This window comes from Synechococcus sp. ROS8604, from assembly GCF_014279655.1.
Classification (GTDB): domain Bacteria; phylum Cyanobacteriota; class Cyanobacteriia; order PCC-6307; family Cyanobiaceae; genus Synechococcus_C.
Genome location: NZ_CP047946.1, coordinates 886,936 through 1,106,855 on the forward strand (window position 1 = coordinate 886,936; position 219,920 = coordinate 1,106,855).

The 219,920-nt window shown below is 53.9% G+C and carries 236 protein-coding genes, 2 tRNA genes and 4 pseudogenes (1 of these 242 running past the window's edge); 116 read left to right on the top strand and 126 right to left on the bottom strand.

The annotated features are described in order from the left end of the window. From SynROS8604_RS04645 to SynROS8604_RS04670, 6 genes are all read left to right on the top strand, one after another. A protein-coding gene (locus tag SynROS8604_RS04645; protein WP_186545314.1) for a DEAD/DEAH box helicase crosses the window boundary here: on the top strand, positions 1 to 2,280 show its 3' end. The gene continues 4,179 nt to the left of window position 1, outside the view; the window shows 2,280 of its 6,459 coding nt (coding positions 4,180-6,459); the start codon falls outside the window, past its left edge; the stop codon is at positions 2,278 to 2,280. Between the two features lie 377 nt (positions 2,281 to 2,657). Beyond that, positions 2,658 to 6,023: a type I restriction-modification system endonuclease gene (gene hsdR, locus SynROS8604_RS04650; RefSeq protein WP_186545315.1), complete on the top strand. Its 3,366-nt coding sequence runs from the start codon at positions 2,658 to 2,660 to the stop codon at positions 6,021 to 6,023. 31 nt (positions 6,024 to 6,054) lie between these two features. After that, positions 6,055 to 7,515, top strand: coding sequence for an N-6 DNA methylase (locus SynROS8604_RS04655; protein ID WP_186545316.1), 1,461 nt, complete (start codon positions 6,055 to 6,057; stop codon positions 7,513 to 7,515). 7 nt (positions 7,516 to 7,522) lie between these two features. Then, positions 7,523 to 9,100, top strand: a complete 1,578-nt coding sequence (locus SynROS8604_RS04660) for a restriction endonuclease subunit S (RefSeq protein ID WP_222930130.1) — start codon at positions 7,523 to 7,525, stop codon at positions 9,098 to 9,100. After that, the gene (locus SynROS8604_RS04665; RefSeq protein WP_186545317.1) at positions 9,097 to 10,044 is read left to right on the top strand and encodes a restriction endonuclease; all 948 of its coding nucleotides are present in this window, start codon (positions 9,097 to 9,099) and stop codon (positions 10,042 to 10,044) included. Before SynROS8604_RS04660 ends, SynROS8604_RS04665 begins: the two co-directional genes overlap by 4 nt. Positions 10,045 to 10,211: 167 nt before the next feature. Then, entirely contained in the window at positions 10,212 to 11,795 is a 1,584-nt protein-coding gene (locus SynROS8604_RS04670) for an ATP-binding protein (RefSeq protein ID WP_186545318.1), read from the top strand. A gap of 207 nt (positions 11,796 to 12,002) precedes the next feature. Here SynROS8604_RS04670 and SynROS8604_RS04675 read toward each other — a convergent pair whose 3' ends face one another. The 5 genes from SynROS8604_RS04675 to SynROS8604_RS04695 all read right to left on the bottom strand — a co-directional run bounded on the left by SynROS8604_RS04675 (position 12,003) and on the right by SynROS8604_RS04695 (position 17,907). Next, a complete protein-coding gene (locus tag SynROS8604_RS04675; protein ID WP_186545319.1) occupies positions 12,003 to 14,381 on the bottom strand; it encodes a hypothetical protein in 2,379 nt (792 codons plus the stop codon). A 184-nt stretch (positions 14,382 to 14,565) separates the two neighbouring features. Beyond that, the gene (locus SynROS8604_RS04680) at positions 14,566 to 15,006 is read right to left on the bottom strand and encodes a hypothetical protein (RefSeq protein ID WP_186545320.1); all 441 of its coding nucleotides are present in this window, start codon (positions 15,004 to 15,006) and stop codon (positions 14,566 to 14,568) included. Further along, a complete protein-coding gene (locus tag SynROS8604_RS04685; RefSeq protein WP_186545321.1) occupies positions 14,999 to 15,478 on the bottom strand; it encodes a hypothetical protein in 480 nt (159 codons plus the stop codon). Before SynROS8604_RS04685 ends, SynROS8604_RS04680 begins: the two co-directional genes overlap by 8 nt. Positions 15,479 to 15,982: 504 nt before the next feature. Further along, positions 15,983 to 16,918: a hypothetical protein gene (locus SynROS8604_RS04690; protein ID WP_186545322.1), complete on the bottom strand. Its 936-nt coding sequence runs from the start codon at positions 16,916 to 16,918 to the stop codon at positions 15,983 to 15,985. A gap of 350 nt (positions 16,919 to 17,268) precedes the next feature. Further along, a complete protein-coding gene (locus SynROS8604_RS04695; RefSeq protein ID WP_186545323.1) occupies positions 17,269 to 17,907 on the bottom strand; it encodes a hypothetical protein in 639 nt (212 codons plus the stop codon). 400 nt (positions 17,908 to 18,307) lie between these two features. On the opposite strand from SynROS8604_RS04695, the gene SynROS8604_RS04700 reads away from it, so the two are divergent. Further along, positions 18,308 to 18,694, top strand: a complete 387-nt coding sequence (locus SynROS8604_RS04700; protein WP_186545324.1) for a hypothetical protein — start codon at positions 18,308 to 18,310, stop codon at positions 18,692 to 18,694. 37 nt (positions 18,695 to 18,731) lie between these two features. On the opposite strand, the gene SynROS8604_RS04705 is transcribed toward SynROS8604_RS04700, so the two are convergent. Beyond that, positions 18,732 to 20,480 (bottom strand): recombinase family protein, encoded by a 1,749-nt coding sequence (locus tag SynROS8604_RS04705; protein WP_186545325.1) that lies wholly within the window; start codon positions 20,478 to 20,480, stop codon positions 18,732 to 18,734. A gap of 222 nt (positions 20,481 to 20,702) precedes the next feature. Between SynROS8604_RS04705 and SynROS8604_RS04710 the strand changes: the two genes are divergently transcribed. From SynROS8604_RS04710 to SynROS8604_RS04730, 5 genes are all read left to right on the top strand, one after another. Continuing rightward, entirely contained in the window at positions 20,703 to 21,815 is a 1,113-nt protein-coding gene (locus SynROS8604_RS04710) for a DUF1254 domain-containing protein (RefSeq protein ID WP_255445187.1), read from the top strand. 131 nt (positions 21,816 to 21,946) lie between these two features. After that, positions 21,947 to 23,092: a DUF1254 domain-containing protein gene (locus SynROS8604_RS04715; protein ID WP_370586581.1), complete on the top strand. Its 1,146-nt coding sequence runs from the start codon at positions 21,947 to 21,949 to the stop codon at positions 23,090 to 23,092. Between the two features lie 233 nt (positions 23,093 to 23,325). After that, positions 23,326 to 24,897 (top strand): DUF1254 domain-containing protein, encoded by a 1,572-nt coding sequence (locus SynROS8604_RS04720; RefSeq protein WP_186545327.1) that lies wholly within the window; start codon positions 23,326 to 23,328, stop codon positions 24,895 to 24,897. A gap of 37 nt (positions 24,898 to 24,934) precedes the next feature. Beyond that, positions 24,935 to 26,488, top strand: coding sequence for a DUF1254 domain-containing protein (locus SynROS8604_RS04725; RefSeq protein WP_186545328.1), 1,554 nt, complete (start codon positions 24,935 to 24,937; stop codon positions 26,486 to 26,488). Positions 26,489 to 26,733: 245 nt separating this feature from the next. Continuing rightward, positions 26,734 to 28,041, top strand: coding sequence for an NAD(P)/FAD-dependent oxidoreductase (locus tag SynROS8604_RS04730; protein WP_186545329.1), 1,308 nt, complete (start codon positions 26,734 to 26,736; stop codon positions 28,039 to 28,041). Between the two features lie 20 nt (positions 28,042 to 28,061). On the opposite strand, the gene SynROS8604_RS04735 is transcribed toward SynROS8604_RS04730, so the two are convergent. After that, complete coding sequence (locus SynROS8604_RS04735) at positions 28,062 to 29,072, bottom strand: outer membrane protein (protein WP_255445188.1); 1,011 nt, start codon at positions 29,070 to 29,072, stop codon at positions 28,062 to 28,064. Positions 29,073 to 29,279: 207 nt separating this feature from the next. On the opposite strand from SynROS8604_RS04735, the gene SynROS8604_RS04740 reads away from it, so the two are divergent. From SynROS8604_RS04740 to SynROS8604_RS04760, 5 genes are all read left to right on the top strand, one after another. Continuing rightward, positions 29,280 to 30,290 carry a neuromedin U gene (locus SynROS8604_RS04740; RefSeq protein WP_186545330.1) on the top strand — a complete coding sequence of 337 codons (1,011 nt, stop codon included), beginning with the start codon at positions 29,280 to 29,282 and terminating at the stop codon, positions 30,288 to 30,290. Between the two features lie 157 nt (positions 30,291 to 30,447). After that, positions 30,448 to 31,296: a formylglycine-generating enzyme family protein gene (locus SynROS8604_RS04745; RefSeq protein WP_186545331.1), complete on the top strand. Its 849-nt coding sequence runs from the start codon at positions 30,448 to 30,450 to the stop codon at positions 31,294 to 31,296. A 93-nt stretch (positions 31,297 to 31,389) separates the two neighbouring features. Further along, on the top strand, positions 31,390 to 32,244 hold the full coding sequence (locus SynROS8604_RS04750) for a phosphatase PAP2 family protein (RefSeq protein ID WP_186545332.1): 855 nt from the start codon (positions 31,390 to 31,392) through the stop codon (positions 32,242 to 32,244). 23 nt (positions 32,245 to 32,267) lie between these two features. Continuing rightward, positions 32,268 to 33,578 carry a diacylglycerol kinase family protein gene (locus tag SynROS8604_RS04755; RefSeq protein WP_186545333.1) on the top strand — a complete coding sequence of 437 codons (1,311 nt, stop codon included), beginning with the start codon at positions 32,268 to 32,270 and terminating at the stop codon, positions 33,576 to 33,578. Beyond that, entirely contained in the window at positions 33,575 to 35,134 is a 1,560-nt protein-coding gene (locus SynROS8604_RS04760; RefSeq protein ID WP_255445189.1) for a metallophosphoesterase, read from the top strand. The genes SynROS8604_RS04755 and SynROS8604_RS04760 overlap by 4 nt, the downstream gene beginning before the upstream one ends. Positions 35,135 to 35,494: 360 nt before the next feature. Here SynROS8604_RS04760 and SynROS8604_RS04765 read toward each other — a convergent pair. Then, positions 35,495 to 36,382 (bottom strand): annotated as a pseudogene (locus tag SynROS8604_RS04765) (bile acid:sodium symporter family protein); the annotation flags it as partial. Between the two features lie 12 nt (positions 36,383 to 36,394). Then, positions 36,395 to 36,787 (bottom strand): YidH family protein, encoded by a 393-nt coding sequence (locus SynROS8604_RS04770; protein WP_255445190.1) that lies wholly within the window; start codon positions 36,785 to 36,787, stop codon positions 36,395 to 36,397. Between the two features lie 151 nt (positions 36,788 to 36,938). Between SynROS8604_RS04770 and SynROS8604_RS04775 the strand changes: the two genes are divergently transcribed. Further along, positions 36,939 to 37,298 (top strand): DUF1622 domain-containing protein, encoded by a 360-nt coding sequence (locus SynROS8604_RS04775; RefSeq protein ID WP_186545335.1) that lies wholly within the window; start codon positions 36,939 to 36,941, stop codon positions 37,296 to 37,298. A 46-nt stretch (positions 37,299 to 37,344) separates the two neighbouring features. On the opposite strand, the gene SynROS8604_RS04780 is transcribed toward SynROS8604_RS04775, so the two are convergent. From SynROS8604_RS04780 to SynROS8604_RS04790, 3 genes are all read right to left on the bottom strand, one after another. Beyond that, entirely contained in the window at positions 37,345 to 39,663 is a 2,319-nt protein-coding gene (locus tag SynROS8604_RS04780) for an arylsulfatase (protein ID WP_186545336.1), read from the bottom strand. Positions 39,664 to 39,772: 109 nt separating this feature from the next. Next, the gene (locus SynROS8604_RS04785) at positions 39,773 to 40,801 is read right to left on the bottom strand and encodes a helix-turn-helix transcriptional regulator (RefSeq protein ID WP_186545337.1); all 1,029 of its coding nucleotides are present in this window, start codon (positions 40,799 to 40,801) and stop codon (positions 39,773 to 39,775) included. 118 nt (positions 40,802 to 40,919) lie between these two features. Further along, complete coding sequence (locus SynROS8604_RS04790; protein ID WP_186545338.1) at positions 40,920 to 41,948, bottom strand: AraC family transcriptional regulator; 1,029 nt, start codon at positions 41,946 to 41,948, stop codon at positions 40,920 to 40,922. Positions 41,949 to 42,097: 149 nt separating this feature from the next. On the opposite strand from SynROS8604_RS04790, the gene SynROS8604_RS04795 reads away from it, so the two are divergent. Then, positions 42,098 to 43,162 carry a sulfotransferase gene (locus tag SynROS8604_RS04795; RefSeq protein ID WP_186545339.1) on the top strand — a complete coding sequence of 355 codons (1,065 nt, stop codon included), beginning with the start codon at positions 42,098 to 42,100 and terminating at the stop codon, positions 43,160 to 43,162. A gap of 27 nt (positions 43,163 to 43,189) precedes the next feature. On the opposite strand, the gene SynROS8604_RS04800 is transcribed toward SynROS8604_RS04795, so the two are convergent. Further along, positions 43,190 to 44,167 (bottom strand): hypothetical protein, encoded by a 978-nt coding sequence (locus SynROS8604_RS04800; protein ID WP_186545340.1) that lies wholly within the window; start codon positions 44,165 to 44,167, stop codon positions 43,190 to 43,192. Beyond that, positions 44,164 to 44,664: a hypothetical protein gene (locus SynROS8604_RS04805; protein WP_186545811.1), complete on the bottom strand. Its 501-nt coding sequence runs from the start codon at positions 44,662 to 44,664 to the stop codon at positions 44,164 to 44,166. The genes SynROS8604_RS04800 and SynROS8604_RS04805 overlap by 4 nt, the downstream gene beginning before the upstream one ends. A gap of 74 nt (positions 44,665 to 44,738) precedes the next feature. On the opposite strand from SynROS8604_RS04805, the gene SynROS8604_RS04810 reads away from it, so the two are divergent. After that, complete coding sequence (locus tag SynROS8604_RS04810; protein WP_186545810.1) at positions 44,739 to 45,008, top strand: hypothetical protein; 270 nt, start codon at positions 44,739 to 44,741, stop codon at positions 45,006 to 45,008. Here the strand turns inward: SynROS8604_RS04810 and SynROS8604_RS04815 are convergent. Beyond that, positions 44,993 to 46,507 (bottom strand): MFS transporter, encoded by a 1,515-nt coding sequence (locus SynROS8604_RS04815; RefSeq protein ID WP_255445191.1) that lies wholly within the window; start codon positions 46,505 to 46,507, stop codon positions 44,993 to 44,995. The genes SynROS8604_RS04810 and SynROS8604_RS04815 overlap by 16 nt on opposite strands. 196 nt (positions 46,508 to 46,703) lie before the next feature. On the opposite strand from SynROS8604_RS04815, the gene SynROS8604_RS04820 reads away from it, so the two are divergent. The 4 genes from SynROS8604_RS04820 (at position 46,704) to SynROS8604_RS04835 (ending at position 50,750) form a co-directional block, all read left to right on the top strand. Further along, positions 46,704 to 49,205 (top strand): GH116 family glycosyl hydrolase, encoded by a 2,502-nt coding sequence (locus tag SynROS8604_RS04820; RefSeq protein ID WP_186545342.1) that lies wholly within the window; start codon positions 46,704 to 46,706, stop codon positions 49,203 to 49,205. A 16-nt stretch (positions 49,206 to 49,221) separates the two neighbouring features. Next, positions 49,222 to 49,425 carry a hypothetical protein gene (locus SynROS8604_RS04825; RefSeq protein ID WP_255445192.1) on the top strand — a complete coding sequence of 68 codons (204 nt, stop codon included), beginning with the start codon at positions 49,222 to 49,224 and terminating at the stop codon, positions 49,423 to 49,425. Positions 49,426 to 49,552: 127 nt separating this feature from the next. Next, entirely contained in the window at positions 49,553 to 49,825 is a 273-nt protein-coding gene (locus SynROS8604_RS04830) for a nucleotidyltransferase family protein (RefSeq protein ID WP_255445193.1), read from the top strand. Positions 49,826 to 50,039: 214 nt separating this feature from the next. Then, on the top strand, positions 50,040 to 50,750 hold the full coding sequence (locus SynROS8604_RS04835) for a sulfotransferase (RefSeq protein WP_222930131.1): 711 nt from the start codon (positions 50,040 to 50,042) through the stop codon (positions 50,748 to 50,750). Positions 50,751 to 50,933: 183 nt separating this feature from the next. Here SynROS8604_RS04835 and SynROS8604_RS04840 read toward each other — a convergent pair whose 3' ends face one another. Both SynROS8604_RS04840 and SynROS8604_RS04845 read right to left on the bottom strand, forming a co-directional pair. Continuing rightward, entirely contained in the window at positions 50,934 to 51,677 is a 744-nt protein-coding gene (locus SynROS8604_RS04840; RefSeq protein ID WP_186545344.1) for a hypothetical protein, read from the bottom strand. Positions 51,678 to 51,679: 2 nt separating this feature from the next. Continuing rightward, positions 51,680 to 52,225 carry a hypothetical protein gene (locus SynROS8604_RS04845; RefSeq protein ID WP_255445194.1) on the bottom strand — a complete coding sequence of 182 codons (546 nt, stop codon included), beginning with the start codon at positions 52,223 to 52,225 and terminating at the stop codon, positions 51,680 to 51,682. A 582-nt stretch (positions 52,226 to 52,807) separates the two neighbouring features. On the opposite strand from SynROS8604_RS04845, the gene SynROS8604_RS04850 reads away from it, so the two are divergent. From SynROS8604_RS04850 to ribD, 8 genes and pseudogenes are all read left to right on the top strand, one after another. After that, the gene (locus SynROS8604_RS04850) at positions 52,808 to 53,089 is read left to right on the top strand and encodes a hypothetical protein (RefSeq protein WP_186545345.1); all 282 of its coding nucleotides are present in this window, start codon (positions 52,808 to 52,810) and stop codon (positions 53,087 to 53,089) included. A gap of 198 nt (positions 53,090 to 53,287) precedes the next feature. Then, a complete protein-coding gene (locus SynROS8604_RS04855; RefSeq protein WP_186545346.1) occupies positions 53,288 to 53,983 on the top strand; it encodes a hypothetical protein in 696 nt (231 codons plus the stop codon). Then, the gene (locus SynROS8604_RS04860) at positions 53,983 to 54,603 is read left to right on the top strand and encodes a hypothetical protein (protein ID WP_222930132.1); all 621 of its coding nucleotides are present in this window, start codon (positions 53,983 to 53,985) and stop codon (positions 54,601 to 54,603) included. Before SynROS8604_RS04855 ends, SynROS8604_RS04860 begins: the two co-directional genes overlap by 1 nt. Continuing rightward, positions 54,537 to 54,926, top strand: coding sequence for a glycosyl hydrolase family 18 protein (locus tag SynROS8604_RS15680; protein WP_255445195.1), 390 nt, complete (start codon positions 54,537 to 54,539; stop codon positions 54,924 to 54,926). The genes SynROS8604_RS04860 and SynROS8604_RS15680 overlap by 67 nt, the downstream gene beginning before the upstream one ends. Positions 54,927 to 54,995: 69 nt before the next feature. Continuing rightward, positions 54,996 to 55,430, top strand: a pseudogene (locus SynROS8604_RS15685) (glycosyl hydrolase family 18 protein); the annotation flags it as partial. A 154-nt stretch (positions 55,431 to 55,584) separates the two neighbouring features. Next, entirely contained in the window at positions 55,585 to 55,893 is a 309-nt protein-coding gene (locus SynROS8604_RS15690; RefSeq protein WP_255445196.1) for a glycosyl hydrolase family 18 protein, read from the top strand. A 205-nt stretch (positions 55,894 to 56,098) separates the two neighbouring features. After that, positions 56,099 to 56,596 (top strand): DUF3122 domain-containing protein, encoded by a 498-nt coding sequence (locus SynROS8604_RS04870; protein WP_186545812.1) that lies wholly within the window; start codon positions 56,099 to 56,101, stop codon positions 56,594 to 56,596. Continuing rightward, the gene (gene ribD, locus SynROS8604_RS04875) at positions 56,596 to 57,714 is read left to right on the top strand and encodes a bifunctional diaminohydroxyphosphoribosylaminopyrimidine deaminase/5-amino-6-(5-phosphoribosylamino)uracil reductase RibD (protein WP_186545813.1); all 1,119 of its coding nucleotides are present in this window, start codon (positions 56,596 to 56,598) and stop codon (positions 57,712 to 57,714) included. Before SynROS8604_RS04870 ends, ribD begins: the two co-directional genes overlap by 1 nt. Here the strand turns inward: ribD and SynROS8604_RS04880 are convergent. Beyond that, entirely contained in the window at positions 57,690 to 57,989 is a 300-nt protein-coding gene (locus SynROS8604_RS04880) for an aldo/keto reductase (RefSeq protein ID WP_255445197.1), read from the bottom strand. The genes ribD and SynROS8604_RS04880 overlap by 25 nt on opposite strands. On the opposite strand from SynROS8604_RS04880, the pseudogene SynROS8604_RS04885 reads away from it, so the two are divergent. Both SynROS8604_RS04885 and SynROS8604_RS04890 read left to right on the top strand, forming a co-directional pair. Continuing rightward, positions 57,987 to 58,760, top strand: a pseudogene (locus SynROS8604_RS04885) (DNA ligase-associated DEXH box helicase); the annotation flags it as partial. The gene SynROS8604_RS04880 and the pseudogene SynROS8604_RS04885 sit on opposite strands and share 3 nt — an antisense overlap. 74 nt (positions 58,761 to 58,834) lie before the next feature. Next, positions 58,835 to 59,731, top strand: a complete 897-nt coding sequence (locus SynROS8604_RS04890) for a methylglyoxal synthase (RefSeq protein ID WP_186545348.1) — start codon at positions 58,835 to 58,837, stop codon at positions 59,729 to 59,731. A gap of 74 nt (positions 59,732 to 59,805) precedes the next feature. On the opposite strand, the gene SynROS8604_RS16205 is transcribed toward SynROS8604_RS04890, so the two are convergent. The 3 genes from SynROS8604_RS16205 to SynROS8604_RS04905 form a co-directional block, all read right to left on the bottom strand. Next, positions 59,806 to 59,985: an aldo/keto reductase gene (locus tag SynROS8604_RS16205; protein WP_370586550.1), complete on the bottom strand. Its 180-nt coding sequence runs from the start codon at positions 59,983 to 59,985 to the stop codon at positions 59,806 to 59,808. Between the two features lie 69 nt (positions 59,986 to 60,054). Continuing rightward, positions 60,055 to 60,777 (bottom strand): potassium channel family protein, encoded by a 723-nt coding sequence (locus SynROS8604_RS04900; RefSeq protein WP_186545349.1) that lies wholly within the window; start codon positions 60,775 to 60,777, stop codon positions 60,055 to 60,057. A gap of 99 nt (positions 60,778 to 60,876) precedes the next feature. After that, positions 60,877 to 61,026: a hypothetical protein gene (locus SynROS8604_RS04905; RefSeq protein ID WP_186545350.1), complete on the bottom strand. Its 150-nt coding sequence runs from the start codon at positions 61,024 to 61,026 to the stop codon at positions 60,877 to 60,879. A gap of 15 nt (positions 61,027 to 61,041) precedes the next feature. On the opposite strand from SynROS8604_RS04905, the gene ftsH reads away from it, so the two are divergent. The 12 genes from ftsH (at position 61,042) to SynROS8604_RS04965 (ending at position 70,126) form a co-directional block, all read left to right on the top strand. Next, positions 61,042 to 62,925 carry an ATP-dependent zinc metalloprotease FtsH gene (gene ftsH / locus SynROS8604_RS04910; RefSeq protein ID WP_186545351.1) on the top strand — a complete coding sequence of 628 codons (1,884 nt, stop codon included), beginning with the start codon at positions 61,042 to 61,044 and terminating at the stop codon, positions 62,923 to 62,925. A 242-nt stretch (positions 62,926 to 63,167) separates the two neighbouring features. Then, positions 63,168 to 64,115 (top strand): ornithine carbamoyltransferase, encoded by a 948-nt coding sequence (gene argF, locus SynROS8604_RS04915; RefSeq protein ID WP_186545352.1) that lies wholly within the window; start codon positions 63,168 to 63,170, stop codon positions 64,113 to 64,115. Beyond that, on the top strand, positions 64,112 to 64,864 hold the full coding sequence (locus tag SynROS8604_RS04920; protein WP_186545353.1) for a carboxylesterase: 753 nt from the start codon (positions 64,112 to 64,114) through the stop codon (positions 64,862 to 64,864). Before argF ends, SynROS8604_RS04920 begins: the two co-directional genes overlap by 4 nt. Before the next feature lie 3 nt (positions 64,865 to 64,867). After that, positions 64,868 to 65,038 carry a hypothetical protein gene (locus SynROS8604_RS04925; protein ID WP_186545354.1) on the top strand — a complete coding sequence of 57 codons (171 nt, stop codon included), beginning with the start codon at positions 64,868 to 64,870 and terminating at the stop codon, positions 65,036 to 65,038. After that, positions 65,035 to 65,283: a hypothetical protein gene (locus SynROS8604_RS04930; RefSeq protein ID WP_186545355.1), complete on the top strand. Its 249-nt coding sequence runs from the start codon at positions 65,035 to 65,037 to the stop codon at positions 65,281 to 65,283. The genes SynROS8604_RS04925 and SynROS8604_RS04930 overlap by 4 nt, the downstream gene beginning before the upstream one ends. Next, entirely contained in the window at positions 65,280 to 65,768 is a 489-nt protein-coding gene (locus tag SynROS8604_RS04935) for a hypothetical protein (protein WP_186545356.1), read from the top strand. The genes SynROS8604_RS04930 and SynROS8604_RS04935 overlap by 4 nt, the downstream gene beginning before the upstream one ends. Positions 65,769 to 65,828: 60 nt before the next feature. Continuing rightward, a complete protein-coding gene (gene lexA, locus SynROS8604_RS04940) occupies positions 65,829 to 66,446 on the top strand; it encodes a transcriptional repressor LexA (protein WP_255445198.1) in 618 nt (205 codons plus the stop codon). Positions 66,447 to 66,510: 64 nt separating this feature from the next. Beyond that, positions 66,511 to 66,583, top strand: a tRNA-Ala gene (locus tag SynROS8604_RS04945). A 404-nt stretch (positions 66,584 to 66,987) separates the two neighbouring features. Next, positions 66,988 to 67,203: a hypothetical protein gene (locus SynROS8604_RS04950; RefSeq protein ID WP_186545357.1), complete on the top strand. Its 216-nt coding sequence runs from the start codon at positions 66,988 to 66,990 to the stop codon at positions 67,201 to 67,203. Between the two features lie 157 nt (positions 67,204 to 67,360). Further along, positions 67,361 to 67,990, top strand: a complete 630-nt coding sequence (locus tag SynROS8604_RS04955) for a hypothetical protein (protein ID WP_186545358.1) — start codon at positions 67,361 to 67,363, stop codon at positions 67,988 to 67,990. Further along, complete coding sequence (locus SynROS8604_RS04960; protein WP_186545359.1) at positions 67,987 to 68,871, top strand: bifunctional DNA primase/polymerase; 885 nt, start codon at positions 67,987 to 67,989, stop codon at positions 68,869 to 68,871. Before SynROS8604_RS04955 ends, SynROS8604_RS04960 begins: the two co-directional genes overlap by 4 nt. Next, positions 68,855 to 70,126 (top strand): VapE domain-containing protein, encoded by a 1,272-nt coding sequence (locus tag SynROS8604_RS04965; protein WP_186545360.1) that lies wholly within the window; start codon positions 68,855 to 68,857, stop codon positions 70,124 to 70,126. Before SynROS8604_RS04960 ends, SynROS8604_RS04965 begins: the two co-directional genes overlap by 17 nt. Positions 70,127 to 70,960: 834 nt before the next feature. On the opposite strand, the gene SynROS8604_RS04970 is transcribed toward SynROS8604_RS04965, so the two are convergent. Then, the gene (locus SynROS8604_RS04970) at positions 70,961 to 71,923 is read right to left on the bottom strand and encodes a carbamoyl-phosphate synthase (RefSeq protein WP_186545361.1); all 963 of its coding nucleotides are present in this window, start codon (positions 71,921 to 71,923) and stop codon (positions 70,961 to 70,963) included. A 175-nt stretch (positions 71,924 to 72,098) separates the two neighbouring features. On the opposite strand from SynROS8604_RS04970, the gene SynROS8604_RS04975 reads away from it, so the two are divergent. Next, entirely contained in the window at positions 72,099 to 72,884 is a 786-nt protein-coding gene (locus tag SynROS8604_RS04975) for a transposase (protein ID WP_186545362.1), read from the top strand. Positions 72,885 to 73,147: 263 nt separating this feature from the next. On the opposite strand, the gene SynROS8604_RS04980 is transcribed toward SynROS8604_RS04975, so the two are convergent. Together SynROS8604_RS04980 and SynROS8604_RS04990 are read right to left on the bottom strand one after the other, a co-directional pair. Next, positions 73,148 to 74,155, bottom strand: a complete 1,008-nt coding sequence (locus SynROS8604_RS04980) for a carbamoyl-phosphate synthase L chain (RefSeq protein ID WP_255445199.1) — start codon at positions 74,153 to 74,155, stop codon at positions 73,148 to 73,150. Positions 74,156 to 74,737: 582 nt separating this feature from the next. Next, on the bottom strand, positions 74,738 to 74,992 hold the full coding sequence (locus SynROS8604_RS04990) for a hypothetical protein (RefSeq protein ID WP_255445200.1): 255 nt from the start codon (positions 74,990 to 74,992) through the stop codon (positions 74,738 to 74,740). Positions 74,993 to 75,231: 239 nt separating this feature from the next. On the opposite strand from SynROS8604_RS04990, the gene SynROS8604_RS04995 reads away from it, so the two are divergent. Beyond that, the gene (locus tag SynROS8604_RS04995) at positions 75,232 to 75,615 is read left to right on the top strand and encodes a hypothetical protein (RefSeq protein ID WP_186545363.1); all 384 of its coding nucleotides are present in this window, start codon (positions 75,232 to 75,234) and stop codon (positions 75,613 to 75,615) included. Positions 75,616 to 75,654: 39 nt separating this feature from the next. On the opposite strand, the gene SynROS8604_RS05000 is transcribed toward SynROS8604_RS04995, so the two are convergent. After that, positions 75,655 to 76,905, bottom strand: coding sequence for a hypothetical protein (locus SynROS8604_RS05000; protein WP_186545364.1), 1,251 nt, complete (start codon positions 76,903 to 76,905; stop codon positions 75,655 to 75,657). Between the two features lie 379 nt (positions 76,906 to 77,284). Here SynROS8604_RS05000 and SynROS8604_RS05010 point away from each other — a divergent pair, with 379 nt between their 5' ends. Together SynROS8604_RS05010 and SynROS8604_RS05015 are read left to right on the top strand one after the other, a co-directional pair. Next, positions 77,285 to 77,506, top strand: coding sequence for a hypothetical protein (locus SynROS8604_RS05010; RefSeq protein ID WP_186545366.1), 222 nt, complete (start codon positions 77,285 to 77,287; stop codon positions 77,504 to 77,506). Positions 77,507 to 77,570: 64 nt separating this feature from the next. Continuing rightward, positions 77,571 to 77,828, top strand: coding sequence for a hypothetical protein (locus SynROS8604_RS05015; protein WP_186545367.1), 258 nt, complete (start codon positions 77,571 to 77,573; stop codon positions 77,826 to 77,828). 325 nt (positions 77,829 to 78,153) lie between these two features. Here the strand turns inward: SynROS8604_RS05015 and SynROS8604_RS05020 are convergent, their stop codons facing one another. After that, the gene (locus SynROS8604_RS05020) at positions 78,154 to 78,342 is read right to left on the bottom strand and encodes a hypothetical protein (protein WP_186546121.1); all 189 of its coding nucleotides are present in this window, start codon (positions 78,340 to 78,342) and stop codon (positions 78,154 to 78,156) included. 337 nt (positions 78,343 to 78,679) lie between these two features. On the opposite strand from SynROS8604_RS05020, the gene SynROS8604_RS05025 reads away from it, so the two are divergent. After that, positions 78,680 to 79,579 carry an inverse autotransporter beta domain-containing protein gene (locus SynROS8604_RS05025; RefSeq protein ID WP_255445201.1) on the top strand — a complete coding sequence of 300 codons (900 nt, stop codon included), beginning with the start codon at positions 78,680 to 78,682 and terminating at the stop codon, positions 79,577 to 79,579. 206 nt (positions 79,580 to 79,785) lie between these two features. Here SynROS8604_RS05025 and SynROS8604_RS05030 read toward each other — a convergent pair whose 3' ends face one another. Beyond that, positions 79,786 to 80,241 carry a lipocalin-like domain-containing protein gene (locus tag SynROS8604_RS05030; RefSeq protein WP_186545368.1) on the bottom strand — a complete coding sequence of 152 codons (456 nt, stop codon included), beginning with the start codon at positions 80,239 to 80,241 and terminating at the stop codon, positions 79,786 to 79,788. Between the two features lie 224 nt (positions 80,242 to 80,465). On the opposite strand from SynROS8604_RS05030, the gene SynROS8604_RS05035 reads away from it, so the two are divergent. From SynROS8604_RS05035 to SynROS8604_RS05045, 3 genes are all read left to right on the top strand, one after another. Then, positions 80,466 to 80,891: a hypothetical protein gene (locus SynROS8604_RS05035; protein ID WP_186545369.1), complete on the top strand. Its 426-nt coding sequence runs from the start codon at positions 80,466 to 80,468 to the stop codon at positions 80,889 to 80,891. Positions 80,892 to 80,957: 66 nt separating this feature from the next. After that, a complete protein-coding gene (locus tag SynROS8604_RS05040) occupies positions 80,958 to 81,107 on the top strand; it encodes a hypothetical protein (protein ID WP_186545370.1) in 150 nt (49 codons plus the stop codon). 8 nt (positions 81,108 to 81,115) lie between these two features. Then, the gene (locus SynROS8604_RS05045) at positions 81,116 to 81,607 is read left to right on the top strand and encodes a hypothetical protein (protein ID WP_186545371.1); all 492 of its coding nucleotides are present in this window, start codon (positions 81,116 to 81,118) and stop codon (positions 81,605 to 81,607) included. Here SynROS8604_RS05045 and SynROS8604_RS05050 read toward each other — a convergent pair. Both SynROS8604_RS05050 and SynROS8604_RS05055 read right to left on the bottom strand, forming a co-directional pair. Continuing rightward, positions 81,604 to 81,888 (bottom strand): hypothetical protein, encoded by a 285-nt coding sequence (locus SynROS8604_RS05050; RefSeq protein ID WP_186545372.1) that lies wholly within the window; start codon positions 81,886 to 81,888, stop codon positions 81,604 to 81,606. The genes SynROS8604_RS05045 and SynROS8604_RS05050 overlap by 4 nt on opposite strands. Positions 81,889 to 82,014: 126 nt before the next feature. Next, on the bottom strand, positions 82,015 to 82,464 hold the full coding sequence (locus SynROS8604_RS05055; protein WP_186545373.1) for a hypothetical protein: 450 nt from the start codon (positions 82,462 to 82,464) through the stop codon (positions 82,015 to 82,017). An 82-nt stretch (positions 82,465 to 82,546) separates the two neighbouring features. Between SynROS8604_RS05055 and SynROS8604_RS05060 the strand changes: the two genes are divergently transcribed. Then, positions 82,547 to 83,002 carry a hypothetical protein gene (locus SynROS8604_RS05060; RefSeq protein ID WP_186545374.1) on the top strand — a complete coding sequence of 152 codons (456 nt, stop codon included), beginning with the start codon at positions 82,547 to 82,549 and terminating at the stop codon, positions 83,000 to 83,002. Between the two features lie 260 nt (positions 83,003 to 83,262). Here the strand turns inward: SynROS8604_RS05060 and SynROS8604_RS05065 are convergent, their stop codons facing one another. Continuing rightward, entirely contained in the window at positions 83,263 to 83,856 is a 594-nt protein-coding gene (locus tag SynROS8604_RS05065) for a site-specific integrase (RefSeq protein ID WP_255445202.1), read from the bottom strand. Positions 83,857 to 84,489: 633 nt separating this feature from the next. On the opposite strand from SynROS8604_RS05065, the gene SynROS8604_RS05075 reads away from it, so the two are divergent. Continuing rightward, on the top strand, positions 84,490 to 85,047 hold the full coding sequence (locus SynROS8604_RS05075; protein ID WP_186545376.1) for a hypothetical protein: 558 nt from the start codon (positions 84,490 to 84,492) through the stop codon (positions 85,045 to 85,047). Between the two features lie 243 nt (positions 85,048 to 85,290). Here SynROS8604_RS05075 and SynROS8604_RS05080 read toward each other — a convergent pair whose 3' ends face one another. From SynROS8604_RS05080 to SynROS8604_RS15695, 6 genes are all read right to left on the bottom strand, one after another. After that, the gene (locus SynROS8604_RS05080) at positions 85,291 to 86,868 is read right to left on the bottom strand and encodes a bifunctional 3-(3-hydroxy-phenyl)propionate/3-hydroxycinnamic acid hydroxylase (RefSeq protein ID WP_186545377.1); all 1,578 of its coding nucleotides are present in this window, start codon (positions 86,866 to 86,868) and stop codon (positions 85,291 to 85,293) included. 571 nt (positions 86,869 to 87,439) lie between these two features. After that, positions 87,440 to 88,090 (bottom strand): competence protein CoiA family protein, encoded by a 651-nt coding sequence (locus SynROS8604_RS05085; protein ID WP_186545378.1) that lies wholly within the window; start codon positions 88,088 to 88,090, stop codon positions 87,440 to 87,442. Positions 88,091 to 88,126: 36 nt separating this feature from the next. Continuing rightward, positions 88,127 to 89,356, bottom strand: a complete 1,230-nt coding sequence (locus tag SynROS8604_RS05090) for a site-specific integrase (RefSeq protein ID WP_186545379.1) — start codon at positions 89,354 to 89,356, stop codon at positions 88,127 to 88,129. A gap of 331 nt (positions 89,357 to 89,687) precedes the next feature. Then, positions 89,688 to 90,005, bottom strand: a complete 318-nt coding sequence (locus tag SynROS8604_RS05095) for a DUF3303 domain-containing protein (RefSeq protein ID WP_186545380.1) — start codon at positions 90,003 to 90,005, stop codon at positions 89,688 to 89,690. Between the two features lie 138 nt (positions 90,006 to 90,143). Then, the gene (locus SynROS8604_RS05100) at positions 90,144 to 90,527 is read right to left on the bottom strand and encodes a cupin domain-containing protein (RefSeq protein ID WP_255445203.1); all 384 of its coding nucleotides are present in this window, start codon (positions 90,525 to 90,527) and stop codon (positions 90,144 to 90,146) included. A 131-nt stretch (positions 90,528 to 90,658) separates the two neighbouring features. Continuing rightward, positions 90,659 to 90,790: a hypothetical protein gene (locus SynROS8604_RS15695; protein WP_255445204.1), complete on the bottom strand. Its 132-nt coding sequence runs from the start codon at positions 90,788 to 90,790 to the stop codon at positions 90,659 to 90,661. Positions 90,791 to 90,929: 139 nt separating this feature from the next. Here SynROS8604_RS15695 and SynROS8604_RS05105 point away from each other — a divergent pair, with 139 nt between their 5' ends. Then, on the top strand, positions 90,930 to 91,400 hold the full coding sequence (locus tag SynROS8604_RS05105) for an early protein (E6) (protein ID WP_186545381.1): 471 nt from the start codon (positions 90,930 to 90,932) through the stop codon (positions 91,398 to 91,400). A 17-nt stretch (positions 91,401 to 91,417) separates the two neighbouring features. Here the strand turns inward: SynROS8604_RS05105 and SynROS8604_RS05110 are convergent, their stop codons facing one another. Continuing rightward, the gene (locus tag SynROS8604_RS05110; RefSeq protein ID WP_255445205.1) at positions 91,418 to 91,777 is read right to left on the bottom strand and encodes a tautomerase family protein; all 360 of its coding nucleotides are present in this window, start codon (positions 91,775 to 91,777) and stop codon (positions 91,418 to 91,420) included. 274 nt (positions 91,778 to 92,051) lie between these two features. Between SynROS8604_RS05110 and SynROS8604_RS05115 the strand changes: the two genes are divergently transcribed. Further along, positions 92,052 to 92,318, top strand: a complete 267-nt coding sequence (locus SynROS8604_RS05115; protein ID WP_186545383.1) for a hypothetical protein — start codon at positions 92,052 to 92,054, stop codon at positions 92,316 to 92,318. Positions 92,319 to 92,542: 224 nt separating this feature from the next. On the opposite strand, the gene SynROS8604_RS05120 is transcribed toward SynROS8604_RS05115, so the two are convergent. Further along, on the bottom strand, positions 92,543 to 92,788 hold the full coding sequence (locus SynROS8604_RS05120) for a hypothetical protein (RefSeq protein ID WP_255445206.1): 246 nt from the start codon (positions 92,786 to 92,788) through the stop codon (positions 92,543 to 92,545). Positions 92,789 to 92,844: 56 nt separating this feature from the next. On the opposite strand from SynROS8604_RS05120, the gene SynROS8604_RS05125 reads away from it, so the two are divergent. Together SynROS8604_RS05125 and SynROS8604_RS05130 are read left to right on the top strand one after the other, a co-directional pair. After that, on the top strand, positions 92,845 to 93,198 hold the full coding sequence (locus tag SynROS8604_RS05125; protein ID WP_186545819.1) for a hypothetical protein: 354 nt from the start codon (positions 92,845 to 92,847) through the stop codon (positions 93,196 to 93,198). A gap of 54 nt (positions 93,199 to 93,252) precedes the next feature. Next, the gene (locus SynROS8604_RS05130; protein WP_186545384.1) at positions 93,253 to 93,405 is read left to right on the top strand and encodes a hypothetical protein; all 153 of its coding nucleotides are present in this window, start codon (positions 93,253 to 93,255) and stop codon (positions 93,403 to 93,405) included. Between the two features lie 291 nt (positions 93,406 to 93,696). On the opposite strand, the gene SynROS8604_RS05135 is transcribed toward SynROS8604_RS05130, so the two are convergent. After that, positions 93,697 to 93,948 (bottom strand): hypothetical protein, encoded by a 252-nt coding sequence (locus tag SynROS8604_RS05135; protein WP_255445207.1) that lies wholly within the window; start codon positions 93,946 to 93,948, stop codon positions 93,697 to 93,699. Between the two features lie 288 nt (positions 93,949 to 94,236). Between SynROS8604_RS05135 and SynROS8604_RS05140 the strand changes: the two genes are divergently transcribed. Continuing rightward, positions 94,237 to 94,536, top strand: coding sequence for a hypothetical protein (locus tag SynROS8604_RS05140; RefSeq protein WP_186545385.1), 300 nt, complete (start codon positions 94,237 to 94,239; stop codon positions 94,534 to 94,536). A gap of 676 nt (positions 94,537 to 95,212) precedes the next feature. Further along, the gene (locus SynROS8604_RS05145) at positions 95,213 to 95,428 is read left to right on the top strand and encodes a Nif11-like leader peptide family natural product precursor (RefSeq protein ID WP_186545386.1); all 216 of its coding nucleotides are present in this window, start codon (positions 95,213 to 95,215) and stop codon (positions 95,426 to 95,428) included. 511 nt (positions 95,429 to 95,939) lie between these two features. On the opposite strand, the gene gap is transcribed toward SynROS8604_RS05145, so the two are convergent. Further along, complete coding sequence (gap, locus tag SynROS8604_RS05155; protein WP_186545387.1) at positions 95,940 to 96,947, bottom strand: type I glyceraldehyde-3-phosphate dehydrogenase; 1,008 nt, start codon at positions 96,945 to 96,947, stop codon at positions 95,940 to 95,942. Between the two features lie 126 nt (positions 96,948 to 97,073). Beyond that, the gene (locus tag SynROS8604_RS05160) at positions 97,074 to 97,730 is read right to left on the bottom strand and encodes a L,D-transpeptidase (protein ID WP_186545388.1); all 657 of its coding nucleotides are present in this window, start codon (positions 97,728 to 97,730) and stop codon (positions 97,074 to 97,076) included. Positions 97,731 to 98,002: 272 nt separating this feature from the next. On the opposite strand from SynROS8604_RS05160, the gene psaK reads away from it, so the two are divergent. Beyond that, entirely contained in the window at positions 98,003 to 98,260 is a 258-nt protein-coding gene (gene psaK / locus SynROS8604_RS05165; protein WP_186545389.1) for a photosystem I reaction center subunit PsaK, read from the top strand. Between the two features lie 56 nt (positions 98,261 to 98,316). Here psaK and SynROS8604_RS05170 read toward each other — a convergent pair whose 3' ends face one another. Beyond that, positions 98,317 to 98,997, bottom strand: coding sequence for a TVP38/TMEM64 family protein (locus tag SynROS8604_RS05170; protein WP_255445208.1), 681 nt, complete (start codon positions 98,995 to 98,997; stop codon positions 98,317 to 98,319). Between the two features lie 300 nt (positions 98,998 to 99,297). Between SynROS8604_RS05170 and SynROS8604_RS05175 the strand changes: the two genes are divergently transcribed. Next, on the top strand, positions 99,298 to 99,480 hold the full coding sequence (locus SynROS8604_RS05175) for a hypothetical protein (RefSeq protein ID WP_186545390.1): 183 nt from the start codon (positions 99,298 to 99,300) through the stop codon (positions 99,478 to 99,480). Between the two features lie 5 nt (positions 99,481 to 99,485). Here SynROS8604_RS05175 and SynROS8604_RS05180 read toward each other — a convergent pair whose 3' ends face one another. Next, positions 99,486 to 100,787 (bottom strand): MFS transporter, encoded by a 1,302-nt coding sequence (locus tag SynROS8604_RS05180; protein WP_186545822.1) that lies wholly within the window; start codon positions 100,785 to 100,787, stop codon positions 99,486 to 99,488. Positions 100,788 to 100,874: 87 nt separating this feature from the next. Here SynROS8604_RS05180 and SynROS8604_RS05185 point away from each other — a divergent pair, with 87 nt between their 5' ends. Then, positions 100,875 to 101,162 (top strand): hypothetical protein, encoded by a 288-nt coding sequence (locus tag SynROS8604_RS05185; RefSeq protein ID WP_186545391.1) that lies wholly within the window; start codon positions 100,875 to 100,877, stop codon positions 101,160 to 101,162. Positions 101,163 to 101,181: 19 nt separating this feature from the next. Here SynROS8604_RS05185 and SynROS8604_RS05190 read toward each other — a convergent pair whose 3' ends face one another. The 12 genes from SynROS8604_RS05190 to SynROS8604_RS05235 all read right to left on the bottom strand — a co-directional run bounded on the left by SynROS8604_RS05190 (position 101,182) and on the right by SynROS8604_RS05235 (position 108,120). Next, positions 101,182 to 101,361, bottom strand: a complete 180-nt coding sequence (locus SynROS8604_RS05190) for a hypothetical protein (RefSeq protein WP_186545392.1) — start codon at positions 101,359 to 101,361, stop codon at positions 101,182 to 101,184. A 75-nt stretch (positions 101,362 to 101,436) separates the two neighbouring features. Next, a complete protein-coding gene (locus tag SynROS8604_RS05195; protein ID WP_186546123.1) occupies positions 101,437 to 101,604 on the bottom strand; it encodes a hypothetical protein in 168 nt (55 codons plus the stop codon). 63 nt (positions 101,605 to 101,667) lie between these two features. Beyond that, positions 101,668 to 102,345, bottom strand: coding sequence for a secondary thiamine-phosphate synthase enzyme YjbQ (locus tag SynROS8604_RS05200; RefSeq protein WP_186545393.1), 678 nt, complete (start codon positions 102,343 to 102,345; stop codon positions 101,668 to 101,670). Between the two features lie 21 nt (positions 102,346 to 102,366). After that, positions 102,367 to 103,125, bottom strand: a complete 759-nt coding sequence (locus SynROS8604_RS05205; RefSeq protein WP_186545394.1) for an MBL fold metallo-hydrolase — start codon at positions 103,123 to 103,125, stop codon at positions 102,367 to 102,369. Then, complete coding sequence (locus SynROS8604_RS15700; RefSeq protein WP_255445209.1) at positions 103,122 to 103,250, bottom strand: hypothetical protein; 129 nt, start codon at positions 103,248 to 103,250, stop codon at positions 103,122 to 103,124. Before SynROS8604_RS15700 ends, SynROS8604_RS05205 begins: the two co-directional genes overlap by 4 nt. A 51-nt stretch (positions 103,251 to 103,301) precedes the next feature. Beyond that, positions 103,302 to 104,174 carry an EamA family transporter gene (locus SynROS8604_RS05210; protein ID WP_186545395.1) on the bottom strand — a complete coding sequence of 291 codons (873 nt, stop codon included), beginning with the start codon at positions 104,172 to 104,174 and terminating at the stop codon, positions 103,302 to 103,304. 7 nt (positions 104,175 to 104,181) lie between these two features. Then, positions 104,182 to 104,433, bottom strand: coding sequence for a 2Fe-2S iron-sulfur cluster binding domain-containing protein (locus SynROS8604_RS05215; protein WP_186545396.1), 252 nt, complete (start codon positions 104,431 to 104,433; stop codon positions 104,182 to 104,184). A 103-nt stretch (positions 104,434 to 104,536) separates the two neighbouring features. Beyond that, positions 104,537 to 106,024 (bottom strand): cobyric acid synthase, encoded by a 1,488-nt coding sequence (locus tag SynROS8604_RS05220; protein WP_186545823.1) that lies wholly within the window; start codon positions 106,022 to 106,024, stop codon positions 104,537 to 104,539. Positions 106,025 to 106,111: 87 nt separating this feature from the next. Beyond that, positions 106,112 to 106,291 carry a hypothetical protein gene (locus SynROS8604_RS15705; protein ID WP_255445210.1) on the bottom strand — a complete coding sequence of 60 codons (180 nt, stop codon included), beginning with the start codon at positions 106,289 to 106,291 and terminating at the stop codon, positions 106,112 to 106,114. Then, positions 106,281 to 106,916, bottom strand: coding sequence for an MlaD family protein (locus SynROS8604_RS05225; protein ID WP_255445211.1), 636 nt, complete (start codon positions 106,914 to 106,916; stop codon positions 106,281 to 106,283). Before SynROS8604_RS05225 ends, SynROS8604_RS15705 begins: the two co-directional genes overlap by 11 nt. Before the next feature lie 116 nt (positions 106,917 to 107,032). Beyond that, positions 107,033 to 107,605, bottom strand: a complete 573-nt coding sequence (locus SynROS8604_RS05230) for a hypothetical protein (protein ID WP_255445212.1) — start codon at positions 107,603 to 107,605, stop codon at positions 107,033 to 107,035. 137 nt (positions 107,606 to 107,742) lie between these two features. Further along, positions 107,743 to 108,120 (bottom strand): Npun_F0494 family protein, encoded by a 378-nt coding sequence (locus SynROS8604_RS05235; RefSeq protein WP_186545825.1) that lies wholly within the window; start codon positions 108,118 to 108,120, stop codon positions 107,743 to 107,745. Positions 108,121 to 108,210: 90 nt separating this feature from the next. Here SynROS8604_RS05235 and SynROS8604_RS05240 point away from each other — a divergent pair, with 90 nt between their 5' ends. Beyond that, positions 108,211 to 108,810 carry a nucleoside triphosphate pyrophosphatase gene (locus SynROS8604_RS05240; protein WP_186545824.1) on the top strand — a complete coding sequence of 200 codons (600 nt, stop codon included), beginning with the start codon at positions 108,211 to 108,213 and terminating at the stop codon, positions 108,808 to 108,810. Between the two features lie 59 nt (positions 108,811 to 108,869). Beyond that, positions 108,870 to 109,127 (top strand): hypothetical protein, encoded by a 258-nt coding sequence (locus SynROS8604_RS05245; RefSeq protein ID WP_186545398.1) that lies wholly within the window; start codon positions 108,870 to 108,872, stop codon positions 109,125 to 109,127. Between the two features lie 127 nt (positions 109,128 to 109,254). Here SynROS8604_RS05245 and psbC read toward each other — a convergent pair whose 3' ends face one another. After that, positions 109,255 to 110,643: a photosystem II reaction center protein CP43 gene (psbC, locus tag SynROS8604_RS05250; RefSeq protein WP_115071677.1), complete on the bottom strand. Its 1,389-nt coding sequence runs from the start codon at positions 110,641 to 110,643 to the stop codon at positions 109,255 to 109,257. Beyond that, positions 110,627 to 111,682 carry a photosystem II D2 protein (photosystem q(a) protein) gene (psbD, locus tag SynROS8604_RS05255; RefSeq protein ID WP_006853965.1) on the bottom strand — a complete coding sequence of 352 codons (1,056 nt, stop codon included), beginning with the start codon at positions 111,680 to 111,682 and terminating at the stop codon, positions 110,627 to 110,629. Before psbD ends, psbC begins: the two co-directional genes overlap by 17 nt. Before the next feature lie 220 nt (positions 111,683 to 111,902). Here psbD and SynROS8604_RS05260 point away from each other — a divergent pair, with 220 nt between their 5' ends. Together SynROS8604_RS05260 and SynROS8604_RS05265 are read left to right on the top strand one after the other, a co-directional pair. Next, positions 111,903 to 112,439, top strand: a complete 537-nt coding sequence (locus tag SynROS8604_RS05260) for a photosystem I assembly protein Ycf4 (protein WP_186545399.1) — start codon at positions 111,903 to 111,905, stop codon at positions 112,437 to 112,439. 14 nt (positions 112,440 to 112,453) lie between these two features. Next, positions 112,454 to 113,152, top strand: coding sequence for a peptidylprolyl isomerase (locus tag SynROS8604_RS05265; protein ID WP_186545400.1), 699 nt, complete (start codon positions 112,454 to 112,456; stop codon positions 113,150 to 113,152). A gap of 9 nt (positions 113,153 to 113,161) precedes the next feature. On the opposite strand, the gene ilvN is transcribed toward SynROS8604_RS05265, so the two are convergent. Both ilvN and SynROS8604_RS05275 read right to left on the bottom strand, forming a co-directional pair. After that, a complete protein-coding gene (ilvN, locus tag SynROS8604_RS05270; RefSeq protein WP_186545401.1) occupies positions 113,162 to 113,692 on the bottom strand; it encodes an acetolactate synthase small subunit in 531 nt (176 codons plus the stop codon). Then, entirely contained in the window at positions 113,689 to 114,669 is a 981-nt protein-coding gene (locus SynROS8604_RS05275) for an alpha/beta fold hydrolase (RefSeq protein ID WP_186545402.1), read from the bottom strand. Before SynROS8604_RS05275 ends, ilvN begins: the two co-directional genes overlap by 4 nt. Before the next feature lie 37 nt (positions 114,670 to 114,706). Between SynROS8604_RS05275 and SynROS8604_RS05280 the strand changes: the two genes are divergently transcribed. From SynROS8604_RS05280 to SynROS8604_RS05300, 5 genes are all read left to right on the top strand, one after another. Next, the gene (locus SynROS8604_RS05280; protein ID WP_186545403.1) at positions 114,707 to 115,888 is read left to right on the top strand and encodes a N2,N2-dimethylguanosine tRNA methyltransferase; all 1,182 of its coding nucleotides are present in this window, start codon (positions 114,707 to 114,709) and stop codon (positions 115,886 to 115,888) included. A gap of 27 nt (positions 115,889 to 115,915) precedes the next feature. Further along, a complete protein-coding gene (gene petM / locus SynROS8604_RS05285) occupies positions 115,916 to 116,014 on the top strand; it encodes a cytochrome b6-f complex subunit PetM (RefSeq protein WP_006852199.1) in 99 nt (32 codons plus the stop codon). A gap of 55 nt (positions 116,015 to 116,069) precedes the next feature. Beyond that, the gene (locus SynROS8604_RS05290) at positions 116,070 to 117,032 is read left to right on the top strand and encodes an NAD(P)H-binding protein (protein ID WP_186545826.1); all 963 of its coding nucleotides are present in this window, start codon (positions 116,070 to 116,072) and stop codon (positions 117,030 to 117,032) included. Positions 117,033 to 117,104: 72 nt separating this feature from the next. After that, positions 117,105 to 117,320: a hypothetical protein gene (locus SynROS8604_RS05295; RefSeq protein WP_186545404.1), complete on the top strand. Its 216-nt coding sequence runs from the start codon at positions 117,105 to 117,107 to the stop codon at positions 117,318 to 117,320. A 35-nt stretch (positions 117,321 to 117,355) separates the two neighbouring features. Beyond that, positions 117,356 to 118,168: a methyltransferase domain-containing protein gene (locus SynROS8604_RS05300; RefSeq protein WP_255445213.1), complete on the top strand. Its 813-nt coding sequence runs from the start codon at positions 117,356 to 117,358 to the stop codon at positions 118,166 to 118,168. Here SynROS8604_RS05300 and SynROS8604_RS05305 read toward each other — a convergent pair. Next, entirely contained in the window at positions 118,143 to 118,754 is a 612-nt protein-coding gene (locus tag SynROS8604_RS05305; RefSeq protein ID WP_186545828.1) for a pseudouridine synthase, read from the bottom strand. The genes SynROS8604_RS05300 and SynROS8604_RS05305 overlap by 26 nt on opposite strands. 2 nt (positions 118,755 to 118,756) lie before the next feature. Beyond that, positions 118,757 to 119,005: a Nif11-like leader peptide family natural product precursor gene (locus SynROS8604_RS05310; protein ID WP_186545405.1), complete on the bottom strand. Its 249-nt coding sequence runs from the start codon at positions 119,003 to 119,005 to the stop codon at positions 118,757 to 118,759. Positions 119,006 to 119,234: 229 nt separating this feature from the next. Between SynROS8604_RS05310 and infA the strand changes: the two genes are divergently transcribed. Beyond that, positions 119,235 to 119,504 (top strand): translation initiation factor IF-1, encoded by a 270-nt coding sequence (gene infA / locus SynROS8604_RS05315; RefSeq protein ID WP_006041809.1) that lies wholly within the window; start codon positions 119,235 to 119,237, stop codon positions 119,502 to 119,504. Between the two features lie 16 nt (positions 119,505 to 119,520). Here the strand turns inward: infA and trxB are convergent, their stop codons facing one another. The 3 genes from trxB to SynROS8604_RS05330 form a co-directional block, all read right to left on the bottom strand. Next, positions 119,521 to 120,885 (bottom strand): thioredoxin-disulfide reductase, encoded by a 1,365-nt coding sequence (gene trxB / locus SynROS8604_RS05320; RefSeq protein ID WP_186545406.1) that lies wholly within the window; start codon positions 120,883 to 120,885, stop codon positions 119,521 to 119,523. Positions 120,886 to 121,012: 127 nt separating this feature from the next. Further along, entirely contained in the window at positions 121,013 to 121,261 is a 249-nt protein-coding gene (locus SynROS8604_RS05325; RefSeq protein WP_006852206.1) for a hypothetical protein, read from the bottom strand. A 96-nt stretch (positions 121,262 to 121,357) separates the two neighbouring features. Further along, complete coding sequence (locus SynROS8604_RS05330) at positions 121,358 to 122,767, bottom strand: DEAD/DEAH box helicase (RefSeq protein WP_370586582.1); 1,410 nt, start codon at positions 122,765 to 122,767, stop codon at positions 121,358 to 121,360. A gap of 148 nt (positions 122,768 to 122,915) precedes the next feature. On the opposite strand from SynROS8604_RS05330, the gene SynROS8604_RS05335 reads away from it, so the two are divergent. Next, positions 122,916 to 123,092, top strand: coding sequence for a hypothetical protein (locus SynROS8604_RS05335; protein WP_006852208.1), 177 nt, complete (start codon positions 122,916 to 122,918; stop codon positions 123,090 to 123,092). 19 nt (positions 123,093 to 123,111) lie between these two features. On the opposite strand, the gene SynROS8604_RS05340 is transcribed toward SynROS8604_RS05335, so the two are convergent. Then, complete coding sequence (locus tag SynROS8604_RS05340) at positions 123,112 to 123,702, bottom strand: EF-1 guanine nucleotide exchange domain-containing protein (protein WP_186545407.1); 591 nt, start codon at positions 123,700 to 123,702, stop codon at positions 123,112 to 123,114. A 120-nt stretch (positions 123,703 to 123,822) separates the two neighbouring features. On the opposite strand from SynROS8604_RS05340, the gene SynROS8604_RS05345 reads away from it, so the two are divergent. The 4 genes from SynROS8604_RS05345 to SynROS8604_RS05360 are packed head-to-tail and all read left to right on the top strand — an operon-like array spanning position 123,823 to position 127,793. After that, a complete protein-coding gene (locus tag SynROS8604_RS05345) occupies positions 123,823 to 124,965 on the top strand; it encodes a Re/Si-specific NAD(P)(+) transhydrogenase subunit alpha (protein WP_186545408.1) in 1,143 nt (380 codons plus the stop codon). Beyond that, positions 124,965 to 125,273 (top strand): NAD(P) transhydrogenase subunit alpha, encoded by a 309-nt coding sequence (locus tag SynROS8604_RS05350; protein ID WP_006852211.1) that lies wholly within the window; start codon positions 124,965 to 124,967, stop codon positions 125,271 to 125,273. The genes SynROS8604_RS05345 and SynROS8604_RS05350 overlap by 1 nt, the downstream gene beginning before the upstream one ends. Next, positions 125,273 to 126,697: an NAD(P)(+) transhydrogenase (Re/Si-specific) subunit beta gene (locus SynROS8604_RS05355; RefSeq protein ID WP_186545409.1), complete on the top strand. Its 1,425-nt coding sequence runs from the start codon at positions 125,273 to 125,275 to the stop codon at positions 126,695 to 126,697. Before SynROS8604_RS05350 ends, SynROS8604_RS05355 begins: the two co-directional genes overlap by 1 nt. 7 nt (positions 126,698 to 126,704) lie before the next feature. After that, positions 126,705 to 127,793 (top strand): YheT family hydrolase, encoded by a 1,089-nt coding sequence (locus SynROS8604_RS05360; RefSeq protein ID WP_186545410.1) that lies wholly within the window; start codon positions 126,705 to 126,707, stop codon positions 127,791 to 127,793. Here SynROS8604_RS05360 and SynROS8604_RS05365 read toward each other — a convergent pair. Together SynROS8604_RS05365 and SynROS8604_RS05370 are read right to left on the bottom strand one after the other, a co-directional pair. Beyond that, complete coding sequence (locus tag SynROS8604_RS05365; protein WP_006852214.1) at positions 127,786 to 128,121, bottom strand: ferredoxin; 336 nt, start codon at positions 128,119 to 128,121, stop codon at positions 127,786 to 127,788. The genes SynROS8604_RS05360 and SynROS8604_RS05365 overlap by 8 nt on opposite strands. After that, complete coding sequence (locus tag SynROS8604_RS05370; RefSeq protein ID WP_186545411.1) at positions 128,118 to 129,371, bottom strand: 1-deoxy-D-xylulose-5-phosphate reductoisomerase; 1,254 nt, start codon at positions 129,369 to 129,371, stop codon at positions 128,118 to 128,120. Before SynROS8604_RS05370 ends, SynROS8604_RS05365 begins: the two co-directional genes overlap by 4 nt. An 84-nt stretch (positions 129,372 to 129,455) precedes the next feature. Between SynROS8604_RS05370 and SynROS8604_RS05375 the strand changes: the two genes are divergently transcribed. Next, the gene (locus SynROS8604_RS05375) at positions 129,456 to 130,793 is read left to right on the top strand and encodes a sodium-dependent transporter (protein ID WP_186545830.1); all 1,338 of its coding nucleotides are present in this window, start codon (positions 129,456 to 129,458) and stop codon (positions 130,791 to 130,793) included. 46 nt (positions 130,794 to 130,839) lie between these two features. On the opposite strand, the gene SynROS8604_RS05380 is transcribed toward SynROS8604_RS05375, so the two are convergent. Continuing rightward, positions 130,840 to 131,259 (bottom strand): DUF2721 domain-containing protein, encoded by a 420-nt coding sequence (locus tag SynROS8604_RS05380; RefSeq protein WP_186545412.1) that lies wholly within the window; start codon positions 131,257 to 131,259, stop codon positions 130,840 to 130,842. A gap of 66 nt (positions 131,260 to 131,325) precedes the next feature. Between SynROS8604_RS05380 and SynROS8604_RS05385 the strand changes: the two genes are divergently transcribed. Further along, the gene (locus SynROS8604_RS05385; protein ID WP_186545413.1) at positions 131,326 to 131,565 is read left to right on the top strand and encodes a hypothetical protein; all 240 of its coding nucleotides are present in this window, start codon (positions 131,326 to 131,328) and stop codon (positions 131,563 to 131,565) included. Here the strand turns inward: SynROS8604_RS05385 and cysS are convergent. Continuing rightward, positions 131,562 to 133,058 (bottom strand): cysteine--tRNA ligase, encoded by a 1,497-nt coding sequence (gene cysS / locus SynROS8604_RS05390; protein ID WP_186545414.1) that lies wholly within the window; start codon positions 133,056 to 133,058, stop codon positions 131,562 to 131,564. The two genes, SynROS8604_RS05385 and cysS, sit on opposite strands and share 4 nt — an antisense overlap. Positions 133,059 to 133,624: 566 nt before the next feature. Here cysS and SynROS8604_RS05395 point away from each other — a divergent pair. Next, positions 133,625 to 134,845 carry an MFS transporter gene (locus SynROS8604_RS05395; protein WP_255445214.1) on the top strand — a complete coding sequence of 407 codons (1,221 nt, stop codon included), beginning with the start codon at positions 133,625 to 133,627 and terminating at the stop codon, positions 134,843 to 134,845. 27 nt (positions 134,846 to 134,872) lie between these two features. Here SynROS8604_RS05395 and polA read toward each other — a convergent pair whose 3' ends face one another. Next, entirely contained in the window at positions 134,873 to 137,872 is a 3,000-nt protein-coding gene (gene polA / locus SynROS8604_RS05400; protein ID WP_186545416.1) for a DNA polymerase I, read from the bottom strand. Positions 137,873 to 137,896: 24 nt separating this feature from the next. Continuing rightward, entirely contained in the window at positions 137,897 to 139,072 is a 1,176-nt protein-coding gene (locus SynROS8604_RS05405) for an efflux RND transporter periplasmic adaptor subunit (RefSeq protein WP_186545417.1), read from the bottom strand. A gap of 169 nt (positions 139,073 to 139,241) precedes the next feature. Here SynROS8604_RS05405 and ychF point away from each other — a divergent pair, with 169 nt between their 5' ends. Both ychF and SynROS8604_RS05415 read left to right on the top strand, forming a co-directional pair. Beyond that, positions 139,242 to 140,333, top strand: coding sequence for a redox-regulated ATPase YchF (gene ychF / locus SynROS8604_RS05410; RefSeq protein WP_186545418.1), 1,092 nt, complete (start codon positions 139,242 to 139,244; stop codon positions 140,331 to 140,333). A gap of 195 nt (positions 140,334 to 140,528) precedes the next feature. Continuing rightward, positions 140,529 to 142,493: a hypothetical protein gene (locus SynROS8604_RS05415; RefSeq protein WP_186545419.1), complete on the top strand. Its 1,965-nt coding sequence runs from the start codon at positions 140,529 to 140,531 to the stop codon at positions 142,491 to 142,493. A 489-nt stretch (positions 142,494 to 142,982) separates the two neighbouring features. On the opposite strand, the gene SynROS8604_RS05420 is transcribed toward SynROS8604_RS05415, so the two are convergent. Both SynROS8604_RS05420 and SynROS8604_RS05425 read right to left on the bottom strand, forming a co-directional pair. After that, positions 142,983 to 143,180 (bottom strand): Nif11-like leader peptide family RiPP precursor, encoded by a 198-nt coding sequence (locus tag SynROS8604_RS05420; RefSeq protein ID WP_186545420.1) that lies wholly within the window; start codon positions 143,178 to 143,180, stop codon positions 142,983 to 142,985. A gap of 140 nt (positions 143,181 to 143,320) precedes the next feature. Then, positions 143,321 to 143,950 (bottom strand): outer membrane protein, encoded by a 630-nt coding sequence (locus tag SynROS8604_RS05425; protein WP_255445215.1) that lies wholly within the window; start codon positions 143,948 to 143,950, stop codon positions 143,321 to 143,323. Positions 143,951 to 144,275: 325 nt separating this feature from the next. Here SynROS8604_RS05425 and SynROS8604_RS05430 point away from each other — a divergent pair, with 325 nt between their 5' ends. Further along, complete coding sequence (locus SynROS8604_RS05430) at positions 144,276 to 144,512, top strand: hypothetical protein (RefSeq protein ID WP_255445216.1); 237 nt, start codon at positions 144,276 to 144,278, stop codon at positions 144,510 to 144,512. Positions 144,513 to 144,795: 283 nt separating this feature from the next. Here SynROS8604_RS05430 and SynROS8604_RS05435 read toward each other — a convergent pair whose 3' ends face one another. Genes SynROS8604_RS05435 through SynROS8604_RS05445 form a run of 3 tightly spaced genes read right to left on the bottom strand, consistent with a single transcriptional unit; the run spans position 144,796 to position 147,110 of the window. Continuing rightward, positions 144,796 to 145,164 (bottom strand): hypothetical protein, encoded by a 369-nt coding sequence (locus SynROS8604_RS05435; protein ID WP_255445217.1) that lies wholly within the window; start codon positions 145,162 to 145,164, stop codon positions 144,796 to 144,798. 4 nt (positions 145,165 to 145,168) lie between these two features. Beyond that, positions 145,169 to 145,849 (bottom strand): Coq4 family protein, encoded by a 681-nt coding sequence (locus tag SynROS8604_RS05440; RefSeq protein ID WP_186545423.1) that lies wholly within the window; start codon positions 145,847 to 145,849, stop codon positions 145,169 to 145,171. Next, a complete protein-coding gene (locus tag SynROS8604_RS05445; protein WP_186545424.1) occupies positions 145,815 to 147,110 on the bottom strand; it encodes an MFS transporter in 1,296 nt (431 codons plus the stop codon). The genes SynROS8604_RS05440 and SynROS8604_RS05445 overlap by 35 nt, the downstream gene beginning before the upstream one ends. An 11-nt stretch (positions 147,111 to 147,121) precedes the next feature. Here SynROS8604_RS05445 and SynROS8604_RS05450 point away from each other — a divergent pair, with 11 nt between their 5' ends. Then, positions 147,122 to 148,768 carry an alpha/beta hydrolase gene (locus SynROS8604_RS05450; protein WP_186545425.1) on the top strand — a complete coding sequence of 549 codons (1,647 nt, stop codon included), beginning with the start codon at positions 147,122 to 147,124 and terminating at the stop codon, positions 148,766 to 148,768. On the opposite strand, the gene SynROS8604_RS05455 is transcribed toward SynROS8604_RS05450, so the two are convergent. The 7 genes from SynROS8604_RS05455 to SynROS8604_RS05485 all read right to left on the bottom strand — a co-directional run bounded on the left by SynROS8604_RS05455 (position 148,762) and on the right by SynROS8604_RS05485 (position 154,695). Next, a complete protein-coding gene (locus tag SynROS8604_RS05455) occupies positions 148,762 to 149,781 on the bottom strand; it encodes an ABC transporter permease (RefSeq protein ID WP_186545426.1) in 1,020 nt (339 codons plus the stop codon). The genes SynROS8604_RS05450 and SynROS8604_RS05455 overlap by 7 nt on opposite strands. After that, positions 149,781 to 151,364 carry an ABC transporter substrate-binding protein gene (locus SynROS8604_RS05460; RefSeq protein ID WP_186545427.1) on the bottom strand — a complete coding sequence of 528 codons (1,584 nt, stop codon included), beginning with the start codon at positions 151,362 to 151,364 and terminating at the stop codon, positions 149,781 to 149,783. The genes SynROS8604_RS05455 and SynROS8604_RS05460 overlap by 1 nt, the downstream gene beginning before the upstream one ends. Positions 151,365 to 151,418: 54 nt before the next feature. Further along, entirely contained in the window at positions 151,419 to 151,664 is a 246-nt protein-coding gene (locus tag SynROS8604_RS05465) for a hypothetical protein (RefSeq protein ID WP_186545428.1), read from the bottom strand. A 113-nt stretch (positions 151,665 to 151,777) separates the two neighbouring features. Beyond that, positions 151,778 to 153,094 (bottom strand): homoserine dehydrogenase, encoded by a 1,317-nt coding sequence (locus SynROS8604_RS05470; RefSeq protein WP_186545429.1) that lies wholly within the window; start codon positions 153,092 to 153,094, stop codon positions 151,778 to 151,780. 36 nt (positions 153,095 to 153,130) lie between these two features. After that, a complete protein-coding gene (locus tag SynROS8604_RS05475; protein WP_186545430.1) occupies positions 153,131 to 153,592 on the bottom strand; it encodes a SufE family protein in 462 nt (153 codons plus the stop codon). Positions 153,593 to 153,600: 8 nt separating this feature from the next. Continuing rightward, complete coding sequence (locus SynROS8604_RS05480) at positions 153,601 to 154,077, bottom strand: hypothetical protein (protein ID WP_186545431.1); 477 nt, start codon at positions 154,075 to 154,077, stop codon at positions 153,601 to 153,603. A 21-nt stretch (positions 154,078 to 154,098) separates the two neighbouring features. Then, positions 154,099 to 154,695: a 5-formyltetrahydrofolate cyclo-ligase gene (locus SynROS8604_RS05485; protein WP_186545432.1), complete on the bottom strand. Its 597-nt coding sequence runs from the start codon at positions 154,693 to 154,695 to the stop codon at positions 154,099 to 154,101. 380 nt (positions 154,696 to 155,075) lie between these two features. Between SynROS8604_RS05485 and SynROS8604_RS05490 the strand changes: the two genes are divergently transcribed. Next, positions 155,076 to 155,264: a hypothetical protein gene (locus SynROS8604_RS05490; protein WP_255445218.1), complete on the top strand. Its 189-nt coding sequence runs from the start codon at positions 155,076 to 155,078 to the stop codon at positions 155,262 to 155,264. Positions 155,265 to 155,560: 296 nt separating this feature from the next. Here SynROS8604_RS05490 and SynROS8604_RS05495 read toward each other — a convergent pair whose 3' ends face one another. The 3 genes from SynROS8604_RS05495 to SynROS8604_RS05505 all read right to left on the bottom strand — a co-directional run bounded on the left by SynROS8604_RS05495 (position 155,561) and on the right by SynROS8604_RS05505 (position 157,321). Then, positions 155,561 to 156,301, bottom strand: a complete 741-nt coding sequence (locus tag SynROS8604_RS05495) for a carbonic anhydrase (protein ID WP_186545434.1) — start codon at positions 156,299 to 156,301, stop codon at positions 155,561 to 155,563. Positions 156,302 to 156,620: 319 nt separating this feature from the next. Next, a complete protein-coding gene (locus SynROS8604_RS05500) occupies positions 156,621 to 156,845 on the bottom strand; it encodes a hypothetical protein (RefSeq protein ID WP_186545435.1) in 225 nt (74 codons plus the stop codon). 107 nt (positions 156,846 to 156,952) lie between these two features. Continuing rightward, a complete protein-coding gene (locus SynROS8604_RS05505; RefSeq protein ID WP_006852244.1) occupies positions 156,953 to 157,321 on the bottom strand; it encodes an AbrB family transcriptional regulator in 369 nt (122 codons plus the stop codon). A 1,246-nt stretch (positions 157,322 to 158,567) separates the two neighbouring features. On the opposite strand from SynROS8604_RS05505, the gene SynROS8604_RS05510 reads away from it, so the two are divergent. Further along, on the top strand, positions 158,568 to 158,834 hold the full coding sequence (locus SynROS8604_RS05510; protein WP_186545436.1) for a hypothetical protein: 267 nt from the start codon (positions 158,568 to 158,570) through the stop codon (positions 158,832 to 158,834). 80 nt (positions 158,835 to 158,914) lie between these two features. On the opposite strand, the gene SynROS8604_RS05515 is transcribed toward SynROS8604_RS05510, so the two are convergent. Both SynROS8604_RS05515 and SynROS8604_RS05520 read right to left on the bottom strand, forming a co-directional pair. After that, positions 158,915 to 159,226 carry a hypothetical protein gene (locus SynROS8604_RS05515; protein WP_255445224.1) on the bottom strand — a complete coding sequence of 104 codons (312 nt, stop codon included), beginning with the start codon at positions 159,224 to 159,226 and terminating at the stop codon, positions 158,915 to 158,917. A gap of 119 nt (positions 159,227 to 159,345) precedes the next feature. Continuing rightward, positions 159,346 to 161,049 carry a YdiU family protein gene (locus tag SynROS8604_RS05520; RefSeq protein ID WP_186545437.1) on the bottom strand — a complete coding sequence of 568 codons (1,704 nt, stop codon included), beginning with the start codon at positions 161,047 to 161,049 and terminating at the stop codon, positions 159,346 to 159,348. A 286-nt stretch (positions 161,050 to 161,335) separates the two neighbouring features. Between SynROS8604_RS05520 and SynROS8604_RS05525 the strand changes: the two genes are divergently transcribed. Beyond that, a complete protein-coding gene (locus tag SynROS8604_RS05525; RefSeq protein ID WP_255445225.1) occupies positions 161,336 to 161,740 on the top strand; it encodes a hypothetical protein in 405 nt (134 codons plus the stop codon). 18 nt (positions 161,741 to 161,758) lie between these two features. Here SynROS8604_RS05525 and SynROS8604_RS05530 read toward each other — a convergent pair whose 3' ends face one another. From SynROS8604_RS05530 to SynROS8604_RS05560, 7 genes are all read right to left on the bottom strand, one after another. Then, positions 161,759 to 162,109, bottom strand: a complete 351-nt coding sequence (locus tag SynROS8604_RS05530; RefSeq protein WP_186545438.1) for a hypothetical protein — start codon at positions 162,107 to 162,109, stop codon at positions 161,759 to 161,761. A gap of 1,026 nt (positions 162,110 to 163,135) precedes the next feature. Then, the gene (ruvC, locus tag SynROS8604_RS05535) at positions 163,136 to 163,618 is read right to left on the bottom strand and encodes a crossover junction endodeoxyribonuclease RuvC (RefSeq protein ID WP_186545439.1); all 483 of its coding nucleotides are present in this window, start codon (positions 163,616 to 163,618) and stop codon (positions 163,136 to 163,138) included. A 6-nt stretch (positions 163,619 to 163,624) separates the two neighbouring features. Continuing rightward, the gene (gene bchI, locus SynROS8604_RS05540) at positions 163,625 to 164,713 is read right to left on the bottom strand and encodes a magnesium chelatase ATPase subunit I (protein ID WP_186545440.1); all 1,089 of its coding nucleotides are present in this window, start codon (positions 164,711 to 164,713) and stop codon (positions 163,625 to 163,627) included. Beyond that, a complete protein-coding gene (locus SynROS8604_RS05545; protein ID WP_186545441.1) occupies positions 164,710 to 166,098 on the bottom strand; it encodes a DUF3370 domain-containing protein in 1,389 nt (462 codons plus the stop codon). Before SynROS8604_RS05545 ends, bchI begins: the two co-directional genes overlap by 4 nt. 14 nt (positions 166,099 to 166,112) lie before the next feature. After that, entirely contained in the window at positions 166,113 to 167,234 is a 1,122-nt protein-coding gene (locus SynROS8604_RS05550; RefSeq protein ID WP_186545834.1) for a serine hydrolase, read from the bottom strand. A gap of 25 nt (positions 167,235 to 167,259) precedes the next feature. After that, positions 167,260 to 167,988, bottom strand: coding sequence for an RNA methyltransferase (locus SynROS8604_RS05555; RefSeq protein ID WP_186545442.1), 729 nt, complete (start codon positions 167,986 to 167,988; stop codon positions 167,260 to 167,262). Next, positions 167,985 to 168,386 carry a cytochrome c gene (locus tag SynROS8604_RS05560; protein ID WP_186545443.1) on the bottom strand — a complete coding sequence of 134 codons (402 nt, stop codon included), beginning with the start codon at positions 168,384 to 168,386 and terminating at the stop codon, positions 167,985 to 167,987. Before SynROS8604_RS05560 ends, SynROS8604_RS05555 begins: the two co-directional genes overlap by 4 nt. A 44-nt stretch (positions 168,387 to 168,430) precedes the next feature. Between SynROS8604_RS05560 and petG the strand changes: the two genes are divergently transcribed. Next, positions 168,431 to 168,544, top strand: a complete 114-nt coding sequence (petG, locus tag SynROS8604_RS15710) for a cytochrome b6-f complex subunit V (RefSeq protein ID WP_071778027.1) — start codon at positions 168,431 to 168,433, stop codon at positions 168,542 to 168,544. Positions 168,545 to 168,554: 10 nt separating this feature from the next. Here the strand turns inward: petG and rsmD are convergent. The 5 genes and pseudogenes from rsmD to SynROS8604_RS05585 all read right to left on the bottom strand — a co-directional run. Further along, positions 168,555 to 169,133: pseudogene (rsmD, locus tag SynROS8604_RS05565) on the bottom strand (16S rRNA (guanine(966)-N(2))-methyltransferase RsmD); the annotation flags it as partial. Then, a complete protein-coding gene (gene hisH, locus SynROS8604_RS05570; RefSeq protein ID WP_186545444.1) occupies positions 169,091 to 169,741 on the bottom strand; it encodes an imidazole glycerol phosphate synthase subunit HisH in 651 nt (216 codons plus the stop codon). The gene hisH and the pseudogene rsmD, both read right to left, overlap by 43 nt. A 48-nt stretch (positions 169,742 to 169,789) precedes the next feature. After that, positions 169,790 to 170,113, bottom strand: a complete 324-nt coding sequence (gene trxA, locus SynROS8604_RS05575; RefSeq protein ID WP_011618905.1) for a thioredoxin — start codon at positions 170,111 to 170,113, stop codon at positions 169,790 to 169,792. A 196-nt stretch (positions 170,114 to 170,309) separates the two neighbouring features. Continuing rightward, positions 170,310 to 171,473: a GuaB3 family IMP dehydrogenase-related protein gene (locus tag SynROS8604_RS05580; protein ID WP_186545445.1), complete on the bottom strand. Its 1,164-nt coding sequence runs from the start codon at positions 171,471 to 171,473 to the stop codon at positions 170,310 to 170,312. Between the two features lie 60 nt (positions 171,474 to 171,533). Continuing rightward, entirely contained in the window at positions 171,534 to 172,187 is a 654-nt protein-coding gene (locus tag SynROS8604_RS05585) for a CAAD domain-containing protein (protein ID WP_186545446.1), read from the bottom strand. Positions 172,188 to 172,318: 131 nt separating this feature from the next. Between SynROS8604_RS05585 and gyrA the strand changes: the two genes are divergently transcribed. Next, positions 172,319 to 174,928 (top strand): DNA gyrase subunit A, encoded by a 2,610-nt coding sequence (gene gyrA, locus SynROS8604_RS05590; protein ID WP_186545447.1) that lies wholly within the window; start codon positions 172,319 to 172,321, stop codon positions 174,926 to 174,928. A gap of 2 nt (positions 174,929 to 174,930) precedes the next feature. Further along, positions 174,931 to 176,157 (top strand): lycopene beta cyclase, encoded by a 1,227-nt coding sequence (gene crtL, locus SynROS8604_RS05595; RefSeq protein ID WP_186545448.1) that lies wholly within the window; start codon positions 174,931 to 174,933, stop codon positions 176,155 to 176,157. A gap of 9 nt (positions 176,158 to 176,166) precedes the next feature. On the opposite strand, the gene SynROS8604_RS05600 is transcribed toward crtL, so the two are convergent. Further along, positions 176,167 to 177,741, bottom strand: a complete 1,575-nt coding sequence (locus SynROS8604_RS05600) for a glycoside hydrolase family 57 protein (RefSeq protein ID WP_186545449.1) — start codon at positions 177,739 to 177,741, stop codon at positions 176,167 to 176,169. Positions 177,742 to 177,872: 131 nt separating this feature from the next. On the opposite strand from SynROS8604_RS05600, the gene SynROS8604_RS05605 reads away from it, so the two are divergent. After that, positions 177,873 to 179,495: a 2-isopropylmalate synthase gene (locus SynROS8604_RS05605; RefSeq protein WP_186545450.1), complete on the top strand. Its 1,623-nt coding sequence runs from the start codon at positions 177,873 to 177,875 to the stop codon at positions 179,493 to 179,495. 10 nt (positions 179,496 to 179,505) lie between these two features. Further along, on the top strand, positions 179,506 to 180,357 hold the full coding sequence (locus tag SynROS8604_RS05610; protein WP_255445226.1) for a carbohydrate ABC transporter permease: 852 nt from the start codon (positions 179,506 to 179,508) through the stop codon (positions 180,355 to 180,357). On the opposite strand, the gene SynROS8604_RS05615 is transcribed toward SynROS8604_RS05610, so the two are convergent. After that, on the bottom strand, positions 180,347 to 180,697 hold the full coding sequence (locus tag SynROS8604_RS05615) for a hypothetical protein (RefSeq protein WP_186545451.1): 351 nt from the start codon (positions 180,695 to 180,697) through the stop codon (positions 180,347 to 180,349). The two genes, SynROS8604_RS05610 and SynROS8604_RS05615, sit on opposite strands and share 11 nt — an antisense overlap. Before the next feature lie 142 nt (positions 180,698 to 180,839). Between SynROS8604_RS05615 and SynROS8604_RS05620 the strand changes: the two genes are divergently transcribed. Together SynROS8604_RS05620 and SynROS8604_RS05625 are read left to right on the top strand one after the other, a co-directional pair. Next, entirely contained in the window at positions 180,840 to 181,085 is a 246-nt protein-coding gene (locus SynROS8604_RS05620) for a Nif11-like leader peptide family natural product precursor (RefSeq protein ID WP_006852268.1), read from the top strand. Positions 181,086 to 181,172: 87 nt separating this feature from the next. Further along, the gene (locus SynROS8604_RS05625) at positions 181,173 to 181,454 is read left to right on the top strand and encodes a 2Fe-2S iron-sulfur cluster-binding protein (protein WP_006852269.1); all 282 of its coding nucleotides are present in this window, start codon (positions 181,173 to 181,175) and stop codon (positions 181,452 to 181,454) included. On the opposite strand, the gene SynROS8604_RS05630 is transcribed toward SynROS8604_RS05625, so the two are convergent. Together SynROS8604_RS05630 and SynROS8604_RS05635 are read right to left on the bottom strand one after the other, a co-directional pair. Next, positions 181,451 to 181,657: a hypothetical protein gene (locus SynROS8604_RS05630; RefSeq protein WP_186545452.1), complete on the bottom strand. Its 207-nt coding sequence runs from the start codon at positions 181,655 to 181,657 to the stop codon at positions 181,451 to 181,453. The two genes, SynROS8604_RS05625 and SynROS8604_RS05630, sit on opposite strands and share 4 nt — an antisense overlap. Before the next feature lie 112 nt (positions 181,658 to 181,769). After that, the gene (locus tag SynROS8604_RS05635) at positions 181,770 to 182,228 is read right to left on the bottom strand and encodes a hypothetical protein (protein WP_186545453.1); all 459 of its coding nucleotides are present in this window, start codon (positions 182,226 to 182,228) and stop codon (positions 181,770 to 181,772) included. A 135-nt stretch (positions 182,229 to 182,363) separates the two neighbouring features. Between SynROS8604_RS05635 and SynROS8604_RS05640 the strand changes: the two genes are divergently transcribed. The 6 genes from SynROS8604_RS05640 (at position 182,364) to SynROS8604_RS05665 (ending at position 184,997) form a co-directional block, all read left to right on the top strand. Beyond that, positions 182,364 to 182,582: a hypothetical protein gene (locus SynROS8604_RS05640; protein WP_255445227.1), complete on the top strand. Its 219-nt coding sequence runs from the start codon at positions 182,364 to 182,366 to the stop codon at positions 182,580 to 182,582. Positions 182,583 to 182,592: 10 nt separating this feature from the next. Next, complete coding sequence (locus SynROS8604_RS05645; protein WP_006852273.1) at positions 182,593 to 182,895, top strand: MTH1187 family thiamine-binding protein; 303 nt, start codon at positions 182,593 to 182,595, stop codon at positions 182,893 to 182,895. A 185-nt stretch (positions 182,896 to 183,080) separates the two neighbouring features. Then, a complete protein-coding gene (locus tag SynROS8604_RS05650; RefSeq protein WP_255445228.1) occupies positions 183,081 to 183,575 on the top strand; it encodes a hypothetical protein in 495 nt (164 codons plus the stop codon). Beyond that, complete coding sequence (locus tag SynROS8604_RS05655; protein ID WP_186545456.1) at positions 183,568 to 183,864, top strand: hypothetical protein; 297 nt, start codon at positions 183,568 to 183,570, stop codon at positions 183,862 to 183,864. The genes SynROS8604_RS05650 and SynROS8604_RS05655 overlap by 8 nt, the downstream gene beginning before the upstream one ends. 41 nt (positions 183,865 to 183,905) lie before the next feature. Then, positions 183,906 to 184,313: a hypothetical protein gene (locus SynROS8604_RS05660; protein WP_186545457.1), complete on the top strand. Its 408-nt coding sequence runs from the start codon at positions 183,906 to 183,908 to the stop codon at positions 184,311 to 184,313. A gap of 3 nt (positions 184,314 to 184,316) precedes the next feature. After that, on the top strand, positions 184,317 to 184,997 hold the full coding sequence (locus SynROS8604_RS05665) for an RluA family pseudouridine synthase (protein ID WP_186545458.1): 681 nt from the start codon (positions 184,317 to 184,319) through the stop codon (positions 184,995 to 184,997). On the opposite strand, the gene SynROS8604_RS05670 is transcribed toward SynROS8604_RS05665, so the two are convergent. After that, complete coding sequence (locus SynROS8604_RS05670; protein WP_186545459.1) at positions 184,987 to 187,092, bottom strand: HDIG domain-containing metalloprotein; 2,106 nt, start codon at positions 187,090 to 187,092, stop codon at positions 184,987 to 184,989. The two genes, SynROS8604_RS05665 and SynROS8604_RS05670, sit on opposite strands and share 11 nt — an antisense overlap. 71 nt (positions 187,093 to 187,163) lie before the next feature. Between SynROS8604_RS05670 and folD the strand changes: the two genes are divergently transcribed. Genes folD through SynROS8604_RS05690 form a run of 4 tightly spaced genes read left to right on the top strand, consistent with a single transcriptional unit; the run spans position 187,164 to position 191,009 of the window. Then, positions 187,164 to 188,045 carry a bifunctional methylenetetrahydrofolate dehydrogenase/methenyltetrahydrofolate cyclohydrolase FolD gene (folD, locus tag SynROS8604_RS05675; protein ID WP_186545460.1) on the top strand — a complete coding sequence of 294 codons (882 nt, stop codon included), beginning with the start codon at positions 187,164 to 187,166 and terminating at the stop codon, positions 188,043 to 188,045. 41 nt (positions 188,046 to 188,086) lie between these two features. Then, positions 188,087 to 189,025: a geranylgeranyl diphosphate synthase CrtE gene (gene crtE / locus SynROS8604_RS05680; protein ID WP_186545461.1), complete on the top strand. Its 939-nt coding sequence runs from the start codon at positions 188,087 to 188,089 to the stop codon at positions 189,023 to 189,025. Positions 189,026 to 189,057: 32 nt separating this feature from the next. Then, positions 189,058 to 189,543, top strand: a complete 486-nt coding sequence (locus SynROS8604_RS05685; RefSeq protein ID WP_255445229.1) for a divergent PAP2 family protein — start codon at positions 189,058 to 189,060, stop codon at positions 189,541 to 189,543. Beyond that, positions 189,540 to 191,009, top strand: coding sequence for an AAA family ATPase (locus SynROS8604_RS05690; protein WP_186545462.1), 1,470 nt, complete (start codon positions 189,540 to 189,542; stop codon positions 191,007 to 191,009). Before SynROS8604_RS05685 ends, SynROS8604_RS05690 begins: the two co-directional genes overlap by 4 nt. Positions 191,010 to 192,018: 1,009 nt before the next feature. On the opposite strand, the gene SynROS8604_RS05695 is transcribed toward SynROS8604_RS05690, so the two are convergent. Both SynROS8604_RS05695 and SynROS8604_RS05700 read right to left on the bottom strand, forming a co-directional pair. After that, entirely contained in the window at positions 192,019 to 192,189 is a 171-nt protein-coding gene (locus SynROS8604_RS05695) for a hypothetical protein (protein WP_186545463.1), read from the bottom strand. A gap of 201 nt (positions 192,190 to 192,390) precedes the next feature. Further along, entirely contained in the window at positions 192,391 to 192,567 is a 177-nt protein-coding gene (locus SynROS8604_RS05700; RefSeq protein WP_186545464.1) for a hypothetical protein, read from the bottom strand. 198 nt (positions 192,568 to 192,765) lie between these two features. On the opposite strand from SynROS8604_RS05700, the gene SynROS8604_RS05705 reads away from it, so the two are divergent. After that, positions 192,766 to 192,942, top strand: a complete 177-nt coding sequence (locus tag SynROS8604_RS05705) for a hypothetical protein (protein WP_006852286.1) — start codon at positions 192,766 to 192,768, stop codon at positions 192,940 to 192,942. 74 nt (positions 192,943 to 193,016) lie between these two features. Here SynROS8604_RS05705 and SynROS8604_RS05710 read toward each other — a convergent pair whose 3' ends face one another. Beyond that, positions 193,017 to 193,703 carry a GAP family protein gene (locus tag SynROS8604_RS05710; protein WP_186545465.1) on the bottom strand — a complete coding sequence of 229 codons (687 nt, stop codon included), beginning with the start codon at positions 193,701 to 193,703 and terminating at the stop codon, positions 193,017 to 193,019. A gap of 361 nt (positions 193,704 to 194,064) precedes the next feature. On the opposite strand from SynROS8604_RS05710, the gene SynROS8604_RS05715 reads away from it, so the two are divergent. Further along, positions 194,065 to 194,391 carry a hypothetical protein gene (locus tag SynROS8604_RS05715; protein WP_186545466.1) on the top strand — a complete coding sequence of 109 codons (327 nt, stop codon included), beginning with the start codon at positions 194,065 to 194,067 and terminating at the stop codon, positions 194,389 to 194,391. A gap of 130 nt (positions 194,392 to 194,521) precedes the next feature. Here the strand turns inward: SynROS8604_RS05715 and SynROS8604_RS05720 are convergent, their stop codons facing one another. From SynROS8604_RS05720 to SynROS8604_RS05750, 7 genes are all read right to left on the bottom strand, one after another. Then, a complete protein-coding gene (locus SynROS8604_RS05720) occupies positions 194,522 to 194,872 on the bottom strand; it encodes a hypothetical protein (RefSeq protein ID WP_186545467.1) in 351 nt (116 codons plus the stop codon). Positions 194,873 to 195,536: 664 nt separating this feature from the next. Next, positions 195,537 to 196,130: a histidine phosphatase family protein gene (locus SynROS8604_RS05725; RefSeq protein ID WP_186545468.1), complete on the bottom strand. Its 594-nt coding sequence runs from the start codon at positions 196,128 to 196,130 to the stop codon at positions 195,537 to 195,539. Positions 196,131 to 196,174: 44 nt separating this feature from the next. Then, a complete protein-coding gene (locus SynROS8604_RS05730) occupies positions 196,175 to 196,525 on the bottom strand; it encodes an acylphosphatase (protein WP_186545469.1) in 351 nt (116 codons plus the stop codon). Next, positions 196,474 to 197,862 (bottom strand): cobyrinate a,c-diamide synthase, encoded by a 1,389-nt coding sequence (locus tag SynROS8604_RS05735; RefSeq protein WP_186545470.1) that lies wholly within the window; start codon positions 197,860 to 197,862, stop codon positions 196,474 to 196,476. The genes SynROS8604_RS05730 and SynROS8604_RS05735 overlap by 52 nt, the downstream gene beginning before the upstream one ends. A 16-nt stretch (positions 197,863 to 197,878) precedes the next feature. Further along, a complete protein-coding gene (locus tag SynROS8604_RS05740; RefSeq protein ID WP_186545471.1) occupies positions 197,879 to 199,174 on the bottom strand; it encodes a glucose-6-phosphate dehydrogenase assembly protein OpcA in 1,296 nt (431 codons plus the stop codon). Between the two features lie 58 nt (positions 199,175 to 199,232). Continuing rightward, a complete protein-coding gene (gene zwf / locus SynROS8604_RS05745) occupies positions 199,233 to 200,756 on the bottom strand; it encodes a glucose-6-phosphate dehydrogenase (protein WP_006852295.1) in 1,524 nt (507 codons plus the stop codon). A gap of 173 nt (positions 200,757 to 200,929) precedes the next feature. Continuing rightward, a complete protein-coding gene (locus SynROS8604_RS05750) occupies positions 200,930 to 202,081 on the bottom strand; it encodes an FAD-binding oxidoreductase (RefSeq protein WP_186545472.1) in 1,152 nt (383 codons plus the stop codon). 186 nt (positions 202,082 to 202,267) lie between these two features. Here SynROS8604_RS05750 and SynROS8604_RS05755 point away from each other — a divergent pair, with 186 nt between their 5' ends. Then, positions 202,268 to 202,768 (top strand): SRPBCC family protein, encoded by a 501-nt coding sequence (locus SynROS8604_RS05755; RefSeq protein WP_186545837.1) that lies wholly within the window; start codon positions 202,268 to 202,270, stop codon positions 202,766 to 202,768. Between the two features lie 17 nt (positions 202,769 to 202,785). Here SynROS8604_RS05755 and SynROS8604_RS05760 read toward each other — a convergent pair whose 3' ends face one another. From SynROS8604_RS05760 to SynROS8604_RS05770, 3 genes are all read right to left on the bottom strand, one after another. Then, positions 202,786 to 202,938 carry a hypothetical protein gene (locus SynROS8604_RS05760; protein WP_186545473.1) on the bottom strand — a complete coding sequence of 51 codons (153 nt, stop codon included), beginning with the start codon at positions 202,936 to 202,938 and terminating at the stop codon, positions 202,786 to 202,788. 33 nt (positions 202,939 to 202,971) lie between these two features. Next, positions 202,972 to 203,044: transfer RNA gene (locus tag SynROS8604_RS05765), tRNA-Glu, on the bottom strand. A 46-nt stretch (positions 203,045 to 203,090) separates the two neighbouring features. Next, the gene (locus SynROS8604_RS05770; protein ID WP_006852298.1) at positions 203,091 to 204,242 is read right to left on the bottom strand and encodes a histidine kinase; all 1,152 of its coding nucleotides are present in this window, start codon (positions 204,240 to 204,242) and stop codon (positions 203,091 to 203,093) included. Between the two features lie 103 nt (positions 204,243 to 204,345). Between SynROS8604_RS05770 and SynROS8604_RS05775 the strand changes: the two genes are divergently transcribed. From SynROS8604_RS05775 to pepN, 3 genes are all read left to right on the top strand, one after another. After that, positions 204,346 to 204,918, top strand: a complete 573-nt coding sequence (locus SynROS8604_RS05775; RefSeq protein WP_186545474.1) for a hypothetical protein — start codon at positions 204,346 to 204,348, stop codon at positions 204,916 to 204,918. Between the two features lie 67 nt (positions 204,919 to 204,985). Then, complete coding sequence (locus SynROS8604_RS05780) at positions 204,986 to 205,447, top strand: cAMP phosphodiesterase (RefSeq protein ID WP_186545475.1); 462 nt, start codon at positions 204,986 to 204,988, stop codon at positions 205,445 to 205,447. A 71-nt stretch (positions 205,448 to 205,518) separates the two neighbouring features. After that, positions 205,519 to 208,149, top strand: a complete 2,631-nt coding sequence (pepN, locus tag SynROS8604_RS05785; RefSeq protein ID WP_255445230.1) for an aminopeptidase N — start codon at positions 205,519 to 205,521, stop codon at positions 208,147 to 208,149. Positions 208,150 to 208,179: 30 nt separating this feature from the next. On the opposite strand, the gene SynROS8604_RS05790 is transcribed toward pepN, so the two are convergent. Continuing rightward, positions 208,180 to 209,295 (bottom strand): glycoside hydrolase family 10 protein, encoded by a 1,116-nt coding sequence (locus tag SynROS8604_RS05790; protein ID WP_186545477.1) that lies wholly within the window; start codon positions 209,293 to 209,295, stop codon positions 208,180 to 208,182. A 70-nt stretch (positions 209,296 to 209,365) separates the two neighbouring features. After that, the gene (locus tag SynROS8604_RS05795; protein ID WP_186545478.1) at positions 209,366 to 210,361 is read right to left on the bottom strand and encodes a ribose-phosphate pyrophosphokinase; all 996 of its coding nucleotides are present in this window, start codon (positions 210,359 to 210,361) and stop codon (positions 209,366 to 209,368) included. A gap of 96 nt (positions 210,362 to 210,457) precedes the next feature. Between SynROS8604_RS05795 and SynROS8604_RS05800 the strand changes: the two genes are divergently transcribed. Continuing rightward, positions 210,458 to 211,009 carry a hypothetical protein gene (locus SynROS8604_RS05800; RefSeq protein ID WP_186545479.1) on the top strand — a complete coding sequence of 184 codons (552 nt, stop codon included), beginning with the start codon at positions 210,458 to 210,460 and terminating at the stop codon, positions 211,007 to 211,009. Here SynROS8604_RS05800 and SynROS8604_RS05805 read toward each other — a convergent pair. Then, entirely contained in the window at positions 210,978 to 211,955 is a 978-nt protein-coding gene (locus SynROS8604_RS05805) for an LCP family protein (protein ID WP_186545838.1), read from the bottom strand. The genes SynROS8604_RS05800 and SynROS8604_RS05805 overlap by 32 nt on opposite strands. Positions 211,956 to 212,170: 215 nt before the next feature. Then, positions 212,171 to 213,211, bottom strand: a complete 1,041-nt coding sequence (locus tag SynROS8604_RS05810; RefSeq protein WP_304623185.1) for an NAD(P)-dependent oxidoreductase — start codon at positions 213,209 to 213,211, stop codon at positions 212,171 to 212,173. A gap of 195 nt (positions 213,212 to 213,406) precedes the next feature. On the opposite strand from SynROS8604_RS05810, the gene malQ reads away from it, so the two are divergent. Then, a complete protein-coding gene (gene malQ, locus SynROS8604_RS05815; protein ID WP_186545480.1) occupies positions 213,407 to 214,933 on the top strand; it encodes a 4-alpha-glucanotransferase in 1,527 nt (508 codons plus the stop codon). On the opposite strand, the gene SynROS8604_RS05820 is transcribed toward malQ, so the two are convergent. Both SynROS8604_RS05820 and SynROS8604_RS05825 read right to left on the bottom strand, forming a co-directional pair. Beyond that, complete coding sequence (locus SynROS8604_RS05820) at positions 214,900 to 215,748, bottom strand: RodZ family helix-turn-helix domain-containing protein (protein ID WP_186545481.1); 849 nt, start codon at positions 215,746 to 215,748, stop codon at positions 214,900 to 214,902. The two genes, malQ and SynROS8604_RS05820, sit on opposite strands and share 34 nt — an antisense overlap. Before the next feature lie 16 nt (positions 215,749 to 215,764). Beyond that, positions 215,765 to 216,496 carry a pseudouridine synthase gene (locus SynROS8604_RS05825; protein ID WP_186545482.1) on the bottom strand — a complete coding sequence of 244 codons (732 nt, stop codon included), beginning with the start codon at positions 216,494 to 216,496 and terminating at the stop codon, positions 215,765 to 215,767. Between the two features lie 193 nt (positions 216,497 to 216,689). Here SynROS8604_RS05825 and SynROS8604_RS05830 point away from each other — a divergent pair, with 193 nt between their 5' ends. Continuing rightward, complete coding sequence (locus tag SynROS8604_RS05830; protein WP_186545483.1) at positions 216,690 to 217,655, top strand: RpoD/SigA family RNA polymerase sigma factor; 966 nt, start codon at positions 216,690 to 216,692, stop codon at positions 217,653 to 217,655. Positions 217,656 to 217,663: 8 nt separating this feature from the next. Here SynROS8604_RS05830 and SynROS8604_RS05835 read toward each other — a convergent pair whose 3' ends face one another. Next, positions 217,664 to 218,143: a hypothetical protein gene (locus SynROS8604_RS05835; RefSeq protein WP_006852311.1), complete on the bottom strand. Its 480-nt coding sequence runs from the start codon at positions 218,141 to 218,143 to the stop codon at positions 217,664 to 217,666. 43 nt (positions 218,144 to 218,186) lie between these two features. Next, positions 218,187 to 219,896 (bottom strand): ABC1 kinase family protein, encoded by a 1,710-nt coding sequence (locus SynROS8604_RS05840; RefSeq protein WP_370586561.1) that lies wholly within the window; start codon positions 219,894 to 219,896, stop codon positions 218,187 to 218,189. Positions 219,897 to 219,920: the final 24 nt, after the last annotated feature.

A 219,920-nucleotide genomic window follows, 5' to 3' on the forward strand; every position in this document is an offset into this window, starting at 1 on the left:
TCCTTTGTGCTGACTCTTTGCCGCAGCCGCAGCCACGATCTTCACTATTTCCGCCATCCAGAGCGGATCACCGGTGATGCACCACCACCACCATTTTTAGTGAAACGGCTTTCACGCATTGCCGAGCGACTCCTGCGCAAGGATCGTTTGATTCACGCCTTCCGCTGGCTGGAAGAGAGGCAGCGTCTTGCCCAAGGTGATATTTGGGCTGGCGATCTGGTGAAGCCGGTTGATGTTCACGGAGACTTCATCCCCGCCAAGGCGATTCAAAATCCTCAGAACTTGCAGCAGTGGCAAGGCTGGTTACAAGAAGCCCTGGAGGCCACTGCCACTGAGGCAGAACGAACCCGCCATGCCTTGAATCGACAGAGGCCCATTGATGACAAGAGCTGCGATCCACTTGATATGGAGACAACCACTGAACTTCTCGAGATCTTGGGCTCTGGTCGTCAGCGTGTCGGAGCCAATACAGCGGGCCTTGCAGCCCATCTCGCCAATGAGGGGGTGCTGCCGATGTATGGCCTGCCCACACGGGTGCGCGACCTAGTGATCGGTGGAGACATGAGGAAAAGAGAGGTGGTAAGCCTTGATCGTGATCTTGAGGTTGCGATCTATGAGTTCGCACCGGGGAATGTGCTCGTCCACGACAAGCAGGAGCACCGTTGTGTTGGCCTCACGCCACGCATCGATTGGCAAGGTGGCATTTCAACAAAAGGAGGAGGTTTTAGAACCATCCAGCCGGATCCTTGGGATCGCAGGTTCTCACTTGGCTGCTGCCCTGTTTGTGGTGCCTGGCAGGACGTCACAACAATTGCCGAGCTCGAAACAGAACTCACATGCCCGAGCTGCAAAAACCAATCTCCACTCAAACAATGGAACCCCAAAAGCTGTGTGGAACCTGCTGGCTTCCGCACCGATTTCAGGCCAGCCACCAACGTGGAATCGTTGCCTGGTACCTACAGCAATGCCCTAAGCGCCGACGCTGCTCCGCCCGAACATCAAAGCTGGCAGCACCAGTGCGAAGACTCTGTTGATGGTCCGCTGAAGCTTCGGCTGGTGGCTCGCGATCAGACAACGGTTTATCGGTTGAATCGAGGCCCTCAGGGATCGGGATTCAACATGACCTGGCGCGAAGGAAAGTTGCGGCGTGCAAGTAGCGAGAGCCCCAAACTGCAACAACGCGATAATCCAACTCTGCTTGCACAAGCGATTGATCAGCGTCTGAGCAGCGAAAATATGATGAAGTCGGTACTAACGGAACCGCTGGAAGAACCCCACGACCACAGCGTGATCGATCCGGTGTTTTTCGTTGCCCCACGAGTGACGGATGGTCTTTACCTGCTGCCCGAGGCTGTCAATCCGCTTTTGGCGATCAATGAGCTGGGCAGTGGCTTAGCGGTTCCAAGGCCTGAGCTACGAGCGGGTTCACACGGCCCTGATGGCAGTAACTACTGGCAGGGCGTACGGGCAGCAGCGATTTCGGCAGCACAACTTCTGATCGCTCGCTCAACTCGAGAATTGGATGTAGACCATCGTTCGCTTGAAGCGGTAGAGCCAAGGCCGTTTGCGATGGATGGCCAAAGATTGCCCTTAATCCAAATGGTTGATGCGCACGTCAACGGTGCCGGTTTCAGTGCCTGGCTCGGAGACGAACGGCAAGGCGTTGCACCAATCCTGGACCATATTCGCCAATGTCTTAATACTGCCGGAAGCAATCAGGTCAGAAGCGATGACAGCCCTGAAGCTTTGGCTTGGAGTGATTCGAAGCATCGAGATTCATGCCAAGACAGTTGCTATACCTGCCTGAAGACCTATGAAAACCAAGCTGTCCACGGTCTGCTGGATTGGCGTTTGGCACTTTGTTATTTGAGGGCCTTTGTTCAACCTCAATGGAATTGTGGCCTTGATGGTGATTACAGCTGGGCGCCGCTGAGTGACTGGCCGGAGCAGGCTGAGAGGGTTGCCACACTCAACCTGCGCCTTTGGGGTGGAAATGCCCGAGAAGACCTAGTGCGTTTCAGTCAGCGTGATGACTTGATTGCTTTTCGCCTCAAGACCAACACACCGGTCAGCAAACCGTGGGTGATTGTCCGACATCCCCTCTGGCGCTGGGGCCTTGAAGGAGGCACCCTGACGGAGTTTGAGTCAGAACTAAAACAACGAGATCCAGATCAATCCGTGGTTTGTTGGGACACCTTCAACCTCAGCCGCCGCCCTGGACGCAGTAGAGAGTGGATGTCTGTGCAAGGAGCTAGACGAAGAAGAAGGCGAAATAAATAAAATAGCGAGTGAATATGTCTAAAAAATGCTGTCAGCAAGTCGTACGTATTAAACGCATAAAATTCGCGTTATTTGCAGAGAGCAGTCCAAATCAATTTATGCTTTAAGGAGATGAAATGACACTTTGATGACACTTCCTGCTGTTTTTGAAGTATGGAGTTAAAAACGAGTGACTGAATCCCCCATCCGGGGGAGGACAAGATCCTGCCTTTAACCCAAGATGGCCTCATCTCGATAACGATTGGCTGAATAGCTCCTGATGGGTAGGACCGAAACGCAAGTCAACTTCAATAGGCATAGAGCTTGCTCAGATAAAAGCATCTGCATTGACGATGGTTGGTTTCCCAGCGTTTTCATCCAACTAGGTGTGCAGTGAGATGCAAAGCAACTTCACCCATATCGCCACCTACGACAAAGCCCTGTTTCGTCTGAGCAGTAATGCAGAGCGTTACTTCCCTGATGACCCCAATACGGCTCTGATCAAGCTGCGGCAATTTGGGGAGTTGCTGGCCCAACAGGTGGCCTCGCGTTTTGGTCTCTATGCCGGCAGCGAAGAAAGCCAGCTGGAGCTTCTGCGTCGTATGGAGAGCAATGGTGATCTCGAAAGGGATGTAGCCGTGTTGTTCCACAACCTGCGGCAAGCAGGCAACGCCGCAACTCACCGCCTCGAGGGCGATCACGGCACGGCACTACAGAACCTGAAGGTGGCCTGGCAACTCAGCCTTTGGTTCCATCGAACCTTTGGCAACGATGCGAACTACCGCAGTGGCCCCTTTCAGCCACCGCAACCGCCTGAGCAAGAAACCTCGAGTGATGAGGCCCTACAAAAAGAACTTGAAGCTCTTAGGCGGGAGTACGAGCAGGGGCTAGCCAATGAGAGTGCCCTCACCCAGGCACTCAAAGCTCAGGCCGAACAGCTGAATGAATCGCTCAGCCTGCAGCAGGAGTGGGAAAACCTCGCGGAAGAAAGTGAAGCTGAAAAAGCAGAGCTCGCTCAAAAACTGATCACGTTGCAAGCAGCGGCTAGCAACGAAGCTGGAAGCATCCGGAGTGAACGCAAGCAAGCCGGCAAGAAAGCTTCAGGGCTGATCAATCTGGATGAAGCAGCAACCCGTGAACTCATTGATGCCCAGTTGCGAGAAGTGGGCTGGGAATGCGACACCAAGCAACTCACTTATGCCAAGGGCGCCAGACCAGAAGCCAACTACAACAAGGCCATTGCCGAATGGCCCTGCAAAGGCGGGGTCGCCGATTACGTGCTGTTTTTAGGGCTTACACCAATTGCAGCAGTAGAAGCGAAACGTGCTCATAAAGATGTTGCGGGTGTGATTCCTCAGGCCGAGCGTTACTGCGAAACCTACGTTTCAGATGACCAGAACCACGCTGCTTCAAGCGCTAATGCGGGTGGTCCGTTTCCTATTCCCTTTGCTTTCGCATCAAACGGAAGGCCCTACCTTCCGCAGCTGAAAACCAAAAGTGGCATTTGGTTCCGCGATACCAGAAAGGGCACGAATCTCAGCAGACCTCTTGATGGCTTCTACACACCGGAAGGGCTCAAGGCCATGGTCCGGCGTGACAGCACCCAGGCCCATGAGCAACTCAAACGAGAGAGCTTCAACTACGGCTTTCCTTTGCGGCGCTACCAACAACAAGCCATTGAGTCTGCTGAATCGGCGATTGGAGCTGGGCAAAAAGAGATCTTGCTGGCGATGGCCACTGGCACGGGCAAAACCAAAACTTGCATAGCTCTGATCTACCGGTTGCTGAAAACCAACCGCTTTGGGCGGGTGCTGTTTTTGGTGGATCGCTCCGAGCTCGGCCGGCAGGCAGCTGATGCGTTCAAGGAAACGCGGATGGAGAGCTTGCAGACCTTCGCTGACATTTACGGCATCAAAGAGCTAGGCGAGAAAGAGGTCGAGAGCGATACGCGCGTTCACATCGCCACCGTGCAAGCAATGGTCCAGCGCTTGATGCTTGGCAATGACGAAGAGAAGCCCAGCGTCGACACCTATGACCTGATCGTGGTCGACGAGTGCCATCGCGGTTACCTGCTGGACCGGGAGCTGAGTGAGCGGGAGCTGGGTTTCCGCAACTTCAACGACTACGTGTCGAAATACCGGCGCGTGATCGAGCATTTCGATGCCGTGAAGGTGGGCCTTACAGCTACGCCTGCTCTCCACACCGTGGACATCTTCGGCGAACCGGCTTTTGTTTACAGCTATCGAGAAGCGGTGGTTGATGGCTTTCTGGTTGACCACGAGCCACCCACACTGATCACAACTGATCTCTCCAGCGACGGAATCCATTTCTCCGCTGGGGATGAAGTGAAGGTGTTTGATCCCGGCTCTGCTGGGATGGATCGCTTCAACACACCAGATGCCCTCGACTTTGAGGTGGAAAGCTTTAACCGCAAGGTGATCACCGAGCCGTTTAATCGTGCGGTTTGCCGCTTTCTGGCCACGGAGTTGGATCCGCAGTCACCACAAAAAACGCTGATCTTCTGTGCCACTGATGCCCATGCCGACATGGTGGTGACGCTCCTTAAAGAAGCTCTTCAAGAGCAATACGGCAGCGTCTCTAACGATGCGGTGGCCAAGATCACCGGCGCAAGTGACAAACCTGCAGACCTGATACGCCACTACAAAAACGAAGCCTTCCCCAACATTGCGGTCACCGTGGATCTGCTGAGTACGGGGGTGGATGTGCCATCGATCTGCAACATCGTTTTCTTGCGGCGGATGAACAGCCGCATCCTGTACGACCAGATGATTGGTCGTGCCACGAGGCTTTGCGAAGCGATTAATAAAACCCACTTCCGCATCTTTGATGCGGTGGGCATCTACGAAGCCCTCAAGAACTTCAGCGACATGAAGCCAGTCGTAGCTGACCCCAAGATCAGCATTGGCCAGCTGCTTGAGGAATTTGCTCAGGAGCATGACCCCAGCACCTTGGAGCTGATCCGTGATCAGTTGGTGGCCAAGGTTCGCCGTAAGGCTCGCGGCCTCAACGAGCACCAGGGCGACCAAGTGCAGCAAGTGACGGGAGAGCAGCCTCTGGATTTCGTGAAGCGGTTGGTGGACTTGCCCGTGGAAGACGCCAGCCGTTGGATCCAGCGCATGCCACGCCTCGCCGAAGTGCTGGATGCACCAACGGGCGGTGGTAGTCAACCGCAGGTGATCTCTGATCATCCCGATGCGTTGCGCTCTACGGAGCACGGTTATGGCAAAGGCCGAAAGCCTGAGGACTATCTGGAGGAATTCAGCCGTTTCATCAAGCAAGAAGGGAATGAGCTTCCAGCCCTCAATCTGGTGTTGCAAAAACCATGGGAACTCACGCGCGATGACTTAAAGCAATTGCGCATTGCTCTTGATGCGGAGGGTTACAACGAAGCCAGCCTGCGCACAGCTTGGCGTGACACCACCAACCAAGAGCTGGTGGCCTCGATCATGGGGCACATCCGACGGGCAGCCCTTGGGGATGCGCTTGTCCCCTACTCAGAGCGGGTGGACAAAGCCTTGCAACGCATCCTGGTTTCACAAAATTGGACTCGACCGCAACGGGATTGGCTGCAGCGCATTGCCAGCCAAACCAAGTCGATCACGATTGTTGATCGTGCCGCGATTGATGATCAAGGCATGGTGTTCCGTAAAGAAGGAGGCGGCTGGCCCCGGCTCAACAAGGTGTTCAATGAGGAGCTGGGTGAGGTGCTGGAGCTATTCCAGCGTGAAGTCTGGGCGGCCTAATGAGAATCCAAACAATGAGACGTAAGACAGCATGAGCGGCAAAACCACCACCGATATCGTTGCCAAGCTTTGGGGCCTCTGCAACGTCCTCAAAGACGACGGGGTGACGTATCACCAATACGTCTCTGAGCTGACCTATCTGCTGTTTTTGAAGATGGCGAAGGAGACCGGCACAGAGGCTGGAATCCCAGAGGAATGGCGCTGGGATGCGCTCGAGCCGCTTAGCGGGCTTAAGCAGATGGAGCACTACAAGCTGCTCTTGTTGGAACTGGGGAGTTCTGAAAGCGGTGCATCGGTTTTGGTGCAGGAGATCTATGCCAACGCCAGCTCATTCGTCAAAAGGCCCGTCACGCTGAACAAGCTGGTGGAGGAGATCGACAAGCTCGATTGGTACAGCGCCAAAGAGGAAGGGTTGGGCGATCTGTACGAGGGGCTGCTGCAGAAGAACGCCGAAGAGAAGAAGTCAGGGGCAGGTCAATATTTCACGCCACGTCCACTCATCGATTCGATGGTGGCGGTGATGCAACCCCAGCTCGGAGATGTGATCCAAGATCCTGCTGCTGGTACCGGCGGTTTCTTGATTGCAGCGCGCAGCTGGATCGCCAATCACCAAGACATCTATTCACTCACGGAAGCTGAGCAACAACGCTTTTACCGGCGCACGTTCTTTGGGATGGAGCACGTGCAGGACACTCACCGCTTGGCGTTGATGAACCTGATGCTGCACAACTTGCAGTCGACAAGTGGTGAAGGTGGCATCCGCTATGGCGACACGATGAGCAGTGAGGGAGAAGGGCTGCCCAGGGCCAGTTTGATGTTGACCAACCCACCCTTTGGCACCAAAAAAGGCGGGGGGCTACCCAGCCGCACTGACTTCACCTTCCCCACCGCCAACAAGCAGTTCTGCTTCCTGCAACACATCTATCGGGGCTTGCAACCGGGCGGCCGTGCCGCTGTGGTGCTGCCCGACAACGTGTTGTTTGAAGGCAACGTGGGCCGCCAGATCAGGGAAGACCTGATGGCCAAATGCGATCTGCACACGATCCTGCGCCTACCCACCGGCATTTTCTACGCGCAGGGCGTGAAGACCAACGTGCTGTTCTTCACCCGAGGCCAACACGATCAAGGCAACACCGATCAGGTGTGGGTCTATGACCTGCGGGCCAACATGCCGAAGTTCGGCAAGCGCACCCCACTCACTCGCGCCCATTTCAGCGAGTTTGAAGCCGCCTATGGCTCTAATCCCTACGGCAAAGCTGATCGCACAGCCACCGGGCCTGATGGCCGTTGGCAATGCTTCAGCAGCGATGAAATTGCTGCCCGCGACTTCAGCTTGGATCTGGCTTGGTTGCGGGATGAGTCAGCCGATGACGCTGAAGATCTACCGGAACCTGAAGTTCTTGCTCAGGAGGCAATGGATGAGCTGGAAGAAGCATTAGGCCTTTTAGGCCAGCTAATAACCGAAATTTCCTTCGAGGCCGAAACCAAATAAAGAGAAGATGACACCATTCGATCGGCGATTAAATACAACACTTGGCGAGATTTGCGATATAGCAAGTGGCGCAGGCTTTCCAAAGCATCTTCAGGGAAAAACGGAAGGTGAATTAGCATTTGCCAAAGTTTCCGACATTTCGGAAGCCGTTAAATCTGGTCAGCCCCTAACAACTACAAAAAATTACATCACCACAGAGGTTTCCAAGGAATTAAGGGCAAAAGTATTTCCACCCGGCTCAACCTTATTTGCAAAGATTGGAGAAGCAATTCGCCTCAATAGAAGGGTAATTACAGCCATCAACTGCTGTGCAGATAACAACGTAATGGCAGTTGTGCCGAACAAAGAGATAAGCGATAAATTCATTTTCTACTTCTTAAGGACGATTTCCTTCGTTGATGCCTCAAGAGCAACAACTGTTCCTTCAATACGGAAAAGCGATGTCGAGTGCATCGAAATCAACCTACCGCCACTGCAGGAGCAACACCGCATCGCCGACAAGCTCGAAACCACGCTCGCCGCCGTTGAAGCCTGCAGACAAAAGCTCAACAATGCCGCCGAAACCATCCAGCGATTCCGCCAATCCGTTCTGGCCGCAGCTGTTTCTGGTGAGCTGACGAGGGAGTGGAGAGAAGAGAGGGGGATTGAAGGGGAGTGGCCCAAAGTTTCACTATCAGACCACGTCACCAAACCCGCTTATGGGACATCGTCCAAATCCAGTCCCTCAGGATTGGTACCAGTGCTTCGGATGGGAAATATTCAAAACATGAAACTTGACTGGGGAGATCTGGTTTACACATCAGCTGCAGAAGAGATCGAAAAATACCAACTCAAAAAAGGCGATGTCCTTTTTAATCGAACAAATAGCCCAGAGCTTGTAGGCAAGACTGCTATTTACAATGCCGAAAGACAAGCCATATACGCGGGATATCTAATCAGAGTCAGATGCAACAACACATTGCTCCCGGAATACTTAAATTTCAGCTTGAACTCGCCGCAGGGCAGGCACTATTGCTGGAGGGTGAAGTCAGACGGTGTGAGCCAGTCCAATATCAACTCAAAAAAACTCGGATCTTACAAATTTGGCCTACCTAGCATTGAAGAGCAGGAAGAGCTATGTCAGCAGATAAACCTCTTACTTAGTAACGGCGAAGAGATCGAGCTGAAGATCCAATACTCATTGCGAGTTCTCAACAACTTCACCAAAGCATTACTTGCCAAAGCCTTCCGCGGCGAGCTTGTCCCGCAAGACCACAACGACGAGCCGGCCTCAGTGCTGCTGGAACGGATCAAAGCCCAACGTGAAGCAGAAGCAGCAAACAAAAAGCCAGCCAAGCGAGGCAGAAAGAAGAAGGCTGATGCTGCTCAGCTCGCCATTCCTGACGGCATTGCCGACAACCACCTCGCCAAGGTGCTTGAAGAATGCGGGCCCCTTAGTGAATTAGCTCTGCTTGCCGCTTCAGGGCTTGAACCTCGAATATTTAAGTTGCAGCTGGCGAAAGAGCTCAGCGTTAATGGGCTCATGCAGGTCGATTTGCATGGCGAAGCTGCCTATGCCGATGCAGCCTGGGAGGAGGAGTTATGAGCGAAGAAACAGGTTTGGTCGAAATCCCGAAGTGGCATCAATTCATGCTCCCTCTGCTGAAGGTGCTTCAGGAACGTGGTGAGCTTTCACGCAATGACGCCATCGAAGCTGTCGTTCAAAAGGTGGGCCTGAGCGAAGAACAAATGGCCCTTAGCCAAGAAAGCAATGGCAAAAGCATCGTGCGTGGCCGTATTGGCTGGGCATCGTCTTATCTGCGATCAGCTGGTGCATTGATTGGTCCAAAACGCGGTTACTTCGCCTTAGGTCCCAATGCCCAAAACCTCTTTGGCCTCAATAGGCCCATCAAACGTGCTGACCTCACGGGCTTCAAGGAATGGCAGGACCACGAAGCTTCTAAGCAAGCCAAGAACCACGCATCATCCGACTCCACTGCCGACATCAACACAGAAGACAGCACTCCAGAAGATCTGATCGAAGCGGGGGTCAAGCAGATCAAGGAGCAGTTGGTTTCTGACCTGCTGGATCAGATGAAAGAGATGGATCCTCACGACTTTGAAGGCTTGGTTTTAGACGTACTCCCTGCCATGGGCTACGGCGGTGGTTCCAGGCAAGCAATGCAAGGAGTGCCGCGTGGACCAGATGGAGGCATCGACGGCAAGATCAACGAAGACAAGCTCGGCCTTGATCAGATCTATATGCAGGCCAAGCGCTATTCAGAAAACTCAGTCTCAAGCGAGAAGGTGCAAGCTTTCGTTGGTGCCATGACCTCAGGCGGCTGCAGAAAGGGAGTCTTTGTGACCACTAGCAAGTTCACTGCTGATGCGATCCGCTTCGCCAACAGCATTCGCGATCCACGCCTTGTTCTTGTCGATGGCGACAAACTCGCCAACTTGATGATTCAGCACGGGGTTGGCATCCAAACCAAAGAGGTGATCAAGATCTCCAAGATTGATCTCGACTTCTTCTCAGGTGGTGGTGATTAGGGAGGGAATATGCGCATCACATCTTTTAACTGGCAACTTCAGAGGCGACACTCACTCAAATCACGACTAACAAGCTATATAAATATGTTTCTTTATCATTTAACTGAGACACAACTTCTTCATTAATGGTGATGAAACGAAATTCTCGATCCACTCTTGAAGCCAGGATGGCAATCGTGGCCTTTACGGAGTCAATTGCAGCTTCATTTGCTTGTAATAGCTATGCTTGTGTTAATACCACAGACTATTCTGTATTTCCTGAGGAGCTCTGTTCTCTTGAGACATATAAGGAATTACTGCCTGATAAAACTTATGATTTGATAACTCTTTGTTCTCCGCTGGGGCTTAAGGCGTCAAGTACAGGGCAAATTAAAATTCGCCATGCAAATGCCTCGTGGAACCAGTTGTATGAAGCATTGCCTAGCCTAAGCCCAGAGGGAGTATGTCTTAGTATCGTAGAACCAAACTTCTTCAATTGCCATGGCAATGATGAATTCAGGGAATACTTAAATTCTCTTGGCTTCTTTATTAAAGCAGTTTTTCGCCTGCCTAAAGATGCACTCGCTCAGACTTTAATTAGACCCATTGTGTTGCTAGTGTCAAGAAAGCAATCAGAAAATATTTTTGTATCTGAGATTATTCATCAGGAGCAAGCAAGAGAAATAGTCTCAAGGCTTAAGAAAGGCAATCAGGGTGCCTCTCTATCGGAAGGCGTGCTTGTTCGAAATTCACAATTCACTGGTATTGATTATTTAAGTGCAACGCTGAAAATCAATAGTCTTCAATCTCAGTACAAGACATATACCACCTCAACTATTGGCGAGCTGTCTATTGAAATCAATACCTGCAAGCCTGGATGCAACTTTACTGAGATAGAAAATGCCATCTATCTCAGTGCAGGAAGCTTAAAAGTAATCACCTCTTTCGCAGAGTTGCCTGACAATCATCGTTTTATCACTCAGATTGTTTTCAAAGACTTTGTCCGATGTGAGTATATTAAATGCTTCTTGGAGACGGAATATGGTCGTCTAATTCTTGAATCCGCATCGTCTGGCTCGGCAGTAAAGACATTGAGGCGAAGTGCTCTTGATTCGCTCTTGGTGCCGGAGCCTTCAATTGAGGAACAAGAGACGATCATTAAGTCGTCGGAAGTGCTACAGCGACTTACTAAAGCTATTAAGGAGTTTGAGCAAGACCTTGCTGTTAACCCGAAAAATGCCAGAGATATTATCGGACATGCTACGAATATGCTTGCTCAGATAGGCAAGATCACACTCGCTGAGCATGTTCGAGATCTAATCAGATCTGGCGAATCAAGACAGGTTGAATTTAAGCAAACCCTGTCTTGGGATGTTCGAAAAGGTGAAAAGTCAAAAGAAATTGAGAAGTCAACACTTAAAAATATTGTTGCTTTTATGAACTCCGCTGGGGGTACATTACTTATTGGAGTCCATGATAATGGCGACATACTTGGTATTGACGAGGAAGTGAATCGCATTCGCCAAGGATCATTGGACAAATTTATGCTCCATCTGAATAATTTAATAAGTTCACGAATTGGAGAGCAGTTCTACCCATTCATCTCAATAGAGATAGCTACTCTTGATGAAAAGAGAATCCTTTGTATTAACTGCAAGTCATCTCAGGAACCTTCCTATCTTGATGAAAATGATTTTTATATAAAAACACACCCTGCAACAGCTCTTCTTCAAGGCTCGAAGTTGATTGATTATGTTAGGAATCATTTTTGACCTAGTTTTGCGTACAGCTTTATTTCGCTTTTCCCAAGCGCTATTTCTGACCTTTTTAAAGGGAAGCACTTTAAGTGTACGCCGTCTACAAGGATCCTTTTTTTAACCATGATGCTTCAATTAATAATTGCTTGATTTAAATGAGTGTATTTTTTTAGACAGGAGTTTTTGCGAATACTGCCCTGTTACTACGAATAAATTGATCTTTTAATTTTCTGGAAGAGTAGTAATTGGCAGGAATTTCTGGATGCTTTGACTACGTTCTAAATCTCTTGACGCGAAATACCGATAGGTGTGATCACTGGGCTGATGCCTTGTTGGACCAGGCATATAACTGCCAGTAAGTGCGAGATAACGCGCAAGGGGTAGTGGGAGATAGGCCTGAGCGTCGTACAAACGATCTAGTTGGCCTCTGTCTTGATCCGTGAAGCCAAATGGCCAAAGACCATCGGTAGCAATCACCAAGGCATGCAGAGCTACCCGATTGAAGTGGCAGCTGCTGAACTCCGCTCCGTTAACTGGATCAATGCTGTGCCAGCGCCTTTTACCGCGAGCAGTGATCTCTGAATCAATTTTCAAGCTGATTGGTGCTCGGTATTGCTCTGGTAGTGGCTGCGTTGGCTTCCAATGATGATCCAGGCCTCGTCTTCCACATACTCGATCCGATAAACGACGACCCCTTAGACCCGTAGGCCAAGTCGATCCGGCATCGCAAGCCAGTGGCTTGTCCAGTACCCACGACGCATGACGGGGGTCAGGAATCCAGTCCGACTGCTCTACAAGCGATAGACCACAAGCTTCAGATAGTGCCCTGATATCACCGTTGAAGCGCCAGCCTCGGGGCATGTCGGGACAACTTGGCGGAACTGAACGTACCGTGAGCTTCAGCTGATGTGCGCAAGCCAGAACGGCCATCAAACGGCGCGCACCGAGTAACCCCACGAGCTGTGCTCCACCTCCTTCAAGTTGCACCAACCGTGGATCAATGGCCTGAATTTGCCAACGGCCATTGATGCTTTCCAGACCCTCTTCGAGCCATCCCCCTTCGCACCATCCACGCAAAACAGCTTCCGCAAATCCCGGCCATTCATTTGGTTTGTTGCGCAGTTGGCTGTAAAGGGCATAAAAATCGCGACGAGGAAGAGATCCACGTCGTTGGAACAATGCCGAGAGGCTCTCCAGCATCTGCTGTTCAAACAGATGGTTGACGTTGTAGTCATGCTCATGAATTCGCTGCCATGCCCATCTCAATTCGGCTTCATCGAGGTGAATGCTCGGGGACAATGATGGAGGGAGAGAAAGGGGTCCAAGTTTTAATTCCCAGTCCTCACGGAAGGCCAAATGATGTTTTCGGCGAAATGGAAGCGATGCATCAAGTGCAGCCAATCGGATCGTTCGTTCTTGGAGGCTGCCATCGTTGAAAGCTGCCTCAAGCACTGCAGCGCCTATTGGAAGCTCCTTTAATCGACGCAGCTTGGAGGAAGGTTCCCAAAGCTGACGCTCAGCTTCGCTTGCTCGATCGTTGAATTTTTCGTAGAGCCCACAGGTTTGATCGGCAAAGCGTATTTGGACTAATTCCGCTGAAAGTCCTTCCGGAATCGCTAGAAGGGGTAATCCAAGCCCTGATGCTAAGTAACCTTTTCCCTCAGCCAATCGAACTCCCCCACGATTACTAATCCGGGGTTCCTGCAAAACAACTGCAGGTGAGATAGATCCCATTTGGGAAACAACATGCTGCAATGCGTGATGAGATTCTTCGCTTTGTATTTCAAAGCCCTGCCATCGGTCGTCATCAAAATCCAGTGGCAGAGATTCTGCTCCGCAGTTTTGAAGCAAGGAAGCAAATTTTTCTTGAACCAAGACGTGCGTCGCATCGCTGAGCTGCTCGAGGCGGAGCAGCCGAAGCAAGCGCAGTTCGGGATCCATCGCGAAAGGCAGAACTCCCGTGTTTAACCAAGGATGAAGTGTGTCGCCTGAGATTTCCGGTTCATCAAGAGCGCGAAAACCAGCTTCTAAAGGCGCATACAACTCGTCTTCGGGATCCTGCGGAACAACTAATGCCTGGTCAGCCAGCCAGTCCGAGGTGGCATCTATTCTAAATTCTTCTGGAATGGATTGGCCTGGGCTGTGAAGCAGCAATAGACCAAAAGCATAATCGAGGTCTTTTAAAAGCAGTGGACCAAGTGATCCGCGAGCAGCCTCAATGTTGCTTTCTTCTATTGGTTCTATCTCTATTGATATAGAGCTACTCTCGGAATCCTTCAGATCCGGCTCTTCTTGTACTGCAGGTGCTGATAACACTTGCACATCAGCAGGCAGTAAGGGCTCCTTTTCTTCTTCATTTCGGCCAAGAAGCTGTAATGCCTGGCGCTTGATTTGCCTAAGCCGCATCACAATTGGTAGCAATCTGGCCAACTTGATCACCCATGGCGTCAAGCCACCAGGACTTGGCTCGTCGATGATCGATGCCGTTTCGTCAAGTCCCGTCTCGAGATCCCCAACGATTTCGGCGATGCGGGCATTAAGAGCATGGATTCGTATCCGGCTTTCCGCTTCGTCTCTTAGGTCGTTTTCGATATCCTGCAATTGTGATTGCAAATCAAGAATTAGTTTCTGGCGTCTTGAGTCGTGTCCTTTTAATGCACTACGTGAGCGGTTGGCACTGACAAGTAATTTCCTAGCGCGCAAATACTCCTCCATGAGATTTTCTGGTGGAGGGTTAGTTGGAAGATTGCTGGCGTCATATGGATCAGTATTGTTTTTCATCGCATCACTCACCTACAAGATCTTCAATTAAAGACAACAGTTCTGCTTTGCTAAACGCGTGTAATGGAGTCGGTGGAGCAACTACTCCTTTGGAATCAAGCCTCGCAATGATTTCTTTTTTATTCATTCGTGAATAGCCACGAATTCCATTCTTTTTGCATAGATAAATTAGATCAGCCCTTAGCTGCTTCTCAAAACTTGGCTGGCCTTGCAATAGAGGACGAGGGGAAATCGAATCCTCATTTTTATGATCTACCTGCTGACCATCTTCTCTTGCTTCCTGATCAAGAATCGCCCGCGTACGCTGAAGGTGCTCGCCGATCGACCGGTAAAGCCTGGCGTCACTTCGAGCAAGCTCTTGATTAGCCGCCAAAAACATATCGGCAAGAGAACCGTTTGACTCCTTTGTGGGATTGAGGCTTGCTTGATCTGGAATATCAGCCATTGAAAGTATTTTGGTCAGTCACAACAGGCAGGCTTTGTTGTCTTTGTTTAAAAGCGCGCCAACGTTTCTTGATAGATTTCAACCGTTCAATCCATGTACTCAGACCAGTGCGAGGAGTTTTGTGAGCGGATTCAACAGAATTTGATATCTCCTCAGTAAAACCATCAACTTCCTTGAGAACAGCCAGTAGTTTCTCGTTCATGGCATGCAATTGCATGCGAGTTTGAGCTTCAATAACCAAATCATTTTCTAGTCTTTCAATCTCGGCACGAACCTCAAGGATGATGCGTTTTTTATCGTCCATGCTGCTGCGCCAAAGTCCACGAGCAGTATTGGTCTCATTCAGGGCTTGCAGTAGTGCTGGGTATAGTGTCTCTAATGCCTCTGCTTTAGGAGCCCTGGGGAACTCTTTTGCAGATCGGAATGCTGGCATTAAACATTGATTTGCGTGTTGCAATGCAGTGCCAGTCATGATTTTAGGAAAGCGCGAAAGAAGTACGTGATTTCTTTGACCGCGATTATCTCACGATTTCTGCGATTTCAGTACTTGTTTCGGTCGATCAGATTCTTGGCTTGATTTACCCTTTTCAGGCGCCTAGATCACTCTGCTGTATCCACTGCTACAACGAGTTGCTTCATCTGGCCTGGCTGTTAGCGGCTGCGATGTGGGTATTGATGTCGCTTAGAGGGGTACCAGCCTCTATTCATCGCTCTTGTGCAGCACAAATGCGAAGCGTTTGGACGCAGAGCAATTATTTTGCCGAATCTTTATAACTTTATCCATAAGGCTTTAGGAGTTATAATCTATTGCTTTTGCCTAAGACAGGTGGATATACGACTTACGCTTTTTGCCTTTTAGATATTGACTTTATAGCTTACTTAGGTGATGTAATGAGCCTGCTATGTCAAACAGTTCCTTTCTGACTATTATTGAGTGGGGCGATTCGAGGCTGCTATTCGGCTTGGTTTGTTTTCCTTAATTAGAAAGTAATGGAACAACGTCAATGGTGATACTTCCATCTTCATCACGTCTCATGTCATAGATCATTCCTTTCATGTAACCCTGTAAGGAGACAAGAAAGTCCTGCTCTTGTTGGGTGGGATTCTGAATAAACGATGTCACCAGACGAAGTGAGAGCCCAACAGAACCTAAAAGTCCTAGGGGAGCCATAACCACTGATAGGCCAGGTACCATCAACAGAAGTACTGCGAGAAAAACCGAAACAGGTAAAGCACCAGCAGCTATTAATCCACTACGTTTCAAGATATCCATCAGAATTTCTTTCTTCTGATCATTTGATCCGTTGATCAGCTCTTCCCTTTGGATTAAAAACATATCCAAAGCGGTGATTGCTGCTGCATAGGCAGATGCTTCAAAAGCATTCCCAAGCGTCCTCTGCCAAAATTCTTGAGTTCTAACAGTTGTCAGAAAGGCGTCAAAGTGGTTGTCAAAACTGGCCGTCACTCTTTCGGTAATAGTCATGTTCTCAGAACTTCGGGAACGATTTGCTGAACCGTCTTCCCAAATAGCATTTTTGGGGTCAGAGGCCCTATCTGGGTTGTTGAACTGACTTTCTACGTGTGACCATTGTTTCCCCTGGGGGTCACCACCTTTGAGGTATTGATCTACGACGTGCGTACCGTATCTAGTTAGTTCATCAGGAAGTGCCCGAACAGCATCAACAGTACTGATGCCATGGTTTTTCATTGCACTGGTGATACGAGTCACCTGGCTTGGGTCAAATGGGATATCTGCGAATCGACTTAGGGACGATCCGATTGCACCCACACCAACTGTTGCAACTGCAGTTGCTTTGTCTGCAAGTGGTTGAGCCTTGATCAGCGCCGACTTGACCGCACCTTTTATACCTATCGATGCCTTGGCCTGTATCTGTTGGATATGTTCAGACATCGATCGCGTTTTTGATGCAAGGTGTTATATGGACATGATTTTCGCATGTTTTTTTCGGACAAGACCTTTATGTATTAACCGCATAGATAACTGCTTGTTCCAAGTTTCGAATGGGTCATCTGCTTTGACACCCCCTTCTTCGCTGAAATTTCAAGGATCCGAATCCCTCAAATGCGTGCTCTTTTAAATTGGTCTTATCTCCGCCGTCCTCTTAGAAATTTTTGGAGGGAGTTTTATACACTATTTAGCGACACCTAGTTTAGGCAATACACAACCCCCGGCAATGATGGCATAGCATTGTAAATAAAGATTTTCATGACATTAATCCAATCAATTACTTGTTAAGATTTTTAATTCATGGAGAGTGAAACAACAATCAATAGAGTAGCTAGTCCAAGGCAAATAGAGCAAGTTATTGGATATGTTTTGCACAATTGTATTATCAGAAAAGGCCAAAAAATTGGAAAAAACCATGCAAGAATGCCTAAGCACCCCAGAAGACCAGCCTCAGAATCTTTTTTATCCTTTACGGCTTTTTCCTTAGATACTTTTTCTTGTTTATCTTTTTCTATTTGCCACTTATGCTCTAGCTCAGCGCTGATTGATTTTTTACTTATAGCGTCATCTTCGACTGTCCATCGGCCATATTTAACTGCTGATTTTACGTCGTCTTCAACCATTAGACTATCTTTAGGTGCTCGGGATGATGAAGGTAAGGGATTCGAATCGTTTTTAATTTTCTTTATTTTTGCAAGTACACTAGAAGCAATCCTTGAACCGCTGATTAAACGTTTTTTGAATTCATCTAGTCCATCTTGCTCGTTATGAATGCGTTCATCCCTGAGATCATTGATTTCTTGTTCTAAGCGCTTTATCTCAAGTTCCGCTTTTCTAGCTTTAATTATTTTCCTTTTTTCCCTCCTTAGGAATTCAGCTTTCTGTCGTAAATTGTCTAGACGTTTTGGATCGTTGCTTTCGTTAGTTGACATTGCACCGCAGCGGGAAATTTAAGTTGGCTTGGGTATTTTTAAAAGTATATCGTCTTTCAGCCGAAAGGTCATTAGCCAAATGCTCTTTGTTTTGAAGCTAGTTTTACTTTTCCTCCAATAAAGAATTTTGCTCAGAAGTCGGCTACTAAACCGAAGCCAGATTTACAGTGCAATGTCTTAAATTCCATGGGATTTTACTGGCGAAATACATTTCGTCACGTTATAGTAAGTGGAATTATGCGCGAAAAATGGGAAGTAACTCCAAAGACTGGTCAATGGGTCCTTGCTGGCTAAACTTAAGTGGGGTGATTCGAGGCACGCTGTTTTTGCAGGCAATGCACGCAAGACTAATTAGAAGATTACACGTAATGCATACTATTTCTCTCGTATAGACTAATTCATGAGTGCTACTAAGACATTGATTTCTGTTGCTGAAGCCGCTGAAATTCTTGGTCGATCCAAAAGTACAGTTTATGCCGCTTTGAATGCATTGCCTCCAAGGCTGCATTATCAGGATGTACGGCGTCGTTTGCTTCTAAGGGAAGGTCTTGAAGCACGTTTCGCTCGATCAACCCGTCCAAGAATTGATAAACCTCAGGCACAGGCTTCAGAGGCAAAGAGCAAGACAGCAAACGATTTTGAGAAGCAATGGGAGATCATTGCAAAAATTGCAAACAAAACTCTTGATAGCAGCGCTTGGTCAGGACCTCCATGGTCGGGTAAACAATGGGCGGTATTGGCTGGAACTATTGAGGTCGGCATGGAAGCACTGGATGCTGAAACGTAGAAGGTTTTACCGGATCTTCTCAATCGAAGATCAGTTTTCAGAATTCCATATTTGTGAAACTGAGTTTTGCCGTGTCTTCTAGGTAGCGATCTAGGTCTTTCCCCTTCAAGTGGGGAAGAATCCATTCGCTATCCCATATTTCAACGATGCTGTTTCCGACAATCTTTGCAGGGTTGATCTCGGCTCGCTTCGTTCTTGGATCAACCACAACCACCAACCCCGTGCTGTGAAACCACTCATTGAACCTCTCTCGTTCTGCGTAGTTATCGAGCCTTGAGTTCATGAATGCCTTCAGCTTGGCCCTGGCCTCACGTGCCGCGGCCTTGCCCACTGTCTTGCTCTTAAGAGCAGCTAATTTCCTATCGGCTATTGCTACGGCGTTTTCGGCTTCTATGAGCGCAGCGTCTGCTTCTTCGAGGGTTTCGGTAAACGCTGGGTTAGGCGCTTGGCCTTCCATGAGCGCCTTGCTGATGCCTTGTTTGATGTTGTCGACGATCCGCTGCTTTGCGCCCTGAACCTCTTCAAGAGCGAGCAGGTGCTGCCTTGCTTGGGTTACCTCCTCGTCGTGGGATGTGCTGCTGTAACGGTCCTCCCATCTGAAGTCGTGAAGCATCTCTAGGAGCGCAACTTCGTTGTAAGGGGTGCCGACTTGTTTCCCTTTGACGTTGCATGCGTCGTGATCCTTATGGCCAACCCTGCACCGATAGTTGCCTGGGTAATGCCGCATCGATCCGTCTGCCAATTGCTTGGATGTTTGAGGCGACCACCCCATAAGCCCACCGCATTGGGCGCAGAAGGATCGTTTTTCGAACAGGTTGTGCTTCTTCTTTGATCGTGTTGCTCCTAGTCCGGTGTCACGGTCTTCGATGATTCCGCGGATCTTCTTCCATTCGCCCTCAGTGATGACCGGTGGAAACACTCCGGGAATAGGAGGGCCTGCTGGTTTGTTGTTCTTACGACGAGGCTGAAACTCCCCGAGGACAGTCCTTCTTTTGAGGAGGAGCCGAACGAACTCTGGGCTCAGCAACTTCTCCTCTCCTTTGCGCGGATGTGGACTCTTAAAGCCCTCCTGCTTAAGCACTTGAGCAATGCGAGCTCCGCCCATGGTTCGGGCGAGTTCCCAGATGCGAACTATCAGTGGCCAATGCTCATTCGCCTTGAACACACCGCGGCCGTCTCTTTCTTCTGGATGGAACTCAAGCCAGAACGGATAATCCTTCGCGGACTTTGATTTGCCGCGAGGTTTGAAGGCTTTGGAAAGGTTTCCTTCTCTTATTGCTTTCCATTTGTCATCAACGGCTCCAAGGCGCCGCTCACGCTTCCTCTCACTCTCGCGTCGTGCCCTCTTTAGCTCGCGAAGGATCTCTTCTCCGCCAGTGTTGAGGTTGGTGATAATGCCAAGTCTATTCCAGGTGTCGTCGTCTTCGTAAGGGCAGACAGCAATGCCCAAGCCCGCATCGAAGATTGCCAATAACTCCCTGATGCCGTCTTCGACCTCCATGCGGGAGAAACGGTCGATGTCCTCTACTAACAGGACTGTGCCCGGTGGATATTTGGCAGGGTTTTTGATGAACCACTGGAAACGATCTTTCTTACGGCCTGAGAGCTTTACTTTTTTCGTATCAAGCAGCGTGAATTCGGGATGGTTGGCGAGCCATTTGTCCCGTGCACGTTTCTGTCGAGAGTGGTCTTGCTCAGGTGTACTGACACGCTGGTATGAGACCGCCAGTTTGTTGGCTGGAAGTTTCACCTCTTTTTTCTGTGTCTCAGGCGAAAGCGTTCCCAATTTTTGACCGTAGATCTGTCAGTCATACCAGCGGATTCAGCTGGTGTCTATTAGGAGGCGTTACGTCATCACTCCATTGTGCTGCGTCCAAGGCAGCGTTCTATGCGCCTGCCTTGGGTTCTGACTTTGGTTCTGATTGTGCGAGATGGCTGGCTCGATTGGGTGGATAGCCAGACAAAGCCTTTCAAGGCGATTAAGACGTTGAAAGGAATCAAAAGACCCATGGCGCCATATATGACTTCACTTTCAGGGCGATTGGCTGGTGTGGCCTCAGCGCTGAGCCTCGGACTCCTCTCTATTGCTACGCCTTCCGTGTCAAAGGCGCAATCGATTGCAGCGTCGAACCGTTGTCCTGAACCCGCTGTTGTTGTTCAGAGTGATGAAGTCGTTCCTGTCACGAAGGAAAATTATGCAGCGGCTGAAACTCAGACCGTGTTTGCCAAGTACATCGCCAACGTTGCCAAGGGAAGCTGCAGCGGTGGGATGGGTGTGCTGTTGAACGACAGCAAAGCAGCAGATCCAAAGGATCGAACGGTGATTCGCATCAATTTCGATACCTTGTATTCATGGTTGATTTTGGATCTCAATGATCCGGCAACAATCACGCTTCCTGAAACAGGTGGTCGCTATCAAAGTGCCATGGTTGCGGATGATCAGGGATACGTCTTTGTTTATAAAAATCCTGGTGCTTATGAATTAACCAAAGAGAATGTTGGCAGTCGTTATGCGTTGGTGGCGTTCCGCACCGGAGTCAATATGGGTGATCCAGAAGACCTCGCCAAAGCTCGGGATTTGCAGAAAGAATTGAAGGTGAGCCAAGCAAATCGTGGTGAATTTGTGCAGGCCAATCAATGGAACCTTGAGGACATGCTCGCCTTACGTGCTGCTTACAACAAAGAGCGCAATGAGCAAGGCGTGAAGTCTGATGACCTCTATGGCCGTAAGGGTGTTATTTCTCCAGAGCGAAATAATATGGGCGTTGCTGTTGGGATTGGAGGATTACCAAAAGAAGGGGCTGTGTATCTCTTCTATACGCCATCTTCTGAGCAAGCTCAAACGCTCACTCTTAAAGATGTTCCCAATGGAAGCAATGCATTCTGGTCTTTAACTGTTTACGACAAGGATGGTTTCCCAGTTGGTGACGCTTACAACATCAACAGTGCCTTCGCAACAGAGAATGATCAAGGCGAGGTTGTCCTGAATTTTGGTGGTGACGCCAGTCAGGATAATTATCTCGGCATTTACCCAGGTTGGAATGCCACCTTGAGGATTTACAACCCCACGCCTGCTTATTTTGATGGCTCCTGGACGCGTCCGGAGTTGGTGCTGAAGTGAGTGTCTGATGCGATCACGAAAGATCAGGGTCCTATGGCTTCAACCGTGGATAGGCCCCATTTTTGATCCCAATGGTGCGTAATGCTGCATCGCTGCTGGTCTGCAGTGATGCAGGCCCTTCATTCATGGTTATGACTAAAAAAACAGTGATCGACTCAGTGGGATTTCGTTTGTTCAGGCGTCAAGCGCGCACCGTCTTGATGGCTTCAGCTCTTGGAGCAGGGCTGCTTGTTGGTTCGCAAACCAGAGCTGACAGTGGTCACTCTCATGCAACGAAGCACAACTGCCCTGAAGCGGCGATTGAGACCAAAGCCACTGCGGTCACACCGGTGACCAAGGCCAATTACGCCGTTGCTGAGACGGAGGTGATTCTTGAAGATTATGTCCGCAAAATTGCCAAGGGAACGTGTGGCACGGGTGTTGGAGAGTTTATGCACCTCAGTAAGGCCATGGATCCAGCGGATCGGACAATCCTGAGGCCCAATTTCGATACGTTGTACTCCTTTGCAGTGCTGGATCTTGACAGCCCTGCAACCGTTGTCTTACCTGAAACAGACCGCTATCAAATCCTTGAAGTGGTTGATGAGGAGCATTGGATTCCCGTTGTTAGCGCTAAGCCCGGTCGTTATGAGTTAACGAAGGAAGCCATAGGGAGTCGCTATGTGTTCGCGTTCGTGCGCACACAGGTGAACATGCAGGATCCCGCTGATTTGCAAGCCGCCGCTGCTGTTCAAAAGCAAATTGGTTTGGAGCAGGCCAGCAGAGGTGAATTTATCTCTAACCATCGCTACAACATGCAGGAGATTCTTGATCTGCGTGCCGATTACAACAGTCGCCGTGAACCCGAGGGTGTGACCTCGGAGAACGCCTTTGGCAAAAGGGGAGAGATCAGCGATGAGCTGCGTAATTTCGGCGTTGCAGTGGGCTGGGGTGGATTGCCTAAGCAAGGAGCCGTCTATCCCTTCCCCAAGATTGTTGACTCCATCGAGCCTCACACTCTTGTGATGAAGGATGTGCCCAGTGATCCTCGGGCTTTCTGGTCCGTCACGGTGTATGACGCCAAAGGGTTTTCAACCGGTGAAAAATATAATGTCAACAGTGCATTTGCCAAGGCCAATGAAAAAGGTGAATATGTTATTCATCTAGGTGGAGATAAAAATCAGGATAATTATCTTGATATTTATCCGGGTTGGAATGTGGCTATTCGTGTTTACTCTCCAACAAAGTCGTATTTCGATGGCAGCTGGAAACTACCTCAGTTTCAGCCCGTTCAATAACTTTGAAGCCCGGGTTAAAAATCCGGGCTTTTTTTAACCAAGTTGTGCTCAATGATGAGCTCGTCTTATTGCTGCCTAGACGATGAGGCTGGCTCTGATAGATGCAGTCAAATGTGATGAGGACCGCGTGATCCAGGAGGTGGTCCCATTTGGGCAAATGTTGGATTTTTTTTGGTTCCGCAGCGCACCCCATTCTTAGAAAGTCATTGAACAGGTTTTCTTGTTGATTGGCTATGTCAGGCATTTCCAGCAAGCTGCGCAGACGTTCTTCTGCGGTGCTTCTTACATCGTTGGCGGTGGCCGCTGTTAGTGCATCGGATCGTGCTGTCAATGCACAACAAGCACAAGCGAGCCAACGTTATACCACTCCCATCCCTGAGGAGATTTTCACTCCAGACACTGTCAAGACCAGTGCCGGAACGTTTCGCTTCTTCGATGGGATGCCTGATGAGGCAACGGTTCGGACAAGTTTCGACAACCTTAAATTCATCCGTGGCTATGAAACGTTTCTGACCTTGATGCCCGCAGCAAGCATCGAAATGCTGCGTCATGGTCATGCGCAAGTTGGCGTGGATGATCACACCAAGGTGGCCTTGATGTCTCCCTTGTATTCGAACCCCCTGTTCCTTACAGGTAATACGGATACGATTTACGGTTCAACATTTTTCAACCTTCAGGATACTGGTCCGATGGTGATCGAAATCCCCGCTGGACTTGGTCCAGGCACGATCAACGATGCCTTCTTTCGCTTTGTGGCTGATACGGGGGCTCCGGGGCCTGACAAGGGGAAAGGTGGTAAATATTTGATTTTGGGGCCTGATGATACTGAGCCAAGCAATGTTGGTGATTATTTTGTGTTTCGCTCTCCAACCTATTCAAACTGGTTGATTCTCAGGGCTTTCCTTGATTCCAATGGGAAACCTGATAAGGCTATCGCTAATTATGAAAGTGGATTGCGTCTTTATCCCTACTCGCAAAAAGACAACCCACCTCGGATGAGCTTTGTTAAAGTTGGCGAAAAGGTATTTAATACTGTTCACGCCAACAATTTTGAGTTTTTCAATGAGCTCAACACGGTGATCCAACGTGAGCCCATTGCCTTCTTGGATCCTGAGCTGAGGGGATTGGCCTCTTCGATTGGTCTCGAAAAAGGCAAGCCTTTTTCGCCCTCTCCACAAGATCGAGAGATCTTAGAGGAAGCCATTCAAGTGGGTGTGGCTTATGTGCGCTCTGATATGGGTAAGCCTCGTAATCAAGATGTTTACTTCTATCCAGGCAAGCAATGGTTCACTCCGTTTGGAGGCGGGAGTTACGAGTGGCTTGTTGATGGTGGCAAAGGTGGTCGTAACCTTGATGCCCGCAATAATTTCTTTTGGGGTTACACCGTCAACACGCCAGCCATGGTGCTGAAAATGGTGGGTGTTGGCTCTCAGTACGGAGTCGTAGCCACCGACTCCAATGGCACTTACCTCGATGGAAGTAAGACATACAAATTCACCATTGATAAAGATGTTCCTGCGAAGGATTTTTGGTCAATGGTTGTCTATGACCCGCAGACCCGCTCTGAACTGCAAACGGGTCAACTTCTTCCAAGTAAAAATAGCGTCCGAAATCAAGATATGAAAACGAATGCTGACGGAAGCATCGATCTGTATTTCGGTCCTAAGGCCCCTGCAGGTCAAGAAGCCAATTGGATTGAAACTGCGCCTGGCAAGGGTTGGTTTGCGATCTTCCGCCTCTATGGTCCGCTGCAGCCTTGGTTCGATAAATCCTGGCAACTGAATGACATTCAGCCTCTTGGTTGAGGCCTGAACTGCTCAAATTTTCTCTGTATCCTCAACCATGTCTGTAATCACTCGTTTTCCCTCTGCTGTTCTTTCAGCTGTGTTCTTTGCTTGTAGCGGTTCTGCGCTTCATGCCGCTGATGTTGTGCCAAAGGGCTACAACACGCCTATTCCCGTCGATGTTCTGACGCCAGACACGGTGAAGACTCGGCTTGGCACCTTTAAGTATTTTGATGGTTTTCCTGATGACGAGACGATGCGAAAGGCACGGCGTCAGGTGGATTTAGGCCGTGGTGTGCAGACGTTCTTGAATTTCATGCCAGCGGCATCTTTGGAGATGCTGTATGTGGGCCATCGTGATGGCTATGGCCTGAAGCCGAATCGCGATATTGGCCTTTTTGATGAGTTGATGAGTGCTAAGTCTCTTTGGCTCACGGGAAACACCGATACGGTCTACGCCTCAGCTTTCCTCGATCTCAGCGATGGTCCGGTCGTTGTGGAAGTTCCACCTGGTACGGGCCCTGGAACGTTAAACGATGCTTTTTTCCGCTTTGTGGTGGATATGGGAGGTCCCGGTCCTGACAAAGGTAAGGGAGGGAAGTACCTCATTCTTGGGCCTGGTCACCAGGAGCCTGCAGCCACCGATGGCTTTTTCGTTGCCAGGACTCCGAGCATCATCAATTGGTTGATTCTTCGTGGTTTTCTTGATGATCAAGGACAGCCTGATACGGCACGTGAAAGCTTTAAAAATGGCTTGAAGGTGTATTCCTACGCCATGCGGGCTAATCCTCAAGCCAACTCTTTCAAAAACCTCACTGATTGGACGGTAAATACCATTCATGCCAATAATTTCAGGTTCTACGAAGAACTGAATGAGGTGATTCAGCGCGAGCCCTCTGAGATGTTCTCTCCAGAGCTTCTAGGGATGGCGTCAGCGATTGGAATTCAAAAAGGAAAACCATTTGCCCCGAATGCGGAGCAAAAAGCACTGCTTACAGAATCTGTAGCGATTGGTAATGCCACGGCGCGTTCGATCCTATTTTCTCCTCAGGATCCCAAGGCTTATATCTACCCAGGGAAAGCTGGTTATTGGCAAACAGGCTTTCCAGGAGGCAGCCACGAGTATCTCGTGGACAAAGGAAATGGAGGGCGCGATATGGATGGACGCACCCTGTTCTTCTATCTCGCCACGGTGAATACACCGGCAATGGCCCTCGAGCTTCCAGGTGTGGGGTCGCAATATGCATTCACCTCTCGCGATGGCAATGGTGCCTATCTCGATGGAGCGAACATCTACAAACTCACGGTGCCGGCAAATGTTCCGGCGAGACGTTTCTGGTCGTTTGTCGTCTATGACCCCCAGACCCGTTCGATGTTGCAAAGCAAGGAATCGCCCTATCCAAGCAAAAACAACAAACGCAATCAGGACATGGTGAGCAACGCTGATGGCAGCGTTGATCTCTATTTTGGTCCAGAGCCTCCAGCGGGCCAGGAGGCGAATTGGGTGAAAACCGTTCCTGGTAAAGGTTGGTTTGGAATCTTCCGTTTGTATGGACCTGAGCAAGCTTGGTTCGACCGGACCTGGAAGCTGGGTTCGATCGAGCAGATTTAAGCGAGGTTGATTCTTATTCCCTCGTCAGGAACCAAGGTTTTGGTTCCTGATTTTTTATGGATTATTGTTGTAGGAGACTCGCTAATCATGACTGTCCGGTTATAGCCACTGATAGATGTTTCGCGAAGCCTGTCATGCTGTCCCCATTGCCTGGTCCCGTGCGTGCAAAATCTATGCCCTGACCGTGGGAATGTATTGCTTGTTTCTTTAAAATTGAAGGCGGTTAATATATTTTAAGAGATCCAATGGCTGCCAAAACGTCATACGATGTTGTGATCATTGGAGGTGGATTTGCTGGCGTAACTGCGGCGCGAGATCTTCAGAAGAGAGGGCTGAGCACCATTGTGCTCGAGGCGCGAGATCGCTTGGGAGGTCGCACCTTCTATGAAGAGCGCAATGGCTTTCATGTTGAACTTGGCGGCACATGGATTCACTGGACTCAGCCGTTTGTATGGGCTGAGAAAGAACGCTATGGGCTTGAGGTTCAGGAAACACCAGGATGTGTTGCTGAGCGCATCGCGATCAAGATCGATGGAAAGGTTCAGGAGCTGCAGGAGGCCCAACTGGGTGAATTTGTTGAAGGGTTCGAGCATTTCTTTGCCGAGTCAAAGGGGGTTTGGGAGCGCCCCTATGACATTCACCACTGCTGGGAGGCTGTATGTGAACGGGATGCGCTGACGGTTGCTGACCGTCTCAATGCTCTTGATCTCACCCCTTTGCAGCGCACGAGTCTTGGTGGCTTCTTAGAGATCCTCTCCATGAATCAACCGCAAAATGCCTCCTATGTGGAGATGATGCGCACCTGGTCACTGACGGCTTGGAACTATCAGTTGTTTAACGACACAGCGGCCCGCTACAAACTCACAAAAGGCACAGCTGCACTCGTGGAGGCGATCACCCGAGATGGTGGTTTTGAGGTGGCGCTTAGCACTGCAGTGCGCTCTGTGCAACACACCAGCGAAGGGGTGAGCGTCACGACGGAGTCTGGGGAGCGGCTAATGGCACAGCGTGCAGTGGTGACTGTTCCTTTAAATGTGCTCCACAACCTGCACTTTGATCCGCCCCTCTCTGAGGTGAAGCTGGAGGCTTCGAAGCTCAAGCATGTTGGGGGTGGTTGCAAGGTGTTTTTTGAAGTGGGAGGCGACCCCGGTGCGGTGATGACCCTGTCTCGTTCAACGGACTCACCCCTCATCGGCAGCTTCACTTACAAGCGTGGTGAAAAGCATTCGGTGCTTGCTGGTTTCAGCCTTGAACCTGATGCGTTGGAAAAATCGGTTGATGAGTGGCAGCCCGTTTTGGAGGAATTTATTCCAGGGGTCAAAGTGCTCTCCACCTTTGGCCATGATTGGGGTGGAGACGATCTCTCGCAAGGCAGCTGGTGCACCTATCGCCCCGGAACGGTTGCACGATTCACAGACGAGTTACCACGCCAGGAAGGTCATCTGTACTTTGCCTCTGGTGATCATGCCCAGGGATGGCGAGGATTTATTGAGGGAGCGATTGCCAGTGGATCGCGTACGGCCGTTCAAGTTGCTGAAAGCCTCAGGACTTGAAAGGCAAGAGCGCACTTGTATCAGTCAAACAACCAGCGCAGTCCTAGGTTCACGCCGCTTTGGTCCACGCTGTAGGCGTTGCCTCCGCCTCCGGCGTAATCAAGCCCGAAGTACTTATAGGAAAGGGAGATTTGGGCTGAGTTTCCAAGGGCGTAGGCAATGCCTGCCTGCGCCGTTCCGCTCAGATCCTGTTCTCCGCTTAAGCCAAACCCGCCGGCATCCAGGTAGGCAAACGCCTGCCAGTCTTCACTGATGGCATAAGTGCCGAAGGCACCGATCAACGGTTGCACCCAGGTGTTACCCCAGCTTTCGCTGGAGGATTTCTCCAGTTCACGCGTGTTCTCGCGGCTTATACGTCGCCCCTCCACGGAGACGGTGGTCTCGTTGCGAACGGACCAGCTGGTGTTGAGGTTGGCGTCGATCACTCGGGCTCCAAGCAGGCCAAGGAAACTGCTACTTCCTTTTTTCATCCGTGGTTTCTGAATCGCTCCTGCTCGGTAGCGGAAGGCCAGATCAACGATGGTTTGATTGACATCAGCGTCAACATCTAGATCTCCATCGACGCGAATCGTGCGCTGTCTGAGTGCAGATGGAAGTCCGAGCTGATTGCGCAAGGGGTTCGTTGTTTCCTTAAAGAAGGATTTGGATCCGCTTCCGGACTGGCTCCCGTGATTGACACCGGCCATGAACCCGAATCGGCCATATTCAACTTGTGCTTTAAAGGTGAGCACTCCATCGAGCGAACTAAGCACATCCGAGAGGGATTGTTCCGCGCTACTTGTATTGCCGTTGATTGTTGTTGTGCTGTAAGTGGTTGGAACTAAGAAGGAATAGAGATCCAGGTACACACGCCAGCTGTCTTCCTCGTCTTGTTCCTGTTCGAGTTGCGTATCTTGATCACTCGCTTGACTGAGTACCAGGGGAGCAATTTCTTCTGTTTGTGAGATTTCAGGATCGACGTTGGCTACTACATCAGTCTCAATCTGAGCTTCATTGGCATCAACGATTTCTGCCGCAAGTAACGGTTTCATCGATGCTTCCACGCACAGCGTGCTTAGTGGAGCGATGAGAGCCAGGGGCAGAAAACGTGTCACGTATGGAGTTGAGATTCGCTGAAACTTAGGCGGGGCAATTTGTTATTGCTGCTGAATCTGATCCCATTCGTGCTGATTTTTGTGGGATGCCCTTGTCGGCTTGGTTTGATGCAATAAAACTCAATCGGTTTTTGGATCAAATTGATGATTTCGCGTTTCCGTGGGCGTTTAGGCCTTGCATGGCTGCTTGGATGTGCGGCCCTTCTGGCCCCTTCCGTTGCTGAGGCGCAAGAGAAGTCTGATTTTTTGGTCGCTGACCCTGTTGATTTTGATTTCACGCCTCTCGTCCACAGTGAAATTGCACAGGCTTCTGCAGACGGTCAACCTCCTGGTACGGATAATCAACCGGTCACGGTGACTCCAGGCGAATCGGTTGCTGCGGAGGAGGGTTCATTGGCGAAGGCGGCGCAAAACCCGATTGCCAGTTTGATCAGCCTTCCCATTCAGTGGAACAGCACTCCAAATACGCAATGGGCGCCGAATCTTTTGGACCCCAAGGCCAAGCAGAATCAGACTCAAAATGTAGTCAATGTTCAGCCGGTTATTCCCTTCAAGGTGAGCGATGGCCTGACATTGGTCACACGTACGATTGTGCCTTTTATTTCCCAGCCGTGGGTTGGCGGTACCTCGATTCAGGCACTTGGAGATATCAATCCATCGGTGTTCTTGGTACCCACGTTGAAAGGCAATTTCACGGTTGGTGTGGGACCCACCGTGGTTCTCCCAACAGCTACTGACAGTAGGCTTAGTTCTGGGCAGTGGAGTGCTGGTCCAACAGGCGTTTTGGTTTACACAAAAGGAAAAATCGTTGCCGGTGGTTTGATTAATAACATTTGGTCATTCGCTGGAGATGGCAAGAAAAATGATGTCAATAAAATGTTGATCCAGCCTTTTTTGAATTACAACCTTCCTAAGGGGTGGTATTTGACCAGCTCTCCAATTATTACTGCAAATTGGAATACCCCTGATAATAAGGGTTGGACAGTTCCTGTTGGTGCTGGCTTTGGTCGCGTTTTTGTGCTCGGGAAGCAGCCAGTCAATGCTTCTCTTAGCGCTTATTACAACGCAATTAAGCCAGAGGTTGCTGGCGAAACTCTCATCGGCGATTGGACATTACGTGCACAGGTTCAGTTCTTGTTCCCAACTGGTAGCTAAGCCCTTCTACTGTCATTGATGATGCTCATGGCAGGGTGTAAAAATTGATCTTTTCACCCTGCATCTGTTGGTTGCCGTGGTTGGGATGATGCTTCTAAAGGATCGAATTAGCATGCTTTTAGATTTGGATTGAGTCTACTTTAAAACTATTCTTTTCATGAGCAATCAACACGGTCGAATGATTATTATTCCATCAGGTGAATACTTAATCGGTTCCGATTCTTTTTATCCAGAAGAAGCGCCTGTTCGTTCTATTCAAATCAAGTCTTTCAAGATCGACGAAACTCCTGTTACCAATAGCGAGTATTCGTGTTTTGTCTCTGAGACTGGATACGTCACGGTCTCTGAAAAGCCGCCCGATCCTGTCTTGTATCCCAATCTTCCGCCTGATCAACAGAAGCCAGAATCAGCGGTGTTTATTCCGCCTCCTCCAACGCTGGATCGCAATCAACCAATGTCTTGGTGGGCCTTGATCGAAGGAGCCGATTGGCGGCATCCCCAGGGGCCTGATTCCAGCATCGCCGACAAGATGGATCACCCTGTGGTTCATCTTGCTTATGAAGACGCCCTTGCTTACGCCCAATGGATTGGCAAACGTTTACCGACTGCTGATGAATGGGAGGTGGCTGCCAGAGGTGGCTTGGTTCAGCAGAACTATTCCTGGGGTGCGGAGATGACTCCAGGTGGTCAGTGGCTTGCCAATGTTTGGCAAGGAGCGTTCCCTTGGACAAATGAACAGACGGACGGATGGTTCTGGACGTCTCCGGTGGGATCGTTTCCCGCTAACGGCTACGGCCTTGTCGACATGTGCGGCAATGTTTGGGAGTGGACCTCCACGTTGTTTCCGGTTCCCAAAGGTGAGCAGGAGCGTCGGATCATCAAAGGTGGATCCTTCCTTTGTGCTGAGAACTACTGCCATCGCTTCAGGCCAGCGGCTTTGATGGGACAAACAACTGATACAGCAACCTGCCATATGGGATTCCGTTGTGCGGCGGATTCAGCCTGAGATGTGAGTTGATCCGAATCGTGCTCAATTCATCCCTTCCGATGTTTGCTGTCGAATCCAGTAGCTAATGCTTAGGGAAGTTTTTGTTCTCTAATGCCCCGGCTTGAAACCAGTCTGTTGATCTTGGCTTTGCTCGGTGGGGGGCTGCCGCTTGGAGGTCCTGTTCAAGCCGCGGATGCACCAAGCCACTGTGAATCCAACGTGGGATCCCCTTCTGATCTGAAGGAGCTGAAACACGGTCTTGTGCAGGGCTACCTCGCACAGGACACTCTTCCTGATTCCTTAAAGCTGCTTGCTCCGCCGCCTGCTCCAGGATCAGCGGCACAGGCGCTCGATGATGAGTACGCCAACCTCAACATTGCTCTTCAGGAGACCCCACGCTGGAACCAAGCCGCAACGGATGCCGATCTCAACTTCCCTGCTGCTGCGGCAATTTTTTCCTGCAGTTTGGGAGTTGAGATTTCTGAGGAGCGAACCCCCAGGCTGTACACGCTCCTGCGTCGCTCACTGACCGACGCGGGACTTGCTTCTTACAAAGCAAAGATGCACTACCAACGGCCTAGGCCATTCGTGAGCAATAGACAGTCGATCTGCACCCCTGAAGATGAGTCGATACTCCGATCCGACGGCTCTTATCCGTCGGGGCACACATCAGTGGGCTGGGCCTGGGCTCTGATCCTCAGTGAGATTGCTCCAAGCCAACAGGATCAAATTCTCCAACGCGGGATTGAGTATGGAAAGAGCCGAAACGTCTGCAATGTGCACTGGTACAGCGACGTGCAAGCGGGGCAGCTCATCGGCTCAGCAACCGTGGCCCAACTGCACGCCAACCCCGTCTTTCGCGCTGATTTACGAGCAGCAGCAGCAGAAATCAAGGCGCAACAAGCGCTGAATCAAAACGCAAACGGCATCGACTGCGAGCTCGAGCAACAAGCGCTGCGTCCCTGAACGACCTATCCCATGACCAAGCCATGCCCTCAACCCTTGTCCTGAACGCTGATTTAGACGTCTGCCCAGCCCTTGGGACGTGGATCATCAACAACACCCAACTGCTATCTGGGTTTTCACTCTTGATCGCAGAAGACGTGCTGCAGGAGCTTGCGAAGCGCTATCCCTTGCAGGGCCTCTCGATCGTTCAGGCTCGGGCGATTCGCCAAGGCGGAGATATTGCGATGGCCGCCACGATCCTCAACGGTGAGATCAGTGGTCTCATTCACTTTCCCTCTCCACCTGAACGTCATGCCAGGGATGTGCTGTCTGAGCCGTTGGTTCGTGCAGCACTGCTCCAAGACCTACCGATCGCCCTGAACCCAGCCACGGCATCGGCGTTGATGCAGGGCGTGAAAAGAAGCCGCAGGGGGTATCTGATTTTTAATCCCGTCTCCGGTCAAGGAGATCCTGAAGCGGAGCTGGCCGAAATTCGCTCTTATCTTGAACCGCAGTTCATGCTGCAGATTTGGAAGACGCGACCCGATCGAGACCCCGCCGAACAAGCCAAAGACTTGATCAAGGAGATCAATGCCTTTGATGCTGAAGGGGAGGGAGATTCGATCATCATTGCCTCGGGCGGCGATGGCACGGTTGGTGCCGTTGCTAGTGCCCTTCAAAACAGCAATATTCCCCTTGGCATCATTCCCCGTGGCACCGCCAATGCCTTTTCGGTTGCGCTGGGAATTCCTACAGGATTGAAGGCCGCTTGCACCAATTTGCTCCTTGGCAACCTGCGTCGGGTTGATGTTGCTCTGTGCAACAACCGACCGATGATTTTGTTGGCTGGCCTCGGCTTTGAGGCAGGAATGGTGGATAAAGCGAGCCGTGAATTAAAGAACATTCTCGGACCCATGGCCTACATTTTTTCAGGTGCCCGGCAGCTGGTGGATCAGCAACCTTTCCACGCCACGATGCAGATTGATGGAAAGGACTACAGGCTTGATGCCAGCGCGATCACGATGGCCAATGCCGCTCCGGCCACATCCGTGATGGCCCAGGGTTTTGGAGAGGTGATTCCGGACGATGGATTGCTCGAGGTGATTGTCGCTTCTCCGAAGGACCGCATCAGTGGGCTTTCTGTGCTCTCAAGTCTTGCTTGGTCAGCGATCATGAGCAGTAGCGCCAATCACAACAACAACATTGCTTGTTTTCGAACCAAAGAACTACAAATTGAACTGGATGATGTTCAGAAATTGGTGATCGATGGTGAGGTTCTCGATGCGAAAAGTATTACTTTGAGTGTGAATCCTGGAGCCCTGCAGGTGGTTGCTCCAATCCCCTTGAAATCTTGAACTTCGCCAGTGATCCCAGCATCCAGCGGAAGATCAGCAAGATGGCCGCGCGCGTGCGCTGGAAGCATCCAGAGCTGATTCGCCAAGGGATTGATCAGACCCGACTCGTGATTGACCAGGGGAATGACAACCCTGGGAGCGACGATGCCTTTCACTTTTTGGTTCTTGGCGATAGTGGCACTGGTCGTCATCGCTTCCAGAGTCCTCCCCGTCGGATTGCTGAACGACTGCTACCCCATAAAGCGGATGCAGCATTTCTGCTGCACACCGGAGATGTGGTTTATCTGGTTGGCGCTTTAGATCAGTACCGCGCCAACTTTCTAAGGCCCTACCGGGAATGGCTTTATCACGGCAACGCTTGGAAAAGCATGAGCCCTGAAGGCTTGGTCTTTAATCAACCATTTCTGCCAGTTCCTGGTAATCACGACTACTACGACCTTTCATGGCCTGTCGCCTTGCTCGCGGGGCTGACCCTTCCGTTGCGCCGCTATTTGCAATGGTTTGATGATGTCGACGCCGGCTGGCGGGGTTCAAAGCAGGGTGAGGCCTATGCACGCGTGTTTTTGGATGTTCTGAATCAAATCCCCCCAGCCCGGCTTCAAGACCATCTCGAGTTGCATTACGACGCTGTTTGGGATGGACAGCGATGTTTGCGATACCGGCCTGGTGTGAACACGCGTCTCCCCAATCGTTATTTTCGTTTCCGACAGGCTGGTGTTGATGTGTTCGCGATCGATTCGAACACCCTGATGTCGTTCGAAAAACCAACGAACAATCTTTGCAACCTGCGGAGAGATTTGCGCAGTCTTGAAGAACGTCGTACCACTCTTTACAAAACATTGGCGAGTAGTAACCTCGATGAAACCCACCGAGATGATCTGTTTGATGCGTTGGAAACGCTCCAGGAGGAATGCTTCGATCTTCAACGTCAAATTAAGCAACTCAATCAGATCAATCAAGCAGCGCTAGTTGATCATGAGCAACTGGAATGGCTCAAGGAGGGGTTAATCACATCCCATCGCGATCCAGCGGTGAGGGGCAGGATTTTGACGATGCATCACCCGACCTATGTCACCGAGAAAACAAAATGCAACCAGGCCGATACGCATGCGATTCGCAGGCAATTGCGCGCTGTTTTCGATGCTGTTGTGAGAGCCCTCGGGGAGGAGCTCGGATCGGCCAAACCCGTTGATCTTGTGCTCAGTGGGCACGCCCATTGCCTAGAGGTGCTTCGCACCCATGACACGGGACATGCAGACAGCACTATCAACTGGGTGATTTGCGGCGGCAGCGGCTATGGATTGCGAGCTCAGCGACGGGAAGGTGCTGAGATTACGGAACAAACAGTGGACGGAAAGACCAGGGTGGTGGCAACGAGCGAGCTGTTTATTGGGCGAAACTCGACTGATGCAAGGGGACGCGATGGCTACAGCGGTTTGCGTGTTGACGTTGCAGAGGGGCGCCCCCTCACCATCCGTTTAACGCCTTTGGTGTCGTGCCGAGATGGCAAGAGTTGGCTGGATGCAGATCCTGATCCGATCAGCTTGAGGTCGTGAACTCTTGATTGAACGAATCACTGATTGCGTTGAACCATCCTGAGCTGGTGGCTGATCCATCCAGGGCCCAATAGGCCAAGAACGATGATGCTGTTCCTAGGAAACAACCGCTGCAGAGTCCAATCCCAGACCACCAGAGCAAAGGTTGATGCAAGCGATTTTGCAGTCTGCTTAGCAAAATTAACAAAAGGCAGCTTATGATTAAGCCTGCAAATAATGATGCGATAAGTGTGACACTATAACCGATCACAGCGGACATAAATAAAGCGCTCAAGTCGGATCCTCTATGAGGCTTTAACTTGAGCGGGGCTTTATTAATTGGATCGTTTTGCATGGTTGTGATTTCGTTGTTTTGACGCATTAAGCCTGTGATGTGGTTTTTTTGCGCCATTTCATGAACGGTACAGATCCGATTGCTGTGATCACGACGTAGCCCACGACAGCAGCCTTAATGTCCATCGCGCCGGGAGCCATCTGTTGAACGATCAATAACGCTAGGCCTGGATTGCGCATGGAAAGAACCAGCGGAATAGTGCTGCGCTCAACACTATCCTCGCCCGCAATCGCAAACCCTAGAGCGAGTGCGATCCAGGTGAGGATCAGCATTAATAAGGCACCTTTGAGGTTGCCGATCAGCATCGGCGCTGCTTGTGGTAAAGCCACAATCAGGATTAAGACCAAGAGGGCTAATAACAGCGCAGTTGCTATTTTTTGAATCAGTGAATTCCAGCGTTCCGCCCACTCACTTCGCCATCGTCGGAGTGATACTCCCACCAGGAGTGGAATCAACTGCACGGTCAAGATCTGGAAGGCAACGTCTTGACTTGGGATATTCCACATGGTTTCACCTGCTTGGCTTGGCAGCTGACTGACCCAAAGCGGGACGCTGATGATGGCTGCGCAAGCTGTCCAAAATTGCAGCCTTGTTGCTAATTCAGGGTTCTCCGCTAGTTTTCTGCTCTTCAAGGCAATCATGGGAGCGCTTGGGCAGATTGCCATCAGCATGACTGCCATTTTGATCGCAGGCGAAAGACCATCTCCCAGAGGACATTGCAATAGCAGAAGTGCTGCGATTGGCATGGCAACGCAGGTGGCAAGCAACACGCGAATGATCAAAGCAGGCCTGCGCTTGAGAAGCCCGAATTGCAGGCTGGGCAGGTTGAGGCCCAGTGACACCATGATGAAAAAGAGGACCAGTGAAATCAGGAGTGACATCGGAATAGGGGAAGATGTTTTGGAAAAGGGGGAATGGTGACTGGCTCAGATCAATCCGGAAAGCAGCAATGAGAATGCCAATAGTCCGATCACCAGAACAGCTGTTGCTGTGGCAATTGAAAGAGAAGGCTCGTCTCGGTAGAGGTAGGGGTCGCTGCGTAGCCGAATGAGTTCACGTTTGTGTTGGCGCATGGCAATCAGCAATGTGAAGATCCCGACTCCGATGAATCCCATCGACATCAGTTGCACGCCAATGTCTTGACTTGCGTTTCCGTTGCCTCCTGCATCCCGGATCGCACTGATGATCTTGTCCAGCCCGAATCCGAAACTGATCAGTGCGAGGGCCGTGCGGATCCAAGCCAGGGTGGTGCGCTCTGCGGCAGCTCGGTTGCGTGTTTTGGCCAATTCCGTGCTGGTATTGGTCATCTCTGCTGACATTATTTACCTCTATTGCAAGATTAGAAACCATTTCCAATTCGGGCCTTAATCAATGATCCCGTTTGTGCCGAATTCTGCATGTTGCTGCAAATGGTTTGTTTATTTTCATGTTTCGAGATCACAATTGTTTGAGACCTTGCGTGGATGACGGATGGAATGGGTTGAGCATCTTCTGACACACACTGCGGAGGGATTGCGCTTGTTGCTTGAGATCCTTTCGGTGCTATCGGTTGCCGTTGGCTTGGTTGCAGTTTTTAGCCCTGCTGGTCCACTCCGTTTACGAGCGATTCCACCTCGACTCTTGCAACGAGGGCCGTTAACTTCCGCTCGTTTGACATTTGGCGGATGGATTGCCTTGGCTCTTGAATTTCAGCTTGGTGCTGATGTGGTGCAGACCACCATTAGCCGTGAAGCTTCTGCTTTGATTCAGCTTGGAGCAGTAGCGTTGGTGCGTACATTCCTGAATTACTTTCTGAGTTTGGAACTCAAAGAAAAAGAGCAGACCTCTTAAAGAGATCTGCTCAAAGACATGCTGCATTTGTGTTGGCTTGGTTTCTCTATTCGAGATACTCCACGTGCATGGTGTGAATCGTTCCGTTGAATTTAAATGGTGCCCGCTCGTGGTAATCCAGGGAAACTGGAGACCCGAGCGCTTGACCAACATCCAGGCAGTCATTAGCAGTGAACAGCAGCGCTGCCACTCTTGGCACAATGCCTTCCATCAGTTGTGTGCCATTGAGGGACACCTTGATCGAGAGCGATCCCCTTGGATTGTCGTCGGTGTGTTCGGTGACCACCTCCAGCTTGTGTCTGCCAGCGGGTAGTGGCTGATCAGAGCGCAGCTTGGTGCGTTCAATGATGAATAGGTTGTACTCGTAGGTGAGGATCCCTTGATCCATGAACAGGGTGAGACCACCTGAATTGGCACCAAGTTTGTAAAGCACGCCACTGGCATTCTCTGGAATGTCCATGTCGATCGTGACTTTGTTGTTTAGGCAACCAAGACGTGGAGCACAGGTCTCAGGAATGCGGGTAATGGTGCCAGGCAACTCCCAGGATGTTGCTTCCGGGGCCACCTTCAGTTCGGGGTGGAAGATGATGGTCCAGAGACCACCACCAATCGGCATGTTTTTGTATTTCGCCGATTCCACCAGGAACAGATTCTTGAGCATCTGCAGTTTTTCTGGATGCTCATTGGCAACATTCTTGCTCTGACTGAAATCCTCGTCGAGGTTGTAGAGCTCCCAGACGTCGGTGTCTGGTGACCAGGTGAGGATGTCGGGGTCGACGCCCTTCACCCAAGGCAGGCGTGGCCCCACGGCTCCAGCCATCCAGCCATTGTGGTAGATGGATCGAGAGCCCATGATGTCGAAGAATTGGGTTTTGAGTGCACCCGGTGCATCCGGCGCATTGAAGGCATAGGCAAAGCTGGTGCCGTGAATCGGGTCTTGTTCAACGCCATTCACCACCTTGGGTGGAGTGATTCCTACCAGCTCGTAGATCGTTGGCACGAGATCGTTGCAGTGGTGGAACTGCGACCGAGGTTTGGGATCTGGCTTGATGCCCTTTGGCCACTTGATCGCCATCGGATTGCGAGTGCCACCGAGGTAGGAGGCCATCAGCTTCATGCCTTGATAAGGCGTACTGCCAGCCCAGGCCCAGCCTGCGTTATACATGTTGTCCACCAGCGGGGAGCCAAGCGCATCCAGCCCGCCTAAATCGTCGAGCACTTTGATGTGCTCATCGATCTCTGTGGCAATGGAGTTTTGAGCGAGCAGCTCAGAGATCGTGCCGTCCTGGCCCTCGCCCGATGAGCCGTTATCGCCCCAGATGTAAACAACCAGGGTGTTTTCTTCGTACCCGAGCCGTTCAATTTCAGAGACAATGCGGCCAACCTGATGATCCGTGTGTTCGGCAAAGCCTGCCAGCACTTCCATCAAACGCGACTGAAAGGGCTTCTGGTGCTCGGGAATGGAATCCCAGGCTGCCATCCTGGGATGGCGTGGTGTGAGTTGGGCGTTCTCTGGAATCCAGCCTTTGGCTTTGGCGTTCTTGAAGGCACGCTCGCGGTAGGCGTCCCAGCCCTCATCAAACTTGCCTTTGTACTTATCAGCCCATTCTTTGTTCACGTGGTGAGGGCCATGCAGGGCTCCTGAAGCCCAGTACATGTAGAAGGGCTTGTCAGGACTCAGGGCTTTGTGGGTTTGAAGCCAGTTGATGGCGTCATCGGCGAGGTCTTCACTGATGTGATAACCCTCCGCTGGCGTTTTCGGTGGCAACACCACTGTGGTGTTGCGCACCAGATGCGGCTCGTATTGAGAGGCCTCTCCTGCCAGGAATCCGTAGAAATATTCGAATCCCAGCCCCGTTGGCCAGTTCTCAAAGGGACCTGCAGCCGTGGTTTGGTTGGTGGGTGTGTTGTGCCACTTGCCCCATGCACCGGTTGAGTAGCCGTAATTTCGTAGTACGTCGGCCTGGAGTGCACAACTTTCTGGAATCCGTCCTGAATAACCGTCCCAGTCGTTCGCGAATTCACAGATTTGGCCATTGCCCACGAAGGTGTGGTTGCGACCGCTGAGCAGTGATGAGCGTGTTGGCGAACACATTGCTGTGGTGTGGAAGCGATTGAAGCCCACGCCACCGTCTTTTACGTTCTGCAAGGTGGGCGTATGGATATCGCCGCCAAGACACTCCGGCAGTGCCGGACCTGCATCATCAATCAGCACCACAAGAATATTGGGTGCATCGTCTGGCAGCCTTTGGGGTTCGGGAAGCGGACTGTATGTCGACTCCTGCATCGTCGTTCCGGCTTTGCTGCCCGACGGCTTGGCAGGGAACGGCAGGATTGAACCGTCGACGTGTGGATTGTTGCCCATGGATGAGAAACCAGTCGTGCGTTAGCTGACCATTACTTGCTAACTGCAGGTTCAGTCTTTGACTCGGCTCGGGAACTCAAATTTGCACGGATGGGATCTTTGGCAACGATCAGCGATTCGTTGACTTCAGCCAGGTCTCGCTTGGAGTTTCTGCAAACAGCTTTTGGTAGGCCTTGGCGAAATGTCCGCGGCTCTGGAACCCATAATGCTGGGCAACTTGGCTGATCGTTTTAAACCTTTCGTCTTCCCGTGCTTCCGTTGATCGCAAGATCCAATTCACTTGCTCGAGGCGTATATGTTTCATCATTTCCATCGGCCCCATTCCGAATGCTTCTTTTGCGCCTTGGATCAGGGTTCGCCTTGATGCAAACAGCGATTCGCTGATTTGATCAAGATTGCTTCCAACATGAGCGTTTTCGAAGGCCAAATTTACAAATTCTTTGATGAGGATCTGTCGGGGAGATGGTGCGTGGGGTATGTAAGAAATATTGGGCTTATCACTTATAGACTTTACAAATTCTGCGTAGAGATGATTTGTTATTTGCCGGTTTTTTTCTGATGTTAACGCTGGTTTAACGAGAAGCCTCTGACATGTTTTTCGAAAATGTGCATGCATCCTAGGGGTGATCTGCAATGCATTGCTGGCTTCGAGTTGTTCAATTAGATCTTCTCGTTCGCAGTAAGAAATGAAAGCATTGAAACGGCTGATAGAGAGAATGATGAGATAAGTGGTTGTATTCGCTGTGAGTTGGAAATGAGATTCTTTCTGCCCTTGGCGAAACCCATTGAGGGAATAGGGCGCAATCGGTTTGTTGTACATCAGGTGTTCATCGGCCAGTCCTGTGGCTTCAAAACAAAAACTCATGCAATCGGCTCCTCTATCTCCATTCAGGAGTAGGCGCTGATTGGTGCGGATTTCTAGCAGGACCATACTGCCTAGGCCTGTCAGGCTGAACTGTCCATGCAGTGCACCTCGGCTGACCTGAACCACGTCAAAGGATTTTCCGATCAGCATGAACAGCTGCTTCAGTTCGCTCGCAGAGTGAAATCCAGTTGTTATGTGCTGATCAATCTGATCACCATTTGATAGTTGTGAGAAGGTTCCAAGATGAGGTGAGCTGATGATGCTGGCAGCCACGATCGTTACTTAGACCTCCTCATTGTAAGCGAGTTTTTCTGCATCAATGATTTTGATGCATCGAGGGAATGTGCGTCTTGAAGGGGTAGGGATTCGTCTTTCTCAACTTCATTTTCGCTTACATCGTATGGATCATGTTTGCTTTCGAAAGTGTTTGCTTTGGTGATTCGCCAAAGTGATTTTGATAGGAAGCTGAAAAATGTCCTCGGCTTGAGAAGCCAAAATGACTTGCAATTTCTCCTACCTTATTTAGCTTTAGTTCCCTGCGTAGCTCTTTGGATCTGAGGAAATGGTTCACTTCCTCGAGGCGGATTAAGCGAAGCAGCTCCATTGGTCCCATTTGAAAGTTTTCTTTGCAACCTTGTATGAGAGTGCGCCTTGAGCTAAAGAGAATGTTGCTGACATCATCAAGCTTGAGCGGGTTTGTGCTGTTATCGAATCCCCAACTGATCAATTTGCAAACCAGTTGTTGGCGTGGTGCTAGTTCGAATGCCTTGAAGGATTGATTGTTTCTGCTTGAAAGCGCTTCCAGCATCAGCGCGAAGATCTCTCCTGTATGCAGTGAACGCAATTCTGGGTTGTTAGATGGGTTGTTTAAATGCCATAAAAGATTGTTTGCAATTGCAGAATAATGTGCTGGATTTAGCTGTAATGAATTGCTGGTATAGAGACTATCCCGTAATTCAAACGCTCCGCAGCATTCAAGAAATCTACAGAATTTTTTGGCTGAGGTGATGGCGATAACAGTTGTTGAGCTTGCTGTTAATTGGAAATGGCTTTCGTTGAGATCTAGTTTGAATCCATGTAGGGAATGGGCTTCAATGGATTGGCAGTAAACTTTGTGATCAGAATGGTTCCCACTCGTTTCTAAACTAAACGTTATGCAATCTTGTCCGCGTTCGCCGTTGAGTAAGAGCAGCTGATTGGTTTCAATACTAAAAATGCTGAGATCATTGAGGTGAACAACAGAGAAGTGGCCTTGAAGTTGACCGGTAGACAGCTGTAAAACATCAAATTGTTTGCCAAGCCTTAAGAGCACAGCGGCTAATTCGCTGGCGGAGTTAAATTTGGTACTCCAGCTAATGCTTTGCGATGAGCCGGGAGGGACAGAATATTGGCTGGTTATTGCGCTTGGCGTCTGCAACATGCTTGGCTCCTCACGCAATGGTGTGCAAATTATGCATAGTTTTTGCTAAAAATGGCAATAAGACTCCCTAAGTACTTTGTTGGGGACCATTGCGGTTTTGAAATGAGCCTTCATTCTGTCCCTGCGGGCTGCGGGTTTCTAGATTTGTTATGTCTGTGTCTCGCCTTTTCGATGTGCTGGTCGCTGGGGGATGCATTCGCCCCACCACGCTGCTTGCTGGGTTAAGGCATGGATCCGTGTCCCCAAGGCGTTTTCCCGTTGCGTTGTTGCTTACGGCCAGCGGCTTGGCGGTCGAGCCGTTTGCCTGGCTGCAAGCCCTGATCTATGGGCGCAGGATTCAGGCTTGCGCCTGCCCTGATAACCCAGTGGTGGTGATTGGTCACTGGCGCAGCGGCACCACCTATCTGCACCAGCTGTTGGCGGCTGATCCAGCTGCAGCCACCGCTCGCAACCACTTCACGATTGCGCCGCAGGCTGCCTTGGTGCTGAAACCGCTGCTCAAGCCCCTGTTGAAGTGGGGGATGACACAGCATCGCCCCATCGATGCTGTGCCCTGGGGAGCAGAGGATCCCCAGGAAGACGAGGTGGGGTTGGCCCGGCTCACCATGGACACCAACATGGCGGGCATTGCTTTTCCTCAGCACTACCCAACGCATTTCCGCCGCGCTGTGCTCAACAGCACGCCCGAGTTTGAGCAGACGTTGCTTCATTTCACTCGCCTTACCTGGTTGCATGAGGGAGCTGGTAAAAACCACCTGGTGATCAAAAATTCTGCGCATACCGCACGGGTTGCTTTGCTACTGCGTCTGTTTCCGCGGGCCCGGTTTGTCTATCTGTACCGGTGGCCGATCGATTCGATTCGTTCGCTTGCGCAGGTCAAGCAGCGGTTAGCTCAATTGGTAGGCCTGCAAGAGCCTCCATCCGGCATCCAGCAGGTGGAGGAAACAGCGGCGGCCCATGACCAATTGCAAGAGGCCTTTGCCCGCTCGCGGCATTTGATCCCAAAGGGGCAGCTGGTGGAGATCGCTTACGACGACTTGGTGCAGTCACCGCTGAATACGCTGCAGCGGATTTACAGCGCTCTTGAAATTGGAGGCTGGGACTTTGCGCGCGAGGCGATTGCGGCTCGCATTGCCAAGGGCAGGGCCTATCAAGCCGAACCTGTTGTCTTAGATCCGGAGGCTGAGCAACGCCTGCAGGAGTTGCTCAGCTGAGCCGGAAGTGTCTCTATGGCGGACCGGTTACTGACCGAAGGCCACCTGACAGGCTGCATTGAGCAATTGGGCCTCATTGGCATTGAGCGGTGCTCCGCCGTTGAGGGTGCCATCGCGGCAGTTGGCGTTGAAGCGCAGCGTGTCGTAACCGTTGTCGGCTTCAAAGCTCACCACATCCCCCGTGGCCGTCACGCTGGGGTAATACAGCGTGTAATCGGAGTTGGGAACGGCGATGTAGCTCACTTGGCTGGACTGAGCTGAATTCACCAGGCTGTTGATGGTGCCAAAGGTGGCCATCCCCGCGAGTCCCCAGGCGGCTGCTTGACCCGGGTACCAACCCCAGTTGTTGTAGTAAGACCCGCCATACCAGCCGTTGTTCCAGGGGCGATTGTTCGACCAGTTCGATCCGCTGTACCAACCGTTGCCGTAGCGATCCCAGTTGTTCACGGCATCGCGGCGGGTCTCGGAACGATTGTTCACCCGATCATTGCGGCCGCTCTGGCGTTGATCCGTGCGGCTCGTGCGTCCCTGCTGACGGGAATCAACGTTGTTGCTGCGCGAGTTTTGGCGTGTTCCCCGGTTGTCGGTGCGGCTGGTTTGACGCGTATCACGGGTGCCGCTGCGCGCGCTTTGCCGATTGCTGCTCGTGCTGCTGCGCGTGCTCTGGCGGCTACCGCTGTAGGAACTGAAACCGGTGCGGCCACTGCTGGAGCGACTGCTGGAGCGGGAACCACTGCTGCGTGAACTGCTGCGTGAACCACCACTTCTGGAGCCGCCACCACTTCTGGAGCCGCCGCCACCTCTGGAACCACCGCCTCTCGATCCACCGCCGCGTTGGCTGATCAGCAGCTCTTCTGTGGCAGACGTTTTCGTGGCAGACGTTGCTGGAGGCTCAACGCTGAGACCACGATTGGGCGCAAAGGCGGAGAGGGCTGCTGCCGGTTGCAGCATCAGCAAAACGCCGATCGCTCCTGCTAAGCCTGTCTTTCTGGCTTTGCTTGTCATTTTTGAATGGCCTCCATGAGGCGATCGCAGCCGTTGTCAAAGCAAGACACATCCACACGGCCGTTGCTTGCAAAGGCCAAACCGATGCGGGTGCGGCCTTGAATGGCATGACCGCCTTGGGTCAGCACATCGGCCAGAAAGGTGGGATTGTTCACGCAAAAGGCCTTGCTGTTGAAGCAAAGCTCCTCTGTTTTGAAATTGATCGAGGCGTTTTTGACCGAGGTCCAAGGCGCGCTGTTGCTCGCCCGCCCTTCGATGCGGACGTAGGGATCTTCAATCACGCGGTAACTCACCGTGCGTGAGCCAAAGCGATGGTGATATTCCGTGGTGTCATCCACATCAATGGCCTTCACCTGGCATGAAAAGTTGGGGGAGGTTGGGGTGCTGCAGGTGGTGTCGAGCACGTAAAGCTCCTCGGCAAATACCGCTGGAGCACCAAGGCCGCTGCAGAGCGCCAGCAGAGCTGTCAGCACCTTGCTTCGTTTGGAAACAAGCATGAAAAGGGTGAGTGCGCAGAGGGATATGACCTCCATCCCTTCAAGATGGCCACAGCGAGAGCGGTGTGGTGAAAATGTGCACCAATGGGATCAAGGAGCGTCGTCAACGCCTCCACGACATCCTGTTGGCCCTCCTGGCCCAACAGGGTGATTTAGAGCTGATGGATGTGGACAATCCCTCCGGATTGGTGGGTGGGGGCAGCCGCGATGCACCAGTGAATGCTGCCCGCTGGCTGGAGCGCAATCGCCGGGTGTTGCAGCGCTATCAAGCGCTGGTGCGTACGGCGGTCACGCTCGATGCCCTCCTTGATGCGGAAGATGGCATCGCTCAGGAACCCTCTTGATGCAGCAGTTGTTGCTCGCGGCCAATGATCAACAGCAGCAAGCTGATCGCAAACAGCAGCCCCGTGAGCACTGCTACAGCCAACATCGTTCCGGCTAGCCCCTGGGTGTAGGCCTCCCGCAGCAGGTGCAGCAGTTGATGAGACGCGGAACCATCAAGGGAGATCGGGCTATTGCGTAAAAACAAACGAATCTGTTCGTCGACTTGAGGCAGATGCTCCAAGCCAAGGCCTGCGGCTTGCATGCGGCTGTGCAGATCATGGAAGCCGAAGCCGCTGATCATGGTTCCGCTGGCGGCGAGCCCAAAAGCAAAGCCCAGCTGGCCGCTGGTGGTACGAAAGGCCAGCACCGATCCAAAGCAATCCTTTGGGGCTTCCTGGACAAATAAGGCGGATTGGGGCACTGCCACAAAGGCCAGGCCGAGGCCGGCCAGCATCAAGGCTGGCAGCAGCTGCCAATAGGGCGTTTGCACCTGCACGATGGCGAACAGGGCTAGGCCGAGCACCAGCGCCACACTGCCGCCCGCCATTAAGACCAAGGTGCGCCGGCCTGGGCCCATCCAGCGCCCGGCATAGATCCCGGCCACACCAAAGCAGATCAGGAAGGGCAGCTGAGCCATGGCCACCGCACTGGTGCTGTAGCCCTGGACCAGTTGCCAGAAGTTGCTGGTTTGCAGCTGCACCACGGCTTGGGCCACATTCCAGCCGATCCCGTTGATCACCGCGGCGGCAAAGAAACCGCGCAGGTAGAGCCGGGGCGGAAACATCGGTTTTCGGCTGCGTCGCTCCAGGAAGATGTGCAGCACGAACAAGAGCAGTCCACTGCTGGCCGGCAGCCAGAAGCTGGGGCTGCGCAGCCCTAGGGCTGCGTGGTTGATGCCAAATAGGAACAGCACCATCGCAAGTGCGATGCTCCCAAGGCCAGGGAGGTCGGGCTTGAGGGAGCGATTGCCTGGAATCGTTGGCAGCAATGCGGGTAAGAGCAGCAGGCTGGCGCTGCAAATCATTGGCACCAACAAAAAAGACAGGCGCCAATGGATCGTGGCCATCCAGCCACCAAGCAGGGAGCCGCTGATGAAGCCCACCACGATCAGCAGGTTCCAGAGGCCGAGGGCGGCGCTCACGCCAGCGGTTGGCGTCACGAAGCGCACGCTGGCAAAGGTGCTGGTGAGCACTGAGCCGAGGGCGATGCCGGTGAGGGCACGGCCGAGTAGGAACAGCCCTGCCTCGCCCGCCAGCATTGAAAGAAGATTCCCCACCACCGCGAGCAGCAGGGAGGCCGCCAGCACCCTTCGCCGGCCAAAACGGTCGCCGAAAAAGCCCATCGCCAGCACCGATGCGGCTTGGGCCAGGGTCGACACGCTGGCGCCGAGGGCCAAGACAGCGCCATGCATCTGCAGGGCATCGCTGGCTTTCACCAAGGCGATATTGGCCACGCTGGGGTCGATCAGCTGCAGGCTGGCGAGGATGCCCAGATAGGGGATGCAAGCCAGTGATTGCAATTCCCTTAAACTTCCTACTCTCACTGGGTTTTCACGCGTTCTTCATCAGGTCTTGGTCAACGGCCAAAGGGGCTGGCTATTGCTGCCGATGACCCTTTGACGGATGCAGGGGTGAAGGGTTCAGGCGTCTTGCTCCTAGCAAGGCCCTGGCTCTTCTGGCCAGCTCTGGCAATCTGGGTCCACTTTCGGCCTCTGCATGGCACCGCTCGGACTGTCCGCATTGCGTTCACGGCTGAGCCGCGGCTCATCAGGGAAGGGTTGGCAACCACCAGAAGCCAGCTGGAGCCGCTCCTTTGGTTTGGGCTGGTCGTCTCCGTTCACGGTGCGCTACGCCAGCAATCTCGACGACGGTCCCTGGCATGGGATGCCCCTAGGGGGCTTTGGAGCCGGTTGCATTGGCCGCAGCTCCCGTGGCGATTTCAACCTTTGGCACCTCGATGGCGGTGAGCATTGGTACGGCAGCATCCCTGATTGCCAATTTGCGCTCTGGGAACAGCAAGGCGATCAGGTGCGCGTGCATGCCTTGGCCACAGAACCAAAGCGTGATCACTCCAGGCCGGAGTCAGGCAAGCCGCTGAGCAGCTGGCAGTGGTATCCCGCCAGCACGGAGGAGAGCAGCACCGGCACCTATGCCGCTCGCTATCCCCTGAGTTGGAACCACTACGAAGGGGTGTTTCGTGCCCAGGTGAGTTGTGAGGCGTTCAGCCCGATCCTTCCGGGTGATTACCAACGCAGCAGTTATCCGGTGGCGGTGTTCCGCTGGACGATCAGCAACCCCACCAACAAGCCCTTAGAGCTGTCGTTGCTGCTGAGTTGGCGCAACACGGTGGGTTGGTTCACCAATACTGATGCCTCGGCGGAGGTGCACTTCCGTGATGACGGCAGCCCCGAGCACAACTACGCCCCAGCGATTGGAGCTGGCGAGGGCCAGAGCAACCGCTGGATCGATGCCGATGGCCTAAGCGGGGTGCTGCTCGATGGCAAGCGCTCAACGCCGTTGGCGGAAGGGGAAGGGCAGTGGTGTCTGGCCCTGCCAGACAGGCTGGAGGGTGTGGAGCTGATGCGCTGCAGCCGCTGGGATCCCAGTGGTGATGGCGCCGAGCTCTGGCAGCCGTTTGCCACGGATGGGGTGATCCCCAACAGCAATAACGATCGCGCCAGTCGTAAGGGCGAACACGCCAGTGCGGCGATCGCCGTGAAATTCACCCTGGCGCCGGGTGAAACCCGAGAGATTCCGGTGGCGATCAGCTGGGATCTGCCGGTCACGAGCTTTGCGACGGGCGTGCGCGACCTGCGCCGCTACAGCGATTTTTATGGCGCCGATGGTTGCCAGGCGGCGGCGATTGCGGCAGAAGCACTGCGCGATTGGACGTCTTGGCACGAGCAAATCGAAGCTTGGCAAGCGCCGGTGTTGGCGCGTAAGGAGCTCCCCGAGGAGCTGCGCATGGCGCTGTTCAACGAGCTCTACGACCTCGCCAGTGGCGGCAGCCTCTGGACGGCCGCCACCTCCAAGGATCCCTACGGCCGCTTCGGGGTGCTGGAGTGCCTCGACTACGCCTGGTACGAAAGCCTTGATGTGCGTTTGTACGGTTCCTTTGCCCTGCTCCAGCTCTGGCCGGAGCTGGATAAGGCGGTGATTCGCAGCTTTGCCCGAGCGATTCCGGCGGCCGATGCCACCCAACGGCCGATCGGTTGGTATTTCACCCAAGGCCGCGGCCGGGTGGAGGCGGACCGCAAGGTGAAAGGGGCCACACCTCATGATTTGGGGGCACCAAATGAGGTGCCGTTTGATGCCACCAACTACACCGCCTATCAGGACTGCAATCTCTGGAAAGATCTCGCCAGTGACTACGTGCTGCAGGTGTGGCGCACGTTCAAATTGGCTCCCACCGGAGAAGACCTCAGTTTTCTGGCGGAGTGCTGGCCTGCGGCAGTGCAGGCCCTGCACTACCTCAAGCAATTTGATGTGAATGACGATGGCCTGCCCGATAACGGCGGGGCGCCGGATCAAACCTTTGATGATTGGCCGCTCAAGGGGGTGAGTGCCTATTGCGGTGCGCTCTGGATTGCGGCCCTGGAAGCTGCGTTAGCGATGGCGCAACGGCTGCAGCTGGAGTTGGGATTGGAGACCGGCGATGAGCAGCACACCTTTAGTGGTTGGCTGGAGCAATCCCGCGCCAATTTTGATGCGCTGCTGTGGAACGGCGAGTACTACGACATCGATGCCGAAAGCGGCACGCCGGTGGTGATGGCCGATCAGCTTTGCGGTGATTTCTATGCGCGTTTGCTGGAGTTACCGCCGGTGGTGAGTGAGGCCAACAGCCGCAGCACCTTGAAGGCGGTAAAGGAAGCCTGCTTTGACAACTTTGCTGGTGGATCGCTCGGGGTGGCCAATGGCTTGCGCCGTGATGGCACGCCCTTGGATCCAAATGGCACCCATCCTTTGGAGGTGTGGACGGGGATCAACTTTGGAATTGCCAGCTATTACCGCTTGATGGGTGAAAGCAAAACCGCAGAAGCGATCTGCTCCGCGGTGGTGACCCAGGTGTATTCAGGCGGATTGCAATTCCGCACCCCGGAAGCGATCACGGCCGTGAATACCTTCCGGGCTTGCCACTACCTGCGGGCGATGGCGATCTGGGGCCTCTGGGCCACGCACACCGATTGGGAACCGATTCCGGGCTCGCAGAGGGGATGATTTGGCTTCGATTGTCTTGACTGAAATGCACAGGCGCATCGATGCCAAGCGCGGCAATGCCGTGTTGGTGGCGGAAGAAGATTGGAAGGCGATGCAAGAAACTCTTATCTCTCCTCGATTCCCGGCATGCTGGAGTCGATCCTGGAAGGGATGGCAGCACCAGAATCCGCGCTCAGTGAGCCCCCTGGCTGGTGAGCTAGCCAGTGCCTCTCCCTCTTAATGAAGCCTTGGTTGGAGATTTCAAGGGTGCTGGCAGACGAGCAGATCGTGAAGGTGTTGAGGGTTTGGAGTCATGACGCATGAGGATTGGTCTGGCCTGCATTCTCTGCACGCCATAGGGTTTGAGCATGCTTGCGACTGGAACCACAACCAAGACTTCTGTGGCCGCGATCCGAGAGCGGAAACGGGAGGAGCGGATCCAAGCACTCAGAAGCCAAGCCGGCTTGCTGCTTTCTCATTTTGATGGGTGCAGTCTCTGGTTGTTTGGCTCCTTGGCGCGAGGAGATTGGGATGCGTTTTCTGATGTAGACGTGCTTGCTGTCGGCCGGGATCGGGGATGTGCTGATGTGCTGATCGATTGGCCGATCAGGTTCTCACCTGCGGGATGGCGGATGACGTGATCGCGCTCACCGACAGGAAGTGGCAGGAGCTGCGCCAGGGGCATGCCCCCTACTGGCGTGCGATCGCTGCAGATAGCGTGTGCCTCGGCGATCGATGAGCGCACGGATCGAAGCAACGGTGCAGTGCAGAGGAGCCCAGCAATAACAACGCAAATCGCCTCTCAATCGTCGCTGCCTCGGGCAGGTTCAAGCCTGTTCAGCAACATCGGGGTTGTTGGATCTGCTTTATGTGGCCCGCGAGCCGTTCAGCCGCGGCGAGGAATTTAAGGCGCAGAGCCGAGAGGAGATGGAGGGGGCCTTCATCGGCTTTTGCCGCGGAGGACTGGAGGGCTATGCCAGTGCCCTCACGGATAAGCCCTGGCTGTTGGATAAAAGCCGCGGTTGGAGTGTGCATGACGCCTTTCTGGATGCGTTTTATCCCAACCCCAAAATTGTGTGCATGATCCGTGATCCCCTCGACATTCTCTGTTCGATGGAGCGCAATTTTCGCAAGGCAGGCTTGCGTGATCCAGGGATGGTGAATCACAGCGAGATGCTGAACACCAGCCTGGAGAAACGTTTGGATCATTGGGTGGTCTCGCCGCCGGTGGGTTTGGCAATGGAACGGTTGCAGGAAACGTTGTGCCAGGGCATCGATCAACAGATGTTGTTCATTCGCTATGGGGATTTATGTGCTAACCCGCGTTTAGAACTTGAGCGTTTTTATTCCTATTTGGGACTCCCTTATTGCGCCAATCACGATTTCAATCATGTGGAGCAAATCACTGTTGAAGATGATGAGGTGTATGGGGTGTTTGGTGATCATCAGATTCGCCACAATGTGGCACCACAGGCCAGCCAGGCTTTAGAGGTGTTTGGGCCGGGCTTATGCGATTGGATTCGGGAGCGCTACGGATGGTTTTATGAAAGATTTGGCATTGATTGAGTTTAAGTGTCTATTGCTCAATGGCTAAAAAGTTCCGAGAACTTTGCATAATTAACCAGCTATTAGTGATCAGAGAAGACTGTTGCCTGGCAGAGGAGGTGGCTGTTAGGGTTCAAAGTGTGTCTGTCTTTAAAAAGGTGAGTCAACGGTTTGAGCTTGTGCATGGAGGGGTGGGAGGAATAATTATGAATCCTTTTCCTGATCCTTGACATAGTTAAAGAATTTGGAGGTTCGGTTGTCAAAACTCCACTCCCAATCTTCTCGTTTGCGAATGATGATGCAGTTATGTGCAAACTCGACAGATGCCACCGCATCACAAGTGTTCTTTGTTAGACCTGCATCACGTAATCTCGATAACGTTGATTCTCGATCAGAAATGGCGAGGAATTCTCTATTGATCCAATCAACAAGAAGTTTCATGGCTGCCATCAGTGATCGAGAATTGTAAAGTCCGTATTGAGTTTGATAGCCATAGAGGGATCCTCTCCGCCAGTACGAGACCTCGATGTCCTCAAGGATATAAATGCCGCCAGGTTGCAGGACCCTATCAAAGAAACAGTTAAATGTGAGGAGTTGGTGCTCAGGAATGTGAGACCCGTCATCGATCACGGCAAAGGCTTTTCCTATTTTGTTGCCAAGCAATTGCAATTGCTTGGCATTGCTTTGATCGCATTGATGAATGAGATAGCGATTCCCTTTAGCCTGCATGTTGATGTCAATGCCATGGATAAAAGCATGGGGAAAGTATTGATGCCACAGTTCCAGGCTTTTTCCTTCGTCAATGCCAATCTCTACTAGATTTCCTTGGGAAAAGCGAAAGCGGTCGAGATAATACGGATAAAAAAGGTGGTAGCCATGATGATGAAATTTATCGCTTCCAGATGCTTCAGCAGCTGCAGAAAAATCACTGGGAACTGAGGATTCCATTGTCACGCCAATGCTGCCTCTAGTCGCTGAAATACATCAGTATCGACGGAACAGCCCATCGCGAGCATCAACCGTTGTCTAATTAGGAGCTCCTCTTCCTTGCTGAGCAAGCCATTGGAGAAACGCTTTTCTAGGGAGCTAAAGGCGCGGACGTGGGTGAGAGGGGTGCAATCGATGGCAGCAAATCTCCAAATATTGAGGTGAGCGGCGCAGAGAGGTATCGCGAATCGATCGAGGCCATAGCCACTGCGTATGCCTTGGAGAAACGGCATGGAGGCATCGAGCAAATCACGACGCAAAAAAGGAGCCATGATTTCAATAATCGGCACCCTGTGCAGGCTGCTGCCCACCCTTTGGCGTAACCAGCCGTATTCCTTGCAGAGGCTGCTGCTAAAGCTCACCGCCGGCTGGGAGGCACTGAGGTTGTAAATGCGTGCTGTGGCCAATAAGGTTTGGATGTCACTGCTGCGCAGCAAGACGTCGTCATCAATGAAGCCCATGTAATGACCAGGCCCAGGAGGAGGGAGCTGGAGCCAGGCTTCTTCCATCAGATGGCCTTTGCATTTAATTTTATTTAATTTGTATTGGTTCTGGTCAGCTTGCTTTGCTGTTGACTCATTGATTCACTGTTCGGAATGGTTTTACTTTCTGGCATATATTGCTTCTCTGGATTGTGTTCGATTCAGAGCTTCGATCGCTTTCAGTTTAGCTTGTTTGATGGGTATTGTTTCTTGGCGATTATTTAGTATTGATTTGGCAGAAGAAGGTTCTTCTTTAGAGTTTTCTGTCTAGTTGTAATTGGTCATGCTTGATTGGTTTTCAGCCATGTTTCGTGTCGGTTTGTTTGCCATGATTCAAAAAGTTAAACGTGATTTATGATCGCAAGTCTTGATTGATGACGTGTAGTCTTTCCTCTTTGTAAGTGCTTCTGGGACTCGTTGTCGAATGGATTCGTTTGATACGGTACTTAGTGTTTTAAGTAAGAAAGCTTTTTCATGGAATAGTCAAATTTCTAGAGCTTTTTAGCTTTGATTTTGTTTTCATCCCGTCTTTTCGTAAAAAATGATGACTAATTTTTTTCTTGTGGTTTGACCTATCAAGTCAACCCTGCAGGATCTGATATCACCGGTTTGAATCCCACAATAGATCGCCTTGATTTTGGAGAGATTTCTGTTCATGGCTTAATTCTTGTTGCGTTGCCTGATGGCACAGCAGGAATTGTGAATCCCTGGGGTGATCAAGTGCAAACGCTTCAGGGTTTGAGCTGGAATGATCTCAGTTTGGATAACCTTGGTGTTGTTTGTAATGAACATCTTCGTCAAGATATTGGGGCGGTGCTGTCTTGGGAGCAAAATATTGGTCCATGGGATTCAAGCACTGTGTATGTGCGCTCCCATCATTTTGGTGTCTAAGAGGTGATTAATGGCTTTGATCCTCAAACTCAAAAGCTGAATTTTCTATACACAGCTACCCATGAACGACTTTCGGGTGCCAACACCGATCAGGGCTTGTTGATTCAGTTTGAGCCCACGAATCAAAGTGTTCTATTAACAGGAGTTCAAAGCAGTGATTTTATTGGTGCCAATCTCGAGTTTCATCACGATTAGGTGATGGAGGACAACCTCGAGGTTTCCTTTGGCTTTACTGCTGAAGAGGTGTCCTTGGTCAGCCGAGCAGGTCTGCTCACACCTCAGGCTCCGAGTGGTGCTTCCACAGATGGCGATCAGGTGCGTGCTGGTCTGATGGTGAATCCTGATTCCACGTTGATAGCGATGGAATCTTCCCACTCCATGCAAGCTCACAGTGTGCACAACCATTCGATGTCCGATGGCATGTCGGCTGATGGCATGGGTTCGCTGCCATCGAGTTCGGGTGATTTGCAGGCCTCGGTTGCTGGCCAGCTTTATTCGGGTGGAATGGGTGGAACTCTCACGCTCTCGAATACGTCTGCTGTAGCGCAGAGCGATTGGTCGTTCAGTTTTTTGACCAATCAATCTGGCTTTGAGAGTTGGTCGGCGGAATCCTCCGTGACTGATCTTGGTGGCGGTACCTATCAGGTGATGATCACTCCTCCAGCATGGGGGCTTGAGATTCCGGCTGGTGGTTATGTTGTCCTCGCTTTCAATGCCAACAGCGTGGGATTGCCGGCAACGGGTGCCTCATCAATGCGCTGTTCTTTGTTAATGGGTCTGGTGCCGGAGTTGTTGCACCTGTTCCACCAGAAAACAGCGACACATCTTTGTTGGCTGTTATTTAAGCACCGCCTGTTGTTGAAACACTGTCTGATGTTGAGGCATCGGTGGTGATGGCAGATGCGCAGGGCTTTTCCGTCTCAGCCTCCATCAATGGAGGTTGGTCTGGTGTCTTCGCGGGAGAAATCAGCGTGACTAATCTCGGAGATGTCTCTGCCGGTACCGACTGGAATGTTGCCCTTGTGATCGATGTACCTCTCACCTCGGTGAGCAACTTTGATGTGGAGTCTTCACTGCGGAGCGATGGTCACTACGAAGTCTCACTTTCTCCGAAAGCGTGGTCTGCTCCATTGGCTCTAGGTGCCTCTCAGGTGTCCTATTACCAAGCTGCAGGTGATGCAACAGACCCAGCTCAAGTGTTTGATTTTGTTGATGTTGTGGTTTCGGATCGTTCAGTGACCACTTTGGAGCAGACGGATCCTCCAGCTCAGATCACCGAATCAGCGCTCTCTGATACAGCGGAAATTGAATCCATCGCCATTGTTGAACCCATTGTCTCGAACCAATCGAACGGCTCAGTGGATCCACAGGCAGATGCCTCAATGATGTTGAGGGAGCAAGCACTTTTTCCGTTACCGTTGATTGGGCTTCGGATGGGGAGGGTGACATGCGAATCGTCACCTATTTCGAGGAATGGGGTGTGTATGAGCGCGATATCAATCTGTCTGCTGTGAATGGGCAAGCAATGACCCATCTCAACTACAGCTTCTTTGATGTCAAAGCCGATGGCTCTGTTCAGCTGTTTGATACTTATGCAGCACAGGAGAATCTCTTTGATGCTGCTGATCAAGTAACTCGAACCTTCACAACAGCTGAGTATCAGGCCGTTGATCCAGTCCTGATCGCTGTTTATAACTCAGATTGCTACACGATTACTGAAACGGCTGAATCTGTCACAGTTACCAGTGTTCCCGTTGGTTGGAATGATGCTGGACCTCAAGATGCCGGTAATTTCGAGCAACTGAGCCGTTTCAAGGAGCTCAACCCCAATGTTTAGCTTGGTTTTGCCCTTGGTGGATGGACGCTCTCAGATGAGTTCAGCACGGCCTTTGCAACGCAAGCAGGCCGTGATCAGTTCACGAGTGATGTGGTGGATATTTTCACAACCTATGAGTTCATCAGTGTTGTGGATTTTGATTGGGAATATCCCGGTGGTGGTGATGCGGGCAATGCATCGAGTGCCAATTATGGGGCCAATTTTGCCCTAGTACTTGAGCAGTTGCGCAGCGAGCTTGATGCACTCGAATCGCAAACTGGCTGAAACTTTGAGGTGTCGATCGCTATGGCGGGCGGCTTAGAACAACTTGCTAATCTCAATCTTGCTTGAATCGATACCTATGTTGATTTTTATAATGTGATGACCTACGACTTCCGCGGAGGTTGGGAGAATCAAACGGGGCATCAAGCGGCAATGACAGGGGATGCCAACAATTACGATGTCATCACTGCTGTTTCTGTCTTTGAAGAGGCTGGGTTTGCCCTCAACAAGGTTGTTTTATAAGCTACCGCTACACCCGGGCTTGGGGTGGTGTTGAGGATAATGGCACCTTTGGTTGTCAACAATCTGGCACTGGGTCTGAAGTGCAAGGGTCTTTTGAAGCTGGGGTTTATGACTACAAAGACATCGTGTCTGATGTAATCACCGTCAGACATGTTTGTATTGGGATGATAACAATAAACCGGCCTTCACCTACAACGGTGATGAATGGAGTTCGATTGAAACAACTGCCACGATTGCCTGTAAAGCCGCCTACGTGCAAGAGAAGGGTCTAGGCGGAATGCTGTTCTGGGTCTTAAGTAATGATGCAGAAGGCGATCTTAGTTTAGTGAAAGCAGCTGATGATATTCTTCTTCAGGGTGGTTCCTGTCAAGAAGCTATTGTGAGTGCACCCGAATTTGATTATATATTGGGCAGTAATGGCGAATTTGGTTTAAGTGATTTTACGGTTTTAGTTTTAGCTTAAATTTGCTTATTGTTCATGTAGTGTTGATTGCTATCGCCGATGGCTGAGTTAAAATCCTTCTATTGATAGGAGGATTTTTGGCTTTTCTTATTGGTTTTTTTCTTCTTTTTTGTTGGCAAAATGGTGCTGTTTTCATTTCACACCTGCGTGTTTCGCAGTCGTGGCAGCAAGCGCCGATGATGGCTGCATCGATTGGTCTGAACGAATGGGCGTGCTGCGTCGACTTTTGTTTTCCTTGTTAGCGGCGGTGGTGCTGCTGCTGATCACCCCAAATGCAGCTCTTGCCCAGGTGCATCAGCACAACGACGAGGCTGGAGCACCGATGCTGCGCAGTCTTGAAAGTTTGCGTGACCTTGATTACGACAGTTGGCAGGCCGTGGCCTATCGCACCGGCAAGCCGGGGAACCCCGTTGTGCTTAGGATTGTTGGCTATCCCGGAAAAGTGAGGCTCGATCACCCAGCGTCTTTGCTGGTTCAGGCTGGAGTGAGGAAGTGGCAATTGGATGACATCACCCTCGACAATCCAGCCCTTGCCAAGGACGGCCGAGAAGCTGCTGCTGAATTCGCCCTCGATCCGCTCCTCAGTGATCTAAGTAACAACCGACCATTGCGCTTGTTCCTGCCGGGTGTGTTCAATGAGCTGCCCGTACCTCCCTACGTGGTGCGTGAGTGGCGCGACGTGCAAACCCAGCCGCTGAGCTGATGCAAACCGGCTGCAACCGCTGGACTCCTTGGATGCGTCGGGCGCTGCAATTAGCAGCCTTGGCGGACGGCCAAACAAGCCCCAACCCCTTGGTGGGGGCAGTGGTTCTTGACGCGCAAGGAGCCTTGGTGGGCGAAGGCTTTCACGCCAAGGCAGGACAAGCCCATGCCGAGGTTGGTGCGCTTGCTCAAGCTGGCTCTCGTGCGAACGGAGGCACGATCATTGTCACGTTGGAGCCCTGCTGTCATCAGGGCCGCACCCCCCCCTGTGCGCAGGCGGTGATTGCTGCTGGCATTCAGCGCGTTGTTGTGGCCCTTACAGATCCTGATCCACGCGTGGCCGGTGGTGGCATTCAGCGTTTAAGAGATGCTGGATTGGAGGTGATCGCAGGGGTGATGGAGGCAGAAGCGGCCCAACAAAACCGAGCCTTCGTCCATCGCGTTCAAACGGGTCGTCCCTGGGGACTTCTCAAATGGGCGATGAGTTTGGATGGTCGCACTGCCCTGCCGAATGGCGAAAGTCAGTGGATTAGTGCTCCTCCAGCTCGCGCTTGGGTGCATCAGCTACGCGCCAGTTGTGATGCGGTGATTGTGGGAGGTGGCACCGTGCGCACCGATAACCCCCTGCTCACCAGCCGCGGTCGTCGCTTGCCCGAACCCTTGCGGGTGGTGCTGAGCCGCAGCCTTGACTTGCCTGCCCAGGCCCAGCTTTGGGATACAAGCCTGGCGGCAACCCTTCTCGCCCATGGGCCAGGTAGCGCTGATCGCTCTCTGCCTGAGGGCCCGGAGCCTCTTGAGCTTTTGGCCAGCGAGCCCTTGGACCTTCTGCAAGTCTTGTCTCAAAGAGGTTGCAACCGGGTGCTCTGGGAATGCGGCCCGGCCTTGGCAGCAACAGCTCTACAGCAAGGGTGTGTGCAGGAGTTGGCGGTGGTGATTGCCCCCAAGCTTCTTGGAGGCACATTGGCGCGAACGCCCCTTGGTGACCTGGGTTTCTCGGCGATGGATCAGGTGATTCCTGTTTCCGGGCTTTCGGCAGAGCGCCTGGGCCGTGATGTGTTGCTGCAATCTTTAATGCCTGCCCTTGGACCAGCTGTTCACGGGGTATCCCAAAGCGATTGAAGCGTCCAGGGACCGCCCTCTATCACCCAAAACGCTCCATTCACCAGCCGGACGTTTTGATCGATCGCTTCAATCTTTTGCAACTCGCTGGTGCTGAGTTTGATCTCCGCCGCTTGAAAGTTTTCAAGCAACCGTGACGGTTTAACGGATTTAGGAATCGCTGAGATGCCCCGTTGCATATCCCAGGCCAGCACCACTTGCGCCGGAGAACAGCCTCGCGTTTCCGCAATCGAGCGAATGACGGGATTTTCGAGCACAACCGGCGCATCCTTCACATGCGGGCCGAAGTGGATCGGGCCAGTCGCGGCGACCTCGACACCCCGGAGCTGCAAGCTCTCCTGCCCTTGCTGGAGCGTCAGCAGGACCTCTCTGTGTTGCCATGCATCGATCAGCTGCTGGTGGAAACCTGCACCACGAAAGAAGGGAGCCATCTCTACACCTATCCCTTCGAAAGCCGTTTCGTACACGAGGGAATTGGCTTTCTCTGGGCCGCTCGGCTCACCCAGCTGGAACGAGGCACGATCACTGTGTCGGTGAACGACTACGGCTTCGAGCTGCTTGCACCCAAGGGCTACCCCATGGCTGAGCTGCTGGAAGACCATCGCGATCAACTGTTGGCGGCTGATGCTTTGGAACGGGATCTGGAACAGGCCCTCAACCTCTCCGAACTGCGACGCTGCCGTTTCAGAGCGATCGCTCAGATCGCTGGGCTGATGAACCGTGGCTTTCCTGGTTCCAGCAAAAGCACCGGACAACTCCAGATCAGTGCTTCGCTGCTGTTTGATGTGTTCGAGCGTCACGAAGCCGGCAATTTGCTGCTGCAGCAAGCACGCCGTGAAGTGCTGGAGGAGCAACTCGAACTCTCGAGGCTGCGGGCGGCGCTCGAACGCGCCCAGGCTCAGACGTTCCTCCACATCGAAACACCACGGCCAGGACCGTTGGCTTTCCCGCTGCTGGTGGAACGGCTCAACAACCGAATGAGCAACGAAACCGTGCTGGAACGGGTGATGCGGATGAAAGCGGAGGCGGAACGCAATGAACGCTGAACGTGCGCCTCGGTACGGCAGGCACCTGAAGGCATGACTACGTTTCAGCCAAAACGCATCGAGGCGTACAGGACATGGGCACCGAAGACCTCACCAACTTTTTGATCGCCAGCAGCGAGCTTCCCAAGACTTTCTCAGAGGATGAGATTGCAGCCTTCGCCGCCCAGCTGCATGTGGAGGAGCACCCGGCTGGTGAACTGTTGATGAAGGAGAGCACGCCCGCCTGCAGCTTGATGTTGCTGTTGTCAGGAGAGGTGCGGCGCATGCTTGCCGATGTGGAACTGGACCTGCTCCGTGCCGGTGAATTCTTCGGTGAAAGCATGTTCACCGACGAAGGCAGTCACTTCGCCAATGTGGTCACAACGCAGCCGGTGACCATTGCACGCCTTTCGGTCGACCACTACGGATCGCTGGTGGAAACGGCACCGATCACCGCGAGGAAGTTCAAGCAATACTTCTCAGCCATCCACATGCAGGAGGTTTACGAGAAGCAGGGACTGAGTTTTGTGGACCAGCGCAGCTACCTCGGCCTGGTGGCCCACAACGAGATGAAGGAAAGCCTGATGGGATTCGCCGGCATCCATGCCGACAAACTCAAGCGTTTTCACCTGGTGGCGACTGGCACCACTGGCATCAAGTTGTATCAGGAAGTGGGGCTGATGATTTCCAAAAAGCTGGCCTCAGGCCCGCTTGGCGGTGATCAGGCGATCGGGAAGATGATCTCGGAAAACAACATCAAAGGTTTGATCTTCTTCCGTGATCCCCTCTCGGCCCATCCCCATCACGCTGATATCGAAGCCTTGGGGCGTTTGTGTGATGTGTATCAGGTCCCGATGGCCACCAATCCCGGTGGAGCAGCTGCCCTGCTCAACTACCTGCTGATCGACCATCCAGAGGAACCGGCCATCCCCAACCGCGTGTTGGAGAAGTACAAAAACGCACAGAAGAAAGTTGTGGCACAACCGGCGTGATGATTTAAATCGTTCGCAATCGACAGGATGTGATCCAGAGCTTGTCTCTTGTGACCTCACGATTGTGAATGGCGTCAGAAAATAGCGTCGCCAACTTCCTTTTCATTGCCATAAATGCTCGCACAATCAATGTGGCGATATCCAATCTTGATGGCTTCCCGTACGGCCGTATAAACCTGTCTTGATTCGGATTTCCAGATGCCCAGACCCAAGAGCGGCATTCTGTTACCGTTGCTTAGGCAGGCGTATTGCATGGCTGTTATTGATTCTTTTGTTGTCTTCAGCTTAAAGCTGAAATCCCCGAGTCACCGTCGATCGTCGTTCTAAAAAATGTCTTTTTCTTCCACTTGGTTGGTGTAGCGACCAATCAGAACTCCCATCACCACCGCTAAATAAAGCGGTCCAATGATTCCTGTCACCACCGCCAGCATCCGCGAGACAGGCATGACCGGTTGGATGTCTCCAAAGCCCACCGTGGTTAAGCAGATAAAAGCGAAATAGTTGATTTGGGAAAAAGCTCTTACGGAGACCAGCACGCTGGCGTTGGGCCCACTGGAAGATTCTTGAAGGATGTTGAGTGGTTCGAAACTGCCCGGCTGAATGGTTTCCACCGCACTCATCACCAATCCAGAGGTGAGCCCCAAAAGCAGATAGCCAGCGGCCGCACCCATCAGCAAGCCAGCCGTCACTTTGCGTTCCTGGGAGAGCCGTTCCACCAAGCGGATCACGCTCCAGCCCACCAGCACACTCCAAGTGAGCACGAGTGGAACGCCGCTCACCACCCAGCGCACAGGCGTGATTTGCCACAACAGCAGGGCAACCAGGGCCGCGAGCCCTAGCAGCTGATACAAACGGTCCTCAACAGTGAGCACCGTTTTGCGGATCATCACCAATTGCGTGAGCAGCAGGGCGATGAGGCCGTAACCCAGGGGGCCGATCCAGCTCAAGCGTGGAAAAGCAAAGCTCACCAACACCACTATGCAGAGGGCTAGCAGCAGCTCATAAATTTTTTCTTGATAGCGGCGCTTCGCTCGGTCTGATTTCATCGTCGGAGCATTCCGCCAGGCTCAGGATTCCAACGATCGCGAACGCCAGCGAGCCCAGCAAGGTGGTGGGTATGCGGGTGATCAGCAGGTGTTTCCTGCTCAAGGAGCGCAGCCTTGGGAACCCATTCGCGCCGGAGCCATGCCCGGTTGCCAATGGGGGCGCAGCCTTTCGCTTGTGACCCAGGCGTTCGGTTCTCCTCCCAGCACGGCCACCCACCAGGGAAACAACCGACTTAGTTTGGTGCGCATTCGGGAAGCAGCTACATGGCGATTCGAGAGGACGACAATCGCCCTAATCGGCGCTTCGGGATCATCAACCTTGTTTTGATTGGCTTCGGAGTGTTGTTGCTGCTCAGCAGCTTTATTCCCAATCAAGGCATGCAACAGGTGCCTCGGGTCCCGTATTCCTTGTTTATCGATCAGGTCAACGATGGAGCGGTTAAGCGTGCCTTCATCACCCAAGATCAAATTCGTTATGAGCTCAGTGAGGTGGAGGAAGGTGCTCCTTCCGTGCTCGCCACCACGCCGATCTTTGACATGGATCTGCCTCAGCGACTGGAGAGCAAAGGCGTTGAGTTTGCCGCCGCGCCGCCGAAGAAGCCCAATATTTTCACCACCATTCTGAGCTGGGTGGTGCCACCACTGATCTTCATCTTGGTATTGCAGTTTTTTGCCCGCCGCTCCATGGGTGGAGGCGGCGCTCAAGGTGCGCTTAATTTCACCAAGAGCAAGGCCAAGGTGTATGTGCCTGATGAGCAATCCCGGGTCACGTTTGCCGACGTGGCAGGTGTGGATGAAGCCAAAGACGAGCTCAATGAGATTGTTGATTTCTTAAAAACACCCGAGCGTTACACCGACATCGGCGCACGCATTCCCAAGGGCGTGTTGCTTGTAGGCCCCCCAGGAACAGGTAAAACTCTGCTCTCCAAAGCCGTGGCTGGCGAGGCCGGTGTTCCTTTCTTCATCATCAGCGGCTCTGAATTTGTAGAACTCTTTGTGGGAGCTGGTGCTGCTCGTGTTCGTGACCTGTTTGAACAGGCCAAAAAGAATGCTCCATGCATCATCTTTATCGACGAGCTAGATGCGATCGGTAAGAGCCGTTCAGGCTCAATGGGTGTGGTTGGAGGCAATGATGAGCGCGAGCAAACGCTGAATCAATTGCTCACCGAAATGGATGGCTTTGCCTCCAAAGACAAACCCGTGATTGTGTTGGCCGCCACCAACCAACCTGAAGTTCTCGATGCCGCTTTACTTCGCCCTGGTCGGTTCGACCGTCAGGTATTGGTCGATCGTCCTGATGTCTCAGGTCGTAAAACGATTCTAGATATTTATGCCAAAAAAGTAAAACTTGCTGACGAGGTTGACCTCGACAAAATCGCTCAAGCCACCAGTGGATTTGCAGGTGCCGATCTTGCCAACCTCGTGAATGAGGCAGCGCTCCTAGCGGCACGTAACTATAAAAAAGAAGTTGTTCAGGGCGACCTTAACGAAGCCATCGAGCGGGTTGTTGCTGGCCTTGAGAAAAAAAGCAGGGTGATGCAAGACGACGAGAAAAAGGTTGTTGCGTACCACGAGGTTGGTCACGCGATCGTGGGACATTTGATGCCAGGCGGCAGCAAAGTGGCCAAGATCTCGATAGTGCCCCGCGGCATGAGTGCTCTCGGCTACACCTTGCAACTCCCCACTGAAGAGCGCTTTCTCAATTCCCGCGAGGATTTGGAAGGGCAAATTGCCACCCTCCTCGGCGGTCGCTCTGCAGAGGAAATTGTTTTCGGCAAAATCACCACAGGAGCTGCCAATGATCTGCAGCGCGCCACCGACATTGCTGAGCAGATGGTTGGCACCTATGGCATGAGCGACACCCTCGGCCCCCTTGCCTACGACAAGCAGGGCGGTGGCCGTTTCCTTGGCGGTAACAACAATCCCCGCCGTGCCGTGAGTGATGCCACGGCTCAAGCGATCGATCGTGAAGTGCGCGGTCTGGTTGATCGTGCCCATGACCAAGCCTTGTCGATCCTGCGCCAAAACATGGCGTTGCTCGAGACGATCTCCCAAAAAATCCTTGAAAAAGAAGTGATTGAAGGAGATGATCTCAAGGATATGCTGTCCGCCAGCGTGATGCCTGAAGAGCAATCCCTCGCTGCTTGATCTTCTGCGCATCCGTTCCCGAAGACACCATTCCAATGTCTAGAACCCTCACGAACTGCTTCCCTTGGGGGCAGTTTTTTTGTTGGATTGATCAGCTTCAGCCGCCGCTAAGAACCGCCGCAACCGGTTCGAAAATTTGAATCCTTTGGCGTCAGGAACAGCAACGGTTCCAGCACGCAGGGGTTGGAAGGCTTGACGAGCAGCCCTTTCATCCCCGATAACACTCCTTTGAAGCCGCTGGCATGGATAAGGGCGTTGCTGCTGTTCTCACCTCCCTGAGCGGGCGTGATTACCTGTCGTCTGCGGACGTTTCGGCGCAGGAAACCCAGGCTCTGCTCGACCTTGCGCGCCAACTGAAGTCTGGTGACCGTCGTATCGATCTCGGCAATCGGGTGTTGGGCTTGATCTTCACCAAAGCGTCCACGCGCACCAGGGTGAGCTTTCAAGTGGCGATGGCCCGCCTCGGTGGTCAAACCGTTGATCTCAATCCCCAGGTCACCCAGCTCGGTCGTGGTGAACCCTTGGAAGATACGGCCAGGGTTTTGAGTCGTTTTTGTGACGCTCTTGCTGTGCGCACCTTTGCCCAACAGGAGCTCGTGGATTACGCCTACTGGGCGTCGATTCCGGTGATCAATGCCCTGACGGACCTCGAACATCCCTGTCAGGCCTTAGCTGATTTCCTCACGATGCAGGAGGCCTTTGGCGATCTGCAAGGTCAAACCCTGGCCTATGTCGGGGATGGAAACAACGTGGCCCACTCCTTGATGCTCTGCGGTGCTCTTTTGGGCGTGAATGTGCGCATCGGTTGTCCCGATGGATTTGAGCCCCTTCCTGGGGTGCTTGATCAAGCCCGTGCTCTTGCCGTATCTGGAGCGCAGATCGAGGTCACCAGTGATCCAGTGGCGGCGGTGCGCGGTGCTCAGGCGCTGTATACGGATGTATGGGCCTCGATGGGCCAGGAGGAGGAGCAAGCGGAGCGCGAGCAGGCGTTTAAAGGTTTTTGCTTGGATGAGGCCCTGCTTTCAGAAGCGGATCCCAAAGCGATTGTTCTGCATTGTTTGCCTGCCCATCGCGATGAGGAGATCAGTGCCGGGGTGATGGAGGGTGCCTCCAGCCGGATCTTTGACCAGGCGGAGAATCGTCTGCATGCCCAGCAGGCGCTCCTCGCCGTGTTGCTTGGTGGTTTGTGAGCGCATCGCCCCAGGCGTTTTCGCTGCCTGGTGGGGCCGTGACTGTGGTTCTCATTCATGGGTTTACCGGCTCACCCTCTGAGATGCAGCTCCTCGCGCAGGCCTTGAATTCCGAGGGCTATGGCGTTGAGGTTCCCCTGCTCATGGGCCACGGCACCACCCTGAGCGATTTGATGGAGGTGCAGCCACAGCAGTGGATCGACCCTCTTGATGCCTTGATCACGCGCCTGTTGTCAGAGGGGCAGAGAGTGGTGGTGGGTGGACTGTCGTTGGGCTCGATTTTGAGCCTGCAACTGGCGTTGCGTTACCCGCAAATCAAGGCTCTCTTGCTGTACTCACCCCCCATTCGCAGCGGAGATCCCCGCCGCTTTTTGGCCCCTTTGCTGATCCGCTTCACGCAATCGCTGCCAAAGCCCGCCTCTGATTTCTTTGATCCGATCGCGGCAGAGCGGCTCTGGTCTTACGACCGCTATCCCGTGGCAACCAGTGCTCGCGTGCTCGATCTCATCTCCTGCACGCGCAAGCAGCTCACCCAGGTTCAGCAACCGCTGCTGGCGATTGCCAGTCGTCGCGACAAGGTGATTTCAGCCAGTGGTCTTCAGCTGTTGATGCGCAGCGTGAACTCTTCTCCTCGAGACCTTCATTGGTTGGAGCGCAGTGGGCATGCGATCACGGTGGATGCTGAATGGATGGTGGTGCGTGATCTCAGTCTCGACTTTCTACGTAAGATTTTTTCAACGTCAACTTGAAGCATGGATCAAGTCGAACGAGACAATTGGCAACGGGTTCTGGAAGCCCTAGAGGCAGCCGGTGACCGTGAGAGCGGCTTTTATCGCAGGGCTCAAGCGATCTGCAACGGTGAGCCAGATCCCTTGCTCGAGCAGGAGCGGCAGGATCAGGAGCAGAGGGAGCAGGGCGCATGAGCATGAATCCGATCGAGCGAGGCCTAGAGCAATCCTTTGAGCTCGAAAAGTGGGGCCGGTTCATCCGTGAGTGCGATGACATCGACACCCTTCGAGAAACAGCTCTTTCTTTGGTGCAGCAACTCGCTCAGCTCAAGGCCTCCGGTGCCTGGATGGCCTCTCGTGCCTCCGAATCTGAAAACGCCAAATTGGAAATGTTGGCGGAATTGATCAAGCAAAAAAATGTCGACCAGGACAATCCATGAGCGTTCTTTCTAGGCTGAACAATTGCGGTGGCTTGCAAACATCTGCTTCAGTGCGAACCATCCTGATCATGGGTTCCACGGCCGCCGCCGTGTCTGTTGCCTCGGCGTTGCCGGGCCATGCCAACTGGTCGCCAAAACCTGAGCCCAAGTTTTGGAGTCAGGTGCGCCGGCAAATGATGGATCAGGAAACGTCTGCGCCATCGGATTGGACGTTTATGGAGGCGATGCAATCCCCCAAGGTCGATGCGGCTGAATATCTGCGTGACCCTCGCCGCCTTGATCAGACGGTGACGTTTCAGGCCCTGTTGTTGATGCGCAAAGGCGAGAGCAACCCGTGGGGTATGCGCCAGCTATCGATGCGCGCCCAATGCCTTGATGGGGTGTTGGAGCGGCAGGATCAGGAGGGGCGTTGGAGTCCCTACCCAGGGCGTCAGGGAACGGCTGCCAAGGTGAACTGGATCTGCGCCCAAGCGCCCAATCCTTGAGCCCCTTGCCAAACCCTCATGGAATAGGTACAAATGTATTGACTGAATTGGACCGTCCCGGTGACCACTGGATCCCCCGAGCCGCTCACCACTGCTCAGCAGGAGCTTTACGACTGGCTGTCGGACTACATCGGTAGCCATCGCCACAGCCCCTCTATTCGTCAGATGATGCAGGCGATGGGGCTGCGTTCACCCGCTCCTGTGCAAAGTCGATTGCGCCATTTGCAGCAGAAGGGTTGGCTCACTTGGCAGGAGGGACAGGCGCGCACCTTGCAATTGTTGGGGGATGTGGCGTCGGGTATTCCGGTGCTTGGCGCTGTAGCGGCAGGTGGTTTGGTGGAAACCTTCGACGATGTGCAGGAACACCTTGATCTGGCTCCGGTGCTCGAAACCCGGGGCTTGTTTGCCCTCACCGTGAATGGTGATTCGATGGTGGATGCCCACATCGCCGATGGTGATGTGGTGCTGATGGAACCTGTGCAGGAGCCGGGTCGCCTGCGTCAGGGCACGATCGTGAGTGCTTTGGTGCCAGGGAGTGGCACCACCCTTAAGCATTTCCATCTCGATGGCCGTGTGGTGCGCTTGGAAGCGGCGAATCCTGCCTATGCCCCCATTGAGTTGCCAGCGGAGCAGGTGCAGGTTCAAGGCAAATTAATGGCGGTGTGGCGCCAGGTTTGAGCTCCGTGGCGGTGTATGCTTCGCCACGACAGCGAACAGGCTTGCGGGTCTTGTAGCTGTTGATGGGGCCATAGCTCAGCTGGTAGAGCACCTGCATGGCATGCAGGGGGTCAGCGGTTCGAATCCGCTTGGCTCCATTGAGATCTCACTCCCTGAGACTGGTGAGTGAGTCTGATTCTTAAGTCTGATTTCAAGTGGGCAGGTTCCTTGTCTTTCCCACCACATGTAGTGGCGAGATTGAAGCTTGCAGTTTCTTGCCGCAGCATGTAGTGTCACTTTAACGAAACTCGAATCATCTCGATTTAACGATTCGTCTGTGGGAGCACGATGATCACCCATCGCCGCAGGCTCTACAAGTCACTAGAGCAGCTGACGGTCTGCTAGTGCACCAGGTGAAACGGTTGGAGACGCCAGTGTCACAGGATTTGGGAATGCTTACCCCCTGGACTTGATAAGCAGACGAGAAGAAACGGGAATAAGCAACCGGATCGTGGACAGATGGCCGGTAGCTGATTTCGTTTTTCGTTCTTTATTGACAACCATGACTTCGTCTTGGAAGCGCACCCCTGATGCTGCTGAGCAGCTCGGCGTCTCAAGCGACACGCTTAAGCGCCGCCGCGATATCGCTGGTGGATTTTTAGAAAACGGACGCGATTACAACCTCGGTCCGAGCCGCAATTCATCGATCACCTGGAACGTTGAAAACGTACGTAGTGCATTCAATCAGCGCGGTCTCCTTGCAAGAAAGGAGGGTTGATCGTGCAAAAAAAAGACCCCCGCTGCTCCTACAGCAAGAGCCCACAATTCGTTAGCTCCATTTTATTTGGAAATCCAGGTCGTTACCTAATGACCTGCCGTCAAGACGTCGAATTAGAGGCTCAAGTTTCTGCCGCCACCGCTCAAGAGGTGCGGTCATGAGCACCTCCCTGATCGAAGAGAACCTTTCTGCTCCATTTAATCCAACTCAAAACGCGCCTTGGATCACCATCGCAGGAGCGAATCAAGGTCTGGACTGCTTTCAGAAGGTTCACGCTCTGATGGATTTACGACCCACCTACAGGGCTGTCATTGGCAGCGTGATGGTTTGGTGTCGTGATGATCTTCAACTATCGAAACCGTCGTATTGGATGAGGCCCTGGCCGATTCATTGTTGGTGCATTGATGACGAAGGGCGAATCGTTGATCCAGCTTTCCGCAATCTCCAATTCTGGGAAAAGGCTTCAAACGTTCGTTTGCCTGATGACCTGACCGCTGCGTCATTCCCGATGATCAAGGACTCAGATCGTCTATTGGTTGACGCTACTTATTTGGTTCATTCCTGGCCTCTCAACGAGACGCCTCAATGTCCAAAGGTGATTTACGCCCCAGGGGTTTTATGGCACTCACCGAATGAGACCAAAGCAAGTTTGAGCTTGTGGGAGCTCAAGTATTGGTCCAAGGCGGCAAGGACCACTACCGCTTATGGGGGAGTGGCTCTATGCCAACTCGTGTGGTTGCTTGATCAGGTCAATAAGGAACTAGAGCCTCGGGGGTTTGGAAATTGAGAACCCCAAAACCTCAACTCCTGCGCCTTCAGACCCTTATTTACCAGGGCTGTTGCCTTCTTCCGTGCGGCGCGAATAAAAACCCACTGATTAAAGCTTGGCCCTCTTCGGATGGTTTTTCCCTGCAGCAAATTGCGGACCATCCAGGCGTGAAATCTGTTGGGTTACGTACCGGTACAGAAGACGGTCGGATCATTTCAGTTGACCTTGATGGCGAAACTGCCGTCGACAAGGTTGCCGAGCACGGTCTCAACCCCTTCACCGGAACTTTCATCGTTGGGCGACGTGGTGACACTTATCGGCTGAAGCTCCAGTTCCAGCTCACCCCTGAACAGGACGCGCAGATCGGTCCATTCCAAGGAAAGATTCATACCAAGGATCCAATCAATGGCGCGAAGGGTGAAGCCGTCGAGATCTTCTACAGCCGGCGTCGTCAGGTGATCATTGGCGGCCGTCATCCCAGTGGTGAGAATTACATCTGGCTTGATGGTTGCGGTCCAGATGCACTGTCAGCGCCGGATGCGCAGTGGTGGGCATTTCTGAAGGAGTGCCACGCCAGCTCATTACAGCCATCGGCAGCGATCCGGAGGGGAGGCACTCCCTCTCGTAACGGCCGTTCCCGCAGGGCTAACCCGTGCCCGACTTGTGGCAGGCATGACGGCCCTGGCGGCTCAAACCTCTGGTGCGAGTACAGCTCCAGCGGACTGTTGTTTTGCATGCCGGGCAGCACGTTTTCAGCGCCTGCTGGGCTCCGCGTTGGTGATGTTCATAACGGATGGGCACTCAAAAAAATCACTCAAACAGCAGACGGTCCCGTTCATGTCTTTGGCAATCACGACCTAGATAAATTGAAGAGGCAGAACAATGCACAAGCTCGTTGAGAAGACCCCATCAGGTTGGTGGGTCGACGACTCAGGCTGGCACCGCACACCCTGCAACGCCGGAGATTTAGCTGCAATGATCCGCGGTGCTGCCTACAAGCTCCGCTTCAACGAACTGTCAATGGAGGTCCAGCTCGATGGTGTGCACGTCACCTCTGAATGGATGGAGACGGCTTACGTCGAGTTCCAGGAGCACGGCTGGAAGGCAAAGAAAAACGACGCTTACGACGCGATCCTTCAGGTCGCGAAAAAGAGTCGCTTCCATCCGATCGAGCAGTACTTCAGGCGGATCGAGCAGGACAAATCCATCAAGCCGGTGGACCTGTCGACATGTGCGCAGGACTACTTCGGGGTGAGCGGTGAGTTGGCGAACGAAATGTTCTGCGCCTTTCTCAGAGGTGCCGTCTGGCGTGTTCTCAACCCTGGGTGTCAGTTCGATGCAGTCCTGACCCTTAAAGGTCCACAAGGCATTCGCAAAACCAGCGCACTAAGGGCCCTGGTGCCTGATCCGGAATGGTTCAGCTCCAGTAGCCATGACCAGCTCAAGGATCAAACCATCGCCCTTCACAGGGTGCTGATCACTGAGCTTGGTGAGCTTGAACATCACACCGGCAAGCGTTCAGCCGGTGCTCTGAAGAACCTGATCACTAACCCTCGTGATTTGCAGCGGGTGCCGTATGGACGGGCCTATGAATTCATGCCCAGGCGGTCTGTCTTGGCCGCCAGCGTTAACGGTGATGACTTCCTTCGAGACACCACAGGGAATCGCCGCTTCTGGGTTGTGGACCTGCCTCAGCAACAGCATGTCGACGTGATTGACACTGATCACATCGCCCGTAATCGAGACCGCATTTGGAAGGCTGCAATCGCGCAATATCGCGATGGACTGAAGCCGATGCTCGGCGAAGCCCATCAAGGGCTTAGCGATAAGCGAAACGAGGGTTACTCGGTCGAAAATCCATTCACAACTGCTGTTGAGTTGCGCTGTCTTCATGCCTTGAAAGCATCGAAAGGCTTTTCGCTATTGCTTGCGATTGAGCTGTCATTGGTCTGTGCATCAATCGAGAAAACCGACGATGGCGATCGTGTCGTTCAACGACCACCAACCACTCGCGATTTTCAGCTAATGGCTGAATGCCTCAAGGGCCTTGGCTTTGAACGTGAGCCAAACCCCACCGGTAAGGAGCGAACACGGAAATGGAGGTTCAATGGCACAGACAACACAGGGGTTAAGTCGAGGGTGTGTGTCAACTGAGAACCAAGGACAGCCCTAGGTTTTGCCATCCCTCAACACATACACACAGGGCTGTCTTCTAAATAAGAGAATTAGATAAAAGAGAAGCAATAGAAGTCTGGGAAAAAGTCTGTGCGTCTGTGTCAGCTCATCAACCGCGCAAGCTTTTGTTTTATCAGGATCGGACAAGGCCCAATGCGTTTTTCATTGCGTTTAAGAATGCGTCTAACGTGATGAATAACATTGCGTTTAAAAATGCGTTTTAGATTATGTTTTAGGGAATCAGATTAAAGGGGTTGCGTAATAGCCAGAGGTGTGTTTACTGCCAGAACTACCGGCACAAAAGCAAAGGCGGCCCTAGGTGCCATTGGGGCTCAAGAATGCTGAAACGTCTGGTAGAAAAAGGCAGAAGCAGTCAAAGCAGGAAAAACCGGGTCTCACCAGGACAACAGAAATTACCCTTTGCATTTGATATCAGACTCAATCAAATACCAGACGAGTGGCATCAAGTTGCGGTGAGATTTAGAAAAGCCAATGGCATAAGAGATGGCGATTAACGGCTATTGCTGTGGTGAATAAATTGAGGGGGGTAAGCGTATCATTAGAGATCTTGAATGCAGAGGTTGAGTTTGCCTTGCCTAAATACTTAAAGTGGAATTAATTAATATAGAAATCATCGATGGAAGAAATGCTGGCACGATATAGGTGCCAGGTATCGTATGCCTCATTAGGGAAATTTAGGCGTGATTAGGCAGTGATTAAAGAAATAAAAAGCCCCTGTGGTGGCAGGAGGTTTTGGATGTTAAGGTCTAGGAACACATCTACACCCGCATTCGGTGGTTGTACAGGTATTGATCAATACAGGTTTGTGAGGAATCCCTGTTCGCTCCTCCAGTGGGTTAAATCAGGTGAATCGTGCACCCTCACATCCCGGCTGCTTGGTGTTGATGTTAGGGCATTGATCACAGGGTGTTGTTGAACTTTTTTCCGTTGCGCTGTTGTAGCCGCACCACCAAATTGCACTTTAAGGTCTGCTGAAACTCTTGTCTCGAATGCCTCGTCGTAGGAGATATTCACTCCAGCTGTTAAACCACTGCTGATTTCATAAGCCAAGCGTCCGAATACGCCAGAACCATCTGCTGAACCAAGGTCACCTTGCTGGTAGTAATAGCCAACAGAAGCATTCAGCTCAGGAGTGATGAAATAACCAACATCAAGCCCGTAGGTGTTGAGTGAACCGCCTTGAAAAACGCTGTTGAGTTGAGCTTCTTTCTCACCAACCGGAACTAAGGCATAGGCATTGAAGTTCCAACTGTCTGAGACAGCTTCTGCATTCACAGCAACCTGCTGGAAGAAGACACTGCTCTTGTCTGTGACGGATACCCCTGTATCGGCATCACCTGTAGCCATCGGACGGCTGTCATAACCAGCATTCAGCCCAAACATCCAGCTGCGGTCTCCATTCAGCCAGCGATAACCAAGCCTTGAGGAAGTGCTGATCGTGGTGCCAGCAACTTCTGTATTGATCAGGCTGCTGTCATTGCCGTAATCAGCGAAGTTGACATTCGCCAGTACATCAGCAAAGAACACACTGTTCTCGCCAACAGAGAGAGGCAAGAACCCACCAATACCTGCTTGATTCGGTGTTCCAGCTCCTTGCAATGCAACTTGAAACCCAATGGTGGGCTTGACAACACCCCTAAGGCTGATGCTCATCACACCAAGGTCATCAACACTGCCGTCCTCTTGCGCAATGGCGGGCAGAGAAGCAAGAGAGATGGCAGAAGCAAGCAGCCCCAGGGAGAGACGACGCAGCATTAGGCGTTAATAGATGGCGTAACGATGCCTTGCTTGTGCTGCTGCTACACGCTGCAGTAGGCAGTTTCAGCTTTGCTGCTATTCAGTAAGCAACAAAAACCCCGCTCGTGGCGGGGCTAATGAATATTCAGTCGGGAGATCGTTAGCGACAATTCACCATCTGGTTGTTGATTCAATGGGTCGATCATCTCGTCGGCTTCCTCCAGGACATTCATTTCATATCACGCTTAGATGCAATAGCCGTCAGTTTCTGATTGCCAAAGGATTGAGAAGGGATGTGCTGCTTGCTGTGCTCACTAAAGCCAAGCAGAAGGTGCCTCATCGCTTATATGCGGTGTGTCTGATGGCTAATCACCTGCATTTGCTTCTGCGTCCTGATGATGCAAATGAATTGCCAAAGCTGATGCATTGGTTTGGCTGGTATTCAGCCATGGCACTAAACCGCCTTTCTGGTCGTTGCGGGCATTTTTGGGAAGCCAGGTATTACGCCACTGCGATTGCTCCAAAAGATCACAGGCGAGTGCTGAATACGTTGCGGTATATCCACGCCAATCCAAAGGCAGCAGGAATCAGAAAAGGGTTTTATGACCCCTATTCCAACTACGGGCATTACGGAAGATTGGCGTGTGATGGCATCAGTGAGTGGCACCCAAGCTTTCTGCAATTGGCATCAAGCCTGAAGGGATGCTCCAAGCGCTATGCACGCTTTTGCCAAAAGTATCGCCATCACGCCAAAGGAGCAGCCAAGTGCCACTGGGGCTCAAGCATGCTGAAGCGATTGGTTGAGACAAGAGGTGGTCGTAGAAGCAAGAGCAAGCGTGTCTCACCAGGGCAACAAAAATTGCCGTTTGCCTTTGATGTGCGGCTCAATCAAATCCCAGCGGAGTGGCATCAAATTGCGGTGAGATTTAGAAGGGCAAATGGCATTCGTGATGGCGATCAAATACTCAAGCTTTGGTGATTAAGCTAGGGAATATAAATAGCTTTAGAGTAAATTAAGTCAAGGGTGGATTTGTTATGAATACGTAAAATTATTTCTGATTAGTTCCTTCCAAATAAGCCATCAAGGCAACTTTCTACATTGCAATGGTGCCAGGTATTAAAGGCTGATTTACTGGTTTATGGGTGTGACTGAAGAAATAAAAAGCCCCTGTGGTTGCAGGGACTTCTGGGGTTAGGTTGGTTGGGTTATGTGTCGGTTCATATAGTGATTTATTGTTTAGTTTACCCCATTTGGGTATTCACTCTCTGATCCATACACCCCATTCGCCTTAACTCTTCCCTCGTTGAATTCCATAATTGCCATTCGTCTGCGTTGCATGCATCTTCGTCGTGCACCCGCACATCCCGATTGCTTGGCGTTGATGTTAGGGCTTCAACTGCAGCATTGGATTTCGGTGTTTCTTTCCCAGGACCACCATTGGTATTGAAGCGCCACTTGATGTCAGCGGAGAAGCGTGACTTGAATGCACTGTCATAAGAGAGGTTGGTGCCAAGCGTTAGTCCGTTGTTGATGGAATAAGCGAGGCGACCCAAAACACCAGAGCCATCAGCCTCATTCATATCACCGTTTTGGTAGTAGTAACCAACAGATGCCCTTAGGGCTGGCGTCAGGTTGTAACCCGCATCCAAGCCAAAGGTATCTAGTGCGCCGCCTTGATAGACGGTGTTGAGCTGTTGCTCGGTATCACCAGTCGGGATAAGTGCATAAGCATTGAATGCCCACTTGTCGCTTACTGCTTCTGCATTGACTGCAGCCTGCTGGAAGAAGACCGTGCTGCGGTTGGTCACAGGCACCCCCGTATCGGCATAGCCCGTTGCCATTGGTCGGGTGTCATAACCCGCATTCAGCCCATACATCCAACTGCGGTCACCATTGAGCCAGCGATAACCCAGCCGTGATGAGGTGCTGATCGTGGTGCCAGCAACAGTGGTGTTGATGATGCTGCTGTCATTGCCGTAATCAGCGAAGTTGACGTTCGCCAGTACATCAGCAAAGAAGACGCTGTTGTCTCCAACAGAGAGAGGCAAGAACCCGCCAATACCGGCTTGATTCGGTGTGCCTGCTCCCTGCAGTGCGCCTTGAAAACCAATAGTGGGTTTGACGACATCCTTCAGGCTGATGCTCATCACACCAAGGTCATCAGCACTGCCGTCTTCTTGAGCAATGGCAGGAAGGGAAGCAACAGAGATGGCAGAAGCCAACAGCCCTAGGGAGAGACGACGCAGCATGGAGCGTGAATTAGATGCCGTAACGATGCCTTGCTTGTGCTGGTGATGTCCGCTGCAGTAGGCAGTTTCAGCTTTGCTGCTATTCAGTAGGCAATAAAAAACTCCCGCTGTTAAGCGAGAGCTGATTGATGTGAAATCCTTGGTTTACTTGGCGTATGACACGCCGCGATAGGTCAATGGTGCCTTCTTGGTTGCATCAAAACCAACACCTTTGTGCTGGACATACTGCTTACCACGATAGGTGAGAGTCATTTGAGGTTCCTCAGAAATCCAGGTCCCCGTTCCGTGGCCTGGCGAGTCTGCGCCTCACAGAAGTGAGGTGAACGTTCTTTGTAGTTGGTACTACTTTATTTTTATAGCAACAACGTCAACGTTTCTGTTGTTCGTGCTGTTACACAAGTGAATCCAATCTTTCTATTGGCAGCATATCTATACAGAAACGAAAAAACCCCCAACAGTTAGGGCAGGGTTAGAAGGCTTTAGCGTTGGTTGCCAGAGCTTCATCAGCAGTGCCACGCTTGCGCTTATCAGGCAGCTTGGTCGAAATGATGTCGTCATACAACTAATCCAAGTCCTCACCCGTTATGGGTACAACACCTCCATAATTTCCCAACGGGACTGCAGACTCACGCCTAGCTGCCAAGCCATCAGCCTGTCCCTTTCCTCTTCCACCAATAAGAACACCATCCAATCCGGCTCGACCTCACCAGCCACATCCCTTCCAAGCTGTTCAATACCGAGGGTTAACCAAGACTTGTAGCCATCAACGTCGTTAGCTCTCAGTGCCATCAGTAGCTCCTGCAGCAGAGCAAGCGTCATTTGAGTGTCGACGGTCATTGCAGGTGGGTGACTGATTGGAGTATTCCCCGCTGCAATCAAAAACCCCGTTCGTGGCGGGGCTTGGTTAATTCTTAGTTGGGGAAGTGATTTCAACATCTTCTATTGCAACACAAGGGTCCTTACTGGCTAATATTAAGTGAGTTGATTCGAGGCACGTTGCTTTTGCAGGCAATACGCGAAGGAATAGTTAGAAGATTGCACGTATTGCAGACTTTCCCCCACGTATAGGCTAGTTCATGAGTGCAACAAAGACATTGATTTCTGTTTCTGAAGCTGCTGAAATTCTTGGTCGATCCAAAAGTACGGTTTATGCCGCTTTGAATGAGACACCGCCGCGGCTGCATTATCACGATGTACGGCGTCGGTTGCTTCTAAGGGAAGGTCTTGAAACACGTTTCGCCCGATCAACCCGGCCACGAATTGATAAACCTCAGGCACAGGCGGCGGAGAGAAAGAGGAAGACAGCTGATTTTCAGAAACAATGGGAGATCATTGCAGAAACTGCAAACAAAACCCTTGATTGCGGTGCTTGGCCAGGTCCGCCATGGTCGGGTAAACAATGGGCAGTTTTAGCTGGATGTATTGATATTGCTATTGAAGAGGCCAACTCTGAGATTTGAGGCAGGGTGCTTACTGTGAAATATTTTCCAGAGTGTTAACTAAGTGATTGTTTCTAGGGATTTAATCGCAGCATCAACTGCGATTTTTGTAGAGGCAGTGTCAGTCCATTGGCCGTAATGGCGAATGTGGGTTCGTAAGTCATGCCCCATCATCCACGCAGTGTCTCTTAAGGGAACTGGCTGGGGATAATACTTCGCTGATCTCCATGCATAGCCATGCCTTAGGCAATAGGGGGTTAGTTCAGGATTTTTCTGTTTCAGCGTTTGCCAGGTTGGGTTTCGATCGAGGTATTGGCGGAAGGTATGTCCGCATGCCTTGTAGGCGTCTGGTTCGAGATTTCTGATGCTTTTTGGGAGCCTCACCAATCCGCTGGCATACAGCTGAACGAGTCGGGCACCTTCGCCTGGTAGCTCTTTTAGCGGTAGCTCCACGGCATTCCTTGGTGGTTTTGGTTCAGCGGCACTGTGAGCGTTTCGCTTTACGTTGCCGACCATCAACTCGCCATCTTCAACGTTCAGAACCATTAGTTCGGCTGGTCGAAGACCAAACAAGCCAACGAGACCAACGGCGAGCCTTAATTCAGGATCTGACTCCAATCCATTCAGCAGGACTAAAAGTTCTTCGGGTTTGATCGGTGTTGTTGGTTTGGGCGTCGATTGCCGCTTACCGATTAGCTCCTTCATGTCGTCGCATTCCAATGGCAACCACTTTTTGTTCGCTCCGCATTTGTTGACGGCAAACCTTAGGAACCGTGCGACGTCCAACATGTTGCGTTTTCGCCCTGATGATCCTGGCTCCATCTCCATCAGGTGTTTTCTGGCATAGAGCCGCATCAATCCACCGCCATCGTGTGCGGCACCACTTCGAGCAGTTATTAGATCCACGGCTCTATTGATTCGATATTCCTCGTGTTCGGCGTAGTTCGTGGCTTTTACGGTTCCTGAACCAACCCGACTGTCTTTGTAGCGTCCTTGGACTTCGCTCCAGTTCAGGTCGACACCAGTGACTTCAGGACTATTTCTGACCAACTGATATGCGTCAGTCATTCCAATGTTGAGTTGATCCATTCGGTCGACGAGCTCACCAATCAGGTTGAGAACCTTGCGATGACTTCCTCGCGTGAAGAGCAGATCGGTCGATATGAATTGCGTTCGACCGTGGCGAGCATTGCCAGCTTCAGCCTTTCCAATTTTGAAGCGACCGTATTGATCTTTGAGGACCCACCCAGGTCCGTAGTCACCTTTGACGCCTTGCCGGAGTGTTTTTAACCACTGCTGCGCCTGAGCCATGAGTCTCTTCTTGGCGTGCAAGTGATTTAAGGATGTCAGAAATGAGTCTGATTTTCAAGTCTGATTTCTGCTTTTTCTTGCTGCAGCAGGCTGTGGCAGGTTGTCGCGTCTTCCCTAAGAAAGCCTATTTTCACTCAGGTTTTTGCTGTTGTCGCAACGCTTCTCAGGTTCTGCTGGCTTTTCATGGCATGCAGGGGGTCAGCGGTTCGAATCCGCTTGGCTCCACTTCAAGAATAAAACTTGTCACTGACAGGTTTTTTGGCGGCACGTAAGAGCCGCTTTTTTAATGCCGAAAAAGCTAAATATCATTTTTGATGCGCAAAATGATGCACAAAAATTTGGTGTCCCGTATGGCCGCGGCTGTTTCCTTCGGTATCTCATGCGAGCTGACTCTGCCCAGCGCGTGGTTGGTTGTTCTGTCATCTCTGGAATCGATCTGGATGGCTTCGCACTTGTGCTGAGGGCTATGTGGCGCGCCTCATTCCCCGTGTTAAGCAACTTGCTTCTTCGAGAAGTAGCTGCTGCGGGTCACCAGGGTGGCTGTGTTTGCTTGGGCGATATGGCGGGTTTGGAAGACCAACGGCTGAAGCAATTGGGCTGAACTGGACTCATCCTTTCGAGTGGTTGGGTCTTACCCCAATGGGCAATCTGGCCAAACTGCTCTGATGTGGCAGCAGCAGCCTGATTACGCGCGATACAAGGAGAAGTCCAACAGTGAAGGCTGGCTGTTGAACAGACAAGAGGGAACGCTCATCCAGATCAAACCCGATGCAGCAACGCAACATGCCCAGTTCGTATTGGTGAGCTACTACCGTTTGTCAGCACGGCTGAAGAAACCTGTACGGCAGCAGCAAATGCTCCGTTACCTAGGCATCATGCGCACAACAGATTCAGTTCAATGCTCCGATCGCTTTCAGTCTTAACTTTGGTCATTTGCTTAAGCGTTATCTCGCTTTTGACTGCTTGCTCGAATGATGGCATTGCATCGTTGAATCCTAGTGTTGATCGGGAAGCGGGTTTGGTTGAGCTGGGCACAATGGATCAAGCACCAAACATGGATCAAGAATCACTCAACTTTGATCGCCTATAGCCAATTGATCTGAGGTGGTGTCACGAACCAGTTGATGCGTTATGCCGACAAGTCTTGGCTGGCACTCGGCATTGAAGAGATTTAGAGATGATCTTTATTAGCTAGTCCGAGAATGATGAAAAGCATTATTTAACTTCGCCCGGTGAAGCGATATTAATTCAGCCGATCCAAATTCCAAGCAGGATTCCGATGATCAAAGCCGAGAACCAGACAAGGGCTCCCATCTGGTATTCGCTAAGACCAAGCTTTTTCTTGATCCAGAAATAAGCATCACGATCTGCGCCAACGATTGACTTTAAGGGGTTTTTAGCCATTTGATTTAAGTGCAGTCGTTCTGATTTTTGCAAAGGAACCTATTTGATGCAAGAGGTAATGATCAGCACTGTCATCCTTCGCAGCTAGAACCAGCGTGTCTACAAGGGCACCCTCGGTTCGAGTCCCGCACTCTTCGCTTCGCAACCAAGTAATCCCCGCCACAAGCTGGGTTTTTTAATGCTTACTGAATAGCAGCAAAGCTGAAACTGCCTACTGCAGCGTGCAGCAGCAGCACAAGCAAAGGCATCATTACGGCATCTATTAACGCTCCATGCTGCGTCGTCTGTCCCTGGGGCTGCTGCTTCTGCCATCTCTGTTGCTGCCCTACCTGCCATTGCGCAAGAGGGCAGTGCTGATGACCTTGGGGTGATGAGCATCAGCCTCAAGGATGTGGTCAAACCCACCTTTGGTTTTCAAGGAGCACTGCAAGGAGCAGGAACACCGAACCAAGCCGGTATTGGTGGCTTCCTGCCTCTCTCTGTTGGCGACAACAGCGTCTGGTTTCTTGATGTCCTCGCTAACGCTAATTTCGCTGATTACGAAAACAACAGCAGCCTCATCAACACCACTGTTGCTGGCACCACGATCAGCACCTCATCAAGGCTTGGTTATCGCTGGCTGAATAGTGACCGCAGTTGGATGTACGGGCTGAATGCTGGTTATGACAGCCGCCCGATGGCTACAGGTGATGCCGATACAGGGGTATCCGTCACAGATAAGAGCAGCGTCTTCTTCCAGCAGGTGGCTGTGAATGCAGAAGCGGTCTCTGATAGCTGGAATTTCAATGCCTATGCCTTAGTGCCTGTTGGTGAGAAAGAAGCTCAACTCAACAGCGTTTATCAAGGCGGTTCACTCAACACCTATGGGCTTGATGTGGGTTACTTCATCACTCCAGTGGTGAATGCGTCTGTTGGGTATTACTACCAAAATGGTGATCTAGGCACGGCTGATGGTTCTGGCGTACTCGGACGCTTGGCTTATGAAATGACCAGTGGCGTCACAGCAGGGGTCAATCTCTCCTACGACGAAGCATTCGATACAAGAGTTTCAGCTGATCTTGAAGTTCGATTTGGTGGTGCACGTACAACAGCGCAACGCAAAGAAGTTCAACAACACCCTGTGATCAATGCCTTAACATCAACACCAAGCAACAGGGATGTGAGGGTGCACGATGCAAATGCCTTCGATTTTGCGCGAGCTATACGTAGACGATTCCCCAAGGTACTGTGTGATGGCAAAATCGGATTGTGCGACGATATCGGGGTTTGATCAACGAGCTCATAAATCAAAATAGAATCAGGTTAACTCCCAAAGCCATTGTCAAAGCAAGAGCTTTTTACTTCTATAATCACTGACTAACCATTGCTAAATGTCATCCAGTGCCTGGCACCAATTAATACTTAGCCCCGCCACGAGCGGGGTTTTTAATGCTTGCTGAATAGCAGCAAAGCTGAAACTGCCTTACGTGAACGTTTTCACCGGCAGAGCTGAAAGCGAACAATGCTGCGGGTCAGCCCTTTTTCGGACCAGTTGGGCATCACCCTCCAAGGGGTGTGCACCGTAAGCATGTCGCCGTCGATCGTGAAAAATCGGGTTTGTTCGGTACCAACCCACTCGGGGTTCCAGGCCACATCTACCTCGGTGATCCAGCGGTCACTCTCGAGGCGGTAGATGCCGGTGTAGGCGATCATGCTGCTCAGCAGGGCCGATCGCTCTTCGGCGTTAGAACCCGGTTTGCGCCCCTCAGCCGAGAGCATGAAGGAGAGACGGCCTTCAGGAGTGAAGATCACATAGCCAGTGGGCTGATCGCCCATCGGCGCGAATGTGTCGCCGCTGGACTGTTGCTCGACGTCGTAGCTCAACAGCTGCCAGGCGCCATGAACGGAGGGGGAAGTAATGGCTTGAGTGGACTGAACCGAACTGAAGGTCACAACTGAGCCTGTTTCTTTGCGGCAACCTACCGATCGTGATCCAGCTTCGCGAGCCTCAATCGAGGCATTCCTGTGCAATAAATGCCATGGAATGGCGATCCGGTAACAACAGCAACGAAATCAATCAGGGGCCGGAGCCCGGAAGGGCGCTGATGTATAGCTATCAATCTCCCGACTGAATAGTCACTAGACCACTACGGTTGCGGGAAACTTAGACTCTTGCTATGAAAGCAGTATTTGGCTTTTGGGCTTTGTCAAATCAACGTGTAGCACTTGCAATCCTTGGTGGCTTCATTCTCGCAGGGCAAGTACATGCGAAACCAATGAACAAGAATTTGAATCTTATGTCAGTTAATAACGAGGCAGACATGAGAAGAGCCATTTGTATGGATGCTGGCGCAACTTCAAAACTTCTGATAGCAAAGATGACAGTAGTGAAGAATGTGAAAAGCGTAAAGTGTAAATCCGGTGAAGCTCTGATTAGATACAGAGAAGACGCCTCCGATCCAGGGCACGTGTTGGTTAATATCGACCCTCCTAATGGCAATAGCAAGGGTTTAGACTGTGACGGTAAAGCTGATATTGGGCTTCACTATATAGGCTTAAACTGTTTAGAGTCAAGTTTAGAGTCTACTTCGCATTCTAAATAGGCGATTAAAATATAATCATCTATATGTTTTGGTATTGCCCCGCTATCAGCGGGGTTTTTTTATTGCATGGTTGACCCATCACTGCTGCATCAGTTACCCGTCAGCGGAGAGGGGCGGATTCGAGCTCACGGTGCCCTTGCGTCCCTGATTTATCTCGTTATTTTTGTCTCGTCGGAAGCGTTGCGTTTGGCGCACCACCGGCAGCACAACAATTAAAAAACAGCATGACGACTCCCCTTAAAGCGCAGCGGTATCTCCTGCGTGATGGCAAGTTCATCACCGCTTCAATCCGACTTGATCCAGCTCACATCTACCGATACGCCTGCCAAAACGGTTTGGTGATCCTTGCTCTGCTCTCAGCTCAGGTCGAGAGGTTATTGCTTCGGTTGATCCAACAACAAGCAGAAGAATCCTCTGCGCTGAGGCAAGAACCAGCACAGCCAACCAAGGCGCCCCAGCTGAGCATGCGCCGGCTGACGCTGGGAATTGTTAGCCAGTCGACGCTTCTGGGGCTTGTGCTCGATCTAGCCCCAGATCAACCCAACTGGCACAACGGCTTGAGTCTCAGATTTTTGGACATGAGCCAAGGCCAAATTGGACAAGAATCGCCGCACCAATCTCACGCGATGAGACGGGCAAACACCACCGCGACAAGGCCAACTGGCACAGCAAGAGCCTGTGTCACTGTGGAGTCCGCAGTGGCGCTGGCGTCCTAAGGGAAAAGGAATAGTTCTATTGGGCTTTTGAAGGTCCACCAAGGTGCGACAGAGTTGCCCTGATCTTTCAGACAACGCTTCATCGCTTGCTTCAATTTGGGCGATCCGCTGGGAAAGCTGTACCGGAAGTTCTCTTCGTCGCAGGTGTCCCTTGAAGTGGCAATAGCTCTAGCCACTGCAAGCTCACGCATGAGCTGTTTCCCACGGATGACGGCATAGGCGCCGTAACTAAAGGAAAAGCCTGTAGTGAGGATCACAGCACCGCAAGCACCGCGAACCATCTATTTAGTGATGTTGTCCATGCCTCAAGGCTGACGCAGTCGCTGTCAACAAGCGCAGCCTGCACGCGCGCAGAGGCGGTTAAAAGCGGCATTTCGCCACGAGATATGGCGCACTATCGGCCACTCCTAGGGGGGGGAAGTCGCAATATGCGAGTGCTCTAGGGGGGGTAGGCGCTTGAGATAGGACGCAAGCCCCAAATCCTTTCCTGCTTTTAGGAGCCGCGCACGGCGCCTCAGGCTGTTGCGTTCTTTCTTGGCTTGAATCTCCACGCAACGTTCAAAACACACCATTGCTTTCGAGTGCGACAGATGCTTTTGAGGGTTTCGCTTCGGCTTGCGTTTGGCGTCTTTCGGTGGCTTGCTGCTGATCTGAACCGCTGGGAGCTGGCTTCTGCTCAGGCTGAAACCGTTCTCTTTTGCGACCGCCCAAAAACTCGCTGCGTTGCGGGTGGTGGTGCTGGCCAGTACCTGCCGCGCAGCATGTGGTGTCGGCCAGCGGTTCCCGAGGAGGTTTAGGGCTTCAGCGTCTGGATTGGCCGCGCCTGCCTCCCTTAGCGCCGCTGAACACCCGCACAATGCGTTTCTGTCACTTTCATAGGTTCCTTGCCCTCCTGTCCTGCTTGGGATGTATCGGGCTGCATCGCGGATCTCTTCAATCGTGCGGGGCGCGTGGCATGGATGCCTATTGGATGCCTATGGCACCAACTACTTGTCGCCTGTTCCGCAAAGGGATGCCGTTGAAGTCGGCAAAATCCTCCGGCGCTTGGGGTATGTCAAAGACAAACATCAGCTCCGTAAGAACGGCAAAAAGCTCAAACGCATGTGGCGTCGTGTTGACGCCTCAAGTGCCTCAACGGTTAGCCAACCACCTGAGGCGGGGCAAACCCCAACAGGCGGAAGCGAAGACAGCAATTCGCCTCATGTCTCTAGTTCTTTGATTGAAAGCGAACAGATACAAGAGGAGGAGCAGATCATCGCTACCGCGTTGTTGGGGAAAACACCTGAGGCACCTGAGGCGCTGTCCGTGGGCAGCAGCTTTGACGTGCCTAATCACAGACATAGGGGGTTGATCAACAATGACGAAAGAGCCGATAGTTGGGACGCTTGGGACTGAAATCCAAGTGCCTGACTAGGTTTTTTCACATTGTTAAAGCGCCGTATTTCCCAGGGAAAAACGCTAGTGCTCTCTCCACGCGACATAGACCGCCTCAAGACTCGAACTAGAGCTCTGAGGCAGTTAGCCCTTCCACCTGATCTGAAGATTCGGATTTTTGTGGAAGGGGAAGTCATCAAAGAAATCCCGTCTAATGATCACAGGACCATGGACGTGATTATTGAAAACCAGCGTGAATTGATTTAGGCCCATTCATGGGGTTAAGCACCATTCATGACAGCGTGATTCTTCCCCTGATCTGAGACATCGATGTAACGAGCCAATATCCCTAAATCCACATGACCAGAGATTGCTTGAATCGCCCTTATAGGGACTCTATTTGCACTCGAAGCAGTCAGAACACTCCGTCTGAACGAATGCGTTGAAATTCCTTCAAAGCCGCATTCAATGGCAGCTTTTCTGAGCGCATGATCGAAACCAAGACGTGTCAAATGCTCACCAGGATTACGACCTGGGAACAACCAAGCATCTGGATCATTATTTGGCTTTGATACCTGCTTCCAAGTTGCTAGCTCGGCAGCAAGTTGAGGATGAATTGGAACGGTTCGAGTCTTCTTGGCAATTTTTGTTGTTGGAGCGGTCAAGAGCATTTGGTTTTCTAGGACATACTTCCACTTGAGCTGCAATCCTTCGGACACCCGAGCAGCAGTGCGTCTCAGCAAGTGAGCCAAAACACGATGGTTGTCAGGCAAAGCGAGAAGAAGCAGATCAAGCTCAGCAGTCGAGAGAGTACGTGCTCGACCGAAGCAATCTTTCTTCATTTTTCTATTTAGTTGCCAAGGTTCTGAGGCCATGCCGAAACTGGTATGTCCTCTTTTGAATAGTAGAGCACTAGATCTGTTCTCGGACAGCAACTGCATCAGATTGGCTGACAGTATTTCTTATCTAAATTGCAATCATGATGATTATCTTTATCTTCGATAATGCTTATGCTTGGCAGCTTTAGTATCAAGACTGTTATTATCAGTAACTTGGATAAGCAGGAGTTAGAGTTGCGATTATAGCTTATGTATTCGAAGCACCCAGGACTTGTTTAAACAACATAGATAGCTGAATAAGTATTTGTCAAGGAGTGGGGGTAGTGGTTGGATGTCATGGCAAAGGTGAAGCTATGAAAACCAACTATGACTTGGGGATAACTCATAGTGTAATTATGGCTGAGATTTGATAGGATTGGGATAAGTTCTTGATCCAATCTTGGACAGCGACTGGAATCTTTCGGCACAAGATTGGACGGTTATGAGCCGTTGCAATCGTGCTGCGGAGATGCTGTTCCCGTACAGCAGCCGCCAAGCCGAAGCTTGGTCTCTTTGGGCTTTTAAACAGTTTCGAATGGCTGGACAAAGCCCTGAGGAATTGAGAGACATTCGCTGTCCAAGGATAAAAGAACTGCATCAACGTCGTCCACCTAAAACATTTCCTTCCCGATGAGTAATGCTGCTGCCTTTGCTGGGTTTTGGGTACGTAATTTCCCAGAACAAACTTGTCCTCCTGTTCCTGAACAGTTGAGTGAGTTGGGATTGACCGCTCAGATGGCGATGCAGTCAGATGCACCAGAGCTGTATACGGCGATGTCTGGCGGCAAGAGCGGCTACCGGCTGCCTGCTGATGGACGGTGCGTTTGGAGTCAGGGCAGCTGGTTCCAGGGGATGCAGAGGTCTTACGTGCTGCTGGTCTTGAGGTTCAAGCTCAGCAATGTGCGCGGTTACGCCAAGCGCAAACAGACCAAGCGATGGCAGATCACATTGCGCATAGTCGAGCTGTTTACCAACAAGAGATGGAGCGGACTTCTGCTTGGCAAGAAAAGGGAGTTCTTGAGCGGATGGGTCACGAACCAATGTGTCCTCAGCAAATTGCTGCGAATCAACGAAATGGTGCGGGACAAGTTGGCAGGTGCGACCGCAAAGCTCGTTGATGCAACACCCCGCATTGCGGACATGTTGATTGCTGTGGCACTGGACCCAAGATCCAAGCCATATAGATGATTGATTTCGCACACCGATACCAAACGTGCGCGCGGCTTTCTCACGTCGGCAAAAGGCGGAAGGTCTTTGGTCCGGTTGCAGGTGTAACGACTGCGACTCAGCTTTCAATCACTCCCACTGGTATGAGTCAACACGTTGATCCGGCGGGCAGTTTCAGTTTTGCAAGAGGTTTGTGGGTGATAGTAAACCCCACTTATGGCGTGAACTGTTCAATATTTTGTCGTGAAATCGATCACACGTTGTTTAAACTCTCAGCTCCATCCGACCAGCAAAAGACTTTAGAGATTGATCTATCTCATGGGCGCTACGAATGCCGGCATATACGTAATGGTCAGGACGCACCAAGACACCAATGCATCCTGATTCCTGAAGCCAAGACTTTAGGACTCCAAAGGACTCAGTGACCTCCCAAATGAACCCATCTCCCTCAGAAACTGGGGCATGAGCATCCCGCATTAAGACAATCGCAACTCCGATGGCCCTAGCCGTAAGACTAATGAGTTCGATTTGCTCTTGATTGATGGCGTCTGCCAGGAGAATGATTCGAAAACAAGGCTCCATCAAATCGTCCATAAGAACTTTGCTTTTGCAAGAGTTCGAAACCAGAGGCTGGGGAAGAACGGTGCCGGCCAGGGGGGAAGTCCCTTCGATAAAACCATCTTCCAAGGGTGCAATCAGATTTTCACGCAAGGTTACCTTTGTATGACCACCATTCTCCGCGAGAATTTGGTCATCTCTCTGTCTTGCCTTATCCGGATCAAGCTCAGTGATAATAAGTCCACACTCAATCGTAATTTTGGTTGTGCTCACTACATTTGGGCGCCTCTCTTGGACATAAGTATTGAGGAGGTCTGGGGTGGCTGAACCTGATAGGACACTGTTCAGTTTCCAAGCGAGATTGCCGGCATCTCTCAATCCCTGGCACATTCCTTGGCCAAGGAATGGAGGAGTTTGATGTGCACTATCACCTGCCAAAAACACGCGCGAATCTTGCCACTGTTCTGCCACAAGCGCATGAAAGCGATAAGAAGCAGCACGCCATATTTCGGCTTGACCCGGCTTGAGCCAAGGTGCCATCAACTCCCATAAATAATCATCAGAGAGAGCATCTTCGAGATTGTCACCTGGGATTACCATAAACTCCCAGCGCCGATGATTGCCCGGACAACAGATCATGGTGCATGGCCTATTTGGATTGCAATATTGCACATTTACCTGCGGCAGCGCGTCAATAAATTCATCACCTACAATCATATCTACTACGATCCACGGCTCATTGTAATTGAGATTTTCGACGCCACAGTCCATTTGATGCCGGATCGGGCTAGATGCGCCATCGCAGCCAATCAAATAGCGCGCATCGTAATCAAAAAATTTATCGTCGGGAGCCTTTGCTTTAATCGTTACACTCGTTGCGGACTGTTGGTAATCTAAAAAATCATTGCCCAGCAGAACATTGATCGTAGGCATTAGCTCATTAGCGTCCCTGAGCACCGTCTCGAGATACGGCTGATCACACGTGTAGTGAGGACTCCAAGTCAGTGGATAGGGCTCGGGAATGTGCTCAAGCCTTTGAATAACCCGACCGCTGGCATCAATATAAATTTCATCGCGAAAGGACTCAACATACGGAACTAAATCCTTGGTAATACCGATGCGCTGAAATAATCGCATGGCATCATGGTCAAACCCCACAGCCCTTGGCTTAGGATAAATACCGGTAGATTTTTCGAAGACAACAACACTCAAGCCTAGCTTTCCAAGCAATCCAGCTAAAGTGGCACCAACTGGACCATAGCCGACAATGGCAACGTCATACATCTTGGGCTTTCTGAATAACAAGAATACTAGCAGGAGTTAACCGAAAAGAATTTACCCTGATCGGCCTCATGGATTGGTGGTGAATTGCCAGTTTTAAAGCATTTGCCGGCGATATTCGGGGTCGATTACATTATCCACGATGACAGGTGCTAGGCATAGGCAACCACGATCTCCCATCCCGACGCCCAAACGCGAGTGCACAAAGAACTTCCAGTAATTGGTGTATGTACAACGTGGCGCACAGCCCGTTTTCCTTTCACATTTGGGATTCTCTAATTGGGTCCATCGCGGTCTCCAGGCCTCCGTTTGTATTCAGAGAAAGGTTGGCTCGAGGCGCCAACAAATCGCACGTGACTCGGAACAACGAGGTCGGCGTGCGCTGATTGACGGCAGAATTGATACACGACGTCCGGTATTGGACTTGCAGGTGGTCGAAAACTCCGGGAAACATACCCCCACTGCGGCAGCCTTTTGCCAAATCCGACGCGGTGATTTTTCTTATGCGATTCCCCGTCGACTCCAGTTGCCCGTCAAATCTCTCGCTCTGTAATGAGCTCATCTTGACGATCTATCATTGACCTTTTATCTCAGTAATCGTCGAGACGCGGTTCTTAATAGGTTCACGTATGACGTCATCAGCGTGTGTCATTTCTTCATCAAATTTAAAGTCAAGGAGCTCCTCCGCCTTTGCACGCTCACCAAGATCTCTGGCGCCCTTGTTTTTCTTGCCCTTGTGAATGAGCGCGCCCGTAATTATCTTTGAAATTTCCCTAAGGTGATCAATTTTTTCCTGGTATTTTGACTCGTCCAGTTTTTCTAGACTAATGAATGGCTCGGTCTTGTCATCTGCGGTAACTGCTGCCCAGCTTACGTAAAATAGATTGCTTTCCTTGATGGTGTCAAGCAGGGAAAGATATAGATAGTCTTCAAACCTCTGCTGAAAATACCCAACTCTATATTTTGACTGCTTGGCGCGTATTTGCCGTACTTTGTCTGGTGTATATTTCCCAACTCTTTTTGTGCATCCTTCGTTTCCTTCTCTGAATTTTGAGTGAGCAAAATGCGGTGCTCTTTTTTCTCCTCTTTTTAAAAACACATTAGCCCTGCATTCAGAGCACACGATCAAGTTTTTGCCGATCAACCATCCATCATCTCCATTCATCTGCAGGAATTCCTCCACGCTCATTGTTTCGAGCTTTACGAGAGAAAATGCATAGTCCATCTGTTGATTTTCCTACGACGTGCTGGTCGGCCACGTTTACGCTTCGATCAGTGTGCCAACCGCACGCAGAACTGACTCTTTTACATCTTCATCTGTAGTCCACTGTCCGTAGTGTTTCGTATGCGTTCTTAGGTCATGTCCCATCAGCGCAGCAAGGTCGCGCATCGGTACAGCTTTGTCGTAATAACTAGCGCCCCGCCACGCGTATCCATGCCTGAGCCCATAAGGCTTCAGTCCTGGAGTTGATGCCACCAGGTTCTGCCAGTAGGGATGTCGATCCAGGTATTGCCGGAAGGTATCGCCACAAGCCTTCAGCCCTTTGGCATTCGTGATGGTGATTGGAAGCTTCACCAGTCCAGAGTCGTATAAATCAAGAATACGTTTGCCTTCCCCGGGAAGGTCTTTCAAATCCAACGGAAGCACTAAACGTGGAGGCTTTGGGTTACGGGCTGTCTTGCTGTTGCGTTTTACGTTCCCAACTTTGAGTTGGCCTTCATCAATGGACAGCATCATCAGCTCTGCCGGACGCAAGCCATAAAGGCCAACCAAAGCAACCGCCAACCTCAGCTGAGGCTTTTCAGCCAAAGAATTCAGCAAACTTAAGAGTTGCTCAGGCTTGATGGGAACGGTTGCTTTTGAGGCGGTTTCTCGCTGGCCAACAAACAAATCGGCGTCTTCACCAATGGGTGGCAACCACTGTTGTGGGGCACCGCATCGCTTGACGGCAAAGGTTAAAAAGCGGGCAACGTCAAGAAGATTCCGCTTACGGCCAGAGCCACCAGGAGCAACATTCGCCAGGTGTTGAAAGGCATAGGCACGGAATAGTGACGCACCATCGTGAGGGGCCTTCTTAGGCAAGGCCAAGAGCTTTAAAACACGATTGACGCGGTAGCGCTCGTTGGAGTCGTAGTTGTCCTGGGTGACGTCACCGCTCACGACAACACGCAGCTGTTCATATCGTTTTGCGATGTCTTCCCAATCCGGTTGCCCCGGCGCTGAGTCAGGCGTGTGGGAAATCAGCTTGTAGGCATCACCAAGAGATAGTCCTAGAGACTCCATACGTTTTCTGACCTCACTCAGCAGTGCGGTGAGCTTGGTCTGGCTTGAAGGGGCCCAGCTCAAGTGGGTTGTGACTGCCTGTCGTCGTTGACCTGGTGGAGCAAAACAAAGCTTGATCCGACCTGACTGCTCTTCAATCAGCCAACCTTTTCCGTGCTCCCTGCGAAGCAGGTTTCGAACGTCGGTAATCCAGGTGGTTTTTGGCATGAACACCTGCTTGTTGTGCAGGGCGTCATCGACTTCCCCCTATCTTAGGGGAAAAACTAGGGGGAATCTGTTGCAAGCAGTCATGACTGGTTAGAAGCGTGAGACTGACTTACCCTTGAAAACCTTTTGCAACAGCTAGTTTAGTCAGTAATCGCAGGGCTTCTCGTCTTGAAGCTCGCTTGCATGGCATGCAGGGGGTCAGCGGTTCGAATCCGCTTGGCTCCACTAGGTTTTTCAGCTAGTGGCACTCCCCGAATCGTGTGAAACTTGGTGCAAGAAAGCGCAGACATCTGTGCTTCCTTGCATTCAATTCAGCATTGCGGCTGAGTGCTTAGGCCATCTTTGCGAAGAGCCTTTTGTGATGGTCCACAACGTCTTGGCAACCGATCACAGGAGTGAAGTCCATCTCAATGCCGTGTTGAGCAAGCCAAGGAGCAAAAGGTTCAAAAATCTGAGCGTCACTTTCGGCTTTAAATAAACAGGTCACCCGACCAGCACCTGGTGCATGGACGCGAAACAGCATCTCAAAGCCAGGGAAGCTATCGGCCTTGGCCATCTCCCCTGAATACCATAATTCACAAAAACTTTTATAGGCAGCGAGCTGACCTTCAATATCCGGAAAAGTACAGTCCGCGAGATACATTTGCATGGTTGGCTAAAAATGAAGACATTCGTTTCCAAGCCACTGCCCATCGAAGATGCTGCTCAAGTCACCACTTACTGACCGCTCGTCTCAACCTCCGAGATATTGAGAGGTCCTGGACCTAGGGGATCCTTTTGATGCCAGTCATTGAACAGGAACCGTGTTGGGCATTCCCTCCACGCTGGCAAACGTCACCAGGCTGATGGCTGGTTTAGTCCCTCTGTTGATCACGTAGTGCGGCTCTTCCGGGTGACCTTCAAGGAAGCCGTCTCCGACCTTAATGGTGTCGGTCTCCTCCGCACCATTGACGATCCTTACATTGCTGAGTTCTCCTTGCTCAACCATCACAACAACAGGTGCAGGATGGATGTGCAATGGAATTTTGGCGCCGACAGGAAGCGTGATCCGATAGACCCGCATCTCTGGCGTTCCCTCGGGATAGGCGACAACGTTGCCGCCGAGGGTTCGATTTGCTGTGAACAGTTCTTCGACCACTGGCTTGGGTGATGCCAGGGCAGGGCCAGACAAAAGCAGCGCGGTTGTAGCACCAACCCCAAAAAATTTTGAGAACATCATCTTTTTGCGCAAGAATTATGGGCCCTCATAGTGCAAGGGGTGGTTCGCTGAAGTGGATGACAAACGTTTTCAGCGATTGCTGATCAAGCTGCCTCTTCGTATAAATCTTTGAGCTGATCGAGCTCGGCCCTCAGATATTGAATCTCAAGCCAGTCCGTAGACAGCTCAATGGCGATTTGAAGCCGCTCAATCTGACGCTTAAGAAGCAAGGACATCTGCCAGAGAACGGGTTTAGCTATAAAACCGCGCTCTGAAGGTTATGCAAGCACTGAAGTGCCAGTGAACAGCGGCTGATTCCCGCGTCAGCACGCGTTCGCGAGGATGGCGACGCAGGTCACTCTTTAACGATTCCAGATGCCATCCAAGCCCCGGAACCGAGTTGGTGAGGTGTACGGAAAGCTCACGGTCGTCCGTGCCTCAGAGCGTCGTACCAAAAGCGGAAATGCCTATTGGTGGTGTCGATGCTCTTGTGGTCGGGAACGTGAGGTTCCAGGCGACAAACTTTCGCAGAATTCAGCCCGTAAAAAGCCCTTGGTCACGGCCTGTTTGGATTGTTCTCGAGAATTTCAGGTTGAAGCTGTCTGTGCCAAAAATGACCGTGAAGAGCGTCAACGACGCATCGATGCCAAGCAGCGTCGCGCCCAACTGCAAGGCAAAGTCCCTGATGGATGGCTGTCGCTGCCACTCACTGACGCCCATGCAAGGGAGCTGGGGCAGGTGTTGTTTTTTCGTGGCACGCTTTGCCTTCGAGGGCATCTGGCGCCCTATCGCATTAATGGGGGCTGCCTCACGTGCTCTGGGCAAAAGCCTTCTGCTGCTGATTAGCGTTGTTCCGCTGCCGCTTAACCCTCTTCCGTTTGTAGCAACTGGGCAACTCCATTTCCAAACGACCAGTCTTCGCGTTGTGTCGGACTAATACTGATGAAGAGGTCTTCTTTATGAATTCCTTGTTTCTCTAGCGCTTCCGCAAGCATGCGGAACAACTCCACTTTTAAGGCTTTGCTCCTGGGCGAAGATGTGATTTGAAGAAGCAGGGGTGGATCCTCTGATCGTTTAATCCCCCACATCTCACGACTAATCCTCATGCGTGATTTTGGACGTTCATTAATAATATAGAAGCCTCCATTCTCTGGGATTCCCCACGCGCTCACAAAGCAAGAATGAATGGTTTCTTGAAGCTGATCTATCGCCTCTTCAGGCATTCCCTCTGTGATATTAATTGTGATGAGTGGCATTCTATTGTTTAATACTATGATGCATCCTTAGCATGGATCGATCCCTTAATCGGTCCTTCTTGTGACTGATTGTTCACGTTGCATGTTTCAGCTGATCGGCTCAATATCCCATGCTTTTCCATGCGAGAGGGTCTCTCAATGTGGATCGAATGGGGAGAGTTTTCAATTCGTTTGCATCGCTGCGTCTTCGCTGATCACAATGCGAGACTGATTGCAACCTTGCTTCTGCGGTTAAGGCCCCATGGCATCGAGAGATAGTATTCGGGCTGTGTTTGCCGATCCCCAGCTCGATGGGATGGATCGTCTCTATCAAGCGATTGGTGCGATGCTCAAAGACGGCGTTGCCTTTGATAGCGCCTACGCCCAAGTTGTTCAATCTGGTGCTGATTCCACTAAGACCTGGATCAGGTTTTGTGTTCAATCGGCTAGCAGATTTGATGAACCACCCGAGGAGTCGGAGTTTCTAGCCGTATTGGAGGAATGTTGCAGAGAGCATGTTGGCGTCTGATAAGACAACACGCTAGTTTTTATTTTAGAAATGCTTGAAAGACTGATCAGACACTGTTTTTATCCAATGATGTGGAGCATTTGTTGATTGACCGGTTATAATCTCAACGAATGATTGAAATCACTTGCGTTTAGAGTGTTTGAATGAATTTTGATGGATCAAGTTAAGCTCAAAGTTTAAAGCTGTTTTATCACTTTATCATTTAAACGGTTTGATATCGGTTCTCAATCTTCTTCTTCAACCTGGGGGATGTCTGCTGACCAGGCTCGCTCGAGTGCGTTCACATTTTCATTTCTCTCAGGAGACTCAACGATCACGTTGACGTTGCGCTTGGCAAGAATCAAGCGTACGAGTGAAACCAGAAACCAGTATGCCGTGGCAAACAGCACACTGAAGTAGACAAAGCGCATCATCACTCTTCTCCTGACGATCTCTATGTTATCGGCAGTTCGTGGGGGGGTGCGGTCCAAAATTCTCGTGTTCCTGTTCGCCGCCTCCCTTGACCAACGTCCAGGTGACGAGTTTGATGGAACACTTTGTGGTAGCAACAATGCAGGACGAGGCTCTTAAGGCGTTGATCTCTGATTTGGGAGAGGGGATCGTGATTGATGCGGAGCTGCTTGAGGGGTGCTCGGTTGCCGCCCACGATCTTGACGACATGGATGCCGTACAAGCTGCTGAGGTTGCAGCGCATGTCTTTACGACGTTGTTTGAAACCAAGGTTTCAGAGCAGACGGGCGAGAGTGCGGAACCTGAGGAAGGTGAATGGTCTGGCGTTGTGAATGGGTTTCGTTTTGTGATTGAACGCGATGGTGATGGTGACCTCGTCGTCGATTTCAGTGATGCTCCCTCTGGAACGACAGGCGATGCTGGAGGGTGAGCCCGAAGGAGCGTCTGAGTTTGCCCATGAGAGCTAGAGCTTCAAGGTCGTGGCATGCGGATTGAGAAAGTTGAACAGGTTGCTGCCTTGATCATTACGGCTGGCCTCGTGTTCGGAAATTTTGTGATGTTCACTCCCTGGAGGAATGACCAAGACCCTCGCAATCGTCCAGATCCTGCCCTTCAAACACAGCCTGATCGACCTTGACTCCAGCTTTTGATTGAAAGTTTCCGTGGATTGCAAGGGTTGTTTTGATTCCGCTTCTCAGGGATTGGTTCTTGGGATTTGCCTCTGGCCAAAAGGCTTTATGCTGAGATGTCTTCGAGCCTTTGATTGTGGGAGATTACACAGTCGCCATTCTTGCAACCATTGGCCTTGTGATCGTTTTTACTGTTCCCGTTGTCTGGCAGTTTTTACAACCTAATGATGACGATTTTGGCGATATTAGTAAAAAGCCAAAGCAATAGTTGTCGGTCATTTTTTGGCCGCGCAGCTTGCTTAATTTCCTTCTGTGGAGTTGTTTAATCGTCTCTCTTCGGGTGTTAGATATTCTTTGATGATGGGAGACTCTTCACCAGCTTCTAATGCCTTGATATCTCGCTCGATATTTTCGATAAACAGTTTGTTTCCATTGGCTTTAGCAATGACAAGCACTTTGTTCAATTGCTCTAGCAGTTGCTCGTAATCGCTCATTGATCTTTTTGTGGCTACAGCTGATGGTTGATGATCGTTTGGCTTCAGAGCAGACATCACCACAGCCTCTCATTTTGGGACGGTTTTGTTGGTTTGGCAATGCGCCTTAACACCGATGCCAGTTGGTGGTTGTTGGCTCAAACTGTTGAGATGAGATCGGAGACGCTTTGACAGACGACACTCCACCTGAGTCTTCAGCAGAAGCAAGCTGACTTCAGCTGTCACCTCCAACAGTTTCACTAAGACAGAGAAGGAGGGCATGTTGAGGATTGGCACCACCGTTTGTTGTCGTTTTTCGATGGGGAGAGCTAGCTCCCCTACGTTTCTGAAATTTGGAGAATCTTCATGTCCAAAGCTGCTGTTTCCGTCTTCCAGGCTCAGCCTTCACTGATGTCCGTCGATGCGGCATCCGAATGCCGTCTACGCAATGATCGTCAGAGCTATTTTTCGATCACCAGAAGCCTTGTTCAAGCTCAGTTCAAGCTTGATGACCGCGAGTTGTCTCGACGCTTGTGGCAGGAAGTGGCCGACCGAGATCTTGATGTGAGTCGGATTATCAATTTGCTGTATGGCTGTTGGTTTCACCAGGATGAGGATGAAATGATTGAGGTTGATAACCGTCATCTTTCATTATTGGTTGACTAGCTTGATGCTTTAAGCACCAATCAAGCCTTTTGTGTGATGGCTTTAAAGTGTCTCTCTTTAATGGCAGCGCTTTAAGGCTTTGTGATAGTGGACGTTATTGTTTTGCCTTGGCTGTGCAATGTTTTGCAGCGCAGGTGGCGCAAGCTTGAATCCAAGATGTAGAAAAATTGAGCCTCAATTGATTGATTTTTGATATCAGTATTTTGCCTGCTGTTTGTACTTTTGCAACGTTGGCTTTGTCAGTTGTTTGGCCGTTTAGCGAACTCTCTGCTTGCTATGCACACTTTTGCTGATGATGAGATTGTGTGGCTGCATAGCGCCGTCCTGCCTTATGGGCCTCTCCCACTGTCCTGAAGTTTCCTACGTGGTCGTAATGCACTCCATTGGTGGTGGCAGAGACTGAATAAAGGCTTGAAGTGACCTTTTGTACGCACCAATGCATGAAACAGGATGGAGCCTTCTCGAGCGACTTCATGTCTTTTGCTCTGTCGAATGTGTTGAAAGTAAGATAGTATTGTGTTTTTAGCGCTCTCCCTTCACGAAAGTCCATTTTGTTTAAGTTTTTCTTTAGGATTGCGCTGAACAGTGTTGGTTGTTCGTGATTTTGGCTCTTGTTCGCCAAAACCGACTCGCTCAATTGATTCCATGACTCGTTGTTGTTGCTGAGGATTTTTCTATGGCTCTTGATCAACTCAAAGCTTTTCTCGTCAAGATGCAGGACGACGAGGCGCTTAAATCCACCGTTCTCTCGGCTTCAACAGCGGATGATGTAGCCAAAATTGCTGCCAAATTATGTTATGAGTTCTCTGGAGATGAGTTATTACGCCAATCTGGGAAAAAAGTGGGTCGCGTGACAGTCTCTAAACAAGAAACTCCCGGTGAATACAATTAGTTTGAAAAGCTGAGTTGTCACTATTTGCAGTCTGATGGCTGTTGTGGAGGTGTTTTTTGAACCGATATTCTTTCAAGTAGAAGATAATATTTCATTTGCCTGGATTATTCGATTGGTTCTCGATCAATGCTGATCTCAAATTCTATTCCGAATCGATGGGCGGTTGCTCTAAATCGTTTTGCTAGCTCTATAAAGAGTTTTTTAACCAATTCGTCGTCAAACTCATAGATCTCTAGATTTGCCGTTTTTGACATTGCTTGGAGATCTTCAACCAGTTTTTCTACTCTGGTTGAAAAGACTTTCCCAAACCGTGCTCGTTTCTCCGTTGACGAATTAAAATCTGGCACATTTGTCACGGTGTGGCCCCCATCCTTATCGTTGCTCTATCGCTATTTTTGCATGCCATCTCTTCATGCAAAAGAATTCTCGGATTATTTTTGACCACCATTCCAGTCCGATGAGAAGCGATGCTTTGTTCGGCTGGAATGATCATTGATGCGTTTGTATAAATCTATCTCATCTGTGCGGTTTCCATATGTTTAATGAGGTCAATACACTTGCAGCTATAGGCCCATTCATTGTCGTACCAGGCAACGAGCTTCATGAATCGGTCGTTGAGTGCCATTCCTGCACCTGCATCAAAGACGGATGTTGCACTATCTCCGAGTAGGTCGTTGGAAACCACCTGGTCGTTGGTGTAGCCGAGAATCCCTCTCAACTCCCCTTCTGCAGCTGCTTTCATGGCAGCTTTTACTTCTTCATAGCTGGTTGATTTTTCCAGATTCACTGTGAGATCAACCACTGATACATCAGGTGTAGGCACCCTGAATGCCATCCCTGTAAGTTTTCCGTTCAGCTCAGGAATCACCCTTCCAACAGCTTTGGCGGCTCCGGTAGAACTAGGAATAATGCTTTGACCGGCTCCGCGACCCCCTCTCCAGTCTTTGAGAGATGGACTGTCGACGGGTTTTTGTGTGGCTGTTGTTGCGTGGACTGTTGTCATCAATCCACTGACGATTCCAAAATTGTCATTGACAACTTTGGCTAATGGGGCGAGGCAGTTTGTTGTGCAGCTTGCATTCGATACGATCTCTTCCCCTTGGTAGTTTTTGTGGTTTACACCCATCACAAACATCGGTGTTTCATCTTTTGAGGGAGCGCTCATCACAACGCGTTTTGCCCCAGCATCAATGTGTGCTCTCGCCTTATCGTCCGTAAGAAAAAACCCTGTGCTTTCCAGCACGTAATCGGCACCGATATCCCCCCACTTAAGTTCCTTCGGGTCTCTTTCAGCAGAAATACGGATTGATTTACCGTTAACGATCAAATTTTTATTTTCTACTCTTACGTCGCCTTGGAATTGTCGGTGCGTTGAATCGTATCGGAGTAGGTAGGCGAGGTAATCAACGTCGATCAAATCGTTTACTGCTACCACCTCAACATCATCCATGGATACGGCTTGGCGAAAAGCCAGGCGACCAATGCGTCCGAATCCATTAATACCGATGCGGATGGTCATGGGCGGTAACCCTAAAAACTAGTTATAGGACCTGTGCATCGTTCTGCATGTCTGTATTTGAGGATGCTCACATGTTATTGGGTATTAACACTCAGATTTCGTGTTTAGCGTGTTGTCTTTTTGGCTTTAGAGATTGCAGGGTTGATTTGATGTTACAAGGACTTCATCGCCAAGGTTGATGGTTTTGATGAGTTTATTGAGATCCTTGTTGTTCATATTGATGCAACCACCTGTTACGCGTTGCCCGATACGTGTTTTATCATTCGTTCCATGAATTGCAAAGCTGTACCACCGGTAGATTCCGTCGTATGCGTTAAAGTTGAATGGCTGGGGTGTTGGTGGTACTGGGGTAAGGCTGATATATCCTGATCCGTACTCACCAGTTTCCCCATCTCCTTTAAAGTCTATAGAGTTCATATTGTTGAATAGATTCTTGGCTAGATATTGTTTTGTTTTCCCGGATTTTTTGATCAGCGCTTCATCCATTTCGAATCTATCTTTGCTCATAATTGCATTCACTTTGAAGGTTCCTAGCGGGGTTATACCTTCCTGAAATGTGCTGCCGATGCATCCAACGCCATTTTTCCCATAGCCCACCTCGAACAGCATCTCTTGGCCATCGCTTTGAGCAATTCCTTTGCTTTCTTGTGGTTTGCCTTGGTTGAGTTTGATCTCGATAGGTCCCTCACCTTGTGACGAGACTTTGGTTTTGTTTGATTCTTGCATGCATCCTGAAAGCAGGAGAGCTGATGTTGTGACCATCAACATCTGTGCTACGCGCATGATCGTTAGGCTGGTTGTTCACCTATCATGGCTTTATTTTAATCATCTGCCTGCATTGATGGGCATGTTCTGAATGTTTTGGTTTTGAAGCTTCTGATTGCATCCGCATTTCTGCTCGGTTTGTTAGCCCTCACGCAGTTTCTCGTTCGCCGTGGAATGTCGCGTGATGACGATTAACTTTCTAGCTTGTCCGTCGTTCGTTTGAAGCCTTTTTACGAAATGGTTTCGGCTGATGCAATTGGCCTGATGATGAGCCAAATTCACCTGCATCCATGGCCTTTAACCTTTTGGCAGTCGCCTCTCCTGCAACCTTCAGTTGGTCTCCAAAGGTGGGTCTCTTAATGGTGTTGTGCAATATCCTTGCTATCTATCTCGGAACAACAATTTTTCAGGCCGGGGAGGGGACTCAACTACCTAATCCTAAATACTTTGGGGGTTTGGGTTTAGAGGCTCTACTGGCTACAACCAGTCTTGGCCATGTCATTGGCTTTGGTGTCATTCTCGGCTTCGGCGCTGCCGGCTTGCTTTAGTTGTAGGTCTGTTGCCTTGAATGCTGTCCTCATTTTTTGAGGGCGGCTGCCTTGGCTTATGTAGTTTTTCTTTGATACTTTTTGACAAGTCCAGCAACGAGGGCTAAGGCAAAGACGCCTAGAAGCGCTAGCCCAAGCATTAACTTCCCTCCGCTAAAGACCCCAGCGCCCAGGGCAACAATGGGTGGATCACTCAATGCCACGCTGATGATGAGTGCTGGAGTAAATATCTTCCACTTGGTTCCGCCAAGGCCCGCTGCGTAACTCACAAAATCAAACAGACCTGTCATTAACAGTCCTGTGAGGAAGAAAGGATTTCCTTCGATTTGTGACTGGTTGAAGCTTTCAATGCGTTTGCTTGCTTTCTCTCCTACGAGGGCTCGCACGGGTTTTTGTCCAAAGCGTTTGGCTACCAAAAATGCGATTTGGCAAAAAACTAGATCGGTAATGAAGATTGTGATCAGTCCTGTCTCAAACCCAAGCAGTGCGCCAGCAAGTAGTGAATACGCTGTGCTCGGTAAGGCCGGAAGCAGGATGCTGACTCCCCTGAGCGCCACAATCCCAAGTGGTGCCCATACACCCATGCCTTCGACCTGAGCACGCAGGGGTTCGAGGGCGTGGGTGTGGGCGAGATGGAGCACAACAATGGCCAGAGCTACAACAGCGCTGACGCCAATGATTTTGCGAAGTCGCTGCACGTAACGCTGATGGAGTTTGAACGTTGTTGACTTTTGCATTTTTTAATCGCGCATGACCCTTTTTATTTCGATGTGGAATGAGTTGTTACAGCTTTTTTGTTATTGATTGCCTTTTTCTTGCCTTAATCTCTTGCCTGCGATTCTTCTTTTAATCCACACTTCTTTTGTTTGTTTTCTGGGTTTTCAAATTCTTGCTTGATTTCAGTTCTCTGTTGCTGTTGCTTTGACTTTCCGCCTGCTTTTGTTTGGTTCCTCCTCCTGATCCACAGGTTTTCTTTGGGATTGGCTTGATTTTGATTGCTTTGTCAGCGTTACCTTTCCGGCAAATGCCCCGTTCCTATGGATTCGATTGATCTCGAAGTGGTGAATGTTCTGGTTTTCCAGCAGCTTCTGGAGTCTGTCGAGAGCGAATCCTGGGCGGAGGCCACCATGGCCCTGTACAAGCTGTACGACATTGAGGCTGGTCAAACATTCTCTGATTTAGAGGACGACGAAGAAGAGCTCCTCCCCATGGCGGCCTGAATCGTTCAGCACTGTTGGGGCTGAGCCTGTTTCAGTAAGGGTTTGAAGGCTGTCTCCCTTGTGAAGAAGGCAGCTGTCATAAAGGTGCAAAGACCACTGAGTGCCACCCAGATCGCTAAATAGATGGGATTTCCGCTCGCCCTCGCAATCAGTACAGCCGCAATCAGTGGGGTGGTTCCACCAAACCAGCCCTCCGCAAGGTTGTAGGCCAAGGCTGTCCCCGTGCATCGCACCTCCGCGGGCATCAGCTCCACGTTGGCTGGGCCCTTGCCACCATCCACCACGGCAAGCGCCAGTGTGAATCCCAGTTCTCCACGAACGATCGATTGTGGGTCCTGGCTGTGAATCAGTTGGAGGAATGGAAGTGCCCCAATGCAGAGCAGGGCTGCCCCACCCATCAACATCGGTCTTCTGCCGATCCTGTCTGAGAGCCAGGCTGTGATCGGGTATAGCAGCAGCAAAACAGCCATCACATCCGTATTCAGGCTGAGAGCCACGCCGTCTGCGATCCCGTCCACGTCTTCGACGTAGGTCACTAAATAGACATAGACCGCATAGAAGCCAACGCTGCTGGCAATGTTCAGCGCCAACACCCTGAAGAATGCCGTTCGGTGGGCACCCAGGGTTGAGGAGAGTGGGGTTTTTGTTTTGTTGGATGTGTTGTCTTCTTCAACGCCTTGGCGAATAATCACCCCCGTTAGGGCCACGACGGAGCCCAGGGCAAAGGCCACGCGCCAACCCCAATCCCCCAGTTGCGTTTGTGTGAGGGTTCTCGTGAGGAGATCTCCAAAGGCTGAACCCATCAGCATCCCCAACACTGAACCCCAGAGTCCCCAGATGCAAAAGAAGCCCCGTTGTCGATCTGGAGCGGATTCGGCCAGGAAAATGATCGAGGTTGTGTATTCCCCCCCGGCTGAAATGCCTTGCAGGAGCCGTAGCAGCACCACGGCAATCGGCGCTGCAATTCCGATCTGGGCATGGGTGGGTAAAAAGGCCATCCCTACCGTTGGGATCGCCATGGCGATCACCGACAGGGTTAGGGCGCGGCGACGTCCCACCAAATCGCCGATGCGGCCATAGACAATTCCCCCAAGGGGGCGGACGATGAATCCAGCAGCAAATGCTCCAAAGGCACCAATCAGGGACGCCGTTGGGTTGGCTGAGGGAAAAAATTGTTGGCCAATCACCGTGGCGAAGTAGCCATAGAGGGCAAAGTCGTACCACTCCATCACGTTGCCGATCAGACCGGCGATTAAGACCCTTGCTCTGGATGGCGGTTTCGAACCATTCCCTTGTTCTTCCAGCATCAACACAGCCGTCCCGAATCTCCAGATTGGACGACCGGGCACGGTTGAACTCACTTTGCTAAAGAGAGTTCAAACTCCCTCACGCTGATGTGCCTACTGGCTGCTCTGGGCCTATTCGTTCCCAGGTTGATTCTGATTCTTCTCTGGTTTGTGAATGCGCCCTTTGTGCTCGGTCCCTTCAGTGGCTTACCTCTTCCAGATTTTGTTGCACCCTTGATTGGCTTGGTGATATTGCCAACCACCACCTTGGGTTTCTGCTGGGCGAGTGCGTCCTATGGCGGCATGAGTTCGTTTAGTGGACTCCTCATTGTTGGAATTGGTTTATTGATTGATTTTGGTTTGATCGGTGGCGGGAGAGGGATTGCCCGCCGTTAATCAAGCTCCTTGAAGTGGATTAGGGCGAGCCCAGCCCTTCAATGCATAGGGTGCTGGCTTTTGGTTGCCATGCCTTGATCAATGTTGCGTTGGCTTCGCACTGATCTCTTGAGGCTTGTGGAACTTTTTCTAGGGCCGCAGTGGTGCGATGAGCCCCATAGGTGGCCCAGGTGATGATCAGCCAAGTGATGGGTTCCATGGTGCGTTAAGTGAATTCTCCTTCCAGCTTGTCGTCTCGTGCTGCCCAATTGCGGACGTCTCCTTGGCTTTTGTTTTACACAAGGATGTCGTCTTCAATCAGCCAGCCTTTGAGGATCAGCTCTGCTTTTTTGGGTTCGACGTCTGCGGCCGGTACATCAACCATCAAAAACACACCATTGCGGTTGCAATAAAGCCGTCTGAGTCCAATCACGTGGGCGGCTCCTGCTTGTGCTCTTCCCATCTTGTTGAGGGTTGCCTGAATCTTTAGTAGCGGCTGAGACCAAGCACGGATCGTTCGAATGAATCAGCTGTCGCTGATGTCATGCAATCTGTCAATTAAGAGGTCAACATCGGTTGCATTCCCACCATCTTCAGCCCAGGCTTCGGGTTGAATTCTGTCTTGAATTTGTTGATTCAATCGTGTGGCGTTGCGCAGATTGAGCAGGGTTTGGTTGCTCGCTGTTTGCGTTGTGGTTAAACGTGTTGCGGTTGCCTGTGATGAGGATGCCTGTGTTGAGGTTGCTGGTTTCTCTCCGATCAAGTGGCAAGCGACGCGCCGCGTGCTTCCAAGTTGGCGATGCTCCCACAGATACACCGCTTGCCAGGTGCCCAAGAGCAAGCGACCGTTTTGAACGCTGAGGGTCATGGTCTGACTGGTGAGGGCCGTTCGAATGTGAGCAGGCATGTCGTCGTCTCCTTCGTCGTCATGGAGATAACGCCGCCGTTGGCCTTGAGCGTCTGCCGGTCCTTTGCCGTCCTGTGGCACAACGGCCTCCATCCAGGCGGCTAAATCCTTGAGCACGCGTGGATCGGCGTTTTCGTTGATCGTGAGGCTGCAGCTGGTGTGCAGACAGGTGAGGTGCAAAACCCCTTGCTCGATGTCCTTGCTTCCGAGCCAGGATTCAATGCGCTCGTTCAGTCGCGTGAACCCTTTCCCTTTGGTTGGGATCTCGAGTTGCGTCAAGGACTGTGCAAAGGCCATCGAGACTTGGTCCAGGGATCTCTATGGTTTAGCGGTGTTGATTGTTTCTGGGCTTGCCGTGTGGGCTTCTAGCCCGAAAGGCTCGCCAGGCACTGGGATGACAACGCGTGGATCAGGCTGCTCTTTGATCGTCGCCCCTTGCAGGAGGGTGCTGATCAGTCCGCTGAAGGTCACGTCTCCACCCGTTGTACTGGCCAGCACCGTCCGGGGCGTGAAGCGTTGAATCAAGTCTGGAAGCACGCTGGCACCGGTAATGAAGTTACCGGCGAGTGGTAAGCCGAGGTCGATCACCGGGGTAATCACGGTATCGACAGGCCGGGAGGCCAGTTTGGGATCGAGCACGCCGTGGGGCTCGAGATACAACGACCCATCGGACCAATCAAGGAGGTAACCGTTTTCCACATTGGGCACCGCTGCGCCTGCTGTGGCCTCGATGCTGAGCTCCTTGATGGTGCAGGTTTCACCCGGTTTGAGGGTTTCAATCTGTTCAAAACCCAAACGGTTCACCACGTTTGCGGCAGCTGCAGAGCCCACCACAGGCAGGTTGCGCGGCAGCAGCTTCAGGCTTGGTTGGTGGCAATGATCGGCGAGTCCTTGGGTCAGCAGAAGCAGGTCAAGATTCTCCGGAACAGGCCAGGGGTGGGGCAGTTCGCCGCGCAGCATCCAGGCTCCAGGCGGGAACACCAAGGGGCCACTGAGCCAGGGGTCGACGAGTACACGAAGATCAGCGATTTCCAAAAGCCAACCATTGGCACCGAAATAGGTTGCTTGTGAACTCATTGCTGCTCCTTCTTTGGCGTCTGCAGCGATTCACTGAGGCCCAGATCGATTTCACCGATCCAAGCCAACATGGCCAAAAGGGCCAAAACGGAGCCGATTAGGGGAACCAAGCGGCGGGCTTTCATGAACGCTAATCAGTGACTGAACCGTAGAAGGGCGTTGGCTTGCTCCGTGAGTTAGGCGAGAACGGCTAGGGCAATTCCGCTCACCGCCAGGAGTGATGCGCACACGCCAGCTGCGCGTGGATGGTCGCCTTCCGGTGCTGCCACCAATAAAGCCATCACGGGGGCCGTGCTCAAAACCGTGATGCCGATACCGAGGGGCAATTGCTTCAACACCACCTGCTGCAACACAATCCCCACATTGGTGCCGAGCAGGGTGGCCAACAGCACTCTTGGCCAGCGCCTGTGGTTTGGGCGGGGCTTCGGGAACAGGGTGCGGATCCGCAGCCATGGCAGCAGGAGCAACAACCCTCCCAACAGGCGAGTGGCTGCGCTTTGCCATGCCGTGAGATCCGTGCTGATCAAAACGCTGCGGGAGACGGCTGCTCCGCTCACTCCACACAACACGGCGAGTAGCGCCAAGACAATCCCTTGCCATTGCACGCTCCGACTGCGATCGCGATCGCGCGTGCTGTCCGGTGGACTCTGACGCGCGACAAGCAAAACCGATAGCGACACCATCGCCGCGCCTAACCAAGCTTGCCCTTGAATGCTCTCGCCCATCACGACGAGTCCGCCGAGGGCTGCGAGCAACGGTGCCAGAGCCTCAAGCGTGAGGGTGCGTCGTGTGCCAAGACGACGAAGGGCGGCCAGATAAAAGCTGTCTCCTAAGGAGATGCCGAGCCCACCGCTGATCAACAGCCAGAGCAGGGCTTGGCTCTCATCTGCCCATGGCAGGAACAAGAGCACCGGCAGCAACAGGGCACAGGCGATCGCGTTTTTCAGCCCGTTCAGTTCAAGAGCCGTCAGTGAGGTGGAGAGGCCACGCCAAAGGCTGCTGGCCAAGGTCCAAGCCAGCGCTGCGACCAACCCCGCGATAACGCCCATGTTTCAACTACCAATAGGGGTCTGTGGCGAATTCCACGCGAAGGGATCCGGAGCTTGAAGCTGGCACCGTGCTGATGCAGGCACGCACCGTTTGACCATTGACATCGATTTCGCATGCGCCACAACTCCCACCGAGACAACCTGTAGGGATGTGCACTCCTGCCGCTTGAGCAGCGCTCAGCCAGTCATCACCTTTGGAACAAACGCTTTGGCTTCCATTGGGCCATTGGATTGTGATGGTCGACGGCTTGTTCCCCATGGTGGCGTTAAAGGCAAAACGACACCCTCGGGTGGATGCAGTACCGACTGCTTCAGTTCTGAATTCACTCTAACGAGCCTCAAAGATCGAAAGGTTTCAGCCGTTAGCTGGCTAGCAGTGGCTCGAGGTTGATGTGTTGCTCGAAGGCATCCGCGAGACGATCAAGCAGGGCATCTCGCTGCCGGCTGTGATGCGGTTGCTGTTCACTGAGCGGGGGCAATCCCTTGCGCTTCCTCAACTGATTCAGCCAGCGTCTCCGCCAAGGGCCACTTTCAAACACCCCATGGAGATAGGTGCCTGCCACAAGACCTCCCTGCTCTCCGATGGGATTCACCCAGCCAAGATCGGCATCACGGCACAGCATTTGGCAGGTTTCAGATCCTGTGGTGCGGCCATGGTGCAGCTCAAATCCCTCGAGCTTGAGAGCGCTGCCTCCTTCGGGCCATTGAGCCACACTGCTGCGCTGCTGAAGCGCTTTATCTGCTGAAAACACCGTTTGAAGTGGCAGGAGGCCCAGGCCCTCTTGGCTGCTGTGGCTGGCTGGGGCGCCGCCTTCTAGACCCTCGGGATCGCAAAGTTCATCGCCAAGCATCTGCATCCCGCCGCAGATGCCAAAGATGTGTCCACCGTTTGCGGCGTAGGAGCAAAGCGCCTTCCCCAGCCCGTTGTTGTGGATTGCAGCAAGGTCGCGAAGTGTCTGTTTGCTGCCTGGGATCACAACGGCATCGGGTTGGCCAAGGTCTTCGCCTGGGGCGACCCAGCGCAGTTTCACTGTGGGCTCGGTTTCAAGTGGATCGAGGTCCGAGAAGTTGCTGAGGGAAGGCAGCTTGAGCACAGCAATCTCGAGGTCAGTTGCTCCTCGCGTTGGTTTGCGCTCGAGTAAGTCGAGGGAATCCTCAGGTGGGAAAACATCGTTGAGCCATGGCATGACGCCCATCACCGGCACTCCGGTGTGGTCTTCGAGCCAGGTTCTTCCTTCATCAAAGAGTTCTCGGCGCCCGCGAAAGCGGTTGATCAAGATCCCTTTCACCAGAGGTTGCTCGACCGGACGAAGCAAGGCGAGGGTGCCAACGATTTGGGCAAACACGCCGCCCCGTTCGATGTCGGCAACGAGCAAGCAGTTGGCTCGCAGATATTGCGCCAGCCTCAGGTTGGTGAGGTCGCGCTTTTGCAGGTTCACCTCCACAGGACTGCCGGCCCCTTCCAGGACCAAACGTCCATGGGGCCATTGCTGTTGCAGCTCGGCTAATCCGCTGCGAATCGCTTGCCAACCTGGGCGGAACCAATCGCGGTAATAGTGCTCCGCTCTGGCGCTGCCGACGCTTTGGCCGGAGTGGATCACTTCGCTCGTGCTGTCGCCTTTCGGCTTGAGCAGCACCGGGTTCATGGCACAGCAGGGTTCGAGTTTGGCTGCCCAGGCTTGCATCGCTTGGGAATAGGCCATTTCGCCTCCGGACGCATCCACCCAGGCGTTGTTGCTCATGTTTTGCCCTTTGAAGGGCAACGGTTGCTCTCCACGTCGTTTCAACACCCTGCAGAGAGCTGCTGTCATCAGTGTTTTGCCGGCACCACTCGAGGTGCCAAGCACCATCAGGGGGCGCTGCAAGGGAGCAAAGGAAACATCGGAGCCATCATTCTCTCTTTGGAGTGGTCCAAGGAAGGGTTAGTCCCCAGGAGATCATTCCTGTCGTGGAATGCGTGGCTCTTCTTGGGTCATCGAGCTCTGTTTCTCGAGAACGTCTTCACCGCCACCATTGACAGGCTCCAACCAGGAGCCAAACAGATGGCGCAAAATGTCAATCAACTCCTGACTGGAACGGGTGAGTTGATCGGCATCCTTGAGCGACTCAACAACCAAAGGTTGGGTTTTCTTGAATGAAGGATCGTGTGTCTTGCTCCACAGCCTCGGTGGATTGGCTCACGGCGTGAACATCTTTGGCCACGCTGGCGATGGATTCCCGCACCACGGGGGCCGCGGCTGTGACTTCCTTTTGCAACGACTCCGCAAGACGACGGGTGGAATCAAAGGCTGTGCTGATGCTCCCGTCTGCTGCTGTTAAGGCGTTGGTATTGCGCAGCGTGAGATTCAGTAGTTGTTGAGAGCTGGCCAGCTCTTTGAGCAGGGCATCGAAATGGATCGGTTCGTCGTAGCCGATGGTGCGGCCTCTGATCTCCTGGGCTTGTTCTCGTGGTCTGGGATCGGCAGTGATCACGAGATAGGGCTCGCCGATCAACCCCTCTTTGGCGAGACTTGCCTTGCTGGAAGGCCCGATCAGATGGGCTTTGTTTTCCTCAATCTTGAGCGTGACCTTCACCTCGCCTTGATCATCGAGATGCATCGTTCCCACTTGACCCGCCACGATGCCGGCAATGCGGATGTCTTCTCCGTGGTTCAGTCCATTGACGTCGCTGGCTTTGATGAAGATGTCAACAAACCGGGTGCCCCAGCGCTGCGCTTTGGCAAACCCCACGAGGACAAACACAACCAGCAGAAGGCCTGATCCCAGGAAGAGAAGACGGTCTATTCGTTGTCCTTGTTGTCTGGGAGAAAGCGTTACCTGATCAATTCCTTCATGGGCAGAATTTTGGTCACTAGGAATCAGATCAGCTTCAGGCCGATCCCCATCATCAAGCCTTCCATGAGCAAGTTGCTGACGATATGAGCCTTGCGATGGCCCTGACGCAGCGGCCCCTCTGCCCTCCACTGAGACCAGGCACAGAGTGCTGCAAGGAAGCCAGCTGAACGCAGGAGTGAGCGCAGCAAGTCAACAAAGCTTGTTTTTGCCAACAGCGCGAACAGCTCTATCCCGAGTTCGCTGCGGGGGGTGATCAGGATGCCTGCTAGCAGAGAGGCGCTGAAAAACATCAGCATCAGCACGATGCCGATCAAGGCCGCTCCCGGAACGGAACGGCGCCAGGCGCGATGACCTGTTGATGCCACACGATCGATCCAGCGTGGGAGCAAAAGGGCCATCCCCAGCACACTCACCAGCAGCGGACCCATCAGCTCAAGCACCAGCAAACTGAGCATCTGCAAGCTCAACGGGCTGGCTTCTTTGAGGGTGCCAGTGGAGAGTTGGATCACTCCCACTCCCACGGCGATGCCTGCAATCAGCACAGGACCGGCGCAGCGCTGACCATCGCGCTCTGCCACCAGCAAAATGGTTTTCAACTGGAAATGCTTGGCAATCACCCTTGCTGAATCACCGATGAAGAGTGACCAGTCGTTATGAGAATGTCCCCCTTTTTGTCGGCTGGTGAGCTCAAATTTGTGAGCCTTTTATTGGGTTAATTCGAATCGAGACGAGGTCATAGCCGTGGACGATGCCTGCGCAGCCAGTGATGCATCACTTGTAGTGCATCTGCCCTTGGAATCTCACCATCCCAATGATCGAGGAGGTCGCGTCCCATCGGCGTGAGCCGCACCCGCTCTGTGAGTCCTTGGCCATCCACTTCGCGGCGAAGCACGCCGACTTGAATGAGCCAGATCAGATCGTCTTCCGTGCTCGAGCAAGAGAGAGGTTTGCGGCTGATAGCCATCCAATCCTGTTGGCTGCTGAGCTGGGTGCTGCTTCGGGCTTCGTGTTCTAGGTCGTCATAGAAGGCGCGGCGAAACGGCAGACAGCGCATGGCCTGACGTGCCCGCTTCAAGGCCCGTTCCGATACCAGGGTGGTGGATGAGGTCACGACCTTGCCGCTTCGGAGATCATTCTCTTCCCGCTTGATTCCAAGCGTGGCTGTGAACAGCGTCAAACTGATCGAGGTTGCTAGTTGGTTGTGTTGCTGTTGGCATCCGCGTCTCCAGCCAGACGCCGTCTGTTGGAGCAAGCGCAGATCCCCCATCAGGTGAGGGTGAGCGGCGTGGATGAGGATCAGATTCAGCATCCTGATCCAGCCCAGTTGGTGCAGCTATTGGCAGAGGCCAAGGCATTGGCTGTGCAGCGGACCCTTTCCCAGAGTGCTGTGCGCAATCCCTCGATCACGGCAGTGCTCGGTTGTGATTCGGTGCTTGCGTTTGAGGGCGAGGTGTTTGGTAAGCCTGTGGATACTGATGAGGCCGTCGAGCGCTGGCAACGGATGCGCGGGCGGTGGGCTGAGCTGCACACCGGGCACTGTTTATTGCCCCCATCGCTGGCTCGTTCAAGCAACGGTGCAGCGACTGAGCAGCGCACGTGTGTCACGACCCGTGTGCTGTTTGCCTATCTCACGGATGCGGAAGTGAAGGCGTACGTCGCTTCAGGAGAGCCTTTGCAGTGTGCTGGTGGTTTTGCGCTCGAAGGACGCGGTGGCTGCTGTGTGGAGCAACTCGATGGTTGTTATTCGAATGTGATCGGCCTGAGCTTGCCGCTGCTTCGACGCTGGCTGGCGCTCTCCTAATGCCGTTGGCAATTTTCTCTTATTATAGCTAAATCGAAGACAGCTCTTGCGTCGCAACCATGATGAACCGCCTGCTTTGCCGCTGTTTTTCACTGCTGATTGTCACGGCAGGAGTGCCGCCTGCATTTGCTTTTGAACCCCTTCAAAAATCCTTTGACGCAACGCCTCAAGATGCATCCAGTGAGCTCAGCGTTGAAGAGGTGAATTTCTCCTCTGAAGACTTGAGTCAGGCGGAATCGTTAACAGTGACTCCAGCGGCTTCAGGGGAAAAGGGCCGTGCCCCTAAAGGGGTTTCCCTGTTGGATGTTGGCTTCTGAGCTTGTCTTGAGGAGGGCCGTTCGTTGTGACGGCCAATGTTTGATCCACAATGCTTGTCAACAATGTTTGACCAATAAAAAAACCCTCACCTTGCGGCGAGGGTTGCGATAGGTGATCAATGAATGATCAGTCGAGGTCAGGCATGGCCAATGTGGGCTCGGCTTGACGATCGATTCCTTTTTCGAAACCAGCTGCAGCAGCGCGGGCGCGGCCTGCATGCCAGAGGTGACCAACAAGGAAGAAGAAGGCAAGGATGAACTGCGTCGCGGCGAGCCACTGACGGATGTTCACGAAGTTCACCGAGTTGGGTTCGGTGATGATGCCTCCAACAGAGTTGATCGACGCATTGGGAGCGTGGGTCATGTACTCAGCGGCGCGGCGAACCTGCCAAGGCTGAATATCATTCTGAAGCTTGTCGAGGCTTAGGCCGTTGGGTCCACGAAGGGGCTCCAACCAAGGACCGCGGAAGTCCCAGAAACGCATGGTTTCACCACCAAAGATGATCTCACCTGTTGGTGAACGCATCAGGTACTTACCAAGACCGGTTGGGCCCATGGCGGAACCGATGTTTGCTCCCATGCGTTGGTCACGCACAAGGAAGGTGAAACTTTGTGCCTGGGAGGATTCGGCGTTTGTTGGGCCGTAAAACTCCGAGGGGTAAGCGGTGTTGTTGAACCAGATGTAGGCCGAAGCGATGAAGCTCATGAAGCTCAAAGCGCCAAGGCTGTAGCTCAGGTATGCCTCACCATTCCAGATGAAAGCGCGACGCACCCAGCCGAAAGGCTTGGTGATGACATGCCAGATGCCACCGAAGATGCAGGTCAAACCGAGCCAGATGTGGCCACCGATGATGTCCTCCATGGAGTTCACACCGATGATCCAGCCTTCGCCACCGAAAGGTGCGCGGAACAGGTATCCGAAGATCACACCGGGATCAAGGGTGGGGTTCGTGATCAAACGAACGTCTCCACCGCCTGGGGCCCAGGTGTCATAAACACCACCAAAGAACATGGCCTTGAAGACCAGGAGCAGGCAGCCCACACCCAGAAGGATGAGGTGATAACCAATGATGTTGGTCATCTGGTTTTTGTCGCGCCAATCCTGGGAGAAGAAAGTGGAGTAGTTCTCCAGAATCTCTGGACCACGAAGGGCGTGATACAGGCCGCCGAGTCCAAGCACGGCGGAACTGATCAGGTGCAGAACACCAACAACAAAGAAGGGGTAGAGGTTGGTGACCTCACCGCCAGGACCAACGCCATAACCAAGGGTGGCCACGTGTGGGAACAGGATCAAGCCCTGCTCATACATCGGCTTATCAAAGGTGAAGTGACTCACCTCGAACAGCATCATGGCGCCAGCCCAGAACACCATCAGACCAGCGTGGGCCACGTGGGCACCGAGCAGTCGGCCAGACAGGTTGATGAGACGAGCATTACCGGCCCACCAGGCGAAGCCGGTGGAGTCGAGGTCTTTACCGCCAGTGGCGATAAGACCGGAATTAAAGGGCGTTTCCACGGGGCAGAACCTCTTCAGGGAAGACGAAGTTTTCGTGCGGCTGGTCAGCCGGTGCCATCCAGGCACGCAGACCTTCATTCAGAAGAATGTTCTTCGTGTAGAAGGTTTCAAATTCAGGATCCTCAGCAGCGCGGATTTCCTGTGACACGAAGTCATAGGCACGCAAGTTGAGTGCAAGGCCGATGATGCCAATGGAACTGGTCCACAGGCCCATCACTGGCACGAACAACATGAAGAAGTGCAGCCAACGCTTGTTGGAGAACGCAATTCCGAAGATTTGGCTCCAGAAACGGTTGGCGGTGACCATCGAATAGGTCTCTTCTTCCTGGGTGGGTTCAAACGCCTTAAAGGTGTTCGACTGTTCACCATCCTCAAAAAGGGTGTTTTCCACAGTCGCGCCGTGAATGGCGCAAAGCAGTGCACCGCCAAGAATGCCGGCCACTCCCATCATGTGGAATGGATTCAGGGTCCAGTTATGGAAGCCCTGGAGGAACAACAGGAAGCGGAAAATTGCAGCCACACCAAAGGAGGGCGCAAAGAACCAGCTGCTCTGCCCCAAGGGGTACATCAGGAAGACACTGACGAACACCGCAATCGGACCTGAGAAGGCGATGGCGTTGTAAGGACGAATGCCGACCAAACGAGCAATTTCGAACTGACGCAGCATGAAGCCGATCAGTGCGAAGGCGCCGTGGAGTGCGACGAAAGCCCAGAGGCCTCCAAGTTGACACCAGCGGACAAAATCACCCTGGGCTTCTGGGCCCCAGAGCAAGAGAAGGCTGTGACCCATCGCGTCAGCGGGGGTAGACACAGCAGCGGTGAGAAAGTTGCAACCCTCGAGGTACGACGACGCAATGCCGTGGGTGTACCAAGAAGTTACAAAGGTGGTTCCCGTTAACCAGCCACCAATGGAGAGGTAGGCCGTGGGAAGAAGGAGAATGCCGGACCAGCCGACAAAAACAAATCGGTCGCGTTTGAGCCAGTCATCGAGGACGTCGAACCATCCCCGCTGCGGCATGCGACCTGCAGCGATCGTCATGAGTTGAACGGTGCGGTTAACCCGCATGCATTGGGTTCATGGGGGACCTTAACAATCTTGTTGGGTGCTTCGGGGCTTAGATGGCTCAGCTGAAACCCGTTGTATCGGAATGCATCTTCTGGGTTTCTTTCGATTTGAGTCCTCGTTTCGTGGCAATGCTTTGTAGCGGGCTCAGCTGATTGGCTTTGCAGTCCAAAATGACCTCTGACTTTGGGCTTTGATGGCCGCTGATCTGCTCGAACAACCCGTCCTCGGCTCGCGCCGGCTTTCGAACATTCTCGTGGCCTTGATGGTCACGGTTGGCGGTATAGGTTTCCTGTTTGCCTCTCTCTCCAGCTATTTGGGTAGGGATCTCCTGCCCCTGGGCCATCCCGCCGGCTTGGTCTTTGTTCCTCAGGGTCTCGTCATGGGGTTGTACAGCCTCGCAGCAGCTCTGCTCGCCACGTATCTCTGGGCCGTGATCACGATCAATGTGGGCTCGGGTAGCAACCGTTTTGATCGCTCCGCGGGTGTGGTGACCATCTCGAGGCGTGGATTTCGTAAGCCGATCAGTGTTGAAATTCCCATCAAGGACATTCAGGCGGTGAAAGTTGAAGTGAGAGATGGCTTCAACACGCGTCGCCGGGTTTCGCTGCGGGTGCGTGGCAGACGGGACATGCCCCTCACCCGAGTAGGTGAACCCCTGCCTCTGGCCCAGTTGGAACAGGAGGGAGCTGAATTGGCACGTTTTTTAGGTGTGAATCTCGAAGGACTTTGATCTTTTTCTCTTTTATGAAGCGCTCAATGATGCGGACGCTCCTATCCCTTGCCGTCTGCTTGCCCCTTCTGGTGGGTTGCTCCCAGTCCACGACAACGTCGACGGCTTCCGTCCCTTCGGGCTGCAGCCAGGCCAGCAGTCCCTGTCTTCAAGGGAAGGCCAACGTGGAGCTCACAACCACCCGCGGGGTGGTCAAGCTTGAGCTCGATGGTGATGCGGCACCTGTGACGGCCGGCAATTTTGTGGACCTTGTCAAACGAGGTGTGTACGACGGCACCGTTTTCCACAGAGTGATTCGTGAGCCTGTGCCTTTTGTGGTTCAAGGTGGCGACCCTGCATCCAGCGACGCCAGCACCTTGAAGTCTCAATACGGCCAGGGAAGTTTTATCGATCCAGACAATGGTCAAGCCCGCTTCATCCCCCTTGAGCTGTCTTATCAAAATGAAGAGGAGCCCCGCTACAGCCGCCAGAGCACCAATCCCAGCGATCTGCAAAAGCTCACGTTGAGTCATGAGCGGGGAGCCCTTGCGATGGCTCGCTCCCAATCCCCGGATTCGGCCAGCGCTCAGTTTTATATCGCCTTAAAACCTCTGCCTGAGCTAGATGGCCGCTACGCCGTTTTCGGTCGTGTGACCGACGGCCTGGATGTTGTGGATGCGATCGAACAGGACGACAAGTTGCTCAAAGCAAAGCTGCTCACTCCAGGCCTTTGATTGCAGCCGTCAAGCAGGGACACGCGTTCCGCTGATGGCTGATTTCAGCAATTCGGTGTTCACTCCTGAAGCCCGTTCCAGGGCCACTTTCCCGGTTCGGGCGATTTCCAAGATCCCGTAGGGAGCCATCAGGCGTTCTAAGGCCACCAATTTGCCCGGATCTCCCACCACTTCCAGGGTGAGCGCGTCATCGGCCACATCCACCACCTTGGCGCGGAAGACCTGCACCAATTCAAGAATGCCGCTGCGTTGTTCTGCCGGTGCGGCAACCTTCATCAGCATCAGCTCTCTTTCCACTGCAGGGATTTGCGAGAGGTCGAGCACTTGGAGCACGTTCACGAGCTTGTCGAGCTGCTTGCTCATTTGCTGAAGGGTGTGCTCATCGCCTTCCACAACCATGGTGAGACGCGATTGCCCGTTCGTTTCAGCAGGACCCACCGCCAAGCTGTCGATGTTGAAGCCACGTCTGGCAAACAGGCCGGCGATGCGGCTTAGTGCGCCGGATTCGTCCTCCACCAGGACGGACAGGGTGTGCTTCATGCCCGTTGCTGTGCTTCCAGCGCGCTTGTTCTCTCTAAATTAATGTCCAGCCAGCGCAAAAGCTCTTGATGGAAGTGTTCGGGGCTTTCATCGTGGGGGCAATGGCCACTTCCGTCGAGCACGCAGAGCTTCAGCCAGGAATGCTGCCTTTGAAGGTTTTCGCCAATCAGCAAAGGCACGAATCGGTCTTGCCGTCCCCATAGCAACAGGAGGGGCAGGGGCCGATCCTGCTTGGCTAATCGCTCCAGCAACGCTGGTGCTGTGGCTCCCCGTGGACGCAAGGCCATGCCAACACTCATGGCGCGCAGGCTGCGTGCGGCGGTCCTGCGACGGGCTGGGTGGGCAATCAGCTGATGCAATTCTCGGTCGGAGCGAATGGAGCGTGAATAAGCCCCTTGGAGCCCCATGCGCAGCAGCGAGGTGCGGCTGATCAAGGGAACAAGAAGTTCGAGAGGGAGTAGGCGGCAGAGCAACGGCACCGCTGCATTCCGTAGCCTGCGACGGCGGGGTGACAGCCGATGTGGCAGCGGCTTGATCAGGGCGGGATCGGGCAGCGGCGCCGCAACCACTGCCGTTGTTAATTCAGGCCGAAAGGCCGCGGTGGTGAGTGCGGTGAGACCCCCCAAGGAATTGCCCACCAAAACAGCAGGTTTTTGAACCACCTGTTCCACAAAGGCTGCCAACTGCCGCGCCCAAAGACGGTTGTCCAAGCGGATCTGGGGATGAAGCCCCGGTTGTTCAGAGCGGCCGAAACCGATCAAATCAAGTCCATAAACCCGATATCCAGCCCTCGAGAGCGGGGCGGCGTTGTGCCGCCAATGGCTGCTGCTGGCACCAAACCCATGCAGCAGAACCATCGCCGGGGCTTCGGGCTCTCCGAGCACGCGCCAGTGACAGCGGTAGCTCTTCCAGGCCCAAATAGCGCTTTCGCCCCATTCGGCACCGTTGGAGGCAGGCTGGAGAGCGGTTGCGTGCACACGCCTGACGGAGTTGAACGCTCACTATCGCGAAGGGATGGCCACATTGCGGCCCGGGAGTGGTTTCTTTCGCCCCGACTCCAGACCGGCGAGAGATCTCTCCGTGTTGTTAGCCGCTTCCACCTTGGAGGGCGCCTCCAGAGAACGTCCCCTGCGCTGGCTTGACCTCATGGCTGGCTGCGGGATCCGTTCGTTGCGCTGGGCACTGGAGGCGCGAGGAGCGTCTCATCAGCCTGTGGAGCTTTGGGTGAATGACGCCGATCAAGAGCGTGGGCCGCTGCTGACTGCCAATCTCGAACCGTTGCATGCCTGCGACGGGGTTGTGCTCAACCAGATCCATCAGCCGGCGGAGCGGCTGTTGCGTGAGGCCTATTTGGAGCACCGCTTCTTCGATCTGATCGATATCGATCCGTTTGGCTGCCCGAATGTTTTGCTCCAGTCCACGCTCCAGGCCATGCGGTTTGGAGGCGTGCTGTTGCTTGCGAGCACCGACGGTCGCTCTCCGACGGGGCATGACCGGTTTGCCGCTGTGCGTCGGTTTGGTGCCGCGGCTCGTGCTCACCCATCGAGCTGGGAGCTGGCGCTGCGTCTGCAACTGGCTGCTGTCGCCCGTGAGGCTTGGCTGCTGGGACGGGGCCTCGAACCTTTGTTCAGCTACAGCGATGGCCGCACCTTCCGTGTGGCGGTGCGCATGCGCCAGCGCATCCGTTCCGGTGAGGAGCAGCAGCTGGGCTTCGTCGCCCGTTGTGAGCGCTGCGGGGATCAAGCGGTGCAAGCGATGTTGGACCTCCAGGGGTGGAGGCCCTGCGCCTGTACGGATGGCTGCGGACGCTGGGCGGTGAGTGGTCCGCTCTGGATCGGTCCACTCCAGAATGTTTCCGCGATCAACGGGCTGTTGGAGATCAGTGACCGCTTGGACGCAGGCTTCAATGCAGGGTTGAGCGAGGGGCAAGACCAGACCCTTGCTCCTCGCAGCAGGCGGATGTTGGAGGGACTGTTGGCGGATCCCGGTCAACCGGCCTGTTGCTGGTCAACGGCTGAATTGTCTCGACGGTTTCAGCTCAAAGGTCCGCCGGCGATCGAGCCCTTGGTTGCCGCTCTTCGGGCCTCCGGGTATGGCGCCTGCGTGAGTGGAGTGATGGCTGGGCAGGTGCGAACCAATGCGCCTCTCGGCATCTTGTTACGACGATGCGCCGAATTCGGCGGGAAAGATCGTTAAATGGATGTTGATTGTGAATCCCGTTTCATGGCTTCGGAAATTTTCGGAATTGCTGTCGTGTTCTGGGTGTTGATTCCCGTGGGCCTCGCTGGTGGCGCCCTGCTTTTGAAACTTCAAGGCGACTGAAGGGCGCGGCAAGCCTTTGAGCCCTTTAGGCTCCTCGCTTGCAATGACTGACCCGATGCAAGTTCTGGTGGTTGGTGGGACAGGAACGCTTGGTCGTCAAATCGCAAAACAAGCGATTGATGCTGGCCACAAAGTGCGTTGCGTAGTGCGCTCACCTCGAAAGGCGGCCTTCCTACAGGAGTGGGGGTGCGAGCTCACGCGAGGTGATCTTCTCGAGCCAGCCAGCCTCGATTACGCCCTCGATGGCATGGATGCGGTGATCGACGCTGCCACCAGTAGGCCAACGGATCCAAACAGCATTTATGTCACCGATTGGGAAGGCAAGCTCAATCTGCTCAGGGCTTGTGAAAAAGCCGACGTAAAGCGGTTTGTGTTCCTCTCCCTCTTGGGTGCGTCAAAGCATCGCAATGTCCCTTTGATGGATATCAAGCACTGCACCGAAACACTGCTGGAGGAGTCAGACCTTGACTACACAATCCTGCAGGGAGCAGCGTTTATGCAGGGTGTGATCAGTCAGTTCGCCATTCCAATTTTGGAAAGCCAAACGGTCTGGGTGAGTGGAAGTCCCACTCCGATTGCCTACATGAACACGCAAGACATGGCTCGTTTTGCGGTAGCGGCCGTGGATCATCCAGAAACCATTCGCTGTTCCTATCCGGTGGTAGGCCCTAAAGCCTGGAACACCGGAGAGGTGATTCAACTCTGTGAGCTGGCGAGCTCAAGGTCAGCAAGGGTGTTTCGCGTTCCTGGGGCCTTGCTCAATCTGATGCAAAGCATTTGTTCGTTCTTTGAACCAGCCGTGAACGTGGCAGAGCGCCTTGCCTTCGCGGAAGTGACCGGTGGTGGTGGCTCCCTTGATGCCCCCATGGAGGCCAGTTATCGCGCCTTTGGCCTTGATCCCAACGAAACCACCCAGATGGAGGCCTATATCCGTGAGTACTACGACACGATTTTGAAGCGCCTCAGGGATATGGAGGCCGATCTGGACAAGGACGCCAAGAAAAAGCTGCCCTTCTAGGCGCCTAAGGTTAAAACATAGTGCGCTTGTACTAATTACCCTCTAGGATCGAGTCGTTTTTGGAGCGTTGTCATGTCTGTCGCCCAGGTTAAAAATCTTCAGCGACGGCTCGACAATCTTGCTCGAGAAGCGGAAACGGAGCTCAACCGTGCCTGTGGCCATGAGCTTTGGCAAAGCGTTGGCTTCGACGCATTTGATGGCATTGAAGATATCGATCGCCGCGCCAGCGCCAATTACTACTACGGGCAATGGCAAACCGTTCGTGAGCTCCAGGATGCTCTGAGCTAGGGGCTCTGCCTCTTTCGGGCTCAGTCCTGTCCAGAATGGGGAGCACGTACGCCCCGTTGCCGATGTCGTCTTGTTGCGGCCCCACTCCGTCTTCTCTGGATCAGACCCAGGCGGTCGAGGACCGTTACGGTGCTGCCGCAGCGGAACAGGAGGCCTGCCTTTGCACGCCAGTGGCGTTCGATCCCTCCTTGCTGAAGCCCATCCCCCAGGAGGTGGTGGAGAGGGATTACGGCTGCGGGGACCCCACCCGTTGGGTGCGGTCTGGAGATGCTGTGTTGGATCTCGGCAGTGGAAGCGGCAAGAATGCCTTTATCTGTTCGCAGGTGGTTGGGCCGACAGGCCGCGTGATTGGTGTGGACCGAAATGCGGACATGTTGGCCCTCTCGCGTTCTGCTGCACCCGTGGTGGCAGAGCGGATTGGCTACGCCAATGTTTGCTTTCTCGAGGGTGCCATTGAGGCGCTGGATGCCACCAATGCTCAGGGAGACCCCCTGGTCGCTGATTCCAGCGTGGATGTGGTGCTCAGTAATTGCGTGCTGAATCTGGTGAATCCCTCGGCACGCGAGCTGTTGTTGCAGAACATTCGGCGCGTGTTGCGCCCTGCCGGCCGCGTTGCGATCAGCGACATCGTTTGTGATCGCCCGGTGCCGATGGCTCTTCAGCAGGACGCCGAGCTTTGGAGTGGCTGCATCAGCGGGGCCTGGTTGGAGGAGGCGTTTCTGGAGGATTTCCGAGCGCTAGGGCTTGAGCAGGTGCAATACGCAGAGCGTTCTGAGACGCCCTGGAGGGTTGTTGAGGGAATCGAATTTCGCGCGGTCACGCTCACCGGTTCGTTGCCGGGCGGCTAAGCAGTCGCTGTAGGCGATGATCTTCTGTGCGTGTGACCTCGCGCCACTTCCCAGGATCGAGGCCTTCGAGGCTCAAGTGTTTGTCCCCATCCATCAAGTCGATGGAGTGACGAATCAACCGCAGTGTGGGGAGGCCCACGGCTGCGGTCATCCGCCTGACTTGGCGGTTGCGTCCTTCGCGGAGTTCAAGACAAATCCAGCAGGTTGGAATCGAGCGGCGTTCGCGAATCGGCGGCTGGCGATCGCCGATTGTCTGTGTCTCGTTCTCCGCCAGCAGCCTTGCTGTGGCAGGACGGGTCAGGCGCCCTTGAATCATCACTCCTCGCTGGAGTTGATCCAGCTGGCGATCGGTAGCGCAACCCTCCACCTGAACCCAATACTGTCGCCAATGGCCGAAGCGAGGATCGGTAAGCCGTTGCTGCAGCCGACCGTTATCGGTGAGCAGCAACAGGCCTTCGCTGTCGGCATCGAGGCGCCCAGCAGCGTAAATATTGGGAATGGGGACCCATTCAGCGAGACATCCCCAGCGGCTTTGAGGTTCAGGTGTGAACTGACTTAGAACCCCGTAGGGCTTGTGGAGCAGCAGGGTCAGTTGTGCGCTCCAAAGCAGAGCAGAAGGGCTTCACCCCAGCTGGAGGCGTTGTTGAGATGGTCGTCATGAAGGTGCTTGGTCTTCTCTGCTTGCAACTTCATCAGGGTGGCTTGGTTGAAAACGTGCCCTTTTTCGGAGGCAAGATTCACAACGTGGGCCGGGGAGGGTGCCTGGCGAACCTGTTCCCGCAGCTGAGAATCAGATTGAACCAGGGATGTGAACGCAATCAGAGCTGATTCAGACACAGAAGCACTGCAGAAGTTGTCAACAAGCTAATTCGCATTTTGACGGTTACGCCAGAGATTCACAGCGCCGATAGAAATAAGCAACAGGCCCAGGTCGAGAGAAAGCGGGGGGAGCATCAAAGGGCTGTTAGTAGGGGCGTCGACCCTAAAGAGAGTGACGGGGCAATGGTGGAAATGCGTTGGAGGTGGCCTTCTAAACTTGTGTCAATGACGACGTTGACCTTGGCGCATGATTGAGACCTCGGGTGTGATCGAAAAAGAGCAGGGGAACGGGTTTTACCTCGTAACCCTGGAGCAGCCCGCTGGTCACCAGTGCCTGTGCCGTGCCGCCGGAAAACTCACGAAATTCCGTATCAAACTGCTCGCCGGCGACAAAGTTTTGGTGGAAATCAGTCCCTATGACCTGACCCGTGGTCGGATTACCTACCGCGAGCGCAACGCCGGCGCACCGGGTGGACGCCCAGGCGGTAATCGTCCTGGTGGTCCACGCCGCCGATAACGCATCGGTTTTTGGCTTATTGGCCCTTGAGAAGGGCCTCGATCGCCCCCTTGAATTCACTGCGCTGTTTCACCCCGCGCCATTGCTGCTGGAGAGACTTGTCAAAAAACAGTTGGACCGTTGGGGTGCCGTTAACGCCTGCCTGTTCGGCAATCTCCTGATCGGCTTCGATGTCAATTTCAACGCCTTGAGCCTGTCCATTCAGCTCTGACAACACCCGTTTGAGTTGCGGCTTCAGCACATGACAGGGGCCGCAGCTTGGGGAGCTGTAGATCACGAGCAGGGGCTTGTTGCTGTCGTGATAGAGCTTGCGCAGCGCATAACTGCCTTTTTGCCATTCAGCGCCGGCGTCATAGGTGGCTTCTGTTGTTGCTTCGATGGCTTGCGGTGCCGTGGCTTTTTGCGGTTCCACTTGCTCACGACGAACAAGGGTGGCCAAGTCGTGGTGGCTTAACCAGCGCTCTGCGGCGAGCGCCGCTTGGCAACCACTGCCTGCAGCCGTAATCCCTTGGCGCCATTCCGCATCAGCGACGTCACCCGCTGCAAATACCCCCTCGAGGGAGGTCTCGGGTCTGCCGGGTTGGGTGACGAGATAGCCGCGGGGATCGCAATCCAGTTGGCCTTTCAAGAGCTCGGTATTGGGCGTGTGACCGATGGCATAAAACATGCCACGTACAGCCAGTGTTTCTTCCTGGCCGCTGTCTCGATTGCGGAGGCGGAGGCCGTTCATCCAGTCCGTTCCTTCCACATCCACCACCTCGGTGTTCCAATGCACCGTGATTTGGGGATTGGCTTGAACGCGATCAGCCATGGCGGCGCTAGCCCGTAAGCGCTCCGAACGCACCAAGAGGTGCACATGACTGCCGTATTTGGTGAGATAGACCGCTTCCTCGCAAGCCGAATCTCCACCGCCAACCACCGCCAACTCTTCATTGCGGAACTGGGGAGTTGCGCCATCGCAAATAGCGCAGGCACTGATTCCCTGGCTCCAGAAGCGATCTTCGCTGGGCAAGCCCAGGCGGTTGGCACTCGCGCCAGTGGCGATGATGATCGATTGGGTTTGGATCGTCTCGCCGTCCGCCTGAATGGTGTAAGGACGTTGGCTCAGGTCGATGACGTCAGCATCGGCTTCGAGCAGGTGAGTGCCCCAGCGCTCCGCTTGCGCCTTCATGAGATCCATCAGATCGGGGCCAAGGACCCCATCAGGAAAGCCTGGGAAATTTTCAACATGGGTGGTGGTCATCAGTTGACCGCCGGGGATGCCTCCGCGCTGAAACCCAGTGACGAGCAGCGGATTGAGGTTGGCTCTTGCCGCGTAAATGGCTGCCGTATACCCAGCCGGGCCGGATCCAACAATCACTAAATTCTCGCTCACGCCCATGGCTTATGCGTATTGAGTATGAGTTGAATCTAAACGGAACGTCTTGGCGATCGCTCCGTTTTTATTGCGAAGCGCCGTGAAATTTCCGGAAAAAGATGTGTCGCAAGAGCAAGATTTAATAATTTATTCAGATTTCGACAGAGTCTTCCGCCCCTTCTTCGAGGTCAAGACCTTTTTGGTTCTTTGAAATTTTCCCCACGCTCAGCACAGATTCAGCGAACAGTTCCGGACTTTCCCCGATACATGTGATCCATTCCCTGAATTCTTGGGTCAGGGCGTAGCTGTCCTCATAGCGCTCAGCGCTGTCCAGAGCATTGATTCTGGTTGTTGCCCAGCAGGTGGCAACACTGACTCGTCGTTCAAGTGCTGCGTCCATGACTGACTCCCAGATAGAGACCACACTGCCTGTTGGAGAGCCAACATCGTGTGTGATTTCGCACAACGTCGCATTTTTTTTTCTACAGAGAAGTTTTCATTGATGCAAAAAATTGGGTAATTCGGGGGTTCTGAGTCGAATGACGGCACCGGCGCCATCGTTAACGGCCTCCAAGGGCAGGCTTGGACCTCTCCATGCACCGGACTGCAGCGGGTCATCGGCATCCACCTCCTGCGGTTGCGCTTGAATTCGATAGGGCTCTGAGAGGGACCAACTGCGTGCGTAGCTCATCAGCAAGGGGTCTGCTGGAGCAAAGACATACGAAGGGTCTCTCGGCACCGTTTCTGTCGCCGCCCTGTTGTTGCACATCCGAACGGCGCGGGTGATGCCCTGCACGAAGCGACTGCGGGTCACGACCGTAGTGAGATAGGCGACAACACGCAACCTGGGGGCGTCGAAGCCTTCGGCGCACATGTCGATGCTCACAAGCCAGTCGGCACCACCCTCTTGAAAGCTGCTGAGTCGTTCAGCAGCCTCTGGATCCTGCGAGTGCACGAGATCGACCCGATCGCCCTGTTCCCTCAGCAGGGAGCTGATCGATCGAGCGTGAGCAATGTCTTTGGCAATGACAAGACCGCCAGCGTTCGGGTGATGTTCACGCACCTGCTCGAGCTTCCGCCTGGCCCTGATCAAGAGTTGCTGCGCAATGCTGCTGCTATCGGAAAGATGGATTGCCCGGCGCAAATTGCGTGCTCTCCAACTTTCACGCACCTCTTCAGAGAGTGGCGACACATCGCGATCAGGCTTCCCTGCACGGCTGTGCTCCACCCAACCGTCTTGGAAGCGAAATTCCAGTGGTCGCACATCGCCCGCGGCAATGAGCTCTCGGGGTTCAACGCAGAGGTCAGGGCTGATTTGTTCCACCAGCTGACCGCCTTCTTGGATCCGGATCCGTCTCGCGGCACAAAAGGCGAGATTGTCGGTTCGAAACGGTGTGCCGGTGAGTCCCAGCCTCAGTCGAGCCTGACTGCTGAGTTCTAAAAAGGTGCGTCCCCAAACGGGACCATCTGGCTCGTCAGGGTCGACGCCAAGGTGATGCGCTTCGTCCGCAATCGCTAAAAGTTGATCACCAGCCCATGGCTCGAGCGCCCGTTTGAGCCCTTCGATCTGACTGGCTGCCCCTTGGTAGGTAACGAGCCAGCCATCGGCGTTTTGGACGGCTTGGCTTTGGATATGGGGGCTGGCTTCATTCCAGGGCTCGAGGCGTAGCCCTAGCCGTTCCGCTGATGAACGCCATTGGCTGAGGATCGATGTGCGGTGACACATCACCAAAAAGCACTTCAGTTTTCCCTCTTGCTGCATGGCTTGGAATCCGAGCAAGGCCCCCAGGGTCTTGCCCGCACCAGGTCCCGCATGGATCAGGACATCGCGCCCGTGGCTTGCTTCCGGATCCAGTCGTCTGCGGAGCAGCTGAACGAGTTGCTGTTGCCACTGACGGGGTTGGATCCTGCTGCGCGAGCCGTCTCCTGGGAGCTGAAACGAAGGACGTGCGATCGGTCAGCCGCAAAAGTTAGGTCTTTCTAACCATTCCATCCGTTGATGCCACCCTTAGCTTCCAGCCAACAGCTCTTGGGGTTTCCGGCCCCCTGCCGCCATGGCCAAAAGCCGTCCTCGTTACCGATCCAATCCTGATCAGCGCCAACAGCTTGAACATTGTTGGCCGCTGGAATGCGACATCGATCCCTTGATCCTGCGCCTGCGTTGGTTGCAGCACCAGAGGCAATGGCCCCTGGTGCAGGCGGTTGAGCAGGAGCTCCTTCCGTTGTTCTGACCCGCCTCGATCCCCTTAATTAAAGAGATTCGCTGTGGTTGTAGAGCAAGCGCTCTACTTCCATTAATCCTGCTTCTGCAGCGGTTTGGGCCCGTTGCTGATCGCCGCCAGCGGCATTGGTGAGCTGGGCGACCACCCGCTCCACCATGGCTGTCTTTTGGTCTTTGATCATGGCCAGAATTTCGCCTTCGATCAGCTGACGCACGGCGTTGCTGCGCAAATGATCATCGGAGGCTTCGTCAAAGGTTCCCTGGACGAGTTCTTGAATAAATAGACGGTGCACTTCACTGCTGCGCAGGAAGCTTTCGGTGGCGTTGATCATTCCATCCACCAGGGTCCGATCCGGCTCGGCCTCTGTGTCGGACTGTTTGTCTTGCAATTTGAATTCCCAATCCAGGTGGCGTCGTTGCCAGCCCGCTGCGTGCAAGCTGGGCATCACCGATTGAGAGAACGTGTCCACGGACATTTCGTAGATCCGTTCCGCGAGGCGTTCACACCATTCCCGGCCGTGTTCGGCAAGAAGTTCTTCCATGGTGTGGCGATTCACTGCATGCCCGCCGTGATGGCTGTGGCAAACGCCATCGGGACATTCGATTGCGGAGAGACCCATGTGCTTATAGACAGAATCCTCTGATTAGCCACAGCTCCTTCCTTAAGTCAGCTTCTACAGAAAAGATCCGTTTCGGGAGCCACGACCTCGTAATCTCAGCTGGGTGGCGGCACAACGAACTTGCCCAGACTCCTTATCCCGATTGAAAGCGCAGCGGCTGAAACCCGTGTAGCGGCTTCACCCGAGACCCTTAAAAAATTCATTGCCCTCGGCTGCTCCGTTGCAGTTGAGCGTGGTGCCGGAGTGTCCTCCGGTTTCCTTGACGAGGCTTACGCCAGTGCTGGAGCCGATTTGGTTGCTCCAGGAGAGGCTCAAACCTGGGGTCAGGCAGACGTTTTGCTGTGTGTGCAAAGCCCAAGCCCAACATCCCTGGCTCGATTGCGACGGGGGGCTCTCGTGGTGGGCATGTTGTCTCCCTATGGCAATCAAGAGCTATCGGAAGCGATGAAGGCTTGTGGGCTCTCAGCCATGGCGCTTGAGCTTCTCCCTCGTATCAGTCGTGCCCAGGCCGCTGATGTGCTCTCATCCCAGGCCAACATCGCTGGTTACAAGGCTGTGTTGCTCGGTGCTGCGGCCTTGGATCGCTATTTCCCGATGTTGATGACCGCAGCGGGCACCGTGCAGCCCGCCAGGGTGGTGGTGCTGGGTGCTGGTGTGGCCGGACTTCAGGCCGTTGCAACCGCTCGCCGTTTGGGTGCGGTTGTTTACGTGAGCGACATTCGACCCGCTGTGAAAGAGCAGGTGGAGTCGCTTGGAGCCCGGTTCATCGATCCTCCGGAGATGGAGGACAAGCCAGCCGAATCCGGCGGTTATGCCAAACAAGCCTCGGATGCGTTTTTGGCTGCACAGCGACAACAGCTGTCCGATCAGCTCGCCCAAGCTGATGTGGCGATTTGCACAGCCCAAGTGCCAGGCCGGCGAGCCCCACGCTTGATCAGTGAAGACATGCTCGATCGCATGCGCCCCGGATCGGTGGTGGTGGATCTTGCTGTGGCTCAAGGTGGCAATTGTGCCGACACCGTGCCGTCCCAAACGGTGAACCGCAAAGGCGTGAAGCTGATTGGTGCGAATGAGCTTCCCTGCAGCGTTCCCAATCACGCCAGTTCGTTGTACTCCCGCAATCTTTTGGCTTTGCTGCAGCCCACGCTTCAAGACGGCCAGCTCACCCTCGACACCGAAGACGAGCTCATCGCTGGTTGTCTGATCGCTCATGACGGCAGCATTCGCCGTGGCGATGTTCTTACTCCTGGAGGTACCAACTGATGTCGTTTTTAAGTGAGGCTCTCTGGGTCCTGCTGCTCGGCAGCCTTCTCGGTCTTGAACTGATTGGCAAAGTGCCTCCCACTTTGCACACCCCCTTGATGAGTGGCGCTAATGCCATTTCAGGGATCACGGTCTTGGCGGCTCTCACCTTGATCATCAAGGCGGGAAATGACGGCAATACGCCTTTATTGGCCTTGGGTGCTGTGTCCCTCGGTTTCGCTCTTTTCAATGTGATTGGGGGCTTTTTGGTCACCGATCGAATGCTGGCCATGTTCAGCCGTAAGCCCGCACGCAAGGAGAACCGCTGATGAGCACTGCTGTCGTTGTTAAGTACGCGATCGATCTGGTCGCCGTCCTGCTTCTAGCCCTTGGAATCAAGGGGCTCTCAAAAGTACGTTCTGCGCGGGAGGCCAATCGTCTGGCTGCCGTTGCCATGGCTCTCGCCGTGTTGGGAGTCTTGGTTGATTCGTTTGCCGGTGGAATCTCAGCTTCTGCTTGGACATGGATCATCGGAGGCACCCTCGTTGGTGGCCTTTTGGGCGCGATTACCGCTCAAAGGGTTCCGATGACATCGATGCCCGAGATCGTGGCCCTGTTTAACGGTTGTGGAGGCATGTCATCCCTGCTGGTGGCCCTTGGTGTTGCCCTGTTCCCTGTGATGGGGGTGGAAGGGGAATCTCGAATCGTTGAGGAGATTTCGATCGTGATCTCGGTGTTTGTGGGTTCGATCACCTTCACCGGTTCGATCGTGGCCATGGCCAAGCTTCAGGGCTGGTTGTCCACACCGCCATGGATGCAAAGCAAGGCCCGCCATGTCGTGAATATTGCCTTGGCGGTGGTGTCCTTGATCGCTGCGGTCGAGATGATCCGCAACGGCGGAAGCGGACTGTGGCTGCTGGTTGTGGCCTCGGCGTTGCTCGGCATCGGCGTCACCCTGCCGATCGGCGGAGCCGATATGCCCGTGGTGATCTCCCTGCTGAACAGCTATTCGGGAGTGGCCGCTGCTGCTGCTGGTTTTGTGGTGGGCAGTCAGCTGCTGATTGTGGCGGGCGCGATGGTGGGCGCCGCCGGTTTGATCCTCACCCAGGTGATGTGCAACGGCATGAATCGCTCCCTGGTGTCGGTGCTGTTTGGTGGAGCTCTCGGCGCTTCCTCCACAGCCTCCGGTGGTGGTGGTGAATACACCAACATCACCAGTTGCAGCACTGAAGAGTGTGCCCTCACCCTTGAAGCGGCAGAACGGGTGATCATCGTTCCCGGCTATGGCCTGGCTGTGGCTCAAGCCCAGCACACCTTGCGAGAGGTGACGCGCTCCCTTGAGGCCGCTGGGATTGAGGTGGCTTACGCCATTCACCCTGTGGCGGGCCGGATGCCCGGTCACATGAATGTGCTTCTGGCGGAAGCCGATGTGCCCTACGAGCAGCTCAAGGAGATGGATGTGATCAACCCTGAGTTCCCAGCGACTGACGTCGTTCTGGTTCTGGGTGCCAACGATGTGGTGAATCCCCAGGCCAAGACCGATCCCAATTCACCGCTCTATGGCATGCCAGTGCTGGATGTTCAGCAGGCCCGCACCGTGTTTGTGGTGAAGCGCGGCATGAGCGCTGGTTATTCCGGCATCAAAAATGACCTGTTTGAACTCGGCAACACCTCCATGGTGTTTGGCGATGCCAAAAAGGTGCTTGGAGATCTGCTCGGAGAACTCAAGGAGTTAGGCGTCGGTAAGAAATGATTCGCCTGTGAGCTGGCCTGATCCAAGCCCAGACCCCCAGCTGCTGAAGCAACTGGGGGTGGCTCCATTTCAACAGCGGCTTCCCTGGTGGGGTGGCGATCTACAGACGTTGAGGGATACGCTCCGTCCCGTTGTTTTGCCGACCGATCAGGGTCAACCCCTCGAGATCCAAGTGCCTGCCCTGAAAAGTGGTGCTGCAGGCTCGGGAGCCTTGCTGGCCTTCTTGGATTGTCCAGCCGCTCCGAAAGCCCTGGTTGTTGTCCTGCATGGACTGGGGGGGTCCAGTCGTCGCGAGGGTTTGCGCAGGCTTGGGGTGGCCCTGTTTGAGGCGGGCTATGCGGTGCTGCGCCTCAATATGCGTGGTGCCGATCCTGGGCGCCATCTGGCGGGTGGCACTTATGCGGCTCAGTGCAACAGCGACCTTTTGCCTGTGTTGCATCGGGCGCGACAGCTCTGCAGCACGCTCTCCACAGAAGGAACCTCCCTTCCCTTATTTGGCGCCGGGCTTTCCCTGGGGGGAACCATGCTTCTAAATGCATGCCTCTCATCGCAAGCCGAACGGGTGGCTGCCGGACTCGACCCAACGCGCCAGCCCCTGGATGGATTGTTCTGTGCCAGCAGTCCTTTGGATCTGGCTGCCTGCAGCGCCTCGATTGAACGTCCCCGCAATCGGGTGTACCAACGCTGGTTGCTGCAGCGCTTGGTGCGTCAGACGCTGGCCGATCCCTTTGGCGTGAAAGATTTGGATCTTGAGCGCATGAGTGGTGCTGCGCAACCGCGCACCATTCGTGCTTTTGATCGCACCGTCACCGCTCCGCGTTGGGGATTTGCGGATGTGGATGCCTATTACCGCGAGGCGTCTCCGCTCCAGCATTTGATCCAATCACCCCAGCAGTTGCCCCCCACCCTGTTGCTTCAGGCTCTTGATGACCCATGGGTTCCCGCTCACTCGGCCCTCGAGTTACGGGAGGCTGTCTCCGCTAACCAGCCAATTCAGTTGATTTTTACGCGCAAAGGCGGCCACAACGGTTTTCACGGACGCGCGGGCTGTTGGGCGGATGCCCTGGCTGCATCGTGGTTGAAAACCCTCAACTGAAGGGAGTGGTCTTCAGGATCCACTCCTCGATCGGTTGTCCTTGGATGATGTGTTGCTGAAGAATGCTGCTGATGCGTTCCGGCGTGACACCTCCATACCAGGTGCCATCAGGCCAGACCAACAAGATGGGGCCCTGATCGCAGATTCGTAAGCAATCCGCTTTGCTGCGCAGCACGATTCCCTGGACTCGGCTGGGATTTTCGAGGTCCAATTCACGCACCTGTTGCTTGAGAGCGTCCCAGCTTGCGGCACCGATCTCTGGATCACAGCACTTGGCTTTTGTGGGTGTGGCGCAGAGCAACAAGTGATGGCTAATCCGCTGGTTCATGCGGCCAGCGATGCGCTGTTCATGCGCGTGGTGCCTCGGTTCACCTGCTCGCGCACGGCCTGGCGCGCCCATTGATCCACCGCCAACACATCATCCAGAGAAGGGCTGGAGGCGAGATCCGCTTTGTGTTGTTCGCAGGCTCCCTCAATCATTATGGGGATGTCGAGAAAGTGAATCTTCTCTTCGAGGAACTGGGCCACGGCCTCTTCATTGGCTGCGTTGAGTACAGCAGGCATGGTGCCGCCAGCACGCCCTGCGGCGTAGGCCAGGTCCATGCAGGGATATTTGGCTGGATCCGGTGCGCGGAAACTCAATTGCCCCACTTCGGTGAGATCGAGCCTTCTCCAAGGGGTTTCCAGCCTTGAAGGCCAACTCATGCAATAGAGAATCGGCAGTTTCATGTCGGGCCAGCCCAGCTGGGCGAGCACGGAGGAATCAGCAAGTTCCACCATCGAATGGATGATGCTTTGGGGATGAATCACGATCTCGATGTGGTCGTAATCCAGGCCAAAGAGATAGTGAGCTTCAATCACCTCCAAGCCCTTATTCATCAATGAGGCTGAATCCACGGTGATTTTTTTACCCATGCTCCAGTTGGGATGGGAGGTGGCATCGGCCACCGTTGCTTTTTCAAGCTCAGAGGCTGACCAATCGCGAAAGGCTCCACCCGAGGCGGTGAGTTGAATGCGGCGTAGGCCAGGGGTTGGAACCCCGGTGGAGAGTCGGGCGGTGTCGCTCCAAGGTGTTCCCTGCAGGCACTGGAAGATGGCGGAGTGTTCCGAGTCGGCGGGAAGCAGCCGGCTGCCGCTTTTCTTCAACTCAGGTAAAACAACCGGACCAGCTGCAATCAGGGTTTCCTTATTGGCAACGGCCAGATCTTTCCCGGCGCGAATCGCTGCCAGGGTGGGCAACAATCCAGCACAGCCCACAATTCCAGTCACAACGAGATCCGCTGCATCCCAGGACGCCACCACATCAAGGCCTTCCGGTCCAGCCACTAAGTGCGGTAAAGGCTCCGGGCGTGAGTCGGCAGGCAGGGCCATCAGCCTGTCTTTGAGCTCAGCGAGCAGCGCTGGATCCGCCAAGGCCACAACATCAGGGCGATGTCTCTGGATTTGGGTCACGAGCAGGCTGAGATTGCGTCCAGCACTGAGGGCTACCACCCGGAATTGATCGGGGAAATCCTCAACGATCTCCAGCGTCTGGGTGCCAATTGAGCCAGTGGAGCCCAGAACGCTGATGGCTTTCACAGGGATCCAGGCAATTGATCACAGTTTCCCACCTCAATGCCTGCGCCTGGCAAACTTCGCAGCATTACGGATGGGCACGGGCTGATGGCGCTGAAGGAGCACTGGCGGTCCGGATTGGGGTTTGTGTTGGCCGCGGCTGGTAGTGCCGTGGGTTTAGGCAACCTCTGGGGCTTTGCTTATCGCGCCTCCCAGGGAGGTGGAGGCGCCTTCTTGCTGCTGTACGTCCTGATTGTGTTAGTGGTCTGCTTGCCCGTGTTGGTCGCAGAGATGGTGCTGGGTCGCAGTACGACCCAAAGCCCTTTGCTAGCTCCTGTTGCGGCGGCGGGAGAGGCGTGGCGGCCGATGGGATGGCTGTTTGTGCTCGCCTCTTGCGGAATTTTGGCGTTTTATGCGGTGCTGATGGGGTGGACGGGTCACACCCTCATTCATGCCCTACGGGTGGGTTTGCCAGACGATATGGAGACGGCCAAATCGCTGTTTGGCTCGGTGAGCACGGGAAATAGCGCCCTGCTCGGTCAAGGGGGCAGCCTTGCCTTAACCGCTGCGGTGGTGGCCGCGGGCGTGCAGGGAGGAATCGAGCGTCTATCGCGCTGGGCTTTGCCTCTGTTGTTTGGGTTGTTGGTTGGTTTGGCCCTTTGGGCCGCCACGTTGTCTGGGGCTATGGGGGGATATCAAACCTTTCTGTTGCGTTGGGATCCAGCTCAGCTGCTCAACCCCACCACCATTCGCAATGCGTTTACCCAGGCTTTTTTCTCGATCGGCACTGGAATCGGTTGCATCCTTGCCTATTCGGCCTATTTGAAAAGTAGTGCGCGTCTGCCGAGGGAAGCGATTGCGGTGGTGGGTTTGGACACAGCCGTAGGTCTGTTGGCTGGACTGATTACATTCCCTGTGGTGATCAGCTTTGGTCTGCAGGAAACGGTGAGCGAGTCCACTGTTGGGGCCTTGTTTTTAGCGATTCCCACCGGACTTGCTTCCCTTGGCGCTGCAGGGCGCTTGGTGGCCGTGCTCTTCTTTTCCTTGGCCTATCTCGCTGCGATTACGTCATCGGTTTCGCTGCTGGAAGTCCCCGTGGCTTCCTTGATGGATCGCTTGGGCTGGTCCCGCAGACGATCGGCATGGCTGATGGCATTGCTGATCTTTATCGCAGGTCTCCCCGCGGCGATGTCAATTCCGGTGTTGGAAGCGATGGATTCAATCTTTGGGGGTGTGCTGCTGATTTTGGGAGGACTGTTAATTACCCTGCTTGTGGGCTGGGTGGTTCCGAAGCGGTTTCGGGATGATCTTCAGACATCAAAAACATCAGGGGGATTAATCCGCTTGATGTTGTTTTTCCTGCGCTGGGTATCTCCTGTTGTGATCACGGCTGGCTTAGTCATCAGCGTTGTTGATTTATGGCGTCAATGCTTTCCAGCGGCTTGATGGCAGTTGGCAGAAGGTAGTTGGCAGACGGCATGCTGCTCAGGTTTTAAAACTTTCTCTGCACAAATTCACTCGCCAAGCGAACTTCTAGGAGGAATGAGACGGAGGCCATCATCAACATTCCCATCGTGGTAATAAACAGAGGCGCAACGATTGCAGTGAGATTCACTTGAGTGATCACACTCATAAACATCGCTGAAACCACAATGGAAAGAAGCAGGGTGGCGCAGGTGAGGAGCCAGATCGCCCGAAGAATGTGTTGCATGCGCCGCTTGCAATGCCTGCGCTCAAAGTCATCTCCTCGGGCATCCAATTCGCTGAGCCGGCGAGAGTGATCAGCCACCCTGGCGAGCCTGGCTGACAGAACGTTGAGAAGGGCCCCAATCCCGGCAAGCAAAAACACCGGTGAGACCGAGAGCTGAATGGCCTTAGACAGGCTTTCAGGATGCAAAGTTGTGAATTCCAAGAGTGGGTAAGTCCGTCAAATGGTGTCAGCAATCCGGTAGACAGGAACCTCTGTGGACGCGGTTCAATGTTGTGGCTCAAACGTTGGAACTTTATTGAGCGGGCTCGCTTGGAGCGGGAGCTTTGGGATGCATTCGAGGCCAAAGACGATATTGAAGCGATGGTGAATGCTCTCAAGGCCCGTATCGAAGCGATGGATTCGACCGACCCTGAGCTTGGCGATCAAAACTTCCGTCTTGAGGTTTGGATCACAACGATGGAACGCATTCGCAAGATCGAAGCGATGATGGCTGGAAAGGAGCGTTAAACCAGTCTCCAATCCGTGAGTCCACCTGGCTTGTCGATGAGTTCAATGCCTTGATCACTGAGGGACTTGCGAATGCGATCGGCTTCTTGATAGTTCTTTGCCTCTTTCGCTGCTTTGCGATTGGCAATCGCCTGTTCAATTGCTTGGGCATCGACGCCTCCGTTTTCAGAGGGTTGGGACGCATCGGTTTCGCTGCGAAGACCGAGAACGGCGGCGAGCTCGCGCAACAGCATCCAGCGTGACTGCAGTTGGTTCAGCTCATCGGCTTGCTGCTCAGGTTGATCGCCTCGATCTAGACGGTTAGCTAGTCCCCTGAGCGGACGGGCGAGTTCAAACAGCACGGCTAAGGCACCGGAGCTGTTGAGGTCATCGTCCATGGCGGCGATGAAGCGTTGTTCAAGGTCTTCAAACGGACTATTAACACTCACTCCAGCTTTCACCGCTTCCACGCTGAGGGCCGTTTGTTGCCCCCATCCCAATGCAGACACATGGGTTTCGCCCAACTTGAGGGCCGCATTCAACCCCTTCCATCCAGTCGTTGCTGCCTCCAGCGCTTCGGCCGTGAAGTCCAGGGGCTTGCGGTAGTGGGCCTGAAGAACAAAGAGGCGAAGGGCCATGGCCGAGAGTCCGCTTTCGAGAAGCGCGCGGATCGTGGTGAAGTTGCCCAGTGATTTCGACATCTTCGTTCCGCCCACGTTGACCATGCCGTTGTGCATCCACAGCCGGGCGAGGGGAGCGCCGTTTGCGGTTTCTGATTGAGCGATTTCGTTCTCGTGGTGAGGAAACACCAGATCGCCGCCGCCTAGGTGGATATCGATGGTGAGGCCAAGTTCCTGACGCACCATCGCTGAGCATTCGATGTGCCAACCCGGCCGTCCTGGGCCCCAGGGAGAGTCCCAGCTGGGCTCACCGGCCTTGCTTCCTTTCCAGAGAGCGAAATCAAACGGGTGTTTCTTGCGACTTTCCTCTCCATCAGCCGTACGGCCGCTGGCTCCCTGCTGTTGGTCGTTGGGGTCTCGACCACTGAGCTTGCCGTAGTCCTTGGCTTTGGAAATATCGAAGTACACATCTCCATCGGAGCTGTAGGCCGCCCCTTTGGCCTCCAATTCAGCAATCAGCGTTTGTATCCCTTCGATGCAACAGGTGGCTCGAGGCATGCGATCTGCTGGAAGGATGTTGAGCCGGCCCATGTCGAGCTCAAAGGCTTCGATGTTGCGCTCGCTCACCGCTTCCATCGTGCTGCCCTCTTCGGCAGCACGATTGAGGATTTTGTCGTCGATATCGGTGTAATTCTGGACGTAGGTCACGTCGTAGCCGCGCCAAATCAAGTAACGGCGTAGGACGTCCCAATTGATGTAGCTGCGTGCATGACCCAAGTGGCAAAGGTCATACACCGTGACGCCACAGCAGTAAATCGTTGCCTTTCCTTCCTCTAAGGGCTCGAATGCTTCCGTGCGACTGGTGAGGCTGTTGGTTAAGCGCAGGGAAGACATCAGGCTTAGGGATGGAAGTCAAATCACGGCTGATGCCTGCCTGCGCAGATCAAAAACCAGTACTGGATGGTAGATCCGACCAGGTGTTGTCCCTTTGGATGCGCTGGCCATAATCGCCATAGCTGTGTTGAGCTCAGAGCCTTGACATTCCAGCTCAGACGGATGGATCTGGTTGCGTGGCTGGACGTATTGCCTTGTTCTGATCGAATCGCTTTGAGGCATCCCACCGATTTCTCGTGGTAGTGCGATCGCTCAGATGGGAAAAGTAGATTTAGAGGTTGCCTTGTGCGAATACATGCCTTGAGATTGATTGAAAAATTAAATGCTTGAATGCTAAGATTAGGGCGATTCACATGACCGTCAACATATTGTTGTTGGCCATAGGGAATAGGCAAGAAATATTGATTGTGAATCTAAGGCTTAGGGGTAAATTGTGCTACTGCTGAGGCAACAGTTTATGTCAGTGAGCTGGTTGATTGGGAGTGCTGAATCAAGCGTTGCTAACTTTTAGATAGGAAAGGCGTTGCCTGGAGGAAGCTTCAATGTCACTTGCGATTTTCGCATTGATGTTTACTTGTTTTGTTGATGTGATGGGTCAAGGTCTTGCCTTTCCTATCTTTGCTGCTTTGTTGATGCAGCCGAATGGTGGCTTTCTTCAGGCTGGCGTTTCTCAATCACAGGGTGCTCTTCTTTATGGAATTGCAATTGGAACATTCTTCTTGACCTGGTTTTTCGGATCGCTTTATATTTCAAAGCTTTCAGACAGTATTGGACGCAAGCCGGGAATACTGATTTGTTTGGTTGGCGCGATTGTTGGCTATGCAATCGCAGCGGTGGCACTAATTTCTCATAATTACATCCTATTGGTGGTCTCTAGGGGGATTACCGGTTTTACGGCTGGGGCTCAGCCCATTGCTGCTGCTGCGATGATTGACCTTGCTAAAAGTGATCGTGAAAGCTCACGAAATTTAGGATTGGCCACCGTTGGGATGAGTTTTGGCCTTGTGGTGGGTCCCATTATTGGTGGATTGTTTTCCGATAAGGATCTTCTTGGTGCTCTCGCCTCCTCACACTTGCCATTTCTGATTGGTGGTTTGTTGTGCATTGTGGGATTGCTACTTGTCTTCTTTGGATTTGAGGATGTGAAGACGGAGGTGAGTCCCATGGAAGCGAATCCATTGGTGGTGTTCAGGTTGCTGACTGATGCTCTTAATCGAGAGTCGGTTCGGCGTGTCTCCTCGGCATTCTTTCCATACATGCTTTGTGTTTTAGGTCTCTATGTGTTTGTTTCAGCCAATCTTTCAACCCGATTTGGCTATGGAGCGACAGGCTCAAGTGTTGGAATGTTTTTGATGGGTGTTGGACTGATTGCATCGAGCAGCTTTCTTGTTGAGCCCCTCAATGCTCGATTTTCGAAACGCACCATCATGGCCAGCTGCACGCTGCTGTTTTGTGGATGTGTGGCTGCGTTCCTACTCGTTCCTTCAGGGCCCTTCGCCTTGGCAATCATGTTGCCTTCCGGTCTCTTGCATGGGGTTGGTTACCCAACCATGCTTACAGGATTTTCCGAATCCGTGTCCAAAGAAGAGCAGGGATGGGTGATGGGTTTTGCTATCTCACTGTTTACATTGGCAGCCGCAATTGTTTCCTTCTTTGGTGGTCAATTAATCGCTTCGATTGGAGCGCAAGCACCGTTTCAATTTTCGATTGTTTGCGGTGGCGTTGCACTCTTGGCATTAGCCCTGAGCTGGAAATACTCCCCTTATTTGAATAAAGTCATGACATGAGCAATCGCAATGGTGGATAGTTTTTGTTCACTTGCACTCCATCCAGTTGGCTCCGCTTCCGGTTTCAACCTCTAAGGGAACAGACAGCTGGATCGCGTTTTTCATGGTGTGCACCACGAGTTGCTCAACAACGGCAAGTGCCTCCGGTTCCGCTTCCAGAACAAGTTCGTCATGCACTTGTAAAAGAAGCCTGGCTGGCAGATTTTTATTTTCAAGTTCTGCTTGAAGTTGCACCATCGCCAGCTTGATGATGTCGGCACTCGAGCCCTGAATCGGAGCATTGGCCGCGGCTCGAAGTTGCTGCGCTTCCATTCCGCCGCGTCGCGCCACGTCCAAATTGATCTCAAGAGGATCCATGCCACTGAGGCGGCCGAGCCCATTGCGGTCGAAGTGGAAAGGGCGCCTGCGTCCCAAAATTGTTTCCACATAACCCTGACTCAGGGCTAGTCGTTCCTGAAGTTCTAGAAAAGCGAACACCTTGGGATAGCGCTGCTTGTATTTGCTCAAAAACTCTTTGGCTTCGCTTTGGCTGACGCCGGTTTCGCGTGCAAAGCGCTGGGCGCCCATGCCATAAATCACGCCGAAATTGATTGTTTTGCCTAGCCGTCGTTCATCGGCCGACACCTCGTCTTTGTCGAGGAGCAATCGCGCCGTTAAAGCATGAACGTCGTCACCGTCGCGATAAGCCTGAAGCAGCACTTCTTCGCCAGATAGGTGCGTGAGAATGCGCAGCTCGATTTGCGAATAGTCGGCACTGAGGAGTGTCCAGCCGTCTTGGGGCAAAAAGGCCTTGCGAATTTGCCTGGAATATTCCGTGCGTACAGGAATGTTTTGCAGGTTGGGATTGCTGCTGCTGAGCCGGCCTGTGGCGGTGACCGCCTGGTTGAAATCGGTGTGAACCCGTCCGGTTTCAGCTTCCACCAGTTGGGGCAACGCATCCACATACGTGCTCTTTAATTTGCTCAGCACCCGATGTTCAAGAACGAGGGGCACCACGGGGTGATCGTGTTCCAGCTTTTCGAGCACGGTGGCATCGGTGCTGTAACCCGTTTTGGTTCGCCGTGACTTTTTGCGGTCCAGCCCGAGGGTGTTGAACAGCAAGTCACCCAATTGTTTTGGGGAAGCGAGGTTGAAATCAAGCTCTGCAGCCTCTTTTGCACTTGTTTCCAGCCGTTCCAGGTTCGCTCCGATTTCGGAGGAAAGCGCTTCTAGATAGGGCACATCGATGCGAATCCCGGTGGCTTCCATCACGGCCAGCACGGGTTCTAAGGGCAACTCCACCTTGCTGAGCAAGTCGGGAAGTTGCGGGCCTAATGCCTCTAGTTGCTGGTTGAGATCGATGGCGAGTTTGCGGGTGAGATGCACATCCATGCCGCAGTACTGAGCTGCTTGTTCCAGGGGCACCTCAGAGAAATTGCTGGCTTTGCCGTCCTTGGCTTTTCCCACCAGATCACTAAACAGGGTGGGACTGATGCCGTAATCCCTCTGGGCCATCACATCCAGGCCATGTTTTGCTGCCGCATCCCTGAGGTAATCAGCCAGCAGGGTGTCCATCACCACACCGGCAAGCGGTAGGCCATGGCGCAACAAGATGAGGCGGTCGTATTTGGCGTTTTGGAGGGCTTTGGGGTGCTCGCCACTGGCGAGCCAAGGGGCAAAGGCTTGGAGCACCGTTTCCAGAGGCAATTGCTCTGGAGTCGGATCGCCTTGATGACTCACCGGGATGTACGCCAGATCACCCGCGGTAGCGCCCCAACAAACGCCAATGCCGACGAGCTGAGCGCGGAATGGATTGAGATCGGTGGTTTCCGTGTCGAGAGCAACGGGGGCTTGCGGATCACGGCAGTTCATTAACTGCGTGAGCAGAGCCTTGAGTTGATCAAGGGTTTGAATGATTCCGGGTTGTAAGACCGGTTGGGTTTGGCTGGCAGCAGCGGCGGATGTCGCCTCGGATTTCTCTTCGGCTACAGATGATTCAGCTGCGGCTTTTGTTTTGGATCCAGCCTTGATGGTGCGTGGCTCCTCTGCTGTGTCGAGGAGGTGGGCATTGGCCGCCAATCCACCACTGGAAAAGGTGGCCACAAAATTGGGAACCTGACGGATCAGGCTGTTGAGCTCGAGCTCTTGCAAACGCTGACTCAGGCCATCACCATCAACGCTGCCCAGGTCCAGCTCGGGTTCCTCTGGTAGCGGAATGTCCACCAGAATTTCAGCCAGGTGCCTCGACAGGTAGGCATTGTCTTTGTCGTTGGCAAGTTTGCCTTTCAGCGCCCCTTTGATCGCGCCTCGGCTCGCTTTGGGGCCCTCCTCTTCCACCTCGGCCAGGGTCCGATACACCCCATCAAGATCGTTGTTGTCTTTCAGCAGGCTGATCGCTGTTTTCGGACCCACGCCCTTCACTCCAGGGATGTTGTCGGAGCTGTCTCCGGTGAGAGCCTTTAGATCCACCACCTTGGTGGGAGCCACGCCGAGCTTGGCTTGGACGCCGGCTTCATCGATCAAGGTGGGGCCACTGCTCTTGGCATAGGGACCGCCACCCATATAAAGGACAGCGATGTTGCGACTGTCGTCCACCAGTTGAAAGAGGTCGCGATCGCCGCTCAAAATGCGCACGCTCCATCCATCAGCCGCTGCGCGGTTGGCCAAGGTGCCGAGCACATCGTCGGCTTCAAAGCCCGGCGCCAGGCAGAGGGGAAGTTGGAGCTGTGTCTTCAGAATGTCTTGGAGCTGATCCAGGTCTTGAAAGAAGTGGTCGGGTGCGACGTCGCGATGGGCCTTGTAGTTGGGGTCGGCCTTATGGCGGAAGGTGGGTTCGGCCGTATCGAAGGCGATCGTCACACTGTTGGGCTTCAGCCCTTTGCAGTTGTCGAGTAAGGCCTTGAGAAACCCATAGGTCACGCTCGTTGGTGTTCCGTCTTTGGTGCTGAGTCCGCCCTCCCCGCCCTTGCTAAAGGCGTAAAAACTCCGGAACGCCAGTGAGTGTCCGTCCACCAACAGGAGCAGGGGTTGATCGGAGGTGGGGCTCATGGGTTTCGGCGGGAGTGGGCTGGATTAGTCGCGCTGTTTCGCCCAGGGCGGCAAGTCGATGAACACCCGGGTTCCCGGTTTCACTCCGGAGAGAATCGCACTCTGGCTGCCACCACTGGAACCAAGTTCGATCGACTGGAAGGTGGGTTGATCATTTTTGCCCACCAGCAAAACGCCCGGTTTGCCGTCTTCGGTCACGATCGCCACGGTTGGTACCAGGGTGCTCGCTGCGGTGCGGCCGGTTTGAAAATTCACGTCGGCGGTCATGCCGATGCGCAGGATGGGAGGCGGATCGAGAAGGGTGAGTTCCACCTCAAAAGAGATCACATTGTTGGTTTTCTCCGCACGCGGGGCGATGTCGCGTACTTCAGCGGCAAAGCTTTGATCGGGGAAGGCATCAACCCGCACGTTGGCAACCTGGCCGATTTTGATTCGGCCAATATCACTTTCCGGCACTTTTGCTGTGACTTCAAGGCCTTGGGAGAGTTCAACGATCGACGAACTCGTGGCACCAGCATTCGAGGATGCCGTGGTGGTGGGTGTCACGAAAGAGCCAGGTTCGGCATAGCGCTCCGTGATCACTCCGCTGAAAGGGGCCCTGATCAAGAGCTCATTTCCCTCGATATCTCGCTGTTGAATCCGTTCTTGGGCCGCTTCAAAATTGGCCTTGCTACTGAGATAGCGAGCTCGATAATCATCCCTATCCTCTTTGCTAATGACGCCATTGGCGAATAACGACTGGCGTCGTTTGAAGTCGGAGGCTTTGGCTTCGTAGTCAGCTTTCGCTTGACGGGCAAGAGCCTGGAGTTCGTCCATTCGGTCTTGAAAGTCACCTCGGTCCATGCGGGCGACCACCTGGCCCTGCTCAACACGGTCCCCTTCATCAACGAGCAAGTCGTCGAGCAAGCCTTGCCGTTTTGGGCTCACGTTGACCCGGCGAATCGCCTCTAACTCGCCGCTCGCAGTGATCACACCGGGAAGCGATCCACGGGTGGCTTCAACGGTGTAGTCGGAAAGGTCACGGCCTCCGCTGCGATTGCTGTTCAGCGTCCAAATCAAACTTCCGCCGCCCAGAAGTGCTGCGGCCACGCCAGCGATCAGCAAGCGTTTGCGTCGTCGTCGATTGCTGCTGAGGCGGGTAAGAGAGGTCAAGTCATGGTCCTTGGCGAGTACTGGGGATTGCCGTTGTTGGCTGACCATGACACCGCCTGTATCAGAACTTCATACATAGTCTCGCTTGTGTCCTGATGAAACGACGCGTGAACTGGAAACTTGCACGGATCAGTCACGCATAAGAAGCGTAGGCGTGTGCTTCTTGGGGGTTTGCGGCTGTAGAGGCTGTTGAGGGCCGGTGGATAGATTTGCCCACATGCTTAAAGCTGGAATCGTCGGATTGCCCAATGTCGGCAAATCCACCTTGTTCAATGCCCTCGTGGCCAACGCGCAGGCGCAAGCTGCGAACTTTCCGTTTTGCACGATTGAGCCGAATGTGGGCACGGTGGCGGTCCCTGATGATCGCCTCCAGAAGCTCTCTGACCTCAGTCAGAGCAAAGAGATCATCCCTACACGAATGGAGTTCGTGGACATCGCCGGTTTGGTGAAGGGTGCCAGTCAGGGCGAAGGCTTGGGAAATAAGTTTCTGTCGAATATTCGTGAGGTCGACGCGATTGTTCATGTGGTGCGTTGCTTTGACGACGACGACGTCATTCACGTGTCTGGATCGGTGGGACCTGCTCGCGATGCCGAGGTGATCAATCTTGAGCTTGGCTTGGCCGATCTCTCTCAGATCGAGAAGCGGCGTGAGCGGTTGAAGAAGCAAATGCGCACGAGCAAAGAAGCGCAGGTGGAAGATGAGGCGCTTGCGCGCATCCAAGAGGTGCTCGAGGCCGGAGGTGCCGCACGCAGCGTTGAGCTAACGGATGATGAAGCTTTGATGATTAAACCCCTGGGACTGCTCACCGCTAAGCCGATCATTTACGCCACCAATGTGAGCGAAGACGATTTGGCTGCTGGAAACGCCTATTGCAATGAGGTTGTGGCCCTTGCGGAAACCGAAGGTGCTGAAACCGTTCGTATTTCAGCGCAGGTGGAAGCGGAGTTGGTTGAGTTGGGCGAGGAAGAGTGTACTGATTACTTGGAAGGTCTTGGTGTGAGTGAAGGCGGCTTGCGCAGTCTGATTCGTGCCACCTATCGGTTATTAGGCTTACGCACTTACTTCACCACTGGTGAAAAAGAAACACGGGCTTGGACATTCCGTGCCGGCATGACGGCACCGCAAACCGCAGGGGTGATCCACACTGATTTTGAGCGTGGATTTATCCGTGCACAGACCATCGGTTGGGAGAAGTTACTGGAGGCTGGCTCCCTTTCAGAGGCTCGAAATAAGGGCTGGTTGCGCAGTGAAGGGAAGGATTACCTTGTTGCCGAGGGAGATGTGATGGAGTTTTTGTTTAATGTTTAACGAATTGACAAGTATTGGGTGAACGATTCATAGGGACGAAAGAGCTGTTTGTCAACAACGAATCAATGCATAGGTGTTGTGAACGTGTAGCGGCTAATACTCGCGTTTTTCTGAGTAAAATCTTAAGTTCTTGAGGGTGGTGTATTCTCGTTTTTAGATTAATGATGAAAACCATTACGACTTAAGAGCTTCTTCATGTCTTTAGGACTCACCAATCTTTCTGCCTTTACGTTTTCATTTGGTCCAATACCCTATCCAGCTCCAAATTTTAATTTCGCGTACTCAGCAGGCCCTGATGGAAGGGAATTCTTGGAAGGAGATATCACAAAATATTATGTGGACAACCCTGGCGATGCTTATTACATCTTTAAAGTGGGTTCGGGTATTGATCCGGAAAAAGACCCTCTCTTTATTGTTGGGCAAGATGCCGTCGGTTTTTCGGAGGCTGGAGAGACTGCTTTTGATGCCTATCCATATCTTTATTACTATCAAAGTCAGATTGCTGGTTTCCCGGGCTCCTTAGAAGCAAACCTCTCTCTGCAAGCATTTAAGGATTATGTGTTTCAGCAAGCCAAAACGGCCAATGTCGATTTCTCTCAATCAGATATCGATTTAATTGAGAAGGGGTTTGATGCGGTGATCGCAAGATATGCGTCGGTTTTGAAAGACGATAATTTGATGAAGTTGGGGTCTAATCTGAGTGGATCTGGGGATGGAAGAGACTACATTGATGTGTGGGCGGATATTGTGGGTGTTGAGACGAAAGATTTTTACAATGTAGCCCCAGGGTTCACTGGTTTGCCTGGTAACCCGCAAACAAATATAATCTCTGCAGAGCGCTTTGATGTGTATGGCAAGATATTTGAGAAGGCGACGACTGACGGATCTGATTATTATCAATGGTATGTAGGAAACGGTGATTCTGCTAAGAAATTTACGGTTTCAGACTTTAATGTTTACTCGCAACCTGCGCCGCAAATAGGTAGCGATGGAACGCCTACAAGCATTGTTAATACAAATGCCCCTACGGTTTTACAATCGATTTTGGGTGATTTCAAGGATCTTCTTGACTCGGGAGCTTATTCCGGTGCTTTCGCAGATGGCGGACTCAAGATTGAATCAGGGGTTCGTTCGCTGCTAGAAGCTGGGCTTGACGCCAATCCTTTAAATACTGGGCAGGGTTTTGGGTATTCAGCAAACGGTTCACCTACGGCACCGTTAGGGCTAGACAGTCAGTCCATCTTGCAAAGAATCCCAGGATATGAGTTCTCAGCTATGAATACGTTTGTTGGTCAGTACGGCTCACCTGTTACAACGATCAAACCATCTGTAGCCGCTCAAGGTGTCCTTGTTGCTGGTGGTGTTAGTGCTTTGAATTCTGATTTTAGAAATGGAAGTGGATTTTTTCCTGAGGGTAGTGCCGCCCTCGCCTATGACTCTTTCTCTGAGTGGTCGATCGAGGTTGTAACACCTGTAGACGAATTTGTATCTCAGGATATTTTCCCAACGCCAGAAAATGAGACTCTGCAAGCCATTCAATTCTTCAAAGTGGAGTTCATTGATGCCGGCTTGTATTTAGAGATGCCTGAAACGCCGGTAAAAACTCATATTATTCTCTCTTCTAACGATGTGAGTGGAGATATTGATGAGGAGTTTGCTCTTGATCAGGAGAGCCCAATGATTCAAGATCTCTCCCTAGGTCTTGGCGAAGGATTCTCTAATTTTGCTGGAACTTCTGTTGGTGATGATGTGGTCATGGGCGGAAACCTTAATGATTTTATTGCTGTCAAAGATGGTAATGATAAAGTGATGGGTATGGATGGTGATGACCTGATTGATACAGGTGCTGGCTATGACATTGCTTTTCTAGGAAGTGGGTCTGACACGATCCTGGTAAGACATGAAAGTATGAAAGGTGAGTTGGCCCCTGTTAGTTACCTCACCTTGCCAGATTTTTCTTCGGAGGATGTGATTGCTCTTGAAGAGGGCATTGGTTTTGAAGTAATTGATGATCTTCGTCTCCGGTTGTCTTACGAGGATTATGAGAAGGTTGTTGTGCTATCAGGAAGTAGTACGTTGAAGGCCGATGATTCGGGAGTGCTGTCTAGCTCTGTGGGATGGCAAGACATCATTGATATGGGTCAAATCCACACTATTTGAATCAATCTTCCTTGGGTTAGGAGTTAATAAAAAAGATGATCGAATAAGTTTTTGATCATTTGTCTTTGCCCTCCTGATGGAATTGTCATTCGGAGGGCTTTTGTTCTCATGCTTAATTGTATTGAATTGCTGGTTTATATAAGCGTCAAGCATTGACTTTGCTCTTGTTTTGGCTCCGATCCTGTTGTGGAGGTGGAGTTTGCGCAGGGGCCTGCTCAGAGAGCTTCTATCGCCTCCATTGCTGGAACAAATTGTGCGCTGTTTTGATTGAAATCTGTGCACTCTTGGTTCATGGCTTCACTCACCAGCTTGATCGTTTGTGTTGCTGATACCCGCTGCAGTAGGCAGTTTCAGATTTGCTGTCATTAAGCAGGCAATATAAAACCCCGCTTGTGGTGGGCGAAGTATTATTTAGTGCCAGGTATTGGTTGTGGTTTAGGTGTGATTGGAAAGTAATATAAATTTATCCATTCTTTTGAGTGTGAATCATCAATCACCACCTTCAAGCTCAGCTTCCTGAAACTCCCACATCAACATACGCAGAGAATTATCGGCATTCAGCTCAAACCCGCTCTCCGCTGCAATAGCAGCGACGGTTTCCACGTCAGGTGCAGCTTTAAGCTTCTTCTGCAGGCTGGCATCTGCCTTGACCCTTTCATGGAAAGCTTTGATTTTCTCTTCTGACATAAGATCGACAACATCAAATAAGTCATAGCACAGGTTCAGTTACTATGCCACTCATGGCGGGCCTGGTTAATGGTTTGTCGAGTGATCTATAGCTATTCTACGACCATGCTTTATTCAATGCAATTCAAAAGCAGTAAAATTTAGAGTGCTATACGCACTCCTAATTGACCTCCCCAGCTACTCCAAGAAGCATTGTTCCAATTGTTGAACCCATCGTTCGTGTTAAAACGTGAGGTTGCTCTATAAATACCTTCAGCGAATATTTTAGAATCTGATGAAACATCAATAGACATGCCAGCTTTAAATTGATAGCCCCAGAGAGAGCGATTGAATCCGTTGTAAGAGAGGCTTGGGTCTGAAAAATTTCTTACGTCTAAGTTTGAATACCCTACTCCAGCGCCAAGATATGGCGTCCAAAACTTCTTGCGCAGAAGATCCCAGTATCCGCTCATGAACACTGATTGCTTCCGAACTTCTCCGCCTGAAATATAGTCAAAGTCAATTCCTCTAACATTGGTGTAGCCACTTAATTGGCTTGCATCAATAGCGTAAGTTGCCTCAACTCTTAAACCATCAAAATCAATCCCAAGCCCTAGCTCTGCAGAGGCGCCAGGATTTGTATATTCTTCAAAAGTTCCTGCCTTTCCTGTATTTGTTCGGGTCGTCGGATTATTGGCTCCAGCTGCTCCAGTTATATATAGCTTGGGGTAATCGTTCCTGTCCTCTTGAGCAATGACAGGCAAGGTAGCAATAGAGATGGCAGAAGCCAACAGCCCTATGGAAAGGTGTCGCAACATGAAGTGTCAATCAGCTACGAATAGGATGACTCGCTTGTGTTGCTGTTGATAGCTGCAGTAGGCAGTTTCAGCATTGCTGCTATCCCGTAGCTAGCAAAACCCCGCTTGTGGCTGGGCTACATCTTTAGACAGAGAAGCTTGAAATATCTAAGGGAGTCAACTAACGTATAAGCTTTATTGAGAATTCGCCAAGCAAATGGGACTAAGGACAGTCAATAAGCGAATCGCTCTTTGGGTTACAGAGAAAGTTGGCACAATGTGGTGTGCTTATGCATTTTGCTTGCTTGCATTCATTTCTTTGCCTGAAGCATTGGCTTCGCAAGACCCTTTGAAGATCGTCTCCTGGGTGGCACAGACTTTTCTCCAGCTTGTACTGCTTCCCATCATCATTGTTGGGCAGAATATTCAGAGTAATATTGCTGAGCAGCAGGCTGATACTGATAGCAAAACACTTATTGCTATTAAGCATTTAGCAGAGGAAATTCATGAAGCAACATACAGGTCAAGCGCTGCATTCCTTGAGTTGAATGACTAATCGACGTATCTCGTGTATATGATCTCAATCATTGAATTGAATTGCGTTGTCTTGGGTTAACTTTTTAATTCTATCGGCAATGGCGCTGTTCGATTTTGTTTCGGCTCGTTAACCACGTTTTTTCAATCTTTTTGGCGCTAAGCATTCAAGTGGATGGTGAATGGAGTAGCCAATGTGCTTTGATGCCATATTAAGAGGCTAACGTTACGCAAGAAAATTAAACGGGCTTTCGGATAAATTATTAGATAAATCTTGCCTGCAATAGAGTTGTTTTAGTTGTTTCTCAAAGAGCTTCAATCGCCTTCATCGCTGGAACAAATTGATCGCTGTCTTGATTGAAGTCTGTGCATTTTTTGTTCATGGCCTCACTGACCAGCTTGATGGTTTGTGTTGCTTGGGGAGACTTTAACCAATCCTTTTGCGACTCCCAATGATTGTTTTTGATCGCAGCTTCCACGATCAGATCAGCACGCTTTTGGCTGTAGTCGGCGTGGATCACCTTGCAGGCTGCATATGCAGATTGACCCACGAGTCCTCGACGCATGTCTTGCACAGACGTTTGGGTTGTCTGGGCGTGTGCCCCACTCCAAAGGATCGATTGACTCAGCATCCAACCAAGGCTGATCCAGGGCAAATGTCTGCGGGGCATCATCGGCTTACGCGTAGTTCGCGCTGAAAGTCTCGCCTGTGGCCATCGGGATGGCGAGCTCCTCTCTCCATTCGCTCAAGGGTTTCTCCCAGCCTTCCTCCCAGCGCTGCAACACAAGGGGCTTGGCCTGCAGGCCGATGCGCTGACCGTGCGCAATGGCGCGACTGATCGCTTCTTGTTCTGTCGGTTGAAAACGGAAGGCCTTAAAGCCCGCCAGAAGATTGAGCAGCACATAAGCCGGGAAGCCAATCTGGGTGGCGGTGATCGCCAACACGGCTGATTCCCCCTGCTCTTGGGTGTTGAGCCCAGCGATCACGTGATGAATGTCGTGGGTGGTGGCGATGCGTTGGGTGAGCCAGAGGGCTTCTGTGCTTGTGTCTCTGGGACGGAAAAAGTCGGCGTCGTAATTCAAACGGCGAATCATTCCTGCATAGGCCCGCCCCAATGTTCCTTCCGGGAGCAACTCCAGCATCTCAATGTTTGGTTGAAAGGCTGGGAAGCGCTGCTCCATCATCTCGGCACCGCCAGGTAAGGCCTTAAAGCGCGCGATCGAAACCTGCATCGCTTCACTGTCGAGGAAGTTGTCGATGAGGTCTCCCACCCCATGGAGCCCTCCCTCGGTGGATGCAATCTCGCGCAGGATGCGCAAATTTTTAATGGAGCGCAGCAGTTCTCTGGTTCGTGGCATCTAATGCTTCTTCAATGGGGCTTCCACTCAAATTTGGCTTGTAGCGGGGTCGGACGGCCTTCAACAGTGGGACCACTAACAAGCAGGTGCCGGCCATCAACAACCAAAGCACCAAGCCATGACCCTGCTGGTCTAAGAGGGCACCCGCGAGGAGAGGTGCTGCGATGGCACTGATCGCAAAGCACTGCGAGAACAGGGCCATGGCTAAACCGCGATGTTGCAGGGGTGTCTCTTCCACCATGGCTTCTGCTGCCGTTGGTAGAAAAGCAGCTTCCCCAAAGGCGATCGGAACCATCGCAAGCGCAATCAGGCTGCTGCCTCCGGCCCAAAGCGCTGATCCAGCCAGTAACAGGCAGCCTGTGATGAAGCCAAGTAAGCCCATTCCTAAGCCAAAACGCAGACTGCGCTTTGCCACCCAGTTGCCGATGGGCCACTGAAGCACCATTAACAGAAGAAGTTGCCAAGCAATTAAGCCGCCGCTGGAGGCTTCACTGAGTGGTGCGCGGGCAAGCCCTCCACGCACCATGTCGAGGGGAAGGGCGCTTTGCATTAAAGACACAATTCCAGTAGCGATCACGCTCACAACCAGCACTGGGATGAGGGGCAGAAGCCAGCGCCAATCTGCCTCTAAGTTGGCTTTAGCTTCTTTGTTGATGTCTCCGTTCGGCGCCGACTCAGTCTTGAGTTTGTGGTTGTTGGTTGTCGCGGCGCTGGCATGCAATAGCGCTGCCCGTCCATCGGGTAGCGGCGTGAGCAACAAAACCACGAGCATGCTCAACACGGCCGCGGCCTCAACCGCGTAAACCATCCGGATCATCTCCATGGAGGACAACACCGCACCAAGTAAGGCGCCAGTTGCGACTCCTAAGGCGTCGGCGCTGCGCGCCAGAGCGTATCCGCGGCTGGAATTAAAACCGCTGCAGCTCAAGGGAACGGACAATTCAATCGCAGGGAAATAAAGGCCGGCTGCCAAACCGATCAGCAACTGTCCAATGAGATATCCGTTGAAGCCTTTGGCCTGAAACAGCACTAAATCCGCCATCAAGGCGAGCAGGGCAGCCGCTCGGACAGGCCATGAGCAGGTCAGCCCGCGGTCCAGCAAGACACCACTCAGCAGCCTCGCCACCGTGCCGATCAGGGCAGAGGCCGCCAACCCTTGACTTACTTGTACTGCCGTGAAGCTGGCTTGGTGAAACACAATCGGTGTCAGATAGATGACACCACCCGCTCCAAAAGAGGCAAGCAGGCGAATGAACGCCACTTCTTGCAAAGGTGCGGGAAACTGGTTCCACCAGTGGACTGGTCTTGGCCTTGCGAAGACGCTCAACAGGACTGCGATTAGCTGCAAGTTGTCTATGCAGTCTGCTGTTTTTTGGCGTCTCACCGCGTCCGTTGTGGGCTGCTTCTCAGCTGGAAGTGCAGATCGATGGCACGGTGATTCCCTTTTCCATTGGTGATCTGGCGAAATGGGCGCGGTCTGATGGACGTCACCGCTCCGAACTCAGTACTTGGTTTTCGTTGTTGGCGCCCGAGAGTCGAGCAGGCGTTTTGGAGCTGCTTCAGGCTCCTGTGATCCTGGATCGCAGCATGGCGCGCCAGCTCTTGAACAGCTGGGCTGGCCGGCAATTGTTGGATCAAATTGCTGATTTGGTGCGGGTGGACGACGACACGGAGGGGGTGATCGTGCGTCAAACGATCAACGACCTTCTAACCCGACAGCAGCAGGTCTCCAGCTTGGATTTGCTTGAGGCTTTGCCTGCCGAGAGTGTTCGTCTTGATCTCGATCTCTTGCTCGAGCTGGCATCCAGTTGGCGGATGCAACTGGAGCGCCAACAACATTTGGTGCGCAGCCTGGATCGCTCTCCAGTGACGGCAACAGTTTCTGAGCCTGCTGCCGTCTTTCCTCAGGACGCCGACTCGTTGTTGGAACCGCGCTTGATGTCCTTGGCGGTTCCTCATCGCGAGGAGCCATTGGGGTTTCAGCTCTGGTTGCCTGTGGAGGGGGCTCCAAAGCGCGAGCAATGGATGGTGCTGATGCCTGGATTAGGCGGCAGCCCAGATCATTTCCGTTGGCTTGGCCGCGGCCTGAGTCGTCGCGGCTGGGCCGTCTTGGTTCCAGAGCACCCTGGCAGCGATGACGAAGCGGTCCAGGCGCTCTTAGAAGGGCGTCTTCCCCCTCCAGGGGCGGAAGTGCTTCCCGCTCGCCTTCAGGATCTTGATGCCTTGCTCAAGGCTCGGGATCAGGGGGTGTTTCGGGTTCCAGGTGAACGTTTGGTCCTCGCTGGCCACTCCCTGGGTGCCTTTAGTGCGCTGCTGTCAACAGGTGCCAGGCCGGCTCCAGGTCTTGCGCGTCGTTGCTCGTCAGCCTTGGGTGACTTGCCGCTCAGCAACTTGTCGCGCCTCTTGCAGTGTCAGTTGGTGGATGTGTCTTTGCCACAGCAGGTGGCACCCCCTGCGTTGTCGGCTGTGATCGGCTTCAACAGTTTTGGCAGCTTGCTCTGGCCTGCGGACTCCCTTACCAAAACCGTCAACGTGCCTGTGTTGTTTACTGGTGGCACTCTCGATCTGATCACGCCACCGATCAGCGAACAGTTGGGCTTGTTGTTGGCGATGCCGGCCGACCCCTCGAGCCGGGTGGTGCTTGTGGAGGGTGCAAGCCATTTCTCCCCCGTGCGCGTTGAGGGGCAGAGGCAAGGGGGACAGGGTGAGGATCTCTTTCAGCTGGGAGAAGATCTGGTGGGTGTTCAGCCGCTCCAAGTGCAGGCGCTTTTGGAGCAAGAAGTCGTCCAATTCTTGGAGGAGCAAGAACAGCGCAAGGGTGCGCAGCGCTTCAAGGCCAAGACCCTGCATTTGAAGTTGGGAGAGCTTCATCTTCATCGGCTCGATCGCGAAGCGGCCTCAGTCCTGGTGCCTCAATAACGGATACGTGGATCGAGCACAGCCACCAAGAGATCGACCGCCACGCTCACCATCACGACGAGGGCGGCGATGGCTACCACGATGCCTTGGACAACCGGGTAATCGCGTTGGTTGATGCTCTCGTAAAGGCTCATGGCAATGCCTGGCCAGGAGAAGGTCACTTCAATGAGTAGTGCCCCACCGATGAGTGATGCCACCGTGATGCCTGCAATCGTGAGCACGGGCAGCAGAGCATTGGGCAAGGCGTGGCGCAGTACGACCTGGACTTCGCTCAGTCCACGGCTCCTCGCCGATTCCACATAATCCGATTTCAAGCTGCGGTTCAGATTGAGCCGTAGAGCGTTCGTGAACACGCCGCTTAACAGGAGCCCCAAGGTGCAGGCAGGCAGCACGAGGTGCCGAACGCTTCCTTGCAGGGCAGCCCAATTGCCGCTGATCACGCTGTCAAAGATCAGAAAGCCGCTGCCTTCTGGGGGGATCAAGCTGGGAGGGAATCTGCCTCCAACGGGCAGCCAGCCGAGCATGACCGCAAACACAAGTTGGATCAGCATCGCCGCCCAAAAAGGTGGTAACGCGTAGGTGCCAATTCCGTAGAAGCGGCCGGCGAAGTCCAATTTCCCCTCGGGCCTGGCAATTCCGCTAAACCCCACGGCTAAGCCCAGAACGGCCGCGATGATTAAGGCGGTGATCCCTAGCTCCAGGCTTGCCGGGAGCGTTTTACTGATGATCGAACGCACCGACTCGTTATTAATCAGTGCATTGCCTAAATCTCCATGAACCAGCTTGCTGGGAAAATCAAAATATTGATTCCAGAGCGATTGATCGAGGCCCAGGCTGCTTCTCAGGGCGGCTTTAGCGGCTTCTGGGGCCCTGCTTCCGAGTACCGCATCCACCGGGTCTCCCGGCGCGACACGCAGTAGCAGAAAGACCAGGCTGGCAATCAGCCAAAGCATGAGCGGCGCGAGTGCGAGTCGGGTTGCGCAATAGCGGAAAAGCTCCCTTCCTCGTGCCATTAGCGTCGCTCTCCCAGTTGGGCCAGATCCACGAGCCCGTTGCCATTAAAGATCGGAGGGTTCAAACGAAGCTGAGCCCAGGCTTTTGGAGCCACAACCCAGACCGGGAGGTAAGGAGCTCCTTTTGCTGCCATTGCATCCACGGCTCTCAGTTCTTGTAGACGTGCCTTGCCTTGAAGGCTGTCACTACGGCTTAACGCTGCTTGCAGCCCTGGTTCGGTCCAGAAGGTGCCTCCATCCACGGCCTCACCCTCCTTGCAGATATTCCCTTCCGAGCGCTTGCAGCTGAGCAAGGGGGTGAGATAGGCCTCAGGATCTGGATAGGAGCCACCCCAGTCAAGAATCACGGCTTCGAACGATCCTTCGCTGAGCTGTTTGTACACCGTGGTCGACTCCACGCCGTTGAGGGTCATCTGGACGCAATCGGGCAGATCGCGTTTCAGCTGCGCTTGCCAGGTGAGAGCCATCAAACGATCGGAGGGGACGTTGGTGCGAAACGTGAATGGGACTTGCAAGCGACGCCCTGTGCAGTACCCGGCTTCTTGATACAACTGGCGGGCTGTGGCGAGGTTGTAGGTGGGCCAGGGCTCGGTTTTTCCTCCCTGCAAACTGGGGGGAATGAGGGACCGTAAGGGCTCTCTTTGGTTGTAGCTCACGCGGGCGCTGATCAAGCGGCGATCCAGGCTGTGGGCAAGGGCCCGACGCACGGTTTGACGTTGCAGGGGCGGGCTATTGGTGCGCAGAGTCACAAAGGTGATGTTCATGGCCGGACCTTTGCTCTCGCGCAGCAGGGCCTTATCTGCCCGTTCGCTTAGGGCTCGTTTTTGATCTTCATCGATGGAGTTGGAGAGCAATACATCCACCTCGCCGCTGATCAGGGCTCCAAACAGTGCTGTGGAATTGCTGAGGTTGATGAGGTCCAGTCCCACATTGTTCGGAGGTTTGCCCCAGTAATGGCGGAACGGGAGAAGACGCTGTTGGGTGTTGCGAAAGCTGTTGAGAATGTATGGGCCTGTCCCGACAAAACGATCATTCAAGAATCGATCGGCATGGTCGGCGTAGGCCTTGGGAGAAACGGGGGTGAGATAAGGGGATGTGAGCAGGCTTTCGATCGAGCTGGAGGGCTCCTTGAGGCGCAGGCGGATCTCGTAAGGGGAGGGGGTTTCAATCGCTGCGATGCGATTATTCAGCAAATAACGCTGCGAGCCGATGCGTAGGAAGCGATTCAGGCTGAAAGCCATCGCCTTTGCGTCAAAGCGACTGCCGTCGTGGAACAGCACATCCCGGCGCAAAGGGATCGTCAGGCTGAGTCTGTCCTCTCCGAGCACAGGCATGGATGCGGCCAATTGGGGCTGAAGCTCCCCGCTTGTGCCTCGGATGTAGAGCGTGTCGCCGAGAGCACTGAGCACCTGAAGCACCCCTGTGGTGCTTGCCAGAGCGGGATCGAGCGAGCCAATGCGCCCGGCGCTGGCAACCGTGAGTCGGTCGCTTTGGCGTTTGGGCTGACAAGCGCTTTGGCTTAAAGCAAGGGCCAATCCGATCAACACGCTGGCCTGAAGGCTGAAGCGACGGCGATCAGTCACGCAGCGGTTCGTCAATGCAATCGCTATTCAACGCCCTCTAGGCACGATTTGTCGTCAATCGCTCTCGGAGATCGCGCTGGAAATCTGTTCAAGGGCCACCTCGAATACAGGAGATCCCTGGGGCTCGAGCGGCCATTGGCGGATCCAGCAACGGTCGTGGTCGTCGTCAATCCCGATCACCTGAAAGGGGCCTTCCCCAGAGCGGAGTTTGATGCAGTCCCCTTGATGCAGCGTCATGGCGGAACGAGATTTCTGCTGGTCGCAGTGTGATCCGTAAGCCAGGGTCAGTTCGTTCGACATGAACGTTCGAGAGCACAGATCTGCAAATGCAAATTTGCTCTGTGATACTTCTTACAACTCTGCCCTATGCCGGGGCCGTACGGCCATCCGAAGTTGCGGATGTGTGGGCCTGCTCAAAGACAGCCGAGGTGGGCATCCAGGCTCAGAACCTCGGGAAGTGCATGAATCGCTTGAAGTGCGGCACTCATTTGCCCGTTGCCGACAACCTGTGTGATCACAACGATTTCAGCTCCCGCGTCACTGGCTTCGAGCTGAACGATCGATTGAATGGAGACGTTGTGGTCGCCGAAGCAGCTGCCGATTTGGCCGATCACACCGGGGGCGTTTTCTGTTTTAAAACGCACATAATTGCGTTGGCTGGTCCGCTCCGTGTTGACCAAATGGCATCTCCGCCAGCTAGAGGCTGCGAGCAGGGGATCCAGATTGCCTTGGGCCGGATTGAGTTGGCGGATGCCCGCAATGTTGAGGATGTCAGCGACCACGGCTGAGGCGGTGGGCCCTGAGCCAGCGCCAGGCCCGTAGAACATCACTCTTCCGATGGGATCTCCCTCCACCAAAATCGCGTTATTCACGCCATTCACTCCCGCCAGGGGATGGTCTTTGGGGACCAGGGTGGGTTGCACGCTCACCGATAGGGGCAGGGATGTGGGGTTGCTCGGTTCAGGATCCATGCGTTCGGCGACCGCGAGCAGTTTCACGCCGTAGCCCAATTGCGTGGCGTAATCCACATCCCTGCTTTGCAGGGTGCTAATGCCTGCCGTGGGGATGCTGTTGCGATCGATCGGTCCCCCGAAGGCGAGCCCAGAAAGAATGGCAATCTTGTCGGCGGCATCGAGTCCTTCAACGTCTGCGGCTGGGTCGGCTTCGGCGTAACCCAGCTCCTGGGCCTCGCGCAGGACCGCGTTGTAATCCGCACCCTCATCGGCCATGCGGCTCAGGATGTAATTGGTGGTGCCGTTGATGATTCCACTCACGCGCTGAATGCGGTTGCTGCCGAGCGATTGCTTGAGCGGCTCGATGATCGGGATCCCGCCGCCTACAGCAGCCTCAATCAGCACGTAAACACCCGCGGCCGCGGCGGCGGCTGCAATTTCTTCGCCATGCCTGGCGATCACAGATTTGTTGGCGGTGACAACCGACTTGCCGGCTGAAATCGCGCGCATGATCAGCGTGCGCGCAGGTTCGATGCCTCCCATCACCTCCACCACCACGTTCACGCCAGGGTCGTCGATGACGGCTTCTGGAGAGGTGGTGAGAAGGCTTGCGTCCAGGGCAATCGGCCGTGGACGGTTCTGGTCTCTCACCGCAACCCGAACCAGGTCCAGATCAGCAATCAGGGGATGTCTTCCCTCTGGTGTCTGGAGAATGCTTGCCACTCCGGCACCCACAGTGCCGAGACCGAGAAGGCCGATTCCGATCCGGGTGGACATTGAACAAGTTCCGTTTGCGTCGCTAATAACGAGACTCTATGAATCCATCGCCTCATCGGCGTTCTTAAGGGCCTGGGCCTGGGCCTGCATCGCCCGCAAAATATTCAAAAAACCGTTAGCCCTCGAAGGGGTCAGGCTTGCTTGTAGGCCAGTGGCGGCGATAAAGGCGGGGTCTACGGCGAGCACTTGATCCGGGGTTAAATCACTCATCCCTTTGATGAGCAGGGCGAGCAACCCCTTGGTGATCAAGGCGTCGGACTCTCCTTGCCAGTGCACATGGTTGCCCTGGAGAGCGGCATGAATGAACACCTGAGACACGCAACCTTGCACTTTGCGGTCTTCGGTTTGCAGGTCTGCCGGCATCGCAGGAAGCTTTTTGGCGAGCCAGAGCACGTATTCGTAACGTTTGCGTGGGTCTGGCGTGCCGCTAAGTCGATTCGCTAGGCGGTCAAGCTCTTCGCTTCCGTATTGACTTGAAGAGCAGCAGGGTTCTGCCATGGACGGCTTCAGCGATGCAGGCTGGGTTGGCGCACCTTAACCATCAGGCCTACAAGTCCGAGCAGGGCCGGTGCCCCCAGCCAGGCCCAAAGCCCTAGGGCAGGGGTTTGGGTTGGCGTTTCCACCACCTCGTCCAGCAAGACGCTGCCCTGGCGGATCGGTAATGCCAAATAGTCGCGATGTCCGGGGCCACCATCCACCTGCAAATCCAGGACGCCTTCAACCAGGTTTGGGAGCGTTAAGACCATTTGTCCATTGGCTCCGATCTGACCCAGTTCCTCTCCGGGTGTTCCATCAGCGTTGAGCAGGCGTACGGCAGCCCCCTCAACAGGCTCACCTGTGGAGAAGCTGCTACTCAGCTCCAATTGGCCATCCAGGTAGCGCAGGGAGCTTTCGATCCCGTGGGCCTGGACCTGCTGACCTGCCACGAGTCCCAGACCCAAAGCGGTGCATGTGACCAGCAGGCGTCGTGAAAACACGGTCATGGCAGCAGGATGACGAGATCGTCATCTTGCAGAACATTCGCTCCGCTGGCTAGCCCTGCGCAAGCTGCAGCCTTGCTCGGTGATCCAACCATCCAAGGGCTGATCCCAGGGGTCTGTGGGTAGCAAGGTGGGATGGACGCACGCTTCCGGCAGGACGGCGAACGTTGGCAGTGTTGACCATCCCGGCTGACGAAGCAAACGGTCATAACAACCGCCCCCATAGCCAAGGCGCATGCCGTTGCGATCGACCGCCAAAGCTGGAATCAGCATGAGAGCAAGCTCGGCCGGTGGCAACGCTGGTGATGCGAGTGGAGCAGGAATGGAAAAGGCATCAGCGCGAAGCTCTTTTGGCGATGGGGCGTTTCGCCAAGCGTGATAAGTCACGCTGTAATCCGCTGCTGTTGCAGGCAGGGCTAAGCCTGCGGGCTGAAGTTCGGCCAGCGGGCGTAAATCAGGTTCCCCTGGAAGGGGCCAAGTGATTCCGATGGCTCCCTGGCACTGAGCTGGATCTTGGGCGTTTAAGTGGGAAAGCACGCTTTGAACCAGTGAGGCATTCAGCCCTGGCATCAGCGCATGGCGCACGCGGCGGTAGGTCGACCTCAGGGCCTGTTTATCCATGGGTTTGCTTCGCTGAATGCGATGCACTTGTGCAACCACTGTGCAGTCACTGTGCAGTCACTGTGCAGTCACGTTGTGAGAACGATGGGGGGTAAGCCGTTTGCTGGGCGCGCGCGAATCCTGCCTGATGTACCTTCGCGTTAACAAAAAAGAAGACGGATGAAAAAGCTCAAAACTTGGCTTAGCCAGCTCAATGCCTATGCCAACAAGCATCTTCAGACCTGGGAGATGGAAAGAAAGCGCTAAAGAACGGCAGCTTTGATGCCTTGATCGTTGAATCCCAGGGTGCTCTTTCCTGCTGCGGCCCTCGTCTTGTCTTAAACGTGGATAACCCCATGAGTTGACGAATGAGAGCGGTTCTCTTGTGTGCATCCCTGCTGATGGCTGTCCCTATTGCGGCGGCGGAGAAGGGCCGTTCAACTGCGCAGGGCGTTAATCAACAGATGGCGACGGCTCAAGCGATGCGAGGTGTTCCCAAGGGGGCAACAGTTGTGGATACCACCTGCAAAGAATTTGCTGTTGGTGCCTTTACCTATCGGTTCCAATGCACAGTCCATTGGGCTCAATAATCGGCGCCGCTTGCACGCCCCTTCTTGATTCCAGCCTGGGCTGTTTGGCACTTCCAACAGATGCCAACCCTCTCAGCCTGCTGGTGCATTCCTCATCGTTGATCACGCCCTTGTGCGTGGGCTTCGTCTTGCTGATGTCTCTCTGAAGCAATCAAGATGCGCGAGCGATTTTAAGGATTTAGTAAAGAGTTTTGAACGTGGGAAAGCTCGGCCAGCCCATTGAAGTGGCTGCCTTGCCCCCGTTCATGCACCCGATCTCACAACAACAACGATGCAAGCGTGGAGCTCAATGCAACTCAGAGGATGAAGACTTTTCCGGAGGCAATGTCGAAATAGCCGGCCTCGATCTGAAGCTGTCCCGCTTGAACGGCGTTGGCTAAAACATCGCTGCGAGTCGTGAGCTGTTCAGCGGTCGCTTGGGCGTTGGTCTTGATGGCGCTCATTAAGGTGTCGCCTGGAATCAGGTTGGCTTGAATCGGTTTGATGAGCTGATCGAATAGTGGCGTGAGTGAATGATTTGCGCGAGCGGCTCGAACAGCGCCACAATTGCTGTGGCCTAAGACCAAGATCAAGGGCGTTTTTAAGACCGCGACGCCAAACTCGAGCGAGGCGATTCCCTCGTCAAAAGGTGTGTTTCCTGCGCTGCGGACGACAAACAAATCACCAGCCGCCGCATCGAAAATCCATTCCGGAGCAACTCTGGAGTCGGCACAGCTGATGATCGAAGCCCAAGGGGATTGAGACTCTTCCAGAACGCTCGCCGGAAGGAAGCAATGGTCTAACCAGAGGTTGGACATCACTTGGGCACGTTCATTCAAATCCGTTGCCTTGTTTTTTGCTTGCCAAGCGTCCGCAAACCGGGCATTTCCATCGATCAGGGCCGTGAGTGGATCCTTTGGGCGGCAAGATCGGGCCGATTCCTTCGATGATGGAGCGGCTGCTTCGGCCTTGGCAGGGTGGATGAATGGCAGTGCTGCTGCGAGACCAAAAGCGTTCAGGCCGCTGCGAAACAGAAACGAGCGTCGATTGAGTGTCACGAAACCTGCTTGTCGTGAAAACTGATGTCGCTCAAACATGCTTTAGGGAGAGCACGTAGCGATTGGCTTTGAAGATCGAGGTGGAAAGAGCGGATCAATCGGTGCTGATCAAGTGCCAAAAACGATGGTACGCAAACGTGAGGCAGGGCTCTCAATCCAATCACACGTTTTGAAGTGCTGCAGTCACACTCATTCCAAGCTGCGATTCCTTCCTCAATCTCTTCATAATCAGAACCGATTTGAGTCGTTGTTCCAACCGTTCACTGGCTGTTGTCTGATCGATTCCGCGCGCGAGCTCTCTTACAGATGTAGGGGACTTTTAGATCGATTCCGCGGCCAGATACAGCGAACCAGCAAATCCATCGCGTCGTTTTCGATCACCCCACACACATTGCAGATCCCCCCGTGTTTCCTTGTGATAGAGATCTTCTGCTAGCTGCACAAGATTTCCGCCGGTCTGCAAATAGTCATCGGCGCTTTCGTATCCATTGTTTTGAAGCCACTGCACGGTGAGGTGGATAGCAGTTTCTTCGACCCTGGTCATGGTGTCTTCACGTCATCTTGACGTTCTACTCGGCTGATCACGTCAGTGCTTGGCAATAAAAAAACCCCGCCGGTGGCGGGGCTTAACTCAAGGATTGGGGAAACGAATCACTCGTCGCCTTCTTCCTCACCACCCACAGGGATGAGGCGTATAGCTTTTTTGCCAAGCTTGATGGTGAATTCATCACCAACTTGGAGATCGAGCATGGCTGTATAAGCCTTGCCGATCAGCAGATTGCCGTTGCCTTGAACTGTTGCAACGTAAGAAAGCTTGCGTCCGCCTTTACCAACACCAGCATTTCCGCCACCAAGGTCAATGCCCTTGGCATTGAGGAGAGCCTCATAAAAGGCGGTGAAATTGACCCGATCACTGCCGTCTTTCTTTTTGGAGACGTAGCCACAAGCGGTGGCGAGATCAGTCTTGGATACATCGCCCAGGTCTTTGACCTTGGTGAGCAGTTCGGATCCGGTAAGCATTTGAAACTTGCGTTTCACTATTACTAACAAACTCCATGCCTACTAGTCAACTATTTGCCCATATCAGTTGTTCTCCCTCTTGCCTCCTTCTCTGGCAGGAAAGGATTCCGATTCAATAGTTTTTCATTCTGAGAGATGTTGTGACCAACTTTTTCTTGTTGCTGCAGGGCTTTTGCGCTGATGCGGATGATGCTGCCTTACCAGACCAGAGTCAGGCGGGACTCTTCATTTTGTTTCTGGGCTCATTTGCTTCCTGATCCAGCGGCATGCCTTATATCCTGATGCTGTGGAGCTGATGTCTTCGTTCCTGACGCTGAAGATCCTTCGGATAAACGAGCTCGTTGAAGGGTTTCGCTGTGAGTTGACTAGCAGGAAGGTTGTCAATGTCTGGGCTGTCTCGGTTGTGCTCAGTTCACCTCCTGTTGTTACCGACTGTCCCGCAGCCGTTTGCTTACCAGTTCTCAATCCAGTTTGAGGTTGTAGCTCTCCAGCCCAGTTCAAGTCTTTGGATTCGCTAGGCCTTCAGAATCCATGGATTAGGGCTTGTGTATCTGAGCTGTAAAGACAGAGCGGCACTAAGTCAGCCTCTGCTGCCTCCGAGGTCAATCTTGATGGGTTGAGGTTTGTGCGACCGCATCATCCATTTCCTCAATAGCGAGATGAGATCGTGCTTCTCAGCTCGCAGGCTGTACGGAGGTTGCCTGGGGAATTAACCGCCTTCGATTTTTACTCAGTGAGTGGATTTTCAGATTTTGTCGCTTTCGAGAGCCCGCTGTTTGAGTAAGCATCAGCTGAGTGCGCCGACTGTGCCGCTTCATCACATCGCCTGCCATGAAGTCTGCGCAGAGTTTTAAGTGTTTTTGGACAATGATCAGCAATGAGCTGACCTCTATGTGATACGGGTCTCAAATCAAGGCCATGTCGAATGGTGAGTGCCTGAAGATGCTGTTGGCGGGAGCCCATGTTGCTTCGATCGTCTTCGCTGGATGGCGATCGGGTGATCCAGCCTTTCGACCCATGCTTATTTTTCTATCAAGCCCTGTTTTTGCAGGGGATTTCGGCGTGAAAGTCTTAACGGCAACCGTACAAGGCTAGGAATCTTGCTTCATCGAGCGCCTGGAGGAGAACGATCGCTGATTCTTGGACGATGATCGGCAACACATTGTTGTTTCAGGTCAATAGCTTCTTTCTACCGATGGCTTCTTTCTTCAGGTTTGATTAGAACCTGAGTTCCGCTGGTCAGTGAATGCCTGCACCAAAATCCACGACGCAACCCAACGCTCGCTGTTGGGTTTGGTTCAAGGGTGATCCTCTGAAGACGGAGGGCTGTTGGAAGGGGGGCTGGTACGGAGCTCCTTCCGTGATTGGAGGTGTCAGGATTGAACATCACGATTATGTGCCGTGCAGGGTGCCGGAGTGGAGGGTGGTCTTCTCGGAGCCCGCTGATCTATTGGCACCGCCCTCTGTTCCAGTCGATGCGGAGTGGAAGCTGTACCCCACTGAGCCGCAGTGATCGTTCTTCAACAATCAGGTCGGATGGATCTGAAGTCCTCTGCTGGATCATCGACTTCACTATTTTGAGCAATCCGTGATTCAGTCTGACGACTCTTTCATGGATGCTTTGGCCAATAATTGCAGGCTTTCTAGGTTTTTCAGTGTTTGTTGAGTCTGCGCCAGCATGGGTCTTCCCTGGGGAGCGCAGTCTGCGATTAAGGATGCAGCCAGTGAAGCTTCTGATTTTATCAATTTTATACAGTGATCAATTCGAGATCTTGGTTCTGCGGCCTTGGATTCGCTTTTCTTGCTCAAAGTCGGAGCAATCTCTTTGAGAAGGTGATTGAGCGCTTCCTGTATTGATTCGATGCTTGCATCTGGTGACGTTGATCTTTGATCAGGTGGATTCATTTCAGAGGTTGATCCATCAATGGTTGTGATTTAATAGCTGGACATTCAGCTCTACCGGCTTGGTCTCGAGCTCCTATGGGCAGTTCCTAAGCCTGCAAATCGAACTAGTCAGCTGATTCTCATGATGAGCAGCTGTAATGGGATATACCTCCTGCATTGAAGTACTGATCAGGCTTCAGACGATAGTATTTCTCTTCGATTGCTTGTGATTGCTCTTCATAGGGATGGCTAAAGACCTCTTGCAACTCTTGGACAAGAGCGTAGTCACCTTGCTTCGCTTGTTGATAGGCAGGAGCAATGAGCCATTCTCGCCAGGTGTATTTCGGATTCATTTTCTTCATCTTTTCCGCGATCTCGGCTTGATCCCCACTGCTCCCTATCAGCCCGTTCCAGCTCTGAAGCCAGGTTTGCCAATGCTGCTCTATTTGTGAGGGAATGGGTGCATAAAAGCTTTTCTTTAAATCAGACAAATCTTTTGGTAGTTTGGATAGCTCTCGGAAGAAAATTGTAAAATCTACGTGTGTCTGTGCCATGAGTTGGAATAACTCCTGAACCAGAGATTCGTTGTAGTTATTCAAACCAAGTTTTTCTGTCCACATCTGCTGAATGGTGGCGTTGATTTTCTGTTTAAACCCATCACAGATCTTGTCTAAGTGCTCTAGAGCTGCCGCATCATCTTTGATAAGGAGCCTTATGGCCTTCCAAAACATATGAAAATTGGCTTCTGCTGCTACTGGCTGGTTAAAGAATGAGAAGTGTTCACCACCCCCAATCCAAGGTTGGTAGCACGGATCAAAGACCTCACAAAATCCAAACGGTCCATAGTCCAATGTAAAGCCACCAGCTGCACAGTTATCACTATTGAAATTTCCTTGGCAATATCCAATCCGTAACCAATGCGCAACCAAGGTCGTGAGCCGATCTCTGTACAGCTCGGCGAGCTTGACGACTTGAGAGGGAAAATCCAAAGACTGGTCTATTTCAGATTTGTATTCTCGATCGATTAAATGCAACACGATCATTCGTAGCTCTTGTAAAACGCCTGGATCGTTGCTGTTTCGAGCACGTCGTGCAAATAATTCCAATTGACCAACGCGTAGAAACGAAGGTGCAACGCGCGTTGAGATTGCAACCGGATCTTCTACTAAAATATCTGGATCAGAAGAGTTGGAGTTTTCCGAATACCAAGGTCGTCTTACTGCTTCTGTCTGGGAAACATAGAGAGTGAGGGAACGTGATGTTGGTACTCCAAGGGCATGCATCAATTCCTGTGCCAGAAACTCTCTTACACTGGAGCGGAGCACCGCACGTCCATCAGCTCCGCGACAGTAAGGAGTGGGACCAGCACCTTTTAATTGCATTTCCCAGCGTTGCCCTTTAAGGATTCCCTCAAACACAGAAATTGCACGACCATCTCCATAGCCATTGCCATTTCCAAATGGACATTGTTGATTGTATTCAGTTCCATAAATTGATAATGCATAGCCTGTGGCCCAACCAAATGGGCGCATCGGGGCTCGATTCACAGAGAGATCACCGGAGAAGAGTTTTTTAAATTCTTCATTCAAGGCTAGGTCTTGATCCAAGCCAAGTTCGGAGAACAATGTTTTGCTATGGCTTACATAGCTGGGCTTTCCCAGGGGCTTTGGAGTAACAGGCACAAAATGACCTGAGCGGACCTGCCGAGGTCGATGGTCATTCCCATCTTTCGTTGATTCAGGGTCAGGTTGAAGGGTCTCTAGGAGTGAATAATTTGTATGTTGAATAAAATCTTCAAAGGTTTCTACAGATTCTTCAAAATCTGATGTAAGTGGATGCGACATTCTTGTTACTGCTCTCTTGATCTTTTAACCATCTTACCGAGTTGCATCTCCTGTGCTCATCTCGTGCCCTTGCGATGCTGCTCCTCTATGGATTGATGATCCATTTAAGGATCAAAAGATGGGACGAAAGTATCCGTTGAATCTTTTTATTAAAGGATGCTCTGATATGGCTCCAATCCTTCATTGATCTTTTGGGTGCAACGCCCTATTTTTGTTCAATGGTTTTGCTGTTTTTCTTGCTCTATTTCTTTTACTTGTAGATGGTGCATTGATTTAGCTGCGATCAGTGACTATAATTCAAGTAATCAAAGGCCTGCCGCTTCTTCCTTGGGCTTTTAAGCCCCTGCCATTGACGATGGACTTAATCCAATCCAATGCCATTACCAACCTTCATCGACTTGCATCAGTAGAAGATGTGCTGCAATTTGTACGGTTGTGTGTTGATAAAAATCTAATCATCGATTTTGTCTTGAAAGAAGAACTTGATGCTTTTATTAAGCCAAGCAATACCTCAGGCTCTTGGGTTCGTCAGCAGATCGATGGTGTAAGAGTGAAAGCAGTTGATAAAAATGGCTGTACGATCTATGCCATCTGGATGAGGGAATCCTTGATGAAAGACTATGTGGCTTATTTGGAGTCAATTAAAAAAACACTTTCTGATGCTTCAGCATTTTCGTTTCCAGTGATCTGAGAATTCATTGCTGAATGTTTAGCAGATTGAGAATTCTCCAATATGTTCCCTCTTTACTCCAATGTAGTCTCCTAAAACGGCGTCTTCATTGAACTTACCTGTGAGGCATTCGATAACCTGTGTATGGATGAAGGCAGGTTCTTCGGCTTTGCCTTCTTGGTATGTAAACCGGTCTGGGTAGAGCATTCGGTACTCATTGGGGATTGTGATAAACCAGCTGCTGTCGCTACCTGCGTAGTAAATCTCGCCGCCTATTCGGTAAAACTCGCCATATTTTTTTGCTTCTTCTGGAATTTTTTTGTAGATCTTTGCTTGTTCGTCTGCGGTGAGCCCAAGCCAGTTCAGGCTCTCTTCCATTTTCTCATTCATTAGAATCATTCATTAGATGCTAAGCAACCGATCCTATATTGATAGCAGTTTTTTTATGTGAACACTGTCGCTAGCCGCTGGTTCCATGGACTGAGCAGTCCATGAAGCCATGCTTTTGATGGGCTTTAGCCGCAGGCCCCAACGGATTCAAAGCTTCCTCCTCCTGAGGAAGCCACAGCCATGAAGATGATCACAATCGTGGCCGCAATCAGAACCACTGGCCAGATTTCCGTATCAGGTCCCATGAGCAGCGATATTCAAGGGTTACTAATCACCATCCATTTACATGGTGGTGATCCATTTTATGTGATCCGCTGTTTTTTAATGTTCCTGTATTGTAGTGCATTAGCCAATGCCTCCCAGGCTTGTCCGTTGCAAGGCACTGAGTGTTGGTTTGTCGTAGCTAGCTGATTATGCACTCTCTCTTGTGCTTAAAAGGATTTTTGCTCTAGCCAGCCTTGATTCCTTTGGGTGAAACCTGTTGAGTCTTTTTTCGTTCGTGTTGATTGGTGAAGCACGTTTTTGCTGAGTTCGCTTGAGCCGTTGATCTTTCGCTTTGCTAAAGGTTTCGGCTCGCAGTGAGGTCTTTCCGCTTGTCACAATTTGTGAATGATTACTTTCGCTGTCGCTGGAACCCTCGTCCTTCTTAACGTGGCTCTCATTTCTATAATTCTTTCTTTCGACAAGCTTTTTGGATAAAATGATCTTGATGGGGTGGGTTCCAAATATTTCAAAGACCGTAAACTTTTTCTGGAAAAGTAAATGTTTATTAATTAATCTTTACTCCTTCGTTTTTTTCACTTTTAGTGGTTCATTCATCTTTCTGCTTTTTGATTCATAGGGCTTGTTGTGGCTCGTTAGGAAACTCGTTTGCTATTTGGCTTGCAAAAGGTTGGTGAGTTTCCACCCCTTTTTGTTTTGCCTATGGATGAGCAAAGTCTTTTGTTGTTTTGATAACCGCTCATTCCACCGTTTTCTAATGAAGGTCGTAAGGTTCAGCCTTAAATGAGTTGCTTGATTGATGGATCAACGTTGAAACCATCCGGTGAGTGCCACGGCTAGGGCGTCGGCCGCATCATCGGGGCGTGGTGGCATGTTGAGATTGAGTTCACGCATCACGGCCTCCAGAACTTCGTCTTTGTCTGCGTGGCCATGCCCTGTGAGTGCTTGCTTGATTTGCATCGGCGGGAATTCCACGATCGGAAGCCCAAAGCGCGTAAGCGTCATGATCAGCACCCCGCGGGCCTGCACAACGGCGATGGTGTTGCTGGAGCGGTAGAAAAAAAACTTTTCCACGCTGGCCAGTTCCGGTTGATGGATGCGAATGATTTGGCGGAGGTCACGGGCAATTTCCACCATGCGCTCCCCCTCGCTGCGGCCTGGATCGGTGCGAATGATGCCGCAGTCGACCATTCGTTGCGTTCCTTCCTCTTTTCCCTTGCGTGGCTCCACGTCGATCACGCCATAGCCGACGCGAGCAAAGCCTGGATCGATGCCAAGGATCCGCAAGGGGAATCAGCTGGCCAAGGCCAGTTCGAACTCGGAGCGATCGCTCGATTCACTGCGTTCAAACACCTTGCAGAACACCTTGACGACCCGATCGCCGGAGTCAATTTGCTCCAAAGGATCTTTGCGCAGTCGATGGCGGAGGCAGCAGGACACCACACGGGCAACATCGTCTTCGCTGACCTCCGTGCGCCCCTCAAAGGCCGCTAAGGCGCGGGCTGCTCGGTTGGTCACGATGTCGCCACGCAATCCATCCACGTCCAATTCTCCGCAGACCGATGAAATGCTCAGGCGCAAATCATCGTCAATACTCACGTGCTCAAGGCGTTGCTGCGCTTCCACCACCCTAGTTTGTAAGGCCTCTTGGCCCGCCGTCACGCTCATGCTGAAGGCGTCGGGGTCGCTGTCGAAGGCCGTGCGCTGGTCCACCACTTGCACCCTTAATTGAGGATCGCGAACGGTGCGCACCTCCACACTCATTCCAAAGCGATCGAGCAGCTGGGGGCGCAGCTCCCCTTCTTCTGGGTTACCCGATCCAATCAACACGAAGCGCGCAGGGTGACGCACGGAGACACCCTCTCGTTCCACGGTGTTCCAGCCAGAGGCAGCGGAGTCGAGCAGAACATCCACCAGGTGATCGTCGAGCAGGTTGACTTCGTCGACGTAGAGAAGACCGCGGTTGGCTTTGGCGAGCAACCCAGGCTCAAAAGCGCGAACGCCTTCGCTCAGGGCTTTCTCGATGTCGATCGTGCCGCAAAGGCGATCTTCTGTCGCGCCCAGGGGAAGGTCCACCATCGGCACCTGGCGTTGCTCCGTGCCGAGGGCTTCGCCGTGTTCCAAGCGCTGCCTGACGTCACTGCTTTGCAGGTCAGGATCACTCGGTGAGCTGTTGTAGGGGTCACCAGCAACCACTTCAATGCCGGGCAGCAGGTCTGCAAGGGCACGGATGGTGGTGGATTTGCCCGTGCCGCGGTCTCCCATGATCATCACGCCGCCTATGCGCGGGTCGATCACGTTGAGCAGCAGCGCCAACTTCATCTCTTCCTGGCCGATCACGGCTGTGAAGGGAAAGACTCTGCGCTTGCGCGGTGAACTCACGGGTGAACGTCGGTTGATGAATGGGATTGTTTCACAGGCTGCACGGTGAGCACCTGCGGTGGTGTGGCGTCTGCCGGATAGACCAGACGCACGCGCAGCTTGCGGCTTTCTCCTGGCGCTAACGACACCATCCCCAGCTTGGGCCCTTCTTGTCCCCGTCGCAACACGAGGTGAAAGCGTCGTCGCCCCATCGCCCTGCCGTTGGCCCCATCCAGGCCCGTCACCTCAATGGGGCCGCGAAACATCACGGGCCCACTGTTGCCTGATTGGAACTGCAATTGGCCCTTGCTGCTGCCTCGTTTGTCGGGAGATTCCAGGGCGATCGCCACGGTTCGTCTGCTGCGATCTGGGTTGTGCAACGGAAGGCGGAGGTCGTATTCCACGCCGTAATTGCCGTGGGCGGCCCAGGCCGTTCCTTTGTCAAATCTTTTGAGTTCAGCCGTTTGCACTTGAGCGGTGCCGAGGTCACCCCTCTCCAGGCTGCTGATCGGCCAAGAGATCGGTGCTTCATTGATGTTGAGGGTGTTCGAGCCTGGATCACTCAAGGTGCCGGTCCAGGTGCTGCCGATCTGAACACCGCTCACCCTCGAGTAGATCATGCGCCCCTTGCTGCCTCGTGGCGTGGGCTGATGCTCCTTCGGGCTACGGGTTCCTGCGCTGAGCAGGGCTCTCCAGCGTTCACCACTCGGTGGCGAGTCGTTTTGGCTATAGGCCGCCACGGTGGCGAGATACACCGGCGCAGAGCTCTTGAGCCGGAGCTGCAGGTTGCGGCCATTCAGCAATGGGTCGAGTCCTGCCACGGGAATGGGAAGAACCAGCAAGGAACTGGCGTGTCCGGGGGCAATCTGGATTTGCTTAGGAAGTTCAGGCGCCTGATCGCCTCGGAGCAGGTCTCCCGCCACACGGCTGCCTGGACCAGAGGCGATGGGAGTGGTGGTTTCCGCCATCAGGGAGGGCAGAGGCAGGAAGGGAGCTGCTGTTTGCCCTGGCTTGGTCCCCTGGGAGAGCGAGGTGCTGCCGCTGATCACGTCGATCGTGACGGGTTCGGTTCCTAGCGGCTGTGCAAGCACGGCCAGCCAGAGGGTGGAAGCCAGTTCTTCTGGTTTACCGGCGTAAACGTGGTGGCTGAACAGATCAAACCGTCCGTCCAAGGCAACATTCAGACCTTGGTTGGTTGGGAAGGTGGACAGCAATATCCCCTCACCGGTGATCAGTTCGGGGTTGTTGTCATTGACAAACAGCAGCTCATCCAATTGGCCGGGAAGTGGACGCAGCTGCTGCTCGCGTAGGAACGGACCTTCCGCCTGGCTTTCCGCACGGGATGGCAGGCCAGGGATGGTGATGAGGCAGAAGGCCGCGAGGGCCAGCAGCGAGGAATGACGCATGGTGAAAACAGGAATCAGCGTTGACGTGGAGGCGCTGGCTTGGGTTTGAGCACCGGTGCCATGGCGGCAGCCATGTTGCGGATCAACTCCGTGGAGCGGGGATCATTGAAGGGACCTTTCACGACAAAGGCCGCAACGGCACGGCGACCATCGGGGAGTTCGATCAGCCCGGCATCGGCGTAAGCGATGCCGATGTCACCGGTTTTGTTGAACACGCGATAGCCCTTGATCATCAGGCTGTCATCGGGTTTGCCCTGGGATCCACCCAGGCCCTTCAGGAGTCCACCGGGGAGTAAACGGTTGGTGACGGAGGTGCCCATCACCTCTCGGAATAAATCGCGGCCTCGAATCGAGAGCGCTTCTCCGGTGTCCACGAGGGCGATCGCCCTGGCCAGATCACGGGCGCTGGTGGTGTTGGTGCCCTTAAGGTCGGGAAGCCAGTTGTTCACCTTGGTGGCGCTGAGCCCCAGGCTGTTGAAGCGGGCGTTGAGATCCACTTGACCCCCCACCCGTTCAATCAGAAGATTCGTCGCGGTGTTGTCGCTGACCCGAATCATCTCTGTGGCGACTTCATGGGTTGGGAAGCGCGTCCCGAGAGGCTTGCTGGCCATCCAGCCGGAGCCGCCCCCCACCACCGTTTTGCTGAGGGTGAGCGGTTCATTCCAGCTCAGCCTTCCAGCATCGATTTCCTCAAGGGCGACCAGCAAGATCGGTGTTTTGATGGCGCTCGCCGCCGGTAATGCCGTGTCTGGATTGAGCTGGGCGTAGCGGCCATCGTCAAGCGCCAACATGAAGGCACTCACCTGGAGGTCAGGATCCTGGGCGGCAAGCGCTTTCCAGCGTTTGCTCAAGGCCGTGAGCTCCTGTTGGGTCTCGAAGCGCCCAAGCGTGTCGGTGCTGCTCGGTGGGTTGATCGCAGCGGCCTCTGGATCCGCTCGCTCTTGTTTGGCTGATGTGACCTTTGGTGTGAGCCAGCCGGGAAGGGTGAGATCTCCGCGTTCGATTGCGGTCCCTGCAAGCTTCAGGGCAGACCCCGTGATCACGCCCAGGCCCACACCCATCAGCACCAGGCGCAGCAGCAACCTCAGGGGACGTCCCCAACCAGGGGGCTTTTGACTGGAACGACTGGAGGCCAAGGGGGGGTTGCGGGAGAGCCTGAGGTTACGGGCGGTTGCGCCTCGCTGCCCAACGCAATTGACGCACCATGCCGCGCAAGAGAGCCACTTCATCGCTGCGGATCATGGCCCGCTGCACGAGTCCTTTCACCTTGGCCATCCGTGCCCTTGCTGTGTGCTCCAGCAAGAAGCCCACCTCGAGCAGAAGGTCTTCCGCATCGCGCAGGCAGCCATCCAGCTCTGGAGCACTGGCCGGGATCTCACTCACTGGCGCATCGGGTTGGATCTGCAAACGCCGTTCTCGCTCTAGCTCATGCAGCACCACAGCCACGGCATGGGAGAGGTTGAGAGACGGGTAAACGTCTCCGGTGTGCAACGTCAAAACCCGATGGCTGATCAGGAGTTCTTCATTGGAGAGACCGCGATCTTCCCTTCCAAACACAAGGGCCGAACGCAGGCCTTTGCGTCTGCCCGTTTGAATCCAAGGCGCGATCTCTTCGGGTGATTGCAGGGGGATCTCGCCGTGATCGATGCGCCCGCAACTGGCCACCACCTGTTGACAATCGGCGACAGCCTCGAGCAGCGAAGGGAAAATGGCGGCCTGTTGGAGCACGGCATCGCCATGGACGGCCATGCGCACAGCCTCGGGATCGTTTGGGTCGCAGCGGGGTGCGACGAGCCTGAGATCCTCAATGTTGTAGTTGGCACACAATCGGGCCACGCTGCCGACGTTGAGGGGTCCGGCTGGCTCGACCAGCACCACGGCCAAGGTCAAGACAATGTTTTGAGATAGGCGAGCAGATCAGCCATGTTCTGAGGTTCGATTTCAAAGCGAGGCATCGGCGGTGTTTCACCGCTCACCACTTGATGAATGATCTGCATGTCCTTGCGCCGTTCGCTCACTCCTTTCAGGCTCGGCCCAACAAGGCCCTGGCCTGCGATGCCATGGCAGCCCGCACAATTAATCCGGAACATCTGACCACCGTGCTGCACTGATCCCTCAAGGGCAAGCGTTGCTTTGGTGTACGGATCTTGACGTGTGTTGCTCAGCATCCACACCAACAAGACAGCGCAGGCCATGGCCGCGAAAACAACAAGAGCCGCGATCAGCCCTCGACTCCGCTCAGGAATTGCTGCAGCAGTTGATGACGGTGCCGTCACAGAAGAGACCATGCCATGGAACAATTGTGCTCAATCTTTTCATTGGGCGCGACGACATGATCGAACCCCTTCTTTGCGGCATTGTTTTGGGTTTGATTCCGATCACCCTGATGGGGTTGTTTGTTGCCGCTTGGAATCAGTACCGCCGGGGTAGTGCTCTGGGGGGCTGAGCAGCAGCAGGGCGCTCGTTCCATATCGCCTTTGATCCACCACCGTCCAGGGCGGTGGTGGGATCAATTTTTTGTTACGCGTGTGTTCGCAGATCACAAGTCCCTGTTTGGAGACCCAGTGTCCATCGAGCAAGGCAAGCAAGGTGGGCTCATATAGGTCAGATCCATAGGGAGGATCGAAATAAACGAGATCGAAGCAGGGCAGGGAGCTAGGGCGACCCATTTTGAGCCAGCTCACCAGATCTCGACGGATCACCTCAATGGCTGGAGAGGGGGAACGACCTCCAGCGATCAACATGAGATTGTCTCGGCAGATGGAGGCTGTTTTGGGGTCCTTTTCCACGGCCCATACCCTGCTCACGCCCCGTTCGATCGCTTCGCAGCCCATCACGCCGCTGCCGCTGCACAGGTCGAGCCAGGAGGCGTCCTGCAGCTCTGGCGCGAGCATGTTCATGACCGCTTCCCGCACACGGGCTGTGGTGGGCCTCGTAGCGGTCCCCATAGGACTTCGGAGACGACGACCTCCGCTCAGGCGTAGCAGGCCGCTCACGGCATCAAGGGAGCGCCCTGTCGCAGCCATTCCAGCCATCGCGACAGCAAACGCTGGCCCGTCACGGCCGATTTCTCGGGGTGAAATTGGCAGGCACCCAGCCGATTCCGCCAAACCACGGCGGTGGCAAGCCCTGAGCCGAAGGCCACGCTTGCAGCACGATCCCGCGTCTCCTGGGGCTCAGCGGCGAACGAATGAACGAAATACATCCATTCAGCGCTGGAAGGATCCGGCAGCAGGGGGGAAGAACGATCAATCTGCAGCTTGCCCCAGCCCATGTGAGGGATGCGTTCTCCCTGGTTGTTCGGGAGCTGCTTCACCCGTCCAGGGAGCAAGCCCAGCCCTTGGCATTTGCCTTCTTCGCTGGACTCAAACAACAGCTGTAAACCCAGGCAAATCCCTAGGAGTGGACGATCTGCGTTGTTCCAGGCGAGCAGTTCAGGGATCAGTCCAGTGGCTTCCAAGCGATCCATGGCCGGATCAAACGCTCCGACGCCCGGAAGAATGAGGGCCTGACAGCCTTCTAAATCTCCAGGATGTTGCACAGCCTTGAGGGAGCTCCCCAAGCGCTTAAAGCAAGTTTGAACAGAAAAAAGATTGCCCATGCCGTAATCGATCAGTCCAATGGTCTGAACTGAACGAGACATGGGAATCAGGGGCAAGGCGAATAGCGAAGACCGGCTCAGAGGCAGGAATCAGAGATGCTTCGAAATCGTGCCGGAGAGCGTGGCCTTAGGAACTGCGCCCACGACGGTGTCAACTTTCTGCCCACCCTTGAACACCATCAACGTGGGGATGCTGCGAATCCCGTACTGGCTGGCGACGTTTGGATTTTCGTCGGTGTTGAGCTTAAAGACTTTGATTTTGCCTTCGAATTCCTTGGAAATCTCGTCAACAATGGGAGCCACCATGCGGCAGGGGCCACACCAGGGAGCCCAGAAGTCAACTAAGACAGGAACGTCACTTTGAAGGACATCCTGTTCGAAGGATGCGTCGGTTACAGCGGTAGCGCTGGACATTCCATTTGTCGTCGTTATGACGTTAATTTAGCAACCACTTCCGCAGATTTCTCGGTTTCTTCGGGGGGGCTACAGAACTGTGACGGTTTCGAGTCCAGACTCGAACGCCGTTGGCGAAGACAAAAAGCCCGAACGCGTCGGGCCGGGGGGTGTGAGGAGTGTGTGGGCCGAAGCCCCCACCCCTTGAGATTAAGGCTTATTTGCCCATCCCTAGTTGCTGGGCTTTCTGATAAACCTTGCCTTCTGTGAGCAGGGATGGAGCTACCACCACTTCAACCTGCTGCATCTCCTCGATGGTGCGTGCTCCGAGGGTTCCCATCGAAGTCTTCAGGCAACCGAGCAAGTTGTGGGTGCCATCGTCCAGTTTTGCTGGACCTCTCAGGATGCGTTCGAGACTGCCCGTGCTGCCAACATTGATTCGTGTGCCTCGCGGTAGTACCGGGCTTGGTGTGGCCATCCCCCAGTGGAATCCCCGCCCTGGTGCTTCTTCTGAGCGGGCAATCGGGGATCCGATCATCACGGCATCGGCACCACAGGCGATGCATTTACAGATATCTCCACCGGTGACGATGCCTCCATCCGCCACGATTGGGACGTAGCGTCCACTTTCTTTTTCGTAGTCAGCGCGAGCGGCGGCGCAATCGGCAACAGCGGTGGCCTGGGGAATGCCAACGCCGAGGACGCCACGGGAGGTGCAGGCTGCACCAGGACCAATCCCCACCATCACACCAGCAGCACCGGCGCGCATCAGTTGCAGAGCAACCTCATAGGTGACGCAGTTGCCGATCACCACGGGCACACCCATGTCGCGGCAAAGCGTTTCCAAATTGAGGGTGTCTTGGCCTTCAGGGCCGATGTGGTCGGTGGAGACCACGGTGGCTTGCACAAAAAAAAGATCAGCGCCCGCCTCTGCGATCGCCTTGCCAAAGCGCAATGCTGCCACTGGGGTGCCGCTCACAGCAGCAATTCCGCCCTGGGCTTTGATCGCTTCAATGCGCTTGCGAATCAGGCTTTCCTGAACCGGTTTGCTGTAGATCTCCTGCATCAACGGCACAAACTCGTCCTTGCCGACGGATGTGATGCGATCCAGAGCTTCGGTGGGGTCTTCGTAACGGGTCTGAATGCCTTCCAGATTCAAGACGCCAAGAGCGCCGAGCTGAGAAAGCCGAACCGCCATTCCCACGTCCACCACTCCGTCCATGGCGCTGGCAATGATCGGGATTTCACGTTCGATTCCGCCTAGGGACCAGCTGGTGTTGGTGACCTCCGGATCAACCGTGCGACCCCCAGGCACCAGGGCGATCTCATCGATGCCATAGGCCCGGCGAACAACTTTGGAGCGTCCGAGCTGAATGTCCACCGCTAGTCGTATTTAGGATCAGCACAAACTACCAACCTGACATGCACTGTGTGGCAGTGATCAGGGGCTAATAGAGCCCGTGAAGGTGGCCCAAATGCCGCTCACGTTTGCAAGGAGAGCCTTTCGTTCTTCACTGCGAATCAGCCTTGTGGCAGAGAACCAGATCACCCAGCCAAGACCCACCAACTCAAACAATCTGGGAGCGAGAGGGATGCTGCCGATGGCCGCCAGGATTCCGCTGTAGATCCTGATCAGCAGGGTCAAGCCAATCAGGCCAACAATCAGAAACAGGGGCCTGCGGGAGCGTTGCCACAGGTCAACAAGGTTGTTGTCCTCCCACCACTGACGCACTTTGGAGCTGAGCAGATCCCACTCCCCTCCGCTGCTGGATGGGTCGTCGTTATCGGATGAGGCTGCCACCTGGATGCGCTCAGCGATCGCTTCGGAGGGTGGAGGCGTTGGCTTGGATGGATCAGCAATTTCTTGAGCGATCTCGGGCTCCTTGGCAATCACCGGATCGGGTGCCTGCGGTGCAGCTGGAACAGAGGCTGTTGATTCAGCAGCTGCAGGGTCGGCTGTTTCTGGAAGGCTTGTTTCTGGAAGAGTTGTTTCTGGAACGGCTGCTGGTGATCCTGATTCGATCGGCTCGGTGCTTTTAATCTCCATCGAGGGACTGGAGTCGGAGGACGCCGGAGTGATCGGATCAGTTTCCATGGCTTCAGTAGCACGTGGCGAGTTGCGCAAGCTTAAGGGCGTTGTCACGTGCCGTTTTGAAGACGCATTAAAAGCTGATGTTTTGCTTCCTCCTTCTCGCGATAAGCTGAGTTAAGGCAAATAGGTCTTGTATGGCGGATCCAGTGGGACCCGGCAACGGCGGTCCCGGCGAATCCGACGATCGGATCATCCAGACAGATTTGCGCAACGAAATGTCGCGCTCCTATCTGGAATACGCGATGAGCGTGATCGTCGGGCGTGCGCTGCCCGACGCTCGTGATGGGCTCAAGCCTGTGCACCGGCGAATTTTGTACGCCATGTACGAGCTCGGTCTGACCAGTGATCGGCCCTATCGGAAGTGCGCCCGTGTGGTGGGTGAGGTGCTGGGTAAGTACCACCCCCACGGTGATACGGCCGTTTACGACGCCCTGGTGCGGATGGCCCAGGACTTCTCGATGTCCATGCCCCTGATTGATGGGCATGGCAATTTTGGCTCGGTCGACAACGACCCCCCTGCCGCCATGCGTTACACCGAATCGCGGTTGCAGGCGCTCACCACCGACAGCCTCCTGGAGGATATCGAGGCTGAAACGGTTGACTTCGCCGACAACTTCGACGGATCGCAGCAAGAACCCACCGTTCTGCCATCGCGCATTCCCCAGCTCCTCCTGAATGGCTCAGCGGGGATTGCGGTGGGCATGGCCACCAACATCCCTCCGCACAACCTTGGAGAGTTGATCACGGGATTGTTGGCCTTAATCAGCAATCCCGAGATCACCGATCAGGAGCTGATGGCTCTGATCCCAGGCCCTGACTTCCCCACAGGCGGGCAAATTTTGGGTCGCAGCGGAATTCGTGAGACCTACCTCACTGGCCGCGGCTCGGTGACAATGCGAGGGGTTGCTGGGATCGAAACGATCGAGGCTCCCGGGCGCCCAGATCGTGATGCGGTGATCATCACGGCCCTGCCTTACCAAACCAACAAGGCGGCGATGATTGAACGCATCGCCGAGATGGTGAACGACAAGAAGCTGGAAGGCATTTCCGATATTCGCGATGAGAGCGATCGCGATGGCATGCGCGTTGTGGTGGAGCTGCGCCGCGACGCCTACCCCCAGGTGGTGCTGAACAACCTCTACAAACTCACCCCACTCCAGAGCAACTTCAGCGCCCACATGCTGGCGTTGGTGAACAGCGAGCCGATCCTGCTCACCCTGCGCAAGATGCTCGAGGTGTTCCTCGAGTTCAGAGTTGAAACGATTGAGCGCCGCACGCGCTATTTGCTGCGCAAGGCAGAAGAGAGAGATCACATTCTCCTGGGCTTACTGCTGGCCCTGGATCAACTCGATCCGATCATTGCCCTGATTCGGGCGGCGCCCGATACGGCAACAGCGCGCACGCAGTTGCAGGAGCGTCATGGCCTCTCAGCTGTTCAGGCAGACGCGATTTTGCAGATGCAGCTTCGCCGCCTCACAGCCCTAGAAGCGGACAAAATCCGCCTTGAGCATGAGGATCTGGTCACCAAGATCGCCGATTACAAGGACATCCTTGGCCGTAGAGAGCGGGTGTTCGGGATTATTGAAGATGAGCTGGGGCAGCTGCGTGATCGCCACGCCGTTCCACGCCGCACCGAGATTCTTGATCTTGCCGGTGGTCTGGAAGACATTGATCTGATCGCTAATGAGCGATCCGTGGTGCTGCTTACGGAAACCGGCTATCTGAAACGGATGCCGGTGAGTGAGTTTGAAGCCACCAGTCGCGGCACCCGAGGCAAGGCCGGCACGCGCAGTCAAGGGGAAGAAGCGGTCAAGCTGTTTATTGGCTGTAACGACCACGACACTTTGTTGCTGTTTAGCGATCGCGGTGTGTCCTATGCCGTTCCTGCTTACCGGGTGCCTCAGTGCAGCCGTACCGCCAAGGGCACACCGGTGGTGCAGCTGTTGCCAATCCCTCGGGAAGAAGCGATCACCTCGTTGCTGGCGGTGTCGGAGTTCAATGATGACACCGACCTGTTGATGCTCACCACGGGCGGATACATCAAACGCACGCGGCTTTCGGCCTTCAGCAACATCCGCTCCAACGGTTTGATTGCGATTGGCTTGGAAGAGGGTGATGCGCTCACTTGGGTGCGGCTTGCTGTACAGGGAGACAGTGTGCTGATTGGGTCACGGGCAGGGATGACAATCCATTTCCGGCTCAATGACAATGAGCTGCGCCCGTTGGGCCGTACGGCTCGTGGCGTGCGCTCGATGAATCTGCGCGCGGGCGACAGCTTGGTGAGCATGGACGTGCTGCCAGCCGAGTTGGCGGATCAAATCGCCGCCAGTGCCGATGAGGGAGATGAAGGCAGTGATGGGGGTGAATCTGCGGTGGCAGCTGAAGGTCCTTGGGTGCTGGTGGCCTCGGCCTCTGGTCTCGGCAAACGGGTACCGGTTACGCAGTTCCGTTTGCAGAAGCGGGCTGGCATGGGCCTGCGGGCGATGAAGTTCCGCACCGATGCCGATCAACTTGTGGGCTTGCGGGTGCTGGGGGCTGGTGAAGAGCTGCTTCTGGTCAGCGAAAAAGGTGTGATTGTGCGCACCAGTGCTGATGCGATCCCGCAGCAATCCCGCGCTGCCACCGGTGTGCGTTTGCAGCGGTTGGACAAGGGAGATCGCTTGGCCGATGTGGTGCTGGTGCCGCCTGAAGCCGAAACGGATGACGACAACGAAGCCGAACCTGAACCATCCGCTGAGGGCTGACCTTGGCTGATTGCTCGGATGTGCTGGTGATCGGGGGAGGTCCTGCCGCCCTGTGCATCGCCTCCGAACTGCATCAGCGCGGTGTGAATGTGGAAGGCATCGCGCCGCATTCTGTTGATGATCCTTGGCCGAATACCTATGGGATTTGGGCCAAGGAACTCGAGCTGTTGGGCCTCCAAGATTTGCTTGAGCACCGCTGGAGCAACACCGTGAGCTTTTATGGCGCTGGTGGCTCGGAGTTGGAAGATCAACCCACGTCCCACGGGATGGATTATGGGCTGTTTGATCGCCAAAAGTTGCAGCAGCATTGGTTGATGCGCTGCGCTGGCATGAGCTGGCATCAAGACAGCGTGGAGCGCATCGAGCGAGAGGCTGATGGCACCCGGGTGCATGGCGCCTCCGGCGAACAGCGACTGGCCCGGCTGGTGATCGATGCATCAGGGCATCGCAGTCCTCACATTCGCCGCCCGGATCAGGGGCCAGTTGCTGGGCAGGCGGCCTACGGCGTGGTGGGTCGTTTCAGCAATGCTCCGGTGGAGCCAGGCCAATTCGTGCTGATGGATTTTCGCTGCGATCACCTCAGCCCAGAGCAACGCCAGCAACCCCCCACCTTTTTGTATGCGATGGATTTTGGCGATGGGGTGTATTTCCTGGAGGAAACATCGTTAGCACTCGCACCGGCGGTGCCGGAAGCGGAGCTCAAGCAACGGCTGGAGCAACGCTTGGCCAAGGCGGGGAATGCGATCACCGAAGTGATTGAAGAGGAGCATTGCCTCTTCCCCATGAATCTGCCCTTGCCGGATTTCCATCAGCCGCTGCTCGCCTTTGGCGGAGCAGCAAGCATGGTGCACCCAGCCTCGGGCTACATGGTGGGAGCACTATTAAGACGCGGGCCAGGTTTAGCGGAAGCCTTGGCCGCGGCTTTGAACGAGCAACCAGCGATGGGATCTGCAGCGCTGGCCCGTCTTGGTTGGCAGGCGCTCTGGCCCTGGGAGTTGGTGCTCCGTCATCGCCTATTTCAGTTTGGATTGGGCCGCTTGATGGGCTTCGATGAACGGCTGTTGCGCCGCCATTTCACCAGCTTTTTTCAGCTATCTCAAGACGATTGGAGTGGTTTTCTTACCAATACGATGCCGTTGCCACAGCTGATGGGTGTGATGCTGCGCTTGTTTGCGATCTCACCGTGGGATGTGAGGAGAGGCTTGGTGCTTGGGGCGCCTCGCTCGTAATCCCAGTGGTCAGCTTTCGATGGCCACTTGCTTCCAATCAGCAGGCTGAATGAAGGGGAAGAGAGAATCTTCCGCTTCTACGTCATTCAGCCACGCTTCACTCATTCTGTCTTGGCCATCGATGCAAGCCATCAGTGTCCAAAAGCGTTCTAAATGGCGTTCAATCCGTTCTTTGGCCAGTCCAGTGGTGGTGCCTGCGCGCAGGATGAAACTCCAATCCGACGATTGAGCTAAAAGCAATTCGCGGCCTGCTTGATGGAGCATGCGCAGACCTTGTTCACTGCCAACCCCGCGGCTGCAGCGTTCTTTCATCGTCCTGCCGGCTCGGCTCCACTCCGGAATGATCCAGGCATTGCTGTCGTTGAGCCAATAATCATGGAAACCACCCTGTCCCCAACTGGAGGGGGAGGGATCGCAGATTTGCAGATTCGGGGTTTGGCCTAATACACCGCGCAACGTGGTGAATCTCACCTGTTGCTCCGGTCCTTGGCGGAAGAGTTCAGCCAGGAACATCGGGCCTTCAAACCACCAGTGGCCAAATAATTCAGCATCGAAGGGGGCCACCAATAACGGGGCCGTCTCCATGCGCTGTTCGAGGGCTTCTAGTTGGAGGCGCCGCCCCTCGAGGTAATGCTTGGCATGGTCTTTGGTGCGGGCCTGAGCGAGCGCAGGTTCATAGGGCTGTTTGGCATCCAGCGGAGCCCGTTGGTCGCTGACGCGATGCAATTTGAGGCCGAGGGGGCGTTGGGTGGGTAAGCCAAAGGATTCGATCTGCTCTTGCGGGAGATCCCAGCCAAGGTCCCGGTGGAATTCGCGGTAGGCGGGGTCACCGGGGTAGCCATCGCGGGCTGACCAAACCGGCAGGGTTGCGTCGCTGTCCCGTCCGAAAAAGGCCACACCCTGGTGACTGCAAATGGGTGCATATACCCCATACCTCGGCCGTGGTTTGGCATGGAGCAATCCGTGGCCATCCAGCACCGCGTAGCGCAAGCCGGCATCGCGCATCCAAACGTCTAGTCCTTCGTAGTAAGCGCATTCCGGCAGCCAAATACCCAGAGGCCGCTCGCCAATCAGGCGTTGGTGTTCGCGGACGGCTGTGCGCAGCTGGGCGCGTACAGCTTCAGGGTGTTCTCGCAGCAGGGGCATGTAGCCGTGCGTTGCCCCGCAGGTGAGCAGGTCGAGCACGCCTTGTTGTTGCAGCACCTTGAAGCGACTGATCAGATCCCCATTGCTGTTCTGCCAGCTCTGCAGATAGCGCTCAAAGTAGCTCTGCAGATGGTCGGCAGGGGCTTTGCGATCGCTGGGGGCCTGTTGCAGAAGCTGCAAGCGGGATTGAACCCAGCTCGGGAAGCGTTTGTGGAGTGTGCTGTCTGCAAGCAGTGATAGGAGGGTCGGTGAGATCCCCATCGTGAGGCGTGCTTGCTGGGCTGGGTCGCCCGCCGCAGACTCCAACATCTCCACTAAGGGGAGATAGCACTCGATTAACGCTTGAAAAAACCAATCTTCTTCGAGCGAGTTCGCCTCGTTTGCCCGCACGTAAGGAAGGTGCGCATGGAGAACAAGGGCTAGTGCTCCTTGGGCCAACGCTCAAACTCACTATCAACCCATCGAATGTACCGGTATTTCTCCCTAAAGCCGCCGGCTCGTAACGCCTGTCTCGCTTAGAGTGGCTTAACTCATAGTCATTCCGACTAAAACCCTTCGAGGCTTTAGCCATGGCCAAGGATCCAGGTCGCGTTTTGATCTTCGACACCACTCTTAGAGATGGTGAACAATCCCCCGGTGCCAGCCTCAATCTCGAGGAGAAGTTGGCGATTGCGCAGCAGCTGGCCCGGCTTGGCGTTGATGTGATCGAGGCTGGCTTCCCGTTTGCGAGCCATGGCGATTTCGCAGCCGTGCAGCGCATCGCTCAGCAGGTTGGTGGTGAGAACGGACCAATTATTTGTGGTTTGGCCCGCGCGTCCCGCGGCGACATCAAGGCCTGCGCTGACGCCGTCGCTCCGGCCCCAAAGCGACGCATTCATACGTTTATTGCCACTAGCGACATCCACCTCGAACACAAACTGCGCAAGAGCCGTAAGGACGTGCTGGGCATCGTGCCCGAGATGGTGGCCTACGCCCGCTCCTTTGTGGATGACGTTGAATTTTCCTGCGAGGACGCGGGTCGCAGCGACCCTGAGTTTTTGTATGAAGTGATCGAAGCGGCCATTGCCGCTGGTGCCAGCACCGTGAACATTCCAGACACGGTGGGTTACACCACACCCTCTGAATTCGGCAGCTTGATTGAGGGCATCAACAGACATGTGCCCAACATCGATGAAGCGGTGATCTCTGTGCACGGGCACAACGATCTTGGGCTGGCCGTCGCCAACTTCCTCGAGGCTGTTAAAGCGGGCGCGCGTCAGTTGGAGTGCACGGTGAATGGCATCGGTGAACGCGCCGGTAACGCTGCTCTCGAAGAGCTGGTGATGGCGATTCATGTCCGCCGCCGCTATTTCAATCCCTTCTTTGGACGTGAGGAGGACTCACCAACTCCGCTCACCGCAGTCCGCACGGAGGAAATCACGAAGACCTCGCGCCTGGTTTCTAATCTCACCGGCATGGTGGTGCAACCCAATAAAGCGATTGTGGGTGCCAATGCCTTTGCGCACGAATCGGGGATCCATCAAGACGGTGTGCTGAAAAACCGGCTTACCTACGAAATTGTTGATGCCCGCACCGTTGGCCTCACCGACAATCGGATCTCGTTGGGCAAGCTCAGCGGTCGAAGCGCTGTTCGGGCTCGCCTCGAAGAGCTCGGCTATGACCTCAGCCGTGAGGATCTTGATGATGCGTTTGCCCGCTTCAAAGATCTTGCCGATCGCAAACGGGAAATAACGGATCGCGATCTTGAATCCATTGTCAGCGTCCAGGTGCAACAGCCCGATGCGAAATATCAGCTGAAGCTGGTGCAGGTGAGCTGCGGAAGCAGTCTTCAGCCCACAGCCACGGTGACCCTCGCCGATGAAAATGGTCAGGAGCAAACCGCAGCCTCTGTTGGAACGGGACCGGTGGATGCCGTCTGCCGTTCTCTCAATCAGCTGGCAGGTGAGCCCAATGAATTGGTGGAGTTTTCTGTGAAGTCGGTCACGGAAGGGATTGATGCCATGGGTGATGTCACCATTCGTCTGCGTCGTGACGGCCAGCTTTATTCCGGCCATTCCGCCCATACGGATGTGGTGGTGGCCGCTGCTGAGGCGTTTGTGAATGCTTTGAATCGGCTTGTTGCCGGTACGGCAGGACCAACGATTCATCCGCAACGGGATATGGCTGAGCTCGATTCCAGCCCTGTCCGTTAATGAGGGCTCGATGGCGCTCAAATCCATGTCGCTCAAATCCACTCTGCGTCCAGCTCCCCTTGTGCAGTTGTTGCTGCTGATCCTGCTGGCACTGGCCGTGCTGGTTCCTTTGCTGTGGCTGGTGAGCACGTCATTGAAAGGCCCCGCGGAGGACATCTTCACGAGCCCGCCTTCGCTGTTTCCTACCCAGCCCAGCCTCGATGCCTATGGGCGTCTGTTTCGTGACAATCCGCTTTGGACTTACATCTTCAACAGTTCAGTCGTCAGCTTCCTTGCGGTGGTGGCGAATCTTCTGTTCTGCTCCCTTGCGGCTTACCCATTGGCGCGTATGCGCTTTTTTGGTCGTGGTCTTGTCCTCGCCCTCGTCGTGGCAACGATTCTCATCCCCTTTCAGGTAGTGATGATTCCTCTGTACCTGCTGATGGTGCAGCTTGGGTTGCGCAACACCCTGATGGCGTTGGTGATTCCTCAGGCAGCCACCGCCTTTGGTCTGTATCTCCTGCGTCAAAGCTTTCTTGGTGTGCCCGTTGAGCTTGAAGAGGCCGCACGGATTGATGGCTGCAGCAAGATTGGGGAATGGTGGAACGTGATGATTCCTGCGGCCAAGGCTGATCTGATCACCCTGGCGATGTTCGTGTTCATCGGCACCTGGAGTGACTTCCTCTGGCCCCTGGTGATCCTTGATGATCCAGGCCTGTTCACCTTGCCTTTAGGGCTGCAGCAATTGGCCAGCAGCTTTTCCCTCGATTGGCGGATTGTTGCGGCCGGCTCCGTGGTGTCGATCCTGCCGGTGCTTGTGATGTTTGTGCTGCTCCAGCGCTTCATCCTCCCCAATGCCAGTGGGGATGCGGTTAAGGGATAGGAATGAAGTCCAGCGATGGCTTGTCTGGTTCTCCTGGCCTCGCCGTTGGCTCTGAGCGCTGAACCCGTTGTCGTTCCTGGGTGCGCCAGCGCTGCTGGGCTTGTTTTAAGTCTCCGATTTGTGTTTCTAGGGATTGTTGGCGGCGTTGCAGGAACTCCAGCTGTTCCATCATCAGGTTGGTGTTGGTGACCTCAGACTCTTGTTGTTCGAGCTCATGGAGTTGAAGACGGAGCGCGCGGATCGCATCGGTGTGATGACGGTATCCCTGCCAGAGCGCCAGGAACAGCAGGGTGAGCATTGGAAGGGCCACCGCTTCGATGACACGCCATCGGGAACCCATGGTCAGCGAGAAGGCTTGTTTCTTGTCTGAGCATGATTGCTGACGAGAGGCCAGCGTTGCCTTTCATGGTGTCAGGTTGTTGCGGTCTGAACGCTTAAAGGGTGTGTTGCTGGTGTAAATCCATTTGAGTTGCCCCTGGCTCATGTCGCTGCAAGATCTCGATCAATTGCTTGGCTCGCGTCATGACGATCCTGCTTTGGCCGAGCAACTTGCCCAGCCATTGCCGTTGGAGGAGTTGATCACCCTGGCCAAGTCTCGTGGGCTCACGATCACTGAAGACGACGTGTTTCAGGCTCAACAACGGGAGCAGACCAATGCCAGCGCCGCTGATCTGCAGCAGCAAATGGCGCCTGAGTCCAGGCGATTGAGGCACTTCATTCCAGGTTGATAAGCGGCGCTTAGCGTTTGGGATCTCTGACGATCCAAGACCGCGCCCGTAAACCCCGTTAGCAAGAGTTTGATCATTTATTGAGTCATGGCTTCTTTCACGATCAGCATCGAAGGTGGATCCAGCTTCAGCTGTGCCGATGATCAATACATCCTCGATGCCGCTGAAGAGCAAGGCATTGACCTCGCCTATTCCTGCCGTGCGGGCGCTTGCAGCACCTGTGCTGGCAAGATTCTCAACGGAAGCGTTGATCAAGCTGACCAAAGCTTCCTGGATGACGATCAGATGTCCAAGGGGTTTGCCTTGCTCTGCGTGAGCTATCCGCTGAGCGATTGCTCGATCAAGACCAACGTGGAAGATGAGCTCTAAGCGAGCTTGATCACGTCCGGGGTTTCCCCATGGGTTTGGCCGATGAGCAAGGCATGGCTTACAGCTCCTTCATGGCTGTGAAAACTCCATGCCGCTTCAACGCTCGACACCCCTTCAATCGACTGGGTTTGCTGATTCAAACTCAAGTAGCTACCTGTGCAGTTTTGACGGAGCACATAGTGTTCAGCAACAGGGGCTCTCATGGCGTTCTCAACAAGGCTTATTTCCGGGTTAGCGATGGCCGAAGCTCGATCTTTCGGTCTACAGAATTTCCTTTGTTTTCAACCCTTGACATTGTTGCTGAGCGCCCCTGGCTCACTCGTTTGCTGCGGTTGAAGGGGCTTCGGCCGTAAAAGTAGATCGTCGGGTCCAGATCAAGCCATCAGGGGCTTGGGCTTGTTTTTGCTGCCCGCCATTCCTGAACCAGGGATCGCTCATCGCCTCGAAGCCGCTGGGATCGAGCCCCCAGGTGTTTTGCAGGTAATCGGAGCACATCTGTTCGGAGGCGGGTTCGCTTTGCTGCCAGTGCACCAAGGACAAACGCGTTGGCCGAATCGTGACGACGGCAATCTTTCCCAGCGGAGCGGCCTCCGGGTCGGGTTCGACCCATTCTTCGACCCGTTCCTCCGCCACGAATAACCGCAGAGCGCTGCGGCAATCGCGGCCGTCCAGAGGGTATTTGTCGAGGTAGAGGCGTCTTGCTCGTTTGAACAACGCCGAGGGCGCGCGCGCCATCAGCTGCTCAAGTGCAGCTTGGAGTTGTGGGTGGCTCATCGTGAGCTGATCGTGACGTTTCGGCTGTCTTCTTGCTTCACCGCTGGCGTTGTTGCACAGAGGTGGAAGACTAGGGACAGATGCGTGATTGGAACATTGCCGAAACTTGTTCGTTCCTCATACAGACTAGTTGCCTTGGACGGCAGTCCCCACCCAGTGCTGGATGCTCCCTACGAATCGATGGATGCCGCTGAAGCAGCGGCTCAGAGCTGGTGTTCGGGGCAAGGCCGTGATCTCTCTATTCAGCAGCGTGGGATCGGTTTAGAGGTCCAAACAAGTTGTGGTGCTTGGAGAACGATTCGCTATCCGCAGGCCTGTCTTCGTGACGGCGGAGAGCCCTCTTCCGTCCTTTGAGCCCTTACCGATGAACGTGAGCGTGGATCTCTGTGTGGTGCCTGTGGGCGTTGAAGGTTCGCTGGCGCCGTGGGTGGCGATCTGCAACGAGCTGATCAAAGCGTCGGGGCTTGAGTATGAGCTCGGGCCGAATGGAACAGCGATCGAGGGGGATTGGGATGCTGTATTTGCTTGCGTGAAGCGCTGTCATGAGCGGCTGCATGGTGAGGGGGTGCCGAGGATTCATGCCACGCTGCGTGTGAATACCCGTGTGGATCGCGAGCAGTCGTTCCGCGACAAAGTTCCCAGCGTTGAGCGCTTGATCCTGCCTTGAGCGGTTCTTAGGCGTTGCCGATGAGAAAGGCTTTGGGTCTGGCGCAAATCTGTAGATCCAAAGCTGCGCATTCTCGTTAGTCTCTCTTGTGTCTTGAATGAGACCAGGCATAGGCCAGGCTCTTGATGTGGAAAACCGTTCTTCGTCCCTCGTGGTTTGTCCTCGTTGGAATTGGAGCCCCTTTGATGGGCTCTCTTTCGATTGGATCTCCAGTGCGTGCCCAGTCATGGGCTGACATCGGCGACTATTCCTCTCTTCTGCGTCAAGCCGGCACCCAAACCTTGGTGGCAAAAGACTGCCCCTCTGGACTCTTAGGTGCCTTTCATGCCGGAAGGAATGCCTTGCTGTTGTGCTCCAACAACCTTCAAGATGATCCTGCTCAGGTGTGGACGGTGCTGGCCCATGAATCAGCCCATGTGATGCAGCATTGTCAGCAGGGACCTCTCTTGCCTGATCATCAGATTGGAAGTGCCCTTGCCCAGATCGAGAAGCAGTCGATGAGCTCGTTTCAGGAATTGCGTTTGTATCACCAGTCTCAGCGGCGCGATGAAATTGAGGCAAGGCTGGTGCAGGGATTGCCGATGGCTGAAGTGAAAGCGTTGTTTCGAGGTTTTTGTGGGAATCGTCTGAAACGTGGTGCTCCAAAGACCACTCCTGCTGTGGGGTTAGGCGATGGATGAGGACGCACCGATCACGCCGATTACCGGTCCCAACATCGATGCAGAGGGCCGTCTCACCTACATGGGAGAGGACGGGCGTCGTTATGTGGTGATGGATGGCGATGAACGGGATGAAACCTCCTCCGCAGCCGTGATGGAGGCACTACGTAGTGCGGGACCCTTGTTTGAGGAAATTGAAACGCTCTGCCAGGGGTGGGTGGATGAGGTGAGTGATACCGCCTTGACCCGAGCAGAAGCGATTGCCTTGCTGCTTGCCACGCTCGAAACCTTGTTGGATGACGAGAGTTGACGCACCGGTGTTTACGGTGGCCATTCCTGGTCTGATCTTCGATGGGTCCCAAGTTGCCCGGCTACTGGTTGATGACCTGGCTCGGGCTCACCGGGAATTTGCTGGCTTTGCCCGTGATTGGTCTGGTTGCGTTTCAGGCATCCAGCCTTCAGGCCGCCACGATCAGCGTGGCTTTTGCGCTTGCTTGGCCGGCGGCGATCGTGGGGATCGTGGCCTCTGCTGGTTTGCTTGGTGAGCGGCACTGGGGCGTGATTTTGGCCATCGTCTCCTTATCGATTGCCTTGGCTGGATCCCTGCCCTATGGGATCGTCCGCCTCTCTTTGCTGGCTCTTGGGGGAGGAGACCAAGCGATTGTGTTGGGTGTGGCCACGATTGTGTTGGGCCTCCTCAACGTGCTGGCCCTGCTCTACTGGTGCCGTCCCGGCCATCGTCGTGGTGGTCGCCTCTGAGCGATGGCCGAGAAATCGGACTTGTCGGTCGGATCATCCCTCTCAGGGCTTTTGGTTCATTGCTGGCATCCCCATTTTGTGGTGGTCGAGAAGCCTTCCGGCTTGCTGAGTCAGCCTGGTCTTGGTCCCGCCCAGAGCGATTCCTTGATCAGCCGGGTTCAGGCTGTGCTGCCGGAGCTCCGCCTCGTGCATCGTCTCGATCGCGACACCTCCGGTTTGCTGCTGTTGGCCAGGGATCCGCTGAGCTTGAAATGGCTTAGCGGCCTGTTTGCCGATCGCAAAGTGCACAAGCTGTATGTGGCTGATGTGCATGGCCATCCCAAGGCCCTCTCAGGATCGGTGCGCGTGCCATTGGCGCGATTGTCTGCCCACCCACCCCTTTATGGGCCTCACAGGGATGGGCGCTCTTGCCTGACCCTTTGGCGTTGTGCCCAGCTTGGAGATGACCGCTCACGCCTTTGGCTTGTTCCTCGAACAGGCCGCTCCCATCAATTGCGGGCGCATTTGGCAGCGATTGGTTTACCCGTGATCGGCGATCCGATTTACGCAGCGCCTGGGCTTGGCTCCTCCCCTGACCGTCTTCATCTGCATGCGCTCGGCATGAGCTTTTCCGACCCCTTCAGCGGGCAGCGCATTCGGGTGCGCTCTCTTCTGCCTTGGCCCGAGCGATTGCCTAGGCGCTGAAGCTGCGTTTCGCCGGGATTGGGTAGGGAATCCGGCGGTGTCGCATGCGCCTCCAGACGCGCACAAAGGCATGCATCACCAGGTCAACTTCGGCGCGACTGAGTCCGCTTTGCCTCAGTTGTCCGTCGGCTAAGCGCGCCTCCAAGATGCGCTTCACCGTGGTTTGCGCTTCGATGTCGCTGGTGTCGGGGGGGAGTGATCGCAAGGCGGCCTCACAGCCATCAGCCAGCATCAAGATTCCGGTTTCTTTGGATCGAGGGGTGGGGCCTCGGTAGCGAAACAGGTGTTCTGAAATCGTTGGGTCCCTCTGCTGGGCTTGATGCAGGAAAAAGCCCATGCGCAAGGTGCCTTGATGCTCCGGAATGAAATCCGCGATGGGCCGCGGCAAGCGGTAGCGCCTGGCCAGTTTGAGGCCTTCGTCCACATGGGCCTGGAGAACTCCGGCGCTGGCCACCGGGTCGTTCAATTTGGTGTGTGGATTCTCTTCGCCGGTGGTTTGATTTTCGATGAACCAGTTCGGGGCATGAAGTTTGCCCACATCGTGATAGAGCGATCCGGTTTTGATCAGATCCACATCGGCCCGAATGGCCCGAGCGCCCTCTTCGGCCAGCCCGCAGATCATCAGCGTGTGTTCAAAGGTTCCAGGTGCTTCTGACGACAACCGTCGCAGCAATGGACGCTCTTGATCCGCCAGTTCCATCAAACGGGCCCGAGTGAGCAGGCCGAATGAGCTCTCCAGCAGGGGAATCAACAGGATCGTGAGCATCATCAGCAGACCCATCAGCAGGGCCTCGGACGCGAGTTCTCCGGTGTCGGGTGTGAGCCGCGTCCAGGACAGGTTCACGGCTTCAAACGGTTGCCTCAGCACCACCATTTCGGCGACCAACGCACCCAAGGGGAGCAACACCGCCAGTTGCAACAACTGCGCTCGACTGCGTAATCGACCGGCCTGAATGGCGGCGATCGCTGCAACGGCCGCCGTGATCAGCAGCCGGCCTTCGCCTAATCCACTCACGGGAGTCGGCCACAGCAAACAGCTCACGGCCATCCAGGCCAGGCCACTGGTGGTTCCAAGCCCTTGGGCCAAGAGCAGGGTGGGAGGCACGATCACAGCCAGGGGGCTTACGGCTGCACCAAACCAAAGCTTGCTGAATTGGCTGATCAATAGGAGGCCTATTGCCAGAAACCCGTGGGACGCCTCGAGGCAGGGTCTTTCCCGTTTCATCACGAGCAGCATCACGCCGCAACTCGCCAGTGCTTCGGTGAAACGCAACAACCAGATTCCCAGCTTCGGGCTGCGATTAATCAGTCCAAAGAAATCGAGCACGTCGTAGGCCTGGGAACTGATCGGTTCGCCTTTGCGCGTGATCAGATCGCCCGCTTTGACTTCAATGCTTGGAATGCCTTGTTGCGTGATCAGCTCTTCAATCAGTCGTTGACTGCGCAGGGGATCGGTCTGGAGGTTGCTGGCTCCTTGAAGTGTGGTCGTCGCGATCTTGCTGCCAAGGGTTCTGGCTGGAGCGTCCTCAGGTCCCAAGGCTTCGAGTTGCAGGGATGAGGCCTTTCGGAGCTGTTCAATCGCCAGCGTGTTCACAAGACCTTGGCTGAGCATCCGATCGACAGCCCTGCGGATCGTCATGTCCCAGTTTTTGCGATCCTGTTGCGATCGTTTTTCCAGCCAGGATTGTTCGTCTGTGGTCAGATTGACGGGGCCAATTCGATCGATGTTCTGGCTCCTGGCGACGCGCTCCAATTCGGCGAGATGACGCTCGAGTCTGAGCTTGAGAAGGCTTGATTGCTGCGCATCCACCACCTGCACAAAGGTGTTGGGCATCAAGCTGGATCTCCTCTGTTCGAGCGCTTCGCTGTCCACCACCCGTGCGGCTTTCGGAGCAAAGGAATCGAACGGTGCTGGGATGCCGGGGCGTAAGTCGGGTTCCACCAGCCAGGGCCAGCTGGAAACAAGCGCAACGGCAATGCAGACCAGAAGCAGTCCAGCCTTTTGGAGGCGGTTCCAACGCAGCACAGGGCGTCGCGGTGACTCACTCCGCAACCAGCTTCTCCAGAGCTTGGCCAGAGGATGAGATCGGAACACAGCTGTTGATCACTGATACAGACGCTAGCCCCACTGAGGAAGCATGCTGGGATCAGTGTCAACAGACCTCGATGGCTCTCCGGCTGGATGGCAAGCAGCTCGCCGCAAAGCTAGAAGCGCGCTTGCAGCAGCAGATTGCAAATGGAACGGCATCAGCAGGGCGTTCACCAGGCCTTGCTGTCCTCCGCATTGGCGACGATCCCGCCAGTGCGGTCTACGTGCGCAACAAAGAGAAGGCCTGCGCTCGCATTGGGGTGGAGAGCTTCGGGTCTCATCTCCCAGCTCATGCTTCACAGCAGGAGGTGTTGACAGCCATCCGCGAGCTCAATGCTGATGAACGGGTGGATGGAATCCTGCTGCAGCTGCCGCTGCCAAAGGGCTTGGATGAGACCCCGCTGCTGGCTGAAATCGATCCGAACAAAGATGCCGATGGATTGCACACCTTGAATCTCGGGCGCCTGTTGAAGGGTGAGCAGGGTCCACGAAGTTGCACACCTGCCGGCGTGATGGCGATGCTTCGTGATCAGGGCATCGATCCCGCCGGCAAGCGTGCCGTCGTGGTGGGCCGCAGCATCCTTGTTGGCCAGCCGATGGCCCTCATGCTGCAGGCGGCGAACGCCACCGTCACGGTGGCCCATTCACGCACGCAAGATCTGAAATCGATGACCCGTCAGGCTGAGATTCTTGTGGTGGCAGCAGGTCGCCCCGAAATGATCGGTGCCGATCACATCACACCGGGTTGTGTGGTGGTGGATGTTGGTATCCATCGCCGCCCTGAAGGCGGGCTTTGCGGTGATGTGCGCGCGGAGGAGCTCGAACCGGTTGTCGCAGCGCTCTCTCCAGTTCCTGGAGGAGTGGGCCCGATGACGGTCACGATGTTGCTAGTCAACACTGTGGTGGCCTGGTGTCGACGCCATCAAGTTGCGTTGGACTTGTCCGATTTGGTGGTTTGACCCCCTCGGCCTGAGAGAATCCCCTCAGCACTGCGCTCACCATGTCCGCTGCGGCCACTAGCCCCGAAAGCGTGCCGCCCTTTGGTGAGCTCCCCTCCACGTTTGACTTTGCGGCGTACCTCAAGCTCTCCCGCGATCGTGTGGAGATGGCCCTGGATTCTTCGATGGGGCCCGAGCGTCCTGAATCCTTGCGTGATGCCATGCGCTACTCCCTTCTGGCGGGGGGGAAACGCTTGCGGCCGATTTTGTGTCTTGCCGCTTGTGAATTAGTCGGGGGATCGTCCGAACTGGCCATGCCAACGGCGGTGGCTCTGGAGATGATCCACACCATGTCGTTAATTCACGACGACTTGCCGGCCATGGACAACGATGACCTGCGACGGGGACGTCCGACCAACCACAAGGTGTATGGCGATGCCATGGCCATCCTTGCGGGTGATGCCATGCTCAGTCGCGCGTTTGAAATGGTGGCCGTCCGCAGTCCAAACGTGCCGGCGGATCGCTTGTTGCGGGTTGTTGGTGAGTTGGCTCTTGTTTCTGGAGCCCCCGGTTTGGTTGGTGGTCAGGTTGTGGATCTTGAATCCGAGGGCCAAGCGGTTGACCTAGAGACCCTTGAGTACATCCACCTTCACAAGACCGCGGCGTTGCTGCGTGCCTGTGTGGTGACCGGAGCTTTGATCGGAGGCGCGAGTGATGACCAACTGCAGGCGATGCGCACCTACGCCAATGGCATTGGTTTGGCCTTCCAGATCATTGACGACATCCTCGATGTCACTGCCAGCAGCGAGGTGCTAGGCAAAACGGCAGGCAAGGATCTTCTCGCCGATAAAACCACCTATCCCAAGCTTCTAGGCCTTGAAGCTTCGCGCGAGAAGGCGTTGCAGTTGGTGCGGGAGTCCAAAGCGGCGCTCGACCCATGGCGGGACAAGGCGGCACCCCTGTTAGCTCTCGCCGATTACGTGGCGAGTCGCGATTGTTGACCATGGTGATTTCAATGATGTCGACCCTGTCTATGCCTGCACAGATCTTGGATAATGCTGTGCTCGCCTGGGGATTGGCGGCTTGCGGCTTGGCGCAGTTCTCCAAGCTCTTCCTGGAATTGGTGCTGAATCGGCGCTGGAGGCCGGCGGTGTTGGTTGAAACCGGAGGAATGCCTTCGAGTCATTCGGCATTGGTCACGGGTACAGCCGCTGGCGTGGGCTGGCAGATCGGTTTTGATCAGCCTGCGTTTGCGCTGGCTGCCACGGTGGCTTTTGTGGTGATGTACGACGCCAGTGGGGTGCGCCGGGCGGCAGGATTCACGGCTGCTCGCCTCAACGAATTGCCTGACTCGCTCTGGCCTAACCAACCGGAGAAGCCACTCAAAGAACGGCTTGGTCACACCCGAACGGAGGTGTTGGTGGGCAGTTTGCTGGGACCTTTAATCGCCCTCCCTGGACTCTTTTTTGTGGGGTCGCCCCTGCATTTGGCCCAAACGTTTGGTTTGTTCAGCGGGTGAGCAGGCTGAAGCCGTCTGAGGCCACTCTTACCGACGATCAGCAGACAGCAGCTGCATTGTTTGAGACGTGGTTAGCAAGCGAAGACCCTGGCGTTCCGTTTGTGTTGAGCGGTTATGCCGGCAGCGGCAAAACCTTCTTGTCGATGCGCTTGCTGCGCCAAGTGGAAGCCACAGGCCTGTGTTGGACCGTTGTGGCTCCCACCCATAAAGCGGTGGGTGTGTTGCGCCATGCCCTTGATTTAGAGGGCCTTCATCCCACCTGGTACCCCTCCACCATCCATCGACTGTTGCGTCTCAAGTTGCGACGCCAGGGGGATCGGGAGGTTTGCGAATCCACGGAACAAACGGCGGCATCGTTGGAACATCTCGGCCTGGTTTTGGTCGATGAGTCCTCCATGGTCGATAGCTCGCTGTTGTCGGTCGCACTGCAGTGCGCGCATCCTTTCAAGACTCGGCTGGTGTTCGTTGGCGATCCGGCCCAGCTTCCGCCGGTGGGGGAAGCGGATAGCCCTGTGTTCTCCATGGACCGTGCGATCACGGCGTCGCTCAAGCAAGTGGTTCGTCATCAAGGCCCAGTGCTTCAGCTGGCGAGCTGCCTGCGCGATGGACGCTTGCCCTGTGAGCTCCCGCCCTTGATGCCACCGCTGCGCAGCGAATTGGGTCAGGTGGGTGTGCTCAATCGCTCGGCTTGGTTGATCCAGGCTCAAGAGGGTCTGCGCCGTGCTGCGGCCTGTGATAACCCTGATGCAGCACGCATTCTTTGCTACACCAATCGCACTCTGGATGCGCTTGTGCCCCATGCGCGACGGGCCATTCATGGTGAGATGGCCGATCAGATGGCCGTTCTTCCAGGTGAAGTCCTGATCAGCCGGACAGCGGTGATGGCCCCTGCCTCCCGCGACGGCGCAGAGACAGGGGAAGAACCCGATCTGGTGCTCGGCTCGAATCGTGAAGTGGTGGTGGAGGACGTCACCCCTGAACGCTGTGACCTGGCTGAATTTGGGTTTGCGGGGGAGACGCAGATGGCTCTCGCTGGATTCGAGGCCCCTGTGATCGAGACCGTGACGGCGAGGGTTCGTAGTGGTGAGCTAGAGCTCAGTTTGCGCTTGCAGCCACCGTCCGGGAGTGCGGCGCGGCAGCGTCTTGATGGTGTGCTTCAGGGGTTACGCACGCAGGCAAGAGATGCGGGAAAGCGGGGTGGGCGGCCCCTTTGGCGCCGCTATTTCTTGATCCGTGATGCTTTTGCTTCCTTGGGTCCAGCCGCTGTACTCACCGTTCACCGCAGTCAGGGCAGCAGTTTCGGAGAGGTGTTTGTTGCCGATGATGTGTTCTGGCCACAGGATCTCGTCCTGCGACGCCAGTTGGCTTATGTCGCTGTAAGCCGGGCACAAGAGGCTGTTTGGATAGCGGGAAAGTCATCATCTGCCGCAGCGGTGGAACGCTGGTCGCGGGCTCTTCAAAAATGAATCACACCCATGACATGTCTGCTGTTCATGTGAATGGGTAGGGATCACAGAAGATCTTCATGCCCTGCAGAGCATCTCTAAGGGGATAAAAGATCGGCTTTTTTAAGCTAAAGATGGTTGTCAAAAGCCCTGCAAGGGCTCGAATCTGCTCGTAATCCTATGAGACTCTTGATACGCGCTTTGCAGGTCTATTCAGAAGCAAGAAGCGAAGGCATATTCTTGTCTTTGTGACGCTATTCAGCAGGTGTTATGAATGATTGTGTGAAAACTGTCAGGATTAATCTTCCTTCCCTAGGTGGATGCATAGAAAATGATTATTCTTCTGATGCTGTTTGCGGCTCCAGATGCTTGGTGATGCACATGGTCACGCAAACGCCATCCTTAAGGTCGCAACTTGTGACGCATTCCAGGTAAGCGTCGACGCTACCCCAGCGCTCTGTGATTGATGAGTGTGAGTGTCCGGTTGGGATTGCTTTCATCTTGTTCTCTCAAGTGGGTATTGAGTAAGATGATTTTCATTTGCTGGCAAGTAAATGATTGCGATATAAATCGTTCCTAGGCTTATTTGCTTGCTTTGCATCAGTGAAGAGTTGTCTTGCCTGCTTACGTGTTTTTTTGTTTGCTTTATATGTGCTTGATCATGCAATAAAAAACCGCCTGCGCTGATCGCTACAGGCGGCCGTTACGAATCGGGTGCTCTTGGCTGTATAGCCATTAATGCATGATATGTGAAAAGCAGAGATGAAATAATGTATATGTGAGGATGCCAATTGAGATTGTGGGAACTGTAAAGTTCATGACTACTCCTTTGGATAACACTAACTTAATAGGAGGTATTCATGCCCTCGGCATCAGCAACTACATAATTCTTTTAACGAGTAAAAATACCTACTTCTGTTGATTGTTATTGGTTTGATGATGCTTCTGTCGGATGTCTGGTTGACACGGCACAAATGCTTTTCGTTGATAGGTCTGCTCAATCGCGGCTGCAGGATCTGATGCGATCCTGTTACAGGGCACATACCGGTGGCAATGATGCGACTGTGATGTCGAAGGCTGCATCTCTATTGTTGTCATTATTTTGCTGCATTTCAATCGCTTTGCTGGCAACTTCGTGGGCCAAATGCATTAATTGTCCTTTTGGGATCGCTTCATTATTTGTGGTGCGTGTTTTCGTCATCAGCATCTGATTGATGATCAGTATTAAAAATTTATAGCCTTCCTTTGATGCGGTTTGTATCTATCAATACTCTCCTTGCTGTAGAGCCCATGAAAAGCCGATTTCTTTTGTTGCTCAGCTGATCATTCCCTGGCAAGAGAGGCTTTGTATCTTGTACTATCTGCGGCGACAAAGGCGAACAATCTCTTTGTGATCGAAAGGTTAGTTCTTCGTTGGTGTCTGTGTACTCGAACGATCAAGCAGCTCAGCAGCCAATAGATCCTTGGCCAGCATCGATAAACCCACTCCCATCAGAGCGAGAGCAACGCCTTGATGGGCGTCTGCACTCTTAGATACTTTTCTGGAAAGCTCTAGGTGTTGTTTCCAGGAGAAGTGCATCGATGCCAGGCGTCACAATGCTTTTTAGGCTAATTAGCTGTTTCAATCAAAGGCATAAGCGCTGTTAGGCAATGATCTGTAATAAGCGAAATGTAGTGAGTTGAGCATGTAATCGTCAAATCGGTTGCAATCACTACCTGATGGATTTGCGTCGTCATTGCTTAAGGGCTAAATTCAGCTCGCCAAGCAAAAAGACCCATGGATCCAATTGCTTTGACTATCGGGCAAATGTTCGAAATCGAGAAGTTTTCAAGAGAGATTGACGGTTCTAAAGACGTTGAGGAGTTGCAATCGATCGCTAAACAGTTGCTTGTCGCGTGGAAGCAACAGCAAGCAGCATCAGCGTGGATCATTCGTCAGCAACAAGGCCTTTGAATGCTTCGGAGCACAGCTCTAAGTTTCAAGCAGGAGTGGTTAGTTCTCCTGCTTGATTTCCTTCAAGCGTTTGTTTAGGTCATGGTGAGGCCACTAATTCCTTGCCAGCCGAGGTAGCCCCCGATCCCAATACTGACGGCGGCGACAACCAGTTCTCCACGAGCAAAGAGCACTTCTTTTCCGCGTTCCAATACAGGCACAACTTTGTTGCGGCCAACCGCAACGGCGATCAATGGGGTGAGCAGCAAAAGGCTTGCTCCGATGGTGAAGGCCAAAAGACCAATCAGTTCTTGCCATGTAGGCAGTTGGGCCGCCAAGACCACCCCTGCTGATTTTGCGAACAGCACGAGATCGTCGGGACTGGCAACTTCCGCCACCGCACCCAACAACAACAGCAGTGGGAGGGGCATGTTTACAAAGCGGTCCACGCTCGTGGTCCATGCCGGAGGTGAGTCTCCATCGGTCAAGGAGCGCAGCAGCTCCCTACCTCCAACGGCGATTAAGGCTCCACCTGCGAGGAGATCCAATCCAGTGCGGTGATGGGAGCCTTGCGTCATGTCCAGCACCAGCGAATGGCCCACGGTGACCAAGAGAACAGATGTCGCCATCGTGGTGATGATCCATCCCGCCACGAACCAGCCACCACGTCGCAATGGCTGCGGTCCTAGGAGAAGCAGCAACAACACGGCGATGTGAATCGGGGATAGGCCGATGCCAGTTCCATAGGCGAGGAGCTCAGCCCAGAGCGTGGTGTCGCTCATCGTTTAGTGGAAACGCAAAATGCCAGCTCGATCGTATTAGGTTCTGCGCTCAATCAGCTGCTTTGAGCCTCTCCTCAATGGGGGTGTCTGCTTGATGATGAACTGCTTGGACGGTTCCACGTAGCAGTTCATTATTGCAGTTTCACGTCGCAGTTCTTCCAGGCTAAGACTTGATTCTGGCCTGCTGAAAAAGATTTAATAGAATTGAATACGATGAAAAAATAATCCTAAGCCATTGAAAAAGCTGGCAGTGCCGGACTGATCATTTTCGATTGGGGTTCTCATTGCGACATTCAGCATCCCCTTCCCTCCTTCGGATTTTGCATTGCCTTGGCCTTTTTGTTGTTGCTACTTTGATTGGATGAAACGTTTTCTTGTTCTCAGCGGTCTGCTTTTTTCAGCGTCTCCTGCCTTGGCTGATGACGTCCTTTTTCTGGAGTGTAAGACAACCACACGAGCTGTTTTTACTGAAATTAAAACTCAGAAGCTGATCAAAGAGGAGACAAAAGAAGAAACATTGTTTTTGAAGATTGACCTCGCTAACAATAGGTTTATGTCCCATAAAGACAGTCAATGGGATGAAACAGAAATGACAGGCCGTAGCTTAAAAGCTAATCTCAGCAAAAATGAAAACGGTTTGTCGTTAAATGGGAACTTGGGAATAGAGGTTATCCGCCAGGTCAATTAAGCTCAGAGATGGATTTTCTCGCTTGGATGATTGCAACCAAGGTGAATATGAACGGCCATTGCAATGAGGTTAATCAGTCTGTATTTGATGCGGCAAGATAATCAGCTGGGGCCCTGGTTAATCTTCTTTTTTATTCAGGTGGATTCGCATTTGTATAGCCGTCAATGGTGCTGAGCAGATGTTTGGTAATGGCGTCAACGCCAATCAGGCGCTCTACCGGTTCTTCTGTGTAGTCGCAATCTTCGTCACCATCGGCATCAAGTTCGCAAGATAGGCCTTCATAGGTGACAACGAGGGTGGGCGCGCTATCGACTTGAAGCTTTTCTGCAAGGGCGGTGAACCCGCCATCAGGTCCACGTAAGGGAACGAATTCGAGTGTGGCTTGTTGAGGCTTTGTAAGTGTGTCTACGTACGCTTTGAGTTTTGCGGTGGGTTCGCAATCTGGCAGTGTGAACACGTATAAAACGTACGGCTTCATCATGTCCGTGTACCTTTGGTAGGTAGAAATTACCAGTAATCCTGGCAGCTTCTGAACCCGCATTGTAGCGATTGTACGGATGGGAATTCATTCCGTTGTGATAGTTGACGAACGAAACATATTGGAATTCTGTATTCATTGCTTCTCGCTTGAGAGGCTTGGTCTAGGCATGGATATCCGCCGCTTAAAAGTTTGCTTGTCTGTGTTGTTTCTTAAGTCTCTTGAAAGGCAGCCTTGCTGAAGGGGCGGTTAACTTGAATGGCGATGGATTAGGGCAGCTGACTCTTGGTGTTTGCTATTAGTGTGCATTAACGAGTGAGCAAAGTTTGAATAGCTATGCAGCCAAGGCAAACGATGTGCCAACAAAAATGATTTGTTTCATAAAAAAGAACGGTCGCATTCTCCAAGACCGTCCCTTTTGTATGGAACTAAAACTCCCCAGTCATAGCTCCACAATAAAGATGGCTTAGGGATGGAGAAATGTCCGTAGAGATACATACCCATTTTTCTGTGAGGGTCGGGGTTGGTTCAGCGCAAAAAAGAGTGACGGTCTCCAACGCCACCCTCCCACTGAAGAGATCCAGTCTCTACAGCAGAAGCTTGAACTGGAAGTCTTGTTTCGTGCATAGAGATACATACGCATTGGCGATAGAACGCTGCCAAGCCTCTAAAACAAGCCATTGGTAGGGGCATTCCAGCGGGTGATCGCACGTTGCCCTCGCTCGAAGCCCAGGATGCAAATCGTTCCTGTGTCGAGCTGGAACAGGCGCCCACCGGTTGCGCCGAGTCCCAACCAGGTGCCTGTCAGGGCACGAAGCAAATGCCCGTGGGCGAATAAGGCAACATCTCCATCCCCCGGCTCCGCTAAGGCGCTGGCAATGGATTGTTCACAGCGTTGTTGCACGGCTTCCGCATCTTCGCCATTGGGGCAGCCATGGCTCCAGACCGTCCAGTTCGGAATGCTCTTGCGAATCTCAGGGGTTGTGATTCCTTCGTAATCGCCGTAATCCCACTCGCGCAAGGTTTCCATGATCCGTCGTTGTTGGCCTAGGCCACCGAGTTCGCAGGTGCGTTTTGCCCGTTGAAGCGGTGAACTAAACACAGCTGCAAACCGATGGGATGTGAGGGCAGGCGCAAGCAGCCTGGCCTCTTCTTCGCCCTCCGGCAGCAAGGGCAAATCAGTGTTGCCGGTGTGCCGTCCATTTTTGGCCCATTCAGTGGCTCCGTGTCGAAGTAACCAGATCTGACGTTCATGGTCCATGGTGTGGATTAGCTCACTTGAAGATCGTTGCTGTCTGGTCCCTCTTAAGCCCGAATGTCAAACCAGTCATTGCCCGTGACGGGCATTTTGGAGAGCAGCACCCTTTTGACGGTTGCCGTGCTCGGGCCGCGCTCACACCACAGTCGAAATTCGTTCAAGGCCATTTCGCCTCCCTCGGCTTGGACCTCCACTCTCCCGTCCTTGAGATTTCGAACCCAACCGCAAAGTTCGAGGTCGAGGGCGCGTCGCCGGCAGCTGTTTCTGAATCCCACCCCTTGCACGCTGCCTTCGATTAAGAACCGCCAGCGCTCCTTCAAGGGCTGTTGTCTCTGACGCGTGGCCTTTATGGATCGGTCGCCATCTGATTCGCCACGGTTTCGAGAGCGTCGCGCCATCGGCATGAGATCGTCGATGAGCTGGCCCAGTGAAGATGCACCCAGCTTGCGTGAACGGTTGGAAGTGCCCATCCTTCTTCTCTGCGATCAACATGCCAGCCATCAACCTGCCACAGCGATTGCCATCTGCCCACAGGTTCCTCGCTGAGTTGCCAGCGGTGAAATTCATGCCCCATCCACTGATCACCTGCCTTCAAAAGCAAGCTGTCACAGCTTGCCGTTAGGCGGCGATATCCCACCTGTAATGTCCCGCGTTGGGCGTGAAACGGCAAGACGCCCGCCATGGCATGGGTTTCTCCTTCCCCGTCCATCAGGCTGGTCCCCAACATCAACATCCCGCCACATTCGGCATACAGCGGTTTGTGTTGCAGCCAGTCGCGCAGTCCTGACAGGCTTTGTTGGCAACGGCTGAGTTGTTTGGCGTGGAGTTCTGGGAAGCCTCCTGGGATCACGAGTCCATAGGCCGCTTGCGGCAACGGCTCGTCCTCCAGGGGATGCCAAGGGATCACTGGCATCCCAAGTGCCTCGAGGCAATCCTGCATCTCCGGATAACGGAAATGGAAGGCGTTGTCTTGGGCGACGGCCACTGGCAGTGGCTCTCGCTGGGTGTCCTGCACCAGAGCGTTCGCGAGCACGGTTTGGATCGGCTCTGGACCCGGCGTTGGCGCTGCCATCAGCCTCTCAAAGACCTCCATCTCGAGATGTTGATCAGCGATCGCTGCCCATTGCCCCAGGCGAACATTCAGTTGATCGAGCTCGTGGGCTGGAGCTAAGCCCAAATGCCGACTGGGTAGTTCGAGGCTTGAATCCCGCGGAAGACAGCCCAGGCAGGGCACGTCAATGGACGCTAAGACATCTTCGAGAAGCGAGCGATGGCGCTCCGTGCTGACGCGATTGAGCACCACACCAGCAAACTGCACGTCGGGGTCAAGATCACGAAATCCGCTCACGAGCGCGGCGAGTGATCGCGCCTGGCCGCCGGCATCCACCACCAACACCACCGGCAACTGCAGGTGTTTGGCCACGGCTGCGCTGCTTCCTTCTCCGGTTGAGCCGATCCCATCGAACAGCCCCATCACCCCCTCCACGAGGGCTAGGTCGCAGCGACCTCCGTAGCCATGGAAACTGGTCTTCACCCAGTCGGGTCCGCACAAGGGCAGATCCAAGTTGCGGCATGGGCGCCCCGCACTGGCCCCAAGCAGTTGGGGGTCGAGGTAATCGGGCCCCACCTTGAAGGGTTGAATGCTCAATCCCTTCTGTTGCGCCCAGGAGATCAGGCTGAGGCTGAGCAGGGTTTTGCCGCTGCTGCTAGATGGAGCAGCGATCACACAGGCCATGCTGCTCAGCTAGGAATCAACTGAGAAGCTTGGCAGCTAGAGGGGCCGCCGCCGCCAAGAGCGGGTTGGAGGAATCGTGCCCGCCCTCAAGCAGTCGAGCCATGTCGGCTTCCACATGGGTATGAAGCAAGGGCACCACCTCTTCCACGAGTTCCATGCTGGCCATGCCCCCGGCTTCGAGGCGCATGCAACCTCCGGATTCCGCGCAGAGAATCACACACATCGCCCCACCCTGTTCGGGTTTAGAAATGATCCGCAGCCCCACGATTTGTCCCGGATGAAGACTGGGTTGCCCCATGGGTACGGGAGACACCCGCAGCGGGACCTCGGTTCCATCGGGACGTTGGAACTCGGCGCTGATCGTGGAATCGCTGGTTTTGGCCTCATGCCGATGGGTGGTCTTTAGGGTCCAGCCCAGTCGATCGGCGATCCAAGAGGCCAACAGCAGGCCTTGGACCGGGTGATCTCCCTCAACATCAATGTCGAGTTGCACCACGTGGCTGAGGGCATCGCGACGCTGCGGCGGATCGAACACCATCGCCAGGGTTTGATGCCAGCTGCCCAGCCTTAACCAGTTCAGGTCATTCACGGCTTGGCCGCTTGCGAGCCTGTTGGCGAGCAGGGTTAGGCAGTAAGCAGGATCACCAAGAGCGGAATCGAGAATCAGCCTGCGAGGCGCGATCGAGAGCTGCTCCATTAGCTCAGGCGACTCATCCAGGGGTCCGTTCCACCACACCCAGGAGGGCAGGTCTTCGGGAAGCAGGGGCTGCAACGTGTTGAGTCCCTCTCGCAGGGCTCCAGTTCCGCCGCGGAGCACCACCACATCTCCACAGGCAACGGTGCCCCCGCCTTCTTCCGGTAAGGGGCAATAGGCGGCGACCAGGGTTTCTAACGGGCGGCTGGAATCCAGGCTGGGGGCAAGGGTGATCAAGCGCCGCGGCCTCAGGGCACTCAAGGCCCCGTCCACATGTTGACCACGAAGGTCGTCACTGGTTTGGCTGCCATCAATCTTGGCCAGACTGTTTGACACCGAGCTCACCAGCGGCGGGGTGCTGAGGGGGAGATCAAGATCGAGCACCGCTTTTCGTCCAGCCTTTTCGACCTCATCGCGTTGCACGCCCATGATTGGGCCCTCGAGCCTTCCTGTGCGGACCAGTTGCTGTTCCACCCATGCCGGCTGCCAGATCAACAGGCAAAAGGTGTGAGCCCCAATGCTGCTTTCTTGATCGCCGGACCACAGCTGATCGAGGTAATGAGGAACTTCCGAAGGGGGAAGCTCGAGGGGGGTTTGAAGCGTGAGCTGAGGAGACATGTTGCGGCCTGAGGGAGGGCGGAAACGAGGTGAAATTGGATCTTGTTTTGGGCTTGATCTAGGGGCGACGCCAGAGCAGACCGTCTTGGGCTAACAGGGCATCGGCAGCGGCAGGTCCCCAGGTGCGTGACTCGTAGGGGTGAATAGGCAGTTTCCAGGGGCTGTCTTCGATCAGTTCCAGCAGAGGGGTGTAAAGCCTCCAAGCTGCTTCCACCTCATCGCTCCGGGTGAAGAGCGTTGGATCGCTCAACATGGCGTCTGCGAGAAGGCGCACATAGCCCTCATCCGATGGTTCGCCAAAGGATTCGTCATAGGAAAATTCCATCTCGACAGGCCGGCTGCGCATTCCTGAGCCTGGAGATTTCACTTCAAATTTGAATTCAGCACCTTCATCGGGCTGAATGCGCAAGATGAGCTGGTTGGCCGTTGGACTGCCACCGGCAGCATCGAAGAGGTGAACGGGGGCTTCGCGGAAGGTCAACACCACTTCGCTCAGGCGCTTGGCGAGGCGTTTGCCGGTGCGCACATAAAAAGGAACGCCCTGCCAGCGCCAGTTGTCGATGAACAGCTTCATCGCCACGTACGTCTCCGTGGTGCTGTGGGGATCGACGCCTGGTTCTTGCCGGTAGCCGCTGAGGGGAGCGCCGTCGCTGCCGCCAGGTCCGTATTGCCCGCGGATGCAGCAGTTCCAGGGTTCAAGTTCATCAGCCAGGCGTGCCGCTTGAAGAACCTTGGCCTTTTCACTTCGGATGGCTTCTGGATCAAAGCGTCCAGGGGTTTCCATGGCGGTAATCGCCAACATTTGGGTGAGGTGGTTTTGCACCATGTCGCGCAGGGCACCTGACGTTTCGTAGTAACCGGCCCGCTCTTCGACTCCCACCGTTTCCGAGGCCGTGATCTGAACGCTGGAGATGTAGTTCCGATTCCAGATGGGCTCGAAAATCGCGTTGGCGAACCGCATCACCATGATGTTTTGGACCGTTTCCTTGCCGAGGTAGTGGTCGATGCGAAAGATCTGGTTCTCTTGGCCGCAGCCTTGAACCACCCTGTTGAGGGATTGGGCGCTGCCGTAGTCCCGTCCGAATGGTTTTTCAATCACAACGCGACTGCGTTGGGGATCCTTCAACAGGCCTGCATCGGCCAGAGCGCGGCAGCCACTGGCATAAAACTTAGGTGAAACCGACAGGTAAAAGGTGCGGTTGCTTCGTGTGGCTCTAAGACGGTCGATCTCCTGAAGGCGACCCCCGAGTTTCACGACGTCTTCAGGTTTCTGAAGGTCCACCGGTTCGTAAAACATTCCGGCAGAAAATTGCTCCCACGCCTCGGGATGGTCGCGAACCTTGTCACCCATCGCCTCAGCCATTTTGCTGCGGAATTCTTCGTCGCTCCAAGGCCTTCTGGCGCAGCCCAGGAGGGCAAATTCGCTGGGAAGTCGTCGTTGTTGAAACAACTCAAAGAGGGCTGGAACCAGCTTGCGATGGGTCAGGTCGCCGCTTGCTCCAAAAATCACCAGGCACTGGGGAGCGATCACCCGCTCCTGTCGCAGCCCAACCCTCAGTGGGTTTGTGATCGTTGCGGTCATGGCTACAGCACCTCTTAGGAAGGTTTAACCAGGATTTCTCGATCGGACAGCGCAATTCTTCCTGCAGGCTGGGTTTTGTGGCTGTCTCCTGAAAAACAACAGGATTGGCCATCAAAAAAGCCCACCAATGGCGAGCTTGATTCACTCAACGTTGAGGCTGAGATCTTTGAGGTTTAGTAAGTCTCAACGTGCCAGCGGTGAGCTTTCTTGAGTTTGGGGCGAAGTTCGGACCAGTCGAGCCCCTTCGCTTCGGCTGCTGCGGACATGGCTTCATCAATGCCGGGCTCCATCCCACGAAGGCCACACATATAGACGTGGGTTTTGGGATCCTCGATCATCGCGAAAATCTCCTCAGCATGCTCAGACACGCGGTCTTGGATGTACATCCGGCCGCCCTTTGGATTCTGCTCTTCGCGGCTGATGGCTTTGGTGTAGCGGAAATTGTCGGGATATTCCTTCTCGTAATGGAGGAAGTCCTCGTCGTAAAGCAGGTTGGCTGTTTTAGGTGCTCCCATAAACAACCAGGCTTTGCCTCGGAAATTCCAACCGTTCTCTGCGCGTTCTTTTGGCTCAAACATGCGACGCAGATAGGTGCGCATGGGGGCGATTCCTGTGCCGGTGGCCAGCATGATCACATTGGCTTCTTCGTCCTCGGGAAGAAGCATTTCCTTGCCAACAGGCCCTGTGATTTTGACCTTGGTGCCGGGCTCAACGTCGCAGAGGTAGGTCGAGCAAACGCCGTTGATGGTTTCTCCATCCTTTTCGTACTGGAGATGGCGTACACAGAGGGACACCGTGTTGCCCTCGAGATTGTCGCCGTGGCGCGTACTGGCAATCGAGTACAGACGCAGTTTGTGGGGCTTGCCTTTGGCATCTTCACCAGCAGGAACGATGCCGATGCTCTGCCCTTCGACGTATTCAAGGTGTGGATCACCACCGCTCAAATCGAAGGTGATGTGCTGCACGCGGCCAATCGCTCCCTCTTTGAGAAGGGAATAATTCTCAGTGACTGTTCCGAGGAAGGGAGCTTTGGGCTTGTACAGATTGACTGGCACAGCTTGGGCTGCGGCCTTGGGTTTGGAAGTAGTCACAGGTGCAGAGACTGGGAGTGCGGATTTAATAGGTGCGGCTGCCGGCTCTGAGCCCGCTGGACTCACCGACTGGATGCGCGCTCCCCTGGAGAGAAGCACGCACATTGTGTCCCGAAGGCGGCTGTAAGAGACGTTTAGGCGAGATAGCTCTGCGCGACGTCCACCCAAGCCTGTGAAGACAATCGTGAATGCCCTTTCATCAGAGGTTGTCTGAGGAGACGCGCTTACTCGCATTGAAAACGTCCTGTTAAGGCGCGACTATAAGCGTCATCACTGACTTGCTACTCAATTTTCGCTGAATTGAAGTTTCTTCCTTAGAGTCAACGACGTCAATCTCTCAGGATTAGAAGCGAAAACGGTTTGGCAACTATCAGTGGTCTGACACAACTGAAGCGTGGCGAAACGCCCACTGGAGAGGCGATGTCTTCGAATCACCAACCCATTGAACAAACCGTTGAGAGGATGGCTGATGGCGTTCGTCGCCTCGCCGCTCAGCTGTTAACGCCGGTTTCCTCCGATCAGATTTGGGCTGTTCTGACGGATTACGACCAACTCAGTACTTTCATTCCCAATCTTGCAAGCAGTCGTTTGCTGCTTCGAGAGGGCAACAAAGTGCATTTGCAGCAAGAGGGGTGTCAGCAATTTCTAGGAATGAAGTTTTCGGCCTCCGTGGAGCTAGAGCTCGAAGAATTTCTTTCAGAAGGGGCGCTGAGATTCAAGATGAAGAAGGGCGACTTCCGGCGCTTTGAGGGAACCTGGCGGTTGAGAACCATGCCGGACGCCACAGCCCTCTTCTACGAACTCACCGTGCAGGGCTGTTTAGGAATGCCCATCGGCCTGATCGAACAACGGCTGCGCGACGATCTCACGACCAACCTCAAAGCTGTTGAAGCGGAAGCACGACGCAGAGCCGCTCACTAACTCTTTCTACTGTTCTTTCAGATCAATTTGCTGGGCTGGCAGAGCAGCCAGTTGCTGGGCTTGGACAGAGTGGTTTCAGGGACGTTGATGTTGGCTTCTAGCCATCTGCAGGCTGTCGCCAAGCGCCGGTGCCGCATAAAAAAAACTCCCCCCGTGAGGAGAGTGTTCATTGGATCCGGATGAAGTGTCATCCAGGTCTTCAGTAGCCCCAAGGGGATTCGAACCCCTGTCGCCTCCGTGAAAGGGAGGTGTCCTAGGCCTCTAGACGATGGGGCCAAGAACGTGAACGAAAGGTCTTGAGAACTTCCGGCACCCAGTGAAATTACGGTTCAGCCTGACCCTCCGTCAAGGCAACGTTCTCCTTCTCTTGACCTTGCCCCTGCCAGACGGGCACGTTGAAGGTGAAGCAGGCTCCTTTGTCTGGTTCCGAGATCACCCAGATCCTGCCGCCATGCACTTCCACAATGCGCCGGCACACCGAGAGTCCAACCCCAAAACCCGAGGCCCCAGCTGATGTTTGAGGAAGCCGGACGCGGTCAAGAAAAATGCGTTGCTGCTCTTCTTCCGGAATGCCTGGTCCGCTGTCGCTGATGCTCACCTGCACCCACTGACTGGTGCGGTGAAGCATGGTTAAGGAGATCAATCCTCCGTTGGGTGTGTACTTCAGGGCGTTTTCAAGCAAATTGAGGAGCACCTGGCGCATCCTGCGTTGATCCGCAAACACCTTGGGCAGATCCGCAGGGATGTCGGTGTGGATGGTCACATCTCTGCCGAGCCAGAGTTTCTCCAGTTCCAGAATCGCTTCAGCGGCCACACTGGCTAAATCAAGGCGCTGAGGGTTGAACAGTGCTTCCCAGCGTGTGCTCCCCACTTCCAGCAGATCTTTCGACAGCAGGGCGATTTCCTCGAGGCGTCTTTTGAGGACATCCCTGAAGCGATGGATATCGATCTGGCCTAATTGCTGGCTTTGTACGGCAAGAGTCGCAGCGGTGAGTGGCGTCCGTAGTTCATGGGCCACCATCCTCAGCAAGCGCTCTTGCGCTTCCAGGCGATCAATCAATGTTTCGTTTTCCTGACGCAGCACCAGCAACTGATCTTCGAGTTGGAGCTCCCGTTGGGTGCGGCTGCCATCCAGTTCTGTGGGTTTAAGACTTAAACCAAGTCCGCTCACCACCTCGTCCTGCTGCCAGCGCGGCAACCAGCCCCGCAGTTGTTGAAAGATGCTGCTTCCCGCAAACACCTGCTTTGGTTGCGGTTGCAGCTTCACCAGTGATGGTGTCACCACCAGGCGGTGCAGTTCCAGCAACTCAGGTTGTTGGGTTGGATCTGAGATTTGAAGACTGACATCGAACCCGCAATCTTCGTTCTGCAGAAATTCCACCAACTCGCGAAGGTCGCGGCTGGACAAATGGTGGCGACCGGCAACGAGTAACAAACTCAATTGTTGGCGCGGATTGCGATCAATCCCATCCACCGAGGGAGCTACGCAATGTTGAGGCTTACCTTATGGGTTTTTGCTCTGCCTCGCAGATCCGCTAAGAAGAAGGTGAACACTCTGTTGTTACCTAGGAGACGGCATGCCCCTTCTGCCGCTTGAACAACGAGGCTCAAACCCTCCCCACGGAGCGCCCCCGCCCTCTGAGCGCGTGCATCTTGATAGCAATCTGAGACGGTGGTTTGCGCGCAACTTGGGTCTTTGGAGATCGAGGCGTCAATACCTCTTCAACAACGAGGAAGTTTTTTTCCTCGACATGATGATTCGGGTTGAGATCTTTTCGGAATTTCAGTTTGGTGAGCCCCGCTACCGATTTAGTTGGTGGCCTGAACGCGACACCGACTTTTTTGATCGCAAACCCCGCTACGAGAAAGCTGGTGTGATGGAAGCCACCTTGATGGGCCATCAGCTGCAACGGAATCGTGCCTATCTCGAGCCAACGCCTCATCGCACCCGGATTCGACAGGTGGATGAACACGAGATGGTGTTTGAATCCCATTACGGAGATTGGGATGTCCAGGAGTACACCCGGTTAATTGATGAGGACCGCTATCGCTCTCGAGCGATTTACAGCTGGCAAAACAACGTGCTCGAGATCGTTGAACATCATCATGAAACAAGGATGGAGGATGCTTCAGCTCCGATTCCGCTCTGAAAAAGATCCGATTTGGATCAAATTGAGTCAAATTTAGACATCTCTCCACTAGCCCGAATCGGGGAGGATGCGGCACCATGGCGGCGTATTCCGGTTTGATCCTTTGCGTCCCCTTATCCGACTCCGTACTGCTCTGTCGGCACCATTGCTTCTGCTGCCTCTCTGCTTAGCAGGTCCTGCTGCGATGGCTCAGTCAGCCGGAAAGGCGCCGACGTCGCCTGCAAGCAACGAGGAAGTCTTCCTCTATCGCGGTATGGGCTCGTCCTACGTCTGCAATGCCCGCACGGCAGGGATTGAGTTTCCTAAAGCTGTTGGCATTGCTGCCGCAACCTATGTCCAGCTCCTCAATGGACGCCACGGTGGCAAGGTTGCATCGACAGGGATTAAGAAGCTGACCAATGAGCAGCTGTTTGCCGGTGCCGAGTTTCAAATCATCACCGGTGCCATGCAGTTCTGCCCCGACAAGGTGCCTGCCGACGTCAAGACCAAGGTGGAAGACGCGTTGAAGAAACAGAAGGCCGCTCAATAGGCCGCTCAATCATCGGATCAGCCTCCACGGGGGACGTCTGCCCGCCAAGATCGATGCAGACTCTCTTCCCCATGGCTTCCGCCTCCATCACTGCTCCGACGATTCGGTTGAAGGATTACAAGCCCTTCCCCTGGCGTATTCCATCCATTGCTCTGGATGTGGTGATCGGGTCTGATGCCGTTGAGGTGAGCTGTTGCATGGAGCTCACTCCGCTGTTGGGGGCGGAACCACAAGCGCTTGTGCTTCAAGGGGTGGATTTGTTGTTGCAATCGATCGCCATCGATGACAACGCGCTTAAGCCTTCCGACTACAACGTGTCCGCCGAGCGACTGGTGATTCACCAGCCTCCGCAGGTGCCTTTTCAGCTCAAGACAGTCTGCAGGATTGACCCCCAGGCCAACACCTCGCTTGAGGGCCTCTATGCCAGTGGAGGAATGCTGACTACGCAGTGCGAAGCCGAGGGGTTTAGGCGGATTACGTATCACCCGGATCGCCCCGAAGTGCTCAGTCGTTTCAGCGTGCGCATCGAGGCCGATCGCGAGCGTTATCCGGTGTTGCTCTCCAATGGCAATGCCCTAAGTGCTGGGCCACTTGCTGGTGATCCCACACGCCATGAGGTGACTTGGGAGGACCCCTCCCTTAAGCCGTCCTATCTGTTTGCCCTAGTCGCTGGAAATCTCAACGAAGTCCGCGATCGGTTTGTGACCCGTTCCGGCCGCAATGTGAGCCTGAGGCTTCACGTGGAGCCAGGTGATGAGCCCTTCACGGCCCATGCGATGGAGTCGTTGAAGCGATCGATGGCTTGGGATGAACAGGTGTACGGCTTGGAATACGACCTGGATGAGTTCAATACCGTTGCGGTGCGCCATTTCAACATGGGCGCGATGGAGAACAAGAGCCTCAATATTTTTAACTCGAAATTAGTTTTGGCCGATGCGGAAACCGCATCCGATGCTGAACTCGAGCGTATTGAAAGTGTTGTTGCCCACGAATATTTCCACAATTGGTCGGGGAATCGCATCACCTGTCGTGATTGGTTTCAGCTCTCTTTAAAAGAAGGACTCACCGTCTTTAGGGATCAATGTTTCACCGCTGATCTTCATTCAGAAGCCTTAAAGAGGATTGAAGATGCAGCGATGCTGCGCAACACGCAGTTTCGGGAAGATGCGGGTCCCACAGCCCATCCGGTAAAGCCAGATGCTTATCAGGCGATCAGCAATTTTTATACCACCACGATTTACGAGAAGGGCGCTGAGTTGATTCGCATGCTCAGAACGCTTCTTGGCGAGACACGATTCATGCGTGGCATGGCTCTTTATTTCAAACGCCATGACGGTGAAGCGGCCACCACAGACGATTTTGTGTCGGCCATTGTGGAAGGTGCTTGCTCGCAGGGAGAACCGCTTGGGTTTGATTGTGAGCAGTTCAAACGTTGGTATGACCAAGCGGGCACTCCCACGGTGACGGTGAAGCGTGATTGGGATTCCAGGCGAGGAGTGTTGCTCCTGAGCTTGCGTCAAAGCACCCCGCCAACGCCAGGTCAGCCCAAAAAGCTGCCTCTGGTGATTCCCTTGCTCTGGGCTCTGGTCCCAGCCAATGGTGTGCCTATGGAAGAGCAGCTCCTCGTGCTGGATCAGGAGGAGCACACGCTGGAACTCAAGGGTTTGCCTTGTTCTGAGCAGCCCCCTGCCCTCTCCCTGTTCAGGCAATTTTCTGCTCCAGTGCACTGGGAGGCGAGTCAAGAGCCGGCTGAGCTGTTCACCTTGTTGGCCTGCGACAACGATCCATTCGCCCGTTGGGATGCGGGACAACAACTGTGGCGAAGGATTGTGCTGGCGCGGGCCTCTGGAACCCCGAATGCCGATTTGGAAGGCCAGATGTTGGAGGCTTTGTCCGTACTTCTGGCCGAGGCTGGAGAACAGGACCCAGCGGTGCTGGCCACGTTGATGGCCTTCCCCGGTGGCCCTGAGTTGGAAGCACTCCAGCAGGAGGCTGATCCACCAGCGCTCTACCGAGCGGCTTGCGCGCTGCGCGAGCAATTTGGTCAGTCTTTGGCCCCCTTGCTGCGCGAGCGGCTGGATCAGGTTGCGCCCGATCTTGCACTGGCTTGGCCCGAGGGGCAGGGGCAACGACAACTCACCGGTTTGATCTGGGCTTGGCTGGCTGCAGCCGGAGATTCAGCTGTGCGTTCAGATGCTTTGGCTGGCGTCAGTGGTCCGTCGATGACTTTGGCGCGGGCTGCCCTGCGGGCGCTCCAGCCTTTGGATTGCCCAGAACGAGAGGAAGCCTTGAGGCAATTCCACGATCGTTGGCAAGAGAAGCCAGTGATCTTTGACAGCTGGTTTGCCTTGGAAGCATCCACTCCTCGGGCGGATGGCTTGCAGCGTGTTTCCTCTCTTTTGCAGCATCCACGCTTTGATCCGATGGCTCCCAATGCGGTGCGTGCGGTGCTGGGTGGATTCGCGGGGAACCTGTTGGTGTTCCACGCTGAAGATGGCAGCGGCTATCAGTTCATGGCTGAACAAATCATTGCCGTGGATCAGCGCAACGCGATTACGGCGTCGCGTCTTGCCAAGGTTTTCAGTCGCTGGGGCACCTACAGCAGCAAGCGTCAAGCGCTTGTGAAGGCAGCCCTGGATCAGCTCTCCGCTGCCCAGCTTTCCTCTAACACCCGTGAAGTTGTGGAGATGATGTTGGGATAAAGCCCGCTTAATCAATGAAAGTAAAAGTCTTTACTGTGCACCCATTTGTTTAAACATTTCCTTGCGGTATTGAGCTCCTTCTGATCCTGAATGTTGGCCCCATAATCCTTCCCAATAAAAGTAAATAACGCCATAGCCGCGATCATTTGCCAGTCGTACCTTTTCCTTCAATACATCCATTGAAGTTGTCCGTTTGCCGAAGCCAGCTAAGACGCCAATTTGGATGGGGATGCCCCATTCGCGGGCTTTGCGTAGGGCGGGCTGGTCGAGATCTTTGGCATACCCCCTGAGGGAATAGGCATAGTTTTGAACGACGAGATCATCAATCAGTTGACCCACGGCCCAGAGCTCCCAATCTTGAAGCCAGTTGTTGTAAGCAAACCGAAAGGGACCCGGCGACAGGCTAATGCGCACCGGCAGTGATTCTTGTTCCAAGCGGATGCGAAGGTCGCGCAGTAAACCGGTGAGTTGGCGGCGACGCCAGGTCATCCAATAGCGATTGGTGTAATCGCGGGGCGGAGCCATGCCGAATTCAGCCTTGTAAAGCGCTGAGGTGTAGGGGTCGTAACCCAATTCCACTGGCCAAGCGAAGTGGTCGTCGAGTTGCAGCCCGTCCATCCGGCAGCGTTTCATTACCTCCACCACGAGGCTGATGAAGCGCTCGCGCACTTGGGGGTGCGCAGGATTGAGCCACACCATCTCCTTGCCATGCATCTTCATCACCGGGTCACCGTTGGCCCGTGACAACACCCACTCCGGATTGGCTTGAACCACCTCTGCCGAGGCGGGCTCCATTAATCCGTATTCAAACCAGGGCACCACTTTCATCCCGCGCTTGTGAGCTTCCTTGCTCAGGGTGCAAATCGGATCCACCGTCACACCAGCGGTCTTGAGGGCTGGCTCCAGCGGGGCAAACTCACTGGTGTGAAACGTCGTTCCACGACTCCAAACATTGGGATAGAGCACGGAGAATCCCGCTTGCTCAAGCTCATCCACGGCTTGTTTGATGGTCCGCTGGTCGTAATACAGCGGGCTTGGGCTATTGGTGAGCCATACTCCCAGCGCCTGTTTTCGTTCCACACTCGGTAGACGACTTTTGCTCAGCAGGACGTCGGTGCCTTGGCCAAGCGTGGCTGGCGGGGACATGAGCAGGAGGAATGGAAGGCCGAGCGCCGAAAAAAAGTGTCGCAACACGACAGATCAAGCTTGGGTTGAGTTAGCGGAACATCGAGCTGACAGAACTTTCCTCATGGATGCGCCAGATCGCTTCGCCGAGCATGTTGGCAACTGAGAGCACATGGAGTTGGTCAAATGTGCGATCGGGTTCGATTGGAATGCTGTTGGTGACCACCACCTGCTCGAAAAGCCCCTCTGCCGACAAGCGTTCAATGGCTGGAGGCGAGAACACAGGATGGGTGGCACAGGCAATCACCCTTTCGGCTCCTTGCTCTCTCAGCAGCCTGGCGCCGGAACAGATCGTGCCTCCGGTATCAATCATGTCGTCGATCAGGATCGCCGTGCGGCCACTCACATCACCAATCACGGTGAGGCTTTCAGCCATGTTGTGACCGGTGCGCCGCTTGTCGATGATGGCGAGAGGAGCGTCGTTCATTTGCTTGGCAAAGGCTCGGGCCCTGGCCACGCCACCCACGTCAGGAGACACCACCACCACCTCTCCCAGGTTTTGGGCGGCGAGGTGGTCCACAAGTACGGGAGAACCGTAAATGTGATCACAGGGAATGTCGAAATACCCCTGGGTCTGAGCTGAGTGCAGATCCATTGCCAGCACCCGATCAACTCCTGATTTGACGAGCAGATTGGCGGTGAGCTTGGCGGCAATGGATTCCCGACCGGCTGTTTTTCGGTCTGCGCGCGCATAACCGTAATAGGGGACCACCGCGGTGATCTGTCGCGCCGATGCCCGCCTGCAGGCATCCACCATGATCAGCAGCTCCATCAGGTTGTCGTTGACCGGAGCGCAGGTGGGTTGGATCAGGAATACATCGCAACCGCGAATCGATTCCTGAATTTGCACATATAGCTCACCGTCGGCGAAGCGCTTGCAAACCTTCGGGCCATCGGGCACACCCAGATAGGCGGCAATTTCTCGCGCTAGTGCGGGATTTGAGGTGCCGCTAAACAGGCGAAGACGTCTGGTGTCGTGCTGCAATTTCTCTTGCTCGGCTCGGGCAGCGGTGAGGAAACTTGTCACGATGCCCGTGTTTGAGAACGGCGATGATCTGATCGTAGTGCTGCATCGCCTTCCTATCCATAAACGGTGCGGATCGGATCTCCCTAGGGTCGATCAATGCTCGATTTCACCTTGGCTCTTGTCGGAGCTGGCCCCCTTCCTGAGCTCTCGATGCGTGAGGGTGCTCTTCAGCTTGCCGATCGCTTTTCGGCTGAGTTGGTGCCGTTGGCCTGTGGGTCGGAACCCCACAGCGGCTTGCAGGCACTGGCCGCGCGGCAGCGCGATCACAATCGCCCCACACTGCTGCGTTTGAGTGGAGACGCGGCGATGGCTGAGGGCTCGTCGGGAAGCTGGCTTGATGCGCTGGCGGCCTGGCGATGTCCTGTGCTGCTGTTGGTCCAACCAAATGCAGCTGGTTTGATCCCTGGCATCGCACCGGCCTCCGTCGCCCTGTGTCACTCCCTCAACATTCCATTGGTTGGCTTAGCTCAACTTGGCGGCCGCTGGGATGTAACGGCCCGTCGAAGGGACGGCTTGCCCTGGTGTGGTCACTTGGATACGACCGATGATGGTGAGGCTGCTTCTGATGCACTGGTTCGTTCCATCCAGCAGCGCTGGAAACGCATGAACCCAGCCATCAGTTCTGAGCTGGCCAGATTGGCAAGTTGAGATTTGGCTTCAGTTCGCGCAGCATCTGCTGACCGGCCCGTGGAGCAAGAGGAAGCTCCGTAATGACTGGTGGTGAGGGCGCACTGATCGCTGCAGCAATCAGGCTGAGCATCTCTGTGCTGCTGATATCGGTTGTGACTTGATTGGAAAACACATTCAGCAGCTCAGGTACCACTGTGACGGCATCGATTTCCACTAACTGCTGATGCACGCCTTGGAGCAACAGCTGTTGCCTCACTCTGCGCTGATGGTCGTTATTGGGCTTGGGTTTGTGCCGTGCGAGTTGTTCTGCCTGAGCGCCGTTCAGTGTTTGCAGTCCGGCCTGCAGGTTCACGCTGTAGCCCTGGGACTTGTCCTCGTATTTGTAGGTCTGGTTCAGGGTGACTTCAATGTCTCCAAGTCCCTCCACAAATCTGCGCAAGCCTTGTCTGGGGAGGACTAAGTAGCGATCTGGCTTGTTTGTCGGAAGATCGATCAGCTCGCCAATGACGTCAGAGGTGAGAGCGATTCCTCCGTGTTGCCACGTTTTAGAAAGAGCCTGCATCTTCTCGATTCCTGGCAGTTGAACGGCCAGTTCTGTTGGCAACTGCAAAATCTGAACAGGCTGTTTCGTGCTGATATTCACCAGCATCAAACTGTCGGCGTTGGCAGGTCCTTGAGGTGCTGCTTTGTTGGAGGGGGCATTGATCGTGTCTGCATCAAGGCCGACGACCAGCACCATCACAGCTTGTTCCGGAAGCGGAGCGAGGCTTGTTAACCCATCGGACGACGGCACATCGGCGCCGGCAACGTCTGGTTTGGGCCAGATTGTGGTAATCGCTGTACCTGCTAAGGCAGTGCCCAACAATGCAGCACCAATGCGCAAAAGACTGCGCCCGGGGCGGTCGCCCAACCAGCTTTTGCTCGGTTGTTGCTGCGAGTCCCCACTCAACGCTGGTTCCCCCATGCGTGATGTTGTGATCATTGATTAGCCAGTCTCGCTCAGCCTCGCTGAATTGGGAATCAAAGCCTGAGCAGCGAACTGCCATTGGACCCAAAGGAAGGGTGCATCTCCTGATGGATCTCAGTTCTAGGAAAAGATTGAAGAGCTGGGATAAGTCTTCTTTGTGTTCTGATTCAGTGTCTGATGGATTTTTTTTTGGGATAACGAAGGAGGTCTCGTTAAAACAGAGCAGCATCCCCTAACTCTTGGCCAGCCATTCCTTCTTTGTGCACCCTTGCGAAAAATTGTTCGAGGGTGTCATCGCCAAAGGAAGGGGTTGCATCGGGGTCATAGCAAGCACGCTTTTCGTCCCATACCAACATCGATTCACTGGCGTAATAGCAACCGATACGGGCGAATTCAGCTGTGTCTTCCATGGCTGGTATCAGCTCTGCAACTTTTTCTAATAGGGCCGTTGGGGCATTCATGACTGCCATCGGTAACGAAAACATTCTCGGGGAGCGGCCTAATGTTTTGAAGAGCATTTCCCCTTGCGTCCGCGCGCTCAAGGCCGGGCCGGGTCCCCCGATGGGTAAAACTTGGTTCACTTTGTCTGTTTCATGAACGCAATTAGCTAAGAAGCATGCAAGATCTTGTTCACTGATTGGCTTACAACTTGTTAGCTCTCCATTGCCAAACATCACATAAGGTGCACCTTTTCTGCAGCTCTCAAATTGGCCTGCAATGCTTTTGAAAAAGGCTGTGGGCCGAACGATCGTATGGGTGATTTCTGCGTCTTCTTGGAGCCGAGTTTCGAATGCAAGCTTCGCTTTTTGGAATTCTAGAATTGGCTTCTGTACGCAGATGGCTGAAAGCATCACGAAATGCGCTACACCAGCCTTCCGTCCCTCGTTGTAGGTGTTGAGGTTGGCTTCATAATCAATGGCCCATGAGTCCTTCTTGCCGCCCGTTCTTGATGCAAGGCAAGAAATCACCACATCGGTGGGCTCGTTGAAGGCATGTGTTGCTAGTGACGCCGGATTGCTGACATCGCCAAATCTCACCTCTGCACCGGGGAAATCGGCCACCACATCGGCTTGACCTTTTCGTCCTCCGATTCCACTGGATTCGCGGGCGAATGCCATCACCTGATATCCACGCTCTACCAGCTCTTTCACGACAAATCGTCCGATGTATCCGGTGGCCCCGAAAACGGCCACCCTCACTTGATCTGGAGAGCGTTCTCGAAAATCATGGCGCGGTAACAGGGGGGGGAGCACGTCGTGACTCGGTCGATCTGGACCAACGCTAAAGCGTGAATCTTTCATTTACAAACGACGCCAGCTAGGAGACCACCGTCATTGCGATCAGCCTGAGCAACGAGCTTCGATCGTTGTTGAGACGCTCCGTAAGATCAAAAAGGTCGGATCCCTTGATGCCCTTCGACCGTCTGACTCCCCGAATGATTGGCTTCGATGGTTAAACACTCCAGAAGCGAAAGGGCGCAGAGGGTTGGTGTTCTCCTGCATCCCACGGCCCTGCCGGATTCACCGGTGTGTGGAAGCTTTGGACGGTCAGCCCGCGCCTGGTTGAAGGCTTTGGCGGACCATGGCATCAATGTTTGGCAGGTTTTGCCCCTGGCTCCTCCTGATGGCACAGGGTCTCCTTACAGCTCCCCCTCCAGTTTTGCCCTGAATCCTTGGCTTCTGGATGCCGAAGATTTGGCAGAGGAGAGTTTTTTGGCGTCCGGTGATCTTGAGCATCTCCCTGGCGCTGAGCCCAAGCCGGAAGCCAGCGCTGAGGTGGACTTTCAGTTGGCGGATGCGCGTGCTGCGGCCCTGGCCCATGCGCTTGCCGCCCATTGGCCTCAGCAATCCTCTGCGCGTAAACAACAATTTGAACGCTGGAAAGTCGACCAAACGCATTGGCTCTCGGATCACGTCAATTTTGTGGTGCTCCGTGAGCAACACAACGGTTTTCCCTGGTGGTCTTGGCCCCATCCGCTCGCTGTGCAGCAACCTGCTGCCTTGGCGCAGTGGCGGCTTCAGCATGGTGAGGCCTTGCTGGAGCAGGAACTTCTCCAATGGCATCTCGATCGTCAGTGGCAACGTCTGCGCGTGCAAGCTCTGGAGTTAAACATCGAGATCCTTGGTGATCTGCCCTTTTATGTGGCTCGCGATAGCGCTGATGTTTGGAGCCATCGCTCCCTGTTTTCGATTGCGGCTGATGGACGCATGCGGCTTCAGAGCGGCGTGCCGCCCGATTATTTTTCGGAGACCGGCCAGCTTTGGGGAACACCGGTTTACAGCTGGGCCAGGCACCGGCGGACTGGATTTCGTTGGTGGCGCAATCGCTTGAAGCGGCAGTGGAGGCTTGCCGATCGCCTGCGCTTGGATCATTTCAGAGCCCTCGCAGGATTTTGGGCGGTTCCCGGGGATGACGACACGGCTCAAAATGGGGTGTGGCAGCGCTCACCCGGCCATGAGTTGTTGCGCCTGCTTCGTCGCGATGCCGGAGGGAAGCTTCCTCTCGTTGCCGAAGATCTTGGCGTGATCACGCCAGATGTGGAACGGCTCCGTGATCGCTTTCGTTTGCCAGGGATGAAGGTGTTGCAATTCGCCTTTGATGGCAACCCCAAGAACCCCTATTTGCCGTGCAATATCAAAGGTCGCCGCTGGGTGGTCTACACCGGTACCCATGACAACCCCACAACGATGGGGTGGTGGCAGAGACTGGATGAATCCTCTAGGCGCCAACTTGGTGAGCTGCTGGGATGTCATGTGGAGTCACCAGGATGGCAATTGATGGAACTCGGAATGGGAACGTCCGCTGAGCTCGTCGTGTCTCCTTTGCAGGATTTGCTGCATTTGGATGATCAAGCCCGATTCAATACGCCAGGCACGGTTGGCGGCAATTGGTGCTGGCGGATGAGCGCTTTTGATGAGGCCTTGCAAGGAGCTCTCAAGGGTTACGGGGAGAGAGCAGCGGTCTGGGGCAGGTGATAAGAACCAGGTTGATTGGTTTTTGGAGCGAGAACTTGTCCGTTCCAGCTCACGGAGTCGGCCTCGCCTGGTGGTGGGTTGATGCTGAGGTCCACTGGGGGTAACAGCTGCAAGGTCACGGTTCCAGTGGCGCCCTGAAGGTTGGTTCGATCTCCTCCTTCACTGCGCAGATTGATCTGCCTGGGTTTGTTGAGGTTGATCTCGAGTACGCCGGGTTTTGTGAGTTGATCGAGAGGGAGAGCAGGCTTTCCAGGACTGGCAGTGATCACCTCCTCTAGCGGGCGCAAACCCTTCAACATCTGATCACTGTCCAGCGGTGTATTAATCGGGATTGGCCTTGGCGAGAAGGCATTGAGGATGATCAGATGACGTTGTTGATGGTTCAGAGCCAGAATCGATCCGAGGATTACAGCGCCATAGACCACGCTTCCTTGCCACGTGGTGAAGATATCGATGCTGCCAAGAGTGAAGCGCGTGCCTCGACCGTTGGTCGCTAAGCGATTCGATCCGGGTTTGTTCGGGAGGGCTGCTAAAAGGCTGTTGTTTGGAAGGTCGAAATAGGTCTCCAAGCGCTGCAACATCGCCACTAAATAGGCGGGTTCCGGGAGGCGGTCTTGCCAGCCGCGTTCGAGAGCTTCCAGAACCGGTGTTGTGATTCTCACCTCTTTGGAGAGGTCTCGCATGCTGAGGCCCTTTCGTTCTCTCTGTTCTCGCAGCAGTTGTCCCGCCTCCTCCAGGGAGTTATTGCGACTCTCAAGCGGCGAGGGAGCTTGTTGCTTGTTTTTGAGACGTCGCCAAGGGAGGGAAAACTTCATCGCGGCGATGCCGTTATCAGGGGCACTCGTTCCGTTCCAAACGGATAGAGGTCCATTCTGAACCTGTTAACTCGCGCCAGTGGCCCTCTGGCAAAGAACCGAGATCAATGGACGAGATGGCTGTTCGTTGAAGATCCAGCACTGGGTGGCCAAGGGCGTCGGCCACCCGGCGGATTTGGCGATTCCTTCCCTCCGTGAGGATGACTTGTAAAAGCGATTGGTTGGCTCCTTGTTTCAGCAGGGAAACCTCGGCCGGTTGTGTGGGTATGCCGTCGAGGCTCACACCGTTGCGCCAGCGCTGCAGCGTTGTGGATTTGGGCTTCCCCCTAACCAGCACTTTGTAGGTTTTACGGTGCGCATAGCGGGGGTGCGTGAGTTGCAAGGTGATGGCACCTTGATTGGTTAACAGGAGAGCTCCGCGGCTGTCTCCATCCAGTCGGCCAATGGGGTGAAGGCCGCGTCGGAGCGACTCGGGTATGAGATCGAGAACCGTCTTACGCCCTTGGGGATCACTGCAGCTGCTGATGACCCCGGGGGGTTTGTTGAGCAGGATCAGTCCTGGGCTCGAGGGCTGAGACAAGGGACAGCCATCCACCTCGATGCGGTCGATGCTTGGATCGGCTTGGTCGCCAAGTCCCGCTGTGACCTGATTCACCTTGACGCGGCCCTCGCGCAGAAGGTCTTCAGCGTGTCGCCGCGAACAGACTCCAGCAGCAGCGATCAGTTTTTGCAACCGTTGGCGGCTCACCGGTTCACTCCTTGGCAATGATCTGACGCTGTTTTGATCCAGTGATCATCAAGAGTGATCATCATGAGTGGTAGCAGTCATGACGGAAAAGATCTCAGTTTCGTCATTTTGTCAAGTGGATTGGATGGGTGCCAACGTGAAGAAAATCATAAAAAGTGGTAGATTAGGAAATGAAAACGTTTCGTAATTGCCGATGGCGCCCTTGGCTCTGCTCCCCGATGCGGACCTCGTGCGTTCGTATTTGCGAGACATCGGCAGAGTGCCGTTGTTGAGTCATCAGCAGGAGATCACGCTGGGCCGTCAGGTGCAGGAGCTGATGGATCTCGAGGCGTTGGAAGCGGAATTAAAAGATCAGCGCGGCGAAGACCAGGTGGCCCGAGAAGAAGTGGCCAAAGCCGCTGGTGTGAGTGCAGCGCAACTCAAGCGCAAGCTGCAGGCGGGCCGGCGAGCCAAAGAGCGGATGGTGGCTGCCAATTTGCGCTTGGTGGTGAGCGTCGCCAAGAAATACACCAAGCGGAATATGGAACTGCTGGATTTAATCCAGGAGGGAACGATTGGTTTGGTGCGTGGTGTGGAGAAATTTGATCCCACCCGGGGCTACAAATTCAGCACCTATGCGTATTGGTGGATCCGTCAGGGCATCACCCGTGCGATTGCGGAGAAGAGCCGAACGATTCGCTTGCCGATTCACATCACCGAGATGTTGAACAAGCTGAAAAAAGGCCAGAGAGAATTAAGTCAAGAGCTGGGCCGCACCCCCTCGGTAACGGAATTGGCCTCGTTTGTGGAACTTCCAGAAGAGGAAGTGAAGGATTTGATGTGCCGTGCCCGTCAGCCTGTGAGCTTGGAGATGAAGGTGGGAGATGGGGATGACACCGAATTGCTGGAGCTGCTGGCCGGTGATGCTGAGCTGCCGTCTGAACAGGTGGAAGGCGAATGCTTGAAGGGAGACCTGCGTGATCTATTGAGTCAGCTGCCTGAATTGCAGGGAAAGGTGTTGCGTATGCGCTACGGGATGGACGGGGAAGAGCCGATGAGCCTCACGGGCATTGCCAAATCCATGAAGATGAGTCGTGATCGGACCCGAAGACTCGAACGCGAAGGCCTAGAGATGTTGCGCCGAGGTGATGAACAACTCCAGGCCTATGTGCTTGTTTAAGCCTGAATTCAGAAGAATTCGTCAAAGTTGTCGAAATCAACGGCTTTGAAATTGCCTGACTCCACTTGAGTCATTAATCGCTCCAATTGCACCCATAACGCTCCACCCGTGAGAAGGGAAAGCAGCATGGCAACAAGGTATCCAGCCCCAGACGCGAAGCCAAACACTTGAAGTGACCCTCCGATGAAAAGGGTGATGCCGAGCAGGGTTCCGGCATAACTCATCGTGACTTCTGCCGTCCCAAGGGGCAGAAGGGCGAGCCGATCTTGTTTCCATCCGTCTAAGCGAATCTGGATCAGACGCGCAAAGGTGAGCCCGCACAACACGCCAATGGCTAGCCCCAGCCCCGCCACGAGATAGGGCGGCTGGCTCATCGGAGCGTATTCCAGCAATATTTCACTGGGATCGAGATCACCAAAGAAATCACTGAGTGCATCGAGGTCGGCTTGGTCTAACTCGATGGGCATGAGGTCAGGGGCTAATCCCATAACAGTGAGGTTGAGAGTGTGAGGTGAAAGCGTTGGGGGGACCCTAAGCGGCAGCTAGTGGATTCAGTTGTTGGAGCATGCGCCCTGCAATGCGACGCGGGCTGAAGGTGCGTCCAAGCAGGGAGGTCAGGGATCTGATGTCTGCTGTGCTGAGGCGATCGTCACGCACGAGGGTGAGCATCAGCCGTCTGCGCAGGCCGGCGCCATCCTTGCTCAGCAGTAAGCGCAAACCTGCTCCCGCAACTGGGATGAGTTCAGCACCCGGTGTGGGTGCATCGCTTCCCACAACGTCGAGGAGGCTTTCCAGTCTTTCGAGGCGTAGGTGGCCCTCGGAATCAAACAGGACCTCCAAAAGCTTTTCGCGCATTTCTTTGGTGTCTCCCGCCAAGAGTCGCTTCGCCACGTAGGGGTAGGCCACGGCAATGATTTTGAAATCTGGGTCTAGACGCAGGGCAAGACCCTCCTGACTAACAACGGCGCGGATGATCAGAGCAAAGCGAGCTGGCACGCGGAATGGATAGTCGTACATCAATTCCGAAAAGCGATCGGTAATCGCCTTGAAATTGAAGGTGCCAACGGAGTCGCCCAGGCTTCCCCCCAACACTTCTCTTAACGGAGGAATGATCGACTCCAGGTCGGCATTGGGTGCCAAGAATCCCAGCTGTTGGAAATCCTTAGCGAGCGCTGAAAAGTCTTTATTGATCAGGTGAACCACGGCACCAGTGAGCGTTAAGCGGTCGGCATCACTGATGGAATCCATCATTCCGAAATCGACGTAGGCCACGTGACCGAGATCCCCCGTTTGTCCACTCAAAGCAAACAGATTTCCCGGATGAGGATCGGCGTGGAAGTATCCATATTCGAGAAGTTGCTGGAGACCGCTAATCACCCCCGTGCGGATCAGGGCTGGGGGGTTGAGACGTTGAGATTTCAACTCCTGCCGATCTCGCATTTTTGTGCCATGAATCCAGGAGGTGGTGAGCACACGCCTGGCGGATAACAGGCGCTCAACCTTTGGAATCGTGACGGCTGGATTATCAGCAAACAGCGCAGAAAATCGTTCGGCATTGTCGGCTTCGCAGTAGTAATCGATTTCTTCAAACAAGCTGCGACCAAATTCATCGATGATCTCGCCCAATCCGAAGCCCAAGTTGAGAGGCAGGAAAGGTGCTCCGATCACGCCCAAGGTGCGAATCAGCACCATGTCGCGGCGCAAAATAAACGCAAGATTGGGCCGTTGAACCTTCACGGCAACCCAGTGCTGACCGTGCAAACGCGCCTTGTAGACCTGCCCCAGACTGGCGGCAGCAACAGGGACGCCTGGAAAGTCTTCGAAGAGTTGCTCCACCGGAGCGCCTAGCTCCTCTTCAATAGTTTGCAGGGCGATCGCATGGTTGAAAGGGGGGAGATCGTCCTGAAGCTTGGTGAGTTCATCGAGCCAATCGCGTCGGATCAGATCAGGCCGTGTGGACAGGGCTTGCCCCACTTTGATGAAACAAGGCCCCAGATTGGTGAGGGTGCGAAGCAGGGTTCTGGCCAGTTTTCGCTGCACCTCGGCGTCCTTGCTTCTGCCGCGAAGCAGCAAGCTGACGACCAACCCCGTGAGTGCCCAAAAGATTTGGAGCACCCGCGGCAAATAGATCCACGGTCGGAGGAAGAGCCAGCGCGCATCCTTGCCAGGGGCATAACGCATGCGTTGTTCGGAAGCGTCTTTAGGCGGGGTGTTGTTGGCCAGACTGATTCGTTCTGCCATATCCAACACACTTCGAATCTCTAG

Bases quoted from the DNA above. Each gene is read 5' to 3' on its own strand.
- hsdR (WP_186545315.1), top strand. From the start codon at position 2,658: ATGCAAAGCAACTTCACCCATATCGCCACCTACGACAAAGCCCTGTTT.
- SynROS8604_RS04655 (WP_186545316.1), top strand. From the start codon at position 6,055: ATGAGCGGCAAAACCACCACCGATATCGTTGCCAAGCTTTGGGGCCTC.
- SynROS8604_RS04660 (WP_222930130.1), top strand. From the start codon at position 7,523: ATGACACCATTCGATCGGCGATTAAATACAACACTTGGCGAGATTTGC.
- SynROS8604_RS04665 (WP_186545317.1), top strand. From the start codon at position 9,097: ATGAGCGAAGAAACAGGTTTGGTCGAAATCCCGAAGTGGCATCAATTC.
- SynROS8604_RS04670 (WP_186545318.1), top strand. From the start codon at position 10,212: ATGGCAATCGTGGCCTTTACGGAGTCAATTGCAGCTTCATTTGCTTGT.
- SynROS8604_RS04680 (WP_186545320.1), bottom strand. From the start codon at position 15,006: ATGGCTGATATTCCAGATCAAGCAAGCCTCAATCCCACAAAGGAGTCA.
- SynROS8604_RS04685 (WP_186545321.1), bottom strand. From the start codon at position 15,478: ATGACTGGCACTGCATTGCAACACGCAAATCAATGTTTAATGCCAGCA.
- SynROS8604_RS04690 (WP_186545322.1), bottom strand. From the start codon at position 16,918: ATGTCTGAACATATCCAACAGATACAGGCCAAGGCATCGATAGGTATA.
- SynROS8604_RS04695 (WP_186545323.1), bottom strand. From the start codon at position 17,907: ATGTCAACTAACGAAAGCAACGATCCAAAACGTCTAGACAATTTACGA.
- SynROS8604_RS04700 (WP_186545324.1), top strand. From the start codon at position 18,308: ATGAGTGCTACTAAGACATTGATTTCTGTTGCTGAAGCCGCTGAAATT.
- SynROS8604_RS04710 (WP_255445187.1), top strand. From the start codon at position 20,703: ATGGCGCCATATATGACTTCACTTTCAGGGCGATTGGCTGGTGTGGCC.
- SynROS8604_RS04715 (WP_370586581.1), top strand. From the start codon at position 21,947: ATGACTAAAAAAACAGTGATCGACTCAGTGGGATTTCGTTTGTTCAGG.
- SynROS8604_RS04720 (WP_186545327.1), top strand. From the start codon at position 23,326: ATGTCAGGCATTTCCAGCAAGCTGCGCAGACGTTCTTCTGCGGTGCTT.
- SynROS8604_RS04725 (WP_186545328.1), top strand. From the start codon at position 24,935: ATGTCTGTAATCACTCGTTTTCCCTCTGCTGTTCTTTCAGCTGTGTTC.
- SynROS8604_RS04730 (WP_186545329.1), top strand. From the start codon at position 26,734: ATGGCTGCCAAAACGTCATACGATGTTGTGATCATTGGAGGTGGATTT.
- SynROS8604_RS04735 (WP_255445188.1), bottom strand. From the start codon at position 29,072: ATGAAACCGTTACTTGCGGCAGAAATCGTTGATGCCAATGAAGCTCAG.
- SynROS8604_RS04740 (WP_186545330.1), top strand. From the start codon at position 29,280: ATGATTTCGCGTTTCCGTGGGCGTTTAGGCCTTGCATGGCTGCTTGGA.
- SynROS8604_RS04745 (WP_186545331.1), top strand. From the start codon at position 30,448: ATGAGCAATCAACACGGTCGAATGATTATTATTCCATCAGGTGAATAC.
- SynROS8604_RS04750 (WP_186545332.1), top strand. From the start codon at position 31,390: ATGCCCCGGCTTGAAACCAGTCTGTTGATCTTGGCTTTGCTCGGTGGG.
- SynROS8604_RS04755 (WP_186545333.1), top strand. From the start codon at position 32,268: ATGCCCTCAACCCTTGTCCTGAACGCTGATTTAGACGTCTGCCCAGCC.
- SynROS8604_RS04770 (WP_255445190.1), bottom strand. From the start codon at position 36,787: ATGTCAGCAGAGATGACCAATACCAGCACGGAATTGGCCAAAACACGC.
- SynROS8604_RS04775 (WP_186545335.1), top strand. From the start codon at position 36,939: ATGGAATGGGTTGAGCATCTTCTGACACACACTGCGGAGGGATTGCGC.
- SynROS8604_RS04780 (WP_186545336.1), bottom strand. From the start codon at position 39,663: ATGGGCAACAATCCACACGTCGACGGTTCAATCCTGCCGTTCCCTGCC.
- SynROS8604_RS04790 (WP_186545338.1), bottom strand. From the start codon at position 41,948: ATGTTGCAGACGCCAAGCGCAATAACCAGCCAATATTCTGTCCCTCCC.
- SynROS8604_RS04795 (WP_186545339.1), top strand. From the start codon at position 42,098: ATGTCTGTGTCTCGCCTTTTCGATGTGCTGGTCGCTGGGGGATGCATT.
- SynROS8604_RS04800 (WP_186545340.1), bottom strand. From the start codon at position 44,167: ATGACAAGCAAAGCCAGAAAGACAGGCTTAGCAGGAGCGATCGGCGTT.
- SynROS8604_RS04805 (WP_186545811.1), bottom strand. From the start codon at position 44,664: ATGCTTGTTTCCAAACGAAGCAAGGTGCTGACAGCTCTGCTGGCGCTC.
- SynROS8604_RS04810 (WP_186545810.1), top strand. From the start codon at position 44,739: ATGTGCACCAATGGGATCAAGGAGCGTCGTCAACGCCTCCACGACATC.
- SynROS8604_RS04820 (WP_186545342.1), top strand. From the start codon at position 46,704: ATGGCACCGCTCGGACTGTCCGCATTGCGTTCACGGCTGAGCCGCGGC.
- SynROS8604_RS04830 (WP_255445193.1), top strand. From the start codon at position 49,553: ATGCTTGCGACTGGAACCACAACCAAGACTTCTGTGGCCGCGATCCGA.
- SynROS8604_RS04840 (WP_186545344.1), bottom strand. From the start codon at position 51,677: ATGGAATCCTCAGTTCCCAGTGATTTTTCTGCAGCTGCTGAAGCATCT.
- SynROS8604_RS04845 (WP_255445194.1), bottom strand. From the start codon at position 52,225: ATGGAAGAAGCCTGGCTCCAGCTCCCTCCTCCTGGGCCTGGTCATTAC.
- SynROS8604_RS04855 (WP_186545346.1), top strand. From the start codon at position 53,288: ATGGAGGACAACCTCGAGGTTTCCTTTGGCTTTACTGCTGAAGAGGTG.
- SynROS8604_RS04860 (WP_222930132.1), top strand. From the start codon at position 53,983: ATGGCAGATGCGCAGGGCTTTTCCGTCTCAGCCTCCATCAATGGAGGT.
- SynROS8604_RS15680 (WP_255445195.1), top strand. From the start codon at position 54,537: ATGCGAATCGTCACCTATTTCGAGGAATGGGGTGTGTATGAGCGCGAT.
- SynROS8604_RS04870 (WP_186545812.1), top strand. From the start codon at position 56,099: ATGGGCGTGCTGCGTCGACTTTTGTTTTCCTTGTTAGCGGCGGTGGTG.
- ribD (WP_186545813.1), top strand. From the start codon at position 56,596: ATGCAAACCGGCTGCAACCGCTGGACTCCTTGGATGCGTCGGGCGCTG.
- SynROS8604_RS04890 (WP_186545348.1), top strand. From the start codon at position 58,835: ATGGGCACCGAAGACCTCACCAACTTTTTGATCGCCAGCAGCGAGCTT.
- SynROS8604_RS16205 (WP_370586550.1), bottom strand. From the start codon at position 59,985: ATGCAATACGCCTGCCTAAGCAACGGTAACAGAATGCCGCTCTTGGGT.
- SynROS8604_RS04900 (WP_186545349.1), bottom strand. From the start codon at position 60,777: ATGAAATCAGACCGAGCGAAGCGCCGCTATCAAGAAAAAATTTATGAG.
- SynROS8604_RS04905 (WP_186545350.1), bottom strand. From the start codon at position 61,026: ATGCGCACCAAACTAAGTCGGTTGTTTCCCTGGTGGGTGGCCGTGCTG.
- ftsH (WP_186545351.1), top strand. From the start codon at position 61,042: ATGGCGATTCGAGAGGACGACAATCGCCCTAATCGGCGCTTCGGGATC.
- argF (WP_186545352.1), top strand. From the start codon at position 63,168: ATGGATAAGGGCGTTGCTGCTGTTCTCACCTCCCTGAGCGGGCGTGAT.
- SynROS8604_RS04925 (WP_186545354.1), top strand. From the start codon at position 64,868: ATGGATCAAGTCGAACGAGACAATTGGCAACGGGTTCTGGAAGCCCTA.
- SynROS8604_RS04930 (WP_186545355.1), top strand. From the start codon at position 65,035: ATGAGCATGAATCCGATCGAGCGAGGCCTAGAGCAATCCTTTGAGCTC.
- SynROS8604_RS04935 (WP_186545356.1), top strand. From the start codon at position 65,280: ATGAGCGTTCTTTCTAGGCTGAACAATTGCGGTGGCTTGCAAACATCT.
- SynROS8604_RS04950 (WP_186545357.1), top strand. From the start codon at position 66,988: ATGACTTCGTCTTGGAAGCGCACCCCTGATGCTGCTGAGCAGCTCGGC.
- SynROS8604_RS04955 (WP_186545358.1), top strand. From the start codon at position 67,361: ATGAGCACCTCCCTGATCGAAGAGAACCTTTCTGCTCCATTTAATCCA.
- SynROS8604_RS04965 (WP_186545360.1), top strand. From the start codon at position 68,855: ATGCACAAGCTCGTTGAGAAGACCCCATCAGGTTGGTGGGTCGACGAC.
- SynROS8604_RS04970 (WP_186545361.1), bottom strand. From the start codon at position 71,923: ATGCTGCGTCGTCTCTCCCTGGGGCTGCTTGCTTCTGCCATCTCTCTT.
- SynROS8604_RS04975 (WP_186545362.1), top strand. From the start codon at position 72,099: ATGGGTCGATCATCTCGTCGGCTTCCTCCAGGACATTCATTTCATATC.
- SynROS8604_RS04980 (WP_255445199.1), bottom strand. From the start codon at position 74,155: ATGCTGCGTCGTCTCTCCCTAGGGCTGTTGGCTTCTGCCATCTCTGTT.
- SynROS8604_RS04990 (WP_255445200.1), bottom strand. From the start codon at position 74,992: ATGACCGTCGACACTCAAATGACGCTTGCTCTGCTGCAGGAGCTACTG.
- SynROS8604_RS04995 (WP_186545363.1), top strand. From the start codon at position 75,232: ATGAGTGCAACAAAGACATTGATTTCTGTTTCTGAAGCTGCTGAAATT.
- SynROS8604_RS05000 (WP_186545364.1), bottom strand. From the start codon at position 76,905: ATGGCTCAGGCGCAGCAGTGGTTAAAAACACTCCGGCAAGGCGTCAAA.
- SynROS8604_RS05010 (WP_186545366.1), top strand. From the start codon at position 77,285: ATGCGAGCTGACTCTGCCCAGCGCGTGGTTGGTTGTTCTGTCATCTCT.
- SynROS8604_RS05015 (WP_186545367.1), top strand. From the start codon at position 77,571: ATGTGGCAGCAGCAGCCTGATTACGCGCGATACAAGGAGAAGTCCAAC.
- SynROS8604_RS05025 (WP_255445201.1), top strand. From the start codon at position 78,680: ATGAGCATCAGCCTCAAGGATGTGGTCAAACCCACCTTTGGTTTTCAA.
- SynROS8604_RS05035 (WP_186545369.1), top strand. From the start codon at position 80,466: ATGAAAGCAGTATTTGGCTTTTGGGCTTTGTCAAATCAACGTGTAGCA.
- SynROS8604_RS05040 (WP_186545370.1), top strand. From the start codon at position 80,958: ATGGTTGACCCATCACTGCTGCATCAGTTACCCGTCAGCGGAGAGGGG.
- SynROS8604_RS05045 (WP_186545371.1), top strand. From the start codon at position 81,116: ATGACGACTCCCCTTAAAGCGCAGCGGTATCTCCTGCGTGATGGCAAG.
- SynROS8604_RS05050 (WP_186545372.1), bottom strand. From the start codon at position 81,888: ATGGTTCGCGGTGCTTGCGGTGCTGTGATCCTCACTACAGGCTTTTCC.
- SynROS8604_RS05065 (WP_255445202.1), bottom strand. From the start codon at position 83,856: ATGGCCTCAGAACCTTGGCAACTAAATAGAAAAATGAAGAAAGATTGC.
- SynROS8604_RS05075 (WP_186545376.1), top strand. From the start codon at position 84,490: ATGAGTAATGCTGCTGCCTTTGCTGGGTTTTGGGTACGTAATTTCCCA.
- SynROS8604_RS05080 (WP_186545377.1), bottom strand. From the start codon at position 86,868: ATGTATGACGTTGCCATTGTCGGCTATGGTCCAGTTGGTGCCACTTTA.
- SynROS8604_RS05085 (WP_186545378.1), bottom strand. From the start codon at position 88,090: ATGGACTATGCATTTTCTCTCGTAAAGCTCGAAACAATGAGCGTGGAG.
- SynROS8604_RS05090 (WP_186545379.1), bottom strand. From the start codon at position 89,356: ATGCCAAAAACCACCTGGATTACCGACGTTCGAAACCTGCTTCGCAGG.
- SynROS8604_RS05095 (WP_186545380.1), bottom strand. From the start codon at position 90,005: ATGCAAATGTATCTCGCGGACTGTACTTTTCCGGATATTGAAGGTCAG.
- SynROS8604_RS15695 (WP_255445204.1), bottom strand. From the start codon at position 90,790: ATGTCCTTGCTTCTTAAGCGTCAGATTGAGCGGCTTCAAATCGCCATT.
- SynROS8604_RS05105 (WP_186545381.1), top strand. From the start codon at position 90,930: ATGCCATCCAAGCCCCGGAACCGAGTTGGTGAGGTGTACGGAAAGCTC.
- SynROS8604_RS05110 (WP_255445205.1), bottom strand. From the start codon at position 91,777: ATGCCTGAAGAGGCGATAGATCAGCTTCAAGAAACCATTCATTCTTGC.
- SynROS8604_RS05115 (WP_186545383.1), top strand. From the start codon at position 92,052: ATGGCATCGAGAGATAGTATTCGGGCTGTGTTTGCCGATCCCCAGCTC.
- SynROS8604_RS05125 (WP_186545819.1), top strand. From the start codon at position 92,845: ATGGAACACTTTGTGGTAGCAACAATGCAGGACGAGGCTCTTAAGGCG.
- SynROS8604_RS05130 (WP_186545384.1), top strand. From the start codon at position 93,253: ATGCGGATTGAGAAAGTTGAACAGGTTGCTGCCTTGATCATTACGGCT.
- SynROS8604_RS05135 (WP_255445207.1), bottom strand. From the start codon at position 93,948: ATGTCTGCTCTGAAGCCAAACGATCATCAACCATCAGCTGTAGCCACA.
- SynROS8604_RS05140 (WP_186545385.1), top strand. From the start codon at position 94,237: ATGTCCAAAGCTGCTGTTTCCGTCTTCCAGGCTCAGCCTTCACTGATG.
- SynROS8604_RS05145 (WP_186545386.1), top strand. From the start codon at position 95,213: ATGGCTCTTGATCAACTCAAAGCTTTTCTCGTCAAGATGCAGGACGAC.
- gap (WP_186545387.1), bottom strand. From the start codon at position 96,947: ATGACCATCCGCATCGGTATTAATGGATTCGGACGCATTGGTCGCCTG.
- SynROS8604_RS05160 (WP_186545388.1), bottom strand. From the start codon at position 97,730: ATGCGCGTAGCACAGATGTTGATGGTCACAACATCAGCTCTCCTGCTT.
- psaK (WP_186545389.1), top strand. From the start codon at position 98,003: ATGGCCTTTAACCTTTTGGCAGTCGCCTCTCCTGCAACCTTCAGTTGG.
- SynROS8604_RS05170 (WP_255445208.1), bottom strand. From the start codon at position 98,997: ATGCAAAAGTCAACAACGTTCAAACTCCATCAGCGTTACGTGCAGCGA.
- SynROS8604_RS05175 (WP_186545390.1), top strand. From the start codon at position 99,298: ATGGATTCGATTGATCTCGAAGTGGTGAATGTTCTGGTTTTCCAGCAG.
- SynROS8604_RS05180 (WP_186545822.1), bottom strand. From the start codon at position 100,787: ATGCTGGAAGAACAAGGGAATGGTTCGAAACCGCCATCCAGAGCAAGG.
- SynROS8604_RS05185 (WP_186545391.1), top strand. From the start codon at position 100,875: ATGTGCCTACTGGCTGCTCTGGGCCTATTCGTTCCCAGGTTGATTCTG.
- SynROS8604_RS05190 (WP_186545392.1), bottom strand. From the start codon at position 101,361: ATGGAACCCATCACTTGGCTGATCATCACCTGGGCCACCTATGGGGCT.
- SynROS8604_RS05195 (WP_186546123.1), bottom strand. From the start codon at position 101,604: ATGGGAAGAGCACAAGCAGGAGCCGCCCACGTGATTGGACTCAGACGG.
- SynROS8604_RS05200 (WP_186545393.1), bottom strand. From the start codon at position 102,345: ATGGCCTTTGCACAGTCCTTGACGCAACTCGAGATCCCAACCAAAGGG.
- SynROS8604_RS05205 (WP_186545394.1), bottom strand. From the start codon at position 103,125: ATGAGTTCACAAGCAACCTATTTCGGTGCCAATGGTTGGCTTTTGGAA.
- SynROS8604_RS15700 (WP_255445209.1), bottom strand. From the start codon at position 103,250: ATGAAAGCCCGCCGCTTGGTTCCCCTAATCGGCTCCGTTTTGGCCCTT.
- SynROS8604_RS05210 (WP_186545395.1), bottom strand. From the start codon at position 104,174: ATGGGCGTTATCGCGGGGTTGGTCGCAGCGCTGGCTTGGACCTTGGCC.
- SynROS8604_RS05215 (WP_186545396.1), bottom strand. From the start codon at position 104,433: ATGGGGAACAAGCCGTCGACCATCACAATCCAATGGCCCAATGGAAGC.
- SynROS8604_RS05220 (WP_186545823.1), bottom strand. From the start codon at position 106,024: ATGGTGCTTGGCACCTCGAGTGGTGCCGGCAAAACACTGATGACAGCA.
- SynROS8604_RS05245 (WP_186545398.1), top strand. From the start codon at position 108,870: ATGATGAACCGCCTGCTTTGCCGCTGTTTTTCACTGCTGATTGTCACG.
- psbD (WP_006853965.1), bottom strand. From the start codon at position 111,682: ATGACGATCGCTGCAGGTCGCATGCCGCAGCGGGGATGGTTCGACGTC.
- SynROS8604_RS05260 (WP_186545399.1), top strand. From the start codon at position 111,903: ATGGCCGCTGATCTGCTCGAACAACCCGTCCTCGGCTCGCGCCGGCTT.
- SynROS8604_RS05265 (WP_186545400.1), top strand. From the start codon at position 112,454: ATGAAGCGCTCAATGATGCGGACGCTCCTATCCCTTGCCGTCTGCTTG.
- ilvN (WP_186545401.1), bottom strand. From the start codon at position 113,692: ATGAAGCACACCCTGTCCGTCCTGGTGGAGGACGAATCCGGCGCACTA.
- SynROS8604_RS05280 (WP_186545403.1), top strand. From the start codon at position 114,707: ATGGCCACATTGCGGCCCGGGAGTGGTTTCTTTCGCCCCGACTCCAGA.
- petM (WP_006852199.1), top strand. From the start codon at position 115,916: ATGGCTTCGGAAATTTTCGGAATTGCTGTCGTGTTCTGGGTGTTGATT.
- SynROS8604_RS05290 (WP_186545826.1), top strand. From the start codon at position 116,070: ATGCAAGTTCTGGTGGTTGGTGGGACAGGAACGCTTGGTCGTCAAATC.
- SynROS8604_RS05295 (WP_186545404.1), top strand. From the start codon at position 117,105: ATGTCTGTCGCCCAGGTTAAAAATCTTCAGCGACGGCTCGACAATCTT.
- SynROS8604_RS05300 (WP_255445213.1), top strand. From the start codon at position 117,356: ATGGGGAGCACGTACGCCCCGTTGCCGATGTCGTCTTGTTGCGGCCCC.
- infA (WP_006041809.1), top strand. From the start codon at position 119,235: ATGATTGAGACCTCGGGTGTGATCGAAAAAGAGCAGGGGAACGGGTTT.
- trxB (WP_186545406.1), bottom strand. From the start codon at position 120,885: ATGGGCGTGAGCGAGAATTTAGTGATTGTTGGATCCGGCCCGGCTGGG.
- SynROS8604_RS05325 (WP_006852206.1), bottom strand. From the start codon at position 121,261: ATGGACGCAGCACTTGAACGACGAGTCAGTGTTGCCACCTGCTGGGCA.
- SynROS8604_RS05335 (WP_006852208.1), top strand. From the start codon at position 122,916: ATGGCCAAAAGCCGTCCTCGTTACCGATCCAATCCTGATCAGCGCCAA.
- SynROS8604_RS05340 (WP_186545407.1), bottom strand. From the start codon at position 123,702: ATGGGTCTCTCCGCAATCGAATGTCCCGATGGCGTTTGCCACAGCCAT.
- SynROS8604_RS05350 (WP_006852211.1), top strand. From the start codon at position 124,965: ATGTCGTTTTTAAGTGAGGCTCTCTGGGTCCTGCTGCTCGGCAGCCTT.
- SynROS8604_RS05355 (WP_186545409.1), top strand. From the start codon at position 125,273: ATGAGCACTGCTGTCGTTGTTAAGTACGCGATCGATCTGGTCGCCGTC.
- SynROS8604_RS05365 (WP_006852214.1), bottom strand. From the start codon at position 128,121: ATGAACCAGCGGATTAGCCATCACTTGTTGCTCTGCGCCACACCCACA.
- SynROS8604_RS05375 (WP_186545830.1), top strand. From the start codon at position 129,456: ATGGCGCTGAAGGAGCACTGGCGGTCCGGATTGGGGTTTGTGTTGGCC.
- SynROS8604_RS05385 (WP_186545413.1), top strand. From the start codon at position 131,326: ATGTTGTGGCTCAAACGTTGGAACTTTATTGAGCGGGCTCGCTTGGAG.
- cysS (WP_186545414.1), bottom strand. From the start codon at position 133,058: ATGTCTTCCCTGCGCTTAACCAACAGCCTCACCAGTCGCACGGAAGCA.
- SynROS8604_RS05395 (WP_255445214.1), top strand. From the start codon at position 133,625: ATGTTTACTTGTTTTGTTGATGTGATGGGTCAAGGTCTTGCCTTTCCT.
- polA (WP_186545416.1), bottom strand. From the start codon at position 137,872: ATGAGCCCCACCTCCGATCAACCCCTGCTCCTGTTGGTGGACGGACAC.
- SynROS8604_RS05405 (WP_186545417.1), bottom strand. From the start codon at position 139,072: ATGGTCAGCCAACAACGGCAATCCCCAGTACTCGCCAAGGACCATGAC.
- ychF (WP_186545418.1), top strand. From the start codon at position 139,242: ATGCTTAAAGCTGGAATCGTCGGATTGCCCAATGTCGGCAAATCCACC.
- SynROS8604_RS05415 (WP_186545419.1), top strand. From the start codon at position 140,529: ATGTCTTTAGGACTCACCAATCTTTCTGCCTTTACGTTTTCATTTGGT.
- SynROS8604_RS05420 (WP_186545420.1), bottom strand. From the start codon at position 143,180: ATGTCAGAAGAGAAAATCAAAGCTTTCCATGAAAGGGTCAAGGCAGAT.
- SynROS8604_RS05435 (WP_255445217.1), bottom strand. From the start codon at position 145,164: ATGATGCCCCGCAGACATTTGCCCTGGATCAGCCTTGGTTGGATGCTG.
- SynROS8604_RS05440 (WP_186545423.1), bottom strand. From the start codon at position 145,849: ATGCCACGAACCAGAGAACTGCTGCGCTCCATTAAAAATTTGCGCATC.
- SynROS8604_RS05455 (WP_186545426.1), bottom strand. From the start codon at position 149,781: ATGGCACGAGGAAGGGAGCTTTTCCGCTATTGCGCAACCCGACTCGCA.
- SynROS8604_RS05465 (WP_186545428.1), bottom strand. From the start codon at position 151,664: ATGTCGAACGAACTGACCCTGGCTTACGGATCACACTGCGACCAGCAG.
- SynROS8604_RS05470 (WP_186545429.1), bottom strand. From the start codon at position 153,094: ATGTCCACCCGGATCGGAATCGGCCTTCTCGGTCTCGGCACTGTGGGT.
- SynROS8604_RS05475 (WP_186545430.1), bottom strand. From the start codon at position 153,592: ATGGCAGAACCCTGCTGCTCTTCAAGTCAATACGGAAGCGAAGAGCTT.
- SynROS8604_RS05480 (WP_186545431.1), bottom strand. From the start codon at position 154,077: ATGACCGTGTTTTCACGACGCCTGCTGGTCACATGCACCGCTTTGGGT.
- SynROS8604_RS05485 (WP_186545432.1), bottom strand. From the start codon at position 154,695: ATGGATAAACAGGCCCTGAGGTCGACCTACCGCCGCGTGCGCCATGCG.
- SynROS8604_RS05490 (WP_255445218.1), top strand. From the start codon at position 155,076: ATGGCTGTCCCTATTGCGGCGGCGGAGAAGGGCCGTTCAACTGCGCAG.
- SynROS8604_RS05500 (WP_186545435.1), bottom strand. From the start codon at position 156,845: ATGACCAGGGTCGAAGAAACTGCTATCCACCTCACCGTGCAGTGGCTT.
- SynROS8604_RS05505 (WP_006852244.1), bottom strand. From the start codon at position 157,321: ATGCTTACCGGATCCGAACTGCTCACCAAGGTCAAAGACCTGGGCGAT.
- SynROS8604_RS05510 (WP_186545436.1), top strand. From the start codon at position 158,568: ATGCCTGCACCAAAATCCACGACGCAACCCAACGCTCGCTGTTGGGTT.
- SynROS8604_RS05515 (WP_255445224.1), bottom strand. From the start codon at position 159,226: ATGAATCCACCTGATCAAAGATCAACGTCACCAGATGCAAGCATCGAA.
- SynROS8604_RS05520 (WP_186545437.1), bottom strand. From the start codon at position 161,049: ATGTCGCATCCACTTACATCAGATTTTGAAGAATCTGTAGAAACCTTT.
- SynROS8604_RS05530 (WP_186545438.1), bottom strand. From the start codon at position 162,109: ATGAATGAGAAAATGGAAGAGAGCCTGAACTGGCTTGGGCTCACCGCA.
- SynROS8604_RS05545 (WP_186545441.1), bottom strand. From the start codon at position 166,098: ATGCGTCATTCCTCGCTGCTGGCCCTCGCGGCCTTCTGCCTCATCACC.
- SynROS8604_RS05560 (WP_186545443.1), bottom strand. From the start codon at position 168,386: ATGGTCTCTTCTGTGACGGCACCGTCATCAACTGCTGCAGCAATTCCT.
- petG (WP_071778027.1), top strand. From the start codon at position 168,431: ATGATCGAACCCCTTCTTTGCGGCATTGTTTTGGGTTTGATTCCGATC.
- hisH (WP_186545444.1), bottom strand. From the start codon at position 169,741: ATGTCTCGTTCAGTTCAGACCATTGGACTGATCGATTACGGCATGGGC.
- trxA (WP_011618905.1), bottom strand. From the start codon at position 170,113: ATGTCCAGCGCTACCGCTGTAACCGACGCATCCTTCGAACAGGATGTC.
- SynROS8604_RS05585 (WP_186545446.1), bottom strand. From the start codon at position 172,187: ATGGAAACTGATCCGATCACTCCGGCGTCCTCCGACTCCAGTCCCTCG.
- gyrA (WP_186545447.1), top strand. From the start codon at position 172,319: ATGGCGGATCCAGTGGGACCCGGCAACGGCGGTCCCGGCGAATCCGAC.
- SynROS8604_RS05605 (WP_186545450.1), top strand. From the start codon at position 177,873: ATGGCCAAGGATCCAGGTCGCGTTTTGATCTTCGACACCACTCTTAGA.
- SynROS8604_RS05610 (WP_255445226.1), top strand. From the start codon at position 179,506: ATGGCGCTCAAATCCATGTCGCTCAAATCCACTCTGCGTCCAGCTCCC.
- SynROS8604_RS05615 (WP_186545451.1), bottom strand. From the start codon at position 180,697: ATGGGTTCCCGATGGCGTGTCATCGAAGCGGTGGCCCTTCCAATGCTC.
- SynROS8604_RS05620 (WP_006852268.1), top strand. From the start codon at position 180,840: ATGTCGCTGCAAGATCTCGATCAATTGCTTGGCTCGCGTCATGACGAT.
- SynROS8604_RS05625 (WP_006852269.1), top strand. From the start codon at position 181,173: ATGGCTTCTTTCACGATCAGCATCGAAGGTGGATCCAGCTTCAGCTGT.
- SynROS8604_RS05630 (WP_186545452.1), bottom strand. From the start codon at position 181,657: ATGAGAGCCCCTGTTGCTGAACACTATGTGCTCCGTCAAAACTGCACA.
- SynROS8604_RS05635 (WP_186545453.1), bottom strand. From the start codon at position 182,228: ATGAGCCACCCACAACTCCAAGCTGCACTTGAGCAGCTGATGGCGCGC.
- SynROS8604_RS05645 (WP_006852273.1), top strand. From the start codon at position 182,593: ATGAACGTGAGCGTGGATCTCTGTGTGGTGCCTGTGGGCGTTGAAGGT.
- SynROS8604_RS05650 (WP_255445228.1), top strand. From the start codon at position 183,081: ATGGGCTCTCTTTCGATTGGATCTCCAGTGCGTGCCCAGTCATGGGCT.
- SynROS8604_RS05655 (WP_186545456.1), top strand. From the start codon at position 183,568: ATGGATGAGGACGCACCGATCACGCCGATTACCGGTCCCAACATCGAT.
- SynROS8604_RS05660 (WP_186545457.1), top strand. From the start codon at position 183,906: ATGGGTCCCAAGTTGCCCGGCTACTGGTTGATGACCTGGCTCGGGCTC.
- SynROS8604_RS05665 (WP_186545458.1), top strand. From the start codon at position 184,317: ATGGCCGAGAAATCGGACTTGTCGGTCGGATCATCCCTCTCAGGGCTT.
- folD (WP_186545460.1), top strand. From the start codon at position 187,164: ATGGCTCTCCGGCTGGATGGCAAGCAGCTCGCCGCAAAGCTAGAAGCG.
- crtE (WP_186545461.1), top strand. From the start codon at position 188,087: ATGTCCGCTGCGGCCACTAGCCCCGAAAGCGTGCCGCCCTTTGGTGAG.
- SynROS8604_RS05685 (WP_255445229.1), top strand. From the start codon at position 189,058: ATGCCTGCACAGATCTTGGATAATGCTGTGCTCGCCTGGGGATTGGCG.
- SynROS8604_RS05695 (WP_186545463.1), bottom strand. From the start codon at position 192,189: ATGACGAAAACACGCACCACAAATAATGAAGCGATCCCAAAAGGACAA.
- SynROS8604_RS05700 (WP_186545464.1), bottom strand. From the start codon at position 192,567: ATGCACTTCTCCTGGAAACAACACCTAGAGCTTTCCAGAAAAGTATCT.
- SynROS8604_RS05705 (WP_006852286.1), top strand. From the start codon at position 192,766: ATGGATCCAATTGCTTTGACTATCGGGCAAATGTTCGAAATCGAGAAG.
- SynROS8604_RS05710 (WP_186545465.1), bottom strand. From the start codon at position 193,703: ATGAGCGACACCACGCTCTGGGCTGAGCTCCTCGCCTATGGAACTGGC.
- SynROS8604_RS05715 (WP_186545466.1), top strand. From the start codon at position 194,065: ATGAAACGTTTTCTTGTTCTCAGCGGTCTGCTTTTTTCAGCGTCTCCT.
- SynROS8604_RS05720 (WP_186545467.1), bottom strand. From the start codon at position 194,872: ATGATGAAGCCGTACGTTTTATACGTGTTCACACTGCCAGATTGCGAA.
- SynROS8604_RS05725 (WP_186545468.1), bottom strand. From the start codon at position 196,130: ATGGACCATGAACGTCAGATCTGGTTACTTCGACACGGAGCCACTGAA.
- SynROS8604_RS05730 (WP_186545469.1), bottom strand. From the start codon at position 196,525: ATGGCGCGACGCTCTCGAAACCGTGGCGAATCAGATGGCGACCGATCC.
- SynROS8604_RS05735 (WP_186545470.1), bottom strand. From the start codon at position 197,862: ATGGCCTGTGTGATCGCTGCTCCATCTAGCAGCAGCGGCAAAACCCTG.
- SynROS8604_RS05740 (WP_186545471.1), bottom strand. From the start codon at position 199,174: ATGTCTCCTCAGCTCACGCTTCAAACCCCCCTCGAGCTTCCCCCTTCG.
- zwf (WP_006852295.1), bottom strand. From the start codon at position 200,756: ATGACCGCAACGATCACAAACCCACTGAGGGTTGGGCTGCGACAGGAG.
- SynROS8604_RS05750 (WP_186545472.1), bottom strand. From the start codon at position 202,081: ATGCGAGTAAGCGCGTCTCCTCAGACAACCTCTGATGAAAGGGCATTC.
- SynROS8604_RS05755 (WP_186545837.1), top strand. From the start codon at position 202,268: ATGTCTTCGAATCACCAACCCATTGAACAAACCGTTGAGAGGATGGCT.
- SynROS8604_RS05760 (WP_186545473.1), bottom strand. From the start codon at position 202,938: ATGAACACTCTCCTCACGGGGGGAGTTTTTTTTATGCGGCACCGGCGC.
- SynROS8604_RS05775 (WP_186545474.1), top strand. From the start codon at position 204,346: ATGCCCCTTCTGCCGCTTGAACAACGAGGCTCAAACCCTCCCCACGGA.
- SynROS8604_RS05780 (WP_186545475.1), top strand. From the start codon at position 204,986: ATGCGGCACCATGGCGGCGTATTCCGGTTTGATCCTTTGCGTCCCCTT.
- pepN (WP_255445230.1), top strand. From the start codon at position 205,519: ATGGCTTCCGCCTCCATCACTGCTCCGACGATTCGGTTGAAGGATTAC.
- SynROS8604_RS05790 (WP_186545477.1), bottom strand. From the start codon at position 209,295: ATGTCCCCGCCAGCCACGCTTGGCCAAGGCACCGACGTCCTGCTGAGC.
- SynROS8604_RS05800 (WP_186545479.1), top strand. From the start codon at position 210,458: ATGCTCGATTTCACCTTGGCTCTTGTCGGAGCTGGCCCCCTTCCTGAG.
- SynROS8604_RS05805 (WP_186545838.1), bottom strand. From the start codon at position 211,955: ATGGGGGAACCAGCGTTGAGTGGGGACTCGCAGCAACAACCGAGCAAA.
- malQ (WP_186545480.1), top strand. From the start codon at position 213,407: ATGGTTAAACACTCCAGAAGCGAAAGGGCGCAGAGGGTTGGTGTTCTC.
- SynROS8604_RS05820 (WP_186545481.1), bottom strand. From the start codon at position 215,748: ATGAAGTTTTCCCTCCCTTGGCGACGTCTCAAAAACAAGCAACAAGCT.
- SynROS8604_RS05830 (WP_186545483.1), top strand. From the start codon at position 216,690: ATGGCGCCCTTGGCTCTGCTCCCCGATGCGGACCTCGTGCGTTCGTAT.
- SynROS8604_RS05835 (WP_006852311.1), bottom strand. From the start codon at position 218,143: ATGGGATTAGCCCCTGACCTCATGCCCATCGAGTTAGACCAAGCCGAC.
- SynROS8604_RS05840 (WP_370586561.1), bottom strand. From the start codon at position 219,896: ATGGCAGAACGAATCAGTCTGGCCAACAACACCCCGCCTAAAGACGCT.